This window comes from Tsuneonella amylolytica (assembly GCF_003626915.1).
GTDB lineage: Bacteria > Pseudomonadota > Alphaproteobacteria > Sphingomonadales > Sphingomonadaceae > Tsuneonella > Tsuneonella amylolytica.
Genome location: NZ_CP032570.1, coordinates 1,458,570 through 1,682,539 on the forward strand (window position 1 = coordinate 1,458,570; position 223,970 = coordinate 1,682,539).

The 223,970-nt window shown below is 67.3% G+C and carries 226 protein-coding genes, 5 tRNA genes and 1 pseudogene (2 of these 232 cut by a window edge); 117 read left to right on the forward strand and 115 right to left on the reverse strand.

Annotated elements, in window-relative coordinates; all coding sequences use genetic code 11:
* The 3 genes from D4766_RS07145 to D4766_RS07150 form a co-directional block, all read right to left on the reverse strand.
* Positions 1-144, reverse strand: partial view of a DUF1013 domain-containing protein gene (locus D4766_RS07145; RefSeq protein ID WP_120716832.1) — the 5' portion only. Its footprint begins 564 nt before the window's first position; 144 of the gene's 708 nt are visible here — the first part of the coding sequence; its start codon is at positions 142-144; the stop codon falls past the left edge of the window.
* Positions 145-231: 87 nt separating this feature from the next.
* Positions 232-384, reverse strand: a complete 153-nt coding sequence (locus D4766_RS13790) for a hypothetical protein (protein WP_162935697.1) — start codon at positions 382-384, stop codon at positions 232-234.
* Positions 385-512: 128 nt separating this feature from the next.
* Positions 513-1,511 (reverse strand): NAD(P)H-quinone oxidoreductase, encoded by a 999-nt coding sequence (locus D4766_RS07150; protein ID WP_120718116.1) that lies wholly within the window; start codon positions 1,509-1,511, stop codon positions 513-515.
* Positions 1,512-1,638: 127 nt separating this feature from the next.
* Here D4766_RS07150 and D4766_RS07155 point away from each other — a divergent pair, with 127 nt between their 5' ends.
* The 5 genes from D4766_RS07155 (at position 1,639) to D4766_RS07175 (ending at position 7,988) form a co-directional block, all read left to right on the forward strand.
* Positions 1,639-1,839, forward strand: a complete 201-nt coding sequence (locus D4766_RS07155; protein WP_120716833.1) for a DUF1192 domain-containing protein — start codon at positions 1,639-1,641, stop codon at positions 1,837-1,839.
* 142 nt (positions 1,840-1,981) lie between these two features.
* On the forward strand, positions 1,982-4,378 hold the full coding sequence (gene clpA, locus D4766_RS07160; RefSeq protein ID WP_120716834.1) for an ATP-dependent Clp protease ATP-binding subunit ClpA: 2,397 nt from the start codon (positions 1,982-1,984) through the stop codon (positions 4,376-4,378).
* A gap of 90 nt (positions 4,379-4,468) precedes the next feature.
* Positions 4,469-5,407, forward strand: coding sequence for an ABC transporter ATP-binding protein (locus tag D4766_RS07165; protein WP_120716835.1), 939 nt, complete (start codon positions 4,469-4,471; stop codon positions 5,405-5,407).
* The gene (locus tag D4766_RS07170; RefSeq protein WP_120716836.1) at positions 5,407-6,909 is read left to right on the forward strand and encodes an ABC transporter permease; all 1,503 of its coding nucleotides are present in this window, start codon (positions 5,407-5,409) and stop codon (positions 6,907-6,909) included. The genes D4766_RS07165 and D4766_RS07170 overlap by 1 nt, the downstream gene beginning before the upstream one ends.
* A 47-nt stretch (positions 6,910-6,956) precedes the next feature.
* Positions 6,957-7,988: a ligase-associated DNA damage response exonuclease gene (locus tag D4766_RS07175; RefSeq protein WP_120716837.1), complete on the forward strand. Its 1,032-nt coding sequence runs from the start codon at positions 6,957-6,959 to the stop codon at positions 7,986-7,988.
* A gap of 4 nt (positions 7,989-7,992) precedes the next feature.
* Here D4766_RS07175 and D4766_RS07180 read toward each other — a convergent pair whose 3' ends face one another.
* Positions 7,993-8,307 carry a hypothetical protein gene (locus D4766_RS07180; RefSeq protein WP_120716838.1) on the reverse strand — a complete coding sequence of 105 codons (315 nt, stop codon included), beginning with the start codon at positions 8,305-8,307 and terminating at the stop codon, positions 7,993-7,995.
* An 81-nt stretch (positions 8,308-8,388) separates the two neighbouring features.
* Here D4766_RS07180 and D4766_RS07185 point away from each other — a divergent pair, with 81 nt between their 5' ends.
* On the forward strand, positions 8,389-9,981 hold the full coding sequence (locus D4766_RS07185; protein ID WP_120716839.1) for a cisplatin damage response ATP-dependent DNA ligase: 1,593 nt from the start codon (positions 8,389-8,391) through the stop codon (positions 9,979-9,981).
* Between the two features lie 27 nt (positions 9,982-10,008).
* On the opposite strand, the gene D4766_RS07190 is transcribed toward D4766_RS07185, so the two are convergent.
* From D4766_RS07190 to D4766_RS07215, 6 genes are read right to left on the reverse strand one after another with little or no spacing between them, the layout of a single operon-like run.
* On the reverse strand, positions 10,009-10,602 hold the full coding sequence (locus tag D4766_RS07190) for a gamma carbonic anhydrase family protein (protein WP_120718117.1): 594 nt from the start codon (positions 10,600-10,602) through the stop codon (positions 10,009-10,011).
* A gap of 5 nt (positions 10,603-10,607) precedes the next feature.
* A complete protein-coding gene (locus D4766_RS07195) occupies positions 10,608-12,806 on the reverse strand; it encodes a spermidine synthase (RefSeq protein WP_120716840.1) in 2,199 nt (732 codons plus the stop codon).
* The gene (locus D4766_RS07200) at positions 12,803-13,360 is read right to left on the reverse strand and encodes a GNAT family N-acetyltransferase (protein ID WP_120716841.1); all 558 of its coding nucleotides are present in this window, start codon (positions 13,358-13,360) and stop codon (positions 12,803-12,805) included. The genes D4766_RS07195 and D4766_RS07200 overlap by 4 nt, the downstream gene beginning before the upstream one ends.
* Positions 13,353-13,916: a GNAT family N-acetyltransferase gene (locus D4766_RS07205; protein WP_120716842.1), complete on the reverse strand. Its 564-nt coding sequence runs from the start codon at positions 13,914-13,916 to the stop codon at positions 13,353-13,355. The genes D4766_RS07200 and D4766_RS07205 overlap by 8 nt, the downstream gene beginning before the upstream one ends.
* Positions 13,909-14,904: a porphobilinogen synthase gene (gene hemB / locus D4766_RS07210; protein WP_120716843.1), complete on the reverse strand. Its 996-nt coding sequence runs from the start codon at positions 14,902-14,904 to the stop codon at positions 13,909-13,911. The genes D4766_RS07205 and hemB overlap by 8 nt, the downstream gene beginning before the upstream one ends.
* A gap of 48 nt (positions 14,905-14,952) precedes the next feature.
* Positions 14,953-16,611, reverse strand: a complete 1,659-nt coding sequence (locus D4766_RS07215; protein ID WP_325049065.1) for a M23 family metallopeptidase — start codon at positions 16,609-16,611, stop codon at positions 14,953-14,955.
* 164 nt (positions 16,612-16,775) lie between these two features.
* On the opposite strand from D4766_RS07215, the gene D4766_RS07220 reads away from it, so the two are divergent.
* The 6 genes from D4766_RS07220 to D4766_RS07245 all read left to right on the forward strand — a co-directional run bounded on the left by D4766_RS07220 (position 16,776) and on the right by D4766_RS07245 (position 22,122).
* Positions 16,776-19,271: a helicase-related protein gene (locus D4766_RS07220; protein WP_407701488.1), complete on the forward strand. Its 2,496-nt coding sequence runs from the start codon at positions 16,776-16,778 to the stop codon at positions 19,269-19,271.
* A gap of 12 nt (positions 19,272-19,283) precedes the next feature.
* Positions 19,284-19,595 carry an RNA-binding S4 domain-containing protein gene (locus D4766_RS07225; protein ID WP_120716845.1) on the forward strand — a complete coding sequence of 104 codons (312 nt, stop codon included), beginning with the start codon at positions 19,284-19,286 and terminating at the stop codon, positions 19,593-19,595.
* Entirely contained in the window at positions 19,592-19,930 is a 339-nt protein-coding gene (fdxA, locus tag D4766_RS07230) for a ferredoxin FdxA (RefSeq protein WP_120716846.1), read from the forward strand. The genes D4766_RS07225 and fdxA overlap by 4 nt, the downstream gene beginning before the upstream one ends.
* Positions 19,931-20,192: 262 nt before the next feature.
* Positions 20,193-20,732, forward strand: coding sequence for a CarD family transcriptional regulator (locus D4766_RS07235; protein ID WP_120716847.1), 540 nt, complete (start codon positions 20,193-20,195; stop codon positions 20,730-20,732).
* Positions 20,733-20,898: 166 nt separating this feature from the next.
* Positions 20,899-21,729, forward strand: coding sequence for a head GIN domain-containing protein (locus tag D4766_RS07240; protein ID WP_120716848.1), 831 nt, complete (start codon positions 20,899-20,901; stop codon positions 21,727-21,729).
* A 60-nt stretch (positions 21,730-21,789) separates the two neighbouring features.
* A complete protein-coding gene (locus D4766_RS07245) occupies positions 21,790-22,122 on the forward strand; it encodes a hypothetical protein (RefSeq protein ID WP_120716849.1) in 333 nt (110 codons plus the stop codon).
* A gap of 7 nt (positions 22,123-22,129) precedes the next feature.
* Here D4766_RS07245 and D4766_RS07250 read toward each other — a convergent pair whose 3' ends face one another.
* Positions 22,130-23,089, reverse strand: coding sequence for an L-threonylcarbamoyladenylate synthase (locus tag D4766_RS07250; RefSeq protein ID WP_120716850.1), 960 nt, complete (start codon positions 23,087-23,089; stop codon positions 22,130-22,132).
* An 18-nt stretch (positions 23,090-23,107) separates the two neighbouring features.
* Here D4766_RS07250 and D4766_RS07255 point away from each other — a divergent pair, with 18 nt between their 5' ends.
* Both D4766_RS07255 and D4766_RS07260 read left to right on the forward strand, forming a co-directional pair.
* The gene (locus tag D4766_RS07255; protein WP_120716851.1) at positions 23,108-24,880 is read left to right on the forward strand and encodes an acyl-CoA dehydrogenase family protein; all 1,773 of its coding nucleotides are present in this window, start codon (positions 23,108-23,110) and stop codon (positions 24,878-24,880) included.
* Complete coding sequence (locus D4766_RS07260; protein WP_120716852.1) at positions 24,877-25,725, forward strand: DUF815 domain-containing protein; 849 nt, start codon at positions 24,877-24,879, stop codon at positions 25,723-25,725. The genes D4766_RS07255 and D4766_RS07260 overlap by 4 nt, the downstream gene beginning before the upstream one ends.
* Before the next feature lie 7 nt (positions 25,726-25,732).
* On the opposite strand, the gene D4766_RS07265 is transcribed toward D4766_RS07260, so the two are convergent.
* On the reverse strand, positions 25,733-27,199 hold the full coding sequence (locus D4766_RS07265; RefSeq protein WP_120716853.1) for a PQQ-dependent sugar dehydrogenase: 1,467 nt from the start codon (positions 27,197-27,199) through the stop codon (positions 25,733-25,735).
* A gap of 63 nt (positions 27,200-27,262) precedes the next feature.
* Between D4766_RS07265 and msrC the strand changes: the two genes are divergently transcribed.
* Together msrC and D4766_RS07275 are read left to right on the forward strand one after the other, a co-directional pair.
* Positions 27,263-27,745, forward strand: coding sequence for a free L-methionine (R)-S-oxide reductase MsrC (msrC, locus tag D4766_RS07270; protein WP_120716854.1), 483 nt, complete (start codon positions 27,263-27,265; stop codon positions 27,743-27,745).
* A 150-nt stretch (positions 27,746-27,895) separates the two neighbouring features.
* Entirely contained in the window at positions 27,896-28,801 is a 906-nt protein-coding gene (locus D4766_RS07275) for a glycine zipper 2TM domain-containing protein (RefSeq protein ID WP_194955748.1), read from the forward strand.
* Positions 28,802-28,808: 7 nt separating this feature from the next.
* On the opposite strand, the gene D4766_RS07280 is transcribed toward D4766_RS07275, so the two are convergent.
* The 10 genes from D4766_RS07280 to D4766_RS07325 all read right to left on the reverse strand — a co-directional run bounded on the left by D4766_RS07280 (position 28,809) and on the right by D4766_RS07325 (position 39,223).
* A complete protein-coding gene (locus D4766_RS07280) occupies positions 28,809-31,295 on the reverse strand; it encodes a fimbria/pilus outer membrane usher protein (RefSeq protein WP_120716856.1) in 2,487 nt (828 codons plus the stop codon).
* Positions 31,267-32,028, reverse strand: coding sequence for a fimbrial biogenesis chaperone (locus tag D4766_RS07285; protein WP_162935698.1), 762 nt, complete (start codon positions 32,026-32,028; stop codon positions 31,267-31,269). The genes D4766_RS07280 and D4766_RS07285 overlap by 29 nt, the downstream gene beginning before the upstream one ends.
* Positions 32,029-32,044: 16 nt before the next feature.
* Positions 32,045-32,536, reverse strand: a complete 492-nt coding sequence (locus tag D4766_RS07290) for a Csu type fimbrial protein (protein WP_120716858.1) — start codon at positions 32,534-32,536, stop codon at positions 32,045-32,047.
* A 221-nt stretch (positions 32,537-32,757) separates the two neighbouring features.
* On the reverse strand, positions 32,758-33,285 hold the full coding sequence (locus D4766_RS07295; protein WP_120716859.1) for a Csu type fimbrial protein: 528 nt from the start codon (positions 33,283-33,285) through the stop codon (positions 32,758-32,760).
* A gap of 69 nt (positions 33,286-33,354) precedes the next feature.
* Entirely contained in the window at positions 33,355-34,350 is a 996-nt protein-coding gene (locus tag D4766_RS07300) for a ParB/RepB/Spo0J family partition protein (RefSeq protein ID WP_120716860.1), read from the reverse strand.
* The gene (locus D4766_RS07305; RefSeq protein ID WP_120716861.1) at positions 34,347-35,123 is read right to left on the reverse strand and encodes a ParA family protein; all 777 of its coding nucleotides are present in this window, start codon (positions 35,121-35,123) and stop codon (positions 34,347-34,349) included. The genes D4766_RS07300 and D4766_RS07305 overlap by 4 nt, the downstream gene beginning before the upstream one ends.
* The gene (gene rsmG / locus D4766_RS07310) at positions 35,120-35,752 is read right to left on the reverse strand and encodes a 16S rRNA (guanine(527)-N(7))-methyltransferase RsmG (RefSeq protein ID WP_120716862.1); all 633 of its coding nucleotides are present in this window, start codon (positions 35,750-35,752) and stop codon (positions 35,120-35,122) included. Before rsmG ends, D4766_RS07305 begins: the two co-directional genes overlap by 4 nt.
* Positions 35,749-37,599, reverse strand: a complete 1,851-nt coding sequence (gene mnmG, locus D4766_RS07315) for a tRNA uridine-5-carboxymethylaminomethyl(34) synthesis enzyme MnmG (protein WP_120716863.1) — start codon at positions 37,597-37,599, stop codon at positions 35,749-35,751. Before mnmG ends, rsmG begins: the two co-directional genes overlap by 4 nt.
* Before the next feature lie 69 nt (positions 37,600-37,668).
* On the reverse strand, positions 37,669-38,940 hold the full coding sequence (gene mnmE / locus D4766_RS07320) for a tRNA uridine-5-carboxymethylaminomethyl(34) synthesis GTPase MnmE (RefSeq protein WP_120716864.1): 1,272 nt from the start codon (positions 38,938-38,940) through the stop codon (positions 37,669-37,671).
* Between the two features lie 22 nt (positions 38,941-38,962).
* A complete protein-coding gene (locus tag D4766_RS07325; RefSeq protein WP_120718119.1) occupies positions 38,963-39,223 on the reverse strand; it encodes a DUF6489 family protein in 261 nt (86 codons plus the stop codon).
* A 94-nt stretch (positions 39,224-39,317) separates the two neighbouring features.
* Between D4766_RS07325 and D4766_RS07330 the strand changes: the two genes are divergently transcribed.
* Together D4766_RS07330 and D4766_RS07335 are read left to right on the forward strand one after the other, a co-directional pair.
* On the forward strand, positions 39,318-40,019 hold the full coding sequence (locus D4766_RS07330) for a dienelactone hydrolase family protein (RefSeq protein WP_120716865.1): 702 nt from the start codon (positions 39,318-39,320) through the stop codon (positions 40,017-40,019).
* A gap of 80 nt (positions 40,020-40,099) precedes the next feature.
* A complete protein-coding gene (locus D4766_RS07335; protein ID WP_234024934.1) occupies positions 40,100-41,626 on the forward strand; it encodes an FMN-binding glutamate synthase family protein in 1,527 nt (508 codons plus the stop codon).
* Here the strand turns inward: D4766_RS07335 and D4766_RS07340 are convergent.
* Complete coding sequence (locus D4766_RS07340; protein WP_120716867.1) at positions 41,623-42,753, reverse strand: aspartyl/asparaginyl beta-hydroxylase domain-containing protein; 1,131 nt, start codon at positions 42,751-42,753, stop codon at positions 41,623-41,625. The two genes, D4766_RS07335 and D4766_RS07340, sit on opposite strands and share 4 nt — an antisense overlap.
* Positions 42,754-42,818: 65 nt before the next feature.
* Between D4766_RS07340 and D4766_RS07345 the strand changes: the two genes are divergently transcribed.
* The gene (locus tag D4766_RS07345) at positions 42,819-43,214 is read left to right on the forward strand and encodes a nuclear transport factor 2 family protein (protein ID WP_120716868.1); all 396 of its coding nucleotides are present in this window, start codon (positions 42,819-42,821) and stop codon (positions 43,212-43,214) included.
* Between the two features lie 45 nt (positions 43,215-43,259).
* Here D4766_RS07345 and D4766_RS07350 read toward each other — a convergent pair whose 3' ends face one another.
* From D4766_RS07350 to hemE, 4 genes are all read right to left on the reverse strand, one after another.
* Positions 43,260-43,649 (reverse strand): BLUF domain-containing protein, encoded by a 390-nt coding sequence (locus D4766_RS07350; protein WP_162935700.1) that lies wholly within the window; start codon positions 43,647-43,649, stop codon positions 43,260-43,262.
* Positions 43,650-43,676: 27 nt separating this feature from the next.
* On the reverse strand, positions 43,677-44,942 hold the full coding sequence (rho, locus tag D4766_RS07355) for a transcription termination factor Rho (RefSeq protein WP_120716870.1): 1,266 nt from the start codon (positions 44,940-44,942) through the stop codon (positions 43,677-43,679).
* Between the two features lie 184 nt (positions 44,943-45,126).
* Positions 45,127-45,582, reverse strand: a complete 456-nt coding sequence (locus tag D4766_RS07360) for a CopD family protein (RefSeq protein WP_120716871.1) — start codon at positions 45,580-45,582, stop codon at positions 45,127-45,129.
* Positions 45,583-45,613: 31 nt separating this feature from the next.
* Positions 45,614-46,639 (reverse strand): uroporphyrinogen decarboxylase, encoded by a 1,026-nt coding sequence (gene hemE, locus D4766_RS07365; protein WP_120716872.1) that lies wholly within the window; start codon positions 46,637-46,639, stop codon positions 45,614-45,616.
* A gap of 298 nt (positions 46,640-46,937) precedes the next feature.
* Here hemE and D4766_RS07370 point away from each other — a divergent pair, with 298 nt between their 5' ends.
* The 10 genes from D4766_RS07370 (at position 46,938) to D4766_RS07415 (ending at position 53,372) form a co-directional block, all read left to right on the forward strand.
* Positions 46,938-47,783 (forward strand): pyruvate, water dikinase regulatory protein, encoded by an 846-nt coding sequence (locus tag D4766_RS07370; protein WP_120716873.1) that lies wholly within the window; start codon positions 46,938-46,940, stop codon positions 47,781-47,783.
* On the forward strand, positions 47,780-48,361 hold the full coding sequence (locus D4766_RS07375; RefSeq protein ID WP_120716874.1) for a Maf family protein: 582 nt from the start codon (positions 47,780-47,782) through the stop codon (positions 48,359-48,361). The genes D4766_RS07370 and D4766_RS07375 overlap by 4 nt, the downstream gene beginning before the upstream one ends.
* The gene (locus D4766_RS07380) at positions 48,358-49,215 is read left to right on the forward strand and encodes a shikimate dehydrogenase family protein (protein WP_120716875.1); all 858 of its coding nucleotides are present in this window, start codon (positions 48,358-48,360) and stop codon (positions 49,213-49,215) included. The genes D4766_RS07375 and D4766_RS07380 overlap by 4 nt, the downstream gene beginning before the upstream one ends.
* Complete coding sequence (gene coaE, locus D4766_RS07385; protein ID WP_120716876.1) at positions 49,212-49,817, forward strand: dephospho-CoA kinase; 606 nt, start codon at positions 49,212-49,214, stop codon at positions 49,815-49,817. Before D4766_RS07380 ends, coaE begins: the two co-directional genes overlap by 4 nt.
* Positions 49,818-49,884: 67 nt before the next feature.
* The gene (dnaQ, locus tag D4766_RS07390) at positions 49,885-50,571 is read left to right on the forward strand and encodes a DNA polymerase III subunit epsilon (RefSeq protein WP_120716877.1); all 687 of its coding nucleotides are present in this window, start codon (positions 49,885-49,887) and stop codon (positions 50,569-50,571) included.
* Between the two features lie 40 nt (positions 50,572-50,611).
* The gene (gene hpf, locus D4766_RS07395; protein ID WP_120716878.1) at positions 50,612-51,181 is read left to right on the forward strand and encodes a ribosome hibernation-promoting factor, HPF/YfiA family; all 570 of its coding nucleotides are present in this window, start codon (positions 50,612-50,614) and stop codon (positions 51,179-51,181) included.
* Positions 51,182-51,208: 27 nt separating this feature from the next.
* Positions 51,209-51,673: a PTS sugar transporter subunit IIA gene (locus D4766_RS07400; protein WP_407701489.1), complete on the forward strand. Its 465-nt coding sequence runs from the start codon at positions 51,209-51,211 to the stop codon at positions 51,671-51,673.
* Complete coding sequence (locus D4766_RS07405) at positions 51,663-52,160, forward strand: PaaI family thioesterase (RefSeq protein ID WP_120716879.1); 498 nt, start codon at positions 51,663-51,665, stop codon at positions 52,158-52,160. Before D4766_RS07400 ends, D4766_RS07405 begins: the two co-directional genes overlap by 11 nt.
* A gap of 3 nt (positions 52,161-52,163) precedes the next feature.
* Entirely contained in the window at positions 52,164-52,499 is a 336-nt protein-coding gene (locus D4766_RS07410) for a DUF1491 family protein (protein WP_120716880.1), read from the forward strand.
* A gap of 201 nt (positions 52,500-52,700) precedes the next feature.
* Entirely contained in the window at positions 52,701-53,372 is a 672-nt protein-coding gene (locus D4766_RS07415) for a cell wall hydrolase (RefSeq protein ID WP_120716881.1), read from the forward strand.
* A gap of 37 nt (positions 53,373-53,409) precedes the next feature.
* Here the strand turns inward: D4766_RS07415 and xth are convergent, their stop codons facing one another.
* From xth to D4766_RS07430, 3 genes are read right to left on the reverse strand one after another with little or no spacing between them, the layout of a single operon-like run.
* Positions 53,410-54,183, reverse strand: coding sequence for an exodeoxyribonuclease III (gene xth, locus D4766_RS07420; protein ID WP_120716882.1), 774 nt, complete (start codon positions 54,181-54,183; stop codon positions 53,410-53,412).
* Positions 54,184-54,193: 10 nt separating this feature from the next.
* Complete coding sequence (locus D4766_RS07425; protein WP_120716883.1) at positions 54,194-54,523, reverse strand: HesB/IscA family protein; 330 nt, start codon at positions 54,521-54,523, stop codon at positions 54,194-54,196.
* A gap of 32 nt (positions 54,524-54,555) precedes the next feature.
* Positions 54,556-54,987, reverse strand: coding sequence for a CBS domain-containing protein (locus D4766_RS07430; RefSeq protein ID WP_120716884.1), 432 nt, complete (start codon positions 54,985-54,987; stop codon positions 54,556-54,558).
* A gap of 126 nt (positions 54,988-55,113) precedes the next feature.
* Here D4766_RS07430 and D4766_RS07435 point away from each other — a divergent pair, with 126 nt between their 5' ends.
* Positions 55,114-55,410, forward strand: a complete 297-nt coding sequence (locus tag D4766_RS07435; protein ID WP_120716885.1) for a hypothetical protein — start codon at positions 55,114-55,116, stop codon at positions 55,408-55,410.
* A 25-nt stretch (positions 55,411-55,435) separates the two neighbouring features.
* Here D4766_RS07435 and D4766_RS07440 read toward each other — a convergent pair whose 3' ends face one another.
* From D4766_RS07440 to D4766_RS07460, 5 genes are all read right to left on the reverse strand, one after another.
* On the reverse strand, positions 55,436-55,807 hold the full coding sequence (locus D4766_RS07440) for a (2Fe-2S) ferredoxin domain-containing protein (RefSeq protein ID WP_120716886.1): 372 nt from the start codon (positions 55,805-55,807) through the stop codon (positions 55,436-55,438).
* Positions 55,804-57,936: an alpha/beta hydrolase family protein gene (locus D4766_RS07445; protein ID WP_120716887.1), complete on the reverse strand. Its 2,133-nt coding sequence runs from the start codon at positions 57,934-57,936 to the stop codon at positions 55,804-55,806. Before D4766_RS07445 ends, D4766_RS07440 begins: the two co-directional genes overlap by 4 nt.
* A gap of 71 nt (positions 57,937-58,007) precedes the next feature.
* Positions 58,008-58,517 carry a DUF2497 domain-containing protein gene (locus D4766_RS07450; RefSeq protein WP_120716888.1) on the reverse strand — a complete coding sequence of 170 codons (510 nt, stop codon included), beginning with the start codon at positions 58,515-58,517 and terminating at the stop codon, positions 58,008-58,010.
* Between the two features lie 19 nt (positions 58,518-58,536).
* On the reverse strand, positions 58,537-60,027 hold the full coding sequence (locus D4766_RS07455; protein ID WP_120716889.1) for a TolC family outer membrane protein: 1,491 nt from the start codon (positions 60,025-60,027) through the stop codon (positions 58,537-58,539).
* A 2-nt stretch (positions 60,028-60,029) separates the two neighbouring features.
* A complete protein-coding gene (locus D4766_RS07460; RefSeq protein ID WP_325049066.1) occupies positions 60,030-60,638 on the reverse strand; it encodes a protein-L-isoaspartate O-methyltransferase family protein in 609 nt (202 codons plus the stop codon).
* A gap of 142 nt (positions 60,639-60,780) precedes the next feature.
* Between D4766_RS07460 and D4766_RS07465 the strand changes: the two genes are divergently transcribed.
* The 6 genes from D4766_RS07465 to D4766_RS07490 all read left to right on the forward strand — a co-directional run bounded on the left by D4766_RS07465 (position 60,781) and on the right by D4766_RS07490 (position 66,482).
* Entirely contained in the window at positions 60,781-62,313 is a 1,533-nt protein-coding gene (locus D4766_RS07465) for a fumarate hydratase (RefSeq protein ID WP_194955749.1), read from the forward strand.
* A gap of 107 nt (positions 62,314-62,420) precedes the next feature.
* Positions 62,421-63,650 (forward strand): sensor histidine kinase, encoded by a 1,230-nt coding sequence (locus tag D4766_RS07470; RefSeq protein ID WP_120718122.1) that lies wholly within the window; start codon positions 62,421-62,423, stop codon positions 63,648-63,650.
* Between the two features lie 19 nt (positions 63,651-63,669).
* On the forward strand, positions 63,670-64,413 hold the full coding sequence (locus tag D4766_RS07475; RefSeq protein ID WP_120716891.1) for a LytR/AlgR family response regulator transcription factor: 744 nt from the start codon (positions 63,670-63,672) through the stop codon (positions 64,411-64,413).
* Positions 64,414-64,491: 78 nt separating this feature from the next.
* Positions 64,492-64,746: a hypothetical protein gene (locus D4766_RS07480; RefSeq protein ID WP_234024740.1), complete on the forward strand. Its 255-nt coding sequence runs from the start codon at positions 64,492-64,494 to the stop codon at positions 64,744-64,746.
* A gap of 34 nt (positions 64,747-64,780) precedes the next feature.
* On the forward strand, positions 64,781-65,632 hold the full coding sequence (locus D4766_RS07485) for a diacylglycerol kinase family protein (RefSeq protein WP_120716892.1): 852 nt from the start codon (positions 64,781-64,783) through the stop codon (positions 65,630-65,632).
* Complete coding sequence (locus tag D4766_RS07490; protein WP_120716893.1) at positions 65,622-66,482, forward strand: metallophosphoesterase family protein; 861 nt, start codon at positions 65,622-65,624, stop codon at positions 66,480-66,482. The genes D4766_RS07485 and D4766_RS07490 overlap by 11 nt, the downstream gene beginning before the upstream one ends.
* A 72-nt stretch (positions 66,483-66,554) precedes the next feature.
* Here the strand turns inward: D4766_RS07490 and rpsI are convergent, their stop codons facing one another.
* The 3 genes from rpsI to D4766_RS07505 all read right to left on the reverse strand — a co-directional run bounded on the left by rpsI (position 66,555) and on the right by D4766_RS07505 (position 68,747).
* A complete protein-coding gene (rpsI, locus tag D4766_RS07495) occupies positions 66,555-67,085 on the reverse strand; it encodes a 30S ribosomal protein S9 (protein WP_120716894.1) in 531 nt (176 codons plus the stop codon).
* A complete protein-coding gene (gene rplM / locus D4766_RS07500) occupies positions 67,085-67,564 on the reverse strand; it encodes a 50S ribosomal protein L13 (protein ID WP_120716895.1) in 480 nt (159 codons plus the stop codon). Before rplM ends, rpsI begins: the two co-directional genes overlap by 1 nt.
* A 133-nt stretch (positions 67,565-67,697) precedes the next feature.
* The gene (locus tag D4766_RS07505) at positions 67,698-68,747 is read right to left on the reverse strand and encodes a COX15/CtaA family protein (protein ID WP_120716896.1); all 1,050 of its coding nucleotides are present in this window, start codon (positions 68,745-68,747) and stop codon (positions 67,698-67,700) included.
* A gap of 99 nt (positions 68,748-68,846) precedes the next feature.
* Between D4766_RS07505 and D4766_RS07510 the strand changes: the two genes are divergently transcribed.
* Together D4766_RS07510 and thiS are read left to right on the forward strand one after the other, a co-directional pair.
* Complete coding sequence (locus D4766_RS07510; protein WP_120718124.1) at positions 68,847-69,266, forward strand: MerC domain-containing protein; 420 nt, start codon at positions 68,847-68,849, stop codon at positions 69,264-69,266.
* Positions 69,238-70,236, forward strand: coding sequence for a sulfur carrier protein ThiS (gene thiS / locus D4766_RS07515; protein WP_120716897.1), 999 nt, complete (start codon positions 69,238-69,240; stop codon positions 70,234-70,236). Before D4766_RS07510 ends, thiS begins: the two co-directional genes overlap by 29 nt.
* 57 nt (positions 70,237-70,293) lie before the next feature.
* Here the strand turns inward: thiS and D4766_RS07520 are convergent, their stop codons facing one another.
* Positions 70,294-71,142: a hypothetical protein gene (locus D4766_RS07520; RefSeq protein WP_120716898.1), complete on the reverse strand. Its 849-nt coding sequence runs from the start codon at positions 71,140-71,142 to the stop codon at positions 70,294-70,296.
* A gap of 194 nt (positions 71,143-71,336) precedes the next feature.
* Between D4766_RS07520 and D4766_RS07525 the strand changes: the two genes are divergently transcribed.
* Genes D4766_RS07525 through D4766_RS13795 form a run of 3 tightly spaced genes read left to right on the forward strand, consistent with a single transcriptional unit; the run spans position 71,337 to position 73,587 of the window.
* Positions 71,337-71,864, forward strand: coding sequence for a hypothetical protein (locus D4766_RS07525; RefSeq protein ID WP_120716899.1), 528 nt, complete (start codon positions 71,337-71,339; stop codon positions 71,862-71,864).
* A 48-nt stretch (positions 71,865-71,912) separates the two neighbouring features.
* Positions 71,913-73,022: a calcium:cation antiporter gene (locus D4766_RS07530; RefSeq protein WP_120716900.1), complete on the forward strand. Its 1,110-nt coding sequence runs from the start codon at positions 71,913-71,915 to the stop codon at positions 73,020-73,022.
* 40 nt (positions 73,023-73,062) lie between these two features.
* Positions 73,063-73,587 carry a hypothetical protein gene (locus D4766_RS13795; protein ID WP_162935701.1) on the forward strand — a complete coding sequence of 175 codons (525 nt, stop codon included), beginning with the start codon at positions 73,063-73,065 and terminating at the stop codon, positions 73,585-73,587.
* 3 nt (positions 73,588-73,590) lie between these two features.
* On the opposite strand, the gene D4766_RS07545 is transcribed toward D4766_RS13795, so the two are convergent.
* The 3 genes from D4766_RS07545 to D4766_RS07555 all read right to left on the reverse strand — a co-directional run bounded on the left by D4766_RS07545 (position 73,591) and on the right by D4766_RS07555 (position 78,229).
* Positions 73,591-75,387: an AMP-dependent synthetase/ligase gene (locus D4766_RS07545; protein ID WP_120716903.1), complete on the reverse strand. Its 1,797-nt coding sequence runs from the start codon at positions 75,385-75,387 to the stop codon at positions 73,591-73,593.
* An 87-nt stretch (positions 75,388-75,474) separates the two neighbouring features.
* Positions 75,475-77,193 carry a gamma-glutamyltransferase gene (gene ggt / locus D4766_RS07550; protein ID WP_120716904.1) on the reverse strand — a complete coding sequence of 573 codons (1,719 nt, stop codon included), beginning with the start codon at positions 77,191-77,193 and terminating at the stop codon, positions 75,475-75,477.
* Between the two features lie 10 nt (positions 77,194-77,203).
* Positions 77,204-78,229, reverse strand: a complete 1,026-nt coding sequence (locus D4766_RS07555) for a quinone-dependent dihydroorotate dehydrogenase (protein ID WP_120716905.1) — start codon at positions 78,227-78,229, stop codon at positions 77,204-77,206.
* 369 nt (positions 78,230-78,598) lie between these two features.
* Here D4766_RS07555 and D4766_RS07560 point away from each other — a divergent pair, with 369 nt between their 5' ends.
* Genes D4766_RS07560 through D4766_RS07615 form a run of 13 tightly spaced genes read left to right on the forward strand, consistent with a single transcriptional unit; the run spans position 78,599 to position 87,037 of the window.
* The gene (locus tag D4766_RS07560) at positions 78,599-79,591 is read left to right on the forward strand and encodes a helix-turn-helix domain-containing protein (protein ID WP_120716906.1); all 993 of its coding nucleotides are present in this window, start codon (positions 78,599-78,601) and stop codon (positions 79,589-79,591) included.
* 51 nt (positions 79,592-79,642) lie between these two features.
* Entirely contained in the window at positions 79,643-80,050 is a 408-nt protein-coding gene (locus D4766_RS07565) for an RrF2 family transcriptional regulator (RefSeq protein ID WP_120716907.1), read from the forward strand.
* The gene (gene sufB / locus D4766_RS07570) at positions 80,047-81,519 is read left to right on the forward strand and encodes a Fe-S cluster assembly protein SufB (RefSeq protein WP_120716908.1); all 1,473 of its coding nucleotides are present in this window, start codon (positions 80,047-80,049) and stop codon (positions 81,517-81,519) included. The genes D4766_RS07565 and sufB overlap by 4 nt, the downstream gene beginning before the upstream one ends.
* Positions 81,516-81,884 (forward strand): hypothetical protein, encoded by a 369-nt coding sequence (locus tag D4766_RS13800; RefSeq protein ID WP_162935702.1) that lies wholly within the window; start codon positions 81,516-81,518, stop codon positions 81,882-81,884. Before sufB ends, D4766_RS13800 begins: the two co-directional genes overlap by 4 nt.
* Positions 81,881-82,414 (forward strand): endonuclease domain-containing protein, encoded by a 534-nt coding sequence (locus D4766_RS07575; RefSeq protein WP_120716909.1) that lies wholly within the window; start codon positions 81,881-81,883, stop codon positions 82,412-82,414. Before D4766_RS13800 ends, D4766_RS07575 begins: the two co-directional genes overlap by 4 nt.
* Positions 82,411-82,740, forward strand: coding sequence for a hypothetical protein (locus tag D4766_RS07580; protein WP_120716910.1), 330 nt, complete (start codon positions 82,411-82,413; stop codon positions 82,738-82,740). The genes D4766_RS07575 and D4766_RS07580 overlap by 4 nt, the downstream gene beginning before the upstream one ends.
* Positions 82,733-83,473, forward strand: a complete 741-nt coding sequence (gene sufC / locus D4766_RS07585; protein ID WP_120716911.1) for a Fe-S cluster assembly ATPase SufC — start codon at positions 82,733-82,735, stop codon at positions 83,471-83,473. Before D4766_RS07580 ends, sufC begins: the two co-directional genes overlap by 8 nt.
* Entirely contained in the window at positions 83,470-83,889 is a 420-nt protein-coding gene (locus D4766_RS07590; protein ID WP_120716912.1) for a hypothetical protein, read from the forward strand. Before sufC ends, D4766_RS07590 begins: the two co-directional genes overlap by 4 nt.
* Positions 83,886-84,266 (forward strand): hypothetical protein, encoded by a 381-nt coding sequence (locus tag D4766_RS07595; RefSeq protein ID WP_120716913.1) that lies wholly within the window; start codon positions 83,886-83,888, stop codon positions 84,264-84,266. The genes D4766_RS07590 and D4766_RS07595 overlap by 4 nt, the downstream gene beginning before the upstream one ends.
* Positions 84,263-85,000 (forward strand): SufD family Fe-S cluster assembly protein, encoded by a 738-nt coding sequence (locus D4766_RS07600; RefSeq protein ID WP_325049067.1) that lies wholly within the window; start codon positions 84,263-84,265, stop codon positions 84,998-85,000. The genes D4766_RS07595 and D4766_RS07600 overlap by 4 nt, the downstream gene beginning before the upstream one ends.
* Before the next feature lie 5 nt (positions 85,001-85,005).
* Complete coding sequence (locus D4766_RS07605; protein ID WP_120718125.1) at positions 85,006-86,184, forward strand: aminotransferase class V-fold PLP-dependent enzyme; 1,179 nt, start codon at positions 85,006-85,008, stop codon at positions 86,182-86,184.
* Positions 86,181-86,684: an SUF system Fe-S cluster assembly protein gene (locus D4766_RS07610; protein ID WP_120716914.1), complete on the forward strand. Its 504-nt coding sequence runs from the start codon at positions 86,181-86,183 to the stop codon at positions 86,682-86,684. Before D4766_RS07605 ends, D4766_RS07610 begins: the two co-directional genes overlap by 4 nt.
* Positions 86,681-87,037, forward strand: coding sequence for a HesB/IscA family protein (locus tag D4766_RS07615; protein WP_120716915.1), 357 nt, complete (start codon positions 86,681-86,683; stop codon positions 87,035-87,037). Before D4766_RS07610 ends, D4766_RS07615 begins: the two co-directional genes overlap by 4 nt.
* 311 nt (positions 87,038-87,348) lie before the next feature.
* On the opposite strand, the gene D4766_RS07620 is transcribed toward D4766_RS07615, so the two are convergent.
* Together D4766_RS07620 and D4766_RS07625 are read right to left on the reverse strand one after the other, a co-directional pair.
* Positions 87,349-87,780: a hypothetical protein gene (locus D4766_RS07620; RefSeq protein ID WP_407701490.1), complete on the reverse strand. Its 432-nt coding sequence runs from the start codon at positions 87,778-87,780 to the stop codon at positions 87,349-87,351.
* The gene (locus tag D4766_RS07625) at positions 87,777-88,472 is read right to left on the reverse strand and encodes an EI24 domain-containing protein (RefSeq protein WP_194955750.1); all 696 of its coding nucleotides are present in this window, start codon (positions 88,470-88,472) and stop codon (positions 87,777-87,779) included. The genes D4766_RS07620 and D4766_RS07625 overlap by 4 nt, the downstream gene beginning before the upstream one ends.
* A gap of 142 nt (positions 88,473-88,614) precedes the next feature.
* Between D4766_RS07625 and D4766_RS07630 the strand changes: the two genes are divergently transcribed.
* On the forward strand, positions 88,615-89,556 hold the full coding sequence (locus D4766_RS07630; protein WP_120718129.1) for an adenosine kinase: 942 nt from the start codon (positions 88,615-88,617) through the stop codon (positions 89,554-89,556).
* A gap of 3 nt (positions 89,557-89,559) precedes the next feature.
* Here D4766_RS07630 and D4766_RS07635 read toward each other — a convergent pair whose 3' ends face one another.
* The gene (locus D4766_RS07635) at positions 89,560-90,267 is read right to left on the reverse strand and encodes a hypothetical protein (RefSeq protein ID WP_162935703.1); all 708 of its coding nucleotides are present in this window, start codon (positions 90,265-90,267) and stop codon (positions 89,560-89,562) included.
* Positions 90,264-91,556 carry a phosphoribosylamine--glycine ligase gene (gene purD / locus D4766_RS07640; protein ID WP_120716917.1) on the reverse strand — a complete coding sequence of 431 codons (1,293 nt, stop codon included), beginning with the start codon at positions 91,554-91,556 and terminating at the stop codon, positions 90,264-90,266. The genes D4766_RS07635 and purD overlap by 4 nt, the downstream gene beginning before the upstream one ends.
* On the opposite strand from purD, the gene xseA reads away from it, so the two are divergent.
* From xseA to D4766_RS07655, 3 genes are read left to right on the forward strand one after another with little or no spacing between them, the layout of a single operon-like run.
* On the forward strand, positions 91,555-93,021 hold the full coding sequence (xseA, locus tag D4766_RS07645; protein WP_120716918.1) for an exodeoxyribonuclease VII large subunit: 1,467 nt from the start codon (positions 91,555-91,557) through the stop codon (positions 93,019-93,021). The genes purD and xseA overlap by 2 nt on opposite strands.
* 24 nt (positions 93,022-93,045) lie before the next feature.
* Positions 93,046-93,246, forward strand: a complete 201-nt coding sequence (locus tag D4766_RS07650) for a DUF2093 domain-containing protein (protein WP_120716919.1) — start codon at positions 93,046-93,048, stop codon at positions 93,244-93,246.
* The gene (locus D4766_RS07655; protein ID WP_234024741.1) at positions 93,243-94,166 is read left to right on the forward strand and encodes a M23 family metallopeptidase; all 924 of its coding nucleotides are present in this window, start codon (positions 93,243-93,245) and stop codon (positions 94,164-94,166) included. Before D4766_RS07650 ends, D4766_RS07655 begins: the two co-directional genes overlap by 4 nt.
* An 80-nt stretch (positions 94,167-94,246) precedes the next feature.
* On the opposite strand, the gene rpmB is transcribed toward D4766_RS07655, so the two are convergent.
* Complete coding sequence (rpmB, locus tag D4766_RS07660; protein WP_120716920.1) at positions 94,247-94,537, reverse strand: 50S ribosomal protein L28; 291 nt, start codon at positions 94,535-94,537, stop codon at positions 94,247-94,249.
* A 109-nt stretch (positions 94,538-94,646) separates the two neighbouring features.
* Between rpmB and D4766_RS07665 the strand changes: the two genes are divergently transcribed.
* Positions 94,647-95,102 carry a nucleoside deaminase gene (locus D4766_RS07665; RefSeq protein ID WP_120716921.1) on the forward strand — a complete coding sequence of 152 codons (456 nt, stop codon included), beginning with the start codon at positions 94,647-94,649 and terminating at the stop codon, positions 95,100-95,102.
* Between the two features lie 130 nt (positions 95,103-95,232).
* Here the strand turns inward: D4766_RS07665 and D4766_RS07670 are convergent, their stop codons facing one another.
* The 5 genes from D4766_RS07670 to D4766_RS07690 form a co-directional block, all read right to left on the reverse strand.
* Complete coding sequence (locus D4766_RS07670) at positions 95,233-95,949, reverse strand: ribonuclease T2 family protein (RefSeq protein WP_120716922.1); 717 nt, start codon at positions 95,947-95,949, stop codon at positions 95,233-95,235.
* A complete protein-coding gene (locus tag D4766_RS07675) occupies positions 95,930-96,349 on the reverse strand; it encodes a hypothetical protein (protein ID WP_120716923.1) in 420 nt (139 codons plus the stop codon). Before D4766_RS07675 ends, D4766_RS07670 begins: the two co-directional genes overlap by 20 nt.
* Positions 96,346-97,206, reverse strand: coding sequence for a carboxylating nicotinate-nucleotide diphosphorylase (gene nadC / locus D4766_RS07680; protein WP_120716924.1), 861 nt, complete (start codon positions 97,204-97,206; stop codon positions 96,346-96,348). Before nadC ends, D4766_RS07675 begins: the two co-directional genes overlap by 4 nt.
* Positions 97,207-97,337: 131 nt before the next feature.
* Positions 97,338-98,144, reverse strand: a complete 807-nt coding sequence (locus D4766_RS07685) for a LytR/AlgR family response regulator transcription factor (protein ID WP_120716925.1) — start codon at positions 98,142-98,144, stop codon at positions 97,338-97,340.
* Complete coding sequence (locus D4766_RS07690) at positions 98,141-99,346, reverse strand: sensor histidine kinase (RefSeq protein WP_120716926.1); 1,206 nt, start codon at positions 99,344-99,346, stop codon at positions 98,141-98,143. Before D4766_RS07690 ends, D4766_RS07685 begins: the two co-directional genes overlap by 4 nt.
* A 181-nt stretch (positions 99,347-99,527) precedes the next feature.
* Here D4766_RS07690 and D4766_RS07695 point away from each other — a divergent pair, with 181 nt between their 5' ends.
* Positions 99,528-100,082 (forward strand): HD domain-containing protein, encoded by a 555-nt coding sequence (locus D4766_RS07695; RefSeq protein WP_234024937.1) that lies wholly within the window; start codon positions 99,528-99,530, stop codon positions 100,080-100,082.
* On the opposite strand, the gene D4766_RS07700 is transcribed toward D4766_RS07695, so the two are convergent.
* The 11 genes from D4766_RS07700 to D4766_RS07750 form a co-directional block, all read right to left on the reverse strand.
* Positions 100,079-101,044 (reverse strand): hypothetical protein, encoded by a 966-nt coding sequence (locus D4766_RS07700; protein WP_120716928.1) that lies wholly within the window; start codon positions 101,042-101,044, stop codon positions 100,079-100,081. The genes D4766_RS07695 and D4766_RS07700 overlap by 4 nt on opposite strands.
* Positions 101,044-101,751 carry a DsbA family protein gene (locus D4766_RS07705; RefSeq protein ID WP_120716929.1) on the reverse strand — a complete coding sequence of 236 codons (708 nt, stop codon included), beginning with the start codon at positions 101,749-101,751 and terminating at the stop codon, positions 101,044-101,046. The genes D4766_RS07700 and D4766_RS07705 overlap by 1 nt, the downstream gene beginning before the upstream one ends.
* 13 nt (positions 101,752-101,764) lie before the next feature.
* Positions 101,765-103,117 carry a M48 family metalloprotease gene (locus D4766_RS07710; RefSeq protein ID WP_120716930.1) on the reverse strand — a complete coding sequence of 451 codons (1,353 nt, stop codon included), beginning with the start codon at positions 103,115-103,117 and terminating at the stop codon, positions 101,765-101,767.
* 11 nt (positions 103,118-103,128) lie between these two features.
* Positions 103,129-104,085, reverse strand: coding sequence for an alpha/beta hydrolase (locus tag D4766_RS07715; protein WP_120716931.1), 957 nt, complete (start codon positions 104,083-104,085; stop codon positions 103,129-103,131).
* The gene (locus tag D4766_RS07720) at positions 104,082-105,197 is read right to left on the reverse strand and encodes a phosphatase domain-containing protein (RefSeq protein WP_120716932.1); all 1,116 of its coding nucleotides are present in this window, start codon (positions 105,195-105,197) and stop codon (positions 104,082-104,084) included. The genes D4766_RS07715 and D4766_RS07720 overlap by 4 nt, the downstream gene beginning before the upstream one ends.
* Positions 105,198-105,260: 63 nt before the next feature.
* Positions 105,261-107,186, reverse strand: coding sequence for a PAS domain-containing protein (locus D4766_RS14200; RefSeq protein ID WP_120716933.1), 1,926 nt, complete (start codon positions 107,184-107,186; stop codon positions 105,261-105,263).
* Between the two features lie 158 nt (positions 107,187-107,344).
* Complete coding sequence (locus tag D4766_RS07730) at positions 107,345-107,779, reverse strand: DUF2141 domain-containing protein (RefSeq protein ID WP_234024742.1); 435 nt, start codon at positions 107,777-107,779, stop codon at positions 107,345-107,347.
* Positions 107,776-108,489 (reverse strand): sterol desaturase family protein, encoded by a 714-nt coding sequence (locus D4766_RS07735; RefSeq protein WP_120716935.1) that lies wholly within the window; start codon positions 108,487-108,489, stop codon positions 107,776-107,778. The genes D4766_RS07730 and D4766_RS07735 overlap by 4 nt, the downstream gene beginning before the upstream one ends.
* 34 nt (positions 108,490-108,523) lie before the next feature.
* A complete protein-coding gene (locus tag D4766_RS07740) occupies positions 108,524-109,018 on the reverse strand; it encodes an MmcB family DNA repair protein (RefSeq protein ID WP_120716936.1) in 495 nt (164 codons plus the stop codon).
* A gap of 58 nt (positions 109,019-109,076) precedes the next feature.
* Positions 109,077-109,478 carry a hypothetical protein gene (locus D4766_RS07745; protein ID WP_234024743.1) on the reverse strand — a complete coding sequence of 134 codons (402 nt, stop codon included), beginning with the start codon at positions 109,476-109,478 and terminating at the stop codon, positions 109,077-109,079.
* Between the two features lie 38 nt (positions 109,479-109,516).
* Positions 109,517-110,254 (reverse strand): hypothetical protein, encoded by a 738-nt coding sequence (locus D4766_RS07750; protein ID WP_162935704.1) that lies wholly within the window; start codon positions 110,252-110,254, stop codon positions 109,517-109,519.
* 316 nt (positions 110,255-110,570) lie between these two features.
* Between D4766_RS07750 and D4766_RS07755 the strand changes: the two genes are divergently transcribed.
* A complete protein-coding gene (locus D4766_RS07755; protein WP_120716938.1) occupies positions 110,571-111,128 on the forward strand; it encodes a sigma-70 family RNA polymerase sigma factor in 558 nt (185 codons plus the stop codon).
* On the forward strand, positions 111,121-111,867 hold the full coding sequence (locus D4766_RS07760) for an anti-sigma factor (protein WP_120716939.1): 747 nt from the start codon (positions 111,121-111,123) through the stop codon (positions 111,865-111,867). Before D4766_RS07755 ends, D4766_RS07760 begins: the two co-directional genes overlap by 8 nt.
* A gap of 9 nt (positions 111,868-111,876) precedes the next feature.
* On the opposite strand, the gene D4766_RS07765 is transcribed toward D4766_RS07760, so the two are convergent.
* Entirely contained in the window at positions 111,877-113,916 is a 2,040-nt protein-coding gene (locus tag D4766_RS07765) for a TonB-dependent receptor (protein WP_120716940.1), read from the reverse strand.
* A gap of 167 nt (positions 113,917-114,083) precedes the next feature.
* Here D4766_RS07765 and D4766_RS07770 point away from each other — a divergent pair, with 167 nt between their 5' ends.
* Together D4766_RS07770 and D4766_RS07775 are read left to right on the forward strand one after the other, a co-directional pair.
* On the forward strand, positions 114,084-115,316 hold the full coding sequence (locus tag D4766_RS07770; RefSeq protein ID WP_162935705.1) for a glycosyltransferase family 2 protein: 1,233 nt from the start codon (positions 114,084-114,086) through the stop codon (positions 115,314-115,316).
* Positions 115,317-115,323: 7 nt separating this feature from the next.
* Positions 115,324-116,247 (forward strand): glycosyltransferase, encoded by a 924-nt coding sequence (locus D4766_RS07775; protein WP_120716941.1) that lies wholly within the window; start codon positions 115,324-115,326, stop codon positions 116,245-116,247.
* A 28-nt stretch (positions 116,248-116,275) separates the two neighbouring features.
* On the opposite strand, the gene D4766_RS07780 is transcribed toward D4766_RS07775, so the two are convergent.
* The 6 genes from D4766_RS07780 to D4766_RS07805 are packed head-to-tail and all read right to left on the reverse strand — an operon-like array spanning position 116,276 to position 121,919.
* Positions 116,276-117,958, reverse strand: coding sequence for a hypothetical protein (locus D4766_RS07780; RefSeq protein ID WP_120716942.1), 1,683 nt, complete (start codon positions 117,956-117,958; stop codon positions 116,276-116,278).
* Positions 117,959-117,962: 4 nt separating this feature from the next.
* Positions 117,963-119,111 carry a glutathionylspermidine synthase family protein gene (locus D4766_RS07785; RefSeq protein ID WP_120716943.1) on the reverse strand — a complete coding sequence of 383 codons (1,149 nt, stop codon included), beginning with the start codon at positions 119,109-119,111 and terminating at the stop codon, positions 117,963-117,965.
* Positions 119,112-119,126: 15 nt separating this feature from the next.
* Positions 119,127-119,720, reverse strand: a complete 594-nt coding sequence (locus D4766_RS07790; protein ID WP_120716944.1) for a DUF1190 domain-containing protein — start codon at positions 119,718-119,720, stop codon at positions 119,127-119,129.
* Positions 119,721-119,733: 13 nt separating this feature from the next.
* The gene (locus D4766_RS07795) at positions 119,734-120,135 is read right to left on the reverse strand and encodes a DUF350 domain-containing protein (RefSeq protein ID WP_120716945.1); all 402 of its coding nucleotides are present in this window, start codon (positions 120,133-120,135) and stop codon (positions 119,734-119,736) included.
* A 33-nt stretch (positions 120,136-120,168) separates the two neighbouring features.
* Complete coding sequence (locus tag D4766_RS07800; protein WP_120716946.1) at positions 120,169-120,831, reverse strand: DUF2491 family protein; 663 nt, start codon at positions 120,829-120,831, stop codon at positions 120,169-120,171.
* Positions 120,828-121,919, reverse strand: coding sequence for a potassium channel family protein (locus tag D4766_RS07805; RefSeq protein WP_120716947.1), 1,092 nt, complete (start codon positions 121,917-121,919; stop codon positions 120,828-120,830). Before D4766_RS07805 ends, D4766_RS07800 begins: the two co-directional genes overlap by 4 nt.
* Positions 121,920-122,059: 140 nt before the next feature.
* Between D4766_RS07805 and D4766_RS07810 the strand changes: the two genes are divergently transcribed.
* The 6 genes from D4766_RS07810 to D4766_RS07830 all read left to right on the forward strand — a co-directional run bounded on the left by D4766_RS07810 (position 122,060) and on the right by D4766_RS07830 (position 125,358).
* On the forward strand, positions 122,060-122,533 hold the full coding sequence (locus D4766_RS07810) for a DUF2170 family protein (RefSeq protein WP_120716948.1): 474 nt from the start codon (positions 122,060-122,062) through the stop codon (positions 122,531-122,533).
* Positions 122,530-123,264, forward strand: a complete 735-nt coding sequence (locus D4766_RS07815; RefSeq protein ID WP_120716949.1) for a PspA/IM30 family protein — start codon at positions 122,530-122,532, stop codon at positions 123,262-123,264. The genes D4766_RS07810 and D4766_RS07815 overlap by 4 nt, the downstream gene beginning before the upstream one ends.
* Positions 123,265-123,309: 45 nt before the next feature.
* Complete coding sequence (locus D4766_RS14205; RefSeq protein WP_407701510.1) at positions 123,310-123,789, forward strand: exonuclease domain-containing protein; 480 nt, start codon at positions 123,310-123,312, stop codon at positions 123,787-123,789.
* Complete coding sequence (locus tag D4766_RS13805; RefSeq protein WP_162935706.1) at positions 123,714-123,941, forward strand: hypothetical protein; 228 nt, start codon at positions 123,714-123,716, stop codon at positions 123,939-123,941. The genes D4766_RS14205 and D4766_RS13805 overlap by 76 nt, the downstream gene beginning before the upstream one ends.
* A 65-nt stretch (positions 123,942-124,006) precedes the next feature.
* Positions 124,007-124,606 carry a hypothetical protein gene (locus D4766_RS07825; protein WP_120716951.1) on the forward strand — a complete coding sequence of 200 codons (600 nt, stop codon included), beginning with the start codon at positions 124,007-124,009 and terminating at the stop codon, positions 124,604-124,606.
* 71 nt (positions 124,607-124,677) lie between these two features.
* Entirely contained in the window at positions 124,678-125,358 is a 681-nt protein-coding gene (locus tag D4766_RS07830) for a 3'-5' exonuclease family protein (protein WP_120716952.1), read from the forward strand.
* 346 nt (positions 125,359-125,704) lie between these two features.
* On the opposite strand, the gene D4766_RS07835 is transcribed toward D4766_RS07830, so the two are convergent.
* Together D4766_RS07835 and D4766_RS07840 are read right to left on the reverse strand one after the other, a co-directional pair.
* On the reverse strand, positions 125,705-132,181 hold the full coding sequence (locus tag D4766_RS07835; RefSeq protein ID WP_120716953.1) for a YDG domain-containing protein: 6,477 nt from the start codon (positions 132,179-132,181) through the stop codon (positions 125,705-125,707).
* 23 nt (positions 132,182-132,204) lie between these two features.
* Positions 132,205-133,932, reverse strand: coding sequence for a ShlB/FhaC/HecB family hemolysin secretion/activation protein (locus D4766_RS07840; RefSeq protein ID WP_162935707.1), 1,728 nt, complete (start codon positions 133,930-133,932; stop codon positions 132,205-132,207).
* Between the two features lie 137 nt (positions 133,933-134,069).
* Between D4766_RS07840 and D4766_RS07845 the strand changes: the two genes are divergently transcribed.
* Positions 134,070-135,173, forward strand: a complete 1,104-nt coding sequence (locus D4766_RS07845) for a helix-turn-helix transcriptional regulator (RefSeq protein ID WP_120716955.1) — start codon at positions 134,070-134,072, stop codon at positions 135,171-135,173.
* 622 nt (positions 135,174-135,795) lie between these two features.
* Here D4766_RS07845 and D4766_RS07850 read toward each other — a convergent pair.
* The 4 genes from D4766_RS07850 to D4766_RS07865 all read right to left on the reverse strand — a co-directional run bounded on the left by D4766_RS07850 (position 135,796) and on the right by D4766_RS07865 (position 137,259).
* Positions 135,796-135,872: transfer RNA gene (locus D4766_RS07850), tRNA-Arg, on the reverse strand.
* A gap of 330 nt (positions 135,873-136,202) precedes the next feature.
* Positions 136,203-136,703: an ImmA/IrrE family metallo-endopeptidase gene (locus tag D4766_RS07855; protein WP_120716956.1), complete on the reverse strand. Its 501-nt coding sequence runs from the start codon at positions 136,701-136,703 to the stop codon at positions 136,203-136,205.
* A complete protein-coding gene (locus D4766_RS14210) occupies positions 136,664-136,972 on the reverse strand; it encodes an ImmA/IrrE family metallo-endopeptidase (RefSeq protein WP_120716957.1) in 309 nt (102 codons plus the stop codon). Before D4766_RS14210 ends, D4766_RS07855 begins: the two co-directional genes overlap by 40 nt.
* Entirely contained in the window at positions 136,969-137,259 is a 291-nt protein-coding gene (locus D4766_RS07865) for a hypothetical protein (RefSeq protein ID WP_120716958.1), read from the reverse strand. Before D4766_RS07865 ends, D4766_RS14210 begins: the two co-directional genes overlap by 4 nt.
* A 445-nt stretch (positions 137,260-137,704) precedes the next feature.
* On the opposite strand from D4766_RS07865, the pseudogene D4766_RS07870 reads away from it, so the two are divergent.
* From D4766_RS07870 to D4766_RS07895, 6 genes and pseudogenes are all read left to right on the forward strand, one after another.
* Positions 137,705-138,875: pseudogene (locus D4766_RS07870) on the forward strand (IS3 family transposase).
* 69 nt (positions 138,876-138,944) lie between these two features.
* Positions 138,945-140,240 (forward strand): APC family permease, encoded by a 1,296-nt coding sequence (locus tag D4766_RS07875; protein WP_120716959.1) that lies wholly within the window; start codon positions 138,945-138,947, stop codon positions 140,238-140,240.
* A 261-nt stretch (positions 140,241-140,501) separates the two neighbouring features.
* Entirely contained in the window at positions 140,502-140,885 is a 384-nt protein-coding gene (locus D4766_RS13810) for a hypothetical protein (protein WP_162935708.1), read from the forward strand.
* Between the two features lie 621 nt (positions 140,886-141,506).
* Positions 141,507-143,591, forward strand: coding sequence for a TonB-dependent siderophore receptor (locus tag D4766_RS07885; protein ID WP_120716961.1), 2,085 nt, complete (start codon positions 141,507-141,509; stop codon positions 143,589-143,591).
* On the forward strand, positions 143,591-144,169 hold the full coding sequence (locus D4766_RS07890; RefSeq protein WP_120716962.1) for a hypothetical protein: 579 nt from the start codon (positions 143,591-143,593) through the stop codon (positions 144,167-144,169). The genes D4766_RS07885 and D4766_RS07890 overlap by 1 nt, the downstream gene beginning before the upstream one ends.
* Positions 144,166-145,485: a PepSY-associated TM helix domain-containing protein gene (locus tag D4766_RS07895; protein ID WP_120716963.1), complete on the forward strand. Its 1,320-nt coding sequence runs from the start codon at positions 144,166-144,168 to the stop codon at positions 145,483-145,485. Before D4766_RS07890 ends, D4766_RS07895 begins: the two co-directional genes overlap by 4 nt.
* An 803-nt stretch (positions 145,486-146,288) precedes the next feature.
* On the opposite strand, the gene D4766_RS07900 is transcribed toward D4766_RS07895, so the two are convergent.
* The 4 genes from D4766_RS07900 to D4766_RS07915 all read right to left on the reverse strand — a co-directional run bounded on the left by D4766_RS07900 (position 146,289) and on the right by D4766_RS07915 (position 149,483).
* Positions 146,289-146,375 (reverse strand) — tRNA-Leu (locus D4766_RS07900).
* 83 nt (positions 146,376-146,458) lie between these two features.
* Positions 146,459-146,854: an acyl-CoA thioesterase gene (locus tag D4766_RS07905; protein WP_120716964.1), complete on the reverse strand. Its 396-nt coding sequence runs from the start codon at positions 146,852-146,854 to the stop codon at positions 146,459-146,461.
* On the reverse strand, positions 146,851-147,363 hold the full coding sequence (locus tag D4766_RS07910) for a hypothetical protein (protein WP_120716965.1): 513 nt from the start codon (positions 147,361-147,363) through the stop codon (positions 146,851-146,853). The genes D4766_RS07905 and D4766_RS07910 overlap by 4 nt, the downstream gene beginning before the upstream one ends.
* Before the next feature lie 26 nt (positions 147,364-147,389).
* Positions 147,390-149,483, reverse strand: coding sequence for a S9 family peptidase (locus D4766_RS07915; protein ID WP_120716966.1), 2,094 nt, complete (start codon positions 149,481-149,483; stop codon positions 147,390-147,392).
* A 37-nt stretch (positions 149,484-149,520) separates the two neighbouring features.
* Here D4766_RS07915 and D4766_RS07920 point away from each other — a divergent pair, with 37 nt between their 5' ends.
* The 3 genes from D4766_RS07920 to D4766_RS07930 all read left to right on the forward strand — a co-directional run bounded on the left by D4766_RS07920 (position 149,521) and on the right by D4766_RS07930 (position 152,368).
* Positions 149,521-151,341, forward strand: a complete 1,821-nt coding sequence (locus D4766_RS07920; protein ID WP_120716967.1) for an aminopeptidase P family protein — start codon at positions 149,521-149,523, stop codon at positions 151,339-151,341.
* A gap of 57 nt (positions 151,342-151,398) precedes the next feature.
* Complete coding sequence (locus tag D4766_RS07925; RefSeq protein WP_120716968.1) at positions 151,399-151,779, forward strand: VOC family protein; 381 nt, start codon at positions 151,399-151,401, stop codon at positions 151,777-151,779.
* A 115-nt stretch (positions 151,780-151,894) separates the two neighbouring features.
* Positions 151,895-152,368, forward strand: a complete 474-nt coding sequence (locus tag D4766_RS07930; protein ID WP_120716969.1) for a PA2169 family four-helix-bundle protein — start codon at positions 151,895-151,897, stop codon at positions 152,366-152,368.
* A gap of 83 nt (positions 152,369-152,451) precedes the next feature.
* Here the strand turns inward: D4766_RS07930 and D4766_RS07935 are convergent, their stop codons facing one another.
* Positions 152,452-153,009 carry a thermonuclease family protein gene (locus tag D4766_RS07935; protein WP_120716970.1) on the reverse strand — a complete coding sequence of 186 codons (558 nt, stop codon included), beginning with the start codon at positions 153,007-153,009 and terminating at the stop codon, positions 152,452-152,454.
* A gap of 129 nt (positions 153,010-153,138) precedes the next feature.
* Between D4766_RS07935 and argB the strand changes: the two genes are divergently transcribed.
* From argB to D4766_RS07960, 5 genes are all read left to right on the forward strand, one after another.
* Positions 153,139-154,035 carry an acetylglutamate kinase gene (argB, locus tag D4766_RS07940; protein WP_120716971.1) on the forward strand — a complete coding sequence of 299 codons (897 nt, stop codon included), beginning with the start codon at positions 153,139-153,141 and terminating at the stop codon, positions 154,033-154,035.
* Between the two features lie 93 nt (positions 154,036-154,128).
* On the forward strand, positions 154,129-154,410 hold the full coding sequence (locus D4766_RS07945; protein WP_120716972.1) for a YggT family protein: 282 nt from the start codon (positions 154,129-154,131) through the stop codon (positions 154,408-154,410).
* Complete coding sequence (gene folD, locus D4766_RS07950) at positions 154,410-155,306, forward strand: bifunctional methylenetetrahydrofolate dehydrogenase/methenyltetrahydrofolate cyclohydrolase FolD (RefSeq protein ID WP_120716973.1); 897 nt, start codon at positions 154,410-154,412, stop codon at positions 155,304-155,306. The genes D4766_RS07945 and folD overlap by 1 nt, the downstream gene beginning before the upstream one ends.
* Entirely contained in the window at positions 155,306-156,019 is a 714-nt protein-coding gene (locus tag D4766_RS07955; protein WP_120716974.1) for a Cif family virulence factor, read from the forward strand. Before folD ends, D4766_RS07955 begins: the two co-directional genes overlap by 1 nt.
* Before the next feature lies 1 nt (position 156,020).
* The gene (locus D4766_RS07960) at positions 156,021-156,644 is read left to right on the forward strand and encodes a MarC family protein (RefSeq protein WP_120716975.1); all 624 of its coding nucleotides are present in this window, start codon (positions 156,021-156,023) and stop codon (positions 156,642-156,644) included.
* Positions 156,645-156,648: 4 nt separating this feature from the next.
* Here the strand turns inward: D4766_RS07960 and D4766_RS07965 are convergent, their stop codons facing one another.
* The gene (locus D4766_RS07965) at positions 156,649-157,260 is read right to left on the reverse strand and encodes an LON peptidase substrate-binding domain-containing protein (protein ID WP_120716976.1); all 612 of its coding nucleotides are present in this window, start codon (positions 157,258-157,260) and stop codon (positions 156,649-156,651) included.
* Between the two features lie 3 nt (positions 157,261-157,263).
* Entirely contained in the window at positions 157,264-158,181 is a 918-nt protein-coding gene (locus tag D4766_RS07970; protein WP_120718133.1) for a tetratricopeptide repeat protein, read from the reverse strand.
* A 190-nt stretch (positions 158,182-158,371) separates the two neighbouring features.
* Here D4766_RS07970 and D4766_RS07975 point away from each other — a divergent pair.
* Positions 158,372-158,446: transfer RNA gene (locus D4766_RS07975), tRNA-Gly, on the forward strand.
* 353 nt (positions 158,447-158,799) lie between these two features.
* Entirely contained in the window at positions 158,800-160,851 is a 2,052-nt protein-coding gene (locus D4766_RS07980) for a TonB-dependent receptor (RefSeq protein WP_325049068.1), read from the forward strand.
* Positions 160,852-160,854: 3 nt separating this feature from the next.
* Here D4766_RS07980 and D4766_RS07985 read toward each other — a convergent pair whose 3' ends face one another.
* From D4766_RS07985 to D4766_RS08005, 5 genes are all read right to left on the reverse strand, one after another.
* Positions 160,855-161,385, reverse strand: coding sequence for a DoxX family protein (locus D4766_RS07985; protein ID WP_120716978.1), 531 nt, complete (start codon positions 161,383-161,385; stop codon positions 160,855-160,857).
* A 62-nt stretch (positions 161,386-161,447) separates the two neighbouring features.
* Positions 161,448-162,635, reverse strand: a complete 1,188-nt coding sequence (locus D4766_RS07990) for a saccharopine dehydrogenase family protein (RefSeq protein ID WP_120716979.1) — start codon at positions 162,633-162,635, stop codon at positions 161,448-161,450.
* Between the two features lie 68 nt (positions 162,636-162,703).
* Positions 162,704-163,258: a dCTP deaminase gene (gene dcd, locus D4766_RS07995; RefSeq protein ID WP_120716980.1), complete on the reverse strand. Its 555-nt coding sequence runs from the start codon at positions 163,256-163,258 to the stop codon at positions 162,704-162,706.
* 56 nt (positions 163,259-163,314) lie between these two features.
* Entirely contained in the window at positions 163,315-163,842 is a 528-nt protein-coding gene (locus D4766_RS08000; protein WP_120716981.1) for a hypothetical protein, read from the reverse strand.
* Positions 163,843-163,915: 73 nt separating this feature from the next.
* Positions 163,916-166,276 (reverse strand): TonB-dependent receptor, encoded by a 2,361-nt coding sequence (locus D4766_RS08005; protein ID WP_120716982.1) that lies wholly within the window; start codon positions 166,274-166,276, stop codon positions 163,916-163,918.
* Positions 166,277-166,400: 124 nt separating this feature from the next.
* Here D4766_RS08005 and D4766_RS08010 point away from each other — a divergent pair, with 124 nt between their 5' ends.
* Entirely contained in the window at positions 166,401-167,027 is a 627-nt protein-coding gene (locus D4766_RS08010) for a TetR/AcrR family transcriptional regulator (RefSeq protein ID WP_120716983.1), read from the forward strand.
* Here the strand turns inward: D4766_RS08010 and putA are convergent.
* The 3 genes from putA to D4766_RS08025 form a co-directional block, all read right to left on the reverse strand.
* Positions 167,013-170,147 carry a bifunctional proline dehydrogenase/L-glutamate gamma-semialdehyde dehydrogenase PutA gene (putA, locus tag D4766_RS08015; protein ID WP_120716984.1) on the reverse strand — a complete coding sequence of 1,045 codons (3,135 nt, stop codon included), beginning with the start codon at positions 170,145-170,147 and terminating at the stop codon, positions 167,013-167,015. The two genes, D4766_RS08010 and putA, sit on opposite strands and share 15 nt — an antisense overlap.
* 55 nt (positions 170,148-170,202) lie before the next feature.
* On the reverse strand, positions 170,203-171,741 hold the full coding sequence (locus D4766_RS08020; protein WP_120716985.1) for a long-chain-fatty-acid--CoA ligase: 1,539 nt from the start codon (positions 171,739-171,741) through the stop codon (positions 170,203-170,205).
* 77 nt (positions 171,742-171,818) lie between these two features.
* Positions 171,819-173,015: a M20 metallopeptidase family protein gene (locus tag D4766_RS08025; protein WP_120716986.1), complete on the reverse strand. Its 1,197-nt coding sequence runs from the start codon at positions 173,013-173,015 to the stop codon at positions 171,819-171,821.
* Between the two features lie 92 nt (positions 173,016-173,107).
* Here D4766_RS08025 and D4766_RS08030 point away from each other — a divergent pair, with 92 nt between their 5' ends.
* A complete protein-coding gene (locus D4766_RS08030; protein ID WP_120716987.1) occupies positions 173,108-174,142 on the forward strand; it encodes a diacylglycerol/lipid kinase family protein in 1,035 nt (344 codons plus the stop codon).
* Positions 174,139-175,041, forward strand: a complete 903-nt coding sequence (locus D4766_RS08035; protein ID WP_120716988.1) for a hypothetical protein — start codon at positions 174,139-174,141, stop codon at positions 175,039-175,041. Before D4766_RS08030 ends, D4766_RS08035 begins: the two co-directional genes overlap by 4 nt.
* On the opposite strand, the gene D4766_RS08040 is transcribed toward D4766_RS08035, so the two are convergent.
* Positions 175,032-175,526: a DUF2141 domain-containing protein gene (locus D4766_RS08040; RefSeq protein ID WP_120716989.1), complete on the reverse strand. Its 495-nt coding sequence runs from the start codon at positions 175,524-175,526 to the stop codon at positions 175,032-175,034. The two genes, D4766_RS08035 and D4766_RS08040, sit on opposite strands and share 10 nt — an antisense overlap.
* Before the next feature lie 230 nt (positions 175,527-175,756).
* Between D4766_RS08040 and rpe the strand changes: the two genes are divergently transcribed.
* From rpe to D4766_RS13820, 8 genes are all read left to right on the forward strand, one after another.
* Positions 175,757-176,431, forward strand: a complete 675-nt coding sequence (rpe, locus tag D4766_RS08045; protein WP_120716990.1) for a ribulose-phosphate 3-epimerase — start codon at positions 175,757-175,759, stop codon at positions 176,429-176,431.
* Positions 176,431-178,299 carry a heparinase II/III family protein gene (locus tag D4766_RS08050; protein WP_194955751.1) on the forward strand — a complete coding sequence of 623 codons (1,869 nt, stop codon included), beginning with the start codon at positions 176,431-176,433 and terminating at the stop codon, positions 178,297-178,299. Before rpe ends, D4766_RS08050 begins: the two co-directional genes overlap by 1 nt.
* Positions 178,300-178,306: 7 nt before the next feature.
* Positions 178,307-179,896, forward strand: coding sequence for a bifunctional phosphoribosylaminoimidazolecarboxamide formyltransferase/IMP cyclohydrolase (purH, locus tag D4766_RS08055; RefSeq protein ID WP_120716991.1), 1,590 nt, complete (start codon positions 178,307-178,309; stop codon positions 179,894-179,896).
* Positions 179,897-180,026: 130 nt separating this feature from the next.
* Complete coding sequence (locus tag D4766_RS13815; protein ID WP_162935709.1) at positions 180,027-180,176, forward strand: hypothetical protein; 150 nt, start codon at positions 180,027-180,029, stop codon at positions 180,174-180,176.
* Positions 180,173-180,844, forward strand: coding sequence for a peptide-methionine (S)-S-oxide reductase MsrA (gene msrA / locus D4766_RS08060; RefSeq protein ID WP_120716992.1), 672 nt, complete (start codon positions 180,173-180,175; stop codon positions 180,842-180,844). Before D4766_RS13815 ends, msrA begins: the two co-directional genes overlap by 4 nt.
* A 53-nt stretch (positions 180,845-180,897) precedes the next feature.
* Positions 180,898-181,359, forward strand: coding sequence for a Fur family transcriptional regulator (locus D4766_RS08065; RefSeq protein ID WP_120716993.1), 462 nt, complete (start codon positions 180,898-180,900; stop codon positions 181,357-181,359).
* A gap of 81 nt (positions 181,360-181,440) precedes the next feature.
* Positions 181,441-183,363, forward strand: a complete 1,923-nt coding sequence (gene dxs / locus D4766_RS08070) for a 1-deoxy-D-xylulose-5-phosphate synthase (RefSeq protein WP_120716994.1) — start codon at positions 181,441-181,443, stop codon at positions 183,361-183,363.
* Positions 183,360-183,671 (forward strand): hypothetical protein, encoded by a 312-nt coding sequence (locus tag D4766_RS13820; RefSeq protein WP_162935710.1) that lies wholly within the window; start codon positions 183,360-183,362, stop codon positions 183,669-183,671. Before dxs ends, D4766_RS13820 begins: the two co-directional genes overlap by 4 nt.
* Positions 183,672-183,851: 180 nt before the next feature.
* Here D4766_RS13820 and D4766_RS08075 read toward each other — a convergent pair whose 3' ends face one another.
* The 5 genes from D4766_RS08075 to D4766_RS08095 form a co-directional block, all read right to left on the reverse strand.
* On the reverse strand, positions 183,852-184,532 hold the full coding sequence (locus tag D4766_RS08075) for an NnrU family protein (protein ID WP_120718135.1): 681 nt from the start codon (positions 184,530-184,532) through the stop codon (positions 183,852-183,854).
* Positions 184,533-184,599: 67 nt separating this feature from the next.
* Positions 184,600-185,115 carry an FKBP-type peptidyl-prolyl cis-trans isomerase gene (locus tag D4766_RS08080; protein ID WP_234024744.1) on the reverse strand — a complete coding sequence of 172 codons (516 nt, stop codon included), beginning with the start codon at positions 185,113-185,115 and terminating at the stop codon, positions 184,600-184,602.
* A gap of 25 nt (positions 185,116-185,140) precedes the next feature.
* The gene (locus D4766_RS08085) at positions 185,141-186,514 is read right to left on the reverse strand and encodes an amidohydrolase family protein (protein ID WP_120716996.1); all 1,374 of its coding nucleotides are present in this window, start codon (positions 186,512-186,514) and stop codon (positions 185,141-185,143) included.
* Entirely contained in the window at positions 186,511-187,881 is a 1,371-nt protein-coding gene (locus D4766_RS08090) for an amidohydrolase (RefSeq protein ID WP_120716997.1), read from the reverse strand. Before D4766_RS08090 ends, D4766_RS08085 begins: the two co-directional genes overlap by 4 nt.
* Before the next feature lie 53 nt (positions 187,882-187,934).
* Entirely contained in the window at positions 187,935-189,515 is a 1,581-nt protein-coding gene (locus D4766_RS08095; RefSeq protein ID WP_120716998.1) for a peptide MFS transporter, read from the reverse strand.
* Positions 189,516-189,746: 231 nt separating this feature from the next.
* Here D4766_RS08095 and D4766_RS08100 point away from each other — a divergent pair, with 231 nt between their 5' ends.
* The 11 genes from D4766_RS08100 to D4766_RS08150 all read left to right on the forward strand — a co-directional run bounded on the left by D4766_RS08100 (position 189,747) and on the right by D4766_RS08150 (position 202,084).
* Positions 189,747-190,088 (forward strand): GntR family transcriptional regulator, encoded by a 342-nt coding sequence (locus tag D4766_RS08100; protein ID WP_120716999.1) that lies wholly within the window; start codon positions 189,747-189,749, stop codon positions 190,086-190,088.
* Between the two features lie 113 nt (positions 190,089-190,201).
* Positions 190,202-190,483 (forward strand): integration host factor subunit beta, encoded by a 282-nt coding sequence (locus D4766_RS08105; RefSeq protein WP_120717000.1) that lies wholly within the window; start codon positions 190,202-190,204, stop codon positions 190,481-190,483.
* 60 nt (positions 190,484-190,543) lie between these two features.
* A tRNA-Leu gene (locus D4766_RS08110) sits at positions 190,544-190,628 on the forward strand.
* A 123-nt stretch (positions 190,629-190,751) separates the two neighbouring features.
* Positions 190,752-191,465 carry a PilZ domain-containing protein gene (locus tag D4766_RS08115; RefSeq protein WP_234024745.1) on the forward strand — a complete coding sequence of 238 codons (714 nt, stop codon included), beginning with the start codon at positions 190,752-190,754 and terminating at the stop codon, positions 191,463-191,465.
* Positions 191,466-191,540: 75 nt separating this feature from the next.
* Positions 191,541-193,112, forward strand: a complete 1,572-nt coding sequence (locus D4766_RS08120) for an NAD(P)/FAD-dependent oxidoreductase (protein ID WP_234024746.1) — start codon at positions 191,541-191,543, stop codon at positions 193,110-193,112.
* Between the two features lie 113 nt (positions 193,113-193,225).
* Positions 193,226-193,645: a GtrA family protein gene (locus D4766_RS08125; RefSeq protein WP_120717003.1), complete on the forward strand. Its 420-nt coding sequence runs from the start codon at positions 193,226-193,228 to the stop codon at positions 193,643-193,645.
* Positions 193,642-195,411 carry a hypothetical protein gene (locus D4766_RS08130; protein WP_120717004.1) on the forward strand — a complete coding sequence of 590 codons (1,770 nt, stop codon included), beginning with the start codon at positions 193,642-193,644 and terminating at the stop codon, positions 195,409-195,411. Before D4766_RS08125 ends, D4766_RS08130 begins: the two co-directional genes overlap by 4 nt.
* A 168-nt stretch (positions 195,412-195,579) precedes the next feature.
* Positions 195,580-196,782: an efflux RND transporter periplasmic adaptor subunit gene (locus tag D4766_RS08135; RefSeq protein WP_120717005.1), complete on the forward strand. Its 1,203-nt coding sequence runs from the start codon at positions 195,580-195,582 to the stop codon at positions 196,780-196,782.
* Positions 196,783-196,798: 16 nt separating this feature from the next.
* Positions 196,799-200,269, forward strand: coding sequence for an efflux RND transporter permease subunit (locus D4766_RS08140; RefSeq protein WP_120717006.1), 3,471 nt, complete (start codon positions 196,799-196,801; stop codon positions 200,267-200,269).
* Positions 200,270-200,346: 77 nt separating this feature from the next.
* Complete coding sequence (locus D4766_RS08145; protein WP_120717007.1) at positions 200,347-201,558, forward strand: DUF445 domain-containing protein; 1,212 nt, start codon at positions 200,347-200,349, stop codon at positions 201,556-201,558.
* A gap of 7 nt (positions 201,559-201,565) precedes the next feature.
* A complete protein-coding gene (locus D4766_RS08150; protein WP_120717008.1) occupies positions 201,566-202,084 on the forward strand; it encodes a GNAT family N-acetyltransferase in 519 nt (172 codons plus the stop codon).
* 7 nt (positions 202,085-202,091) lie between these two features.
* Here D4766_RS08150 and D4766_RS08155 read toward each other — a convergent pair whose 3' ends face one another.
* The 5 genes from D4766_RS08155 to sucC all read right to left on the reverse strand — a co-directional run bounded on the left by D4766_RS08155 (position 202,092) and on the right by sucC (position 206,470).
* Positions 202,092-203,012, reverse strand: a complete 921-nt coding sequence (locus D4766_RS08155; RefSeq protein WP_162935711.1) for an energy transducer TonB — start codon at positions 203,010-203,012, stop codon at positions 202,092-202,094.
* A gap of 51 nt (positions 203,013-203,063) precedes the next feature.
* On the reverse strand, positions 203,064-203,993 hold the full coding sequence (locus D4766_RS08160) for an electron transfer flavoprotein subunit alpha/FixB family protein (RefSeq protein ID WP_120717010.1): 930 nt from the start codon (positions 203,991-203,993) through the stop codon (positions 203,064-203,066).
* Positions 203,994-204,019: 26 nt separating this feature from the next.
* A complete protein-coding gene (locus D4766_RS08165; protein WP_120717011.1) occupies positions 204,020-204,772 on the reverse strand; it encodes an electron transfer flavoprotein subunit beta/FixA family protein in 753 nt (250 codons plus the stop codon).
* 61 nt (positions 204,773-204,833) lie between these two features.
* On the reverse strand, positions 204,834-205,277 hold the full coding sequence (locus tag D4766_RS08170) for a GFA family protein (protein ID WP_120717012.1): 444 nt from the start codon (positions 205,275-205,277) through the stop codon (positions 204,834-204,836).
* Positions 205,274-206,470, reverse strand: a complete 1,197-nt coding sequence (gene sucC / locus D4766_RS08175) for an ADP-forming succinate--CoA ligase subunit beta (RefSeq protein WP_120717013.1) — start codon at positions 206,468-206,470, stop codon at positions 205,274-205,276. Before sucC ends, D4766_RS08170 begins: the two co-directional genes overlap by 4 nt.
* Positions 206,471-206,571: 101 nt before the next feature.
* On the opposite strand from sucC, the gene D4766_RS08180 reads away from it, so the two are divergent.
* The gene (locus D4766_RS08180; protein WP_120717014.1) at positions 206,572-207,354 is read left to right on the forward strand and encodes a 3'(2'),5'-bisphosphate nucleotidase CysQ; all 783 of its coding nucleotides are present in this window, start codon (positions 206,572-206,574) and stop codon (positions 207,352-207,354) included.
* A 64-nt stretch (positions 207,355-207,418) separates the two neighbouring features.
* On the opposite strand, the gene D4766_RS08185 is transcribed toward D4766_RS08180, so the two are convergent.
* The gene (locus D4766_RS08185; RefSeq protein WP_120717015.1) at positions 207,419-208,105 is read right to left on the reverse strand and encodes a YiaD family glycine zipper/OmpA-like lipoprotein; all 687 of its coding nucleotides are present in this window, start codon (positions 208,103-208,105) and stop codon (positions 207,419-207,421) included.
* Between the two features lie 135 nt (positions 208,106-208,240).
* Between D4766_RS08185 and D4766_RS08190 the strand changes: the two genes are divergently transcribed.
* Positions 208,241-209,533 (forward strand): hemolysin family protein, encoded by a 1,293-nt coding sequence (locus D4766_RS08190; RefSeq protein WP_120718136.1) that lies wholly within the window; start codon positions 208,241-208,243, stop codon positions 209,531-209,533.
* Between the two features lie 33 nt (positions 209,534-209,566).
* Here the strand turns inward: D4766_RS08190 and D4766_RS08195 are convergent, their stop codons facing one another.
* Genes D4766_RS08195 through D4766_RS13825 form a run of 10 tightly spaced genes read right to left on the reverse strand, consistent with a single transcriptional unit; the run spans position 209,567 to position 218,310 of the window.
* On the reverse strand, positions 209,567-209,968 hold the full coding sequence (locus tag D4766_RS08195) for a DUF3035 domain-containing protein (RefSeq protein ID WP_120717016.1): 402 nt from the start codon (positions 209,966-209,968) through the stop codon (positions 209,567-209,569).
* 6 nt (positions 209,969-209,974) lie between these two features.
* The gene (lspA, locus tag D4766_RS08200) at positions 209,975-210,496 is read right to left on the reverse strand and encodes a signal peptidase II (protein WP_120717017.1); all 522 of its coding nucleotides are present in this window, start codon (positions 210,494-210,496) and stop codon (positions 209,975-209,977) included.
* Complete coding sequence (gene ileS, locus D4766_RS08205) at positions 210,493-213,477, reverse strand: isoleucine--tRNA ligase (protein ID WP_120717018.1); 2,985 nt, start codon at positions 213,475-213,477, stop codon at positions 210,493-210,495. The genes lspA and ileS overlap by 4 nt, the downstream gene beginning before the upstream one ends.
* Positions 213,478-213,531: 54 nt before the next feature.
* Complete coding sequence (locus tag D4766_RS08210; RefSeq protein ID WP_120717019.1) at positions 213,532-214,461, reverse strand: PI-PLC domain-containing protein; 930 nt, start codon at positions 214,459-214,461, stop codon at positions 213,532-213,534.
* Positions 214,454-215,383: a bifunctional riboflavin kinase/FAD synthetase gene (locus tag D4766_RS08215; protein ID WP_120717020.1), complete on the reverse strand. Its 930-nt coding sequence runs from the start codon at positions 215,381-215,383 to the stop codon at positions 214,454-214,456. Before D4766_RS08215 ends, D4766_RS08210 begins: the two co-directional genes overlap by 8 nt.
* Positions 215,383-215,877 (reverse strand): dihydrofolate reductase, encoded by a 495-nt coding sequence (locus D4766_RS08220; RefSeq protein WP_120717021.1) that lies wholly within the window; start codon positions 215,875-215,877, stop codon positions 215,383-215,385. Before D4766_RS08220 ends, D4766_RS08215 begins: the two co-directional genes overlap by 1 nt.
* Positions 215,862-216,932, reverse strand: a complete 1,071-nt coding sequence (locus D4766_RS08225; RefSeq protein ID WP_120717022.1) for a 5-(carboxyamino)imidazole ribonucleotide synthase — start codon at positions 216,930-216,932, stop codon at positions 215,862-215,864. Before D4766_RS08225 ends, D4766_RS08220 begins: the two co-directional genes overlap by 16 nt.
* Complete coding sequence (gene purE / locus D4766_RS08230) at positions 216,932-217,435, reverse strand: 5-(carboxyamino)imidazole ribonucleotide mutase (RefSeq protein ID WP_120717023.1); 504 nt, start codon at positions 217,433-217,435, stop codon at positions 216,932-216,934. Before purE ends, D4766_RS08225 begins: the two co-directional genes overlap by 1 nt.
* 1 nt (position 217,436) lies before the next feature.
* Positions 217,437-218,123: a 2,3-diphosphoglycerate-dependent phosphoglycerate mutase gene (gene gpmA / locus D4766_RS08235; RefSeq protein WP_120717024.1), complete on the reverse strand. Its 687-nt coding sequence runs from the start codon at positions 218,121-218,123 to the stop codon at positions 217,437-217,439.
* 37 nt (positions 218,124-218,160) lie between these two features.
* Positions 218,161-218,310, reverse strand: coding sequence for a hypothetical protein (locus tag D4766_RS13825; RefSeq protein ID WP_162935593.1), 150 nt, complete (start codon positions 218,308-218,310; stop codon positions 218,161-218,163).
* 109 nt (positions 218,311-218,419) lie between these two features.
* Between D4766_RS13825 and D4766_RS08240 the strand changes: the two genes are divergently transcribed.
* From D4766_RS08240 to D4766_RS08250, 3 genes are all read left to right on the forward strand, one after another.
* Positions 218,420-218,494: transfer RNA gene (locus tag D4766_RS08240), tRNA-Thr, on the forward strand.
* Between the two features lie 129 nt (positions 218,495-218,623).
* Entirely contained in the window at positions 218,624-219,130 is a 507-nt protein-coding gene (locus D4766_RS08245; RefSeq protein ID WP_234024747.1) for a PH domain-containing protein, read from the forward strand.
* A 13-nt stretch (positions 219,131-219,143) separates the two neighbouring features.
* A complete protein-coding gene (locus D4766_RS08250) occupies positions 219,144-220,685 on the forward strand; it encodes a PH domain-containing protein (protein ID WP_234024748.1) in 1,542 nt (513 codons plus the stop codon).
* Positions 220,686-220,703: 18 nt separating this feature from the next.
* On the opposite strand, the gene D4766_RS08255 is transcribed toward D4766_RS08250, so the two are convergent.
* A complete protein-coding gene (locus D4766_RS08255; protein ID WP_120717027.1) occupies positions 220,704-221,012 on the reverse strand; it encodes a GNAT family N-acetyltransferase in 309 nt (102 codons plus the stop codon).
* A 51-nt stretch (positions 221,013-221,063) separates the two neighbouring features.
* Between D4766_RS08255 and D4766_RS08260 the strand changes: the two genes are divergently transcribed.
* Positions 221,064-222,059, forward strand: a complete 996-nt coding sequence (locus D4766_RS08260; RefSeq protein WP_120717028.1) for a threonine aldolase family protein — start codon at positions 221,064-221,066, stop codon at positions 222,057-222,059.
* The gene (locus D4766_RS08265) at positions 222,056-222,997 is read left to right on the forward strand and encodes a DMT family transporter (RefSeq protein WP_234024749.1); all 942 of its coding nucleotides are present in this window, start codon (positions 222,056-222,058) and stop codon (positions 222,995-222,997) included. The genes D4766_RS08260 and D4766_RS08265 overlap by 4 nt, the downstream gene beginning before the upstream one ends.
* Here D4766_RS08265 and D4766_RS08270 read toward each other — a convergent pair.
* On the reverse strand, positions 222,972-223,754 hold the full coding sequence (locus tag D4766_RS08270) for a Rossmann-fold NAD(P)-binding domain-containing protein (RefSeq protein ID WP_120717029.1): 783 nt from the start codon (positions 223,752-223,754) through the stop codon (positions 222,972-222,974). The two genes, D4766_RS08265 and D4766_RS08270, sit on opposite strands and share 26 nt — an antisense overlap.
* A 52-nt stretch (positions 223,755-223,806) precedes the next feature.
* Between D4766_RS08270 and pepN the strand changes: the two genes are divergently transcribed.
* Positions 223,807-223,970, forward strand: partial view of an aminopeptidase N gene (pepN, locus tag D4766_RS08275; RefSeq protein WP_120717030.1) — the start only. 2,491 nt of this gene lie beyond the right edge of the window; only the first 164 of its 2,655 coding nucleotides appear in the window; its start codon is at positions 223,807-223,809; its stop codon lies beyond the right edge, outside the window.

Below are 223,970 nucleotides of genomic sequence, written 5' to 3' on the forward strand. Positions count from 1 at the left end.
ACCGGCGAGATCGTCGGCCATCGCCTGCACTTCGAGGATGTGAAGGCCGCAGAACTCCGCGATCTGTTCGAACGACAGCGCGGTGTTATCGACCAGCCAGGTGGCGGTCGCGTGCGGCATCAGCGGCTTGGGTTGGTCGGCCATGAGATCGGGTCCTGAAAATGCGAGAGGCCGCCCCTCGCGGGACGGCCGTTGCACCCGATCTAGGCTATCCGGCCCGCGACCGCAAGCCTAGGCGGCGCGGCGCAGGACGGTCTCCCCGCTCGCAGCCTGAACCTCGCCGAACGCGCGGACGAGCACTTGCGCGAACGTTTCCCGCCGCGGAAGACCGGAAATCCGGCCGGCGTTGTTTCCCACGAACCCGTTTTCCCATTCCTGCAGCATCGGATGCACTCCTTCGCGTCGAGACTGCAGCGGCAGATAGCGCGCCCATGCGAAACGATCGCGACGGTTGGGGGTCGGGCCCGCGACAATGTGACGGACCCGTGACGGCGCCGAGCCATGCGCGCGGATCAGCCGCCGGCAACCTCGAGCACGATCTTGCCGACGAGTTCGCCGCTTTCCATCAGCGCGTGCGCCTTGCCCACTTCGCGCAAGGGAAAGGCCGAGTGCATCACCGGGCGCACGGTGCCGTCTTCGAACAGCGGCCAGGCGACCTGGTGAATCTCCTCGGCGAGCAGCGCCTTGAAGTCTTCGGTTCGCGGTCGCAGCGTCGAGCCGGTGAGGGTCAGCCGCTTGCGCATGACCAGTGCCATGTCGATCGTCGCCTTGAGCCCGCCGAGCACCGCGATCGTCACGTGCCGGCCGTCTTCGGCAAGGCACTGCAGGTTGCGCGCCACGTAGTCGCCCGACACCATGTCGAGCACGACGTCGACACCCCGCGCATCGCCCGGACCGCCGGTGAAGGCCTTCACCTCCTCGACGAAATCCTGCGTCTTGTAGTTGATCACGAGATCCGCGCCCAGATCGCGAATGACCCCGCATTTCTCGTCGCTGCCGGCAGTGGCGATCACCGTGATACCGAACGCCTTGGCAAGCTGGATCGCCATCGTGCCGATACCGCTGGTGCCACCATGGACGAGGAACGTGTCGCCTTCGGACGCCATCCCGCGCTCGAACACGTTGTGCCACACCGTGAACAGCGTTTCGGGTATCGCGCCCGCATCCTTCAGCGACATGCCGCGCGGAACGGGCAGGCAATGGCGCGCGTCGGTGACGCAGTACTCGGCATAGCCGCCGCCCGGGGTCAGCGCGCAGACGGTCTGGTTGAGGAGTTCCGGCTCCACCCCGTCGCCGATCGCCACGATCGTGCCCGACACCTCGAGACCGCATATTGGCGAGGCACCCGGCGGCGGCGGATAGAAGCCCTGCCGCTGGATCACGTCGGGCCGGTTGACCCCCGCCCAGGCAACCCTGATCAGGACCTGGCCCGGCGCCGGAACGGGTACCTTTACGGTCTCGGCCCGAAACACGTCGGCTTTGCCCGGCGCGTCGTAGCCCATCGCGGTCATCGTTTCCGGAATGGTATCGGCCAAGCGCGCCCCCTGTTGCCCGATTGCGACAGCCTGCCGCATCGCCCGTTCGCCTAGCGGGGCGGGGCATTGACAGCAAGCGCCGCGAGGGGCGATGATTGGATCCATGGACGACGACCGTCCCCGGCCGAAAGGCGATGCGGCAAGCCTCCTCGCGAAGGAGGACCTTGCCCCCTATTCGCAGGACGAACTGCGCGAACGCATCTCGCTGCTCGAAGCGGAAATCGCCCGGGTGGAGAAGCACCGGCTGACCGCCGCCGCGCACCGCGATGCGGCCGACGCCCTGTTCGGGAAGCCCGCGTCGTGATCCGCGCGGCCCTCGCAATCGGCGGGCCGCTTCCTATATCGTCGGATATTCCCCGAACCGTAGAGCGTAAAAGCGCCGTTAACCGACCTTCTTCATACTTCCGCGTCGGCGGAGCCCGCCGCGTCGCACCGAAAGACACCTGATGCCCAGTTTCGCGCAGAACCTCGAAAAGACCCTCCATGCCGCGCTCGCCGGTGCGGCCGAGCGGCGCCATGAATACGCGACCCTCGAACACCTGTTGCTCGCGCTCGTCGAAGACGACGATGCCGCTGCGGTCATGGTGGCGTGCGGGGTCAGTCTCGACGAACTGGGCGAAGTCGTCCGCCGTTACCTCGACGAGGAATACCAGAAGCTGGAAACCAGCGAGGATGCCGATCCCCAGCCCACCGCCGGGTTCCAGCGTGTGATCCAGCGCGCGATCCTGCACGTGCAATCGAGCGGCAAGGACACCGTGACCGGCGCCAACGTCCTCGTGGCGCTGTTTTCCGAGCGCGACAGCTACGCCGTCTATTTCCTGCAACAGCAGGACATGAGCCGGCTGGATGCGGTCAGCTACATCAGCCACGGGATCGGCAAGGGCGGCAAGCAGGTCGAAAGCAAGACCGCGCAAGGATCCGCCGGTGAACCGGCGGCCGAAGCGAAGGGTGACGCCAAGGGCGCAAAGGACGCGTCTGCGCTCGACCAGTTCACCGTCAACCTCAACGAGAAGGCGAAGAACGGCAAGGTCGATCCGCTGATCGGCCGCGGACCGGAAGTCGATCGCACGGTCCAGATCCTCTGTCGCCGGAGCAAGAACAACCCGCTCTACGTGGGCGATCCGGGCGTCGGCAAGACCGCCATCGCCGAAGGGCTCGCGCGCAAGATCGTCGAGGGGCAGGTGCCCGAAGTGCTCGAGGAAGCCGTGATCTACTCGCTCGACATGGGCGCGCTGCTTGCCGGCACCCGCTATCGCGGCGATTTCGAGGAGCGGCTGAAGCAGGTCGTCTCCGAACTCGAAAAGATGCCGCACGCGGTGCTTTTCATCGACGAGATCCACACCGTGATCGGTGCCGGCGCGACCAGCGGCGGGGCGATGGACGCCTCCAACCTCCTGAAGCCCGCCCTTTCCGGCGGGACGATCCGCTGCATCGGGTCCACCACCTACAAGGAATTCCGCAACCACTTCGAGAAGGATCGCGCGCTGCTGCGCCGGTTCCAGAAGATCGACGTGAACGAGCCGACGGTCGAGGATACGGTCAAGATCCTGAAGGGCCTGCGCTCCGCGTTCGAGGATCACCACAAGGTCACCTACACCCCCGATGCGATCAAGACCGCGGTCGAGCTGTCGGCGCGCTACATCAACGACCGCAAGCTGCCGGACAAGGCGATCGACGTGATCGACGAGGTCGGCGCGATGCAGATGCTGGTGCCGCCGTCGAAGCGGAAAAAGAAGATCACCGCCCGCGAGATCGAGGCGGTGATCGCCACGATGGCGCGCATCCCGCCCAAGAGCGTGTCGAGCGACGACAAGAAGGCGCTCGAACATCTGGAGCGCGATCTCAAGCAGGTCGTCTATGGCCAGGACGCGGCGGTGCACAAGCTGTCGACCGCGATGAAGCTCTCCCGGGCTGGCCTGCGCGATCCGGACAAGCCGATCGGCTCGTTCCTGTTCTCGGGTCCCACCGGCGTCGGCAAGACCGAGGTCGCGCGCCAGCTCGCCAGCATCATGGGCATCCCGCTGCAGCGCTTCGACATGTCGGAATACATGGAAAGGCACTCCGTGAGCCGCCTGATCGGCGCGCCTCCGGGTTATGTCGGTTACGACCAGGGCGGCCTACTGACCGACGCGATCGACCAGAACCCGCACTGCGTGCTCCTGCTCGACGAGATCGAGAAAGCGCATCCCGACCTGTTCAACATCCTGCTGCAGGTGATGGATAACGGCCGCCTGACCGATCACCACGGCAAGACGGTCGATTTCCGCAACGTCGTGCTGATCATGACGACCAACGCGGGCGCGTCCGACATGGCGCGGCAGGGCATCGGCTTCGGCGACGTCAGCAAGGAGGATGCGCAGGACGAGGCGGTGAAGAAGATGTTCACGCCCGAGTTCCGCAACCGTCTCGATGCGATCGTGCCGTTCACCTACCTCGGCCGCGAAACCGTGGCGCGGGTAGTCGACAAGTTCATCCTTCAGCTCGAACTCCAGCTCGCCGAGCAGAACGTGCACATCCAGTTCGATTCGGATGCGCGGGGCTGGCTGGCCGACAAGGGCTATGACAAGCTCTACGGCGCGCGGCCGATGGCTCGCCTGATCCAGGAAAAGATCAAGCAGCCGCTGGCCGAGGAACTGCTTTTCGGCAAGCTGGCCGATGGCGGCGAGGTGCACGTGGGCCTGAAGGACGGGCAACCCTCGTTCGAGCTTACCCCGGCCCCGCCCAAAGCCAAGTCGACGCGCAAGAAGACCGCGACCTCGCAAAAGACCGCGCAGGACAGCGACACCACCGCCGACGACGCAGCCAGCGAAAACGCATCCGGCACGGACGACAGCGAAAGCTGACGACGTTCGTCCGCCCGTATCGCCCCTTCGGCGAGCGGGCGGTTGCCGGCGCGACGCCGCCGCGATAGCCCTCTTCGCAGGGGGAAAATCATGGCCGTTCTCGAAGTCGACCGACTGACAAAGCGTTTCGCCGACGTGCTCGCGGTGGACGACCTGTCTTTCCGCGTCGAACCGGGGGAGATCTTCGGGTTCCTCGGCGGTAACGGCGCGGGCAAGACCACGACCTTGCGGATGGTGCTCGACATCATCCGGCCGACCTCGGGCACGATCTCGGTGCTCGGCACCGCGCCCGACCGGCGCAACACCGGCGCGATCGGCTTCCTGCCCGAGGAACGCGGCCTCTATTCGAACATGAGCGCGATCGACGTGATCGCCTATTTCGGCCGGATGAAGCGGATGTCCGCCGCCGACGCGAAGGCGCACGGGATGGAGCTGCTCGAACGATTCGATCTCGCCCCGCGCGCCAAGTCGAAGATTTCCGAAATGTCCAAAGGCATGGCGCAAAAGGTCCAGCTGGCGACCGCGCTGGTCAACCGGCCGCAGCTCCTCATTCTCGACGAACCGTTCTCCGGCCTCGATCCCGTGAATCAGGGCTTGCTGGAGGATGAGATCCTGCGCGCTGCCAGCAGCGGCTCAGCGGTCGTGTTCTCGACCCACGTGATGCAGCATGCCGAGCGCCTATGCGACCGCCTGCTCCTGCTACGCAAGGGCGCGAAGCGGTTCGAAGGAACGCTCAACGAAGCGCGGGACGAACTGCCCGCGACGATCGACGCGGTCGCGCGCGACGGCATCCGCACGGTTCCCGGCGTAACCGAGGCGCGCGCGAAGGCGGATCTCGGGGACGGTTGGCATCAATGGGCGCTCGACCTGGCGCCCGGGGCGTCCGCCGGCGACATACTTGAACGCTGCACCGAACAGGGCGTCGCCCTGCGCCGGTTCGAGGAACGGCGCGCGACCTTGCACGACGTGTTCGTCCACCTGGTGGGGGACGACCCTGCCGCGGGCTCTGCCCGGAAGGAGGCCGCGTGATGGACATCGGCAACATCCTCCTCGTCGCCAGGCGCGAGTTCCAGCAGGTCGTCGCGCTCAAGAGCTTCTGGCTCACCCTCGCCCTCATTCCCGTCGCGCTCGCCATCGGGCCTTTGCTGGGCGACAAGCTAAAGGACGACGAGCCCACCCGCATCGTCGTGCTCGACCGGTCGGGCGGCTCGGTCGCCGAGGCACTGGAGGCGCGCTTCGCGTTCGAGGACGACCGAAAGGAACTCGACGCGTTGTCCCGCTTCGTCCGGCGTCACGACCTTGCCAAGGCGGACCCGGCCGCCCCCTGGGCCGCTAGCGACAGGTGGTACACGCCCGCCGATGTCGCCGCCTATCGCCACGCAGGTGGGCTCGATGCGGCGCTGGCGAAAATCAACCGGGTGAAGGCCGCCGAAACTCCCGAATTCGACGCGCCCAACCGCGACTACGCTTTCGCCGCCCCGCCCGCCGCTCTCGCGGGCAAGGACGGCGCGGAGCTGAAGGCCGCCGCCGACGCTCTGCTCGATGCCGACAAGGATGCACCCGCCGAAACCCGCGCCGACGTGGTGATGGTGGTTGGCCGCGACTACCCGGCCGATCCCACAGTGAACCTGTGGGCGAACGAACAGCCGCGCAGCACTTTCGTCCAGCCGGTGCAGGAAGTCCTCACCGCCGATCTTCGCCAGCGGCTGTTGACCGGCAGCGGTTTGTCGCCGACGCAAGCCGCCGCGGTGCAGAACGCCGCCCCGGCGCTTGCCATCTCCACCCCGCGCCCCGGCGGCGGGGCGAAGGAAGCGATGCTGGTCCGTTCGATCGTCCCGCTGGCACTCGCCTACATCCTGATGATGGGCCTCGTCCTGTCGGGCAGCTGGATGTTGCAGGGTTCGATCGAGGAGCGATCGAAGAAACTGCTCGAATCGATCCTCGCCTGCATTTCGCCCGAAGAACTGATGTACGGCAAACTGCTCGGCGCGCTCGCGATCGGGCTGTCGATGCTGATCGTCTGGCTCGGCGCGGGGGTGGCGGTCGCATTCGCCACCCACGGCGCGATCGCCGACATGATCCGACCCGCGCTCGCCCCCATCTCGTCGCCCGGCGCGATCGCCACGCTGATCTTCTTCTTCATTGCGGGCTACATCGCCATCTCGATCGTCTTCGTCGCCATCGGCAGCCTCGCCGATTCGATGAGCGAGGCACAAGGCTACCTGATGCCGGTCCTGCTCGCGATCCTGCTGCCGGTGACGTTCCTCATCCAGGCGATCCTGTCGGGAAACAGCGGGCCGCTGGTGGGCGTGCTGACATGGGTGCCGATCTGGACGCCGTTCGCGGTGCTTGCCCGGCTGGGCTCGGGCATCCCGCCGCTGGAGCTTGTGGGCGCCGCCGTCTTGCTGACCGCTTTCATCGCGGTCGAGGTCGTCTTCCTCGGCCGGATATTCCGCGCCAGCCTGCTCGCGCAGGGACAGAAGCCGGGGCTGAAGGTCCTGATCGAACGCCTGCGTCCCGCCGCGGAGTAATCGCGCCCGCGGGAACGCATCGCGCGGCGCGGGCTTGAGTCGGCACGATGGCGCGCGACTTCGCATGGATCAGGCCCGAGCCGCACGGCATCCACGTCGTCCCCGCGGACACATGGATCGACCCTTCGCGCGCGGTCGGCCATGCGCTCGTCACCCACGGCCACGCCGACCACGCGCGCGGCGGCCACGGCGAGACCGTCGCCACGCCCGAGACGCTGGCGATCATGGAGCTGCGATACCGCACCGGGGCCGAGGACGACGCAGGCGAAATTCCCCACCGCGCCGTGCCGGTTGCCTACGGCGAGACGATCCGGCTGAAGGGCGGCGTCGATGCGACCTACATCCCGGCCGGGCACGTCCTTGGCAGCGCGCAAATCCTGCTCGAGCACGCGGGCGAGCGGGTGATCGTTACTGGTGACTACAAGCGGCGACCCGATCCCACCTGCCCGCCCTTCGTCGTCACCCCGTGCGACATCTTCATCACAGAAGCGACATTCGGCCTCCCGCTGTTCACCCATCCGCCGATCGCCGATGAGATGGCGAAGCTGCTCGGCCGGCTCGTCGCCCATCCCGACCGGTGCGTGCTGGTGGGGGCCTATGCTTTGGGAAAGGCGCAGCGGGTCATCGCCGAACTGCGCGCCTCAGGCCACCATGAGACGATTTACCTCCACGGCGCGCTGGAGAAGATGTGCCGCCTTTACGGCGAATTTGGCGTCGATCTCGGTCCTTTGAAACTGGTGAGCGAGGCGACGAAGGATGAGATGCGCGGGCATGTCGTGGTTGCACCGCCATCCGCGCTCAACGACCGCTGGAGCCGCCGCCTGCCCGATCCGATAACCGCGATGGCATCGGGCTGGATGCGCGTCCGCCAGCGCGCCCGCCAGCGCAACGTAGAACTGCCGCTGGTGATCTCCGACCACGCCGACTGGGGCGAACTGACCCGCACCGTAGAGGAGGTGAACCCGGCCGAGACCTGGATCACCCACGGACGCGAGGAAGCGCTCTTGCGCTGGCACCAGCTGCACCAGCGCAAGGCCCGCGCCCTCGCCCTTGTCGGCTACGAGGACGAGGATGACTGACCCGTCACTTGATGGCGGCGAGGTCGGCCTTCGTCTTCGCCAGCGCGGTGGCGGGCATCCTGTCGCCGGCCATCGGGGCAATCTGGTTGAGGGTCATGCCCTTGAACATCTCGTAGTGTTCATGCGTCGTCAGGCCCGGCAGGTTCGCGTCGAGCACGGCCTTGGCCTTCTCGTCAGCGACAAGCGTGGCGATCGGCGTGTCGAGCGAGAACTTCGCCGCCGCATCGGCATGACCCGCGTGCATCGAATGGTCGGCGGTCTGGGCAATGGCGGGCGCGGCGACGACCAACGCGGCCGCAGCAAGAACGATCGATTTCATGGTGGCGGTTCCCTCTCCCTACACGTCCCGCAGTCGGACGGGCGTGGCCCGCGTATAACCGCACTGGCGGAACGCGCCTAGATGGAAGAGTTCGCCGCCCTCATCGACGCACTCGTCTATACCCGCAGCCGCAACGAGAAGCTGCGCCTGATAGCGGAATACTTGCGCGCGACCCCCGATCCCGATCGCGGATGGGCGCTTGCCGCGCTAACCGACGGGCTCGACTTCCCGGCGGTCAAATCGAGCACGATCCGCAACCTCATGAAGGAGCGGGTGGATCCGGTCCTGTGGACCCTGAGCCGAGATTTCGTGGGCGATACGGCGGAGACGGCGAGCCTGCTGTGGCCTGCGCCGCCGGACCCGCCCGATCCGCCGAGCGTGACCGAGACGGTCGAAATGCTGAACGCGATGAACCGCAAGTCGGTGCTGACGGAGCTGCCGCGCCTGCTCGACCGGCTCGATGCCTCGGGCCGGTATGCGTTGCTGAAACTGGCCACGGGCGCGATGCGGATCGGCGTGTCGAGCCGGCTCGCCAAGGTCGCCTTCGCGCAGGCGTTCGAGGTGCCGGTGGAGGAGGTGGAGGAGCACTGGCACGGCCTTGCCCCGCCGTACGATCCGCTGTTCGACTGGGCCGCGCATGGCCACGCGGCGCCCGACACCGCGAACATGCCGACCTTCCGCCCCTTCATGCTGGCGCATCCACTGGAAGAGACGGTAGTCGACCTCGCCGACTACGCCGCCGAATGGAAATGGGACGGCATCCGCATCCAGCTCGTCCGCATCGGGGGCGAGGCCCGGCTGTATTCGCGCGGCGGCGACGACATCTCGGCGACCTTTCCCGAACTGCTCGACGTGCTGCCGATGGACGCGGTGCTCGACGGCGAACTGCTCGTACGCGGCACCCACCAGGGCGGTGAAGAAGGCGGCGCGGCGAGCTTCAACGCGCTGCAGCAGCGGCTTGGGCGCAAGACCGTGTCGAAGAAGATGCTGGCCGAGTATCCGGCGTTCGTCCGGCTCTACGATGTGCTGATCCTGGAAGGGCTGGACCTGCGCGAACGGCCGTGGAGCGAGCGGCGCGCGGCGCTGGAGGCGCTGATGCCGCGCCTGCCCGAAAGCCATTTCGATCTCAGCCAAGTCATCGATGCGGCGCAGTTCGACGATCTCGCCGTCATCCGCGGTCGCACGCGCGACGACGCGATCGAGGGACTGATGCTCAAGCGGCGCGATTCGCCGTACATCGCAGGGCGGCGCGTGGGGCTGTGGTACAAATGGAAGCGCGACCCGCTGCTGATCGATTGCGTGCTGATGTATGCCCAGCGCGGGTCGGGCAAACGGTCGAGCTTCTATTCGGACTACACCTTCGGATGCTGGGACGGCGACCCCGACGAAGGGGCGGAACTGCTTCCCGTCGGCAAGGCTTATTCGGGCTTCACCGACGAGGAACTGAAGAAGATCGACCGCCACGTCCGTACCCACACGGTCGCCCGCTTCGGCCCGGTGCGCGAGACCGACCGCAGCCTGGTGTTCGAGGTGGCTTTCGACTCGGTGCACGAGAGCAAGCGGCACAAGTCCGGTCTCGCCATGCGGTTCCCGCGCATCCACCGCATCCGCTGGGACAAGCCGGTGCACGAGGCCGACCGGATCGAAGCGCTGAAGGCCCTGATCCGAGACTAAGTCGCGCGGCGCAACTGCCGCAGCAAATCAGCCTTGCGTCCGGCCGTCGTCGGGATGTGGACCGGGCGCGCCGGCGACCGCCAGAGCGTGCGCCTTCGCGTTCTCCACGTAGTGCGCGGCGCCCATCTTCATGCCGGCGACGGCCATGCCGTCGAGGTCGCGCATCTTGCGCGCCGGCCGGCCACCCCACAGTTCGCGGGGCGCCATCACCTTGCCCTCGGTCAGCATCGCACCCGCCGCGAGCATTGAATCGGACGCAATGACCGCCTTGTTCATCGCGATCGCGCCGAGCCCAATGAACCCGCGATCCTCGATCCGGCAGCCGTGGAGCATGCACATATGACCCACCAGCACGTCGTCGCCGATGATCAGCGGGCTACCGTCTGCATCCCCGGGCCGTTCGGGATCGCAATGGAGCACGCTGCCATCCTGGATGTTCGTCCGCTCGCCGATCTCGATCCGGCTCACGTCGGCGCGCAGCACGCAGTTGTACCAGACCGAGCTCATCGCCCCGATCGTCACGTTGCCGACGATGATGCAACCCGGCGCGATGAAGGCGGTGTCGTGGATCCGCGGCGCGTGGCCGTTGATGGGTATGATGGTCACGCCCGGGCGATGGATGGTGGTCACAGGAAATTGCTCCAGTTGAAGTCGGGAAGGATCGAGGCGTAGTCGTCGGTCCAGAGGGCATGGCCGCGATCCTCGAGCGGCGCCCAAGGTTTCGCGCTGGCCGCCCGAAGCGCTGCAATCCGTGCGGGATCGCGCGCCAAGGCGACCCAGGCGGATGGCGACAGCGGACGTTCGATGTCGACGTCGCGGCGCTCAATGGCGGTGAGGCCGTTCGCCCGCGCCAAAGCGGCGACCGCCGGGGCGAGATCGACGTAACGGTTGGAAATGTGCAGCAGCAGAAGACCGCCCGGCTTCAACGCACGCAGGTACACCTTCATAGCCTCGTCGGTCATCAGGTGCAGCGGCACCGCGTCGGAGGAGAATGCATCGATGGCGAGGAGGTCGTAGCTCGCCGGCGCCGCCCGCGCGAGTTCGAGGCGCGCATCGCCGATGACTATGCGCGCATCGGGTGTACAGCGGCGCATGAACGTGAACGTACCGTCGCGCGAATAGGCCAGCACCGCCGGGTCGATCTCGTAGAACGTCCACGTCTGCCCCGGCCTTCGGTAGCAGGCGAGCGTACCCACTCCGAGGCCGACGATGCCGACCGACGCATTCGGCGCCAGCCCACCGGCTTCCGACAGCGCAAGGCCGATGCCCGAGGTCGGGCCGTAATACGTCGTGGGTTGGAGCGCCCGTTCGGGCTGGCGATGCTGGACGCCGTGCAGCGTCGTGCCGTGGGCGAGCGTACGCAAGCCGTTCCGGTTGTCGTCCCGCACCGTATAGACCCCGAAGTAGCTGCGCGACCGGTCGCCCGCGAGCGTCTGCTTCACCGCGTCGAGGCCGCCGAGCGAAAGCATCGCAAAGGCGAGGATGCTCGCAAACGCGATCCGCCAGCGGACCAGCAACAGGCCGATGACGACGACAACCGCGAGCAGGAACTGGACCGCCAGTTCCGACCAACCCGGGGTGCCGTAGACTTCGGTGAGCGCGCTGAGGATGAACAGCGCCGCAGCGAACAGTGCCGCCATAGCGATGCGCCCGCGCTGCGGGGACCATCCGGCGCGCTCGGTCCAGCGGGCATAGGCCGGCATCGGCACCAACAGCGCTGCTGCAACGATCCACAGCGGATGCTCCCACGTCCAGTCGAACACCAGCGGCGCGGCGAGCGCGGTGATGGCGCCCCCGAGCGCCCCGCCCGCCGAGATCACGAGATAGAACAGCGTCAGCCTCCGCGGCGACGGGCGCAGATCGTAGAGCCGGGAATGCAGCGCGATCGCCACCACGACCAGCAGCGCGATGCTCGCCAGCGCGGCGGGCACCGACCCGTTTGCCGACACCATGATGGTGATCGCGCCGAGCACGATGACGAACGCCGCGGCGAAGCGCTTGAACCAGCAGGCGAGCGCGCGCCGTTCCGAGAAGGCGATCGAGAACGACAGCAGGTAAAGCCCCAGCGGAATGACCCAGAGCAGCGGGGTCGCGACGATATCGGTGGTCAGATAGGTCGTGGTGGAAAGCATCAGCCCCGACGGCACCGCCGCCAGCGCCAGCCACATGAGGATACGTTGCCAGCCGGGCGAGGCGTCGTCCGCATCGCCTACGCTGCTTTCCGCAACCATTGAGGCATTTGCGGGCAGCGTTCGTCCGGCGATCATGACCAGTACCACCAGCAGCGCATAGCCCGCCGCCCACAGCCCGCTCTGCCAGCGAAGCGGCATCAGCGGCTCCAGCAAAAGCGGATAGGCGACGAGGCCGGCAAAGCTGCCGAAGTTGCTCGCCGCATAGAGCGGATAGGGGTCGCCCGCGCCCGGCTGCGCGGCGAACCAGCGCTGCATCAGCGGGGCCTGCGCCGAAACCGCGAAGAACACCGGCCCGATCGTCGCGAGGAACAGCAGCGGCACCCACAACGCTTCCAGCCCGGGGCGAGGCGGCGCTAGGCTGGCGAGCCCGATCGGCAGCGTCAGGCCCGCCAGCAGCAAGACGCCGATATGAATCAACGCCTGACGGCGCAGCGGCAACCGTCCAATCGCGTGGGCATAGGCGTACCCACCTAGCAGCAGCGCCTGATAGACGACCATCGCGCTGTTCCACACGTTGGGCGCGCCGCCGAGCCGGGGCAGCGCCATGCGCGCGACCATCGGCTGGACGAGGAACAGCAGGAAGCTGCCCGTCAGGATCGTCGCGAGAAACAGCGCGCGCCGCGATCCGCTCATCCGCGCGCGTCCCACGCAGCCTTGTCGATGGAATAGACGGTCGTCGGATTGAGGTCCGCTCCGTAGCGGGGATCGACGTAATCGAGATCCTCGCGCCGCCGCATGCCGAGGCGCAGCATCAGCCCCCAGCTTGGCGCGTTGCCGTCCACCGTCAGCGCCACGACCTCGTCCGCGCCGAACCGACCGAACGCGGCATCGAGGGCGGCGGTTGCGGCCTCTCGGGCATAGCCCTGCCCCCACGCGTCCTCGCGCAGGCGCCAGCCGACCTCGAACTGGCCGGTCACCGTCGATCCGGGCGCATCGGCACGCTTGAGCCCGCAGAAACCGAGCACCGCACCGTCGCTTTTGCGCTCGACGATCCAGAAGCAGAACCCGTTGCGCGCACGGCATCCGGTCACCCGCTCGACCAGCGCGGCCTGCCCGCTCTCGTCCATCACTCCGCCGAGCCAGCGCATGACGGCCGGGGTGTTCGTTCCCTCGAGGAACCGCGGCAGATCGCCTTCGCGCCAGTCGCGCAGGACCAGCCGATCGGTTTCGATGCGGACGTCATCCATTGCGCACACTCCAGTCCCGGGCGGTCACCGACCATACGGTCGTGGGGTTGTCGGCGGCGGGATATTCGGGGTCGACATAGTCCAGTTCGGCCCGGCGCCCCAATCCCAGACGGTGCATCATCCGGGTCGATGCGCGGTTCGAATCGCTCGTCTGGGAAAAGGCCTCGCCGATGCCGCAGCAGAATGCCCAGTCGAGCACCGCACGGGCCGCTTCGGTGGAGAATCCCCGCCCCTGATGCGCTTCGGCGAACATCCAGCCGATCTCGCGCTGGCCGCGCAGCCGCTCCGGCGCGGCCTCACTGCGGACATGAAACAGACCGACGCGGCCCACCCGCTCCTCGCCGTGCCACACGGTCCAGCGGCGGTGTCCGCCGGGATCGCCGAACGCGCCGATTTCGCCTTCGAGGCTCTCGCGAACTTCGCTCTCGCTGCGCACTTTGCCGCCGAGATGCCGCATCATGCCGGGCGTGTTGATGGCCACAAGGCACCAATCGAGGTCGTTCATAGACGGCGGGCGCAGGACGAGGCGCTCGGTACAGAGCGAACCGTCAGCCATTCAGCAGGCGGGCGGCGTGCGCGGCGTGATAGGTCAGCACGCCGGCACACCCGGCCCGCTTGAAGGCGATCAGCGTCTCCAGCACCAGCGCGTCGCGATTGCCCGCACCCGCCGCCGCGGCGGTTTCGATCATCGCGTATTCGCCGCTCACCTGGTAGGCGAATACCGGCACCTCGAACCGATCCTTCACCCGGCGCACGATGTCGAGATAGGGCAATCCGGGCTTCACCATCACGCTGTCCGCCCCCTCGGCGAGGTCGAGCGCGACCTCCCGCAGCGCTTCCTCGGCGTTGCCGGGGTCCATCTGGTAGCTCTTCTTGTCGCCATTCAGCAGTCCCCCCGACCCCACGGCGTCACGGAACGGCCCGTAGAAAGCGCTCGCATATTTCGCCGCGTAGCTCATGATCTGGACGTTGGGATGGCCGTTCATCTCGAGCGCCATGCGGATCGCGCGGACCCGGCCATCCATCATGTCGCTGGGCGCGATCACGTCGGCACCCGCATTCGCCTGGTTGATCGCCTGGTCGACGAGCACGGCCACGGTATCGTCGTTGGTGACGTAGCCCGCATCGTCGAGCAGCCCGTCCTGTCCGTGACTGGTGTAGGGATCGAGCGCGACATCGGTCAGCACGCCGATATCGTCGCCGCAAGCATCCTTTACCGCCTTGATCGCGCGACACATCAGGTTGTCGGGGTTGAGCGCTTCGGCTCCGTCGTCGCTGCGTCGATCGGTTTGGGTGTTGGGGAACAGCGCGATGCAGGGGATGCCGAGGCCCACCGCTTCCTTCGCGCGGGCGGCAATACCGTCGACCGACCAGCGGGATACGCCGGACAAGGACCGGATCGGCTCCTCCACGCCCGATCCGTCGGTCACGAACAGCGGCCAGATCAGGTCTGCGGGGGTCGGCACCGTCTCGCGGTGGAGCGCGCGGCTCCAGGCGGCGGCGCGGGGACGGCGGAGGCGGAGGTTCGGATAGGCGGCGGTCATCGCTGCCCGCTCTGCCGCAAGCGGCGCGGCCGTGCAATTACCGCAGGCCTATTCGCCCAGCCGGTCGATCTCGCGAACGGGCAGGTCGCTGTCAGCCTCGGCGGCGGACGGGGTGAGGTCGGACAGTGCGGCGCCCGCCCCTACCGTCTTCAATTGCGCGAGGACTTGGCGGAACCGGCGCAGGTTCTCGCCGGTCAGCTGGGCCCGGGTGACGAAGGCAACGCTTGCCGGGTTCACCGGCTGCCCGCCGCGATACATCTCGTAATGGAGGTGCGCGCCGGTAGAGAGGCCGGTGGACCCGACATAACCGATCACCTGCCCTCGTCGCACGCTCTGTCCGGCGGCGACCGCCATGCGGCTCATATGGCAATAGCGGGTCTGGATATTGCCGCCGTGCGCCAGCCGCACCGTATTGCCGCAGCCGCCCGCGCGCCCGGCGCTGAGTACCCGGCCGTCGGTCACCGCGACGATCGGTTGGCCGTAACTCGCCTTGAAATCCATGCCCGCGTGACGGCGCATATATCCGAGGATCGGATGGCGCCGCATGCCGAAGCTGGAGGTGATCCGCCCCGGGACCGGTTGCAGCAGCCCGCTACGCTGCTCGCCCACGCCCGAGGCTTCGTAGAACTTGCCGTCGCTGCCCCAGCGCATCAATTGGGTGCGGGGTTTCCCGCCGCGTTCGATGCCGGCGTAGAGCAGCTGGCCCGCTTGCCGCTCGCCCGTTGCGGCGCGCTTGTAGCTGATGATCATGTCGAACGTGTCGTCGGGCCGGACGCCGTCGTCCAGGTCGACCTGCTGGCCCAGTTCTTTGAGATAGGCCTGCACAGCCCCCGCCGGCGCACCCGCCGACCGCATCGCGCGATAGAGGCTGCTGCCGGCGACCCCGCGGATGCGCAGCGGCGTGTTGTCCACCCGGATTGCCTTGCGTTCGAGCGCGAGCCCTCCGCCGTCCCCACGGGCGACCTCGAGCGCGAGGTCGAACCGGGCGCGGAACGCCAGAGCATCGAGCGGGCGCGCTGTGCCGGGCGCCGGCCGGCGGCCGAGGGTGATGTCGATCTTGGTACCCGGAGCGATCTCGTCGACCGGCATCGCCTGTCCGACCAGGCCGAGCACGCGCGCGGCATCCGCGCCGCCGATGCCCGCGCGCTGGAGCATGCGGGCGAAGCTGTCGCCGTTCGCCAGCGTTGCCACGACCTCGATGCGCGGCCGTTCCGGCGCGGCCTTGAGCGGAGCGACCGCCTGCGTCGCAGCCATGCGCCGGCCGCTGTCGCCGCCCAGCGCGAGCGGCATGATCATCTGGCTGCGAAACTCGTCGCGCACGGCATCGTCGACCCGCGTGGCCGGCGCCGCCTCGAGCGGAGCGAAGCCGGGCCAGAACGCGAGACTGAATGCGCTGAGACCGATGAAGGTGCCGAGCCCGCGAAACCAACGGCGGCTGCCGATACCCTGCGCGAGGTCGGGTGCGAGGTCGACGCGTGCGAGTTTCTCCTCCGCCCGCCAACGCCACGCGTCCCATCGTTCGCCGATGCCGCGCACGCGGCGCAGGACCGCGCGGTCGCCGTCCTCGACGGTACGGGCGCGGGCGATCTGGGAATGCGTGAGCGCGGCGGCGCGCCAGCCGGGCACGCCGTCTGCGGGGCCGTGCCCCGATGCGTCCATCTCACGCGGCTGGAACAGCGCGTCCTCCATCTTCGACGGGCCGCGCACAGGATCCCTACCGGCGCGACCCGGACCCGGCGGGGTCCTTAGCCCGAAAACCCTGCCGAAATGAAGTTAATAGCCGCCTAAAATCGTCCCGGCGGTCGCACATCGGGCACGGGCTGTGGGCTGCGACGGGCGCGCGGTTGTAGCCGGGGACGGGCGATGCCACATTGCCAGACGTGAAGCCTTCCCCTGACGGCGCGACGATCAAGGCGGTCCTCGGGCCGACCAACACCGGCAAGACCCACCTCGCGATCGAGCGGATGTGCGGCCATGCGTCGGGCGCTATCGGCTTCCCGCTGCGGCTGCTGGCGCGCGAGGTCTACGACCGGGTCGTCGCCATCAAGGGCGAGAAACAGGTCGCCCTCATTACGGGCGAGGAACGGATCGAACCGCCCGACGCGCGGTATTTCCTGTGTACCGCCGAAGCCATGCCTCGGCTCGGGGGCGGACACGCCTTCGTCGCGCTCGACGAGGCCCAGATCGGCGCCGATCGCGAGCGCGGCCATGTGTTTACCGACCGGTTGCTGCATGCCCGCGGACGAGAGGAAACCCTGTTGCTGGGTTCGTCGACACTCGAGCCGATGGTGCGGCAATTGCTGCCGAAGGCCGAGATCGTCACCCGTCCACGTTTTTCGACGCTGACCTATGCCGGCAGCGCCAAGCTGAGCCGACTTCCGCCGCGCAGCGCGATCGTCGCGTTTTCGGCGGAACAGGTCTATGCCGTTGCCGAAATGCTGCGCCGGTTCCGCGGCGGCGCGGCGGTGGTGATGGGCGGATTGAGCCCCGAAACCCGCAACCGGCAGGTCGCGCTCTTCCAGTCGGGCGAGGTCGATTACATCGTGGCAACCGACGCCATCGGCATGGGCCTCAACCTCGACGTTCGCCATGTCGCCTTCGCCGGCCTCACCAAGTTCGACGGAGTGCGTCAGCGCCGGCTGACCCCGGCCGAAATGGCGCAGATCGCCGGACGCGCAGGGCGCCACCAGACCGATGGCAGCTTCGGCGCCCTGTCCGGAGCGGGCGGGACCGCGCCCGAGTTCACCGACGAGGAAGTTTATGCGATCGAGGAACACCGCTTCGCCCCGTTGACCGGCCTGTACTGGCGCGAAGCCGAGCCCAGGTTCGACAGCATCGGCACGCTCATCGCCGACCTCGAATCGGCGCCGGGGGAGCCGGGCCTGATGAAGGCACCCGAAGCGATCGATCTCGCGGTGCTGAAGCGCCTCGCCGACGATCCGATGGCGGAAGGTGTGCGCGGCCCCGGTCTCGTCCGGCGGTTCTGGGAAGCGTGCTGCTTGCCGGATTTCCGCCAGTCGGGGCCCGATACGCACGCCCGCTTCGTCGCGCGGCTGTGGCAGGACCTGCGCCACGGGGTGCTCGGGGCGGACTACGTCGCTGCACGGATCGCCGAACTCGACCGGCCGCAGGGCGATATCGATACGCTACAGGGGCGGATCGCCGCGATCCGGAGCTGGGCCTACATTGCGCAGCGCCCCGACTGGGTGCTGGCCCGCGACGAGATGGCCGCGCGCGCCCGCGGGGTCGAGGCCCGCCTGTCGGATGCGCTTCATGCGCGGCTGACGGAGCGGTTCGTGAACCGGAGGACCGCCATACTGATGAAGAGCTTGGGCAAGGATGCCGCACTGCTGCCCGTCACAATCGAAGCCGACGACGTCGTGACGGTAGAGGACGAACCGATCGGACACCTCGACGGCTTCCGCTTCGTAGTCGACCCACGCGCGAATCACGAGGATCGCCGCATGCTGCTCGCCGCCGCGGAAAAGGCGCTGCCCCGGCTGCTCGCGAAACGCGCCGAATCGCTCGACCTGTCCGAACTGGAACTGGCAGGCGGCGCGATACGCTGGCGGAGCCGGGAGCTTGCGCGGCTGGAGGGCGGCCCGGTCGCCCGCCCGCGGATTGCCGCAACGAAGGACCTGGCCGGGCTGCCGGCGGAGGGACGGGCCGCGTTTCTCGAGCGGCTGGAGAGCTGGCTGCGCGAACGGCTCGCCCCGATCGCCCCGCTCGAAAAGCTCGACGCTGCGACCCGCGACAAGGCGGGCGGCAGCGAGGCGCGGGCGCTTCTGCTCGCGTTGGTAGCCGGACACGGTACCGTTGCGCGCGAAAAGGCGGGGGTCGACCACCTTCCCAAGGAGGCCCGCCCGTATCTGCGCCGTCTTGGCGTCGTCTTCGGCGCGCTCGACGTCTTCGCCCCGGCGCTGCTGAAGCCGTCCGCGCGGACTGCGTTGCATGCAACGGGCATCGATCCACGACCGATTGCAGAACAGATGCCGCCCGTCCTCTCCCAGCCCGGCAGGCGCTTGCCGGCCGGTTACCGCCCCGCCGGCGCGCAGGCGGTCCGCGTCGATATCGCCGACAAGCTGGTGCGCGCAGCGCACGAGGCCCGCACCGCAGCCCGCACCCGTCATTTCGCCATCGATCCTGCGCTCGCCGTATCGACCGGTCTCACGCACGATAGCTGGGCGCGCCTGCTCGGCGCTGCCGGGTTCAAGGTGCAACGCGGTCGCGCCCTCCGCGACGGGGCGTTCGGCCCGCCTGCGCCCGATCACTGGACGTGGCGCCCTGCACGGCGCGAGCAAACGCCGAAGCCCGCCGCCGTTCGCGAAGGCAGTGCCTTCGCCGCGCTGGCCGGTCTCGTGCGGTAGGGGCAATTGCCAGTGCGGATCGATAAGCTGCTGTGCCAGTTGCGGTTCACGAAGACCCGCGGCCTTGCCCACGACCTGGTGGTTGCGGGTCATGTCCGGCGCAACGGGGCCCGCGTGACCCGCGCGAGTCAGTTGGTCGCGGTCGGCGATACGCTGACCCTGCCGCTGCCCGCTGGAGTCCGCGTGATCGAACTTCTCGCCCTGCCTTCTAGACGCGGACCGCCCGCCGAAGCGCAGGCCTGCTATCGCGTGCTTGACCCGCACGCCCCAGTCGCCTTAGCAGCGCCATCTGGACAACAGCCCGAGGAAGGCCCGCCCCAATGACCTACGTCGTCACCGACGCGTGCATCAAGTGCAAGTACACCGACTGCGTCGAGGTCTGCCCGGTCGATTGCTTCTACGAAGGCGAGACGATGCTCGTCATCAATCCGTCCGAATGCATCGACTGCGGCGTGTGCGAGCCGGAGTGCCCGGCCGAGGCGATCCTGCCCGACACGGAGGACAACCTCGAGAAATGGCTGGAGCTCAATACAAAGTTCAGCGCCGAATGGCCGAACATCACCACCAAGAAGGACCCGCCGCCCGACGCCGACGAGCACAAGGGCGAGGACGGCAAGTACGAGGCGTATTTTACCCCCGAACCCGGCGAAGGCGACTGACTTCGGCGCCGGGGCGTTTCGTCCCGGTTCGCAACATTTCGCGTCTGTCGCACTCCGCTCGCGGGCGGGGTGGAAATTTTGTTGCGATAGTGTTATATAATTGACCAAACGCCCCGCCGATTCCCGGCGCGGCGCGTGAGTATTCGCAAGAAGGCACGACAACCGCCGCTTCGCCAGGACCGCCGGTCCGATCGCGCCCGTCGTGGGGTCCGGTCGCCGGAGCGCCTGACCGCTGGTCGCCCGTGCCGCAGAAAGGACGCACATGGCCACTTCCGCCCCCGCCCTCGCATTCGATGTCGGCGACTATGTGGTCTATCCCAAGCACGGGGTAGGCCGGGTGATCGAACTGCAGAGCGAGGAAATCGCCGGCATGCAGCTCGAACTCTATGTCCTGCGCTTCGAAAAAGAGCGGATGACGCTTCGGGTTCCGGTCAACAAGGTCGAATCGATCGGCATGCGCAAGCTGTCGAGCGACAAGACCCTGAAGGAAGCGATGGAGACCCTGAAGGGCAAGCCCAAGGTCAAGCGCACCATGTGGAGCCGCCGTGCCCAAGAGTACGAGGCAAAGATCAACTCGGGCGAGATCGTGCTCATTGCCGAAGTGACCCGCGATCTGTTCCGCCCGGAAGACCAGCCCGAACAGAGCTATTCGGAACGCCAGATTTTCGAGGCCGCCTCGAGCCGCCTCGCGCGCGAACTTGCCGCGATGGAAAAGACCGACGAGCCGACCGCGCTGGAAAAGATCCTGAATGTGCTGCGCGAACACGCGCCGCAGTATTACGAGAACACCGAGGAAGCATGAACCTGGCTTCTCGATGCACAAACGGGGCGCTGGTCGGATCGGCCAGCGCCCTTTTCGCATGCGCGCTGCATCGACGAGCGACATGCGCGAACCGACCGGCGGCCATTGCCCGCGGGGTCTTGCTGTATTAGATCGCCAATACGGATAACGAGGAAAGGCCCCGACCATGTTCAATCGAATCTTCAGGGGCGTTGCCCCCGTCGTCGCCATGGCCGCCGCGCTCGGCGCGGGCGCATGCAACGGCAAAGTTACGATCAACGGCGACAAGGGTGTGCCGCTGTCGGAACTGGACACTGCAGGCAAGACGCCGACCGGGATCGTTCTCGCCGGACCCGACAGCGTCGTGGTGAAGGATGGCGGGACGCTTTCGATCGATGTCTCGGGCGACCCGCAAGCGGTCGCAGCGCTCCGCTTCACGCTGGATGACGATACGCTCGGCATCATGCGTCAAAACGGTTCGAACGACCGTGGGAAGGCCACCGTGACCGTCACGATGCCGGGCCTCGAAAAGATAACCTTGGCCGGATCTGGCTCGATCGAGGCCGCGTCGCTGGCCGGCAAGCCCGAAGTCGTCATCGCCGGCAGCGGGACTGCGCGCACCGCACGGGTCGCCGCCTCCAAGCTCGAAGTCACCATCGCCGGGTCGGGCACTTACCGCGCGGCCGGTACCGCCGATGCGCTGGACCTCACCGTCGCCGGGTCCGGCACCGCCGACATGGCTGGTCTGAACGCGAAGAGCGCCGAAGTCACGATCGCCGGCTCGGGCGATGCGGCGTTCGCATCGGACGGTACGGTCGAGGCCACGATCATGGGTTCGGGCGACGTCACCGTCACCGGATCGGCGCGCTGCACCATCAAGTCGATGGGGTCGGGTACGCTGACCTGCGAACGCGGAACAGTCCGGGACGATGCGCGCGGCGCCGGAAACTCGAGCGAGACCCCGCCCGTCGCCCCCACGCCCCCGCCCGCCCCGTCGCCGCCGGCAACACCGCAATAATTCATCGACCGGCAACGGTGTCCCCCGTAGGGCTGCGCATCGATCGAAGGATTGCAACCGATGCGCGGCCCTACACCCTATCTTGCCCCCCTGCTGGCCTTCGCCCTGTCGGGGTGCATCGCCAGTACCTTGGTGGACGTCGCGACGGCGCCGGTGAAAGTCGCTTCGAAGGCGGTCGACTTGGCGACCACCAGCCAGTCCGAAGCCGACGAGAAGCGCGGCCGCGAACTCCGCAAGCGCGAGCAGCGCCTCGGCGAACTGCAGCGCCAGCGCGACAAGCTCGAAAAGAAGTGCATCTCGGACCGCGATCACCGCGCCTGCGACGAGCTGTCGGCCGTGAATGCCGAGATCAAGGTCATGTTGCCGCAAGTCCCTTACGCGCCCGGCCGCTAAGGATCGGTCAGGCGGCCGCGCGCCGCAACCGGTCGTTGATTGCCCGCCCGATACCGGCATCCGGTACCGGCGCAATTGCGATCCGGGACTTGGGCGATGCCGCCGCCAGATGGAGACAGGCGTAGAGCCGCGACGCCGCTTCGACCGGATCGCCAGTTGCCGAAAGGGTCGTGTCCCCTGCGATCTCGCCGAACCCGATTATGAACTCGCCTTCCCGCGCCGATCGCGCGCCCAGCCGGACCGGTTTGCCCGGCGCATAGTGGCTGGCGAGTTGCCCGGGTGCTTCGATCCCCGCATCCCCGCGCCCGACAGGTGCGTCGCTCTCCGGCCGGAGAAAGCGGCGGAGTCCCGACAGGTCCACCGGGCCCGGGCGCAATTCGTCCCACGCTCCATCGGCACGGATGGCGAGGATCGTCGATTCGATTCCGCCGGGGCAAGCCGACCCGTCGTCGATCACCGCATCGATCCGGCCGTCGAGCGTCGCGAGCACGTGCGCCGCACTCGTCGGACTGACGAAGCCGCTGCGATTGGCCGACGGAGCGGCGAGCGGCAGTTCGCAAGCATCCAGCACGGCCCGCATCACCGGATGCGCCGGACATCGTAGCGCGACGGTGTCGAGACCCGCAGTCACCGCGGGCGCGAGACCGGCACCGACCCTCAAGGGGCACACCAACGTCAAGGGCCCGGGCCACGCCTGCGCCATCACGACGTCGGCCCCCGGCGGGAGTGTCGCGAACGCTTCGGCCTCGGCCCGGCTGCGAACATGGACGATCAGCGGATTGAAACCGGGCCGGCCCTTCGCCTCGTAGATATGCGCCACCGCGGCGGCGTCGTCGGCCCGGGCGGCAAGGCCGTAGACGGTTTCGGTCGGCACCGCGACGAGCCCGCCGGACGCGAGTATCGAAGCGGCCCGTGCGATTCCCGAATCGTCCGCGGCGAGCGTTTCCGTAGCGTATTTGCCGTCCATCCCCACGCGCTATAAGCGATGGACAACTCCGGCAAGTCGCCCGAGAAGGAGAATGCCCCCGTGTACCGTCCCGCCACCGCCGACCAGTTGCTTGCCCTGTCGGTCAACGCCGGCATCGGCGAACTCGCGCAAAGCGAACGGTTCGCCGCCTCCGAACCCGATATGGTCGAAGCGATCGTCGAAGGCATCGGCGCGTTCGCAGCGGGCGAATGGGCACCGCTCAACCGGATCGGCGACACCGAAGGCGCCAAGCTGGAGAACGGCGTCGTCCGCCTGCCCGACGGGTTCGCCGACGCATACGCGCACTACGTCGAGCAGGGCTGGAACGCGATCGCCGGGCCGGCGGATTTCGGTGGTCAGGGTTTGCCCTTCGCGCTGGGATGCAACGTGCTCGAGAACCTCGGCACCGCGAACTACGCGTTCAACCTGTTACCGATGCTCACGACAGGCGCGATCGATGCACTCGAGCAGCATGGTTCGGCCGACCAGAAGGCAACATATCTGCCCAAGATGATCAGCGGCGAATGGTCCGGTACGATGAACCTTACCGAACCGCAGGCCGGCAGCGATCTCGGAGCCCTGCGCGCGACGGCCACCCCGGTTATCGATGGCGAGCACGCCGGCAAGTACCGGATCGCTGGCACCAAGATCTTCATCACCTGGGGCGATCACGAACTCGCCGAAAACATCATCCACCTCGTGCTCGCCCGCCTGCCCGATGCGCCCGAGGGCAGCCGCGGCATCTCGCTGTTCGTGGTGCCCAAGTACCATGTGAAATCCGACGGCAGCCTGGGCCCGCGCAACGACCTTCGCGCGGTCAGCCTAGAGCACAAGCTCGGCATCAACGCGTCACCCACCTGCATCATGTCCTACGGCGACAACAACGAATGCATCGGCGAAATCGTCGGGGCGGAACACCGCGGGCTGATGGCGATGTTCACGATGATGAACAACGCGCGGATCAATGTCGGTAACCAGGGCGTGCAGATCGCCGAACGCGCGACGCAGGCGGCGATGGCCTACGCCCGCGACCGCGTGCAGAGCGCGCGCGCCGGTGCCGCCGACCGCGCAGCCATCGCGATCGCCGACCATCCCGACGTGCGGCGGATGCTGCTGCGGATGAAGGCGCTGACGGAAGCTACGCGCGCCCTGCTGTATTACACGGCGGGTCAGGTCGACCGGGGCACGCTGGGCGATGCCTCCGCCGCGGCGCGCGGCGAATGCCTGGTGCCGATGCTGAAGGCCTGGGGCACCGACATAGGGGTCGAAGTCGCGAGCCTCGGCGTGCAGGTCCACGGGGGCATGGGCTATGTCGAGGAAACCGGTGCCGCCCAGCACTACCGCGATGCGCGGATCGCCCCGATCTACGAAGGCACCAACGGCATTCAGGCGGCCGATCTCGTCACCCGCAAACTGGGGCTCGAAGGCGGCGAGGCGCTGGATCGCCTGCTCGGCGACGTCGAGCGCGAAACGGATGGCGCGCTGCGCGATCTGGCCGCCGAATGCCGCGCGACGGCGCAATGGATGCGCGGCGAGGCTTCGCTCGACGACCGGCTGGCGGGATCGGTGCCGTTCACCACGATGTGCGCGGTCGCAGTCGCGGGTTGGCAGTTGCAGCGACAGGCACGCGCGGTCGAAGCCGGCGAAGTCCCCGCGCTCGCCACGACCAAGCCGGTCACCGCGCGCTATTTCGCCGAGCAGATCGTACCCGAGGCTCTGGGTCTCGTCGCATCGGCCCGGGGCGGGTCGGGCCTACTGTACGAACTCACGGCCGAGCAGCTCGCCGGATGAGCGATAGGGCCGCGCAGTCCGAGGCGTTCGAGCGACTTGGCGAACGCATCGCCGCAGCGCTCGAACGGATCGCGCCGCCGTCAGCGCCGCCTGTCGACTGGACCGCTGCCCCCGCCTACGTGTGGGACGGTGCAGCAGCGCGTCCAGTGCCCGCCATCGAAGCGCCTGCGCTCGACCAACTGCGCGGCATCGACCGGCAGAAGGACACCGTCGTCGGCAACGTCGCCCGGCTTGCCGCCGGCCATGCGGCGCATGACATGTTGCTGTGGGGCGCGCGCGGAATGGGGAAGAGCGCGCTCGTCCGGGCTGCGTCACGTGCGGCGGCGGCGGATAGCGGTGGCGACCTGGCGCTGGTGCAGGTCGCACCGCATGCGCTCGCGAGCCTGCCCACGCTCTTCTCCGCGCTGGAAGGTGTATCCCGCAACTTCCTTGTCTACCTCGACGACCTCGGTTTTGCCGACGGGGACAGCGCCGGCCCCCGCCAGCTTCGGTCTTGGCTGGAAGGCGGTGTAGAGGCGCGACCAGTCAACGTGCGTCTGGCCGTCACCAGCAACCTACGGTCGCTCGTCCCGAAGCGCTTGTCGGACCAGGATGATCCGGTGAACCCGCGCGACGCACTGGACGACCTGCAGGCGCTGTCCGACCGCTTTGGGCTATCGGTCGGCTTTCACGCCGCATCGCAGGACGATTACCTGGCCATCGTCGCCGCCTACGCCGATTCGCTCGGGCTTGCGTGGGACGCAAGCGAAGCGCTCGAATGGTCGCGGCGACGCGGCGCGCGGTCGGGGCGCACGGCGTGGCAGTTCGTCACCGAGCTCGCCGGCCGCGCCGGCCGCGCGTTCTAGAAAGCCCTCAGTCCTCGTTGGTGACGCGGGCGTAATCCTCCGCCCCGAAGGTCGCTTCCTGCCCGCGCAGTTCGCGCTTCGGCGGCAGCCGGGCGCCGGTGACGCGCTCGATCGCCGGGGAAGGGGCCGCGCCTGGAGCGGTGACGCGCCACACGATGCCCGCGGTATCGTCGGTGACGAGCAGCGAGCCGTCGTTGGCGAATGCGACCCAGGTCGGGCGGCCCTTCGTGGTCTCGCCGTCCTTCGACAAGAAGCCGGTAAGGACCGGGATCGGTTCGCCCGTCGGATTGCCGCGCGCATCGAACGGCACGTAGATCACGTCGTAGCCCGACTTGGGCTCCCGGTTCCATGACCCGTGGCGCGCAATCACCGCGCCGCTCGCGAACCGGTCGCCCAGCGTGGATCCGTTGCCCGTGAAGGCAAGGCCGAGCGCGGCGACATGCGGCCCGAGAGCGTAGCGCGGCAGGCGGATGTATTCGGGATTGAACCAGCCCGGTGTCGGCGCATCGACGCGGTCGTCGAAGTTGTCGCGCCACCAGACCCACGGCCAGCCATACTGCGCGCCGATCGGCACATTGGTCAGGTAATCGGGAACCAGGTCGCTGCCGAGCATGTCGCGCTCGTTGACCGTAGTCCACAATTCCCCGCTCCAGGGGCTGATCGCAAGGCCGTTGGGATTGCGCAGGCCGCCCGCGAACTGGCGCTGGCGGTTGGTTTCGAGGTTGTAGTCCCAGATCGCCGCGCGGCCTTCCTCCACGTCCATGCCCTGTTCGCCGACGTTGGACGCCGATCCGACCGCGACATAGATGTGGGTCCCGTCGGGCGAGAGGAGGATGTTGCGCATCCAATGGTTGCCCGCTGCGGGCAGGTCCATCAGCTTGCGGGGTGTGCCGGTCAGCGCGGTGGCGCCTTCCTTATACGGGAAAGCCAGCAGCGCATCGTGGTTGGCGACGTAGAGCGTGCCGTCCTTCCACGCCATGCCCGAGGGCGAGGACAGCGCCGCGTTGGTCAGCGTCGCGACCCGCTCGGCCTTTCCGTCGCCGTTGGCGTCGCGCAGAACGGCGATCGCATTCGCGGACGGTGCGGCAGCACCGGCTTTCTCGAACAGCCAGCCCATCACGAGCCCGGTGATGCCGCCCGGGCCCCGGCCCGCAGGGCCGTTGGTCAGCGCGACGAGAACGTCTCCGTTCGGCATGACGTGCATCGTGCGCGGATGGTCGAGCCCGTCGGCAAAGCGCGTGACCGCGAGGCCCTGCGCGGCGACGGGGACTTCGTTGGCCTTCCAACCCACCGGTTCGGCGATACCGACCGTGGGAATGGTCTCGTAGCGCGGCCGCAGCAGCGTCGGGTCGGTCCCGGTCAGGGTGCCGATCGGCTGTTTGGCTTCGTCGGGCTGGAGGAGATAGGTGACCACGCCGACGAGCAGGAGGATCGCCACGAGGACACCGACGAGGATCTTGCGGCCGGTGGTCATGTCCCAAGCATTAGGCGCGTGCGGCGCTTGCGGCAACGGCGCGGTGCGCTAGGGCGGGCCGCGATGTACGACTTCCGCCCCGACGCCGAACTGGCGAAGCCCGAGCTGTACCGCCAGCTGCACGATGCCGCCGCCGCTTTGACCGATGGCGAACCGGATGGGATCGCCAACATGGCCAACGTTGCGGCCCTAATGTGGGAGTATGTGCCCGGTCTCAACTGGGCGGGGTTCTACCGGATGGTAGACGGCGGGCTCGTGCTCGGTCCGTTCGCAGGTCGGCCCGCGTGCATTCGCATTCCTTTCGGGAGCGGGGTCTGCGGAGCGGCTGCGGCGAGCGGCGAAACCCAGCTTGTCGAGGACGTCCACGCCTTCCCCGGACACATCGCCTGCGACGCGGCAAGCCGCAGCGAACTCGTCGTGCCGGTGATCCGCGACGGGGATGTAATTGCGGTGATCGATCTCGACAGCCCCCACCTCGCGCGCTTCGATGGCGAAGATGCAGCAGGGATCGAGGCGTTGGCTGCGATGCTGGCGACCCGCATCTAGTTCCCGAAGCGACGCGGAACGACCCGTTTCGGGACAGCGCCGCGCTCCCTTCTTGGGCGGGCGCGGGCGGCGATGCTAAATTTTCCTTTAACGCGCGGCGACTCGGGTCAGATACTCGTCGGTCGGCGGGCACAGAACAGGGAAATCTGCATGACCGCTACTCGCCTTCGCCCCGCTCGACTTGTCCCTGCCGCGATCGCGTCCGCCGGCCTTATCTTATCGGCGCCCGCCTTCGCGCAGAACGGCCCGGATCCGGCGGTGCCCTATCAGTATGCGGTTCCGGCTGGCGCGGTCGTTGCCGGCGCGCCCGTCATGCAGCCCGCCGGGCAGGCGACAATGGAGTGGTACGACGCGGGCGCGGCGCTGCCGCTTCCGCCCCCCCCGCCGCCGGCCGTACCCTACCCTTCTCCCTATCCGCACGCGGGCGTTCCCGGCCCCGGTTCATATCCCGCGCCTTACCCTGCCGCTGCCGGGCCGCGGTTCGATCGCTCGGCATGGCTCGACGACTGCCAGGCGCGCACCCGCGGCCTCAGCAAGCGCGAGGAACGCGCAAGCGTGATCACGGGCCTGCTCGGCGCCGTGGCCGGGGGCGTGATCGGCAACCGGGCTTACGACAGCGAACGTCTCGCGGGGACCCTGATCGGTGCGGGCGTCGGCGGACTCGCCGGCCTTGCCATCGGCGCCGCGATCGGGGCGGCCGGCAAGATCAAGCGCAGCGACGAATGCTCGTGGTATCTCGACCGCTACATGGGCGGCGGCTTCGGCGCACACGGATATGCCTACAGTGCAGGATACCCGGGCTACGGCGCGGCCGGCGGTTACGGGTACGGATACAATTACGGCTATGAATACGGATACGGCGGCGTCGCTTACGTACCCGTTCTCGTGGCGGTGCCCCAGCAGCAGGTCGTGCGCGAAACCGTGACCGAGGAATGGGTCGACGTGCCGGTCCGCGCCCGCACGATCCAGCGCACACGGACGAAGGCGGTCCACCACCCGGCGCCGGTCCGCCATACGAAAACGGTTTCCGACAAGCGCATCCGTTACAGCAAGTAGGGCGCGATCAATTCCGCGCGGCGATGGCAGGCGCCCTACGCCGGTCGCCGCGCGAGCGATCCTTTGCGCGCGATCCCTCGACCGCTGTATAGGACGCATCACCCTCCGCCGCGATCGCTCGCGGCGTGCAGACGAGTGGCGCAGCGTCGTCCTTCTCGAGGTCGATACCGGCCAGTTCGACGACGCAGGCCGAACCCGGCCGGCCGACGATCAGCCGCTTCTCGCGCGCGCCGGCGTTGAGCTCGACCATGCCGTCGAATCCCGTCAGGCCCAGATCGCCCGAGGGCTGCGCGCGCACCGGCAGGCCCGCCGGAAGGGCGTTGCCGGTCGGATCCACCAGCGCGCGGAGCACGGGCACGAACCGCACGGCATCGATCTGCACCAGCGCGACCGAGCGCCGGGCAACCCGGATGATCTTTTCCGTCGAGCGGACCAGCGCGTCGACGGGCAGCTTGTCGGCATCCACGTCGATCCGCACCCCGGCCTGGGCCGCGACATTCTGGATGAGCAGCCGCCCGTTCTTGTCGGTGTAGCCGACCAGCCTGTTCTCGTACGTGATCGGCACGCCGCCCACCTCACCGGTCCGCACAAGTGCAAGGCTCGATCCCGCGGTATTGCGCGCGAATACCCCGCCACCGGCCACGATCAGCGATCCGCGCATGTTCGCGCGCGCGGCGATCTGGCCGTTCACTTCCTCGGCCTGCCCCACCAGCCGGAAACCGCGTTGCCGCCACGAGAGTTCGCCGCCCAGGCGGTGCGTGTTCTCGGACAGGCTGGCGGTGGCCCGGTAGCCAAAGTCTCCTTCGCGCAGGTCGTCCTTCTGGAAGGTCGCGCCCCCGCTCGTGCGCCCGCCGTTGTGCGTTACGAATGCCGCCGCGTGGCGCTCCGGCCCGATGTTGAACGACAGGCCGATCGATGCGGCGAAGTCGCGTTCGCCCGAGCCCCAGCGATATCCCGCCGAGGTATACATCCGCAGACGATTGCTGACCTGGGTCTCGAAATTCGCGCGAGCGGAGTTGGTCTGACGCGGTCGGCTAAGACGAAAGCGGTCGGCGCGACTTTCTTCACGAACGAAGGAAAGTTGCGCCTGCGCCTGTGCACCCAGCCGGTAGGAGGCGTTGGCGAAGTAACGCCGGTTGAGCACCGGGTCGCCAAGCTTCGTCGCTACGTCGCGATAGCCGGCGGACGGCACGACGGCACCGGCCGCCAGCGCGAGGCGGGGCCCGACCGATTCGACAGTCGCGGACAGCAAAGTGCCGCTCGTAGCTCCCCCGTCACGGCTGTACCGAGCCTCGACCATGGCCTTGGCGAAACCGCCGACGACGAAATCGGCGCGCACGCCTGCATTGAGCAGGCCGGCGGTCCACTCCCCGCTTCCCTCCACGGTCAGGACGGACGAAATCCCCCGCCTGACATATGCGGAGGCGGCGAGTTGTCCGTAGTCGTTGCTGCGTTCGCCATACCGTCGCCGGACGAAACCCGCATTGACTGCGTATCCGGTCGTCGTCGGGGCCAGGAGATCGCGCGAGTTGTAGAACCGCGCGGTCTGGATCGTCTCGCGCCCCAAAGTGTCGCGCAGCACAACCGACAGCTCGCCCCGTCCCGGTGCGACCGGAATGTTGCGAACCGTGAATTCACCGGGTTCGATCTTGCCGACTTCGTAGCGCCGGTCTGCACCCACGATGTCGAGGGTCGTCGGTACCGCGACCTGGCCGCTGAAGGCCGGCAGCGGAATGGTGACGAGATCGGGTCGCAGGTCGAAATCGCTGGCGATCTGCAGGCCGCCCATTCGCACCGCGCGTTGCGATTGCGACCCGGCGCTCACGAAATCGCCCGCAGTTGCGATGATCCCCTTTTGTTCTCCAGCCCAACGGATCGCGCTGTCGAGCCGGAGGATCGCGTCCGACCTCGGCCCGGGGGATGTGGTCGCGCGCAAGCTGGTGAACGCAGCGAGATTGCCGCGGACGAGTGTTGCCTCGGCAAAGCCGCCGAGCACGCTGTCGCCTGGCGACCAGGCGGCGTTGAGGTCGTAATCGATGCGCAGGGCGAGGAGCGGCGAACTCTGTCCTTCGCGGCGCTCCTGTGCGGTCAGGTCGCGGAAGTTGCCGCCGTCGCTCTTGCGGAACAGCGCGACGGAAAGTGTCTGGCGCAACTTGTCGAAGCGCCACTCGTACACCTTGAGGTCCGACAACTTGACCGGACCCTGCACCCCCTGCGGGACGGGAAGGCCGGCGGCCCGCGCGTCACCGGCGTCGATCGCGATATCGTCTCCGGTTCCACTGAGCGAGACCATGCGCGCGCGAGCACGCCCGTCGACCACGATCTCGGAAAGACCGGGCGCGGCTTCGCTCAGCGCGACGCTCTGGACCGTCAGGTCCTTGGGAAGGGCGAAAGGATCGTCCTGCGCGCGGGCCGGGGGCCCGAGGAAAGCGGCGCCGGTGGCCGCGATCAGCGCAAGGAGATGCCTAGCTGCACACGGACGTGGGCTGGACATCGACCGTCTGGTTGTCGATCATCGCGGTGACGCGCACCGCCCCTTTCGAACAACCACTTTCGATTGGCCAGGCGATCGTCGAGTTGCCCTGCACGTAGCGGAGCACGTTGCTGCCCACTTGGACCGGTTGCCCTCCCGCGGTCACCGTCAGGTTGGCGATGCGCGCCGTGCGGCCGCCGGTATTGGCGAGCACGAGGCGATCGTCCTGCACCCGCCAGGCAAGCTGCTCGGGGGTGGCCGTGTCCCGATCGAGGAACACCGGCAGAGTGAAGCGAATCCGCGCTTCGGCCTGGCCGTCGCGCGCTAGGGTCGGGTCGGGCAACTGGTCGACAGCCAGCCTGAACCGTTTTTCGCCGGGCGAGCCCGCACCCTTGCGCAGGACGCGAACGATCTGGGTTTCACCCGGCGGGATCATCGAAATGGACGGAGAAATGGTGAGTTCACTGCTCGGCGCGTACTTGTCCTCGCCATCCGCCTGCGACCAGGCGAAGAGGCGGGACTGCACCGCTAGCTCGCGCACCGATTCGTTGGTGAGATAGACCGTGGCCCCGTTGGCGCCACGGTCGAATTCGATGCGGAGCGGCGTGATGCTCAGCGCCGCACCGGTCGGCGACACCGGCGCGTTTACGCCAATGTCGCTGGCGCCGGCCGTCAGAGCCGCCGGTGCGAGGAAGAACGATCCGCCCGCCGCGGAGAGCGCGAGCTTGCACAGGGTGTTGGCGCGGCGGATCATTCTTCTCTCCATCAGGTCAGTAGTTGAGGGTGACGACCACTTGGTCCTTGTACCCCCCGGCCGGCTTCGACGCCTGCGCGGGTACGGTGCCCCACAGGGTCATCGGCTGGTCGGCACCGGTCCCGACGCCCGAGACGCCGGTGGTCGGGGTCCATTCGGTGGTGCGGGCGGTCGTGGTGTAGACGTTGTAGTTGATGAGGTGCGTCGCGCTCGAGGCATCGACGAACTTCAGCTTCCGCTGCGTGGTCGACCCGGCGTTCTGGCCGTAGTCGACGAACACCGTGTACGGCGCGTTGAGCGTGCAGTTGACGAGCGTCGGCGAACTGCCGTTGGTGGCAGCGGTGAAATCGCTGATCGCAGGGAACGCGAGGGCTTCGGCCTTCACGCTGCAGGAATTGGTGACCTGTAGGAGGACGTCGACGGTGCCCGAGGCGGTCTGACCGGCGGCGAGGGCGGGCGAAGCGACAGCGGCGGTGGCCGCGGCGGCGATGATAGCAATCTTGCGCATGGTTCTTAGATCCCCAAAAAAATGCTGGCTTCCAAACTTGCCGTCATGGCCATTGCGCCAGCACTAGTTGCAGAATTGCTAATGGTTACGCGGATTTCTGCGTCGCATTACGCAGAGTTACCTAGGGTTTCATGGTTAACGATCGGTAAAAGCGCCGATGGTTTTTAACCAAGGGCTGTGGACAAAGGTTTGAGGCGCGTACCCAAGCGCATCACCTTTGCTCAGAAGTCAACGACCACCGTCACCGTATCCTGGTACGGCGCCTCGCGTACGTTCTTCAGTGAAGCTTCGCCGTAGATCGTTATCGTCTCGAGGCCGAGCACGCCCGTCAATCCGGCCAGGCGTTCGGTCGGACCCATGCCCCACGGAAGGAGGTATGCGGGGTCGCGGTATAGCCGGTAATCGGCGTACCAGACCTGGCCCTCGGCCTGCCCGCCCCACATGCGGCGGGTCGTGCCGTCCCAGTTGAGGCCGTTGTCGATGCCGACCGTATAGATCGTGCCGGGGCTGCAGCGGAACGAAACGTTCACCGAAGCACGCTTCGTTTTCTCGCGAGCCGTGGCGGTACCGAACACAAGCGGCTTGGTGATCAAGCGGCACGAGCTGAGGACGGTTGCGTAGACTTCAACGGTGTTCGTCGTGCGGTTCCCGGCTGCATGGGCGGGCGCGGTCGTCAACGCGCACAGTCCCGCCGTCGCCGCAATTGCGCAGCGCCGAATCGATACCCAAGAAAGGCGGATCACCCCCATTGGCCAGCGCCTCTAGGGGATATTGCTTACCGGCTCTTTAAGGCTGCCGCACGCCTGATTGGCGGCGCTTCAAATATCGCCCCCAGTAAGTCTCTGACAAACAAGGTCAAGTTGATCGAGCGTTCGGTAGCGGATCGTTACGGCACCCGAGCGCGGGTCTGCATCGGTCTTAATCCGCACGTTGAGTCCGAGGAACTCCTCGAGGTGGCGTTGCACGGCCGCGATGTCGGCATCTTTGACCGGATCGCGGGCCGATCGGGTTAGAGCGCGCGCGCCGCCCCTGCCCTCCTCCTTCGATTGGTCGCTATTCCTTCGCGCAAGTTTCTCGACGTCGCGGACGGATAGCGATTCGCGAACAGCGCGTTGCGCCAGTTCAGCGGCGTGCTCGTTGCCGATCAGCGCGCGGGCGTGACCCATCGAAAGAGCCCCGTCTTCCACCATGGCGAGAACTGCTTCGGGTAATTGGAGAAGGCGCTGCAGGTTCGCAACGTGGCTGCGCGACTTGTCGACGAGCTTGGCGATTTCGGCTTGGGTCATGCCCTCGCCTTCCGCCAGGCGATGGTACGCCCTGCCCTCTTCGACCGGGTTGAGATCCTCTCGTTGCAGGTTCTCGATGAGAGCCAGCGCCTTGACCTCTCGCTCGTCGAGATCGCGGACCAGGGCGGGTATTTCATGCAGCCGGGCCTTCTGCGCCGCGCGCCAGCGGCGCTCGCCGGCGACCAGCTGGTATCGCCCGCCCGCGAGCGGACGTACGATGATAGGCTGGATGACCCCGCGCTGCGCGATCGACGCTGCGAGCTCCTCGAGAGCCGCGTCGTCGAACCGTGTTCGCGGCTGGCCCGGCAATGGTTCGATCGCGGAGATTGCCAGCGACGCGAGCCCGGATGGCGCAATCGCTGAACGGGGTCCACCCTCCTCAGTTTCAGCGGCGCCGCCCTTTACAAGCGGCTCCTCGCGGCGCGTTTCGCCCAAGAGCGCACCCAGTCCCTTGCCAAGGCGCTTGCGACTGTCGTCCTTCGGCCGTTCGGGGATCGAGAAACGAATCGGATCGGTGGGTTGGCTCATGCAGCCCTCCTCTCTTCCGGCAGCCGCCCGATCAGCTCGCGTGCGAGTGCCATGTAGGCGCGACTGCCCGCGCAATTATGATCGTAGACCAGGGCCGGTAGGCCATGGCTAGGTGCTTCCGAAAGACGGACGTTTCGCGGAATGACCGATTCGAATACGAGCCCACCCAGGCAATCGCGCACATCATCGGCGACCTGATCGGTCAAGCGGTTACGTCGGTCGAACATGGTCAAGACGATTCCAATGATGCCCAATTCGGAATTGAAACGCTGTTGGACCCGCTCCACCGTCTGCAGGAGCTGACTCAGGCCTTCGAGGGCAAAGAATTCGCATTGGAGCGGCACCAACAGCGTGTCGGCTGCACCCAACGCGTTAAGCGTGAGAAGACCGAGCGACGGCGGACAGTCGATAAACGCTATGTCGTGGCCTCGATGGCCTTCCAAAGCGCTGGTCAACCTTGCAGTTCGGTCGTCGACGGATACGAGTTCGACCTCGGCGCCGGACAGATCGACCGTTGCGGGAACTAAATCGAGACCGGGGATTGAAGTAGGCTGGATGCACTCCATCAGAGATGCGCCGTCCACAAGGAGCTCGTAACTGGAGCGCTCCCGATCCGCGGTTCCGACTCCCATGCCCGTCGATGCGTTACCCTGAGGATCGAGGTCGATCAGTAAGGTTTTCCAACCCGTCGCTGCCATCGCCGTAGCGATGTTTATGGCGGTTGTGGTCTTACCCACCCCCCCTTTCTGGTTGGCGATCGCGATCGTAATCATATTGCCTTCGCCTCCAGGCCTTTACCGACGATTATCCCCGCATCGGGGTCGGTGACCGATTGTTCCACGTGGAACAACGATCTTAGTCGAGGGGGTAGTTCTGCTACTTCCTGCGCCGCGGATCGGCCTTTGGGCAACAACCATATCGTGTCGGGTGTGGAAAAGCGCGCAGCTAGGCGCACAAGTTTAGTCAGTGGCGCGAAAGCCCGCGCCGAAATCACCGAAACGGGAATTGGATCCAGTGTTTCGAGGCGAGCCCCACGGACAACGCAATTGGGCAAATTGAGAGAAGCAATCTGACCCTTCAGCCACTCAATTCGCTTTGCTCTCGACTCCACAAGGATGATCTCGGCGTCCTCCCGCGCGATGGCCATCACGAGCCCGGGAAGGCCCGCGCCGGTCCCAAGATCGATCCATGGGCCAAGGGTTTCACGTGGAACGAACCGTGCGAGTTGCAAGCTGTCCACAATGTGTCTTTGCCAAACACTATTGAGGCTTTGCGCCGATACGAGGTTCTGTTTCTTATTCTCTGTTTGTAGGGCTGTGACGAACGATGCCAGCTTGCGCTGGACGGCATCGCTATGGTGCTCGCCTACGAAGGTTAGCGCATCTTCCTCGCTAGAAATCATGCTTCCAATAGTCTCTTGGAATGCACCATAAGTGCGGCCAGCGCTGTTGGGGTAACGCCCCGGATACGACCGGCATCGGCCAACGTCGCGGGACGAGATGCACTCAGTCGCTCGACCATTTCATTCGAAAGACCTGGAATGGACTCATATGCAAGACCGTCCGGAATCTTCAGAGCTCCACTCGCTTTCAAGTCCCGAATTTCCGCGTCCTGCCGAGCGACGTATGGAGCGTAGCGCGCATCCTCGACAATTTCGTCCAGTAATTCGTGGTCACTTTGTTTCGACCCCGGAAAAACTCCCCTGAAAGACGCAGGATCCGCTTCAAGTTGCCCTAACCAAGTGCCGAGCGGCCGCGCCGACGCGCAGGGGGCAACATCTATACCGAGTTTTGCCAGCTCATTTGATGTCCGCATCCTTCGTGCAAAACTGTTCCACGTGGAACGTCGTTCTTCCCGACCTCGAAACCACCGGGCTCGCTCCTCCCCAAGACAACCCGAAGCTGCGGCAACAGGTGAAAGCCTAGTCGTCGCGTTATTGGCGCGAAGCCTCAGTCGATATTCGGCGCGGGAAGTTAGCATCCGATACGGCTCGTTGACCCCATGAAGGGTCAGATCGTCCACCATTACTGCGATGTACGAATTCGAACGGTCCATGGCAGCCGGCGCCTGGCCCTGGATCGCCGCGGCGGCAGCTTGCCCTGCGACCAGCCCCTGCGCGGCGGCCTCCTCGTAGCCCGTGGTCCCGTTGATCTGCCCTGCGCAGTACAATCCCGGAATGGCACCAACTTGAAGCGAGTGATCGAGAGCGCGGGGATCGATGTGATCGTATTCGACCGCGTACCCGGCAACCACCATCTCTACCTCTTCGAGACCCTCCAACGTTTTCAGCATAGCCAACTGGATATCCACCGGGAGCGAGGTGCTGATCCCATTCGGATAAACCAGGTGTGTGTTCAGACCTTCGGGTTCCAAGAACACCTGATGGCCGTCCCTGTCTCCGAAGCGGTGAATCTTGTCCTCGATCGAGGGACAATAACGCGGACCGGCGGCACCAATCGCGCCACTGAATAGGGGAGACCGATCGAGACCCCCACGGATGATCGCGTGAGTCTCGGCGTTGGTGCGCGTGATCGCACAGGCCAGCTGGGGATTGCCTCTCCGCTCGGTGAGCGGCGACATCGTCCATTGTTCGATGTCCGACGGTTGTTCGACCAGTCGCGCCCAATCGATCGAACGCCCATCGAGGCGGGGCGGCGTACCCGTCTTCAAACGCGCCATCGGCAGGGCGGAGTCGCGCAATTGCGCCGCCAGACGGTGCGCCGCGCCCTCACCGATCCGGCCACCGCTCAAACGTTCCTCCCCCCGGAACATCTTACCGCCCAAGAAGGTCCCCGTACAAAGAACGACGCGCGGCGCTTCGAGCCGTGTCCCATCTGCCAGATCGAGACCGGCAACCCGACCGCTTACCAGCACAAGCCCTGCCGCTTCTCCCTCGATAATGGTGAGATCGCCCTGCTTCGCCAGCAGTTGCTGAACTGCTGCCTTAAACAAGCGACGGTCCGCCTGGATGCGTGGGCCCCAGACCGCACTCCCCTTCGATCGATTGAGCATCCGGTAATGGATCGCGGCCGCATCGGCAGCGCGCGCGATGATCCCGTCGAACGCGTCGACTTCGCGAACCAGATGCCCCTTACCCAGACCGCCGATGGCCGGGTTACAGCTCATCGCACCGACCGTCTCGCGATCGAAGGTAACGAGGCCAACACGCACACCCATCCGGGCCGCGACTGCGGCGGCCTCGACACCGGCGTGGCCACCCCCAACGACAAGAACATCGAATTTCGACATGCAGGACCCGATACCGGGAACGGAATCGCCGGTCAAAGGCTGAGGGCGACGGTTGTTCCACGTGGAACATCACTTGCCGATACAAAACCGTCCAAACAGCGTGTCGAGCATGTCCTCGGTCGACGCTCTTCCGATAAGCTTGTCGAACGCCACCCGCGCCATTCGCAGGTTCTCGGCAACAAGGAGCAGATCGGTATTCGCCCGGCAATCTATCAAACTTTCGAAGGCATCGCCAAGCAGATCATGCTGGCGCTTGTTGAGGGCGGCCTCTCCCGGTCGCGGCAGAGCAAGCCGTGCCTCGTCGACCAGCCTAAGCTTCAGTTCGTCGAGACCCTGGCCGGACAGCGCCGAAACGCGAACTTTCGGACAGGACTTGCGGTCGCCTGTGGCATCGACCTTTGCATCGATCTCCCAGGCATCCCTAGGTCCCTCCCCTTCCGGGCCGAGCCAGAGGACGAGATCGCCGCGTGCGAACTGTTCTCGCGCGCGGGCAATTCCCAAGGCTTCGATCTCGTCGGGCGTTTCACCCCGCACGCCAGCGGTATCGACCAGCGTAAATGCCACGCCCGCTATGGACACCGATCGCTCCAGCACATCCCGGGTCGTTCCGGGGGTGGGGGAGATGATCGCCGCCTCGTTCTCGAGCAGGGCATTGAATAGACTGGACTTTCCGGCGTTTGGCGAGCCGCCCAGTACGACCCGAAAGCCTTCTTTCAACGCTTCCGCGCACGGACGATCCAACCAAGTTCGGATTTCACCCAACAGAGCCGAGACGGAATCGCCGAACCCTGATGGAAGCTCGCCGACATCGTCCTCGTCGTCGAAATCGAGCGCCGCCTCGACCATTGCCGACAAATGGAGCAACCGTTCCCGCCACCCCTCGACCAACCGCGACAGGGCCCCGTCTGCCATCGCAATCGCGGCGCGCCGCTGCAATTCGGTTTCGGCTGACAGCAGATCGGCAAGACCCTCCGCTTCGGACAGGTCGATCCGCCCGTTCACGAACGCCCGTCGTGTGAATTCTCCGGCCTCGGCCCTTCGCAGGCCCGGGATTGCCGCAAGCGCGGTTTCCACGGCAGCGACGACCGCTCGCCCGCCGTGTAGATGGAGCTCCGCGGTATCCTCCCCGGTTGCCGTCCCCGGCCCCGGCAGCCAGAGGACCAACGCCCGGTCCAGCACCTCCCCGTCGTCGCCCCGCAAAGTTGCCGCGGTCGCTCGCCGGGCGGCCGGCAAACGGCCCGCGAGGGTCTCGAGAGCAGCGGAAGCGCGCGGGCCGGTGACTCGCACGACTGCGATCCCCGCGGGCGGCGACCCGCTCGAAAGCGCGAAAATCGTGTCCATCGATTGGTGCGGCGAGGCGGCTTCAGTCCGGCTTGTTGGGTTTGGCTCCTGCAGAGTTCGCGGCCGCCGCACCTTCCATGAAGTTCTGGAACATCTTGAGCCCGATCTGGCCCATCGGAGCGACCTGCTGGGCGTACTCCTGAAGCTTCTCCATGCTGCCGGCGCCCTTCATGACCTTGGTTACGGCGTCGACATAGACATCGTTCACCTTGTTTACGTCGGGCAGGCCCATGAAGGTCCGCGCCTCCTCGGGGGTGCAGTCGATCTCTACGTGGACCTTCATCGCGCGTTCTCCGTTGTGCACGTGAACACATTGGCTTGCCGGGTCCGCTTGGCAAGGCCTACGATTGCAGACGAAGACCCGGGAGAAAACCTCGATGACCGCATCCGCCACTATCCAGACGCTGTCGGGCGACGACAGCTTTGCAGCCTATGTCGCCCGCCCCGAGGGCGAAGCCATGGCCGCGATCGTGGTGATCCAAGAAATCTTCGGCGTGAATGCGGGCATCCGGCGCAAGTGCGATCTCCTGGCCGAACAAGGCTACCTGGCCGTTGCGCCAGACCTGTTCTGGCGCATCGAGCCCGGCATCGAGCTCGACCCCGACATCGCGCCCGAGATGCAGCGCGGCCTCGACCTCATGGGCGAGTTCGACCAGGATGAAGGCATCCGCGACATCGAGGCGACCATTCGCTGGGCGCGAGGCGAGATCGGCGGCGGCAAGGTGGGGGCCGTGGGATACTGCCTCGGCGGCCGTCTTGCATTCATGACCGCAGCGCGGACCGACGTCGATGCCACTGTCGGTTACTATGCGGTCGGCATCCCCGATCTGCTGCGCGAGGCCCACGCGATCGCGCACCCGCTCCTGCTCCACATCCCGACCGCGGACGGCTTCGTTGACGCAGCCGCGCAGAGGGCGATGCACGAGGGGCTGGACGACCATCCCAAGGTCACGCTCTACGATTACGAAGGGCTCGATCACGGGTTCGCCACGCAGTTCGGCGAGCGGCGCGACGAGGAAGGGGCGCAGACGGCCGATGCGCGGACCGAGGCCTTCTTCGCCGAGCATCTCGCCAAGTGATCAACACGGCGCAATTGCGCTGGTCGAACGGGTTCGCGACGCGGTTCGCTCTGCCGGCCATCCTGCTGATCCTGACGGTCGTGTTCGCGATCTGGTGGCGCTGGGGCCTGATCGCCACGGTGCCGCTGCTCTTGCTGGCGGTGTGGGATTTCTTCCAGGACGAGCACACGCTGCGGCGCAACTATCCTCTGCTGGCACGGGTACGATGGCTGATGGAGGACTTGCGTCCCTACGCCCGCGCCTACGTCGTCGAATCCGACCTCGAAGGCCGCCCCTTCAATCACGACGAGCGCGCGCTGGTCTATGCCCGTGCCAAGGGCGAACTCGATTCGCATCCATTTGGTACCGAGCTCGACGTCTATTCGGCCGAATACGAGTGGCTGGCCCATTCGATCGTCCCGAACGAGACGGCGCCCGCAGAATGGCGGTGCGACGTCGGCTCCAGCCAGTGCGCGAAGCCCTATTCGGCCTCGTTGCTCAACATCAGCGCGATGAGTTTCGGTTCGCTGTCCGCCAATGCGATCATGGCGCTGAACAAGGGCGCGGCGGCCGGCAATTTCTACCACGATACGGGCGAAGGCGGTCTCTCGCGCTATCACCGGTCGCACGGCGGCGATCTCGTTTGGGAGATCGGCAGCGGCTACTTCGGATGCCGCGACGACGACGGTCGGTTCTCGCCCGAACGGTTCGCCGACACCGCGCAGATCGATCAGGTGAAAATGGTCGAGATCAAGCTCAGCCAGGGCGCGAAGCCCGGCCATGGTGGCGTCTTGCCCGCCTCGAAGGTCAGCGAGGAAATCGCCGAGGCGCGCGGCGTGCCGGTGGGCAAGGACTGCGTGTCGCCTGCCGCCCATTCGACCTTCTCCACGCCGGTGGGGCTCCTGGAATGGGCGGCGCAACTGCGCGATCTGTCGGGTGGCAAGCCGGTCGGGATCAAGCTGTGTGTCGGCCAGCCGCACGAGGTTTTCGCGATCGTGAAGGCGATGCGCGAAACCGGCATCCGCCTCGACTACATCGTCGTCGACGGGGCCGAGGGCGGAACGGGCGCCGCGCCGGTGGAGCTGTCGAACCGGGTCGGCACGCCGCTGCGCGAGGGGCTGATCCTGGTCCGCAACGCGCTTGTCGGGGCATCGCTCAAGGACGAGATACGCCTGGCAGCGGCGGGCAAGGTCCACTCGGGCGCCGGCATGGCGATGAACTTCGGGCTGGGCGCGGACTGGTGCAACGCGGGCCGCGCCTTCATGTTCTCGCTCGGCTGCGTGCAGTCGATGCGCTGCCACGAGGACACCTGCCCCACCGGGATCGCCACGCAGGACGCCACGCGCCAGCGCGGGCTGGTCGTTCCCGACAAGGCCGAGCGGGTCGCACGCTTCCAGCGGGCGACACTGCACGGCTTGCGCGAAATGGTGGTGGCGATGGGACTCGAAAGCCCGTGGCAGATCACCCCCTGCCACATCAACGAACGGCTCGACAGTGCGCGTGCCGCGCCGATCGACGATATCTACGGCTTCCTCGAAGACGGCGCTTTGATCGCCGATCCCGATGCGACCGCCTACGCGCGATGCTGGCAGTTGGCGCAGGCCGCGAGCTTCCAGCGCGCGGCCTAACCATCGTACGCGGCGATGGTCGCGAATAGCTGGGTCAGCGCCGCGCGCTCGTCCTCGGCGATTTCCGGCCGCCAAATCTCGAACAGCAGCACGGTGCGCACCCCGTCCCCGCCGTTGCGCGCCTCGTGCTCGATCGAATCGTCGAAGATCAGCGGCACGCCATCCCGCCATTCGCGTACTTCGTTGCCGACCCGCAGAACGCAAGCCGGGGCAGTCCGGATCGGAATGTGGCAGATCAGCCGCGTATTGAGCATTCCGTGATGCGGCGCGATGTGCGCGCCGGGCTGAAGACGCGACCAATGCGCGACCGGCGACCTTCCTTCGATGCGCGGCATGGGTGCATGTTCGAGCGCAGCCATCGTCGCCGGGCATCGCGCCGCGTTCTCATCGACCATCGCCCCTTGCCGCCAGAACCAGAACGCGCTCCAGGCCGGATCGTCGAGTAGCCGGTTGTTGGGCAGCGGACGGTTGGGCTGAGCGACGACGTAAGGGGCGAAGCCGCCCTTCTCCGCTTCGACCGCTTCCAGTTCCGCCTGCATGGCCGGCAGCGCGGCGAGCATCGGCTCGAGCCAGGCGAACTCTTCTGGTTCGAAGAACTGGCGCTGCGGAAGTTCGGGAAAGTAGAACACCGAAGGCTGCTGCAGGAACACCTCCCGGTTTCCTGCCAGCAGATCGAGCGCCATCGCCACCCGGGCGGTCGGCGGTTCGCCGATCGTGTCGCGCAAGTATTCGGCGTAGCGGTTCCGGCTTTCCGCGATGAAGGCGCGCGCGTGGCCAAGCGCGCCGCGCATCTGTGGCGGGCAGGCGCCGCCAGCAGCTTCCTGATTGATCGCTGCCTGATAGTTGGCGTCCGCCGCCCGCCGGTCGCCTTCGCGTTCGAGCAACTGGCCCTTCAGCAGCAACGCAGCGATGTTGCGCGGATCGAGAGCGAGTCGCCGATCGAGCGCGGCCATCGCAGCCTGATCATTGCCGGTCGCAGCTTCGGCGTTGGCCAGCAATTCCCACGGCATAGCTTCAGCAGGAACCTCGGCAGCAGCCTGCCGCAGCCCTTCGACGGCCCGCGCAAAATCGCGCGCGCGAAAAGCGTCGACGGCGGCCTCGAGCCGAGCCAGCGCGTCCATCGTCATGGCCTGCTCGCCAACGCTCGATTGCGCTGATAGCGTGGCCACTTCTTTGGCAGAGGAGGGAAGCCATGGCGCATAAGGGTCTCGAACTATGGCACCGGGTCATCGCCGGTGGCAACAAGCCGGGCGATCTGGCGGAAATCATCCGCGAAGACGCAGTGTTCCATTCGCCGGTCGTCCACACGCCGCAGAAAGGGCGCGACATCGTGGTCGCCTACCTCGCGGCGGCAGGAGTCGTTCTTAATACCGACAAGTTCGAGTATGTTCGCGAATTCGGCGAAGGCAATCATGCGCTGCTGGAATTCGTCACCGAACTCGACGGCATCCACGTCAATGGCGTCGACATCATCACCTTTGACGACGACGGCATGATCGCCGATTTCAAGGTGATGGTTCGCCCGCTGAAGGCGATCAACAAGGTCTGGGAAACGATGGGCGCGCAACTCGCTCAATCGAACGGCTAGCTACCCCCGGGCCACAAACATCCGATATGTCTTTTCGGCGAGACGTCAGCCCGACAGACACTCGTCGACCAGCGCCAGCACTTCGGCCCGCTCGGGGGTCGATCCCAGCACCTGTCTCAATTCCTCCATCGCCGGGGTCCCGCCGAAGGTGATGAGGTGCTTCATGTCCCAGCCCGCGAACCAGCGCTCTTCGCCCGACGCGTCGTACAGTATCTCGAGACCCGTGTGCCGCGTGTCGTGCGCCAGATCGTCGAGAAGCACCTCGACCGCAGCTGCTCGCCCTTCCACGAACTGTACGAACCGGTCGCCGTCCTGCATCAGGAACCCGGTGATCCCGCGGTCCGGATTGTTTCGCTGCGACACGGCAACGATGTCGAATACCTCGGCGGTTCCGACACCGTCTGTCGCCCGGCTGCGATAAAGCAGACGCCTCACGTCCATCCCCTCCAGATCGCGGCGAACTTATTGGTTCATCGTCGCGAAGAAGTCCTCGTTGGTCTTGGAGTCCTTCATCTTGTCGAGGAGGAACTCCATCGCGTCGATCGTGCCCATCTGCATGAGGATACGGCGCAGGACCCACATCTTCGACAGCTTGTCCTTCTCGACCAGCAGCTCTTCCTTGCGGGTGCCGCTCTTGCCTACGTCGAGCGCGGGGAAGATACGCTTGTCGGCGACCTTGCGGTCGAGCACGATTTCGCTGTTGCCGGTGCCCTTGAACTCTTCGAAGATGACCTCGTCCATCCGGCTGCCGGTGTCGATCAGCGCGGTGGCGATGATCGAAAGGCTGCCGCCTTCCTCGATATTGCGCGCGGCACCGAAGAAGCGCTTAGGCCGCTGCAGCGCGTTCGCGTCGACACCGCCCGTCAGCACCTTGCCAGAGCTCGGCACCACCGTGTTGTAGGCGCGGCCGAGGCGGGTGATGCTGTCCAGCAGGATCACCACGTGCTTCTTGTGCTCGACCAGGCGCTTGGCCTTCTCGATCACCATCTCGGCGACCTGGACGTGGCGCGTGGCGGGTTCGTCGAAGGTCGAGGAGATGACCTCGCCCTTTACGCTGCGCTGCATGTCCGTGACTTCCTCGGGCCGCTCGTCGACGAGCAGGACGATGAGGAACACCTCGGGGTGATTGTCGGTGATCGCCTTGGCGATGTTCTGGAGGAGCACCGTCTTACCCGTGCGCGGCGGCGCGACGATCAATGCGCGCTGGCCCTTGCCCTGCGGCGAAATGATGTCGATCACCCGGGCCGACTTGTCCTTCACCGTCGGGTCGAGGGTGTCGAGCGACAGCTTCTGCTCCGGATACAGCGGCGTCAGGTTGTCGAAGTTCGTCCGGTGGCGGACCTGGTCGGGATCCTCGAAATTGACGCTCTTGAGGCCGGTCAGCGCGAAATAGCGCTCGCCTTCCTTCGGCGCACGAATCTCACCTTCCACCGTATCGCCGGTGCGCAGGCCCCATTTACGGACCTGGTTGGGGCTGACGTAGATATCGTCGGGCCCGGCGAGGTAGTTCGCCTCGGGCGAGCGGAGGAAGCCGAACCCGTCCTGCAGCACCTCGATGGTGCCGACGCCCATGATCGATTCCTCGTATTCCTCGTCCTCGGCGAGTTCGCGCAGGATGCAGAACATGAGGTCCTGCCGGCGCATCGTGCTTGCGCCCTCGACGCCCAGATCCTCGGCCATGGCGACGAGTTCGGCCGGGGCTTTCTTCTTGAGTTCTCTCAGATGCATGTCTGTATTTCCGTCAGTGTATCAGGTGCGGCCGGCAGGTCGGATGGGCTTGGGGAAAGCGCGACCCGGTCTTGCGCTCGAAGCGAGACCGGTACAGCCGGTTGGTGGGTGCTGGATAAGCGCGCCGCCGGGCGCGGTCAATTCATGTCCGCATCGGCTCGTCGTATGGGCCCGGTAACCAGCCTCAGAGCGGGCGGACGATCACCAGCACGACGATGAGCGCCGCCACGAGGCCCGGAACCTCATTGAGCAACCGCAGCTTCTTGCCGGTGAGCGACCGTTCGCCGCGTGCCAGCTTCTTCGCGTAGGCCGACATATAGCCGTGGTAGCCCGACAGCAGCAGCACCAGGAACAGCTTGGCATGCAGCCAGGGCTCGGACCAGGCACCGGTCGTCGTGGCGAGCAGGATGCCCAGCACCCAGACGACAACGATCGACGGCAGCAGGATGATCTTCAGGAGCTTTCTCTCCCGGTCGATCCAGTCGGCGACCTCGGGCGAGTCCGGCCCGCCGCGGTCCAGCGCTTCCTGGTGATAGACGAGATAGCGCGGGAGCATGAACAGGCCCGCCATCCAGAAGATCACGAAGATGACGTGACCGGCCTTGAGCCATAGATAGGTCATCGCGAGGGCGTTTTCCATGGGCCGCATTTAGGGCGCGCGGTGGCGGTCGTCACCCCCTCCACGCGCGCACCGTGTCGCGAAGGGTGACGACATGGTCGATCGGCGTGTGCTGGCCGATGCCGTGGCCGAGGTTGAACACGTGCGGCCGGTCGGCGAACGCTTCGAGGATCGCATGCGTCCGCTCGACCAAACGGTCGCCGCCGGCCTCGAGCAGGAGAGGATCGAGATTGCCTTGCACCGGCATTCCGGCGGGCAGCTCGCGCGCGGCCCACAGCGGATCGATCGTCTCGTCAACTCCCACGGCGACCACGCCCGTTTCGCGGGCATAGGCGGCGAGCTTCGCACCCGCGCCCTTGGGAAAGCCGATCACCGGCACGCCCGGGCAGCGCGCCTGCACCGCGGCCGTGATCCGCGCATTGGGCGCGATGACCCAGCGCTCGAATTCGTCGGGCGCCAGGCTGCCCGACCAGCTGTCGAACAATTGCACCGCTTCCGCCCCCGCCTCGATCTGGCCGACGAGGTAGTCCACGGTCATATCGGCGATGGCATCGACGATCGCGCCGAATGCACCGGGATCCTTGTAGGCCATCACCCGAGCCGCGTGGTGATCCTTCGACCCCTCGCCGTTCACCATGTAGGTCGCCACGGTCCACGGACTGCCCGCAAAGCCCAGCAAGGTGGTCTGAGGGCCGATGAGAGCCTTCACCCGGTCCACGGTGGCATAAATCGGCTCGAGGCGCTCAGGCACCCGTTGCAGCGCACTGAGCGTGGTATCGGCAAGTCGGGGCGAGAGGTGTGGTCCTTCGCCGGCAAGGAACTGCAGGTCCTGGCCCATCGCGTAGGGCACGATCAGGATGTCGGAGAACAGGATCGCCCCGTCGAATCCGAACCGCCGGATCGGCTGGACGGTCACTTCGGCTGCCGCCTCGGTATCGTAGACGAGCGCCAGGAAACCGCCCTTTTCGGCGCGCAACTCGCGGTATTCGGGCAGGTATCGGCCTGCCTGCCGCATCAGCCACATCGGGACCTGGTCAGCCCGGTTTCCGCGCAAGGTATCGAGAAGAAGGCCGGCCATTCGCGGTTCTATTCCCAAACATATTAGATTCTAAGAATCTTAGATGGAGTCTGTTGGCCCTGTGGATTTCGGGGACAGCGGCGCCCTGCCCGATTTCTCCCGTTCTGAACAGGCCGGACGGCCGCGAGAATCATGGCGAGTCAGAGTCAACGCAACGTTTTCCCCGTTATCCCGCGCCTGCGGACAAGCCATCCGGCCTGTCCACAAACCGGGCGGCGGCGGACTCGTACTGGGGGCGGAATCGGCGCTTTCGGTTGTCCGCGGATTGCTCCCGTGGTTTATGCCCGCGCTTGTCCACATGACCCGCCTCCATCTCCACCTCCTGTCCGACTCCACCGGCGAAACGCTGGAGATGATTGCCAAGGCTGCACTCGCGCAGTTCGACGAGACCGACGTCCAGCGCCATTTCTGGCCGATGGTGCGCAGCCGCCAGCACCTCGACCGGATCGTGCCCGATCTGGCGGCCAATCCCGGCCTCGTCCTCTTCACTCTCGTCAACGACGAGACGCGCGCCCGGCTGGAAGAGCACTGCGTCATGCTCGGCCTGCCCGCGGTGCCCGTGCTCGATGCGGTGACCGAGGCGCTGGAAACCCACCTCGGCCAGGAAGCGCATGGGCGGCCTGGCCGCCAGCACGCGATGGACGACGCCTATTTCCGCCGTGTCGATGCCATCCACTACACCATCGCGCACGACGACGGTATCGCGCACGAGGACTGGGAAGAAGCCGACATCGTGCTTGCCGGGGTTTCGCGCAGTTCCAAGACCCCGACCAGCATCTACCTCGCCAATCGCGGGTACAAGGTCGCCAATATCCCGCTGGTGGTCGAAAGCCCGCCGCCGCCCGCGCTGTTCACGCTGCGCCGTCCGCTGGTGGTCGGCCTCACCACCGCGCCCGACCGTCTGATCCAGGTCCGGCGCAACCGGCTCCTTACGATCGCCGAAGGGCAGGAGACGAGCTACGTCGATGCCGAGCGCGTGGCCGAGGAGGTCCGCTTCGCCCGCCGCATGTTCGCCGACAACGACTGGCCGGTGATCGACGTGACCCGTCGCTCGATCGAGGAGACCGCCGCGGCGGTCATCCGCCTGCTGACCGAGCGCGACAGCCGCGACACCCCGCCGGTAATCGGGCCGAAGCCGATATGACTCTCGTGCTCGCTTCGAAGAGCGCATCGCGGCGCGCGATGCTAGAAGCCGCGGGGGTCGCCTTCGAAAGCCGGCCCGCGGATGTGGACGAACGCGGTCTCGAAGCCTCTCTCGCCGGTGCGCGTCCGGACCAGATCGCACTGGCCCTCGCCGAGGCAAAAGCGTTTGCGATCGACGCGCCGGGACTCCTCGTACTGGGTAGCGACTCGCTGGTCGTCGTGGGGGAGCGACGTTTCGACAAACCTGCGACCCGCGAAGAGGCGGCCGAATATCTGCGCGCGTTCTCCGGGCGGGCGATGCAACTGCATTCGGCCGCCGCGATTGCGCGGGACGGGGCTGTGGTCTGGCGTCACGGCGCGGTCGCCACGCTGCAGGTCCGCGTCCTGTCGGACGCATTCATCGCGGATTATCTCGACGCCGAATGGCCGGCGGTCTCCCACTGCGTCGGGGTCTTCCGCATCGAAGGGCGCGGCGTTCAGCTGTTCGAGCGGATCGACGGCGACCAGTTCACCGTACTGGGCATGCCGCTGCTGCCGGTGCTCGGCGCGTTGCGCGAACTCGGTGCGCTGCCCGCATGAGCCGGTCGTATGCCGAGGTGATCGGCGATCCCATCGCGCAGTCGAAATCGCCTGCGATCCACGGGTTCTGGCTGGAGAGGCTGGGTATCGACGCGGAATACCGCGCCTGCCACGTCACCGCGGAGGGACTAGCCGACTACCTTGCCGCGCGGCGCGAGGACTCCGACTGGCGCGGGTGCAACGTCACGATGCCGCACAAGCAGGCGATAATTCCGCTTCTGGGCCAACTCGATGATCTCTCGGCGGAAGTCGGGGCGGTGAATACCGTGGTGCGCGAGGCAACCGGTTCGCTCATCGGCACCAACACCGATGTCGGCGGTTTCGTTGAGCCGCTTCGCACGCATCTCAGGCCGCAGCACCTGTTTCGCATGGCGCGCGTGCTCGGTACGGGCGGGGCGGCTCGTGCGATCGTTGCCGGCTTGGCACGCGAAAATCTGGTCCTCGTGCTGGCCGGGCGGGACCCAGCGAAGGCCCGGAAGATACTCGACGAACTCGGCATGGGCGGCGAACACCACGCGGTCGATCTCGCGCATTTCGCCGATCCTACCGATTTCGCTTTCGACGACCGCGAAGGATGCCTCGACCTCGTCGTCAATGCCTCGCCGCTCGGCATGCACGGGCAGCCGCCGCTGGCCTTCGACTGGAGCCACGCCCCGCCAGGCGCGATCGCCTACGACATCGTGACCGATCCGGTGGAGACCGAATTCTTGCGCGATGCCCGCGCCGCCGGGCATCGCACGATCGACGGCCTCGTGATGCTCATCGGCCAGGCCGCACTCGCTTTCGAGAAATTCTTCGGCATGGCCGCGCCGCGCGAGCACGACGAGGAGCTGCGCCGGATCCTCATGCGATGAGCCGTCCCTTCATCCTCGGCCTCACCGGCTCGATCGGAATGGGCAAGTCGACCGTTGCGGCGATGTTCGAGGCTGCCGGCATCCCGGTGTTCGATGCCGACGCCGAAGTCCGGCGACTGCAGGGACCCGGCGGCACGCTCGTTCCCCCGATCGAGGCGGCCTTTCCCGGATCGACCGGTCCCGATGGCGTCCTGCGCGAAAAACTCGGCGCACTTGTTTTCGGGGACCGCGATGCGCTCGCCCGGCTGGAGGGGATCGTCCATCCCGCGGTCGGCGCGGCGCGGCAGGCGTTCCTGATCGAGCACGCCGGCGAGCCGCTCGTCGTGTTCGACATTCCCCTGCTCTATGAAAAGGGCGGTGCCGATGCGCTCGACGCGGTGGCGGTCGTCTCCGCCTCTGCCGAAGCCCAGCGGGCCCGCGTGCTCGCCCGTCCCGGCATGACCCCGGAAAAGTTCGCCCACATCCTTTCGCTCCAAGTTCCCGATGCCGAGAAGCGTGCCCGCGCGGACTACGTGATCGACACCGGCACCTCGATGGAGCGGACCGAGGCGGCGGTCGTCGCGCTCGTGGCCGGGCTGACCGGAACACGACACGCACGCTGAAGCGGCGGCAAAAGGCACCCGCCGCCCCTTGCCAGCCTCGCGCTTCGGTCCGATACAGGATTCATCCATGCGTGAAATCGTGTTCGACACCGAAACTACCGGCCTCGACCCCAAGACTGGGGACCGGATGGTCGAGATCGGCTGTATCGAGCTGGTCAACCGGGTGCCAACCGGTGCGACGTATCACGCCTATTTCAATCCCGACCGCGACATGCCCGCGGGCGCCGAGGCCGTCCACGGCCTGTCTGCGGCGTTCCTGTCCGACAAGCCGCGTTTCCGCGAGAAGTGCGACGAACTTCTCGCTTTCATCGCGGACTCCCCGCTGGTGGCGCACAACGCCGGGTTCGACTTCGGCTTCCTCAACGCCGAACTCGATCACTGCGGGCTGGAGGCGGTGTGCCTCACGCGCATGATCGACACCGTCGCGCTCGCCAAGCGGCGCCACCCGGGCGCCAAGCTGTCGCTCGACGCGCTCTGCACGCGGTACGGCATCGACCGTAGCCACCGGGTCAAGCACGGCGCGCTGCTCGACGCCGAACTGCTGGCGCAAGTCTATGTGGAGTTGACCGGCGGCCGCCAGATCGGTCTCGGGCTCGGTTCGACGGCGACCGAGAGCACAGTGGTCGAAATCACGACCGCCATCGTGCGCGATCGGCCCTTCCGCCCAGCCCGTCCGCATGCCGCCACGCCCGAAGAATTGGCGCGCCACGCGGCGTTCGTCGACACTATCAAGGGAGCTATCTGGGCTGCCTGACGTTTCAACCGGGGGTCGCAATACAGGAGTACAACCGACGATGGATATTCGCGTTTCGGGCCACCAGATCGAGACCGGCGCAGCTCTGCAGGATCATGCCGAGGAGCGCCTCACCGCAATCGTCGACAAGCATTTCAGCCGCGCTCTCTCCAGCAACGTGACGTTCGGCAAGGCTCCCGCGGGGGCGTTCAGCTGCGACATCGTGACGCACGTGACGCACGGACTGATCCTGAAGGCCCACGGTTCGGCGCAGGATGCGCACCAGGCGCTCGACCAAGCGGCGGCCAAGATCGAGAAGCAGTTGCGCCGCTACCGGCGGCGGCTGAAGGACCGGCACGAGCAGGCCCACCACGCCGCGCGCGAGGAAGAGGCCGCCTACACCATCTTCGCCGCCCCCGACGCCGATGCCGATGAAGTCGAGGATAGCGACGCGCCTCCGATCATCGCGGAGACAACCGCCGACGTGCCCGAGGCGTCCGTCGCCGATGCGGTCATGATGCTCGACCTGCGCGACACCAACGCGATGCTGTTCAAAAATGCGGGGACCGGCCGGCACAACATGGTCTATCGGCGGGGCGACGGTTCGATCGGCTGGGTCGAACCGCGCTGACACGCGCCTCGTTTCGGACAGCAAACGGTGACACCGGTTATCTTCAAGCTTCTTCCCGAGGCGGTGTGGGTCGATGCCCCGGTCGACAAGGCCGCGATCCTCACCGCCCTCGCGAGGCGATTCGCGAAGGTTTACGCGCTCGACGAGAGCGAGGTTCTCGACGGACTGATGGAGCGCGAGGCGCTGGGCAGTACCGGGTTCGGCCGCTCCATCGCCTTGCCCCATGCCCGGATCGAGGGATTGCGCCGTCCGGTCGCCGCGTTGCTGAAGCTCGAAGCGCCGGTTGATTTCGCGGCGGCCGACCGTTTGCCGGTCGATCTCGTCATCGGATTACTGTCGCCCGCCAACGCGGGGGCGGTGCATCTGCATGCGCTCGCCGCGCTGTCACGATTGGTGCGCGACGAACATATGCATCGCGCCCTGACCGAAGCGCCCGATACCGAAACGCTCTATGCCCTCCTGACCAACGCCTCCGACCGCGATGCTGCCTGAGTCGAGCGACACCGCATATGAAAACGGCGGCGCGGAAATCGGCTCCGGTGCAGCGCTGCATCACCGGGCGCTTGAGCGCCTCTACGCCGCGGCGCCGGTCAATGCATTGTTCCCGTCCCGCCTGGAAATCGTCGGCGAGGGGCGATCGCGGCTGCATTTTACGATAGAGCCGGCAGTTTTCCATGCAGCCGGCGCGGCGCACGGGACGATCTATTTCAAGATGCTCGACGATGCCGCGTTCTATGCCGCCAACACGCTGGTCACCGACCGTTTCCTGCTGACCACATCCTTCAACCTCCATTTCACCAAGCCAGTGCGTGCCGGAGAGATCGTGGCCGAGGGGCGCTGGATCAGCGGCCGAAAGCGAGTGTTTGTTGCCGAGTCCCGGCTTATTGATGCCGACGGCGACGAAGTCGGGCGCGGAACCGGAACGTTCATGCGGTCGCGCATCCCCCTGTCGGGGCTCGACGGTTATCGGCAGGCCTGAACGGTGGACGCGCGCATCCCCGCGCACCTCGAAGTGACCGCGATCCGGCGAATCGCGGAAGCCCAAGGCGGCTTCGCAACGGTTCTTGCGAAGGGTGACCCGGATGCCGGTGCGATCGGTGTTGTCATTATCGGTCGCGATGAACCTATGACGCTATTCGAACGCATACCTCAAGCGGACGGGAACCGAATCTTCGTACGTACTCTCTTGCAACAGACTGATAATACAAACCTTTTTTCAGACAGAATCGCAAAGCGCCGCGCGAACGACCCCGATTTATGGTTAATTGAGGCGGACGTCCCAGATAGGGAACGGTTCGTCGCAGCGTTGCCCGGCTGATTTGACTTCGCACCTGCAGCATCTATCTGCGCCGGACCTTCACGGACGCAGGCGGCCTTGGACGACATGGGGTCATCCGGTCAGCGCGCAGACGGGGGGCGGCCGGCAGGCTGAATAACTCGGACCCGCTATCAACGCGAACGAATGCGATTGGGTCCCGGCCTGCGACAGTGTCCGTCCACCGCCTAAACCAGTGGATCAATGCAGTTTCATCGCTCGACCATCGCGGCGCTTGCCGCGACCGTAATACTTACCCTGTTCACCGCCGACGGATCCGGCGCCAACGCTGAATCAAGCGAGATCTCCAAGGCGGCCGCTACCTCGGCCCCCATCGTCGAACTGACCGACGAAACAGTCCCCGCGACCGAGCCGGTCGACTTCGTTTCTCGGGAGGTCGCCCAGCCCCTCCCCGCCGAAACCGCAGCCGAGGACGCGGCGGCTGCGCCCACCGACGCATCGTCGCTCGCCGAACTCGTTGCCGACATGCCGGCAAGCGCCAGCCTTTCGCGCGAAATGGAGTGCCTCGCCGGGGCGATCTACTTCGAGTCGCGCGGCGAACCTCTCGCCGGCCAACTGGCCGTTGCGCAGGTCATCGTGAACCGCAGCGAATCCGGCCTGTTCCCGGGCGATTACTGCGGCGTCGTCTACCAGAAGTCGCAGTTTTCGTTCGTGCGCGGCGGCAAGATGCCGGGCATCAAGCGCGGCTCTGCAGCCTGGACCCGGGCCAAGGCGATCGCCCGCATCGCCCACGAGGGTCTGTGGGACAGCAAGGCCGGCGATGCCCTGTTCTTCCATGCTCGCTACGTGAAGCCGAGCTGGAGCCGCACGAAGATCGCCCGCGCGACGATCGACAGCCACATCTTCTACCGCTGACCGCCAAGGGGCGGCCGCCATCGCGCGGCCGCGCCGGTCAGTCCCGGATCTCGACCCAGACGGGGGTGTGGTCGCTGGCCTTCTCCCGGCCGCGATATTCCTTGTCGACCCCTGCTGCGACCAACCGGTCGGCCAGCTCGGGGCTCAGCAGCACATGGTCGATGCGAAACCCATGGTCGCGCGGCCAGGCGCCGGCCTGGTAATCCCAGAACGTCCACACTCCGCCGCGTGGGTTGAGCGTGTCGATCGCATCGGACCATCCGTCACCCAGAAGCCTGGCATAGGCGTCGCGGGACTGGGGTTGCATGAGCGCATCCGCCGCCATCGCCGCGGGCGACCACACATCCTTGTCCTCGGGTATGACGTTGAAGTCGCCGACCACGGCGACCGGCATCTCCAGCGCCCAGAGCTCGCGCATCCGGATATGTAAACGTTCCATCCACGCCAGCTTATACTCGAACTTGGGCCCCGGCACCGGGTTGCCGTTGGGGAGGTACAGGCAAACGATCCGCACCCCGTTCACGTCGGCTTCCAGGTAACGGGCGTGCTCGTCGTCGGGGTCGCCGGGCAGCGTGCGCTGCGCTTCGACGGGGTCCACCCCGTCGGCGAGTATCGCGACGCCGTTGAAACCCTTCTGCCCGTGCCAGATGGCCTTGTAGCCGATCTTCTCGAATTCCTCGTAGGGGAACCCCTCGTCCTGGCTCTTGATCTCCTGCAGACAGGCGACCGTCGGCCGGGTTTCCTCGAGCCATTCGATCAGGCGCGGCAGGCGGGCCTTGACCCCGTTGATGTTGAAGGTGGCGATACGCATCGCCGGGACCCTAGATGCCGAAGCTGGAACCGCAACCGCAACCGGCCGCTGCCTGAGGATTCTCCACCCGGAACGCCGCGCCGCCGAGCGACTCGACGAAATCGACCGTGCTGCCCGCGACGAGGTCGAAGCTGACGGGGTCGACCACCAGCTTCACGCCATCGGTCACGCTGACCGAATCGTCGCCTTCCGGCGCTTCGGCGAGGTCGAACTTGTACTGGAAGCCCGAACAGCCGCCGCCCTCGACCGATAGGCGCAGGATCGCCGGCTTCGCCTGGCGCGCGGCGATCGCCGCGACCCGCTTCGCCGCGTTGTCGGTCAGGGTGAGGGTTTCGGCCATGGTCGCAGATGTAGTGTGCCGGGCGGCGCGTCTCAAGCGGTGCGGATGTAGGTTCTCATCGCCTCGGCCTCCTGCGCCAGGCTATCGACCTGCGACTTCACGAGATCGCCGATCGACACGAAACCACACATGGCCCCGCCCTGCACCACCGGCAGGTGGCGGATGCGCCGCCGGGTCATGAGTTCGAGCGCATCCTCGATCGACGTCGCCGGATCGACGGTGATCGCGGGCGAGGTCATCACTTCGCCGACCGTTTTGGCGAGGCTCCCTTCCCCCTCCGCCTCAAGGCAGTAGATGACGTCGCGTTCGGAAAAGATGCCCGCGATCTCGCCGCCCCGCATCACCGGCAGGGCCCCGATTCGCTTGCGCGCCAGCATGGCCAGCGCCTCCCGCATCGGGGTGTCGATTTCGCAGATGACGATCTTGCTGCTGGCGCGGCGGGCGATCAGGTGGGCGATATCCATCGGCGGCTCTCCCTCTTCTCTCGTCAATGTCGGCGCGAAGGATGCCACAAATCGGGGAGGAAAGCGATTCGCGCGCTGCGAGCCGCGCTCTTGCCAGCCGCCCGCCCACGGCCCACAAGCCCTCTCGTGAGCAGCCCCTCGCCCCTCGACGACCCGCGGACAGCGGAATTCGCATTCGCGCGGTTCAAGCGGATCATGCGCATCATGGGTGCGATCACGGCGGTCGTGGTGGCGGCGATCCTGCTGTATCTCTGGATTGCGCTGCCCGAGGTTTCGATCCACTTCTACATCGCGGTGGCGCTGGGGGTCGGCTTCTCGATGATGCTGACGAGCGCGCTGATGGGGCTCGTTTTCCTGTCGAACGGTACCGGCCACGACGATTCGGTCACCGACCCGCTGGAAGACACCTGGCGCGACCGCTAGCGCCGATACGGTCTGCGCCGCGGGCCTAATCCGGGGCGGCTTCGCGCAGCCGCAGGTCCTCGACCGGCTCGCCCCCGATCAGGTGCTCCTGGATGATCCGCTCCAGCGCAGCTTCGTCGCACGAATGATACCAGACGTTCTCGGGCCAGACGACGGCGATCGGGCCGGCCTCGCACACCTGGAGGCAATTGGCCTTGGTCCGCTGCACCGTCTTGCCGGCAAGCCCCAGTTCCTTCAGTCGCTTCTTCAGGAACTTCCATGCGCGCGTCCCCTCCTCGCGCGAGCAGCATTTCTGCTTGTCGGATATCGCGCACAGGAAAATCTGCCGTTCAATCCGTTCGCCGCCGATCTTGCGCAGCGCCCCGCGCGCCTTGGCGACGTCCCGGCTCGAACTCACCGGGCCGGCTTCAGATAGCGGGCCAGCCAGTCGAACACGGTTGCGTGCCACTGCAGCGAATTCTTGCCCTTCAGCACCCAGTGGTTCTCGTCCGGGAAGACGAGAAGCTGCGCCGGGATCTCGCGCATCTGGAGCGCGGTGAACGCTGCGATCCCCTGCGTATAGGGAATGCGGAAGTCCTTCTCGCCGGTGATGACGAGCATCGGCGTCTTCCACTTGTCGACGTGGTTCACCGGGTTCCACTTCTCGTACGCGGCGGGATCCTCGTAGTAGGTTTTGCCGCCATGCTCCCAGACGTCGAACCAAAGCTCCTCGGTCTCGTAGGCCATGGCGCGGGCATCGAACACGCCGTCGTGCTGGACGAGGCACTTGAACCGGTCGGGCCACATGCCCTCGATCCAGTTCATCATGTACCCTCCATAGCTCGCGCCCATGGCGCAGGCGTTGTCGCCGTCGATCTGTTTGTCGAGCGCGATCGCGGCGGCCAGCCCCTTCTGCAGGTCCTCGAGCGGTTTGCCGCCCCAGTCCTGGTTGATGCTGTCGGTGAAGGCCTGTCCGTAGCCGGTCGAGCCGTGGAAATCGACCGAGACCACCGCGTAGCCCTGGCTCGCCACCACGCGCGGGTTCCAGCGGGTCGACCACGCGTCGTTGAACGATCCCTGCGGTCCGCCGTGGACGTAGAGGATCGCCGGCATCGGACCCTTCTGTCCGTCGAGCTTGGTGATCTGCCCCCACACGGTGTCGCCGTTCGCACCTTTGAAGCTGAAGCGCCGGGTGACGATCGGCGCGCGCGCGCCCAGCGTGCTGGTCGCGACATCGGTCAGCGGTATGCCCTGGCCCCAGTCGCGGGTCAGGTAGAGTTCGTTGGGCGCGCCGATCGAGGCACGTGTGTAGACGAGCCCCCCGCCCGCCAGCGGAACGACATCGCCGATGTGCGCCTCGTTGCCGGCCATCAGGTCGAGCTTGTCCACCTTGCCGGTCGCCGGATCGATACGGAACGCCGGCGTGTCGAGCACATCGCCTGCGGTCGCCACGATCCATTTCGAATCGGGTGTCCAAGCGAGCGAGCCGACCGACCGGTCCCAGTCCGTGGTCAGCGCACGGGTCGTGCCGGCGGCCAGGTCCTTCAGCATGACCGTCAGCTTGTCGGCCTCGTAGCCGGGCCGCTCCATCGCCGCATAGGCGAGCCATTTGCCATCGGGCGAGGGCGCCGGCAACGTGTCGGTCGCCTCGTTGTCCTTGGTGAGGTTGATCGGCGCGCGGCCGGACAGGTCGTTGAACCACAGGTCGATGTTGGTCGAGCGCGGCTCGGTGGCATCGGACTTGCGCGCGGCGAAGAACACGCCGCGGCTGTCGGCCGACCATGCAATTTCCTCCCCGCCACCGAAGGGTTTGGTCGGGGTATCGCCCACCAGGGCATCGTCGCCGGCCGGCCCGTCGAGCGGGACGCCCGCGCCGGTGGCCTTGCCGCCCGTAAGGGGGAAGGCGAAGGCTCGGCCGTATTCGCCCGGCGTTTCCCACGAATCCCAGTGGCGCACGAAGCCGACGCTGGCGTCGTAGAGCCTGCCGGTGCCGGGGCCGGGAAGGTGGGTGGCCTTGTCGTCGCAGCCGAACGTGGTGCACGTGCGCGCGATATCCCCGAAGACCACGATCTTCGTGGCATCCGGCGACAGCGCGAACCCGCTGACCGGCGCAGCCAGCGCGGTCACCTGCGCGATGTCCGACACCGCGCCGGTGGCGGCGACGCGCGCGCGCCATACCTGGTCGGTGCCGCCCGTCCCGCGGTCGGACAGGAAATAGAGCCAGCCGTCGTCGCCGAACGCCGCGCTGCCGGCGCTTCCACCCATGTCGAGCCGGACGGGCGCGGCTTTCGCATCGGCCAGGCTCCGCACGAACAGCGCCGTCTTTCGGGCGTAGGTCGCGGGGTCGGTCTCGGTCACCGGATAGACGGCCATCGCGCCGTCGGGGCTTACGACCGCGCCGCCGAGCCGGGGCAGGGTGACGAGATCCTGCGCGCTCATCGGCGCTCGGGCATCGGGGGCCGGCTTCTTCGCCTTCTGCGCGAAAGACGGGGTGGACAGCGCGCACAGCGCGGCGGCGAGGGCAAGCGACCCGGTTGTGATCTTCATGGGCGCAGGGTTAGCCGCTGCGCGCGCTCGATGGAAGTGATGGCGATGCGGGCGCTGGCCCCTAGCGCTTCCTAGCCGCGCTTTCCCGCGATCCGGGCGATTTCGTCACGCACCATGCGCTCGACCATGCCGGGCAGGTTCGCATCGAGCCACTGCGACAGCATCGGGCGCAAAAGGTCGCGGGTCAGCCCTTCGAGCGAGGTCTCGCCCGAGCGGACGATCTGCGGCGGCGCGCCCGGTTCGGCCAGCATCGCAAGCGCCGCGAGGTTTTCGCGCATCGAATTGCGCGCCGCGGCCGTTACCAGCGGCTCGTCGTCCTCATCCTCGTCGATGCCGTCCGCCTCGCTCTCGCGGTACGAATCCGGCGCTTCCTCCACGAAATCCGCCGCGGCAAGGTCGAGCACTTCTTCCGCTTCGTCGGCGTCGGCCGGTTCGGGTGCGGTTTCGGCGAAGCTCTCGGCAACGCCCTCGGTCTCGCGGCGGCGGCGGGTGTCCAGCGCGGATGCGCGGGTGTCGCGCGCGATCACCTTCTTGATCGATTCGAGGATCTCCTCGACCGATGCTTCACCGTCCTGGCGCATGCTCGAAAGACCCCCGTCTTCAGTAACCGCCCGCTTCGGCAGGCGAATCATAGTTAACCGGAATGTCCGCCGTGGGCGCAGGGATGTCAACGGTCCGCGTCGACTGGGCGACAGGGTCGGGCTCCTTCGACCAGTCCCACCACTTGTTCTTCACACGGTCGTAATTGATCTGCGGATCGTAGAGCGGGCCGTCGTCGCCAAGCCCGAGATCGCGCGCCTCGGCCCGGCCCATCGCGGCCAGCAGGCTGAAGCCCGCGACATAGGCGTTGCGCCGTGCGGTGATGAGCTGCGCCCGCGCATTCACCAGTTCCTGTTCGGCATTGAGGATATCGAGGATCGTGCGGTTGCCGACGGTATTCTCCGCCCGCACGCCTTCGAGACTCAGCGTCGCCGCATCGACCGCGGTCTGGTTGCTAGCAATGATCTGGGTCGCCGCCTGCCAGCTCGCCCAGGCCGAGCGGACCTGCGCGATCACGTCGCGTTCCGCGGCGATCTGCTGCTCGAGCGCGGCGGCCGAGCGAGCCTGCGCCTGCCGCTCCTGCGCCGCCGGACGGCCGCCCTGGAACAGCGGGACCTGCAGCTGCACGCCGACCTGCGCCGCCGTGCTGGTCTGCGGAGTCGCGACGCCGGGCTGCACGATAGACCCGCCGAGCGAGCCGAGGTAGTTGTTGTAGGTCGACCCGGTGACGACCGAAACCTGCGGCAGGCGGCCCGCGCCGGCCACGTCGATGTCGTAGCCTGCCGCGAGCGCCCGTTCGCGTGCGGCGATGATGTCGGGATTGTCCTGCAGCGCCGCGGCGACCGCGTCGCTCACGCTCGCGGGGAGACCGGGCAGCGGCGGCGGGGGCTGGAGATCGTCGGGCGCCATGCCGGTCAGCTGGATATAGGTTTCGCGCGCGCTGATGAGGTTCGAGCGCGCGGTCTCGAGGTTGCCCTGTGCCAGCGCCAGTCGGCTCTGCGACTGGGCGACATCGGTGCGGGTAAGATCGCCGATCTCGAACCGGTCGCTGGTGGCCTGCGAATTGACCTGCAGCACCTGGACCTGGCTGGCGTTGAGCCCGACCAGGGCCTCGCCCCGGATCACGTCCATGTACGCCGCCACGACCTGGGTGAAGATCGCCGATTCGGTGCCGCGCAAATCGGCCTGCCCCGCTTCGACCCGCGTCACCGCGGCACGTATCTGGTTCTTCACCGCGCCGCCCGAATAGACCGGGACGGACAGGTTGAGCTGGCCGTTGACCGCGCGATCGGGCGCGAAAATGGACGTCGAGCCCTGCTTGAGGAACTCGACGTACTGGACGTTGGCATTGGCGTTGGGCCTGCCGCTCGCCTTGGCGATCGGAACCGTCTCGTCGGTTGCGCGCTGCTGGGCGCGTGCGGCCTGCAACGTGGGGTTTGTGCGATAGGCGCCGTTCAGCGCTTCGCGCAGCGTGTCGGCCCACGCAGGCGTGCCGGCCAGCGCGAGCAGCGTGCCGCCGAGCAGCAAAGATGCGCGGGCTGCCGGCGTCATCGTCAGAAGCTCCAGCCCTTCGGCTTGTCGAAGGCGGCCAGCCTCGGCATTCCGATCTCCGCCAGCGGCAGCAGCGCAATCCCGCCGGCGGCCTTACGGCCGATGGCGAGACGGGTGACCCCGGCCTTCACAAGCCCGGTGACCACGCGCGCATCGTCGACCAGCCGCGCGGCAAGGCCATCGGGCACGTGTTCGACCGCGCCGTCGATCAACAGTAGGGTGAAGTCTTCGCCGCTCTCGCCGGACCCGGTCGCCTCGGCAGCGGACACCGCGACCACCGACCCGGCAACCCCGTCGAGCAGGGCCGGCAGGTATCCGCTGCCGCCGTCGACCACCAGCACACGGTCCGCCGGCGTCGGCCGCGCTTCGGCCAGCATGCGCGCGTGGACGAGCGGCGCCGCGAGCATCGCCCCGCCTTCCAGCGGAACGGCACGGTCGATATAGGCGACGGCGCGCGCCGCCTCGGGCACGAAATCCTCGCGCGGGACCGCGGCCATGCGCGCAAGGACCCACGGCTCGTTCACGCCGCTCGTGCGCAGCTGGCTGTCGATCATCGCGCGGCGCGCTGCGGTGAAATCGGTGGTTGTCTGGGTTGCCACGGTCGTACTCACGGTATCTGTATTAATCGTATAACACAGCAGGTCAACGGCCTCGTCTTTGGCTCAAAGCCGCGGGTCCGCCAAGCGCTTTGACGGCATGGCACGGCGAACCTATCGCGACTGTGGCGAATCTGCCGGAAGGGAATGGGTTTCGATGAGCGACTTGAAATTGGTGACCATCCGCGAGGACGACCTGATCGAGAGCGTGGCCGATGCGCTCCAGTTCATCAGCTACTACCATCCGATGGACTACATCCGCGCGCTGGGCGACGCCTACGAGGCGGAACAGGGCCCCGCGGCGAAGGATGCGATCGCGCAGATCCTGACCAACAGCCGGATGTGCGCCGAAGGGCACCGGCCGATCTGCCAGGACACCGGCATCGTCAACGTGTTCGTGAAGTGGGGCCAGAACTGCCGCCTCGATTCGCCGCGCAGCCTGCAGGAGGTGGTCGACGAAGGTGTGCGCCGTGCCTACGCCCATCCCGAGAACAAGCTGCGCGCCTCGGTCCTCGCCGACCCCGCCTTCACCCGCCGCAACACGCGCGACAACACGCCGTCGGTGCTTTCGGTGGAGATGGTGCCCGGCAATACCGTCTCGATCGACGTCGCCGCGAAGGGCGGCGGCAGCGAGGCGAAGTCGAAGTTCAAAATGATGAATCCCAGCGACAACATTGTCGACTGGGTCCTTGAGATGATTCCCCAGATGGGTGCGGGCTGGTGCCCGCCGGGCATGCTCGGCATCGGCATCGGCGGGACGGCCGAACATTGCATGAAGCTTGCCAAGCAATCGCTGATGGACCCGATCGACATGGCACAGCTGAAGCAACGCGGAGCGCAGAGTGATCTTGAACAGCTCAGGATCGATATCTTCGATGCAGTCAACGCCACCGGTGTCGGGGCGCAGGGGCTCGGCGGCCTTGCCACCGTACTCGACGTCAAGATTCTCGACGCGCCATGTCATGCCGCCAACAAGCCCATCGCGATGATCCCCAACTGCGCCGCAACCCGCCACGCGCACTTCACGCTGGACGGATCGGGGCCAACCTTTCTCGAGAAGCCCGACCTGTCGCAGTGGCCCGACGTGCACTGGAAGCCCGACGCCGCGGCGATACGCGTCGATCTCGACGCCCTGACGCCGGAGATCGTCGCGGGCTGGAAGGCCGGAGACCGCCTGCTGCTGTCGGGCGCGATGCTGACCGGGCGCGACGCGGCGCACAAGCGCATCGCCGACATGCTGGCGAAGGGCGAGGAGCTGCCCGTCGACTTCCGCGGACGCGCCATCTACTACGTCGGTCCGGTCGACCCCGTGGTCGGCGAAGTCGTCGGCCCGGCAGGCCCGACCACCGCCACGCGGATGGACAAGTTCACCGACACGATGCTCGACCTCGGATTGCTGGCGATGATCGGCAAGGCCGAACGCGGGCAGGGCGCGGTCGACGTCATCGCGAAGCACAAGGTCGCCTACCTGATGGCGGTCGGCGGCGCGGCGTACCTGGTGGCGCGCGCGATCCGCGAAGCAAAGGTCGTCGCGTTCGAGGATCTCGGGATGGAGGCGATCTACGAGTTTCGGGTGGAGGACATGCCGGTAACCGTAGCGGTCGATGCGACCGGGGCGAACGTCCACAAACTCGCCCCGGCCCGGTGGAAGGCGAAGATCGCCGAGGAGAACCTGCTTCCCACCGTTTGATGAGGGCCGACCGACCGATGCCGGGCGAACGGGACCTCGACGAAGGGCATACCCTGTCCGACGCGGGCGCTGGCGCGAAAGGCGGGGGTGGGGCAGGAAAGGCGGCCATGAGCGACGCCGTTTCCGATACCGCCGACCACGTGCGTTTTCGCGTCGTGCTGGCGTCGATCGCGGGCACGTGGGCCTGCTATTTCGTCCTCACCACCATCCGCGCGGCGATCGGGCTCGAGCTTCAGGGCGAGCTCCTGTGGCGGCGCGGGCTCGTCTGCCTGATCGGTGCCGGCATCACGCTCGCGATGTGGCTTCTGCTGCGCCCGGTCGAGCGGCGGGGTCTCGGCGTCCAGATCGCCGTCGCCCTCGTCGTGGCGATGCCCGCCTCGCTAGCGATTGCGCAAGTCAACCAGATCGTGTTCGCATCGATCCAGGAACAGGTCGAAAGCAAGATCGCCGAACAACGCGGCTTCTCGATCCGCCGCGATCAAGCCGGCAACGTCATCATCGAGGCGCCGGCCATTCCCGGCGCGGATGCCGATGGTCCGCTCGGCCCTGACGGGGCGACGGCGGGGCGCGTCGTCCTGCCCGCGGAGGACGAGGGCGCGAACGCGTGGGTCCCGCTGCTGGAACTCGCGATCGGACGGTATTTTCTGCTGCTGGCATGGGCGGCGCTGTACCTCGCGCTCGTGGCCATCGGGCGGGCGCGCGAGGCCGAGCGGCGCGGCGAGCGCTTCCGCAGCGCGGCCCGCGCGGCAGAGCTCCGCTCGCTGCGTTATCAGGTCAATCCGCATTTCCTGTTCAATGCGCTCAACTCGCTCTCCGCACTGGTCATGACGAACAAGGGCGAACGTGCGGAGGAGATGATCCAGGGCCTGTCGAACTTCTACCGGCACAGCCTCGCCGAGGATCCGACCGGCGACGTCGAGCTGGCCGACGAGTTCGCGCTGCAACGCGACTATCTCGCGATCGAGGCCGTCCGTTTCCCCGAACGGCTGCGCGTGTCGGTCGATCTGCCTCCGACCCTCGAGCAGGTGCGCATCCCCGGCATGATCCTGCAGCCGCTGGTCGAGAACTCGGTGAAATATGCCGTCGCCGCCGTGTCGCGGCCCGTGACGATCGCGATTGCCGCGCGCGAGGAGTACGGCCGCCTGGTCCTCTCCGTGTCGGACGACGGTCCGGGTGTTCCCGAACCCCATGTCCACGGTTTCGGCATCGGGCTCGCCAACGTGCGCGACCGGATCGAAGCGCGGTTCGGCGGCGATGCGACCATCCAGTCGGGGCCCGTCCCCGGCGGCTACCGCACCGAACTGCGCCTGCCGGTCGAACCGCGACCCGACAGATAGCCTGCCCCGCGAGACGCCCATGACCGACACTGCCCCCTTGCGCACCCTCATCGTCGATGACGAACCGCTCGCCGTCGAGCGAATGCAGGTCGTGGGCGCCAAGTTGCCCGGCATCGAGGTGGTGGGGTCCGCCGGTGACGGGCAGGCGGCGCTGACGGCGATAGAGGCACTCAAACCCGATCTCGTGCTGCTCGACATGACGATGCCAGAACTGGACGGCCTGGGGGTCGCCCGCGTGCTTGCCCGACAGGACTGGAAGCCGATGATCGTGTTCGTGACCGCGCACGAACATTTCGCGGTCGAGGCGTTCGATCTCGATGCGGTGGACTACGTCCTGAAACCCGCGACGCCCACGCGACTGTCCCGCGCGATCGAACGGGCCCGCAACCGCGCCGGGTCGCCTGCGCGGGTTTCGTCCGAATGGCTCGACGAACTGTGGGTGCCCCACCGGTCCGAACTGGTCCGGATCGATGTTTCGCAAGTGCGGAGGATCGACGCGGAGCGCGACTACGTGCGTCTGCACGTGGGCGAAGGGGAGGGCACGCGCAGCTATCTGCTCCTGCAGACCATCGCCGGCCTCGAATCGCGCCTCGACCCTGTGCAGTTCATCCGCATCCACCGCTCCACCATCCTGCGACGCGATGCGATCGAGGCGCTGCGGCACGACGGGCTGGGCGTCTGGTCGGCGGAACTGGCGGACGGCGAGGCACTTCGGATCGGGCGCACGTATCTCGCACAGGTCAAGGCGATGGCCGGACGCTGACCATAATCGCCGCATGGCTCTCGGCTTGCGGCGACCCGAAGGGGTTCCCACATCGGGGCTATGCCACTGGCAATCCTCGTGATCTTTCTTCTCGGTATCGGCAACTTTGCGATGCACCGCGCCGTTCTGGAGAGCGGCCATCCCCTGCTGGGGCAGGTCCCCTGGTTCGTCCATCTGCTCGGCGGCCGGGTCACTTTCGTGACGGAATTCTTCCTCTTGCTCTCCGCGCTCCTGCTCGCGGCGACCGGATGGCCGTGGCTGATGTGGGTCTATCTCGGCTATTCGTCGCTCAACGGCATCGGCGCGTGGCTCGTCCTCAGCGGACGTGTCTAGGGAACCGTCGGCCCGCGCCGGCGCTATCCAAGGCATGGAAATCGAGGGCGACACTTGGCTGGTCTACAACGGGTCCAGCGGCAGCCACGACGACGAGGTGTTGGAGCGGCTCGTCGCGGCCATGACCGATGCTGGAATTGCTCCTGCCAAGGTGGTCGATTGCAAGGACGGCACCCCTGACTCCGTGGAGGCAAACGCTTCAGGACTGGGGCTGATTGCGGTGCATGGCGGCGACGGAACGCTCAACCGGACGATCACCGATCTGGAAGGATTCGCTGGCAAGGTTCTCACGTTGCCCGGCGGCACCTTCAACCTCCTGTCCCGCGAGATTTTCGGCGAGCGCGATCCGCTCGACATCGTCGAGTTGTTCGGCAAGGGCCTGCTGGATGTCCGTCGCCGGACCTGCATCCGGGGAGACGGCATCGTTGCGCTGGCGGAACTGCTCATCGGTCCGGGCGCGAAATGGGCCGACGTGCGGGAAGAATTGCGCGATGCGAACATCGGCGAAATGATCTTCAAAGGCTGGGATGCCGCCGCGGAAAGCACGGTCGGGCCGATGGTCGGCCTTTCGCAGCCGGCGACAGGCCGGGAAGACGGCTATGCCGGCATCCGTCTGTGCCCCCACGACGACGGAATCTCGATCCAGGGGTACGCCACCGAAGGGCTCGGCGAATATCTCCAGCAAGGCATGGCGATCCTCAGTCGCGACTTCCGCGAAGGTCCGCACGACGATCTGGGGCGGGCAAAGGAGGTGTCGTGCCGCTCGCTCGAGGGTCGGCCGCTGCCACTGATGGTCGACGGGGAGCGGAGCGAGGCGAGCAGTACGCTGGGCTTTTCGCTCGACACTTTCGACGTCGATCTGCTTGGGATGGCGGATGACCGATAGTACGCTGCTGTTCCACCTGTCCGATATCCACTTCGGCCTCGAACACAACCGCGCACTCGATTGGGTCGCCGGCGAGATTGCCTCGCGCAAACCCGCTGCGGTTCTCATCACCGGCGACTTGACGATGCGCGCCCGCCAGCGCGAATTCGATGCCGCGCGCGACTGGATCCTGTCGCTGCCCGCCCCGGTGACGGTGGAAGTCGGCAATCACGACCTGCCATATTTCAATCCGATCGAACGGTTCTTCGACCCCTACAAGCGCTTCCGCGGCATGGAATCGGTGGTGGAAAAGGAACTCGACCTGCCCGGCATCGCGGTCGTCCCGCTAAAAACCGCGGCGCGCATGCAGCCGCGGCTCGACTGGTCGAAGGGCTGGGTCAGCGATGCTGCCCTTGCGAAATGCCTGTCCGCGATCGACGCCTTGCCGGCGGGCAAGAAAGTGCTCGTCACCGCGCATCACCCGCTGGTCGAAGTTGGGACCAAGGGTACGGCACTGACCCATGGCGGGACCAGGGCTCTGGCCGAGCTGGCGAAGCGCAACGTTGCCGCGGTTTTGACCGGCCACGTCCACGATCCGTTCGATCTGCGACAGGATACCGCGAACGGTCCGGTCCGGATGATCGGGGCGGGTACGCTGTCGCAGCGAATCAGGTCCACGCCGCAAAGCTTCAACGAACTGCGGTTCGAACCAGACGGGTCGCTGCATGCCGAAGCACGCAACCTGCAGGACGTGCCGACCGAAGCGATGAAGATCGACGACGTGCCGGAGGACGCGATGCCGCCCCGCCAGCCAGGCGAACCGGTCGCGCCGGTGAATGCGGTGCCGCGGGTCGATCCGCCGGTTCACTGAAGCAAACGGAAAAGGGCGACCCCTTCCGAGGCCGCCCTTCCATTCCGCCGTCGCGGAAACTGGCGTGCCGGATCAGCGCTTGCTGAACTGGAAGCTGCGGCGAGCCTTGGCGCGGCCGTACTTCTTGCGCTCGACCACGCGGCTGTCGCGGGTGAGGAAGCCGGCGGCCTTGACTGTGCCGCGCAGCGCGGGCTCGTACTTCGACAGGGCCTGACTGATGCCGTGCTTGACTGCACCGGCCTGGCCCGAAAGGCCGCCGCCCTTGACGGTGGCGACGACGTCGTACTGGCCCTGGCGATCGGTGATCGTGAACGGCTGGTCGATGACGAGGCGCAGCGTCGGACGCGCGAAGTAGACTTCCTGATCGCGGCCGTTGACGGTGATCTTGCCGGTGCCGGGCTTCAGCCAGACGCGCGCGGTGGCGTCCTTGCGGCGGCCGGTGGCGTAGGCGCGGCCCTGCTTGTCGAGCTCCTGCTCGCGCAGGGGGGTGTTGCTGACCTGGACCGGGGTGTCGGTCCCTTCGGCGCCGTCGGCCGCGGGGGCGTTGCCGGCGATGTCCTTGAGGTCCGCGAGGTCGGACACGGTGTTCGTTTCGTCAGCCATCATGCGGTGACCTTGTTCTTGCGGTTCATCGAAGCGACGTCGAGCGTCTCGGGCTGGGTGCCGCCGTGCGGGTGCTCGGTCCCGGCGTAGAGGTGCAGCGCCTTCATCTGCTGGCGGCCAAGGGGGCCGCGCGGGATCATGCGCTCGACCGCCTTCTCCAGCACGCGCTCGGGGAAGCGACCCTCGAGGATTTTCGCGGGCGTCGTTTCCTTGATGCCGCCGGCGTAACCGGTGTGCTTGTAATACTTCTTGTCCGACAGCTTCTTGCCGGTGAACACCACCTTGTTGGCGTTGATCACGACGACGTGATCGCCGCAATCGACGTGCGGGGTGTAGCTGGGCTTGTGCTTGCCGCGCAGGATGTTGGCGACGATCGCGGCGAGCCGGCCGACGACGAGGCCGTCGGCATCGATCAGGTGCCACTTCTTTTCGACCTCGGCCGGCTTAATCGACCGTGTGCTCTTGTGGAGCGCCTTCATGGTGGGGATACCTTGTTCACGAAATACATACACAGCACGGGCTGTGGGGAAGCGGCCCTTTGGCGGGCGAAGCCCTACAAGTCAAGCAAATGCGCGGGATTCGGGAGAGGTAAAATAATACCGCGCAGCCAGCCTATCCCCGCCGCCCGAGCACGTGGATGCCCCATGCGGTCGCCGCCACAAGCAACGCGCCGACGAGTTGGTGGAGCACCGCCAGCCACAGCGCCACTCCGCTCCAGACCGTGGCGATGCCGAGGAAGATCTGCGTGCCGAACGCCGCGTGGACCGCCACCGATGCCCGCCGCTCCGACGCGCGTATCCGGCGTGCAAGCACGATGAGAATCGCCACCAGCACCCACGCCCACCACCGGTGCAGGAAGTGGACGAGAAACGGGTCCGAGGTCATGGCCCGCGGCGCGCCCGCGGCCCAGTCGACGCCTTCGGGAAACAGCGAGCCCTGCATCAGCGGCCAGGCATCCCAATTGAACCATCCGCCCCCGGCGACGACACCGGCGCGCATGCCCGCGACCCAGGCGCCCAGCAGCAGTTGCACCGCCAGCACGCCGAGCACCGCCGCGCCGAAGCCCGTCACCCGCGCGGGCCGCGCGGCCGGGTCCTTCGCCAGCGCCAGCAGATCGAGCGCGGTCCACACGAGGCCGCCCAGCGTGAGCAGCGCGGTGAGGAGGTGCGCCGCGAGGCGGAAATGGCTGACCTTCACGTCGGTCGCGATGCCCGACTGCACCATCCACCAGCCGATCGCCCCCTGCAGCCCCACCAGTCCGACGAGCGCGAGCAGACGCGGCTTGTAGCCTGCCGGGATGCGCCCGCGAATCCAGAAGACCGCCGTCACCGCGACCAACGCGAGGCCGATCACGCGCCCGAGCAGGCGGTGAATCCATTCCCAGAAGTAGATGAACTTGTAGGTCTCGAGCGTCATGCCCGCCGGACCGTTGATCTCCTGGTACTGCGGCGTCGCGCGGTAGGCGGCGTATTCGGCCTGCCAGGCCGCGTCCGTCAGCGGGGGTATCGTCCCCGTTACCGGTTTCCATTCGGTGATCGAAACCCCGCTTTCGGTGAGGCGGGTGATCCCCCCCACGGCGACGATGCATACCACCAGCAGCGCCACCACCAGGATCCAGCGCGCCAGAGCGCGCGCGTTCGCCGAAATGTCCGACCGTTCCATCGGAGGCGCAAATGCGCCGACCGGAGCCGAATCGCAAGGCGGGATGCAATGTCCGCGCTTGCGTAACGATACAGCGTTACATACATTGCCCGGCAAGCCATGGCCAACAGCTTCATCACCTCGATTCGGGGCAATCTCGACCGCGCCGGCATTACGCTGAGCGCGCTGTGCGTGGTGCACTGCCTCGCCACGATCGTGCTGGTGAGCGCGCTCGGCATCGGGGGCAGCGTGTTCTCCAATCCGATCATCCACGAAGCGGGCCTGGCGCTCGCGATGATCGTCGCAGCCGCCGCGATCGGCCTCGGCGCGCTGCGCCACCGCCGCCCGCTGCCGTTCGTCACCGCGATGACCGGCCTCAGCTTCATGGGCGGCGCGCTGGCCGTACCGCACGGGTTCGAGGAGGCGGTGCTGACGATCATCGGCGTCGGCCTGGTTTCGGCGGGCCATATCCTCAACTTGCGCGCCTGCCGCTGTTCGCTATCTGGTGCGGATGCCTGCAGCACTGACCCTCACCGTTAACGGCGAAAGCCGCCGCACCGCTTCCGCCACGGTTGCCGACCTCGTCCGCGAGATCGGGCTCGACCCGGCCAAGGTCGCGGTGGAGCACAACGGCGAGATCGCCCCCCGCTCCACCCTGGACAGCGCCGCGCTGGCTGACGGCGACAGGCTGGAGATCGTTCATTTCGTGGGCGGGGGCGACCATTCCGCACCCGATGCTTCCGACGATTGCTGGGAAGTCGCCGGGCACCGGTTCACCAGCCGCCTGATCGTCGGCACCGGCAAGTACCGCGATTTCGCGCAGAACGCCGCCGCGCTCGAAGCCTCGGGCGCCGAAATCGTCACCGTCGCGGTGCGGCGGGTGAACATCTCGGACCCAAGCCAGCCGGTCCTGATGGACTACATCGACCCGAAAAAGGTCACATACCTGCCCAACACCGCCGGGTGCTTCACCGCCGATGAGGCGATCCGCACGCTGCGGCTGGCGCGCGAGGCGGGGGGCTGGGACCTCGTGAAGCTGGAAGTGCTGGGCGAGGCACGCACGCTCTATCCGGACATGCGCGAAACGCTGAAGGCATGCGAGGTGCTCAGCAACGAAGGCTTCAAGCCGATGGTCTACTGCACCGACGATCCGATCGCGGCGCAGCAGCTCGAACAGGCGGGGGCGGTCGCGGTCATGCCGCTCGGCGCGCCGATCGGCAGCGGCCTCGGCATCCAGAACCGCGTCACCATCCGGCTGATCGTGGAAGGCGCGAAAGTGCCGGTGCTGGTCGATGCCGGCGTCGGCACCGCGAGCGACGCGGCAGTGGCGATGGAGCTCGGCTGCACCGGCGTGCTGATGAACACCGCCATCGCCGAAGCGAAGGACCCGATCCGAATGGCGCGCGCCATGAAGCTGGCGGTGGAGGCCGGGCGCAACGCCTACCTCGCCGGGCGCATGGGCACGCGAAAGTACGCCGATCCCAGCAGCCCGCTGGCGGGATTGATCTGACGATTTCATGCAGGCCCGGCGGTTCCTGTCCGCCGGGCCTGCGTTGCCCGGGGCCGGTTACTTCCGGGTGGCAGTGTACGACGTCTTCTCGCCGCTGCGGGGATCGGTCGAGGAGTAGGTCAGCGTGTTGCCGGCGACCGTGAAGTCGCTCACGCCCACTTCCTTTCCTTTCAGCTTCGAGACCATGCGATAGGTGTTGTCGCCGGTCTTGGTCAGCGCAACGGTTCCGCCGGCCACGTCGCCGACGACCGGCGTATCGCTCCCGTCGAACTTGGCATCCCAACTGTAGCCGTCGCCGCTGGTCATCTTGAGCCCGTCGGGGGTGGAGGCGAACGTCACCGTCATCGCCTCCTCGCTCAGCTTGTCCATTTTCGCCATCTGCCATTTGCCGGAGATCGCGTGCGCGCCGGCGGGCGCATCGCCCACGCGGTTCATCGTCGAACTACCGGTGACCGGCTTGGCATCCTTGTTGGAGGTGTCGGTGAAGGTGCGCGTCAGGGTCTTGCCGTCGGGCGACACGCTCATCACCGTGCTGCCGAGCGCCAGATCGCCGCGCCGGGTGCTCATCGTGATCTGCCGATAGTTGTCGACCTTGACCGCGACCGCGTCGGACACGTCGCGCCCGGCGACATCGTGGAACGCGCCATCGGCCGCGACCGTCAGCGGCGGCGTGCAGTTGGCGCAAGTATAGGTGCCGTCGGCCAGGACGATATCCATCGGCTTGCCTTCGAACTTGCCGGAATCGAGGTCGATGACCCAGGTGCCGTCGATGCCGGCGCCGGTCGCGACCGAGTTCGACGAAGCCGTCGGGGCGGTCGGGGCGGTCTCGGCAGTTGCCGTCTGGTCGCATCCACTCAGGGACGCTGCAAGCGCCAGCGACGCCGCGGTAACGAGTACGTGCTTCATGATTTCCTCCCGTGATGAACCGATTGAACACGCGACCCCTTATGGGCCGGGCGCAGAATCGCTGCGGGAGCGGTGGTGCGTCAGGCGCGCGCAGTTACGCCCGCCACCGGAATTTCGGCAAGGTCGAAAATCACGGCTAACGCCGAATTAACCAATGTGCGCGATCCTTCGATGGCAACAGGGGGTATCGGGCCATGGCCGTCACCAATGCCGCGTCGATGACGATCTCGGAGATGCGCGAGTTCGCGAGCTTCTCCGCCGCCGAACAGCGCTACATCCGCCGCAGCCTCGACATCGGGCTGGGCCGGCAGGACGCCTTCAAGCTGTGGGCCCGCAGCGCCGACGAGAACGCCGCGATCCGCAGCCAGTACGTCGCCTACCAGGACCTGAAGCTGCTACGCGCGGGCGTCCCTGCCGAAACCGGCTTCGAATGCATCGAAGGGTTCATCGGCAAGCTGACCCGGGTGGCCGCGTTCGACCTGGCGCAGGAGCGGATCGAGAGCTTCTCGGCCTTCCGCTTCCTCTACGAACGGCTGCTGGGCGCCGATGCGCGGCCCTGGCTGCCGAGCGCGTTCTGCGCCGCCGCCGCGCTGCCGCAGATCCGCCCGGGCCGGCGCAAGATGCTCCTGCAATCGCTCAGCGAAGCGGCCGCCACCGCGCCGGGCTGGAGCGACCGCGCGCCCAGTTTCTATCCCGAGTACATCGAACGCGAAGCGGCCTGACGCGCTGGCGTGTTGGCACGGGCGTGCCCGGCGGCTAGCACGTTTGGCATGAACCAGCCCGCGCCCCCGGCCGCCACCCCCGCCACCCTGTTCGGCCTCAGCCCCTGGGCGGTCGCCGCGCCGGTGCTGGCGATCGGCGCGCTTCTCTTCGGCAAGCCTGAAACGCTCCTTCCCGCGCTGATCGCGGGCATCCTGCTGGCCGGAGCGATCATGGCCGCGGTCTATCACGCCGAAGTGCTGGCGCACTATCTGGGCGAACCGTTCGGCACGCTCACGCTGGCGCTCGCCGTCACCGTGATCGAGGTGTCGCTGATCGTTTCGATCATGCTGGGCGGCGGCGACGGGGTGCAGTCGCTGGCGCGCGACACGCTGATGGCGGCCCTGATGATCACGATCAACGGAATCGTCGGCCTCTGCCTGCTGGCGGGCGGGCGCCGCCATCACGAACAGAGCTATACCCAGTCGGGGGTCAGCGCGGGCCTGGCGATGCTGGCGACCCTGTCGGTCCTCGTCCTGATATTGCCGAACTACACCGTCACCGCGCCGGGCGCGTTCTACAGCGCCAAGCAGTTGGTGTTCGTGGCCGCGGTATCGCTGGTCGTCTATGCCACGTTCGTGCTGGCGCAGACGATCCGGCACCGCGACCACTTCCTCCACCACATCGAGGAGGCTGACGACCACGCGCACGAAGCGCCGGTGCCGCGCGCGAAGGCGGTGGCGGCGGCCGGCGTGCTGCTGGTGGCGCTGGTCGCGGTGGTCCTGCTGGCCAAATCCCTGTCGCCCATGATCGAGGCGGGCGTGGCCGCGGCGGGCGCCCCGCGCGCGCTTGTCGGCATCATCATCGCCGCCCTCGTGCTCGCACCCGAAGGATTCGCCGCCTACCGCGCCGCCAAGGCCAACCGGGTCCAGACGAGCCTCAACCTCGCCATCGGTTCGGCGCTGGCGGCCATCGGCCTGACCATCCCGGCGGTCGCCGCGGTGGCGCTGCTGCTCGGGCTCGACCTCGAGCTGGGGCTGTCGCCCAAGGGAGTGGTGCTGCTCGCGCTGACCTTGCTGGTCGCCTCGCTCACGCTGGGTCGGGGGCGCACGACGATCGTCCAGGGGGTGATCCACCTCGTTCTTTTCGCCACCTATCTTTTCACCACCATCGTGCCGTGACGGGAAGGATCGCTTAAGCTTTGCCTGCCAGACCGGCCGGGTGAGCGCACCGGTCGACCATGGCAGTTTCCGCGACCGGCTCGGCGATCCGCTCGTCGTGACCGCGAACTTGTGGCGCGGGGCGATGATCGAGCGGTTCGCGCGGATCGAGTTCTTCGTCGACCGGACGCTCGAGGCCTGCGCGGTGGCGGGGATCGCCGCCCGCTCGCACGCGAGCGATCATTTTCCGGTCAAGCGTATCGAAGAGCTGCTGGAGGCCTTGCGGGACGAGCGACTGGGCGCCTCTGCCGGACCTGCCGCCACGCTCCTCGAAGCGGTGAAGAAGGACTGGGACCGGCGCAACGGGTTGTGCCACGGGCGGATGCGCGTTCGGCCCGCCTCGGCCCGGCTGGACTGGACCTGCTACCGCAAGCAGGAGCGGACACCGCAGTCCAGAACGCTGACATGGGCCGACATGCTCACCGAACTGACGAAACTGGATCACGACCAGCGGCGGCTCGGCTGCCTGCTCGGCAGCGTCGACAGGGCCTGCCGCGACCTCGCGCCAGTCTCACCGCCCGCCTGACCGCTAGCCCTTGTACAGCGAGTCCAGTCGCGCGCCGTAGCGTTCGCGGATCTTGTGCCGCCGGATCTTGAGGCTGGGGGTCAGTTCCTCGTTGTCGGTGCTGAACGGTTCGTCGGCGAGGGCGAACTGGCGGACCTTCTCGATCACCGACAGATCCTGATTCGTCCGGTCGACCGCGGCGCGCACGGCGGAGCGGAATTCGGGCAGGTCGGCGAGGTTCCTGCAGTCGAACTTCTTGCCGTTGGCCTGGCACCATTCGACCATCCAGTCGGCATCGGGCACGATCAGCCCGACAAGGTAGGGCCGCTTGTCGCCGCTCACCATCGCCTGCGCGATTTCCGGCTGCAGGGTCAGCATCCCCTCGACCTTCTGCGGCGCGACGTTGTCGCCCTTGTCGTTGACGATCATGTCCTTCTTGCGGTCGGTGATGACGATCCGCCCCCGATCGTCGAGGTGGCCGATATCGCCGGTGTGCAGCCAGCCGTCCTTCAACGCCCGGTCGGTTTCGGCCTGGTTGCGCCAGTACCCGTGCATCACGAGTTCGCCGCGGCAGAGGATCTCGCCATCCTCGGCGATGCGGATTTCCACCCCGCGCATCGGCGGCCCGACGGTATCCATCTTGATGCCCGCGCGCGGCCGGTTGCACGAAATCACCGGCCCCGCCTCGGTCTGGCCGTAGCCCTGCAGCACCGTCAGCCCCATCGCGTCGAAGAAGTTGCCGACCTCTGGATTGAGCGGCGCGCCGCCCGAGACCATCGCCTTCACCCGGCCGCCGAAGCGCGCGCGGATCTTCGGGCGAAGCAGCCGGTCGACGACGAGGTCCATCGGCCGGTCGCGCAGGCGCTTCTTCGGATGCCCGGCAATCTCGAGCGCGCGGGTCATCAGGTAATTCGGCACCTTGCCCTGCTTTTCGACCGTTTTCATGATCCGCGTGCGCAGCACCTCGAACAGACGCGGGACGACGACCATGATCGTGGGCCGCGTTTCCTCGATGTTGCTGGCGAGCTTCTCCAGCCCTTCGGAATAGTAGATTTCCGCCCCGCAGGCGATCGGCAGGTACTGGCCGCCGGTATGCTCGTAGGCGTGGCTGAGCGGCAGGAACGAGAGAAACCGCTCGTCGTCTTCGAGGCCGAAGTCCTCCTGCAGGATCGCGCCTGCGCCGGCCACGTTGCACAGGATCGCGCCGTGGTGCTGCAACACCCCGCGCGGCGCGCCGCCGGTGCCGCTGGTGTAGATGATGCAGGCGGTGTCGCCGCGCCCGATCCGTCCGATGCGCGCCTCGACCGCTTTGCGCGCCGCAGCCGGGTGGCCTTCCAGCAGCCTGTCCCACATGTGGCAGGCGATCTGCCCGCCCTGGTACTGGCGGATGCCGTCGATGGCGACGACGTGTTCGGCGATGCCGGTGCGCATCATCGCCGGGATCAGCGGGCGCGACAGCTTCTCGTTGGAGACGATCACCGCCCGCGCGCCCGAATTGTCGAGGATGTGCTGGTGGTCGCGTTCGGTATTGGTGACGTAGGCCGGCACCGTGATGCAGCCCGCCGCCATGATGGCGAGGTCGGCGATGCACCATTCGGGCCGGTTCTCGCTGACCAGCGCCACCCGGTCGCCATCCTCGAGGCCCAAGCTGCGCAACGCTTCGGCCAGCAGGCACACCTTGCCTGCGACCTCGCTCCAGCTCTCGGTCTGCCAGGTGCCGCCCTTCTTCGCGCCCAGGAACGGCCGCGACTGCCGCGCGTCGGCGCGTTTCAGGAAGAGTTCGACCAGATTGTTGGCGGAATCGATATCGCTCAACTGCAACGCCGCAAGCTCCTGCTCCTGACCCGTATCCGTGCCGCCGTTGCGGTCGCGCGCAGGCTTAGGCCCGTGCCGCCGTAGCGGCAAGCGTCAGGGATTGATCAGCATCTTCTCGATCCGCGGATCGCGCGCCGATTGCCAGGTACCGTCCTTGCGGCGGACGAGCGCGTTGCCCTTGATCGGGGCAGGCCCGGCGACGAGGCCGGTGTGCCCGAGCGCGGCGAGCTGCGGGATCGCCCCTTCCAGCCAGGTACCGGTTTCCACCAGCGTGCGGTCCCCCGTCGCCATCGCGAAGGGCAGGCCCAGCGCCTGCTCGGCATTCATGCCGAAATCGATCGCCCCGATGATCGCGCGCACTGTGGTGACCGGGATCGTCGCCCCGCCTGCCGCGCCCACCACCATGAACGGGCGGCCCCTGGGGTCCCACACCACCATCGGCGCCATCGAACTGCGCGGGCGCTTGCCCGGCTCCACCCGGTTGGCGACCGGGCGGCCGTCGATCTCGGGCGAGCGGCTGAAGTCGGTGAGTTCGTTGTTGAGGAAGAAACCGCCGCTCGTCAGGCCCGATCCGAACGGGCTTTCGATGGTGGAAGTGTAACTCGCCATGTTGCCCGCCGCGTCGGCAACCGCGAAATGCGAGGTGCCGTTCTCCTCCGGCTCGTCGCCGTCCGCCAGTGCCGTCTGCGCGCCAGCCGGGCTGCCCGGCTGCGGGCTGGCGATCGTCGTGGTGCGGCCGATCAGCTTCGATCGCGCCTTGAGATAAGCCGGATCGATCAGCCCCGCGACCGGGACCGAGACGAAATCGCTGTCGGCGAGATAGAGCTCGCGGTCGGCGTAGGCGAGGCGCTGCGCCTCGAGCAACAGGTGCCATGTCTCGACGTCGTTCGGCCCCATCCGCTCGAGGTCGAACGGTTCGAGCATTCCGAGGATCTGGAGGATCGCCACGCCGCCCGATGTCGGCGGGCCCATGCCGCACAGGCGATACCCGCGATACCGGCCGCAGACCGGTGCGCGCTCCTTCGCGTCGTAGCCGGCAAGGTCGGACGCGGTCATCGGCCTGGGGCGCGGGGTTGCGGCGGCGACGGTCTTCGCCAGCGCCTCGGCACGCGGGCCGCTGTAGAACGCCTGTGGGCCGGCCGCGGCGATCGCCTCCAGCGTTCCGGCGAGCTCCGGATTCCGCACCAGCGTGCCGCTCGGCATCGGGTCGCCGTTGCGGTCGTAGAACAAGGCGCGGCCGGCCTGTGTCCAGCCGGCGACTTCCGAATAGTCGGTCAGCGCGGCCGTGAGGCGGGGATTCGTCTCGAACCCGTCGCGGGCGAGCGCGATGGCGGGCTGGAACAATGCGGCCCACGGCAGCTTGCCGTGCTCGGCATGGGCCTTGGCGGCGAGTGCGACGTTGCCGGGCACGCCCACGCTAAGCCCGCTCTTCACCGATTCGCGAAACGGGGGAAGAGAGCCGTTCGTATCGAGGAACCAGCCGGGGAAGGCGCCCGCCGGGGCCTTCTCGCGGCCGTCGTAGGTGGTGGCGCTGCCGTCCGCCGTTCCGCGCACGAGGAAACCGCCGCCGCCGATGCCCGAGCTCTGCGGCTCGACCACGGTGAGCGCCAGCATGACCGCGATCGCCGCGTCGGTGGCGCTGCCGCCCTGGCGCAGGATCGCCTCGCCCGCGGCCTGCGCGCGCGGGTCGGCCGCACTGACCGCGCCCACGTACGTGGACGGGGTTGCCGGCGTGGTGGCGGCAGGAACGGTGGTGCAGGCGGCCGCGAAGAGCGGCAGCGGGGCGATGGCAAGGGCGAAACGGCGCAACATGGCGCCGGTGCTACTCGCTCCCGACCGCCTCGGCAATCGAGGCGAACCCGTCGCGGCGCATCAGCCCGTCGAGTTTGCGCACGATGCGGCGGGCAAGGCCCGGCCCTTCGTAGACCAGCGCGCTGTAGAGCTGGACGAGAGCGGCGCCCGCGCGGATGCGGGCCCAGGCGTCTTCGGCGGTGGCGATGCCGCCTACCCCGACCAGCGGCAGCGCGTCGCCGGCGACGGCACGGAACCGGCGAAGCTGGCCGAGCGCCGCGTCGCGCAGGGGCGCGCCCGACAGGCCGCCCGTCTCGCCCGCGTGGCGGGAGGCGAGCGGCGGGCGCGCGATGGTCGTGTTCGAGACGATCAGCGCGGCGATGAAGTTGTCGATGGCGGCGCGCACGATGCGTTCGTGGTCGCCGTCCGCAAGGTCCGGGGCGACCTTGAGGAACACCGGGGGGTCGCCCGCGCGCCGGTCGGCGGCGATGGCGGAGAGGAGGGACGCAAGCTCGCCTTCGGCCTGGAGGTCGCGCAGGCCCGGAGTGTTGGGGGAACTGATGTTGACCGTGAGGTAGTCGGCGAAGGGCGCGAAGGTGCGGATGCCGGCAAGGTAGTCCGCGATGCGGTCGGCCGCATCCTTGTTCGCGCCGACGTTGATGCCCAGGACTCCCCGGCGCGGACGGTCGGCGAGGCGTTCGAGCACCGCATCGGCGCCGTCGTTGTTGAACCCCATGCGGTTGATGACCGCCCGGTCCTCGCGCAGGCGGAACAGGCGGGGCTTCGGGTTGCCGGCCTGAGGGCGGGGGGTGATCGACCCGCATTCCACGAAACCGAAGCCCAGCCCCAGCATCGCGTCCGGCACTTCGGCGTTCTTGTCGAACCCCGCGGCGAGGCCGACCGGGTTGGGAAAGGCGATGCCGGCAACTTCGGTCCGCAAGGGGCCGGGCGCGGCGGGCGGCAGGGCGGGTGCGAATCGCAAGGCCGCGATCGTCATGCGGTGGGCGCGTTCGGGATCGATTGCGAAGAGTGCCGGTGCGGCCAGGCGGTAGAGCATCGGGCAGGGGCTATGGCCGGGCGCACGGACGATGTCGAGCGAGGCGAATCAATGGCTTCGATACGACCGTTTCGGACCGGATTAATCGCCGGCCGTCTGGGGAACGCAGGGCGAACAGAACGTATCGCGTCGCTTTCATACAATCCGATCGGGCGCGAATCCGGTATTCGACCACCTGCGACCCGAAGGGCTCGGGCCATTACATGTGGCATCGAGTTCTCCACTTAAAGGGCGGTTCCGGTTTCGGTCGGGGCCGCCCTCTTTTCGTTTGTTACGGTCGGCGGCTGTCGCGTCCTTACATTGCATCTGCCGGAACCAGGCCTATGTGGCGGCTCGACCCGGGTCGCGAACGGGGAGAACGATGCTGCCATGACTGCGACGGTCGTCGATGCCGGCGAAGCGCGCGCCGCGACCGGGCCGGACGCGGTGGGCGGGGCCGCGCTCACGCCGCAGTCGCTCATACGGCTCGACTACTTCCCGCCCGATCCCGATCTCGCGCCTTACATCACCACGTTCTACCTGTTCCGCTGCGACGAAGCGGTGATTCGCGACATCCAGCCCGCTTCGCCCGGGCACCTCCATGTCTATCTCGCCGGCGAAGGGACGTTGCACTTTCCGGGCGGGCGCGACGAGCGGGCGCACCCGGTTTCGCTGATGGGCCCGATGACGGCTGCCGCGCCGTTCACGGTCACCGGCACCTTCCATACGGTGGGCGCGGTGCTCGCCCCGCTCGGCTGGGCGGCGCTCACCGGCCTCCATGCGTCGGAAAATGCCGACCGACTGCTCGATGCGGTGACGATCTTCGGGCCCGAGGCCGCGGCGATGGGCGAGCGCGTGCGCGCGCTCTACGCCGCCGACCCCGATGGCAGCGGCGCGGCGATGGCGGCCGAGATCGCCGCCTTCATCCGCGCGCGGCTGGGGCCCCTGCCGGACAAACACGTCGCACTGGTCAGGGCGACGGTCGACTGGATGGGCACCTCACTCGACCCGAAGGTCGAGGATCTCTACGCCCGGCTCGATTATTCCCCCCGCCAGGTCCAGCGGCTGGTCGCGTGCTATTTCGGGTCGAACCCGACGCACCTTGCGCGCAAGTATCGCGCCACGCGGGTCGCCGCGCTGCTCGCCCAGCCGGGCATCGACGATCACGCGGTGGCCGCGCTCACCGATCATTTCTACGACCAGCCGCACATGATCCGCGAAATCCGCGAATTCATCGGACGCACGCCCGCGCGCCTCGGAAAGGGAGACGCGCCGATCCTGGAAGCGGTCGTCAACGTGCGCAACTTCGTGCAGATCAAGCCGCACATCGCGCCGTTGCCGGAAGACCTCGCACCGGTTGAAAAGGACGCCGACGACGCCTAGGTGGCAATTCGGAACGAAACGGTCCGAATTGAACCCCCAAGGTTTTCCGCAGTGCGCCTGTCCAACTTCGCCGACTATGCCGTCGTCACCATGAGTGCCGCCGCCCGCCACTGCGGCGGCGCGCGCACGAGTGCGGGCGAACTGGCGATCGAGACCGGGCTGCCGGCGCCCACGGTGGCCAAGGTGGTGAGCAAGCTCACCGCGGCGGGCCTGCTGCGATCGGTCCGCGGGGCGAAGGGCGGGCTGCAGCTCGCGCGTCCGGCGGCGGCCATCAGCCTCGCCGACATTGTCGAGGCGGTGGAAGGGCCGATCGCGCTCGCCGCCTGCATCGAGGGCGAAGACTGCGCCGCCCACCACGATTGCCGGGTGCGCCCGCACTGGCCGATCGTCAACGAAACCTTGCGCGGCGCGCTGGCGGGCGTCCCGCTCACGCGCCTATCGCAACAGGAGCCGGCATGACCGAAGACGTCCAACTCCGCGACCAGGCCGCGCACGACGCGGCGGCCCGCGCGGCCGACTACGAACACGGCTGGTCGGCCGAGATCGATACCGAGTTCGCCGAAAAGGGCCTCACCGAAGACACCGTCCGCTTCATCAGCGCCAAGAAGGGCGAGCCCGAATGGATGCTCGAGTGGCGGCTGAAGGCGTTCCGCCTGTGGCAGACGATGGCCGAGCCCGACTGGGCCAAGCTCGGCTACCCCGAGATCGATTACCAGGACGCCTATTACTACGCCGCCCCGCGCAAGAAGCCGGAGCTCGATTCGCTCGACGACCTCGATCCCGAGATCAAGGCGGTTTACGACAAGCTCGGCATCCCGCTGGGCGAACAGGAAGTGCTCGCGGGCGTCCGCAAGGTCGCGGTCGACGCGGTGTTCGATTCGGTCAGCGTGGCGACCAGCTTCCGCGCCGAGCTCGAGCGCGCGGGCGTGATCTTCCGCTCCATCTCCGAGGCGATCCGCGAATATCCCGAACAGGTGAAGAAGTGGCTCGGCAAGGTGGTGCCGCAGCACGACAACTACTTCGCGACGTTGAACAGCGCGGTCTTCTCCGACGGGACCTTCGTCTACATCCCCGAGGGCGTGCGCTGCCCCATGGAGCTCAGCACCTATTTCCGCATCAATGCGGAGAATACCGGACAGTTCGAACGCACGCTGATCGTGGCCGAGAAGGGCAGCTACGTCAGCTATCTCGAAGGCTGCACCGCGCCGATGCGCGACGAGAACCAGCTCCACGCCGCGGTGGTGGAACTGGTCGCGATGGAAGATGCCGAGATCAAGTACTCGACCGTGCAGAACTGGTACCCCGGCGACGCGAACGGCAAGGGCGGGATCTACAACTTCGTCACCAAGCGCGCGCTGTGCCAGGGCGCGCGCAGCAAGGTGAGCTGGACCCAGGTCGAAACCGGCAGCGCGGTGACGTGGAAGTACCCGAGCTGCGTGCTCAACGGGAAGGATTCGGTCGGCGAGTTCTACTCGGTCGCGGTCACCAACAACTTCCAGCAGGCCGACACCGGCACCAAGATGATCCACAACGGCAGCGGCAGCCGCTCGACGATCATCTCGAAGGGCATTTCGGCTGGCAAGAGCGACAACACCTACCGCGGCCTCGTCCGCGTCGCCGCCAATGCGGACGGCGTGCGCAACTTCACCCAGTGCGATTCTCTCCTGCTCGGCGACAAGTGCGGCGCGCACACCGTGCCCTATATCGAGGTCAAGAACCCCACCGCGCAGATCGAACACGAGGCGACGACCAGCAAGATCAGCGACGATCAGCTGTTCTACGCCATGCAGCGCGGGCTCGGGCAGGAGGAAGCGGTGGCGCTGATCGTCAACGGCTTCGCCAAGGACGTGCTGAAGGAACTTCCGATGGAATTCGCTGTCGAGGCGCAGAAGCTGCTGGCGATCTCGCTCGAGGGGAGCGTGGGGTGAAGGTGCTTCGCGTTGCTCTTTGCGTTCTAGCCTTCTCAATAAGTCCGGCTTTGCTTGCACAAGATGCGGATTGGCAGCGAATCGGAGAGGCCCGAAACGCGGCTGCGTACTGCGTCGTCAGCCACGCAGTGCGGCTTGATGATAAGCAAACATCGCCGGAAATCATCGCTCGCGGTGCATTCCGCTCCTGCAAGCCGCAAGTTGAGAGCTTTACGGCTGTTTTTGAAGCGAAGGCCGTTAAGATGATTCCGACTGATCCGATGGGAACTCGCGCTTCGGAAATTCAGCGGCAACTTGATCCTATTTTGCAAGATATGCAGGACTTGGCGATGCAAGCAGTGCTTGAGCATCGGGTAAAAAAGTGACCGACCGCAAAACCCTCCAGCTCCGCTCGCCCGACGAGACCGCCGATGCCGAACCCGCGATCAAGAAGAAGGGGCGCGGGTGGGAAATCTCGGAAAAGCGGCTCGATGCGCTGCACGACATGGCGCGCGAGAAGCGGCGGCATTCGACGCCGGCGCACAAGGCGCTCGCCGAGCGGTTCGCCAAGGCCGACCTCGGCAAGTGGAAGTTCACCCGCCACGCGGTGATCGGCAGTGCAATCGTCGACTTCGGCAGCCCCACGCTCGGCATGGCGATCATGCTCGACGAAGAGGGCGACGATCCGGTGCTGTCGAAGCGCCGCGACAAGAGCCTCGAGGCGGTGGGGGTGCGCGTGATGCGGATCGCCGCGGCCGACGTGCTGGCGGACATGGACGCCGTCCTTGCCCGCATCACCGCCGGCATGCGGATGCGCATCGCCGACAAGAAGACCCGCGCGCGCGAACACGCCGCGGCCAATCCGAACCAGGCATACGAGCGGCCGAACCGCCGGCCACGGGAGAACCGCGAATGATCCGCCCCTTCTTCTTTGCAGCGCTGGCTCTCGGCCTCGCAGCCCCGGCGGCCGCCGGCGACTTCGACGATGCCGCCCTCGAATCACGCCTGCGCGGGTGCCTGCTCGCGGGGTCGAATTCGGCTGTAGAGGGCGACCTGCGCACGAAGGTCGCCGAAGTGCGTGCGTTCTGCGGCGCGCAAATCGGCAAGGTCCGCGAGAAACGCACCGCCGGCCTGTCGCGCACCGAGAAGGCCGAGGCCATCCGCGCGCTCGATTACGAGATCGCCCGGGCGATCGCCGGATTCGCCGGCAAGACCACCGACCTGAAAGATATCGATGCTTGAGATTACCGACCTCACCGCCACCGTCGGCGACACCGAGATCCTGCGCGGCCTGACGCTGAGCGTGGGCGCGGGCGAGGTGCACGCGATCATGGGTCCCAACGGCGCGGGCAAGTCGACGCTCGCCTACGTGCTGGGCGGCCGTCCCGGGTACGAGGTGACCGGCGGCAGCGTCCTGTTCGATGGCGAGAACCTGCTCGCGATGGACCCGCACGAACGCGCCGCGGCAGGGTTCTTCCTCGGCTTCCAGTATCCGGTCGAGATTCCCGGCGTCTCCAACGTCCAGTTCCTGCGCGAGGCATTGAACAGCCAGCGCAAGGTGCGGGGCCAGGACCCGCTGACCGGCGGGGAGTTCCTGAAGCTCGCCAAGGACAAGGCGGGCCTGCTGAAGCTCGACATGGACATGATGAAGCGCAACGTGAACGTCGGCTTCTCGGGCGGCGAGAAGAAGCGCAACGAGATGGTCCAGATGGGCGTGCTCGATCCGAAGTTCGCCGTGCTCGACGAAACCGACAGCGGCCTCGATATCGATGCGCTCAAGACCGTGGGCGAAGGCATCAACGCGATCATGCGCAGCCCCGACAAGGCGGTGCTCCTGATCACCCACTACCAGCGGCTGCTCGACTACGTGCGGCCCGACAAGGTTCACATTCTCGCGCGGGGGCGCATCGTCAAAACCGGGGGACCCGAACTCGCGCTCGAACTCGAGCGCGAAGGCTATGAGGCTGCCGTATGACCATCCTGACCGCACTCCTCCTGATGGGCGCGCAAGGCGCCGCCGCGCCCCAGGCCATCGATCCGTCCACGATCGACCCGAAGGTGGCCGAGCAGGTGCCGATCATCGCCGGCAAGCTGCAGGACTGGCGCGGCGCGTGGGGCGCGGTGGACGGCAAGCTCGGCTGCAAGACGGTGAAATCGACCGGCGATGCCGAGATCGACGTGATCGGCTGCGCGGCGCTGATCGAATGCGTCGGCCCGGCCTACCCGGCCCTGAAGACGATCGCCGACGGGGCCGACACCGCCGACGTCAAGAAGCGCAAGATCGGCGAGAAGCTGGCGACCCTCAATCCGTGCCTCAAGGAGAAGCGCGGCCTCGGCATCGCGCAGCTCGCCCTGAAGCGCGGCGCTTCCGCCCGAAAGGACGGCGCGTGATCCTCGCCGCGATCCTTCTTTCGGCCACCGGTCCCGCCGCGGCTGCCCCGCTCGCCGCCGTCCCCGACGACGAGATCGTCGTGATGGCGCGCAAGCTGAAGACGTGGCGCGGGAGCTGGGGCAGCAAGAAGGGCGTCTTCTCCTGCTCCACGAAGCGGTCGACCGGCGATGCCGAGATCGACGCGATCGGCTGTGCGGCCATCGACCACTGCGTGCGCCCGCGGGTGCCGGAATTCCAGGCGATCGCCGATGCGAAGCTGCCGAAAGCGGAGCGCAATCGCCGCATGAATGCGCTGTCGCAGTCGCTGCTGCCGTGCATGGATGCCCGGCACCAGTCCGGTATCGAGGCGCTGGCCGACCGGAGGGCCGTATCGTGACGCTCGCCACCCTTCCGACCACCCGCCACGAGGATTGGCGCTACGCCGACGGCACTGCGCTGTCGGCGCTCGCGCCCCATTCGCTTGACGATTGGCACAAGGCCGTGCTCGCACCGGGCGAGACGCGGTCGAAGGACCTGCTGCTCGATGCCGCGCATCCGGGCGTCCACCGCGTTCGGCTGGACGTGGGCGCGGGCGCGCGGGCGGAAATCTTCGCGGTCTTGAGCGCCAACGAATACACCCGGCTGGAAGTCGAGGTGACCTTGCGCGAAGGCGCGCACTTCGAACTGGGCGGCGTGACGATCGGCGGCAGAAACGCGGTGCGCGAGATCGTGACCCGCGTGAACCATGCCGAACCCGGCGGCACCAGCAACCAGGTCGTGCGCAGCGTCCACTGGGGCACGGCGACGGGCAACTTCCTCGGCCGGATCGGCGTCGCCCGCGACGCGCAGCGGACCGATGCCGGGCAAAGCTTCAAGGCATTGCTCCTCGAACGCGGGGCGAGCGCCAACACAAAGCCCGAGTTGGAAATCTTCGCCGACGACGTGAAGTGCGCCCACGGCGCCGCGATCGGCCAGATGGACGAAGCCGCCCGGTTCTACATGGCGAGCCGCGGTCTGTCGCCGGAAGCGGCCAAGGCGCTGCTCGTGCGCGCCTTCGTGGCCGACGCGTTCGTCGAGCATGCACAGCCCGACGCGCTGCTCGAAGCCGCGCTGGGCGAGCTCGACCGGTGAACGTGATGCCGACCACCAGCCGCAAGGCGGACTTCCCCGGCCTCGTGGGGCGGGACGGGCAGCCGTGGCATTACCTCGATACCGCGGCCACGGCGCAGAAGCCGCAGGCGGTGATCGACGCGGTCTCCCGCGCGATGGGCACGGACTACGCGACCGTGCACCGCGGCGTCTACGGCCGCTCGGCCGAGATGACGCTGGGCTACGAAGCGGCGCGGCGGCGGGTTGCAGCCTTTGTCGGCGGGCGCGAGGAGGAGATCGTCTTCACCCGCGGCGCGACCGAGGCGATCAACCTCGTCGCCTACGCCTGGCCCGACAAGGGCCGCGTGCTGCTGAGCCAGCTCGAACACCATTCGAACATCGTGCCCTGGCAGCTTGCCGGATGGCAGGTGGACGTGTGCCCGCTGACCGGTGACGGGCGGATCGATCTGGACGCGGCGGAAGCGATGCTGACGCCCGAGCACACGATGGTAGCCTTCGCGCACGTCTCGAACGTCCTCGGCTCAACGCTCGACGCCCGGCGCGCGGCGTACCTTGCCCATGCGGTCGGCGCGAAGCTGCTGCTCGACGGATGCCAGGCCGTGCCGCGGATGCCGGTCGACGTCGCCGCGCTCGATTGCGATTTCTATGCCTTCAGCGCGCACAAGCTCTACGGCCCGACCGGCATCGGCGCGCTGTGGGGCCGGGCGGACCTGCTTGCCGCGATGACGCCGTGGCAGGGCGGCGGCGCGATGATCGACCGGGTGGCGTTCACGGGCACGACCTACGCCCCGCCGCCCCAGCGGTTCGAGGCGGGCACGCCTGCGATCGTGGAAGCGATCGGGTTCGCGGCGGCCTGCGACTACGTCGACGGGATCGGCCGCGAGGCGATTGCCCGGCACGAGGCGGACCTCGCGCGCTCGCTGCGCGAAGCCCTCCAGCCGATGAACGACGTGACGCTGTTCGGGCCGGAAGACAGCGCCGGGATCGTCAGCTTCGCGATTGGCGACATCCACCCGCACGATCTCGGCACGATCCTCGACGAGGAGAACGTCGCGATCCGCGCCGGCCACCACTGCGCACAGCCGCTGATGGACCACCTCGGCGTGCCCGCCACCGCGCGGGCGAGCTTCGGCCTCTACAGTTCGCAGGACGATATCGACGCACTGGTGCGCGGGATCGAGCGCGCGAGAAGGATTTTCGGATGAGTACCGACGAAGACACCAAAAAGACGTGGGTCGCCGCGCCCGCCCCGAACGAAGAGCTCGTAAAGCCGCCGCGGGCGATGGTGTCCGACGCGGTCGACGAAACGGAGACCCCGCGCGAGACGTTCGAGCGCAAGCGCGATTACCTCGAGGGTTTCCTCGCTAAGAAGCCCGAGGTCGCCCACGCCGGCGAACCGGGCGGCGACCTCTACGAGGCGGTGGTCGAGGCGCTGAAAGAAATCTACGATCCGGAAATCCCGGTGAACATCTACGACCTCGGCCTCATCTACGCGGTCGAGGTCAGCGACGAGGCCGATGCGAAGGTCACCATGACGCTGACCACCCCGCACTGCCCGGTCGCCGAATCGATGCCGGCCGAAGTCGAACTGCGCGTGGGCGCGGTACCGGGCGTGCGCGATTCGGAAGTCGCGCTGGTGTGGGACCCGCCGTGGGGCCCCGACAAGATGACCGACGAAGCGCGGCTGGAGCTGGGAATGCTATGACCGATACGAAAACCCGCCAGCGGCCCGCAGCCGTCAACCTTACGCCAGCTGCCGAAGCTCGTGTGGCTGACCTTATGGCCAGGGCGCCCGAAGGGGCGATCGGGGTCAAGCTGTCGACCCCGCGCCGGGGCTGTTCGGGTCTCGCCTACTCGGTCGACTACGTCAGCGAGGAAGCCGGCTTCGACGAGAAGATCGAGACGCCGGGCGGCACCTTCTACATCGACGGGGCGAGCGTGCTCTACCTCGTCGGCAGCACGATGGACTGGGTGGAGGACGACTTTACCGCCGGGTTCGTGTTCGCCAATCCCAACGCCAAGGGCGCGTGTGGCTGCGGCGAGAGTTTCATGGTCTAATTCGCCATGCCCCGCCCCGACCCCCTACCTGCGGACGGTGCACCCGTCGGATGTGTGCCGCCCTTCGAAACGCCCGAGCAAGAGCTGGAAGTTCTGCGCGAAGCTCTTGCGCATGCGGAGCGCGTCCTGAAAGTCTTGGTGAAGGAACGAGACGGTTTGCTTGCGGAACTCCGCCGCGCAAACATCCGTCCGCAGGCGAGGCTTGGCCGGCGTAAGCCGCCCGAGGCAGGGCTACCCGTCCCCGCCGTTCCGCCGCGCGGGCCATTGCCGATGCAGGGCGGGGCCGAAGCGCCGCTCGACTTTTCGGCCGACTAGCTTCCCCGCAGCGCCCTGATGCAGGCGGCACGGTCGACGTCGAGGCCGTCGCTGGACCGGCGCGCGTCGACGTAGGTCGCGGTGGGAGTGCCGCCCGGGGCCGGCGGATAGAGATAGATGTCGAGCACGCAGGCATCGCCGGAGAACTGGAGCTTGCGCGCGTCCCCTTCCCACACGTCGAGACGCGGGGTGCCGAACTGGCGCTGCAAGGCGGACTGGTCGGCCCCGATGACCCCGTCCACGCCCGGCAGGCTCATGACCTTCGCCACGCGGAAAGTGCCGGTGGCCGGCGGCGCGGAAGGGCGCGTGGCGGGCACCGCGGTCGCGCGCGAGCCTGCGGACACGCCGGTGGAGGCGACTTTCGTGCCGGTGGTCGGGGCGCACGCGGCGAGTGTGGCCACGGCCAGCAGGAGGGCAGGTGTCTTCACGATCGGCCTTTTCTCGAATGGACGAGATGCGTCGCCATCGCCGCGCCCAACACGGGTGCGAGCAGGTTGGCGAACGGCACCAGCAGCATGCCCGCGACGATCCCGCCCAGCGCGAACCGCGTCAAGGCCGAAAGCGGCAGGGCGGCGGCGCTGCCCGACGAAGACGGTGGCGGACGGTGGCGCAGCCAGACCATATCGGTCAGCTCGCGCCCCAGCAGCCAGGCATTGATCGCCCAGAACCACACCGCGGTGCCGACACCCGTCACCAGCAGGAGAAGGCCCACCGGCAGCGCGACGAGGTTGACGAGCACCGCGCGCACGAGCCCGCGTACGGCGTTGCCCGCATCCTCGGCAAGCGGCAGCTCGCGCGCGCTCGCGGCTTCGGCTGGATAGTGCCGCGCCTCCACCGCCCGGACCACCGCGTCGGCGAAGAACTGCAGCACCGCCAGTGCGATCACGCGGAACAGCAGCCATCCCCCGACCACCGCGAGCAGCACGCCCGCCAGGCCGCCGAGCTCATCCCAGCCCGCGGCGTAGCGTTCGGCGAGGGCGGCCGTCCCGCGCCACGCGATGGCCGCCAGCGCGGCCACGATCGCAAGCGTGATGGCCATGCTTTTCGCCAGCACGCCGAGAATGCGCCGGTCGCCGAGCTGGCCGAGCGCGAGGGCGAAGGATCGGGCGATACCGGTCATATCGCCCTGCCTACCGCTTGGCCTCGGCGGCGCAAGCGGCTAGGCGCCCGGGGCTTTCGATACCCGAGGAATTCCAGTGACCGACACCCGCCCCGCGCCCAAGTACGACGTCATCGCCATCGGCAACGCCATCGTCGATATCATGGCCGCCAGCGACGACGCGACGATCGAGCGCCTGTCGCTCAGCAAGGGCGGGATGACGCTGGTCGATGCCGATGGCGCGGCGCGCCTTTACGAGGCGATGGGCCCGGCGAAGGAAATCTCCGGCGGCTCGGCAGCCAACACGCTCGCCGGGCTCGCGGCGCTCGGCAGCCGGTGCGCCTTCATCGGCCAGGTCGCCGACGATCAGTTCGGCCGCGTCTTTGCGCACGACATCCGCGCCGGCGGGATCGACTTCGAGACCCCGGTGCGCGGTGAAAGCGAGCCGCCGACCGCGCAGTGCCTGATCTTCGTCACGCCCGACGCGCAGCGCACGATGAACACCTTCCTCGGTGCCAGCCAGTACCTCCCCGCCGCCGCGCTCGACGAGGACCAGATCGCCGCGGCCCGCGTGCTCTATCTCGAAGGGTACCTGTGGGATCCGGAAGAACCGCGCGCCGCGATGCGCCGGGCGATCGATGCCGCGCGCGGGGCGGGGCGCGAGGTCGCCTTCACCCTGTCCGAAGTCTTCGTGATCGACCGCCACGGCGACGATTTCCGCACGCTCGTCGACGAAGGGTTGATCGACGTCCTCTTCGCCAACCACACCGAACTCGCCGCCCTGACGCGCGAGGACGATTTCGAAGCTGGCATCGCCGCGCTGCGCAACAAGGTACCGACACTGGTCGTCACCAAGGGGGCGGACGGCGCGGTGGCGGTGAAGGGCGGCGAGCGGGCCGAAGTCCCCGCCGAACCGACGAAAGTCGTCGACACCACCGGCGCGGGCGACCTGTTCGCCGCCGGCTTCCTGCACGGCCACGTGAACGGCGAACCGCTCGAGACATGCCTGCGCCGCGGCGCGATCTGCGCGGCCGAGATCATCAGCCACTACGGCGCCCGGCCCGAAGCAAACCTCGAAGCGCTGATGGCGGAAAAGCTGGGCTGACGGTCAATCGGAATAGATCGGTGGAGGCCGGTCTCCGCGATAGCCGATGAAATGGCGGCGTAGCTGTGTGGCGTAAACCGTGCGGCGCAGGCAATCGAAGCGGTCGGTCTGGGGTCCCGGAACAGCTTCCCGAACCGCCGTGTCGACGGGAGCGCGCGAATATTCGAGCCAACGATCGTCGATTACGAGCAGCGCGCTGCCGGGATCGAAATCGCACCAGTGTTCCACCCGGCGGGCGAGTGACGTGATCGTCTCTCCGTCGCGCAATCGCGGTATGCGATCCCAGTCGCCGTGCGACTTGACGACGGCGATCTCCTTGGCGCGTTCGCGGCGAAAGAGTTCATCGGACTGCGCGACCGCACGGTCGACCTCTGCATCCGGAAACTCGATCCGGTAATTGCTGTCGAGCTCCAGACCGGCCAAGGCGTCGACGTCGAGTTTCGACAGCCGCGCAGGGGTGACTGCAACCCGAAGCACGACAATCCCGTGATCGGGTTCGATCGCCTGGATAATTTCGGTCTCGCGAATGCCGCGCTTCAGCAGCTCCCGGCGCAGATCGCCGAGCGACAGTCTCTCACCCTTCTGGAACTCGGCAGCCTGCTGTGCCTGTCGTTCTTGGGGCGTCTGCGGGTAGACCCCCGCGCCTCGCTCGGGTTCCGCCGCCCCGCACCCGGCGGTCACGGCGAGCAGCGAGAGGAGCGCCAATCTCATCCAGCGGCATCTTCCCTTGCTACTTCGCGCCAGCCGATGTCGCGGCGGCAGAAGCCGGTGGAAAAGTCGATCGCATCGACCGCGGCGTAGGCCCGTTCGGCCGCTTCGGTTACCGAGCTTCCGGTGGCGGTCACGCTGAGGACTCGGCCTCCGTTCGCGACGAGGGCGCCGTCGGCTTTGGCGGTGCCGGCGTGGAACACCTTCGCGCCGCCTGCCTCTGCGCCCGTCAGATTGATCGCGCCGCCTTTCGCCGGGGTGCCCGGATACCCCTCCGCCGCCATGACCACCGTCAGCGCGACCGCCTTGCCCATCTTGACCGGCGGCATCCGGCTCAGGCGGTCCTCGGCGCAGGCCAGCATCAGTTCGCCGAGGTCGGCTTCCAGGCGCATCATCAGGACCTGGCATTCGGGATCGCCGAACCGGCAGTTGTACTCGATGAGCTTGGGCCCTTCGCTCGTCAGCATCAGCCCAGCGAACAGCACGCCGGAATAGGGGGTACCCGCATCGGCCAGCGCGCGGACGGTGGGCGCGACGATGCGTTCGATCACTTCGCCGCGCAGCAGCGGGGTGAGGCAGCGGGCGGGGCTGTAGGCGCCCATGCCGCCGGTGTTGGGGCCGGTGTCGCCCTCGCCCACGCGCTTGTGGTCCTGCGCACTGCCGAACGCGAGCACGGTGGCCCCGTCGGTGAGGGCGAAGAAACTCGCTTCCTCGCCGTCCATGAATTCCTCGATCACCACCTCGGCTCCGGCGGTTCCGAAACTGCCGCCGAACATGTCGGCGAGCGCGGCCTCCGCCTCGTCGCGAGTGTCCGCGATGACCACGCCCTTGCCCGCGGCGAGCCCGTCGGCCTTGAGCACGTAGGGCGGCTTGAATTCGGCGAGCGCGGCGACGGCTTCGGCAAGGGTGGCGGTGCGGACATAGCGGGCGGTGGGGATGCCGGCACGCTCGCACAGGTCCTTGGTGAACCCCTTGCTGCCTTCGAGTTGCGCAGCGGCTTTCGACGGCCCGAACACGCGTATGCCCGCCGCGCGCAGCGAATCGGCCAGCCCGTCCACCAGCGGTGCCTCGGGCCCGACCACGACCATGCCGATGCGCTGCCCTTCGCAGAACGCGATCACCGCGCCGTGATCGGTTGCGTCCAGTACGACCAGTTCGGCGTGCTCGGCGATGCCAGGGTTGCCCGGCGCGGCGTAGAGCCTATCTCCGGTCTCCGTCAGCAGCCGGGATTGCGCGAGCTTCCACGCCAGCGCATGTTCGCGCCCGCCGCCGCCCAGCAAAAGGATGTTCATGCCCGCTCCCGACCCGTTCGATGATAGTGCCGGTGGGCTGGTAGCGAAGGGGCGCGCCGGCGACAACGCCGAGCCGCTGAGTGTGTCGGACCTGTCGAACCTCCTGAAGCGCACGGTGGAGGACCGCTTCGGCTTCGTCCGCCTGCGCGGCGAACTGTCGGGCGTGAAGCGGGCGGCATCCGGCCACCTCTATTGCGCGCTCAAGGACGAAAAGGCGGTGATCGACGGCGTCATGTGGCGCGGGTCGGTGCAAGGGATGGGCTTCGTGCCCGAAGACGGACTGGAGGTCGTCGCGTCCGGCAAGCTGACGACCTATCCCGGCCGCTCGAAGTACCAGATCGTGATCGACCGGCTGGAACTGGCGGGCGAGGGGGCGCTGCTGGCGCTGCTCGAGAAGACGCGCCAGCGGCTCGCGGCCGAGGGACTGTTCGACCAGGGGCGCAAGCGGGCACTGCCCTACCTGCCGGCGACGATCGGCGTCGTCACCAGCCCCACTGGCGCGGTGATCCGCGACATCCTCCACCGCCTCGCCGACCGCTTTCCCAGCCGGGTGATCGTCTGGCCGGTGCTGGTCCAGGGACAGGGCGCCGCGGCGCAGGTGGCAAGCGCCGTGCGCGGTTTCTCCGCCCTGCCGGAAGGGCACGCGCACCGGCCCGACCTGCTGATCGTCGCGCGCGGCGGCGGCTCGATCGAGGACCTGTGGAGCTTCAACGAGGAGGTCGTCGTCCGCGCGATCGCGGAGTGCACCATTCCCACGATCAGCGCGGTGGGGCACGAAACCGACACGACGCTGGCCGATCATGCCGCCGATCGCCGCGCGCCCACGCCCACCGCCGCTGCCGAGATCGCGGTGCCGGTCCGGCGCGATCTTGCCGCCACGCTCGCCGATTTCGCCGCACGCAAGCAGCGCTGTGCTTTACGCCCGGTGGAACTGGGGCGCGAACGGCTGGAAGCGCGCGTGCGCCGGATGCCGCGCATCGAGGCGCTGCTCGCCCCGCAGGCGCAGCGGCTCGACGATCTCACCGCCCGGTTGCGGCAGGGCCTGCGCGACCGGGCAAGCGGCGGGCGCGAGCGACTGGCGCGGCTGCGGCTCAATCCGGCGATCCTCCAGCGGGCGCAGCGCGATGCGGCGATGCGGCTCAATGGCGCGCGGCTGTCACCCGGATTGCTCTCCGCCCGCATCGCGCGCGACCGGCAGGGGTTTTCCGCGACCGAACGCCTGCTCTCCTCGCTCAGCCCATACGCGCCGCTGCAGCGCGGGTTCGCGCTCGTCCGCGGCCCCGACGGTTCGCTCGTACGCTCCGTTGCCGAGGCGGCGAATTTGCCGTCGCTCTCGGTTCGCTTCGCCGACGGTTCGGTCGACGTCGTGCCGGAGGGAAGCACGCCAGTGCAGCGCAAGCCGCGTGCCCAGCCGCCCGTGCGCCGCCCGGCCGACCCGCCGCGGCAAGACGATTTGTTCGGCTGACCGCAAGCTGTTAGGGTCCATGCCATGCTGATGAAATCTGGCAACCAGGCCGCGCAACTCGTCTTCGGACCCAACGGTTTCCGGGTCATGCGCCCGGGCAACCACGTGACCTGCGCGGTGACCGGCGAGGCCATCCCGCTGGAGGAGCTGCGGTACTGGAGCGTCGACCGGCAGGAAGCTTACGCCTCTCCCGAAGTCGCGACGCGGAGGCTGCTAGGGACGTGAGGCGGCGTCTCGCACCGATAGCGCCCGCCCTTGTTGCCTGCCTTGCCGCCTGCACCTCGGGCGGCGGCGAGCCTTCGGCCGAAAGCGCCGCGGTCGTCCAGCCGATCCGCGCTTCCGTTCCCGCACCGACGCCGACACCGACCCCGAAACCGACCGTGGCGGGGCCGAGCACGTTCGTGTTCGACGGCGAACTGACGCAGGGCGGGTGGATCCGCGGGCAGGCGCCCGGCGGGACGCGCACCGCCATGCTGGGCGAAACGCCGCTGATACTCGATGCCGGGGGCCGCTTCTTCGCCGCGTTCGACCGCGATGCGGGCCCTTCGACCAGCCTCGTCGCCACGCTCGGCGACGGGCGGCAGGTGCGCAGCCCGCTTGCCATCTCGAAACGGGCCTGGAACATCGAGAACATCAACGCCGCGCGGACCCCGGGCGGGGCGAGCGAGGCGTTCATGGCGCGCCGCCGGCCCGAACTCGCGCGGATCAACGCGGCGCGGAGCACCGACAACGCGGTGAGCGGCTGGACGCAGAGCTTCATCTGGCCGGTGAAGGGCCGCATTTCTGGCCGGTTCGGTTCGCAGCGCATCTATCGCGGCGAACCGGGCGCCTATCATTCGGGCCTCGACATCGCGCCGGGCGCGGGCGCGGCCTACGTCGCCCCGGCGGACGGCGTGGTGGTGCTGGCGGCAACCAGCCCGTTCTCGCTGGAGGGCAATCTCCTGATTATCGACCACGGCGGCGGGCTCAACAGCGCCTTCCTCCATTCCCAGCGCCTCGTCGTCGGCGAAGGGCAGCGGGTGAAGCAGGGACAGTTGCTGGGCTACGTCGGGGCGACCGGGCGCGCGACCGGGCCGCATCTGCACTGGTCGCTCGAATGGCAGGGCGCGCGGCTCGATCCGCTGCTGTTCCTGCCGCCGCAGTAAGGGCGGTTGGGGCACCGCAAACGAAAAGGCGCGCGAAGGTCAGCCCCTCGCGCGCCTTTCGAATTCGCGGTGCCGTGAGATCAGGCGGCGGCCTTCTCGGCCTTCTTCAGCTCGCGCTTCACCTTGAGCGCGGCGGCCGACAGCTTCTCGTCGCTGGTCTTCATCAGCCACGCATCGAGCCCGCCGTTGTGCTCCACCGAGCGCAAGCCGTGGGTGCTGACGCGGAACTTGAAGCTGCGGTCCAGCTTCTCGCTCATCAGCGTGACGTGCTGCAGGTTGGGCAGGAAGACGCGCTTGGTCTTGTTGTTGGCGTGGCTCACGTTGTGGCCGACCTGGCGGCCCTTGCCGGTGAGTTCGCAGATGCGGGACATGATGGATCTCTTCGATAAACGTTTGCGGCCCTAATCGACGCCGGGGCCGGGAAAGGCGCGCGCTTAGCGGGAGGCTCGCGAATCGTCAAGCGACTGCTAGGGGCAGGGCATGACGAGATGGCCGCTTCCCGAACCGATGGCCCGCGCACTGGCGCTTGCCGAAGAGGCGGCCGGCGCGGGCGAAGTGCCGATCGGTGCGGTCGTCGTCAAGGACGGGCGCATCGTCGGCGAAGGGCGCAATGCGCCTCGCGGGCTCAACGATCCCACCGCCCATGCCGAGGTCGTGGCGATTCGCGCCGCCGCCCGCGCGCTGGGCGACGAGCGCCTGACGGGCTGCGAGCTGTTCGTGACGCTGGAACCGTGCGCCATGTGCGCCGGCGCGATCGCCCACGCGCGAATCGCCCGCCTGACCTACGCCGCGCCCGATCCGAAGGGCGGCGCGGTGGAACACGGTGCAAGGGTGTTCGATCACCCGCAATGCCTGCACCGGCCCGAAGTCGTCGGCGGCATCGGCGAAAACGAGGCGGCGGCGCTCCTGCGCGAATTCTTCCGGAGCCGGAGGTAAGACAACGGCTCGGTTCGCGGCCAGCGGACCGCAAGGCCGAACGGCCGCCCGCAGATGCTTCGAAGCAAAGCGGAGAAACAGCGCCGAGGACGACCACGCGGAGGCGTGGTCGGAAAGCAAAAAAGCGGCGCTAAAACCCGCGCCAGATTCGCAAGGGCGCGCTGTCCGGCGTGCCCAGCCGCCGCCGGTCGCAGGGCGCGGGCATGAAGTCCCTGCCGTAGCAGAGCCGGAGCTCCTGCAGCCAGCCGCGCTCGTTCGCCTTCACCCCCACGGCGCTGCGCGGCCAGGCCGGATTGGCGAGGACCCAGGAATCGCGCAGCATTCCGGCGGTAAGGCCCGGCTCCTTCGACAACCGGTCGAGATCGGGCAGGCGCAGGCTGTTCCACAGGATGCGGGTGACTTCGAAATAGTTGCCCGGCGCGCGGACCATGCAGGCGCCGTGCTTGGCCCATTCGCTCGCCTGCAGGCGGGCCGATGGCATCATGCACATGTTGCGCGCCGCCTCGCGCGGGGTGACGCGGTAGGGCGTCGGGCACCATTGCGGCCAGGTCCCACGTCCGTCCGGCCACAGGCCGTGGACCACCAGTCCGAACCGCCCGCCGCGGCCCGAGCATTGGGCACGATCCGCCGCCCGCGTCTCGCGGCCCTTGCAGAACTCGGGCGCCCAGCTCAGCGCGAGGGTATAACCGGTGACGGGCACACGCCGCACCGGACCGTCGGGGCGGACTTGCGGGACGGCAACCGATTGCGGTACGCGGCACTGGTACGCTTGGGCGAGCGCCGGCAACGGCGTCGCCGCAGCCACCGGTGCCAGTGCAATGGACAGCCTAGTCGCGAGCGAGCGCATCGCGCGGTCCCCCTGCCGCGAACCAGCGGCTCGCCGAAGGCGTGAACAGGAGCACGGTCAATCCGTTCAGCGCCAGCCCTGCCAGCAGGCGACCGGTGCCGTCGCCGTCCGCGAGCCCGAACCGGATCGTACCCGCGATCTTGTACGCGGCGAAGCCGACCGCCGCGAGCGTGACGAACCATCTCGCGACGCGGCTGCCGAGCAACCAGATTGCCGCCGCGGGAATGGCGAGGATGCAGAACCGCGCGCTGGCGGCGGACACCATCGCGATGCGCTCCGCCTCCACGGGGTGCGCGAGCGCGGGCTTGAGATCGGCGCCCAGGTTCCACGACGCCGCCGCGAGCAGGACGCCCGCGAAGACCGTGACCGGCCACGGCCGCGGACCGCGGCGCAGCTTCACAGCGGAGTGAAGTCGAGGCCGATGTCGGCGGCGGGTGCGCTTTGCGTCAGGCGCCCGACCGAAACGTAGTCGACGCCGGTCGCCGCCTTTGCCCTGATCGTATCAAGGTTGATCCCGCCGCTCGCTTCGGTCGGCACCCGGCCCGCGACGCGCGCGACGGCCTCGCGCAGGGTGGGCGGGTCCATGTTGTCGAGCAGCAGGCGGGTCGCGCCGGCGGCGAGCGCGGGTTCGATCTGGTCGATCCGGTCGACTTCGCAGATGATCTCGCGCACCCCGGCCTCGACCGCGCGGCGCACCGCCTCGCCGACCGACCCGGCGACGAGGACGTGGTTGTCCTTAATCATCGCCGCATCCCACAGACCCATCCGGTGGTTGCTGCCCCCGCCCATGCGGACCGCGTATTTCTCGAGGTGACGCAGGCCCGGAATGGTCTTGCGGGTATCGAGCAGGGTGCACGCGGGATTGTCCATCGCCGCCACGTATCCGGCGACCATCGTGGCGATCCCGGAGAGGTGCTGGACGGTGTTGAGTGCGGCGCGTTCCGCCGTCAGCATCGCGCGGGCGTTGCCTTCCAGCCGCATCAGGTCGCTGCCCGGCGGCACGGCCGCACCTTCCTCGACCAGCAGGTCGATCGCGATGGCGGGATCGAGTGCGCGGAAGAACGCCTCGGCCACCGGCAGCCCCGCCACCCGGATCGCGTCGCGCGTGTCCATCACGCCGGAAAACCGCGCGTCCGCCGGGATCACGCTCTCGCTGGTGACGTCGCGTCCGCCGCCCGGCAGGCCCTCGCCCAGATCCTCTGCCAGCGTGTCGCGAACGAAGCGGTCGAGGTCGAAGCCGGGCAAGTTCCATTCCATCGCAGCGTCATAGCGCAAATTCGGGCCGCGACCAGCGGGCCGCAAGCGCGAACGCGCGCCCGAGCTTATGCGAGGAAAGCCAAGGAGCGCGGACGCGCTCCGCCCGGCGCTTGAGGGCTCAACAAACTAAATCAATGCACGAAGCGGGCGACCACGTCGCGGTAGCTGCGGCTGACCTTTACCTCAGCGCCGCTGTCGAGCACCAGGAAGCACTCGCCGTTGGTATGCGGGCGGACCTGCCGGACCTGGTCGAGGTTGACGATGGTCGAGCGGTGGACGCGCTGGAACTTGCGCGGGTCGAGCCGGCGTTCGAGGTCCTTCATCGTCTCGCGCAGGACCAGGCTGTTGTTGCCGGTGGAGATGACCATGTAGTCGCCGGCCGCCTCGATATGCTCGATCGAATCGATCTCGACGCGGAAGATCTGGCCGCGATCCTTGATGTTGATGAGCTTTTCGTACCGGTCGGCGCTGTCGCCGCCCGCTCCGTCGTCGGCAGCGTATTGATCGGCCGCGTCGGGGGCGACTTCGCTCAGCACGTTCTTGAGCTTCTCGGCCTCTTCCGCGCTGCGCTTTTCGGCGAGGCGCTGGCGCACGCGCTCCACCGTGTCGGCGAGCTTGTCCTCGTCCACCGGCTTCATCAGGTAGTTGACCGCGTTGGCCTCGAACGCGCGGATCGCGTGTTCCTCGAACGCGGTGACGAAGACGAACAGCGGCGGCTCGATCTCCATCACGCCCTTCACCACCGAGAACCCGTCGAAGCCGGGCATCTGGATGTCGAGGAAGACGAGGTCGGGTTTCTCGGTTTTGATGGCGCGGATCGCCTCGCGTCCGTTAGCGCAAGTGCCGATGATCTCGACGTCGTCGAACTTGTCGAGGCGGAGCTGGAGGCCCTGGATGGCGAGCTTTTCGTCGTCGACGAGCAGGGTGCGGATGGTCATGCGGCAGTGGTTCCAATCGCGGGCGCCGGGATCGGCGCTGGAGGTGCGGCCGCGGGGGCGGCCGGTTGGGCAGGAGCGGTCTTGTCGCCCTCGGCAGCCTCGTGCGGGATCTCGATGATCACGGTGAAGCCGCCTTCGGGCGGGTTGCGGATGTCGAAACGGTGATCCTCGCCGTAAGCCTGGGCGAGGCGATCGCGGATGTTGGCGAGGCCGACGCCGGTCGAGACCGTGCGGCCCACCCCCGCGAGCGCGGTCGAAGCGCTGGCGCGGTCGCTCCCCTCGCGCAAGCCCGGCCCGGTATCGGACACGGCGATACGCAGCCGCCGTCCGACGAGCCGTGCGGACAGCGTGATGCAGGCCCCCTCCTCCTGCGGGCTGACGGCATACTTGATCGCGTTCTCGACCAGCGGCTGCAGCAGCATGGAGGGAAGGCACGCGTTAGCCGCTTCCGGATCGACCTGGAATTCGGTGCGCAGCCGTTCCTCGAACCGCATGCGTTCGATGCCGAGGTAAAGCTGCAGCGTCTCGACCTCCTGCGCCACGGTCACCTTGGCGCCGGGTTCGCTGACGAGGGTGTGGCGCAGGAACGCGCTCAGGCGCGTTAGCATCGCATTGGCAGGCTCGGTCTGTTTCAGCAGCACGAGGGTGCTGATCGAATTGAGCGTATTGAACAGGAAGTGCGGGTTCAGCTGGTAGCGCAGCATGGCGAGCTGGGCGCTGGTCGCCTGCGCTTCCAGCCGTTCCAGCCTGTCGGCCTGTTCCTCGACCTGCAGGAAGAAGTTGATCGCGTAGTAGAGCGCGCTCCACGCGCCGAGCAGCGTGCCGTCGAGGAACACCAGCGCGAGGATTCGCTGGGCGAAGGTCGCCTCGCGCACGCCGGAATAATAGATGCCCTGCAGCCAGGCGTCGATGGCGGCGAACACGGTGATCGCCACCACCAGCGTCACGGCGGTCATCGTCCAGGTCACGATAGCGCGTCGCTGCATCAGCTGGCGGTAGATGACGCTCAGCACCAGGCTGATCGCGAAGCCGGTGATCATCTGCACCATGAGCACCAGCAGCAGGTTGAGCGGCAGCTGGTTGGCGATGCTCGATACGGCGCGCAGGGCGAACACGCCGCCCCAGCCTGCGAATTGCAGGTTCCAGAAGGCGGCGTTCTTGTCGTCGAAGAACGGCGCCGGGCGGAAGGGCAGCATCGCCATGACCTGTCGCCTCTAACCTAGTCTCATCGGCCCGCCAGACAAGTTTTGGCGCGCGGCCCGATTTGCGGTATGATCGATTGCAAGGAGAGACCTGATGGACGTTACCGAAGACGAGCTTTTGAGCGATATTGGGCACGGCATCGAGGAACACGCGCATCTCAAACGGGCGAAGTTCCGCGAGATGAAGGAAGGCACACAGGAAGACTGGGCGATCATCGGTGCCGACTACATGGCTTTCGCCAAGGGGTTGCCCGACCGCGTGCTCGACCACCTGCGCCTGCTCGATGGCGATTTCGGCGGCTTCCCCGTCGACCGGCTGGAGCATTCGCTGCAGACCGCCACCCGCGCGCACCGCGACGGGCGGGACGAAGCCTACGTCGTGATGGCGCTGCTGCACGACATCGGCGACACGCTCGGCACCTTCAACCATCCCGAGGTCGCCGCGTCGATCATCAAGCCGTTCGTCAGCGAGGAAGTGCATTGGATCTGCCAGAACCACGGGCATTTCCAGGGGTACTATTACTTCCACTATCTCGGCATGGATCAGCATTCGCGCGACCAGTTCCGAGGGAACCCCCACTTCGACGCCTGCGCCGAATTCTGCGAGAAGTACGACCAGGCCGCGTTCGACCCCGATTACCAGAGCGAAAGCCTCGCATTCTTCGAACCGATGGTCCGGCGGGTGATGGCCCGGCCGATCAACTCGCTCTACGCGAAGGCGGCCGAAGCGGCCTAGCGCACCGCGGTGCGAACGAAGTGCGTGCGCCAGTCGGCGCGGCCCTGTGCGTCGCGCAGCGGGGAGAGGCGGGCGATCTCGGCGGTCACGGCCTCGGCCCGTTCGTCCCAGCCCGAATGGTTGCGGTTGCGGAACAGGCCGCCGTCGTTGCCGGGGCCCCATCGCTCGAAAAAGCGGACCGCGGCGGCGGGATCGTAGCCGGCATTGGCGAGCAGCCAGGGCATCAGCCGGTCGGCCTCGTCCTCGGTCAGGCGTATGTTCTTCCGATTGCGACCTGCCCCGCCGAGCCATGCCCGGTGGGCGAGAAGATTGTGCGCGAACTCGTGCGCGAGCGCCGCGGCCAGTTCGTCCTCGGCATAGCCCATGCCCGCGAACTTGCGGCCGATGAGGACCCGCGTTCCGTCGGCCGAAGCGCGCCCGCTGCCGCCGTCGAGAAGTTCGAAGCGGGTGGGGCAGGCGGGCACTCCTGCGATCGATGCCTCGTGCTCCGTGCCGCCCGCATCCCGCCAGCCGATGCGCACGGCGCCGTTCGTCGCGAGGGCCGCGTCGATCGCGGCGTGTATGCCCGCCAGCCGCTTCCAGTCGTTCGCCGGGACGGGGGGCAGGTCGGCCGTCGCACGGCCGTCGATGGAAAGGATTTCCATATTGGGGGCAAGACCGGCGCGTGCCGCCGGGGATCCGGGCACTGCTGCCTGCACCGCGATGTCGCCCACGATCCCCGCGGCCGCGCGATAGGCCGCCGGCGCGCCGTAGCTCGCCATGTCCTGCACCAGCAGGCCGATCGCGGGCTTCGCGTCGCAGAACGCGGCGTTGCCGGTGGCGAGCCGCCAGCCGATCGCCTGCAGCCGCAGGTCGTCGGCCTGGAGTTGCAGCAGCGCCGCGCGATCTTCGGAGGGGCCGGCGACCGCCGGTAGGCCGGCGAACGCCAGCAGCGCTGCCGCGACGGTCGCGACCCCGCGCATCAGGCGCCCTTGCGCGCGGCCTCGAGCGCCTCGATCAGACGGTCCCGGCCGACCGCTCCGGAGAATACCGCCTCGCCGGCGACCCAGCTCGGTGTGCCTTCGAAGCCGAGCTTGCGGGCAAGGTCGATGTTCTTCTGCAATTCGAAAGTCGCGGCGGGCGAGGCGGCGAACTCGCGCGCCGCCGCCATGTCGAGCCCTGCCGCCTTTGCGGCGGCCTCGATCGTGGCGGGGCTGGGCTGGCCGGCGGCGAACATCGCATCGTGGAAGGCGGCGTACTTGCCCTGCCGCGCGGCGGCGAGCGCCATGCGCGCGGCGGCTTCGCTGTCGCCCTGGAAGATCGGCCATTCGCGCATCACCACGCGCGCGTCGGGGTTTTCGGCCAGCAGCGCCTTCACGTCGGCGACCGACTCGCGGCAGAACCCGCAGCCGTAATCGGAGAATTCGACCAGCGTCACCTTGCCGTCGGGATTGCCGAGGACCGCGCCGGGGAACGGGCGTTCGACCTCGCCCGAGAGATCGCCCAGCCGCTTCGCCGCTTCGGCCCGCTGGTAGTTCTCGGCCATCTCGGGCAAGATTTCCGGGTGGGCGAGCATGTATTCGCGCACCGAGTTGCTGGCGAGCCCACTCATCGCGAAGAGCCACGCTCCGGCGAAACCGAAGACCAGCGATACGATCGCGACGGGAAGCAGGCGGACGGCGCTGGACATGTCGCAGGCAGCGCTACTTGCGCTTCTCCTCGCGTTCAAGCGCGGCGCGCGCTTCGAACTCGATGTCCTGTGCGCGCAGGGCATCGGGGGTGCCGGCGGGAAGCCCGGCCTGCGCCGCCTTCGCGCTGCGCAGCGCCTCGGCATAGCGGCCCGACAGCACTTGCTGTTCGGCGCTCGCCAGCCGGGCGCGCGGCATGTCGTTCTGGCCGGCATAGATCACGCCGAGCTGATACCAGGCGAAGGGATTCATCCGGTCGCGGGAGACGGCGGCCTTCAGCACGGTCTCGGCCTCGGCATAGTGCGCCGGGTCTTCGGTCGCGATGAGGGCGTGGCCGAACGTCGCGGCGATCAGCGGCTGGTTGTTGGTGAGCGCGGTCGCGCGGCGCAGCGGCTCGATCGCCTGGTCGGGCTTCCCCGATTCAAGCAGCACCTGCCCCGCAAGCTCGAGGTAGTACGGATTGTCGGGATCGTCCGCCAGCAGCGCCTCGGTCTCGGCCAGCGACTTGTCCATCAGCGCCTGCTTGTGGAAGGCGTAGGCGCGGGCATAGTGCGCGGCATCGGAGCGGTCGCTCGCCGGATAGGCGCGCAAGGTTCGCTCGGGTTCCTGGATGTAGCCGGCAAGCTTCGCCTTCACCTGCTCAAACCGCGACTGCAGCTTGGGGTCGTCGGGCACCGTCCATGCGGGATCGGCGGAATATTCGTCGGTCAGGCGGGTGATGCGTTCGCTCGAGAGCGGGTGGGTCGACACGAAGGCGTTGTCGTCGTCCGGCGTGACGCCGTAGCGAAATTCCATGTTCTGCAGCTTCTTGAAGAAGCTCAGCGATCCGCGGCCCGAAATGCCCGCTTTCGAAAGGTATTCGGCGCCCGCGGCGTCGGCGGCGCTTTCCTGCACCCGGCTGAAGGCGAGATACTTGCCCAGCGCCGCGCGCTGGCCCGCCATCATCACCCCCATCGCAGCGTCGCCCGCGCCCGCCGCCGCGGCGGCGAGGCCGATCAGCAGCGACAGGATCGAAATCCGCCCCGCGCCCTTCGCGCCCGAATCGTTGATCACGTGGCCGCCGGTGATGTGGCCCAGTTCGTGCGCGATAACGCCTTGGACTTCGTTGGCGGTCTCCGCCTTCTTGATCAGACCCGAATGGATATAGACCGCCTGTCCGCCGGCGACGAACGCATTCACGCTGTCGTCGTTCACCAGCACGATCTCGACATTGCCAGGCTTCAGGCCCGCTGCTTCGACCAGCGGGCGGGCCATGTCGTTCAGCAACGCCTCGGTCTCGGCATCGCGAAGGATCGACTGCGCCGCGGCGGGCTGCGCCACCAGGGTGGCGGCCGCGGCGACGGCGAGCAGTTTGGCGATCGGGCGCATCGGGTCGCGGTCTAGCGGTCCGGGCGCTGAACCGGAACTGAAGCCGATGGCGCTCCCGCGCCCGGATCGCTCAGGAAGGCGAGCAGCGGACGCAATACCTTGCCGTTCTGCGCGAAGGGTTTCGACAGGCCCATCACCACGCCCGCATGGCCCATGCCCTCGTACTCGATCGCGCGCACGCTCCCCCCCTTCGCCTCCAGTGCTGCCGCGAGCCGGCGCGAATTGCGCACCCGCACGACATCGTCGGCGGTGCCGTGCATCAACAGCAGCGGCGGCGCGCCAGCGCAGGCGAAGGTGATTGGCTGGGTCGCGGCGGGATCGGGCGCGTTGCCGAGCGCGTTCACGGCCGAATCGCTGGTGAAGGGATAGAAGTCCGCCGGGCCCGCGAGGCTGACGGTGCCGGCGATCCGCCCCATCGGTACGCCCACCCCTTCCAGCCATTGCGGGTCGAGAGTCAGCATGGTGACGTTGTAAGCACCTGCGGAGTGGCCTATCAGGGCGACCTGCGCCGTTCGCGCGCCCGCCGCGCCCGCGTGATCGAGCGTCCAGCGCACCCCGGCGGCGGTATCCTGCAGCATCGCCGGGAAGCGTCCGCCGTCACTCACCAGCCGGTATCCCACGAGCGCGGTGGCATAGCCGTTGTCGGCCAGCGTCCGCGCGACGAAGCGATAGCTCGCCGTATCGCCCGAATGCCACCCGCCGCCATAGACGAAGATCGCCAGCGGCCAGCCGCCCTGCGGTGCGCGGCCTTCGGGCACCCAGAGTTCGACATTCTGGTTCCTGACCTGTCCATAGGTGCCGTCTGCCGCCAACCGCATGCCGGTCTCGCGGGGGAAACGGGCGTCGATCCAGTCGAGCGTGGCGGCCGATCCGCGCGCCACCGCCCAGCGCCACGCGCCGAAGCCGGCCAGCGCCAGCAGCCCGGCCACCACCGCAGTCGTCATCAGCCACCTCCTGGTACGCGTCATGCCTCGGGCTCCTTCGTCTGCACCGTCTTCACGATCTGCGCCGTCTCGCCCGCGGTCGAGATGCCGTTGGCGCGCAGGAACTCGGCCCCCGTGGCGAAGTCGTCGCCGAGCCACAGCGGTACGCCCGCAGCCTCGATCGCGGCCTTTCCGGCCAGTTCCTCGGGCGAGAGGGGGCCTGCCCCGGTGCGGATGAAGACCGCCGCGATCCGCCCCGGATTCGCCTCGACCGTGGCGGCGTAGGCGGGAAGGTCGCCCTGCGTGTCGTCACCGATCAGCGCGAACCGCATCGCGGGATAGAACGACAGCAGCCGGTCGAGCGCGCCGCGCTTGTGATCGCCGTGACTGGCCGAACCGAAGGTCGCGCGGTTGAGGCCCCAGTCGCGCAGCAGCAGCGGCCCCAGCGGCAGGTTGCGGCTCTGCTGGAACGCCACGAGATATTGGAACAAATTCCAAGGGGACGACGAGACGTAGAAGAACGGCCGGTGCGTGGCGGCGAAGTGCGCGCCCGCACGGTCCTTGTCGGTCGCCTCTGGCGCTACCACGACCGCCCCTCCGCCGATCGCGCCGTAAAAGCCATCGGCACCGGGCACCGCGATCCGTTCGGCGGGCAACTGGGCGACCACGCGGCGCCAGTTGCGCAATATGGCCCGCGGCCCGCCGGTGATGCCGGTTTCCACGATCGTGTCGTCGATGTCGGATATGACGGCGAGTTTCGTGACCGTGCCGGGGGCGAGGACGTATGCTTCGGCGCACTGCGGCCCTTCCGGCGCGACCCAGTGCATCAGGGCGATCTCCCAGGCGGGATCGGCCTCAAGCGGCCAGTGGGGATCGAGCGCCACGTCGAAGTGGACGTACCCTTCGCCGTCGGACACCGCGCGTCGCTCGATAACGGTGCCGTCCGGCCCCTTCAGTTCCAGCCGCACCTCGAGGCCGGCGACCTCGCGGCTCGCGAACTGTTCGATCATCGTGCGCATTGCGCGAACGCGCCCGGTTTTCTCGAACGTGGCCGTTCGCCGCCGGCGCAAGGCGCGGCCCGATATCGTCAGGCGATCGGTGCTACGCCAGCCGAAATAGGGCTGCACAAGGACGGGCGCGGGATCGAACAACGACACGCCCGCCTCGCTAGCGGGCGAGGCGGGCGCGTCATAGGCCGGATTTCGCCAACGCAGCCGGTGTCAGGCGACGAGCTTGCGCGCGACCCGCTCGACCAGCGGCACGTCGGCCACTTCGCCCAGCACCACGACCTCGCCCGCCACGCGGCGAATCACCACGACCGCGAACTCCTCGCCCTCGGCCGGAATGTCCTCGAAACCCATCGGCGCGATCGCGCGCAGCTTGCGGGCGAGTGCCTCGCGCGGGGTCTCGCGGACGGCGGCGTCGGCGCTCTTGCGCGCGGCACGTTCGGCCTGGACCACACCCTTGAGGCCGCCTTCGGCCCGCGACAGGAAATCCGCCAGCGCGCCGCGCTCGATCCCCTCGCGATGCGCGAAGCTGAGGACCGAGGCGTATTCGGCGATGCGGGTCTTGTCGTAATCGGCACCGAATACGAGCTTGACGACCGGGGTCATCGGCGCGCGGTCCTGCATGGTGAGGCCGCTGTCCTCGACCAGCTCGGCGAACTCCTGCGGCTCGGCCTGCGCGGCCAGGCTGAAATCGTAGGCGCGGCCGACCGCGGCGTAAAGCGCGCTGCGGCTGCGATCTTCGCTGCTCTTCGCCGCCAGCGCCAGTTCGCGGGCCGCGGCAAGGCAATCGTGCATGCCCGATTCGTCGCCGGTCGCGGCGAGCGCGGGCTGCGGTGCGGGCTCGGCCATCCCGGCGGATGCAAGGTTTTGCGTCTGCGCGGCAGCGGAATAATCGGCTTCGAGCGGAAGCGACGCTCCCGTTTCGAGCGCTACCGGTTCGCTTGTCTCGGGCTCGTAAGCCTCGGGAACCGCGAAGGCGGGTTCATCGGCGGCAGCCTCGTCCTCGACCGCCTCGGTCAGCTCGAACGGTTCGTCCGCGAAGTCGTCGTCGATTCCGGCGTATGACGCGTCTTCACCGAGTTCGTATGGCTGCGACTCCAGCGTCGCGCCGTCGTCGTCCGCGATGTCGTCCGCGCTGCGAAGCGGGGTGTGCCGGCCGAGCCATTTGGCCACCGGGTCCTCGTCGTCGTCGCCGAAATCGTCGTCGTCCTCGTCGAAGTCGGCGCGCGCGGGTGTGCCGCCGCCGAGCGAGAGAAGCGATCCGAACCGGTTCGCGCTTTCGGGCTCGTCGTCGACCGCCTCGATCGCCTCGTAAAGACCGGCCTCGTCGCCATCGTCCTCGCCATCGTCCTCGCCGTCATCGTGAATGCCGCCGCCGAACGCGGGCTGGGGAAAGCGATCCTCGGCCGGCTTCGTCGCCAGCGGGGATACCGGCACGCCGGCGGCGCCGAGCGGCGCGGAAACGGTTCCCGGGCCATCGGCCCAGTCGGTCACCGGGGCGGGGCTGCGCGGACGGTCGTCCATGGTGGCTTCGATCATGTCGGTATCGTCTTCGAGCGCGCTGTCGATCTCGAGCAGGAGCTCGTCGCTGGTCAGCTGGTCGGCCACCTCCTTCCAGTTGATGACGCCGTAGATGAAGTCGATGGTGTCGTCGTCGCTGGAGTACGGCAGCAGGATGCCGCGATAGAGGATCGTCGCGCCGCGCTGGTTTACGAACTCAGCCTCGAACCCGATCGGTGCCTGGTTGGCCAGGATCTGCATGTAGTGGTCGGTGATGCGACTGAGCAGCGAGCGGCTGGGCACATCGCCGAGCCTGCCGATCGACGGGTCGATGTCGCATTCGCGGCCGAGCTCGGTCCCGAGGAAGCGAATCGCCGGATCGTCGATCCCGTTGGTGAAGTCGAGCAGGACCGAATAGGGCCCGAAATCGCCGAGCGACGCCGGATCGAGATCCTCGATCGAGGGGAAGTTTCCGTCGCCCAAGAGGCCGGCCCAGTGGTTGTAGGCGCGTACCTGCATGCGGCGCTCGTCCTGGCCGATGGGGCTCGGCGGCGGTTCGCGCACCGCCTCCTCCTCGCCGACGCCGAAATCGTCCTCGTCGTAGTCGACCAGTCCGAACTGAGCCCGCAGGTTATCCATGACCCGTTGTTACCCCCAAACATCGGGCGCGGTGCGCGCCCCAGGATGCGATGGACCGGGTTTGGGGGAGGCGTGGTAAACATCCCGTTAAAGTTGCGCCGACGACCTGAGCGAAGTCGTCCCGCCGCCGCGCTGCCTTGAAGATCAGGGGCGCAGGATCAGAACATGTACCGCATGTCGATCGCCATGCTGACGTCACGCGCGCCCACGGCGAAGACGGCGTCGTCGTACTTCGGCGGGGCCATCCGGACCGGCGCATCGCGCGAGAAGCCGAACCCTTCCTTCGGCATCATGCCGAGCGCGCGGTCGGCCTTGCCGTTGTCGTTCTCGTCGTGAAGCAGCGCGATGGCGTACTTGCCCGGTGTCACGTTGCGAAACACCAGCTTCTTCGCGTCGGCCGCCGGGACGACGAGGCGGTAGGATGCCGGATCGCCCGCGCATTTCGGGAAGCGGGCCGCGTTGGCCGTCATGCAGGCCCGCACCACGCCCTTGCCCGATCGCATGCCGCTGACCGACACGTTGACGTCGTGCGTCGGCGCGGCTGCCGTCAATCCCGTCGTCGCGGCTGCCGCCACGACGATCGCCGGAATCACGGCGATGCCAGCCCGCGGTCGGTGCCGCACAGCTTGTCCCAGACGCGAAAATAGAGGCCGTAGTTGCATCGGTAGAGGTCGTGATGTCGTTGGTGGTGGCTGGCGGTTATCAGCCATTCCCCTGCTTTTCCATGAACGATGCGGCGGGGGAACATCTCCCACCCCATGTGATTGGTGACGCCCATTACGGTCATGACCGTCAGCACGACGCCCAGCATCGCGGCGTGGATCGGCACGAGGAAGACGAGCGCCGGAATGACCACCGCGCCCGTGATCGCCTCCCACGGATGGAAGCTCATCGCCGCCCATGCGGTGGGCGGGCGGCTGGCGTGATGGACCGCGTGCATCGTCTTGAACGGGCGCGGGCGATGCATGAACCGGTGGGTCCAGTAGAACCACGTGTCGTGCGCGAAAAGGTACAGAAGCACGCTGAGCGGCAGATACCACAGCGGATAGTCCGTCCAGCCGGTGTAGATCCGGGTCCACCCGCGTTCCTGCCAGCCCCATGCGATGACGCCGGCCGGAATGCCGTAGATCGCCGCGGAGGCGAGCGACCAGCCGATCTCGCGGCGGATCTGGGGGCCGAGCGCGGCGTATTGGCCGGGGCGCACTCTGGTGGTCGCCCATGCGAACGCCCCGCTTGCGATCAGGTAGCGCACGGCGACGATCGCGGTCATCGCGGCGGCGGACAGGATGACGGCGGCAAGCATCGCTGGCGAATCTAGAGCGCCGCGCACCCGCTGGCTAGCTGCCTTGGCCCCACGGCGCGCAATGCGGGTCCGACGCCACGACCTGACGCCGCAGCGCCGCGCGGGCGAGCCGCTCAACCTCCACCTTGCGCCGCGCCGGTGCGAGCGGGTGGCTGGGCGCGGGGCGGACGATCTCCGCATCGTACCCGTCGGCCACGATGACCCCGCAACAATCGGGCCTGAAATCGTCCCCTTCGAGGATCGCGCGATCGATCCCGGGGGGCACCCCCCAGTAGAACCGGTCGCAAAAATCGAGATAGTCGGGCCACTTGCCGTCGCCGACCAGATCCGCGCGGCTGACCTTGACCTCGACGATCACGATCCGTCCTTTCGGATCGACACCCATCAGGTCCGCCCGCCGCCCGTTGCGCAGCGGCATTTCGGGCAGGCACCAGATGTCGTTGCGGGCGAACAGCCGGCTGATACCGCGGCAGACGGCGATCGCGTCGTGCCGTTCCGAGGCGAGCGTCAGGGCAGGTGAATCGGGCATGCCGCCGAACTGGAACAGATGCGGAACGAGGTCAAGAGTCCCTCGATCCCGACGGCGGTCAGGCTTTCCTGAGCGGCCCCATACGGCCCTGTTCGGGGACCAGCGCGAGGAGCGCGGCGCGGGCGTGGTAATATTCGCGCCACAGCGTCAGCGCGGCGGCGGTCGGATCCTGCCCGCGTGCCGAGACAGCCAGCAGCGCCTTCACGCCGGGGGCCATCATCGCGGCAAGGTCGGCGACCCCGTTGGTCGCGAGTTCGAGACGCCAGCCGCCCGCGTCCTTGATGAGTGCAGGGAAGTTGCGCACCTGACCCGACGGCTTTTCCGCCGCCAATCCGGCGAGTTGGGCCACTGCGCCCGCGGCATCTTGCAACGCCGCCCATTGCACGCTCATCGCGCTCGGGCTCCGCGCGGTGACGCCGGCAGGACGAGCGGCGGAAAAGTCGGTCGGCTGGAGCGTCATGGTGGCGCGATCGTTAACCGGATTCGCTTGCCAAATCGCTAATACGGGGGTGCGGCGATACGATTCAGAGCGATGCTCCCGGAAAGGTCGCCGGCGATCGCCTTGGCCTGCGCGCGGTGAGCCTCGAACAGCCAGTAGCCGGGGAATTGCCCGTCGGCGACGGCGAACCACTTGCGCGCCGCCGCGTACTTGCCGCGCGCCTGTTCGACCGAGCCGATCTGCAGCGCGGTCCCGGCGTGCTGGAACGGCGGTTCGCGCGGAGATCCGGTGGTGGATCGCAGGAGATGCTGGATTGCCGCGTCGTAGTCGCCGCGTGCCTTGGCGAGGTTGGCGCGGCGATATGCCGCCGCGGCGTCGCCCTCCTCGGCACCGGCCCTGGCGTAGTAGGCGCCGGCCCCCGCCATGTGGCCGCGATAGAAGGCAAGATCGCCGCGCAGGCCCCCAACTGCGGCCATGTCGCCCGCATCGCGCACCGGGGCGGCGATGTCGGCGTAGTCGGTGGCGTAGCGCGAATGCGCCATGTGGGCGCGTGCGAGGCTTTCCTGTCGCAGCCATCCGCCGGGATCGTAGGCGACGCGCTGGCGGGCAAGGTCGAACTGGCCGGACAGTTGCCGCTTCGTCGCGGCGTAGTCGGGCGGGCCATAACCCGCCGGGCGCCAGTCGGCCGCGGACAGGGCATTACCGGGTTGCGGGGACTGCGCCGGGTCGATGCCCAACGCAATCCCCACTGCCCCCAGCGGCACGAATAGCCAGCGAAGCGTCCTCCATTGCGGCATCAGGAGTTCGCCTGCCTTGCGGCGGTCGTACCCGCTGCAGGCGCCGGGCGGGAGCGGGAAGGAATACCCGTCCGGCGGCCTTCGGTTACTTCGGCGTCGCGCACGGCAAGAGCTTCGCCGCTACGAGATCGTCGGCCAACGCGCTCGTCAGCATTCATGGTTACGCAAGGATCGGCGCGCGTATGCGCGAGACGGGGAATTTTTTTCGGGACAAACGGTTGTTCCGATACCGGTTGGTTGCGGTTTGACGCATCGCCGCGATGGCGATAGCGTCCGGCCCCGATGCTGCCGGTCGCCAATCCCCTGTTCGTGACGCATGGCGGCTGACGGTCCGGCTGATACCCTCGGCACCGATCTCGTCGCGACGGGCAGGGGCGACCGGACGGCTTTTTGCAGGGTTTATCGGGCGACGGCACCCCGGCTGCTGGCGATCTGCCAGAACGTGACCCGCGACCGCGCTGCCGCGGAAGACGTGCTGCAGGCGGTGTTCGTCAAGATCTGGCAATCGGCCGCCCGCTTCGATCCCGAACGGGCACGTCCGATGACCTGGCTCGGCTCGATCGCGCGCAACGCGGCGATCGACTGGTATCGCGCCCAGCGCCCCGCCGGCGACCGGTCGGACCAGGCGATCGAGGCGATCCCGTCGGCAACCGAGCCCGTGGATGCCCGAATAATCCGGGAAGAAGGCGAGGACCGGGCTATGGGCCTCGTCCACGAACTCGACGAAGACCTCGAATCCCAGGTGCGCCGTATCTATCTCGAAGGCATGACATATGCCGAAGCCGCAGAGGCCGACGGGATCCCGCTGGGAACCCTGAAGAGCCGGGTGCGACGGGCCCTCATCACCATCCGCGCGAAGATGCTCGATGACTGAGCGCAGCGAACAACGGCGCGATCGCGACCTCTTGGCGGCCGAACTCGCGCTCGGCCTGCTGGACGGGCCGGAGCATGCGGATGCTCAGCGCGCGCTGCTGAGCGATCCCGCGTTCCGGGCGTCGCACGCTTTCTGGAGCGCCAAGGCAGGAGAATGGCTCGAAAGCGTGCCGGCCGGCGGCGAAGCGCCCAATCTTCTGACGCGGATCGAAGACGCGATCGATGCCGAGGCCAACCCCGCTGTCGATGCCGTGCCGGAGCGCAATGGAGGCTTCGCGCGCGCTTGGGCGATCGCGGCGACCGTCGCGGCGGTCCTTGCGATCGGCAGCACGGTCCTGTTCCAGCAACGCGAGGCGGCCGCACTCGGTGACAACGCGGCGCTTGCCCGCCAGCTCGCGCAGGCCGAGGGGGAGCGGCAGGTGGCGCAGATAACCGGGGAAGCCAGCCGCGTGCTGGTGAGCGCGCTCTACGATCCGGCGCAAGGGACCATCACGCTGAAGCTCGACGTGCCGAACGAACCCGCCCGCGTGCCCGAACTCTGGGTGATCCCGGGCGACGGGCAGCCGCGCTCGCTCGGCACGTTCATCACCGCGAGCGCCGAGATCGCGATCGATCCGGCGCTGCGGCCCTACCTCACCGACGGGGCGAAACTGGCAATCACGATGGAGCCGGAAACGGGCGCGCCCCACGCCGCGCCGACCGGGCCGATCCTCGGCGCGACCGAGCTCAAGTCTCTTTGACCCGGCGCGCTACAGCCCCAGCTTGATACCCGCCCAGACCGTGCGCGGGGTACCGTAATCGATCGACCCGCCCTGGTTGCGGGTGAAGATGGTCTCGTCGGTCAGGTTCTCGCCCCGCAGCACGATCGCGAAACGCTCCGCCAACGGGATTTCGACGAACGCGTCGAGCGTGGTCGCGGCCGGCAGCACGTCGGTCTCGAGATCGTCCTCGAACTGCGCGCCGACGTGGCGCAGCGTCAGCGAGGCGAGCCCGCTTTCCGCGAACCGATACGATACCGTCCCCCCGGCGAACCAGCGCGGGGTCTGGGCCGGCCGCTTGCCGTCGAGCGCCGCGGCCGCTCCGCTGCCCCGTGCGACGGCATCGGTATAGGCCAGCGACCCGGCGAAATTCACCGGGCCGACCTCAAACGCCGCGGCCGCCTCGACCCCGCGAGCATGGATCGCGTCGATGTTCTGCCGCCGGCGCAGGTTGGGGGCGATGGTGACGTTGGCGATGGCGCTGCGCACCCGGTTGTCGAAAGCCGTCAGCGACAGGTCGACGCCGGCGACCGGCGCATAGTCCACGCCCGCTTCGTAACCGACCAGCCGCTCGTTGCGGAGCGCCGCGTTGGCCTCGGTGGTGACCGGGAAGACCACGAACGGGCGGTAGAGTTCGTTCAGCGTCGGCAGGCGCAGGCCGGTGTAACCCGCCGCGCGCAGGCGAAGCCCGTCTGCCACCTGCAAGACCGCACCGCCGCGCACCGACGCGCTCCAGTCCGCGCGGTCGGGGTACACGGTGTCGACCGTAGTCGTCCCGGCGGCGGTGCGGGCGCGGTAGAAACCGTCGCGGACCGTCGTTCGGTCGGCGCGCAGGCCGCCCGTCAGCGTCAGCGCGCCGAGCGTCAGATCGTTCTCGGCGAACAGGCCGAGGTCCGTGTTGGTGCCACCGGCGTTCCTGCGCTCGGTAATCCGGCCGGTGATGCCGCTGATCGCGTCCTCGTACAGCTCGCCGGTCGCCTTGCGGTAGTCGAGACCCAGACGCAGAACGTTAGCCGTGCCGGTGGGCGGGCGAACCTCGATCTTGCCGCCGAGCCCGGTGGAGGGCGTGTTGCGCTGGTCGAGCACCGGACGGAAACTGGTGGAACTGATCACCACGTTGCTGAAATTGCGCGCCTGAACATAGCCGAGCACGTCGAACTGCCAGAGCCCCCGGCCGACGAGGCGCAGCGATCCGTCGCCCCCTTCCATCGAGCTGTCGGCCCCGTCGAAGCGGAGCGTCCGCTCGTCGCGAAAGGCGAGCACGCGGGCCTGAAGCTCGGCGTCGGAGGAAACCGGTGCGACCGCGCGGATCTGCGCCGAGCGGGCGTCGTAGGCGGCCCGCGCGCTGGCCGGCACGCGCTGATCCGCCGGTGTCGTCCAGAACCCCTTGCCGCGATCCCACCGGCCGGAAACGGCCACGAACCCCTCCCCCAGACGCGGCGCGGCGAACATGCTCGCTTCGGTCTCCGCCCGGTCGTTGACGAGTAGTTTCCCGCCAGCCGGGCCAAGCGATCCCGCCCCGGTCCCTGCCCCCGCACTCGTAAGCTCGATCGTGCCGGCGAGCGCGCCCGCGCCGAACGGACCCGATCCGCCGCCCCGGGTGACGCGCGCACTCGCGAGCCGTTCGGGCGCGATGGCGCTGAAAGGGATGTAGCCGAAAAACGGATCGGCCATCGGCACCCCGTCGAGCAGCACCTGCGCCCGGCTGGAAGCGTTGCCGCCCAATGCGCGCAGGGTCGCGCCTTGAGCGCTGGGGTTGGCAGACCGGCTGTCGGACCGGCGGAACTGCTGGAACCCCGCCACCGCGGACAATGCATCCTCGATCCGGCCCGATCCGGTCGCGATCAGCGCCTCGCGGTCCAGCACCTGTGTGTCGTAGGCCGGGGTGGCGGGGGGCACCGGCAGGCCTTCGCCCGTGACCACGATCTCGCGGGTGTCGGCAATGGCAGGCGCGGCATCCTGTGCTTGGGCAGAACCGGCGAACGCCAGCAATGCTGTGCCGGCAAGGTATCGGGCGGCGGCCTTGGTCATCGCAGGGGAACTTTCGAAAGCAGAAAAGAGGTGACGCCGCGCTGCTTAGAGAGGCGGCCTCCCGCGGCCAACCTCCGAACGCGGGAACCGTCGTCGGCGATGAACGGGCCTTACCGATTGTTAACCATTTTTCGACCATACGCCTTGGCGAACATCCGGGGGGTTCGATGGGCATTCAGCAGCAGCTTTTTCAGGAGCAAACAGGGCGCGCGGCGGCAAGCGGCGATGCCGTCGACGTCACCATCGTGATGCCCTGTCTCAACGAGATACAAAGCCTGCCGCACTGCATCGGCAACGCGCTGCAAGCGCTCGTGCGCATCCGCACCGAACTCGGGATGTCGGGCGAGATCGTCATCGCGGACAACGGCTCGACCGACGGCAGCCAGGCGTTTGCGATCGAACTCGGCGCCCGCGTGGTGCCGGTGGCGGACCGCGGATACGGCGCGGCGCTGATCGGCGGCTGCCACGGGGCGGCCGGCACCTACATCGTCATGGGGGACTGCGACGGCAGCTACGACTTCACCGAAGGCGTCGCGATGGTAGCCGAACTCGCCAAGGGCCACGATCTGTGCATGGGCAACCGCTTTCGCGGCGGCATCGCACCGGGCGCGATGCCGTGGAAGAACCGCCACATCGGCAACCCGGCGCTCACGGGCCTCCTCAACCTCTTCTTCCGTACCGGCATGGGCGACGCGCATTGCGGCCTCCGCGCCATTCGCAGGGACGCGTTCGAGCGGCTCAACCTGTCGGGCAGCGGGATGGAATTCGCCAGCGAGATGGTGATCAAGGCCGCGCTGCTGAAACTCGACATGGTCGAAGTGCCCGCTACCCTGTCGCCCGACCTGCGCCAGCGCGCGCCGCACCTGCGCCCCTGGCGCGACGGCTGGCGGCACTTGCGCTACCTGTTCATGCTCAGCCCCACTTGGGTCTTCGGCGTACCGGGACTGGTGGCACTGGTGCTCGCGGCGATCATCCTCGGCACCGCCACTGCGCAGTCCATGGGCCTCGTCGCGGGTCCGCGCTTCTTCGGCGCGAGCTGGAGTGTGGTGGGGGCATTTCTCGCCACCTGCGGCCATTTCTGCCTGCTGTGCGCGGCCGCCATGCACCTTCACGGCGTGCGCAGCGGATACCGGCGGCTACGGCCCATGTTCGCCCGCTTCGCGCCCGTTCTCACGCTCGAGCATACCCTGATGGCAGGCGGCGCGCTCGTCGTGCTGTCGATGGGCGCGCTTGGCGTGGTCGGCACCGAATGGGCGAACGATGGCTTCACCGCGCTCGACGACATCCTGCCTCTCGTGGTCTCGGTGATGATCGGTGCGATCGGCGTCCAGACGCTGGTCGGCGCGTTCCTGCTGGCGATCATCGCGGGCAACGACAACCGCTTCGCACCACGGGGATAACGGCGCGATGGGCAAGCCCGTCCTGTCGGTCGTCATGCCGGTCCATGGCGGCGGAGCCTGGCTGGACGCGGCGTTGGCGAGCATTCCCGATGCCGCGGACGGCGATGTCGAAGTGCTGGTCCTCGATTCTACCTCGTCGGGCCCCTGCCGCGATGCGGTGGACCGGCACGCACGGCGGCTCCGGATCGACTATGCCTGGATGCCCGCCACGCCGAGCTGGACCGCCAAGACCAACCTCGGCGTAGAACGGGCGCGTGCCGATCACGTCTGCACCCTCCACCAGGACGACTGCTGGCTGCCCGGCCGGCTGGAAGGCTTCCTGTCGGAGCGAAGCCGGTATCCCGATGCGACCCTGTTCCTCGGCCCGTCGCGCATCGTCGACGGAAGCGGGCGCGACCTCGGTCCGTGGCAATTGCCCGTGCCGTTCGGTCCGGTCGCCGAAGACGTGCTGCGCAGCGCGCTTCTCGTCCAGAATTCCATCGCCATTCCCGCACCGGTCGTGCGCCGGGATGCATGGCTCGCGGTGGGCGGCCTCGACGAGGCGCTCTGGTACGCGGCCGACTGGGACCTCTGGCTCAAGCTTGCCGCCCACGGGACGGCGATCCACCATCCGCGCCCGGCCACCGCCTTCCGCGTCCACGGCAATTCGCTCACCATGAGCGGCGACCGCGGCGAGATGGCGACGGAACTCGAACGCGTGCTTGCGCGCCACATGCCGCCGGGTTGCCGCGAAGAGCGCGTGTGCCGCACATCGGTAAAGGTCAACGTTCTGCTTGCGCGGGCCGTGTCCGGCAGCCCCTTCAGCGCGTTGAAGGCGATTGCGGCGATCCTCGCGCTGGGGCCGCGCGGGGCGGTTCGTTATCTCCACGCCTCGCGGTTCGCCGAGCGCATCCTTCCGCGCCTGCGCGCGCGGTTTGCGGGGGTGTTCTGACCCGTCGCTCCGCCGGCGGGCATTGCCGCTAGCGCGCGCTTCTGAGGCACGGACGCCCTGCGATGCCCTTCGTCAGCGCGACGAAACCGGACGACGGGGGCAACAGGGGCGGCGAGAAGGCGGACCGGTGCAAGTCCGCCCGCGTCATCGCCGTGATCGAGCCCCGCTCGCAGAGGGTCTCCGTCTGCGCCGCCGACAGGCTCGGCCCCCACAGGATGACGGGCCGGTTCGACATGTCGGCGCGATTGCGCACGAGGTCGGCGGCGATGAGGCCGGGGTGGGTATCGACGATCACGAAATCGCTGTCCTGCGCGTCGATCGTGCGCTGCAACTGGGCGTATGGCCGGATGAAGCCGTGCGCGGCCCACAGGCACATCGGCAGCGTGACCGCGGCCGTCACCGCGCCCAAGGCCAGCACGCTGCCGTCGGCCGCCTTGCGATCGGCCTTCGCCCAGCGGACGTATCCGTAACCTGCCAGCAGGGCGAAATTCCCGATCACGCCGTGGAAATAGCGATAGCCCCAGCCGTGGCCCTGATACGGCAGCAATACGAGCATCGCGAGAAGGGTCGCGGCGATCGAACCGAACAACGCGAGCGCCATGCCCTGGCGCCGGACGATCGCTTCGCGCGACAGGGCGACGAGCGGCAGCAGGAAGAGTGGCATCCATGCTGCGAACCGTGCGAGGTTGAACGCCATGATCTTGAACGACGTCAGGCTCTGGTTCTCGAACAGCGGTTTCACGCGGTATTCGAAGAACCCCCTCGCCCCCTGGACCGAACCGTCGGCGGCCGCGATGCCGAACGAATCCACCACCATCGCCGGGTACGATATCCAGAACAGAAGCCCGGCGGCGTAGGCGGCGCTGTAGGCGGCGAACAGGCCCCAGCGCCGCTGCGGCAGCAGCGTGAGCAGGATGGGTCCGGCAAACAGAGGATGGAACACGATCTGGTGCAGTCCGATCGCCCAGACCCCGATTCCCATCGCGACGAGATGCTGCCACCAGCGCCCGCGCAGGAACAGCGCAAGCCAGATCAGGTTCAGCGCCAGATGCCCGGTCATCGCATAGGCCGTCATCGCGGTCGCCAGCACTTGCGCCGAAAGGACGTAGCTCGCCAGCACGACGAGGATCGCGCAGCTGTTGCCGGGGAACAGCCGCCGGGCGATGTCGAACAGCGCCACCAGGCCCCCGGCTGCCAGCAGGGGATTCACCAACGCGGGGTCGGCGATGTACGAGAACGCGGTGCGCATCATCGCATTGCCCGGCATGTAGTTCGACACCAGCAGCGCATGGCCCGGCACGTCGAGCAGGAAGTCCGGCACAAGGGCGTCGGAGAATTCGCGCCATCCGGGGGCAAGCGGCTGGGCGAGATTTCCGCCTCGGAATATGTCCATGTCGAACACGACCATGTGCTCGTCGCGGGTGAGCGGATAGTCGTACATCACGAAGTAGGTGCCCGCCCACAGCACCAGCGCCAGCAGCACGGCGGCGACCGCAATCATTGGAAGTCGCAGCGTCAGCTCGGGTAGGCGCCCGGACGGCGCCCGCCATCCCACGTAGACGAGCGCAGCCACGGCAACGATCAGGACGGGCAAATCCTGCTGGCGAAAGAAGATCGCGGGGATCTTGTCCGGCGTTACCGGAAACAAGGCTGCGACCATCCCCAGCAGCACGGCCGCGACGAGCCAGCAGGTTCGGTGCAGCGCCGTCACTCGGTCATTCGATGACGTGCGGGACGAAGCGCGAGAGGTTGCGCGTGATGCGCGTGGTGTCTTCGCGCATGCCAAGGCCGGCCGCACGATCGCCCACGATCCAGCTGCCGAGGACGGCGAAAAGGCTGTCCGTTTCGAAGAGCGGCGCGTACTGCTGCACGATCCGCGCTTCGCCCGCGTAGTCGCCGTCCGCCGCCTCGACCACTGCGCCCCCGCGGCTGATCGCCACGTTCTCGCCCTCGCGCGAGAACAGCGGTTTGCTGACCGCGTCCGTCATCGCGCCGGCGCGCGGGTCGTCGGCGAAGAACGCGGGCAGCAGGTTGGGATGGTCCGGATGCCGCTCCCACAACAGCGGCAGGATGCCCTTGTTCGACAGGATCGCCTTCCACGGCGGCTCGACGAACACGCCGGGTTTCAGGAAACCGGCGAACGGTTCGCGCAGCATGTCTTCCCACGGGTAGAGCTTGAAACACCTGTCGATGGTCCGCTGCTGCCGGTCGGTGAAGCGGCCCTGCGCGTCGACCCCGATGGCGCGGATGTCGAGCATTTCGGTCCGGTGACCGGCCTGCACGGCGCAGTCCATGAGGTAGCGCGTGGTCCCGTGATCCTCCTCGTTCTCCTCCCAGCAGGCGAAGTGGAATATCCGGTCGGCCGGAAGGGCGGCGAAGGCGGCGACCAGGCTTTCCTGCAGCAGGTTGAACTGGTCGGTCGCGCCGTCCAGCACGCCTCCCTCGATCTGGTCGATCAGCCAGTTGTGCTGGAAGAACGCCGCCTCGAAGATCGAGGTCGGCGTGTCGGCGTTGTATTCCAGCAGCCTGGCCGGACCGGTCCCGTCGTAGGCGAGGTCGAACCGGCCGTAGATCGTGCCGTCGCCGGCGGTCCAGCTGTCGCGGATCAGGGCGCGGTGTTCGGGCGGGATCGCCAGCCGGTCGAGCGCGGCATCGTCGCCCACCACGTCGGCCACGAGATCGAGACACATGCGGTGAAGCTCCGCGCTCGGCTCCTCGATCCGGTCCTCGATCTCGGCCAGCGAGAAGCCATAGGCGGCATCGTCGACCCAGTACGGCTCGCCGTACATCGCATGGAAGCCGAACCCGGCCTCGCGCGCGGCATCGCGCCAGCCGGCCCGTTCGGGGATGGAGAAGCGGCGCACCCCGGCAGGTTTCCGTCAGCCGCCCCAGCTGCCGCCGCGCGAGAAGCCGCGCCCGCCGAACCCCTTCGACGCCACGGTGCGGGTATTCACGTTGACCGGCGTCGCGACCATCTTGCCGCCGTTGTTGGCGAGCGTGACGGTGGAGCCTGCCCGGCTGCGGTAGATCGGCGAGCCCCAGTTGCCGCCGCCGTAGTAATAGATGCTGCTCGGGCCTTCGTCGTAGTAGCGGCGCTGGAGCGAGCGGCCGACCACGAAGCCCGCCAGCGCCGGCACGAAGACCGAGGTCAGCGACGGCTGGCCCGGCTGCTGGATGGCGGTTTCCTGGCACTGGCCGGTTCCCCAGTCGCCTTCGCACGCGGCGAGCGAGGTGAACGTGGGCGCGGTCCGCTGGTGCTCGATCTCCGCCCCGTTGCGGGCCGCCCGGCACAAGTCGTCGGGATAACCGGCCGCGGCGCAGGCCTCGACGCTGGTGAACTGGGCGTCCTGGAACGTCGGGGGATCCTCGCACGCGGTGACGGCGAGCGTCGACGCGGCAGCGATGCTGCCGAGCGCGAGGCGGTGGCGGCGTTCGGCGGCGAACCGGCGGCGCGGGGGGGAAGTGTCGTCCATCCTGCGCGCCCCGTCAGTACGTCATGCAGGCGGCATTGAGCATGCCGGTGACCAGCGCGACGCCGCCGGTCCACAGCCCCGCCGCCATCTCGCCGCTCTCGATCCGCTGGGCGAGGCCGCGCTGCACCGACGCCGCGATGGCGAAGGCGAGCAATTGGATGACCGCCCCGATCGCGCTCCAGATCAGGAAGTCCGCGATCGAGACCGAATTGGCCGCCGCCGACGCGAGAACCAGGCCGAAGCCCGCCAGCGCGCCCAGGAAAGCGATCGTCGCGGCCACGTTGCCGCCGCGGATCAGGCTGAATTCGTGATGCGGCGTGACCTGCGAATAGACGACCGAAAAGAGCGCCAGCAACGCAACGGCGCTGCCGAAATAGGCGAGAAAGGCGGGCAGGCCCGCTACGTATCCGTACATTCGACGATCCCCTCCGTAATCCCGTACACCTGGTCAGACCCGCTGAACGTCGGCCGCGCCGAGGCCGTAGCCGATCATGAACTCGATGGCCGACCCTTCGCGCCGGGCGGCTGCGCCCAGCTCGGTCTCGATGTTGATGAGCAGCATCTCGTCGACCGAGCCTATCGGGCGGGCATAGAGCATGCATCGCTGGTGGATGTCGCGCCGCCGCTCCCCGTCGTCCACCGTTTCGGTGAATTCGACGAGGTCGGTGTGGCCGTCGCCGTCGCCCCAGTAGCGGGCGTACTCGAGGCCGTCGGCGTCGTAGCTCGGTGCGCCGATCAGTCCGTCGCGGCCCGTCCAGCGAGCCCAGTCCGATGTGCCGGCCGGCACCACGCTGTCCCACCCGCGATAGAGGCTGAGATCGCTCATCGTCTCGCGTCCGCCTCCGAACGGGGCGATGACCTGGAGGATGCGTCCCTCGTCGTCGTAGTAGCGGGTGAGCTCGTTCGCGCCGTCGAGCCGCGCGGTCCCGATCGCGGACACGATGAAAACGCCGCCCTCCGGCGGCTCCATCGCCGGTTCTCCGCCCGCGAGCGCGGCTTGGAGCGACAGGGTGTCGAGTTGCAGCGCCCCGCCGATCGCGCAGGCGAGCGGGCCGCGTTCTTCCGGCAGTGCGGGCTTCGCCCCCGATCGACCGAACAGTCCGCGGATCATGCGGCCTCGGCCCGGGTGCCGGCCATGCGATGCCAGTCGACGGCCGCGGCATCGATGCGGTTGTCAGCGATGTAATACAGCGTCGTGCCCCCCGTGATCGTGCAGTCCGCCTGGCAGTTGAGGTCGACCTCGTCGCCCGCTGTGTCCCCGGCCCTGCCGACACCGATCAGGGTCACACCATAGTCCCGCTTGAGGCTGCACAGCGCCTCGAAATAGGGAAGCGGCGCACCGAGCGCAGGTACTTTCAGCGAGAACGCCGTGTCGATCGTCTGGTCGGAGAACATCAGCGCGGCAAGGCGCGAGGCACCGGGATCGCGCGCGGCCCGGGCGAGAAGCCCGCTCGCGAGCGAGGTGACGACTTCCACCTGCGGGAACTGGCGTTCGATCAGGCCGGCGGCGTTATCGTCCTGCAGGTGGATGACGATGTGCGCGTCGGTCGCGGCGGCGACCGCGGCCAATGTCGCGGTCAGCGTCTCGTCGTCGTCCACCCCGCGGATGACGACCCGCGCTGCCCCGGCCGCCCCGGCGCGCAGGAAGCTCTCGATCTCGGACATGCTCGTCGCGGCGACGAAGTCGGCAAGGTCCGGCGCCGGGTTCTCGGCCAGTCCCGCCGCCAGGAGGACGATGCGATCTTCCCGATGGCCTTGGACCAGCCGCTCGACCAGCGTGCGGGACCGCGCGCCTTGCCAGCCCACCACGATGGTGTGCCCCTGCCGCTGCGAGAAATCCCCCTGGCCCTGCAATCGCCGTCTCCAATATCCGCCCATCGCGGTTATCGACTTTCCGAGGAAGGCGGTAAAGAGGGCAATCGAGCCGGGCAGCACGACCAGCGCGGCCAGCAGGCGGCCGTCGTGCGTGGCCGGCGACATGTCGCCGTATCCCACCGTCGTCGCGGTCGTGACGTAGTAGTATACGAAGTCCGCCAGATTGGCGGTGAGGTCGGTTTCGCCGGCTGCCCGGAACCCGAAATAGGTGACCGCCGCGTGCGCCGCGTAACACAGCGCCAGCACGCTCCACGACAGGGTGGCGATCGACAGGTACAGCTGTTGCCACATCGCGCGTAGCGAAGGGCTTAGTCCCTGCTTCATCCCGGATCGCCCCCTCTTGCCACCACCGCCGCTGCGTCTAAAGCTGGCGCCGTATCGCGGGTATACTTCATCGGCGGCGGGTCGCAACCGGTGCCGCCGCTCGCGAGCCGACAGACGACTGGAGAGAGTGCTTGCCGAACATGTCCGATTGGCCGACCCCGCCCGCTGGCTGGGATGTCGCCAGCCTTACCGAACTGTTCGCGTCCGATCCCGACGACGTCGGCGATGTGGACGTCGAGGTACCTACGGGTAGCGACGTCCTCCAGATTACCTTGAAAGAGCGCGGCAATCTCATTGTCTCGGCGGTCGCCTCGGGCGATCAGGTCCAGTGCAGCGTGCTGCTGATCGAGGCCGATGCCGTGCCCGAGCGCGCGGCGTTCGAGCGCACTCTTCTGTCGGTGCACAAGCTCATTCCGCTGTCCAATTTCGGCCTGACGATCGTGGACGGCGCCGAATGGTACGAACTGTTCGGCAGGCTGTCGTCGCGGTCGGCGTCGGCCGACGTGGTGGAGGAAGTCGCCGTGCTCGCTGACAACGCACGCAACGCGGCGGAATGGATTGCGGAATGGGTCGCGGCCGGCGGCGACCAGTCACGGATCGGAGAACTGGCATGAGCGTCTGGGGCAAGCTGTTCACCGCACTGCGCGGCGGCATCAACGAGAACGCCGAAAAGGTCGCCGACAGCCAGGCGATGCGCATCCTCGACCAGGAACTGCGCGACGCGGACGGGGCTCTGCGTCAGGCGCGCGGAGATCTCGCGGGCCTGATGGCCAGCGCCAAGCGTATCGAGAAACGCGTCGCCGACACGCGCGACAAGGAAGCGCGCGACATCCAGAACGCGCGCGCGGCGCTCGATGCCGGTCGCGAGGACCTCGCACGCCAACTCGCCGAACGGGTCGCGACCACCCGCGCCGAACTCGCGCGCGACGAAAGCGATCTCGCCACGATGCAGCAGCAGCAGGCCGCCATGTACCGCACGGTCAAGGAGACCGAGGCGCGGATCGCCGCGATGAAGCGCGAAGTCGAAAGCGTGAAGGCGACCGATTCGCTCCAACGGGCGCAGAAGGCGATCGCCTCCTCGCATGCCGGCGTGAATTCCCGGCTGGGCAGCGCGATGGGTTCGCTCGAACGCATTCGCGACCAGCAGTCGCACATGGCGGCCCGTCTCGAAGCGGGCGAGGAACTTGCGGCACTCGAATCGGGCGCAGACCTCGACCGCCAGCTGCTCGAGGCTGGTATCGGCGGGCAGGTTTCGAAAGCGGACGACATCCTGCTCGAGATCGCCGGACCGCCGCGCGAAACCCGGCTGCTGCCCGGCAAGAAGGCCGACGACGAGGACGCGTAAATCCCGGAGAGGCGAGGCAATGGGGTATCGGTAAGGCACCTGATCATCCTCGATGTTGAAACGACGGGTCTCGATGCGATTCGGCACTCCATCGTGGAGCTTTGCGCTGCTCGGATAGCTATCGATGGCAAGGGCGCCGTCGTTGCTATTGAGTGCATTCGCGTCGGACTTCGCCACCCGGGTCAACCGCTGTCCGAAGCGATCCGCGAAATCTCCGGCCTAAATGACGAAGACCTCGCGGGACAGTCCATCGATCCCGATGACCTCATGTCGTTCCTCGATACCGGTGCGGCTGTTGTTGCCTTCAACACCGGCTTTGATCGTCCCTTCGTCGAAGGCATCGCACCCGAAGCCAGTCCACTGCGCTGGGGGTGCCCCATGCACCACATACCGTGGCGGGCGCTCGGCTTCGAGCCTGGATCGCAGGGATATCTTCTTTGCCAGTCCGGATGGCACCGGGACAACCGGTGCTGCTGGTGTCCGCGGACCGCCGTAATGCGTGGCGGCTGCGTGACGGTCGGCTAGTCGCGGGGACGATGTCGCCGGCGCACGATGTCGAGCATGGCGTCGAGGCGTTGGTGGCCGAGGTCGGCGATCTGTCGGACGCCTCTACATCGATTTCCCGGTACGTCGCCATTCCGATCCCGCAGAGCGTCGGAACGGCAGCCACGGCCTGACCGCCACCACAACTCACCCGACCCACACCGGCGGCCACAGGCCGCCGTTTTCCTTTGAGGTTTCTATGCACACCATTTCCCCGGCGCCTGCGCTCACCTGCGCACTCGCCCTCGTTCACTCCGCTCCGGAATTTGCGCCTGCCGACCGCATCGTAGCGGCAGCAGTTTTCATCGTCACCGACGACACCATTGGGACCCGGTTCGACCTGCGGATGGTCGTAGTCCCACCTGCGCTCTCACGCGCCCAAGCGATCAAGCACGCCGCCAATCTCCTGCCGAACTGCGCAACGGTGCTCGTTCGGCCACCACGGCTGCCGCGGGGGCTTGTCCGGCACCTGACCTCCGGCGGCTCCATGCCGGTGCGGACGGTCGCGCAGGCTCTCACGGTAGCGCGCCCCGATCTCGACGTGCAGGCAATCGCCATTCCCGAGGAGGCAATGATCACCGTGGCACGTTACTTCAGCCTGAGCCGTGCCGGGCGGGACGACGTCCTCGCCGCACAGGCCCGCCGGGTCGAAGACGAAGCACAAGCGATCTTCCTCACCGCCATGTTTACAAGGCCGGGCGAGCGTGAGCGCAAGCGGTTGGCCGCCGCATACGAGGCTTGGCGCGCTCTCCGGCGGGCGCGCCTTCTCTCGCCTTTCGGCACGGCGGAGGCGTTCTGATCACCCAGTCTTACATCGCCTTCGATTGCGAATTCGAGTGGCGCGCGGACTGGCATGCCGCTCATCTCAGCATGGATGCCTCGTCCCAGCGCCGATCCGTCACTGTTCGGGAGATCACCGCCATCGCTGCTTACGCTTACACCGTCGACGGCGATGGCGCCGTGAGCATCGATACGCTGACCTCGTGGAACCAGCATGACTGGGGCGACGAGGCGGAGGTCGTGGAGCAGTTCTTCGAGTTCGTCCGCCGGCGGCCGCAGCACGTTGTCTTGGGCTATGGCTCGATCGCCACGGACCTTCCGGTGATGCGGTTGGCCGCAATGACTGCCGGGCTACGCCTGCCGCAGCAACTGATCGACCAGCCCGGGGCTTGGGACCGCAAGCACCTCGACCTCGCGCTGGCGATCAAGGGGCGGGGGCGAACTTGGGTTCACCTGTCGCAGCTGCTCATCCGCATCGGAGTGCCCCTCGCGCTGGTCGCAGGCAAGGCGGAGGCGCCGTTGCCGGACAGCGAGGAGAAATGGCGCAGCCTGCGGGACCACGTCGAACTGGACACCCTGCTCCTGGCTCTGGCGCATACCAGCTGGCTGGTGAGCACGGGCTGCAACGGCGTCCGCTATGCCCCGGCCGCGATTGAGCACCTGTCCGCGTTCCTCCGGCGACAGCCCGAACATGCACGGGCAAGCGAGCTGATCGGCTACCAGCGGCAGCTCGAGTGCGAAGTGGCGGAGCAATACCGCGACGCCGCCTGACACCAACGACGGCGCGGCCCCGGCATGATCGGGGCCGCGCCAAGCGGCCGAGGGTGAATAGTCAAGGGCCGAATAAGCGGATACATTTCTATCCGGTTTTGGGCCGAAAGCGGAATGACAGGTGCTAATTAAACCCACGCGAAAGCGGACACCCGCCTGCCGGAAAATGCAGTGTCTGCTCCATTCAAATTGCACCAACAGCTTCAGCCGGACGATTTCATACCACGCGAAGCGCAGTGACGGTCTTGAAAGATCGTAAACCTCAGCCGCAGGGTGGATGCGTTCGCTAGACCGATTTCCGGCGTTGTTGTGCTTCTTCAAAAAGAATTTTCGGCTGCCGCCGGTATCACAAAGTGCAATTCCGGTCGTCTTTCGGACAGAGATCGTCCACTTGAATCGATATCCCGCTTCCGCCACCAAGACGCTCGACTTCGCTCGGTAGCTGAAGCGTGCGAAGCGTGTTGGGTACGGGGGTCGGTCGCACTGTGAACGTCCCGCCGATGAAGGTGATCGTGTAGTTCGCTCCTGCGGTGACCGAGCCTTGGCCAATTGCGTAGTTTCCGACGATTTCGCCTGGCGCGCGTTGTAGGGTTCCTGTGAGTGAATCACCGGCCACGAGCCCCGCGCCGCCCACCGTGTAGGTCAGAGCCGGGTCGATCTGGCCCTGCGACTTCGACCCGTCGACGGCGACAATCTCGATCGCTCGCCTGAGGATGTCGGCGAGAGCCGTCGTTGGCAGCGTCAGCGTGTAGTTGCCGCTATCCACGCCCGCCAGCGAGGTTCCAGCGGCTCGAACCGTCTTGTCGGTTCCTGCGTTCGGATCGACGAACGTGAAAGTGGTGCCTGTGGTCGAGACCGCGTCGCCTGCGACGACGCCCGTCAGCGTGACCGTGCCGGTCGCCGCGATGGTACCGTCATAGACCTTGTCGTTCACACTCACCGATCCGGTGATCGCTTTGGCAAGAATATCGGCCAGCGCAGTCGAGGTGCCGGTCAATGTGTAGTTGCCTGCGTCCGTGCCGGTCAGGGTGGTCCCCGATGCAGTGACGATCTTGTCGGTGCCGGCGTTCTTGTCCGCAAATGCGAACGCCGTACCGCTGGTGCCGACGCTGTCACTCGCGACGATACCGGTCAGCACCAGCGATCCTGTCGCCACGGTCGTGCCGTCGTAGGTCTTGTCGTTCGCGCTGGCCGTGGCCGTGATTGCCTTGGCGAGGATGTCGGCCATCGCGCTCGTCGGGACGTTGACGGTGTAATTGCCCGCGTCTGCGCCGGTTAGCGTCGTGCCGCTAATCGTCACGCTCTTGTCGGTGCCCGCGTTCTTGTCGGCGAAGGTGAAAGTAGTGCCGCTGGTCGCAACGCTGTCGCCGGAAACGACGCCGACAAGCGAAACCGATCCGGTGCCTGCGGTTGTTCCGTCGTACGTCTTGTCGTTCGCGACCACGGTGGCGGAGATTGCCTTGGCGAAAATGTCCGCCAGTGTCGAAGCCGGGATGGTTAGCGTATAGTTGCCCGCGTCGGCCCCGGTGAGGGTCGTGCCGGCGATGACGACAGTCTTGTCCGCTCCGGCGTTCTTGTCGGAGAAGGCGAACGTCGTGCCCGCCGTATCCACGCTGTCGCCCGCGACCACACCGACGAGCGAAACCGAACCCGTCGCCGCGGTTGTTCCGTCGTACGTCTTGTCGTTCGCGACCACGGTGGTGGAGATTGCCTTGGCGAAAATGTCCGCAAGCGTAGTTGCCGGGACGGTCACGACGTAGTTGCCCGCGTCCGTGCCCGTCAGCGTGGTGCCGCCGATCGTGACCGTCTTGTCGGGCCCGGCGTTCTTGTCGGAGAATGTGAATGTCGTACCGCTCGTGCCCAAGTCGTCCCCGGCAAGAACGCCGGTAAGCGCGACTGAGCCGGTGGCGGCGGTCGTGCCGTCGTAGGTCTTGTCGTCTGCGGAGACCGTAGCGCCGATGGCGCGCGCGAAAATGTCGGCCAAGGTTGTTGCCGGTACGGTCAGTACGTAATTCCCGGCATCCGCGCCGGTGAGGGTGGTGCCGCTTACGATCACGGTCTTGTCGGTGACGGCGTTCTTGTCGGAGAACGCGAAGGTGGTGCCGCTCGCGCCCAGGTCGTCTCCGGCCACCACGCCGTTCAATGACACGGACCCGGTCGCCGAAGCGGTGCCGTCGTAGGTCTTGTCGTCGGCCACCACCGTTGCGCCGATCGCCTTTGCGAAGATATCGGCGAGCGTGCTGGCCGGTACCGTCAGGCTGTAGTTGCCCGCGTCGCTTCCGCTCAGCATGGCACCGCTGATGGTGACCGTCTTGTCCACCCCCACGTTCTTGTCGGAGAAGGTGTAGGTCGTGCCGGTGATGGTCACGTCGTCTCCCGACAAGAAGCCGGCGGACGAGATGCTGCCGGTGCCGGCCGTGGTTCCGTCGTAGGTCTTGTCGTCGGCCGCTGCAGACGCGGTTACCGGTTTCGGCGTCACCGTGAGCGTTCCCGCGTCGCTCAGCGCGATGGCATAGCCCCTGGCGGCCGCCAGAGTGCCAAGCTCGATATCCATGACGTACGGGCTGCCTGCGACATCGGCTCGCTCGGCGGCGCCGACCGAAGTGATCGTGGGCGATCCGCTCAGGGTATTTGTAGCCGTATCGGCGAGATAGGCCCCCGCCACGCCCGGCTGAAAACCGCTGGCGGTGTAATAGCCGTCCAGCATACCGGTGAGGTCGGTCCCGTAGACCTTGCTCAGGCTGGTCGAGGATATTGTCAGCGTGGGCTGGAAAGCGAAGACATAGCGATTGCCGGACACCGCGCCTGGCGCCAGCGTGGCGATCGTCGCGTTCCAGATTGCGGTATTGCCGCTGTCGAGATTGCCGAAGGTGTTGCCCGCCGGCCCATTCGAATAGACGACCCAGTGGTCGCTGGCGGTGATCGCATCTGCGCCGCGGTCGTTGATGAAATTGCCGTCAGCCGAGAGCGCGACGATCCGGCCGGTGACGCTGCCGCCGCTGCTCACGGTAAGGTCGCCGGTCGTCTTCAGGGTGACGTCCTGCCCGGTCGCGGTAACCGGCCCGGTAACCGACAGGTCGGCAAGCGTATTGACCATTACCGTTCCGCCTGCGCTCAAGCCGGCGAGCGTATCGATCCGATTGGCGCCCGACAATGTCAGCGCTCCGCCGGTATTCGCGGTGAAAGACGTCACGACGATCGAGCCGGACGAGGCCACCGACGACGGTGCCAGGGTGCTTCCGATCGCCAGCGAAGCGGCCCCGCCCGAGACATTGCCGAAGGTCAGGGCGCCGCCGCCGTCGAGTGCGATCGACGTCCCCGCCGAGAGGTCGCCCAGCGTCAGCGCGCCACCTGCCCCGCTGTCGACATCAATCGCATCGGCGGCACTTAGTGCACCGGTGGCAATCACCGACCCACCGGTGGAAGTCAACGCGATGTTGGAACCCGGCAGGGTCTCGGCAGCGAACACGACAGAGGTCACGGAACCGGGCGACCCAACGAGGGAGGCTCGATTGGCGTCGGGTCCCGTGCCGGTTGCGGTCGCGGATGCGATCGAAATCGTCCCGTTTGCAATCACGTCGACGTCATCGCCAGCAATCAGATTGCCGCCGGTGAACTCCGTGCCGGCCCGCACGACGAGGTCCTCGCCCGTCGAAACGTCGCCGATGGTGGTCGAACCACCCGACTTGAATAGCGCGGTCGCAGCGACGAACCCGGCCGGCGCCGGGTTAGTCACGTCGCCGACGACGATATCCTGCTCGGCGCTGACGGCTAAAATCGAGCCTCCGTTGGCGATATCGCCGGTGGTGATGTAACCGGTCGCGCCGCGGGCCTCAATCGTCACGAGAGCGGAGTTGCTCGTGGTCGTGATGTCGCCGGTCGAAACGCGCCCGCCGTCCGCAGCGATGGCTTTGAATGACGCGCCCGACAGGTTCTGCGTGGTGATGTCACCGCCGGCGCGCAACCGGATCGTCGCTGCCGTGGCATCGCCTGTCAGCACGAGCGAGGACGGCCGCATCGAATCTCCGATGGCGAAGTTGCCCACCGCGCTGACGGTGCCCGCGGTTGCCGCGCCCGAAGTACCGGCATCGATGCTGCCGGCCGACGTGAGGTTGCCGAGGTCGAGCGCTCCGCCACCCATGCTGTCGACAGCGATGCTGCCCGAGGTGATCGTCGTGATCGAAGCGGTGGTGATCGCGCCTGGCGCTGTCAGCGCCGCGTCACCGGCGGTCGCGGAAACCGCGCCGGCGGTGATCGTCGAGGCGATGCTGTCGATATCGATCGCGCCGTTCGTCGAGGTGACATCGCCAAGCTGGACCGCACCCGCTGCGCGCATCACCGCCGCTACGCCCTGCGCGGCACCGGTGATGGTCAGGCTCGACGGCGTGGTCGTGCCGCCGATGGTGAGCGTGCCCGATCCGTTGTCGTCGCTGTCCGCCGTGGCCGAGGCGAGGGTGACCGCGCCGGTCCCATCCACCGTGATAGCGCCGGTCGCGGCAAGCGCGCCCGCTCTGGTCGAGGCTGTGTCTATGTCGATTCCGCCAGCGGTCGCGGCGATTGCCAGCGCATTGAGCGCGCCAGTCGAATCGAAGTCGACCGAGCCGGCCGAGATGTTGCCCGAAGCGGTGATGCTCGACGGATCGACCGACCCGCCGACCGCGAATGCGCCGCCCGCGGTGGCCGAGCCGAACGTAACCGATCCGCTGGTATCAGCGGTCAAGGTGGTCGCGGCGGCAAGATTGCCGAGGTTGAGGTTCCCACCTGCCGTGCTGTCGACGTCGACCGCTCCGGTCGTCGAAGCGATCGAGGTCGCGGTGATGCCATTGCCCGCCGTGAGCAACGCATCCCCACCCGTGGCCGACACTGCGCCGGCAGAAATGGCGCCGTTTGTGCTGTCCACATCGACGGTTCCAACCGCCGAAGTCACGCTGCCGAGATTGAGATTGCCCGAAGCCTGAAGGTCCACAAACGCGCCGCTGGTCGGCCCGGAGATGGTTAGGGAGGACGGCATGGTGGTAGCGCCGATCGCAACGCCTTCCGCGCCGGTTCCGTCTGAATTGGCGGCGGCGGACACCAGCGCAATCGTGCCGGTCGCATCGAGGAGGATCGCACCGGTGGCGGCCAGCGCGCCGCCATTGATCGAGCCGCTGTCGAAATCGATCGAGCCATTGGTGGCGGTGGCATTCTGGATCGTGATCGCGCCGGTCGCATCGAAATCGAACGATCCGGCCTGAAGCGCACCCGTGAAGCTGATGCTCGACGGATCGACCGAGTCGCCGATGGTGAACGCGCCGCCCGCGACCGCCGTCGTTCCCTGGACGGATCCGCTCGTATCGAGCGTGATGTTCGTGGCCGCGTTCAATGCACCGAGCGACAGATTGCCTCCGCCCGTGCTGTCGACATCGATTGCCCCGGTGGTCGACGTGATCGAAGCCGCCGTGACGGCTCCCGCCGCACCGACCGTCGCATTGCCACCCGTCGCCGTGATTGCGCCGGAACTGACCGATCCGGACAGCGACGTCAGGTTGACGGTCCCGGCAGTCGAGGTGGCGGAGCCGGTCTGAAGCCCATTGATCGCGATGAGGAAAACGCTGGTCCCGCTGGTCGCGCCGCTGACGGTTACTGTGTTCGGCACGAGGCCGTTGACCTGCACCGATCCGCCGCTCGACGTGAGGCTGTCGAACGTCGCGCTGCCCGCGTTGTCGGTCTGGAAGCGGATGCCGCCGGCCGCCGAAACGCCGCCTGCGTCGATAGTTTCGGCGTTGAGAGTTGCGAGCCCGCTCGTGGCGGTCAGATCGTCGGCCGTCAGCATGTCGCCGACGTTGAGCGTGATGGCGCCAGAGTTTGCTGCCTGTGCGAAGGTCAGGTCGCCGCTCACGTTCGCTGTAAGGTCACCGGTTGTCGACAGCGCGCCGTTGACGTCGACATCCGGCATGGCCGCGCCCTGCGCGATCAGGCGGATGCCGTTGGTTCCGGCAGTGGCGGTCGTGGCGACGTCGGCATCCACTGTCAGCAGCGCATTCATCGCGCCAGCCGACGTGACGAACACGAAATCGGCGCTGTTGCCCTTCACCGTGCCGCCGATTTCCTGCGATGCAATGGTGGTCCCGGCATTCAGCGTATAGCTGATCGGGCTTCCGGGGGTGAAGTTGACGGTCACGTCCGTTGCAGCGACAAAAGCCGCAGCGCCGGTTCCGGCATCGAATGTCCCGGTAAGACTGAGACCGGGGCTGGCGAAGAACAGGGTTCCGTCGGTCACGAACTTGGTGCCCGAAGGGGCGATCATAAACGTCGAAGACGCCGGGTTTGTTGAGAACTGCACCGAACCCGAGCCGTTGCCGGCAAGATTGGTGCCTTCGTAGAAATCGAAGAAATCGGCGTCGGTGACGCTCAAAGTCGAGGCGTAGAAGCTTGACGCATTGACCGACGTATTGTTGCCGAACAGGATTCCGTTCGGGTTGATCAGCCACAGGTTGACGTCGGCAGCGTTGATCGTCCCCCCGGTGTCGGAGAAACTCCCACCGATGACGCGGTTGAGGAGCGACGCCTGGGCCGCGGCCGAGCCGTTGGTCACGTTCAGCGTCGTGCCGCCGGGAACGTTGAACTGGTTCCAGTTCGCCACGACGACGGGTGCCAGGACGCTGATGTTAGCCGTGTTCGCGTCTGGGTTGGAGATGGTGATCTGACCGGGGTTGCCGGCACTATCCTGCGCCGTGACGAGATCGCCCGAATTGACGAGTTGCCCCATCGCGGGCGCGGCGAGGGCAAACAGCGGAAGCGCCACGCTGGTGGCGAGGACGGTGCGGAGATTGCGTGCGAGCATGGCTGCGATTCCTTTGCTGGCGCTTAGCGGGCCGACGGGCCGAACGAGGCGGTGAGGGAGACGAGAAACCGGTCAGGCGCGCGCTTCGCGAGCGGCAGGTCGAGCGATTTGTCGAAAGGATGGGCATAGCCCGCGTCGAGGACGAAGCGGTTGCCGAGATAGAACCGCGCGCCGGCGCCCGCCGACAGCAGGCTCCGCCCGTTTTCGGTCGTGAAGCGGTCCTCGTTCCAGATGCGCACGGCGTCAAAGAAGGTATAGGGTTCGATCGTCACGCGCCGGACGGGTACCGTAATGCTCGGCTGGACCCGCACACCGAGCGCGCTGTCGCCAGAGGTCGCCGAAGGATCGTATCCGCGACCGATTGTGTAGTTGCCGACCGAGAACTCCTCGAACGCAAGCAGAGCCTTCGCCGAATACTGACCCTGCAACTGTGTGAGCAGGCCGAACCCGCCCCAGCGCATCAGGTTCGAAAAGCCACCGCGCACGACCAGCGCAGTCGGATCGCCGTCCAGCTTGCTGGGGGAATACCCGCCAGACGCGATACCGCGCTCGCTCGCGCCGAGAATGTCGAGACCCTTGCGCACTTGCAACGTGCCGGAGAACAACGATGCGATCGATCCGTCGGGCGCGAAACCGCGACGCGTGCCCTCGACCTTGGCGAAGGCGACGCGCAGCTTGTCGCGGGTGACCGGGACGGAAACGCCGCTGGCGACCAGATTGCTTTCCTGATCGATGATTTCGAGGCCGCCGCCGACCGTACCGCGCGCCGCCACGGTGCGTACGACGGGCGTGTAGCCTTCGATCGCCCCGAGCAGGGATTTCGCGCGGATAGGCAGGCCGATATCGGGCCGCGATTTCGCGTAGGCGAGACTGCCGCCGAAAGTCGTTCCGCTATCGAGCGAGAAGTAGTGGCCGCCCTGAACGCTCCACTGCTCCTCGAAATCGAGCGAGCTGCTGGCTCCGATGAACGTGACGTCGGCAAGACCTGTCAGGCCGTAGAACTCCGCGCGCGCGGTCCCGATCTCACGCCCTAGGGATCTGGATCCGAAGTTGTTGACATTCGCCGTCAGCGCGAAGGCCTTGCGGGTCACTGCCAATCTGCCGACTAGCTCGCCCGGGCGGCCCGCGGAGGCGAGGTTCAGGTTGACGTCGACGCCGGGATTGTCCGATGCGAGCAGCAATTCGCGCTCCAGGTCGGCGGTTCGCAGCGGATACAGGTTTTTGAGCCGCTCGATACGCGCGGCAATCCGGGCAGCCTGTCCGCCGCTGTCGCCTACGACGTCGACGCCGACCAGCCGGCCCAGCAGCACCGCAAGCCGGACCGTGCCGATCGTTTTGCCGATTTCCTGCTCTGGGATCGTCACTGCGGCGATATAACCCGCGCTGCGCAAGCGGTCGGCCGCAGCGTCGCGCAAGGCGCAGATCTGCGACAGCGGTTGGTTGCCCGCAACCGGCTCAATGCCCGCGAGCACCTGCGCAACATCCGCTGGCAATGTTTCGCCCGCACCATCTGTAAAGTTTACAGACCGAATGTCGGCGGCGAGATCGCTAGCAGAAAAAGGGCAGGCCGCGGTCTGAGGCGGGCGCTCGACCGAAACCTGCGTCGTGGTTTCCGGCGGGGTCAACTGCGGCAGTTCGATCTGCTCGCGGCTCGGCAGAGCCTGCGCCATCGCCGGGCCGCCAGCGCCCGCCACCAGGATTGCAGCAACGACCGCGCCTGCGCGCGGCCGGGAATAGCCTTCATTACTCATCGGATTGCCTGACCCCCTGTCCCAGCGCGAAACCTAAACGGAGGTAGGGCATCAGTCATCCCCCATTTGAGGTATATCGACTGAGAAGGCGTCTTTTTGGCTTGTGCAAAAAGCGTTTGCGACTTTACCAAAGGACGGTGAGAGGAGATGAAAGCCACGCAGAGGCTATCCGGCTGATCGAGGATGCAGCCGTTTCGCGCGGCAGCTGGCGATCGGCGCTGGAAGCAATCGCGGTGGCCACAGGTTGCCGCACTGCCCAGCTGATCGGCTTCGATCCTGTCAGCGGTGTGAGCTTCAACATCATGACCGGGATGGATCCCGAAGCCTTACCGGAATTTATCCTCTCAGGCGGCGCCGACCCGAGAATCAATTCTCGCGTGCGGACGGGCTTTGTTCGGGGCGAAATGGACATCTTCGATGATGCCAGTTTCACGCCCGAACTCGATGCGATGCGCTCGCCCGAGTTCGCCGACTGGATAGAGCGCAATTCGATCGGGTATTCGCGTCTCGTCAATGTATTCCGGGAGGATGATTGCCTCATCGGAGCGGGTGTGCTGCGCGACACATCCCAAGGCGACATGCCGCCGGACCAGCGCAAGAGGTTCGATGCTCTTGTGCGCACTTTATCCAATGCCGTGAAGGCGCGCGTCACATTGGAAGGAGAGCAGGAAAGACTGATCGCCGGCACGTTCGCAACGATCGGTAAGGCAGCGTTCGTCTGTGCCGCCGACGGGCGAGTATTGGCGATGTCGCCGCTCGCCGAAGACATGCTGCGCCGCGGCAACTGGCTGGTCGCACCCAACGGTTTCCTCGTTGCGGCGCACCATGCGAGCACCACAGACTTCGCGATGGCCCTCGCCGACGCTTTCGATCCGATCGCGGCCCGGCCCGGTCCCGGTTCCACGGTGCTGCGCGACGGGGACGGAAGCCCCTTGTTCATCCGTTTCCAGCCGCTGCCCGCCACTGAATCGCTGCGCTTTCGCCGCGCGGTGCTTGTGCTGCCGTCGCTGCTCGATCGGCGTGTGGAGGACCTCGCAGCGGTCGCACGGCAGGTTTTCGGGTTCACCGCGACCGAGGCGTTGATCGCCGCGCATATTGCGAACGGCGCCGGACCGCGCGCGATCGCTCGCCTCACCGGTTCTGCGGAAAGCACGGTGCGCTCCCATCTCAAGCGGATTTATTTCAAGGCCCATGTCGCTACACAAGTTGAACTCGCAGCCACCGTGATGGGACTAGCGTGACAGTCGCTTGAAAAGGTCGTTAGTCGGATTGGCTTGGCAATAAGCACACAAGGAGGCTTCTCGAGACTTCAGATTCGATAAAACGAGCGCTGTTAGGGCAAGTATCAGCCATCGGTTCTAGTCTAAAACAGCGACAGCTTTCGGGCTTAAGTTGCGACCGCTCGAAAGACCAGGTTTAGGGCGCAATGCGGCCATTAGTAAAAGTCGGCGCAAGCCGCTGACAAATCATTACAGGACCGAAATTTAAGCGCGTAAGCCATAGCTTCGGATTGAAAACTTACTCCGTCGGTCGAGATAAACAGCGAGTCGGTTTGCATTCTCTCAAACCGAGAGAGGGTGGTCGGACTGATACCTGCGGGTTTATCGACGCGCGCTCATCCGCATGGGCCGCGCATGGGCCCATGCAACAATTGAGACGAACTACAACAACTGGGAGCGTGAGATAGCCCTTGCTCCGTCTGATCCCCGTTGCCCGAAAGGCGAGCAACGCATCTTCACCAGAGACTGAGCGACGGTAGTCAGATTGCGGACGGAACGGATGATATGGCGCCAAAAGAGCCTCGTGTTCCGTTCGCCACACCGGAGAGCAAATTAGCCAACTTCGCAGGAATGGCAGAAAAGCTGGCGCACCCGACAGGATTCGAACCTGTGGCCTCTGCCTTCGGAGGGCAGCGCTCTATCCAGCTGAGCTACGGGTGCATGCGTGCCGGAGGCGCGCGCTTAGCAAAGCGTTTTGCAGGGCGCCAGCGGGTAATCTGGGAAACATCCTGGTGCGCGACGCAGTCCCGAGCGAACCGGTCTCATCCCTCATTTCCCTGCTTTGCAGGGAATCTACAGGGAAAACACAATTTTTCGGGCCGGATTGACTTTGGGGGGACCTCGAAAACCGAAGGATTCCGCCATTTCCCGAGACGAACAGGGAATTTATCCTGCCTGAGCAGCGTAGTGAAATCGAGAAACAGCGAATGCGGAATGCCATAGCAGCGTAAAGGCGTGGCTCCGAACTGCTGCGCGGAAAAGGGACAAGTCTCAGCCGTCGTCGCTCAACTCGGCATGGAGTAGAACGGTCGCCCAACCGCCGGCTTGCGCCAAGCCCTGCTCGCTGAGGACCGCAACTTTGCGGGCACCGTACTCACCGAGCCATATCTTGGGATCGCACTCCACCACCTCGGATATCTGGCCGGGAACGAAGCCAAAGTCGAATGCGATCGAGTCCTCGGGTGCCCGCTGAGCGCGGCAAGGTTCAATCCACGGGAAGGCCTTGGAACGATACACGCGATCGATCTTTCCGGCCCGAAGGATGATCACGGCCAGGGTCTGGCGATGCGCGTCGATATAGCCTCGAGCCATCGCTTCCCGGCTGACGCCGAACTTGCTCGCGAGGCGGACGATCTCTGCAAGGTCGGGATTTCTCGAAGTCAGGTTGGAGAGAATTCGGGCGGGCGGCATGAGCAGGCTCGCGGCGAAACGATTGGCCTCAGCCTCGACTCTCAGCCGGCGGTCATGCTTTCCGGCGTCGGCGGTTCGCAAATGATCGAGCGTGCATGAAAACCCCCGCCGGGTGTGGGCATGTGCGTTGGAATCAGGAAGTGACCCAGTTCATGGGCGATCGAGAGGCGCCGCCGCTCTGGTCGCCGACTTGGGGCGAGGACGATCGAACCAAAGGCCTTATGCCAAGCTGGCGACAGACTTCCTCGATCGCGAAGTTTGGCGGAAGCCGAGGCGCAAAGCTGATGGATGCGCCGGGCGAGCTCGGTCGGGGAGCCCAGTCCGTCGAGTTCAAGCCGATCGAGGCTCAATCGCGAAGCTCGCGCCGCTCTTTCAGGATTTCCATCATCATCTGAATGGTCTCGCGATCGCGAGTGTCCATGTTTTTGAGATCCCGGAACACGGCCACCGTCTCCGCAGGTTGGTCTTCGGCATCAGGGTTTTCGCCGACGAGGTCTGCGACGCGCACTCGGAAAAGCTGGGCCAGTTTGAGCACGAGTTCCATCGACGGGTTCGCTGTAATCGTCTTGCCCAGGCGGCGATGGCCGAGTTGGTGCGCGGGATCGAGGAGGAAGATCGTCGGCTTCGCGTTGATCATTACGCGACTGCGATCGACTATTAGCATGGCTGGGAGCAGGAGATAGAATACGCTCGAGCAAATGGTCTGTCCGAGCCGACCCCGCTGCCGCATCCTGGCGACGTCATTATCGACGCCCGCACCGCCGAGGTTCGCTACGCCGGACCAAAGACGCCGGAAGAGAAGGAGCGATGGGACCGGCTCCTCGCGTTCCGCGACGAGCAGCAGGAGTTCGTGACGTTTGCTACCGAGCGCTTCCGGGAGACCGCGGAGAGCGAACGCGAGCAGCGCGCGCGGCGGCTCGCGAGGTGGCGGCAAGCGCAGGCCCTCTACGACCGGACTAACGATCCCCTTCCCGATCGATATCGCAAGCGGCTCGAAGACCGCGGGTACGGCGAGGTGGTCTGAGCCCTTAGATTTCCTCCAGTGATTAGTAGAGTCCGGCCTTCGACAAGGAGACGGACGGATGAAGCGGAGCAGGTTCAGCGAGGAGCAAATCATCGCTGTTTTGAAGGAACAGGAGGCTGGGATGCCGAGGGCAGACGTGTGCCGCCGTAACGGGATCAGCTCGGCGACCTTCTACAAGTGGAAGTCGAATTATGGCGGGCTGGAAGTGTCCGATGCCCGGAGGCTGCGTCAGCTGGAGCAGGAGAACGCACGGCTCAAGAAGCTATTGGCGGATTCGATGCTGGACAACGCCATGCTCAAGGAGATCAGCGCAAAAAAATTCTAGCGCCCGGTGCCAGGCGGCAGGTGGTGGCTCATCTCCAGGAGGTCTTCGAGGTGAGCCAGCACCGTGCCTGAGCGGTGCTGGGCGCTGATCAGACGACGGTGCGCTTCGTCAGTCGTCGGCCTGACGATGCGAAGGCGCGCGAGCGCATCAGGGAACTGGCCAGACAGCGGCGCCGGTTCGGCTATCGTCGGCTGCACTGGCTGCTGTGCCGGGAGGGATGGGCAATGAACCACAAGAAGTTCCGGCGGCTCTATCGCGAGGAACGGCTGCAGGTGCGCCGTCGTCGTGGTCGCAAGCGGGCCCTGGGCACGCGGGCGCCGATCACGATCCCGCAGGGACCCAACCAGCGCTGGAGCCTCGACTTCGTCTCCGATGCCTTCGCCTGCGGGCGCCGGTTCCGAACTTCGCCGTGGTCGATGATTATAGCCGCGAGTGCGTGCGCCTGATCGCCGATACGTCGATCTCTGGCGCGCGGGTCGGGCGTGAACTCGATGCGGCGGTCTTCGAGCGGATGGCGCGGCCCCATACGATCGTCAGCGACAACGGGACCGAACTGACCAGCATGGCGATCCTGCGCTGGTCGAAGGAGCGGGGTGTCGAGTGGCACTACATCGCGCCGGGCAAACCCTATCAGAACGGGTTCATCGAGGGCTTCAATGCCCGCCTGCGGGACGAGCTCTTGAACGAGACGATCTTCACCCGCCTCGCCCATGCTCGCCGGGAGCTGGAAGCCTGGCGGCACGACTACAACCACTTCCGGCCCCACTCGAGCTTGGGGAACCGAACCCCGGTCGAGATCGGGGCTGGATCAAGCAGCAAACCGTATCGGGGGCATGCCCCCGATACGGTTGTTGCCATCACGCTAAGCGAAGGGCATCAAAACGACCCAAGGCTCTACTCGTAGATGGTAGAAACTTCGGGCTCAGACCATCGAATATCCTCGGAGGCGTGAACAAAACCCGGTGATGACACGATGAGTCAGACACAGCCCGATCGCCTCCAACGCGAACTCGGCATCGGCGGCGCGACCATGATGGGTCTAGGCTCCATGGTTGGAACCGGTGTGTTCATCAGCATCGGCATAGCAGCAGGCGCCGCAGGTCCCGCTGTCATCCTCGCCATCATTCTCGCAGCAGGGGTCGCAACGTGCAACGCCCTGTCGAGTGCGCAGCTCGCTGCCAGTCATGCGGTCAGCGGCGGCACCTATGAGTATGGCTATCGCTATCTCAGTCCCACCCTCGGCTTCACCGCTGGTTGGATGTTCCTTTGCGCCAAGAGCGCTTCTGCGGCTACCGCGGCTCTCGGCTTCGCGGGCTATTTCCTGCGCCTGATGGGTGGCAGCTTGGATTACATGGCTTGGGTTGCCGTCGCCGCGGTTGCGTTGTTCACTATGCTCGTTCTTGGCGGAATAAGGCGATCGAGTTGGGTGAACATGGTCATTGTCTCGATTACGCTGCTCACCCTTGGCTCATTCATCGTCTGGGGCGCTCCGATCGCTGTTGCCGAGGGTGAGAACAATCTGGTGCCCTTCTTCACCAGCAGGGAAGGCAACCTGCTGGAGCCGTTCCTCTATGCGACTGCCCTGATGTTCGTTGCCTTCACTGGCTATGGGCGGATCGCCACGCTCGGGGAAGAAGTGAAGAACCCCAGGCGGACCATCCCGCGTGCTATCATCGTCACCCTTATTGTGACGGCGCTGCTCTATGTAGCCGTCGCGGCGGTCGCCATCAGCAGTGTCGGCGCGGACAGGTTCGCCAATGCGCCGGGTGCGCGGGCAACGCCGCTGGAACTTGCGGCCCGAGCGATGGACGCGCCGTTGCTGGCGCGGCTGGTCGCGGTCGGTGCAATCACCGCGATGCTTGGGGTTCTGCTCAACCTGATTCTTGGGCTGTCGCGGGTCCTCCTTGCTATGGGAAGGCAAGGGGACGTTCCCCCTTTCTTCGGCCGTCTTTCGAAGGAAGATGCGTCGCCTGCTGCCGCCGTGATCGCTGTCGGTGTCCTCGTCGCGACGCTCGCCTCCCTGGGTAGCATTGAGACAGCGTGGGCATTCAGCGCGTTCACAGTGCTGGTGTATTACGCGATCACCAATCTAGCCGCTTTGCGACTGCCGGAGAAGGAGCGCCTCTACCCTCGCTGGGTCGCGCTTACCGGCCTCGCCGCTTGCTTGTTTTTGGCGTTCTGGGTTCCGGTGTCGATTTGGATAACCGGTTTGTGCGTCATCGGGATCGGCCTCTTGTGGAAGAGATTCCTGCCCCCCTTGTGGCGCTAAATTGAAGCACCCCCACCTACCGGCGCAGCGTCGGCTTCTCACTCCATGATAGCCTTAGGGTGACTCTAGAGGGTGCCCTGACAGCGGCCTGGCGGCTTTGTATTTTGGATCATCAAGGACATTCACCCCGGTGTTTGGCATACCCTTGGTGCGGGAGTTTTGATTACGGGAGGCTATTATTTAGCTGCTTCGATGGTTTTCCCGGCCGAGTCCGACAGTCACGATAGCATCGATGAACGTTATTGGCAGCATAAGCGGCAGGTGATCGGCATCATCTTCGTGTGCACGGTCGCTTTGCAACTGTTCGGACTTGCACTTGGGCGGGTCTGGTACCCCACCGACACCGCTCTCAACTTAACCGTGTTCGCAGTTCAGCTATTCAACTTCTGGGTGCGCGGCCCGCGCCTCAACATCGCTTGTCTCGCTGTTCTGATCCCACTGATGGTATCGATCTTATCATCCCCCGAGCAGCTTTGGGAGGTCCGCTTTCCACCCCAATCGTGGCCATTGCTAGGAGCTTCGGGCGATCCTGAAAGCTGCCACCTGTCGGCAAAGCGTCCATCGGCAAGATATGGGCTGGCAGCAGTCTGTCGGCTTTCCAGCAAACGCAGCGAAAAACGGCCATTCGGCGCCTCCCAATGGTAACACTTAGGCGCAGATGAATGTCTTCCCCGCCTGTCATTTACGATCGGGCAACTGGGGAAACAGCGCCGCTCGCGCCATCAACCTTGCAAGTGCGTAGAGAGAGCAGAGCAGGTTGGGAACCGCCTCTTCTCGGATGAAAAAAGACATGGTCGCTCGCGCTCGCTCGGGACGACCTGCGCGCAGCGCACTCACCAAGCTTAGGATAAGCGCTTCGTGCTCGTGGACCCGCGTACAATGTGCGGACCCAAACCGCATGATCTCCAGGGCATCGCGATTGAAGATCGTCATCGACACATGAAACGGGGTAAGGGCGGCGGTTAGGCCGTTCCGGGAAAAAGACGGCCCTATACCTAGGCAGGGACATTGCCCGCCGGGGACCGCGGCCACCCAGGATCGCATGGCGGACAGTAAAAAGCGCGTACCCCGATCGAGGCCGTCAACGTCACGGTCGATAAACTCATACATGAACAGAACACTCCGTCGACGGCAGCCCTTGCAACCAGCCTGCGCTTGTCGAAATCGAGCCGAGGTCTGTCAAGACCTTTTGCGAGTGGTTCGCAATAGCATTGCATATGCGAGCGAATCGTAATAACGGGGCGGCAAACAACAGCAGGGATCATCATGCTTCGCTATCGTACCGCCATTCTGTGCGCCTCCGCGCTCGTGTCCTGTCCGGTCCTTGCTGGTGAGATGGCAGACACCGAACAGCGCGAAATCATCGTGACCGGCGCGCGCGATGACGGCAGCACCGCCACCAAGACCGACACCCCGATTATCGAGACCCCGCAGCCGATCACGGTCATCGATGACGCCCTCTATCTTGCCCAGGGTGCGGTCAGCGTCGGCGACACTCTCAATTACGTATCCGGCGTGACTACCAACCCTTACGGCCCGGACAGCCGCGTAGACGGAGCATTCGTGCGCGGAATCAACGCGCTCCAGTTCCGCGACGGAATGCGAGACATCTTCAGTTACTACGCGAGCATTCGCGCCGATCCGTACAACTTCGATCAGGTCGAGCTCGTACGTGGACCGGCCTCGGTTCTGTTCGGGCAAGGCGCGCTCGGCGGCATTATCAACTTGGTTTCTAAAAAGCCTGAGTTCGAGAAGCACGGCGAGGTGTCGCTCCGCTATGGATCGTTCGACCGCAAGGAGGCACTCGTCGATTTCACCGGTCCGCTGAACGATGCGGTCGCGGGCCGGGTCGTCGCCCGCGTCCGCGACGCCGGGACACAAACCGACTTCGTGCCCGACGACAGGGTGATGGTCTCGCCGTCGGTGTCCTTTCGGCTCTCGCCCGACACCGAGTTGACCTTCATTGGCCTCTACCAGGAGGACGATAGTGGCTCGACCTCACAGTTCCTGCCGCTTGTCGGCACCATCCTACCCAACCCGAACGGCCAGCTTCCCGACAGCCTGTTCATCGGCAAACCCGGCTGGGACCGTTACGACGGCCGCCTGCTTCAAGGTACCGCCCTACTTTCGCATAGCTTTGGAGGCACCGCGAAGCTCAACCTGAAGGCGCGCTACATCGACAGCGACCTAACCTACTTCACGCATTATCCGGACAACTATTCGAACCCTGGCAACCCTTTCCTCGATCCCGACCAGCGGATCATGGGTCTCTATGTCGATGGCAGCCTGGCGCGGATGGAGATCTTCTCGACCGACAACAACGTCCAGTTCGACTTCAACACCGGGGCAGCGGTCGAGCACAGCGTTCTCGCCGGCGTCGATTTCAGCTTCAATCGCGTGCGCAAGACGGGCGGCTTCGCCTATGAAGTGTTCGATATCTACGACATCGATTACGATTCACTTTCGGACTACGGCGGCGGCCTGCCGACACCGACTTACGTGGCCGAGGACGTCCAACAGGACCAGCTTGGCGTCTATCTCCAGAACCAGGTCCGCTTCTTGGACCGGATTTCCGTCGTCCTAGGTGCCCGCCGCGACTGGACCAGCGCGCGAAGCTTCGCCAGCCCGCGCCAGTTCGACAGCGCGACGACGATCCGTGCCGGCGTGATCGGCGAGATCGTCGCGGGCGTGTCGCCCTTCTTCAGCTACACCGAAAGCTTCGAGCCGATCGCCGGCACGGCGAGCGACGGTACCGCGTTCATTCCCAAGAGCGGCCGCCAGTACGAGGCGGGGATCAAGTTCCACCCGGCCGACCGCATCCTCATGACGGTGACAGGCTACCACATCCGTGAGAGCAACCGGCCGGTATCCGACGACAGCACGACCGATCCCTTCGACCAGATCCAGATCGGCTCGCTCACGTCCAAGGGCATCGAGTTCGAGGGGACCGCGTCGCTGCCGGGTGATCTCAACCTCATTGGCAACATGAGCTATAACGAAGCGGAAATCGACGGTACCGACCGACAGCTCGACAATGTGCCCAAGATCAATGCGTCGTTATGGGCGACCAAGGGCTTCGATTTGTCGGAAGACACATCGCTACTGATCGGCGGCGGCGCGCGATACGTCGGCAAGAACCGCTCGTACGGACCGACCTTCCCGAACGGGATTGTCACTCCGTCCTACACCCTGTTCGATGCCTTCGCGGAAGTGAGTTGGAACCGGTGGGCGTTCACTGTCAACGCGACCAACCTGTTCGACAAGCGGCATTATTCTGCCTGCCTGGCCCGCGGCGACTGTTTCATGGGAAGCGAGCGCAACTTGTTCGGCACCGTGAGCTATCGGTTCTGATGGCGTTCGAAAGTAACCTCGTGGCCGCAATCCTCGCTGGTGTCGCCGCCGTCGTGGTCCTGCGCAGTTCATGGCAACGGCGAAAGCGCTCCGCCATACTGAATGTCGCTGGGTGGAGCCTCGGCGTTCTCGCCATTGCGCTCGGTTGGCAAGCTGCGGGCGCTTGGGGCGCGACAATCGTCACACTGTGGGCGATGGGCGCAGCCTATGCGGTGCTGTCGATCGCGGCGATATCGGCCCCGGCTGCTAAGGTAAAAGCGTCGAACCGCCGCGCGGGAATGTTGCCAGAGCAAGGCGAGCCTCTGCGTCTCGGGCGACGGTCCGCGACGTTCTTCATCGTCGGCGCTGGTGCGCTTCTCGGCGCGATTGCCATAGCGGTCGCGACCCGGTGGCTCGCGTCTGCGACCGGTGCAGACGCAGCCAATGCGACCGTCCTGGCGTTGTTCGCCGCACCGCTCGCCTATACCCTGCTTGCCTTTTTCATGTTGATGACAACCAGCCGCCGGGCCCAGTTTGGCTGGATCGGGGCAAGCATCGCCAGCGCCGTGCCGGCGATCCTGATGGGGAGCGCGTTATGAGCGGAACGATAGAGCCGAGCACCGTCAAGCGGTCGCTATCCGTCCATGCCGCGATCGGTCTTATCGCAGGGGCGCTGCTCTATCTCGTCTCGCTCACGGGTACGCTCGCGGTCTTCTACTCCGAGTTGCAGCGCGTGGAGCAGCCGGATGCGCCCGAAATGAGCACGATCGATCCGCATGCAGTTCAGCGCGGCGTCGAGGCTGTCCTGAAGAGCGAGGCCGGCAAGCCGACGACAACGCACCTCTACGTCCACCTGCCGGTCGCCGACCTGCCCCGAACGACCATTTCGACCGACACCAACGCGGTACATCTCGATAGCGCCGGCAACATCGCTCGAGAGGAGGAGATCGCTTGGTCGGATTTCCTCGTCGAGCTGCATTACACGCTCAACCTGCCGAGCCTCGTTGGCATCACCATCGTCGGTATCCTCGGCGTGATGATGCTCGCGCTGGCGCTGTCCGGCGTCGTCGCCCACCCACGCATCTTTCGCGATGCGTTTCGCTTGCGGGCGCGCGACGGCGGCGGAGTGGGGCTGGCAGACTGGCACAACCGCCTTAGCGTCTGGTCGCTGCCGTTCTCGGTGGCGATAGCGTTGACCGGCGCGCTCATCGGCCTCGCGTCCCTAACGGCCTATGCAATCGCCGCCAACGACTACGGGGGCGATCTTGAGGCAGTCTACGGTCCTGTCTTCGGCGAGGAAGGCGAGCCCGACGCCACGGCCGCAGCCGCGCCCAATGTCGCTGCAGCGCTGAAGCACATGGCTCGCGAGTATCCCGGAGTTCGCGTCACCTACGCAATCCTCCATGATCCTCTGACCAAAGGGCAGCATGTCCAGATCGTCGGCGAACATGAGCGCCGCCTTATCTTTGGCGAATACTACGCCTTCTCGTCCGATGGACGCTTCGAACACACGGCAGGATTGTCCGATGGATCGCTTGGGCAGCAAGCCGCCGCGTCGACCTATCGCCTCCATTTCGGTACGTTCGGCGGACTAGGGGTCAAGCTTGCGTATCTGCTGTTCGGACTCGCCCTTACCGCAATATGCGCGACCGGCACCTACATCTGGCTCGGCAAGCGGCAAAGGCGCGGCGTTCACGAACCACGCCTGCGTGCAGCCTGGAATGGAGTCATCTGGGGCGGGCCGATCGCGCTGGTGACGTCCCTGCTTGCGCGCCTTGCGTTGGGCAACGAAGCGCCATTCCCGGCGATATTCTGGGGAACGCTTTTTCTCGTTATCGTTGGAGCCGTCATAACAAAGCAAGCTCGGCAACAAAGCCTTGACCCATTAAACGGGCGCAACCTGAATGCGACGTAGACGCGCGTTTCGCTATTCTCGCCCGTAGCGAACCGACCGCTTCCCCGCCAGGACTGCGGTTACGGTCCTTCTCACTACCTGAAACGGAATCCGATTGACGTCCGCTTTCGGACAGGGCGGATCGAAGGGCGAATGGCGAATATCAGGGCGCAAAGCGGTCGGACCGAAACTTTGCCGGTTGCAGACTGTCGGCTTCCTGTTCCAGAAGCAAACGAGCTGCCATTCGACCAGCGACCGCATTGCGGACAATGAGAAGGTTCAGAATTTCCGACCTCTCAATCGAAAAAAAACCGGTAAAGATCGCACCCTTTGCTGTAATTAGCCGGAAGCCCGCGCGTCGCGATGACGGGCTCGCTAACGCTGGTGGCCGAGGCGCACCAGGCCAGGCAACTCGTGTCGGCCACCCTTGGCAAGTCTATCGCCAGCACTGCCCGCGAGCAGGGCGGTGCCGCACGCGGCTTGCAAAGCTGGTGGGGCTCTCGTGCCTCGCGCCCGACAGCGTCACCGCCATCGTCGATGGGCGGCAGCCTGAGCACCTCACGGTCATGCGGCTGACGAGTGCGCCGCTGCCCCTCGCTTTGGACCGACCAGCGCCGCGAGCTCGGCTTCACTTGAGCCATTCCATCTGTAGTTAGAATTTTTGCGAGTGAGACGGCGGGCGAATTGCGCCCGGGTGGCTCGCGATATCTGCGCGTCTCCGACCGCACTCGACACGGCCAAGGACCAGAAAGGCCGCGGAACTGCGCCATTCCCGGCGTCAGTACCGCGGCCTTTCTGATCCTTGCGGATCATTCAGGACTGTGTGGTGCGGTCGAGAAGACTCGAACTTCCACGGGCTTTCGCCCACAACGACCTCAACGTTGCGCGTCTACCAATTCCGCCACGACCGCACATCGGATGGGATTTGAAGAGCCGTAGCTCTCCGGTAGGCGCGCGCCTCTAGCAACGCCCTTGCCGCCCCGCAAGCGATGATTCAGTCGAGGAACGGCGCGACCATCTCGCGCGGGACGCGGGCGATGCGCATGGTCTCGCGGTCGATCAGCGCCCACATGCTCCTTACCTCGACGAGTACCTTGCCCGCCGCATCGCGAAAGACGACGTCGCGCGGCATCCGCGCGCCTTGCGGTCCGGCCGGCACGTGCGTTTCGGCCGTCACCGTCTCGCCCAGGCCGACGTTGCCGCGATAGTCGATCTCGTGGCGCAGAACGACCCACAGGTACCGCTCGACGAAGTCCGGCGCGGCGTCGGCGAGCCAGTGCGACGTGGCGGCGGCCTGAACCCACTGCAGCCAGACGGCATTGTTGACGTGGCCCAGTTCGTCGATGTGCTCCGGCGCGGCGGTAAAGCGGACGGTATGGCGACTGCTCATCGTATCGTATGTTCCAGTTCGATGTGCACCAACCGCCACGACAGGCCGCGACGCACGAAGCGATAGGTCTTGCCGCCCGGCCGGTCCGCACCGCATGCGGCGAATCCGGACAGGCCGCGGCGTTCGATGGACCAGTTCGCGGTCGTCTCGAGCATACGGGGCATCGATCCCGTCTGACTGTCGTCGTCTGCGTCTAGAACGGTCCGGATACGCTGCGGCAGGCCGTCCCATGCGGCGAACTGCCATTGGCCGTAGGGTTCGACGACCAGCATCCGGATCGCGCGCGGATCGGACAGCGCATCGAGGACCACGCCCTTGGTGAGCGGCGGGGGATAGCTATCAACCGCAGGTTCCGTCTGCGCCGCAAATCCGGCGCGAACGGCATCGCGGTCGTACAGCCGCGCAATGTCGGCCGGACTGGCGTCGAAATCGGTCAGCGCGGCCAGCGCCAGGCGAGGGGACCAGGCGTACCAGGCCCATGCCGCCAGCACGGGCAGGAGAGCGAACACAACGACCGCGCCCCTGCGACGAGAAATTACAGCCCCATTTGCCACAGGATGAAGCCGTATTCCTCGGCGATCTCGCGGATGCTTTCGAACCGGCCCGACTTGCCGCCGTGGCCCGCGCCCATGTTGGTCTTCAAGAGAAGCACGTTGTCGTCGGTCTTCTTCTCGCGCAGGCGGGCGACCCACTTGGCGGGTTCCCAGTAGGTCACGCGCGGGTCGTTGAGGCCAGCGGTGACCAGCATCGGCGGATAGGCCTGCTCGCGAACATTGTCGTACGGGCTGTAGCTCTGGATCAGCTCGAATGCGGCCCGGTCCTCGATCGGGTTGCCCCACTCGGGCCATTCGCCGGGCGTGAGGGGCAGGGACGCATCGAGCATCGTCGCCAACACGTCCACGAACGGCACATGCGCCACGACCGCGCCCCATAGTGCGGGATCGGAATTGACGACCGCGCCCATCAGTTCGCCGCCCGCGGAGCCGCCCGAGATCGAGATGCGTCCCTTTTCGATGTAGCCGCGCTCGACGAGCCCCTTCGCCACGTCGACGAAGTCGGTGAAGGTGTTGATGCGGCTTTCCAGCTTGCCGCCCTTGTACCACGCCCGGCCCAGGTCGTCGCCGCCGCGGATGTGCGCGATGGCGTAGGCGAAGCCGCGGTCGACGAGGCTGAGGCGCGTGGTCGAGAACCCCGGCGGGATCGCGATGCCGTAGGCGCCGTAGCCATAGAGATGGAGGGGCCCGGGCTTCTGCCGATCCTTGCGATACATGATCGAGACCGGAATCTGCGTCCCGTCGCGCGCCGGAACGAGCAACCGTTCGGTCGTGTATAGCGAGGCGTCGTAGCCCGAGGGCACCTCCTGCACCTTCAGCACCTCGAGCCGCCGATCCGCGACATGATAGTCGTAGGTCGTCGCCGGGCTGACCATGGAATCGTAGCCGACACGCAGGCGGTCCATCGCGAACTCGGGGTTGTCGCCGAGCGAAGCGGAATAGCTTTCCTCGGGAAAGGCGATGGGCTCGATACGCTCGGGATCGTCGTAGTAGCGAACCTCTATCGTATCGAGGCCGGCCTGCCGACCCTCGACGACGTAGAAGTCGCGGAAGATATCGAACCCGGTGAGGTAGAACGCGTCCGAGCCGGCGATCACCGTGGTCCAGTCTCCCGGGGCGGACAGCGGCGCCGTCGCCAGGCGGAAATTCTCGTGCGTATCGTTGGCAAGGATGAACAGCGTGCCATCCGTGCCGAGTTCGTCGTGCACGTCGACCTCGTACTCCACCCCCTTCTGCCGGGCCTTAACGAGGATCGGCTCGGCAAGCGGGTCGGCGGCGGGAATCAGGCGGACCTCGCTGGTTTCGTGGTCGCTGGTCGATACGACCAGCCATTTCTCGTCGGTCGAAAGACCGGCACCCACGCGGAAGCCTTCGTCGTCTTCGTGGTATAGCTCGACGTCGTCTTCCAACGGCGTTCCGAGCACGTGCAGGCGCGCGTTGTCGGTCCGCCATTGTTCGTTGGCGAGGCTGTAGACGAGCGCCGTATCGCCCGCCGCCCAGACCAGCGATGACAGCGTGCCGGGAATTGCGTCGGGCAGATGCTTGCCGGTCGCGATGTCCTTGATGCGCGCGGTGAAGCGTTCGGAGCCGTTGTCGTCGATGGAGTAGGCAAGGCGCCGGCCGTCGTTCGACACGCTGATCGCGCCCAGTCGGAAATATTCCTTGCCCTCGGCCAGCGCGACCTCGTCGAGGATCAGCTCGTCCGCGCCTGCGTCGTCCCCGGCCGCCACTGGCCGGCGCCACCATTTCTTGTATTCGGCCCCGTCCTCGAACTCGATCCAGTAAAGCCAGTCGCCGTCCTTCTGCGGGACCGACTTGTCGGCTTCCTTGATGCGGGCGCGCATCTCGGTGAACAGCGCATCGATGCGGTCCTTCTGGCCGGCCATCGCGGCTTCGAACCAGGCGTTTTCGGCTTCGAGGTGGGCGAGGATTTCCGGATCCTCGACGACCGGGTACTTCGCATCCCTAAGCCAAGCATAATCGTCGCTGACGGTGATCCCGTGATGGGTCGCGGTGCTCGCGCGCTTCGCCGCGCGAGGGGGATGAGCGGGCGGGTTGGAGGTGGCATCGGTCATGGCACGGCCCTATGTGGGGCGCGAAAGGACCGCAACAATGCTGATGCAAACCGCCCTCGACTCCGGCTCGGCCCGCCTCTCCGCCCTTCGCGAGGAGCTGAAGAAGCGCGGGCTCGACGGGTTCGTCGTCCCCATCAGCGACGAGCATATGAGCGAATACATCGGCTCCTATGCCCAGCGCTTGCACTGGCTGACGGGGTTCGGGGGTTCGGCGGGGTCGGCCGCTGTGCTGCAGGACAAGGCAGCAATCTTCGTCGACGGGCGCTACACCGTGCAGGTGCGCGACCAGGTCGACGGCAAACTCTTCGAATACGTCGGCGTCCCCGCCTCCAGCCCCGCGAAATGGCTCGCCGCCAACGTCGGCGAGGGCGCGAAGATCGGCTACGATGCGTGGCTGCATTCCAAGGGCTGGGTAGAGGACGTTGCGCGCGCGCTCGCGAAGAAGAACGCCACCCTCGTGCCGGTCGACGGCAACCCGATCGACGCGGTCTGGGCCGACCGGCCCGAACCGTCGAACGCCCCCGCCATCGTCCACGACGACAAGCGGTCCGGTCGTTCGAGCGCCGACAAGCGGGCCGAGGTGGCCGACTGGCTGAAGACCGAAGGCTACGACGCCGTGGTGATGAGCGCGCTCGATTCGGTGGCGTGGCTGCTCAACCTGCGCGGGTCCGACGTGGAGCGCACGCCGGTGGCGCTCGCCTACGTCATCGCCCATGCCGACGGCACGGCCGAGCTGTTCATTCAGCCGGACAAGGTCACCCCCGAACTCGCCCAGCATCTCGGCAACGCGGTGACGATCCGCCCGCGCGAGACCTTCGAAGGCGCGCTCGGCGAACTGGCGGGCAAGACGGTCGCGGTCGATCCGAACTACGGCGTCGCGGCGATTTTCCATGCGCTCGAGGGTGCGAACGCGAAGCCGGTCGCGGTGCGCGATCCCACCATCCTGCCGCGCGCGGTAAAGAACCCGGTCGAACAGCAGGGCCACCGCGATGCGCAGGCGCGCGACGGGGCCGCGATCGCAAAATACCTCCACTGGCTCAGCGTCGAAGGCCCGAAGGGCGGGCTCGACGAACTGTCCGCCGCCGCGAAGCTGCGCGAATTCCGCGACGAGGCGAGTGACATGCTGCGCGATCTGTCGTTCGACACGATCAGCGCCGCCGGCCCGCACGCCGCCCTGCCGCACTACCGGGTGGATGAAGGCAGCAACATCCCCATCGCGCCGGGCAGCATCTATCTGTGCGATTCGGGCGGCCAGTATCTCGACGGCACGACCGACATCACCCGCACCGTGTGGATCGGCCCCGGTGAACCTTCACCCGAACAGAAGGACCGCAACACCCGCGTCCTCAAGGGCCATATCGCCATCGCCCGCGCGGTCTTTCCGCAAGGGACCGTCGGCGGGCAGATCGACGCGTTCGCGCGGCAGTTTCTGTGGGCCGGCGGCGTCGATTACGCGCACGGCACCGGGCACGGCGTCGGCAGCTTCCTGTCGGTCCACGAGGGGCCCCAGCGAATCGCCAAGATCACCGGCGCGCAGGCCGGCAGCGATCAGGAACTGATGGCCGGCATGATCCTGTCGAACGAGCCCGGCTACTACAAGGAAGGCGCCTACGGCATCCGTATCGAGAACCTCGTGCTGGTCGAAGAGCGGCAGATCGACGGGCAGGAGGGCGACTACCTCGGCTTCGAGACGCTGACCTTCGCCCCGATCGACAAGGCGCTGGTGGATGTGTCGCTGCTGACCGGCGAGGAACGCGCCTGGTGGAACGACTACCACGCCGAGGTGCGCCGTATTCTCGCCCCGCAACTCGAGGGCGACGTGCTGACCTGGCTGGAAGAGGCCTGCGCCCCGTTGTAGCGCGTCCGATGTTCCGGTAATGTTCTGCGCGGTCGAGTCGCGCAAGGAGCATTCAAGATGATCGGATACGTTACTTTGGGCACCAACGACCGCGAGAAGGGCGCGCGGTTCTACGACGCGATCTTCGCCGAACTCGGCGTGGGGCGGATGATGGAGAACGACACCTTCATCGCGTGGGGCGAACCGGGCGGCGGCGCGGGGATCGGCCTCACCGCCCCGTTCGACGGGCAGCCGGCCACCGTGGGCAACGGCGTGATGGTCGCGCTCGCCGCGAAGGACGAGGCGCAGGTCGCCCGGCTCCACGGGATCGCGCTGGAAAACGGCGGCTCGTGCGAGGGTCCTCCGGGCGACCGGGGCGGCGGCTTTCATGCCGGCTACTTCCGCGATCCGGACGGAAACAAGCTCAACGCCTTCGTTATGGCGGACTGGCAGGGCTGACTGGGACCTCTGGGCGTGCGCCAGACCGTGCCGCCCCATCGCCGCTTCGACGGAACGAACGGCGTCATTGCTCGCTATGGTCAGGTATATCCATTCCAGGAAGGAAATCAGAAACATGACACATGGCGACCATACCGACAATCACGCCGACGCTGGCGACACCACGACGCTCAACACGCTGATCGGGACACTGATCGATTCGGTGAACGGCTACCAGAAGGCGGCCGCCGACACCGAGAATGCGCGTTTTGCCGAGATGTTCAACGCGCGTGCCCAGGAACGCCAGGCGGCTGTCACGAAGCTGCAGGCCGCGGTCGCACGGATGGGCGGCAATCCCGAAGACGACGGCACCACCACCGGTGCGATCCACCGTGGCTGGATCAACCTCAAGGAAGCGGTCGTCGGCCGCGACGACGAAGCGATCGTGAAGTCGGTCGAAAGCGGCGAGGACTATCTCAAGGAGAAGTTCGAGACCGCCTTGAAGCACAAGGACCTTCCCGCCGATGCGCGCGCGGCGGTCGAGGAAGCTTGGACCTCGGTCCGCGCCGGCCACGACCAGATGAGCCAGCTGAAGCACGCGATCGACTGATCGCCTGTCAGTGAAGAGACAGCGGCGCTCCCGGCGACAACCGGGGGCGCCGTTCGTTCATGGGGCAACTGGTGCAGTCCTCTTCAGCCGCACCAGTCCGTGCCCTGCTCCCGCCCTTCGCCCCGCGCCAGGCCAGCGCGCACCATGTGTCTATCGAGCCATTCGCTCTTCCCGTCCCCCTCGGTCCGGCGTGCCCGCCTGAGTTCGCGCCCGTAGCGGTCGCGCGGCGGGTCGACGCCCCCGTCTAATTCGGCGCGTCCGTCCGACAGCCAGGTCGCAAGCTCGCTCCGCGCGCGAAGGGCCAGCGCTCTTTCCGCAGCGCAGGCCCCGTCCAGTTCGGGCGCATCGTATCCGAACAGGCGAACCCGGCGCGGGGGACCATCCGAACGCGCGATCGAAAGCGTGTCGCCATCGATCGCGCAAGCCGCCCACCCGCGGCCGATCGCGCATTCGCCCACCCGCGCCGGCAACCGCTCCCACGGTCCGCGGTCGTTCGACCACCGGGTGAGAGCCCAGCTCGCCGCGAGCACTCCCGCCAACAGCAATACCGCTCCGGCGCTTCGGAGGAAACGGACGCGCGCGCGCCGACTGTGGCGACGCTCGTCGAAGCGCAAGGGGCGGCGGGTGTCGAGGCGGGCCATCGCGCGTGCTTTTCGGCCACCCGGACTCGCGCTGCAAGCCGCCCGGTCGCAGCCGGCCCGACTCGCCCCGCCCTTTCCCTTCCCCGTGCGAACCGCTAAGCGCGCGGCGCAATCGGCAGGAGGCGACCAGTGAGCGACAATACCCGGGCGCCGAACGAGAAGGCGGAAGTCCTGATCGAGGCTCTCCCCTACCTGCAGCGCTACGCCGGGCGCACGTTCGTGGTGAAATACGGCGGCCATGCAATGGGCGATCCCGACGCCGCGCGCGACTTCGCCGAGGATGTCGTCCTGCTGAAGGCCGTCGGCATCAACCCCGTGGTCGTCCACGGCGGCGGCCCCCAGATCGGTGCGATGCTCAAGAAACTGGGTGTCGAGAGTACGTTCGTCGACGGCCTGCGCGTCACCGACAAGGCTACGGCCGAAGTAGCCGAAATGGTCCTGTCGGGGGCCATCAACAAGGAACTCGTCGGCTGGATCGCCAAGGCCGGCGGCAAGGCCCTCGGCGTGTCGGGCAAGGATGGCGGGATGGTCACCGCCACCAAGGTCGAGCGGTCGCGCACGGATCCGGGCAGCAACATCGAACAGGCGATCGACCTGGGTTTCGTGGGCGAACCGGCGCGGGTGGACACGACGCTGATCGATACCGCCGTCGCCGCCGGCATGATCCCCGTCATCGCGCCGATCGGCGCCGGTGAGGACGGGCACACCTACAACATCAACGCCGACACGATGGCGGGTGCGGTCGCCGCGGCGCTCGGCGCGGCACGACTCTTCCTGCTGACCGACGTCGCGGGCGTGCTGGGCAAGGACGGCGTCCTGCTGTCCGACCTCACCCCGGCTGACATCGCGGACCTTCGCGCCGACGGCACCATCAGCGGCGGCATGATCCCCAAGCTCGAAACCTGCGTCCACGCAGTGGAGGCCGGCTGCGAGGCGGCGGTGGTGCTCGACGGGCGGGTGCCGCACGCCATGCTGCTCGAATTCTTCACCGCGCGGGGTGCCGGTACGCTGATCCGGGCGAAATGAGCCGCCCGGCCTGATCGCACCGCAGCGTATTATGCCGTTGTGACACGGCGTGCCGGTCGGCTAGAGCCGCCCCGACACCATCCAGAGGACACCATGGACGCCCTGATCCAGATATTCATCATGCTCGCCAACACGGTGAACATGCTCGTCATCGTCTGGTTCATCATCGGGCTGCTGTTCAGCTTCAACGTGATCGGCCGCGACAACCAGTTCTTCGTGGCGGTCCATGATGCGATCAGCCGCCTGTTCGAGCCCGTGCTCCGGCCGATCCGCCGGGTGCTGCCGGATACCGGCGCGATCGATTTCTCGCCGATGGTCCTGCTTCTGCTGCTCTATGCCATCGTGATCGTCCTCGAGAGCTTGAGGCCGTACTGATGGCCGCCGAGACGATCGACGGAAAGGCGTATGCCGCCGCCCTGCGCGAGCGGGTGGGCGCGCTGGCGGCCGATTTCGAGGAAAAGGCGGGTCGCAAGGCGGGCCTCGCGGTGGTCCTGGTGGGCGACGATCCGGCATCTGCCGTCTACGTGGGCTCGAAGGGCAAGGCGACGCGCGCCGCCAACATGGAGAGCATCGAGCACGTCCTCCCGGCGAGCACGACGCAGGAGGAGCTGGAGGCTCTGGTGGATCGGCTCAATGCCGACCCCGCGGTCGACGGCATCCTGGTGCAGTTCCCGCTGCCGGACCATCTCAGCGAACCGCGCATCTTCACCCGGATCGCGCCCGACAAGGACGTCGACGGGCTGAACCCGGTCAATTCGGGTCGGCTCATGGCGGGGCTCCACGGGTTCGTGCCCTGCACACCGCTCGGCTGCCTCATGCTGCTGCGTGACCGGCTGGGCAACCTGTCGGGCAAGGATGCGGTGGTGATCGGCCGGTCGAACCTCGTCGGCAAGCCGATGGCGCAGTTGCTTCTGGCCGATAGTTGCACCGTCACCGTGGCCCACAGCCGGACCAAGGATCTTGCCGACCACGTCCGCCGGGCGGATATCGTCGTCGCCGCAGTCGGGCGGCCCGAGATGGTGCGCGGCGACTGGATCAAGCCCGGCGCGGTCGTGATCGACGTCGGCATCAACCGCCTGCCGCCCGAAGACGGTGCGGCGAAAGGTCGCCTCGTCGGCGACGTGGCCTTTGCCGAAGTCTCCGAAGTCGCTGGCGCGATTACTCCGGTACCAGGCGGGGTCGGCCCGATGACGATTGCGGTGCTTCTGCGTAACGCCCTCGTCGCGGCTTATCGCCACGAAGGGATCGAGCTGGCGGAAGACGCGATCTGATGCGCCGGCTGGCGGCCCTGGCGATGCTCGTGCTTGCGGGATGCGCGACCCCGCCGGCGCAGCGCGAACGCGTGCTGCGTCCGGTCGCCGCGCCCAGCACCGTGATCGCAACCGAGCTCGCATTCGCCCGTGCCGCCCGCGACGAAGGAACCTGGACCGCTTTCCGCACCTATGCGACGAAGGATGCAGTGTGGCCGGGACCCCAATGGGAGAACGTCCAGACCGCGCTGAAGGGCGTCGCCGATCCCGCCGAACCGTTCGTATGGGAACCCGACGCCATCTGGTCGAGCTGCGACGGCAGCTTCGCGCTCTCCACCGGTCCTGCGACCCTGCCGGGAGGGCGCAAGACCCGCTTTGCGACGATCTGGCAGCGGCAGGACGACGGCGAATACCGATGGGTGCTCGATCAGGGGTTCGACCCCGACGCGGGCTATTCCAAGCCCGAGATGATCGCGGCACGCGTCGCCGAGTGCGCCGCCCCGACGACCGCGTTCCGCTATTCGCGCGACAAGTTGCCGAAGGCTCGCCGCGGAGAGGCGTGGCAGGCGGGGGCATCGGACGACGGCACGCTTTCGTGGACAACGGCGCTGCATGCCGATTGCAGCCGCACGTTCGTCGTCACAGCGCGGCAGGGCGGCGAAATGCGCGAAGTCTTCCGCCGCGTGTCGCCCGTGCCGCCAGTCGCCGCCAGCAACGCGGCGCCGGTGTGCTGACATGCTAGAACTGTTCCTCTCCGCCTTCATCACACTGTTCGTCGTTATCGACCCGCCCGGCTGCGCACCGATCTATGCCGGGCTGACCAAGGGCGCGAGCCCGGCGCAGTCGCGCAGCATGGCGATCAGGGCCTGCGTGATCGCGGGCATCATTCTCGTCGGCTTCGCGCTGTTCGGGGAAGGATTGCTCGGCGCGCTGCACATCGAACTCGACAGTTTCCGGATCGCGGGCGGGCTGATGCTGTTCCTGATCGCGCTCGACATGGTGTTCGAGAAACGCACCGAACGGCGCGAGCAGCGCGCCGAGAAAGTCGCCGCCACGCCCGAGGTCGAGGACGTCAGCGTCTTTCCGATGGCGATGCCGATGCTCGCGGGGCCGGGCGCGATCGCATCGGTCATGCTGCTGACCTCGCGCGTGCAGGGGCTGGAAAACACGCTCGTAGTGCTCGGAGCGCTGGGTGCAGTGCTCGTCCTCACGCTCGCCGCATTGATCGCCGCGAGCCCGCTGATGAAGCTGTTCGGAGCACGGGTGGAGGCGGTGATTACCCGTCTGCTGGGCGTGCTGCTCGCGGCGCTGGCAGCGCAATATGTGATCGACGGACTGAGGGCGAGCTTCGGGCTCTGACCCGCTACTGCAGCGTGACGCGGCCTTCGTCGGGATCGCTCATGCCGAAGAACTGCATTAGCTGGACGAGGAGCTCGCACCGCTCCTGCAGGGTATCGGCCTCCAGCAGCGCCTGCTTGGCGGCAAGGTCGAACGGGGCGATCTGGCTGACCCCGTCGATCAGCGTCCGATCGTCGAGCCGCGAGACCGATTCCCAGTCGACGCTGTAACCCTGCAGGTCGGCGAAATTGCGCGCTTCCTGTTCGAAGCCCGCACGTTCGATGCTGGAGAGTACGGCGTCGGGATCGTCGTCGATCAGGTCGCCTTCGACTTGCCGGAACGGCGTCGCGACATCGAGCTCGCGGCGAAGGCGGAACCGGGCCTCGCCCGTCAGCACGATGTTGTAGCGCCCGTCGTCCATCGCCTCGACCTCGTCGATCTTGCCGACGCAGCCGACCTCGAAGAGCGGGGCGGCGTCGGCCCCGCTCTGCGGCTGGATCATTGCGATCCGCCGGTCGCGGGCCAGCGCATCCCCCACCAGCGCGCGGTACCGCGGCTCGAAGATATGGAGCGGCAAGTGCAGCCCCGGAAACAGGATCGCGCCGGGTAGCGGAAAGATCGACAGGCGGGTCGCCATCGCTCAGCCGAACAATACGGTGGACAGCTTGCGCCGGGTGGCGACGGCCCACGGATCTTCGAGGCCGACCGCTTCGAACATCTTCACCAACCGCGCGCGGGCCGCGCCCTCGTTCCATTCGCGATCGGTGCGGATCATGCCGAGCAGGGTTTCGCCCGCCGCTTCGCGGTCGCCGCCGGCGAAGGCGGCTTCGGCGTAGGCCATCTGCGCGTCCATGTCGGTCGGCCGCTCGGCCGCGGCGGCGCGCAGTGCCTGCAATTCATTGTCGTCGACCCTGTCGCCGGCCAGCTCGAGCGCGGTCAGCGCGGTCCGCACCGCCGGATCTTCGCCGAGTCCCGACGCAATCGCAGCGGCCTGGGCGCGGGCATCTTCGGTGCGGCCCGATGCCACCAGTGCGCGGATCAGCCCGGCGTTGGCGCCCGGGTGGTCCGGCGCCATCTCGACGACCTGGGAAAAAATGCCCGCCGCGCGTTCGGCATCGCCATCGGCAAGGATGCCTTCGCCCATCTCGACGAACTGGGCCACGTCGGGTTCGCCGCCGCCGACTCCCGCCTCCGCATCGCCGCCTTCGACGGGTAGCTGGGCGAGCAACTGGTCGAGCATCTGCTTCAACTGCGATTCGGTGCGCGCACTGGTCAGGTCGGCGACCGGCTGGCCCTGGAACATCGCATAGACGGTCGGGATCGAGCGGACCTGGAACTGCGCGGCGATGAACTGTTCCTCGTCGACGTTGACCTTCGCAAGCACCACGCCCCGGTCGGCATATTCGCCGCACACCTTTTCCAGCACCGGCGTCAGCGCCTTGCACGGGCCGCACCATTCGGCCCAGAAATCGAGCACGACGAGTTTCGTCATCGACGGTTCGACGATGTTCGTCCGGAACGCGTCGACCGCCTTCTGTTCTTCGAGGTTCAGCCCCATGCTGGCCACGTATCGGTCCCCTTGATCGCTGCTTGCGTGAACCGACAATGTGGGCCTTCGCGCGCCGATGTGAAGCGAAAAGACCGCGGGGGCGGGGGGCAGGCGAATTAGGGCTTGCGGGGGTGGGAAGCCGTTGCTAATCGCGCGCCTCCCCGGCCCCGGGCGATCGTTCGAGGCCAGACGTCAGTGAGCGGGCGTAGCTCAGGGGTAGAGCATCACCTTGCCAAGGTGAGGGTCGGGCGTTCGAATCGCCTCGCCCGCTCCAGCGTTTCTCGCGGCCGCGCATCGACGCGCGCACTTCATGCAGCCATCCCGAAATCGCGTCATGCTGCTCCGGATCAGGAGCGCGACCAAGTTTCGTTCGGTTCGTCCGACAAAGGCCGGTTTTGATCGAAGGGGGGTTGCTCTGCGCCTTTCAAGGTCGCATGGGGATGATATTTCATCACAAGCGGCCTCTTCCTTTCGACAATACCAACCGACAGGATTCCCGTGACCTCGAACGCCTATCTTCGGACCTCTTCGATTGCGCTCGTCGCAGCCTTTATCGCTCAACCGGCCATGGCGCAGACCTCCCCAACGCAGCAAACGCCTCCTACCCGCGGCGAAATCGGCGACGACGTGCACAACCGCAGGGCTGGCGAGGACGGCATCGTGGTGACCGCCCCCGGTCTCGAGCGCCTCGACGTGCTCGCCGGTACGAGCGTTGTCGAAGGAGACGAGCTTCAGCGGAATATGAGCGGGCAACTCGGCGACGTGCTCGAAAGCGTTCCCGGCGTCACGTCGTCCAGCTTCGCACCCGGCGCGGCACGTCCGGTTCTGCGCGGGTTCAGCGGTGAGCGCGTGCGGGTCCTGTTCGATGGCATCGGAGCGATCGACGCATCCAACACGTCCGACGATCACGCGGTCAGCATCGATCCGCTAACGGCCGAACGGATCGAGGTGCTGCGCGGCCCGGCAGTGCTGCTGTACGGCAGCCAAGCCATCGGCGGCGCGGTGAACGTTATCGACAAGCGCATCCCGCGTCGCGAGCCGCTTGACAAGATTCACATCGATGGTCTGGCCAGCTACGATACGGTGAACGAGCAATACAGCCTTGGCGGTTCGCTCGATGCGGCGCTAGGCGGGGGCTTCGTTTTCCACGCCGACGGCTCTTACCGGGACGCCAACGATCTCAGGATCCCTGGATACGTTGTCTCCGATGGATTGCGCGCCAACTTGCTGGCGGATGCCGACGAAGAGGAAGGCGAGGGCGAAATCGAGGAAGCCGCCGAATTGCGCGGTATCGCCAACCAGCGGGATATATTGCCCAACAGCTTTGCCCGGGCCTGGTCGGCCAACGCGGGTCTCGCGTTCTTCCGCGGCGACAGCAACATGGGGGTTTCGGTCGGCTGGTACGACACGACCTACGGTGTGCCAGAGCGTCCGGGTGCCGGCCACCATCATCACGAAGGCGAGGAAGGCCACGACGGCGAAGAGCATGAGGGCGAGGAGGAAGAAGGCGGGGTCTCGATCGGCCTCAAGCAATTCCGCGCCGATTTCCGCGGTGAATACGTTTTCGGTGGAAGCTTCATCGACCGCATGCTGACCCGTGTCGGGTACAGCGACTACACCCACACCGAATTCGAAGGCAGCGAAGTCGGTACGGTGTTCGATATCACCGGGATCGAGGCGCGCACCGAATTCGTCCAGGCCCCCCGCGGGGCGCTGCGCGGTTCTTTTGGGGCTCAGTACTATTTCCGAGACTTCGCCGCGGTGGGCGAGGAAGCATTTGTGGCGCCGAACGAAACCGAGCAATTCGGCTTGTTCGCCCTGCAGGAATTCGGCGACGGACCGTTCGAGATCGAAGGGGCGATCCGATACGAGAAGACCAACGTCGAATCTGCCCCGCTCAACGTGCGGCGCGACTTCGACGCGTTCTCGGGGGCGCTCGGCGCGTCCTTCCAGACTGCGGGCGGGTTGCGTTTCGGTGTCAACGGTTCACGCGTATCGCGCGCACCGGCCGGCGAGGAACTGTTCGCCAATGGACCGCACATCGCGACCCAGGCGTTCGAGGTGGGCGATCCGAACCTCAAGATGGAACGGGCGTGGGGCGTGGAAGGCTACATGCGTGGCACGGTCGGCCCGGCGCAGGTCAGCATCGCCGTGTTCAAGAACTGGTTCGACGACTTCATTTATCTCGAAGAGACGGGCGAGGAAGAGGACGACCTGCCCGTCTTCGCCTATCTCCAGGACGACGCAACTTACTTCGGCGTCGAAGGGGAGGTTACCGCGCCGCTCTTCAGCATCGGAACCGGTTCCCGGGTCGTGGGAGAAGCGCGCGGGGAGTACGTCCGCGCCAAGTTGGACGACGGCACCCCCCTGCCGCGCATCCCGCCCCTCGGCCTGTCGGGAGCGCTGCAGCTCGAAACGACGGCTTTCGACGTGCGCGGCGAGGTCGAATGGTTCGCCAAACAGAACCGGATCGCTCCCTTCGAAACGCCGACCGACGATTTTGCGTTCGTCAACGCTTCGATCGCTTGGCGGCCGTTCGACGGACAGCGCAATATTACCCTGATGGCGGGGGTCGACAACATCTTCGACACCGAAGGCCGGCGCCATACGGCTTTCACGAAGGATTTCGTTCCCCTGCCGGGAAGGAACTTCAAGATTTCGCTGCGTACCAGTCTCTAAGCGTCAGCCAACGTGCCCGTCGCCGTCGCGGTCGAGAACGCGGCGGCGGGCGACCGGCGCCCCTTCAACCGCTTCGGCACGTCCTTCGGCACGGGCGGCGCGCAGTTCGGCGTCGTGGGCGCGCGCGTTGGCATCGGCTGCCTCGCGCTCGCCGCGCCGGGCGGCGCGCATGCGGTCGTAGCCCCACACCATATGGCCGTAGGCGAAGACCATCAGCAGGCCGCCCGCGATCGCCACGTTCTTGAGCGCCATCGCGGCCTGCAGAGGATCGCCGAACTGGTTGTGGAAGAAGAATACCGTCAGCAGCGTGAAGCCGAACAGCAGAATCGATACCAGCCGGCTCATGAAACCGAGCGCCAGCAACAGCCCGGCGACCACCTCGAAGATGCCCACCGGCTGCGCCAGGTTGCCGGGCAGGTTCGCCGACTGCAGCATCTGCGCAGCACCGGAGGGATCGATGATCTTCGGAATGCCGGCGAGCACGAACAGCGCGGCGATCAGGATGCGGCCGATGATGGCGGCGATGGTGGACATGGCGTGTTCCTTTCCCCGTTTTGCCCGGTCAACGCGCGGGCGGCGCGATTTGTGCCGGGCGGCTATTCCTCGAGCGCGAACGCGATCTCGGCGTGGTCGCGCAGCCGCTCGACCAGCGCTTCGCCCAGGATCGAACCCGGCGTTCCGATCCCGCCTTCGGCATCGCTGGCGAGCAGCGCCATGCCGGTTTCGGCCAGCATGCGGCTGGTCGAACCGTATCCCGGATCGTAGCGACCCTTCACGCCGTAGTGCAGGCGCTCCCCGCTCTCCATCTCGCCCACGAACACCACGTCGTAGTATCCGTTCTCGCGCTGCTCGGGGGTCGGGCCCTCGCCCGGCTTGGGCGGCTTCGCGCCGAACGGGTTCTTGAGCATTTCGGTCACCGCGTTGGCCGCGGCCTTGCCCGCCTCGCCCGGGCTGGTCAGCATCATCTCGTCGTAACGGAAGTCCTCGCCATACGGGAAACCGCGCAGGAAGTTGGTCCGGTGCACGTTCTTCACGTTGATCGTCGCCATGATGAACGGCGCAGCCCACTTGCCGAGGTCGTCCTCGTAATGCGGGATCATGCCCGCCGGCTGGTCCGGTCCCTCGAAGCCGGGGGTCAGCCCGAAGGGGCTCGACAGGGTCTTGATGATCGAGGGGTTCTTCGCCGCCGCCTTCATCGTCGCGGTGAGGCTGGCCGCGGTCCCGCCGGAGAACGTGCCCTGCATGGCCCGCACCCGGCCGCGCACCCGCGGGGCGGGTTTGCCGTAGCGCGCCTGCGCCTCCTTCTGCAGCATCAGCACGCCGAGGTCGAAGGGGATGGAATCGAAACCGCTCGAGAAGCTGATCCTCGCGCCGCTCGCCCTGGCCTGTTCGTGATGGGCGTCGATCATCTCGCGCATCCACGCCGGTTCGCCGCACAGGTCGGCGTAGTCGGTGCCGCTGCGCGCACAGGCGGCAACGAGTTCGCTGCCGTAGAGCTGGTACGGGCCGACCGTGGTCAGCACCACGCGCGTCCGGTGGCACATGGCATCGAGGCTGCCGGGGTCGTTCGCGTCGGCGATCACCAGCGGCGTGTTGGCGGGGGCACTGATCTCGTCGCGGACCGCTTCCAGCTTGTCCTTGCTGCGCCCGGCCATCGCCCACTTGGGCGCATCCGGCTTGCCGCCGTATTCCCGCACGAAATGTTCGGCCACCAGCCGCCCGGTGTACCCGGTCGCGCCGTAAACGACGATGTCGAATTCCCTTTCGGTCCGCCCTTCGGCCATTCCCGCTCTCCCTTTTCAGGAAGAAAGGATGCGCCGCGCGGCGCGCGAAGTCCAGAGGGGCGGCGTCGCTACAGCCTGGGCAGGGTTACCCCGCGCTGGCCCATGTATTTGCCAGCGCGGTCCTTGTAGCTCGTTTCGCAGCGTTCGTTGCCCTGAAGGAACAGGAACTGGCACGCGCCTTCGTTGGCGTAAATCTTCGCCGGGAGCGGGGTGGTGTTGGAGAATTCCAGCGTCACGTGCCCTTCCCAGCCCGGTTCGAGCGGGGTGACATTCACGATGATCCCGCAGCGCGCATAAGTGCTCTTGCCGAGACATATGACCAGCACGTCCTCGGGCACGCGGAAATACTCGACCGTGCGGGCCAGCGCGAACGAGTTGGGCGGGATCACGCAGACATCGGTCTTGCGATCGACGAAGCTGTTGGCGGCGAAATTCTTGGGGTCGACAACCGCGCTGTCGACGTTGGTGAAGATCTTGAACTCGTCGGCCACACGCGCGTCGTAGCCGTAGCTCGAGAGGCCGTAGCTGATCACGCCGTCGCGGCGCTGGGCCTCGACGAAGGGTTCGATCATCCCGCGCGTGCGTGCCGCCTCGCGGATCCACCTGTCGGAGAGAATCGCCATGGCCGGTTGATTCCCGACCCGGTCCGCCGGGGCAAGCGCGCGGCCGCGCTTATCCGCTAGAACCGCTTGCCGCGAACCTGCGGGTTGATGGCCACGATGTGGTTGAGCCACGCCTTGGGCTTGCGGATCATGCCGGCCGGGTAGTCGATCTTGACCCCCGCGATCCGCGCGATCGCGCCGACGAAGTGGATGCAGTTGTTCTTGTCGAGGTCGTAGAACTTGCCCGGCTGGTTGCGCCATTCCTCCACCTCGCGCTTGATCGCGCGATACTGGGCGTCGGTCAGCTCGACCGAGAAATGGCGGTTGGTCTTGGCGATCCACTTGTCCTTTTCGACGTAGATGACGTGTTCGACCGGTCCGGCGAGGACCGCTGGCGATGCAGTCTTGGCGGAGAAGCCGTAGTTCTCCTTCACCCGCCTGCCGGTCGCGTCCTCGGTCCCTTCCAGCACCACGAACGTGTGCGGATAGCGGCCGAACAGGACCGAGCCGTTGAAGCTGTGGAAGCTGGCGGTGACCTTGGCGAAGGCCCCCGGCGCCCAGGCGAGCGCGATGGCGGCGAGGAGGAGGGTTATCAGGCGGCGCATGGCCGCGCCCTATCAGGCCGGCAAGCTGAACCGAAACGGAATTTCAGTGGCTTGCCGGCCTGGTGCGGCCCGCTCAGAAGCGGACGGTGCCCGTCACGAAGACCTGGCGCGGATTGCCGTAGAACGCCGTCAGGGTCCCTTCCTTGCCGAGCGAGGGGATCGGATAGCCGTTCGCCCCGAGCGGGATGGCGCCGGTCGTCGCATCGGCGACGACGAAGGTGTATCCGCTGGTCTTGTATTCCTTGTCCGTCAGGTTGCGGCCGTGAAGCCCGATGCTCCAGCGATCGCCAGGTGCGTTGTAGACGAGGTTGGCGTCGAGCAAGACGTAGCCCGGCTGGTCGATGTACGGGTTCGGCACCTCGAACTGGAAGGTCTTCGACCGGTAGGACGCCGTTGTGGTGAAGGCGATGTCGCCATCGCCGACCGGCGTAGTGTAGCCGAGCGTTCCGCTCGCGGTCCACTGGGGGGTGTTCTGCACTTCGCGGAAGTTCGCGACATCGGTCGGCACACCGCCGATGTTGGTGATGTAGCGGTCGTACTGCGCGTCGATGTAGCCGAGCGAACCGGCCAGCGTCAGCCGGTCGCCGGCCGCCATCAGGTCGCGGCCGAGGCGGGCGGTGGTCTCGAACTCCACGCCCTTGAAGGTCGCCTTGCCGGCGTTGGACACAACCCCGCAGAAGGTCGCGATGCCGCCGACGTTGCAGGCCACCGATCCGGGGATCTGCACGTCGGTGTAATCGGCATAGAAGCCGGCGAGCGCAACATAGAGCGCGCCGTCCATCAGGCTGCCCTTGTAGCCCACTTCGTAGCTGTCGACCTGTTCCGGGCGGAAGCTCAGGAAGCTCGCCACCTCGGCGTCGGAGCGGATGCCGTTACCGTCGAGATCGGGCGCATTGACGCCAACACCGCGCGGATCGAAGCCGCCGCCCTTGAAGCCCTGCGAATAGCTTGCGTAGAGGTTGTGATCGGGCGCCGGCTTGAAGCTGACCGACGCGCGAGGCGTGAACGCCTTGAACTTTCGGCTGCCGCTGAAATTGGTGCTGGGCGCGCCGAATGCGACCCCTGCGCCGCCGAAAACCGGCGAGCCGCCGCCGAGGTAGTTCTGCCGCAAGATGTCGGCCGTGCGGGTGTCCCAGGTGTATCGTCCGCCGAGAGAGACGCTGAGCCGGTCGGTGATGTCGAGCGTCGCATCGCCGAAGACGGCATAGGTTTCGGTGTCGACATCGGCCTCGGTGAAGGCGGTGAAGCCGTTGAGCGTGGTGAACAGACGCACGTCGAACAGCGTGTCGGCCTTCGCATCGAGATAGTAGAAACCGACCAAGGCCGACAGCGGGCCGTTATCGTACAGAAGCTGCAGTTCCTGGCTGATCTGTTCGTTGTTGTAGATGCCCGGCACGTCGAGATCGACCGCCGGCAGCGCGTCGAAATCGATCGGCGTGTCGGTCGTGTCCTTGCGCCATGCGCTGATCGAGCGGAACGTGAGCGCATCCGACAGGTCGACGCGGACGTTCATCGCGACCCCGTATGCCTCGATGTCCTGCTTCGGATCGTCGAGCCCGCCGCGCGTGTCGAAGACGTCGCCGAGAACGGCCGCGCCCGAGGCGATGCCGGGGATCAGGCGGTGGCCGCCGCGCGGGCTGCTCTTGTCACGGGCGTAGTCGCCCGACACGCGGACGAGCACCGGCGCGCCGTAGCCGCCGAGCTCGAAGGTGCCGCGCGCGGCCCACAGGTCCTTGTCGTAGTTGTCGCGCCCGGTCGTGAGGTTGGTCCCGAACCCGTCGCGTGTCAGCCGGGCAAGCGCCCCGCCCAGTCGCACGATCTCGCCGCCCGATGACGCGCTGATCACCCCGTCGATCTGGTTATAGCTGCCGTAGGTCGCCTTCACCATCAGCGACGGGTCCTGCGGCAGGTTCTTCGTCACGTACTTCACCGCGCCGCCGATGGTGTTGCGGCCGTAGAGCGTGCCCTGCGGCCCGCGCAGCACCTCTATCCGCTCGACGTCGTAGATGTCGAGCACCGCAGCCTGTGGTCGGTTGAGGTAGACGTCGTCGAGGTAGATGCCGACGCCCTGTTCGAAGCCCGACACGGGGTCCTGCTGGCCGACACCGCGGATGAAGGCGCTGAGCGTCGAGTTGGTGCCGCGGCTCGCCTCCAGCGTGGTGTTGGGGGTGGTCTGGCCGATGTCGGTGATGTCGATCGCGCCCGACTGGGCCAGCGATTCTCCGGAATAGGCGGTCACCGCGATCGGCACGTCGACGAGGTTTTCCTCGCGGCGACGCGCGGTGACCACGATCGCGCCTTCGTCGGTATCGGCAGTCGCTTCCGCTTCGTTGGGCAGGTCCTGCGCGGCAGCGGGCGCGGCCAAGCCGGCGATGCCAAGCGACACGGCGAGTGCGAAGCCGCTGGCGGCTGCGGAAACGGGCAGGCGGGTCATCTCTATCTCTCCCAAACGCGGCGCGTCCTCGCGCGCGCCTTTCGATAGGCGCTGTATTGAAACCTGAACCACGTTTCAACTTTTATTGTTGCCCCGGTGTGCCCGCTTCCGTAAGCGTTGCGCGATGGCCACCGACCCCACCCCGCCGGCAAGCGCAGCAAGTCCCGGCAAGGAACCGCGCACGGCGCGGGGCAAGGCCACCATGCGCAAGCTCCTCGACGCGGCGGCGCAGGAGTTCGGCGAGCTGGGTTTTCACGCCGCGTCGATCAGCGGCATCACGCGGCGCGCCGGTACCGCGCTCGGCAGTTTCTACACCTACTTCGACAGCAAGGAGGCGATCTTCTCCGCGTTGGTCCGCGACATGAGCCGCGCGGTCGCAGAGTCCGCCGCCGCGGCGATGACGCCGACCGCCACCGGCATCGAGCGCGAGCGCGAGGCGCTGGCCGCCTTCCTCGCCTTCGCCCGCGCGCACAAGGAAATCTACCGCATCGTCGACGAGGCGGAGTTCGCCGATCCCGCCAGCTACCGTGCGCACTACGGCGGCACGGCCGAACGGATCACCGCGCGGCTCGATCAGGCAGTGGCGTCGGGCGACCTCGCGCCCGGCGACAACGAGGTCCGCGCGTGGGCGATCATGGGCGCCAACGTCTTCCTGGGCATGCGCTTTGGCGTGTGGGACGACAGCCGCCCGATCGACGAGATTACCGGCGCGGTGTCCGATCTCCTCTTGCGGGGGCTAGCTCGCCAGTAGCGAGGCGTTGCCGCCGGCGGCGGTGGTGTCGATGCACACAACGCGCTCGGTCGCGAACCGCAGGACGTAATGCGGGCCCCCCGCCTTGGGTCCGGTCCCCGACAGGCCTTCGCCCCCGAACGGCTGGCTTTCGACCACTGCGCCGATCTGGTTGCGGTTGACGTATAGGTTGCCGACCTTCGCCAGCCGCTCGACCGTCCGCCGGGTTTCGGCGATGCGGCTGTGCAGCCCCAGGGTGAGCCCGAAGCCGACCGAGTTGATGTCGTGCACCACCTGCTCCAGTTCGCGCCCCTTGAAGCGGGCGACGTGGAGGACGGGTCCGAAGTTCTCGCGGCGCAGGTCCTTGATGGAAGCGATCTCGATGATCGTGGGCGCGACGAAACAGCCGTCGGCGGTGCCGGGCGGAAGTTCGCGCCGCCATACCGGGCGCCCCTCCTTCATCCGCCGCGCGATATGGCGTTCGAGCGCCGCGCGCGCATCCTCGTCGATCACCGGGCCGACATCGGTGGGAAGCGCGGCGGGATCGCCGATCTCGAGCGCTTCGAACGCGCCCTTTATCATCCGCAGCATCTCGCCCGCCACGTCGTCCTGCAAGTAGAGCACTCGCAGCGCGCTGCAGCGCTGGCCGGCGCTCTGGAACGCGCTGTTCACGACGTCGCGGGTGACCTGTTCGGGCAGGGCCGAACTGTCGACGATCATCGCGTTCTGGCCGCCGGTCTCGGCGACGAACGTGGCGATTGGCCCCTCGCGCGCGGCGAGGCTGCGGTTGATCGCTTGCGCGGTCGCGGTCGAGCCGGTGAATGCGACCCCGGCGATCCGCGGGTCCGAGGTGATCAGCTGGCCGACTTCGCCAGCGCCGGGAAGGAGCTGGAACACCTCGTCGGGAATGCCCGCCTCGTGACACAGGCGCACGGCAAGCGCGGCGATCAGCGGGGTCTGCTCGGCCGGCTTGGCAATGACGGTATTGCCCGCCGCCAGCGCGGCGGCGGCAGGCCCGATGAAGATTGCCAGCGGAAAGTTCCAAGGACTGATGGTGGCGAACACGCCGCGTCCGGCAAGGCTCAGACGGTTCTCTTCCCCGGTCGGACCGGGCAGGGGAATGGGGGCGGAGAACAGCCGTCGCGCCTCGGCGGCGTAGAAGCGCAGGAAATCGACCGCCTCGCGCACTTCGAGCACGGCATCGACAAGCGTCTTGCCCGCCTCGCGTTGGCACAACGACAGGAATTGCGCGGTGTGCGCCTCGAACGCATCGGCCGCGGCTTCCAGCAGCAGCGCGCGTTTCGCACCGCCCAGCGCGTTCCAACCCGGCTGGATCGCCTCGGCCCGGCGAACCGCGTCGGCGACCTCGGCGGGGGTGGCATCGCGGCGGCTGCCGACTTCGCGGGTCATGTCCTGCGGCGAGGTGATCGGGGCGATCTCCCCAGCCTCGGCACCGGGAAAGGTCGGGGCGGCGTCCCAGTGACGACCCGCAAGGCCGTCCAGTTCGGCCATCAGCGGTTCGAGCACCAACGGATCGGCCAGATCGACCCCGGCGCTGTTGGCCCGGGCACCGAAAATGGCGTCCGGCAAGGGAATCGCCGGATTGCGCTTCGTTTGCGTTGCGGCGAGTTCGGCAACCGGATCGCCCGTCAGCTCGCCCACAGGGACACCGGCATCGGCCATCCGGTTGACGAACGAGGAGTTGGCCCCGTTCTCCAGCAGGCGGCGCACGAGATAGGCGAGCAGATCCTTGTGCCCGCCGACCGGCGCGTAAATGCGTACCGGGGTCCGCCGGTTGCCTTCGACCTTGGCAAGCTCGGCGTAAACGTCCTCGCCCATGCCGTGCAGGCGCTGGAATTCGAATTCACGGCCTCGGGAGAGCGCCTTGATCGCACCGATGGTGTAGGCGTTGTGGGTCGCGAAGGCGGGGTGGATGGCGTCCGCCGCCTCGAACAGCCGGGCCGCGCAGGCGAGATAGCTTACGTCGGTGGACAGCTTGCGGGTGAAGACCGGGTAATCCGTGTGCCCGCCGATCTGGCTCAGCTTGATCTCGCTGTCCCAGTAGGCGCCCTTGACCAGCCGCACGAACAGCCGCCGGCCATGCCGCCGCGCGACTTTCGCGGTCCAGTCGCACATATGCACCGCGCGCTTCTGGTAGGCCTGCACCGCGAGGCCGAAGCCCGTCCATTGGGTGCCGTCGGCGCGCGCGAACAGCGCATCGTCGGCAACCAGCGCCTCGATGATGTCCATCGACAGCTCGAGCCGCTCGGCCTCCTCGGCATCGATGGTGAAGTGCATGCCCCCGTCGCGCGCCTTGCCGGCGAGATCCTTCAGCATCGGGACCAGCGCCGCCTTCGCCGCTTCGGCGTGGAGGAAATCGTAGCGCGGATAGAGCGCGGACAGCTTGACCGAGATGCCCGGTGACTGCTCCCAGCCCGCCGCCGTCTCGCGGCTGAGGCGGGCGATGGCCGCCTCGTAGCTCGCGCGGTAGCGTTCGGCATCGGCGAAGGTCATCGCCGCTTCGCCCAACATGTCGAAGCTGTGCTGGAGGCCGCGGGCGCGTTCGGGCGCGGCGCGCTTCAGCGCCTCGTCGATCGTGCGGCCGAAGACGAACTGGCCGCCCAGGATGCGCATCGCCTGCAGCGTCGCCTTGCGGATCACCGGCTCGCCCAGCCGGTTCATCGCCCCGCGCAGTGTGCGGCCCATGCCGCGCTGGTGCTGTTCGGGCCGTTCGAGCACCTCGCCCGTCAGCATCAGCGAGAACGTCGCCGCATTGACGAACGTGCTGCTCGATTCGCCGAGGTGCTCGCCCCAGTCGATGTCGCCGATCTTGTCCTTGATCAGCGCGTCGGCGGTCGCCGCGTCGGGCACGCGCAGCAGCGCCTCGGCAAGGCACATCAGCGCGATGCCTTCTTCGGTGTCGAGCCCGTAGGTTTGGAGGAACGCGTCGAGCCCGCTGGCCTTGCGCGCCCGCGCACCCTCGATCAGCCCGCCCGCGATCCGTGCCGCTTCGCCGTGCACGGCCTGGACAGGCGCCGCCATACGGATGCGCTCGGCGACGCAGGCTTCCTCCTCCATCCGGTAGGCAAGGCGCAGGGGACGGCGATCGACGGGGGCGGGGGCGGCGGGTATGGTCGGCATGGGGCCGCGCCCTGCACCCGGTTTCACCTGCAATCAAGCGGGCATGACAGGCCGCTTAATTGACCTGCCGTTCGCGCCCTTCCCAATAGGGCGCGCGCAGTTCCCGCCGCAGGATTTTGCCCGACGGATTGCGGGGCAGGGCATCGATGAAATCGACCGTCTTGGGGCACTTGAACCCGGCGATCTTCTGCCGTGCCCAGTCGATGACGCCGTCTGCTTCGAGGGCCGCTCCGGGCCGGCGGACGACCACCGCCTTCACCGCTTCGCCCCACCGGTCGTCGGGCACGCCGATCACCGCGACATCTGCCACGTCGGGATGGCCGTAGAGCGCGCTTTCGACTTCCGCCGGATAGACGTTCTCGCCGCCGGTGATGATCATGTCCTTGATGCGGTCCTGGATGTAGAGATAGCCGTCCGCGTCCATGATCCCGGCATCGCCGGTGCGCAGCCAGTTGTCGGGCGACAGGACCTGCGCGGTCTCCGCCGGCTTGTTCCAGTAACCGGCCATGTTGGTCGGGCTGTTGATCGCCACCTCGCCGATTTCGCCGGGTGGCAGTTCGCTGCCGTCCTCGCTCAGTATCCTCAGTCCCACCGACGGCAGCGCCTTGCCCGCGGCCCGCATGACCCGTTCCTTGCCCGGTCCGTGATCCTCCGGCCCCAAGCAGACGACGGTGCCGTAGGTTTCGGTCATGCCGTACATCTGCGCGAAGTCGCACTGCAGCCGGTCCACCCCCCGCTTCAGCAGGTCGAGCGGGATCGGGCTGGCGCCGTACGCCATGCCCTGCAGGTTGGAGAAGTCGGCGTCCTTCGCGTCCGGATGGTCGAGCATCATGGCGAGCGCGGCCGGGACAAGGAACGCCTGGCGCGCGTCGTGCTGCTGGATATCGCGGATGATGAGGGCGGGATCGAATTCGGTATGGATGATGAGATGCTGGCCGGCGTTCACCGCGCCGGTGACCGATCCGATGCCCGCGATATGGCCGAAGGGCATCGCATGGATTAGTGTGTCGCCCGGCTCGCTGGTGAACCAGCCGAGGCCGGTTTCCTGCACGATGGGCCGCAATACGGTGGCGTTGCGATGCGTCAGCATGACGCCCTTGGGCATGCCCGTGGTACCCGAGGTGTACAGCATCAGGAACACGTCGCCGCGCTCTACCTCCGTGGTTACCGGATCGGCCGACTGCGCGTCGCGCCACGCGTCGAAGGTTTCGTCGGCAACAACCCGCGTGCTTTCGAACGGCTGGCCCGCGAACTGCGGTTCGACGAACAGCGCGCCGGGGTCGCAATCGGCAAGGATGTATTCGATTTCCGCCGGGGCCAGCCGCCAGATGATCGGCACCAGGATCATGCCTGCGCGCGCTGTGCCCATCGCAAGCTGCGCCGCCCGCGCGCCGTTCTTGCCGAGGTAAGCGACCCGGTCGCCCGGCTTCAGGCCTATCGCGGCGAGCCCGTTGGCGATCTGCGTGGCGTACCGATCGTAGGTCGCCCAATCGATCGTGAGGTCGCCGTCGCGCAGCGCGATCGCGGCCGGCATTTCCGCCGCCCAGCCCGCCAGCGCATCGCCCAGCGTGCGCGATTTGTCCTCGTACTCCATCCGCCTCTCCTCGGGATCCGGTCTTGCGACTCCTCGTTCGAGGCAGGTTGCAAGATGAAACCCGCTATCGCAAGCCGTTACTCCCAGCCGCGCTCGAGGAAGCGCAGCGCGCACCCGGCGAGCAGCGCGGCTCCGCGCGGCAGTGCCGCCTCGTCCACCATCATGCGGGTCGAATGGATGGAGCAGCAGTTGCGCCAGTCGTCGCCTTCGGCCGCAACGCCCAAGAAGACCATCGCGCCCGGCACCTTTTCAAGGACGTAGGAGAAGTCTTCGGCCCCCATGCTCGGCGCCGCCATGTCGGCCCAGGCACCTTCGCCGAACAGATCGCCGGCGACCGCGCGGGCAAGGGCGATCGCGCGCGCATCGTTGACCGTCACCGGAAACCCGTGGCGCAGTTCGAACTTCGCCGTCAGGCCGTACGCCGCAGCGGTCGCGTGAGTGACCTCCTCGATCAGGGCGTGCACCTTCTCGCGGTGACGTTTCGACAGGGTGCGGATCGTCCCGGCCAGCCGGACCCGGTCGGGTATGACGTTGTGCGCGGTGCCGCACTGGATCGTGGTCACCGTCACTACCACCGCGTCTGCCACGGCGAAGCGGCGGGTGACCATCGCCTGCAGCGCGCCGACCAGCGCGGCCGCGCCGGGCACGGGGTCCATCGCGTCGTGCGGCATCGAGGCGTGGCCGCCCCGCCCCTCCATCAGGATGTCGAACTCGTCGGCCGAGGCCATCATCGCCCCGGTCCTGGCCGCCACCGCGCCGTGCCGCGCATTGGGCATGATGTGGAGCGCGAAGGCGGCTTCGGGCAACGGATCGATCAGCCCGTCGTCGAGCATGTGGCGCGCGCCGTGGAAGCCTTCCTCCCCCGGTTGGAACATGAACTGGATCTCGCCGGCGATCCCCTCGCGGCGGGCGCACAGTATCTCGGCGGCGCCGGCGAGCATCGCGGTATGGGTATCGTGCCCGCAGGCGTGCATCCGGCCCGGAATGGTCGAGGCGAAATCGAGCCCGGTTTCCTCGGTCATCGGCAACCCGTCCATGTCGCCGCGCAGGAGCACGCGGCGGCCCTCGGTGCCCCCCTTGAGCGTGGCCACCGCCCCGGTGGTCGTACCGCCCTCGCGCCATTCGAGCGGCAGGTGGGCGAGCGCGGCGCGCACCTTGGCAAGCGTCAGCGGCGTCTGAAGGCCGACTTCGGGTTCGGCATGGATCGCGCGGCGCAGCGAAACGATGCGGTCGGCGATGGAGCGGGCCGAATCGAGGAGGTCGGGATGGAGCATGGCGTCAATCCTATCCTGAGGCGGGACGGCTGCGGGGAAAAAGTTGTGTCGCAGGCCGCCCGCCCCATCTAAAGCGCCGTCCAAGGTTCGCCATGTCAACCGTCTTCAAGGTCCCGGCCGCGCGCGCGCAGGCCCCCGGCGCTCCAACCGGAGCGGGCGAAACCGCGTCCGGTCCGGCCCCGCGCGTGGAGGGCGGGCCGCGCATCGGTGTGATCTACAACCCGCGCAGCCACCGCAATCGCAAGCTGCAGCAGGAAGTCGAGGCGCTGCCCGGCGTCAGCGTCGCGGCACCCGAGCGGCGCGGGGAACTGCGCGGCGTCCTCGAAGGCTTTGCCGCCGACGGCGTGACCTGCATTGTCGTGAGCGGAGGCGACGGCACCGTGCGCGACGTGCTGACCGCCGGCCTGCCCGTATTCGGCGATGCGTGGCCCGCGCTCGCGGTGATTCCGGCGGGCAAGACCAACGCGCTCAACGCCGACCTCGGTGCACCGAAGGACTGGACGCTGAAAGGTATCCTGGGTGCGCTGGAGGCGGGCAACCGCGCGGTTCGCCGGCCGCTGATCGTGCGCGACCGGGACGGCGGCGGCGAGCTCGCCGGTTTCATCTTCGGCGCGGGCGTGTTCACAACGGCGGTCGCCGCCGGGCAAGACGCCCACCGGCTGGGCGCGTTCGACAGCCTCGCAGTCGGCGCGACGGCGGTCTGGGGGATGGTGCAGGCGCTGCTGGGCAGCGATCGCAATCGCTGGCGGCGCGGCGAACGTATGGCGATCCGGACCGGCGCGGACCGCGCGCCCCTGCCGCGCAGCGACCGCGGCGATCCGGCCCGCCGTACCTTCATCCTCGCGATGACGGTCGAGCAGCTGCCCGCCAACATCCGCCCCTTTGCCGACCTCGAGGGCATGAAGCTCATCGCGCTCGACTATCCGACCCGCAGTCTGCTGGCGCGGGCGCCCGCGATCGCGCGGGGCTGGTGGCCGGCCCACGCAGAGCGGCGCGGACTCCACCGCTGCGCGACCGATCGCATCGAGATCGACCTCGGCGACCGGTTCATTCTCGACGGCGAGGCGTTCCCGGCCGGCTCGTACGAGATCGTGCCGGGCCCCGCGTTGTCGTTCGTCGTTCCGTGACGAGGTCGCTTGAGGCGCGCATTGCAACCGCGCTCGATACACCGGTGCATCCCGAAGTGAAGGCGATCGCCGCCCGGCTGGCGAGCGAGGCCGGAGCGTGCGCGGTGCTGTTCTACGGATCGAACCTGCGCACCGGCTCGCTCGAGGGTGTGCTCGACTTCTACGTGCTGCTGCCGGGGGCGCAGCGCGAACGGATCTGGCCCCGGGTCTCCTACCGCGAATGGGAGACCGCGTCGGGGACCTTGCGTGCGAAAATAGCGACGATGGCGCTGGAAACGTTTGCCCGCGCGGCGGCCGGCCGGTCGCGCGACACCACGATCTGGGCGCGCTTCGTGCAACCGGCGGGGCTGGTGTGGGTACAGAGCGAGGCGGCGCGCGCGGCGGTGCTGGCGGCGGTCGCCGATGCGGCGAAGACCGCCGGCCGGTTCGCGGCGGCGCTCGGCCCGCCGGGCGGAACCGCGGCCGATTACTGGCGCGCGCTGTTCCGCGCGACCTACGAAGCCGAATTCCGAGTCGAGAAGCCGGGGCGCGAGAACGACATCCTGTCGGTCAACGCGGCCCATTTCGACGGCCTGCTGCCGCTGGCATGGACGGCGGACGGGCTCGCGTTCGCGCGCGACGGCGACGTGTTGCGGCCAAACCTGCCCGACGCACGGCGGGCGCAGATACTGCGCGCCTGGCGCACGCGAGCACGCCTCGGCAAGCCGCTCAACCTCCTGCGTCTCGCCAAGGCGAGTACGACGTTCGACGGTGCCGCGGCCTATGCCGCGTGGAAGATCGAGCGGCATACCGGCATCGCGGTGCACCTGACGCCGTGGCGCGAGAAACATCCGTTCCTTGCCGCCCCCGGCGTGCTGTGGCGGGTGTGGCGGGCGCGCAGCCGCGCCGGTCAGCGGTAACGCATCGCGATACGGATGGACTTCACGCCGTTCACCGCGAACCCCGTCTTGCTCACGCTCGGCTTGCCGAGGTTGAAGATGTTGATCGAGGGGTTGTTCGACATCGCGCCGCCGTCGCCCAGAAGATCGGTCTCGCCGTCTCCGTCGAGGTCGTGGCGCACCGCGACCGCGTAGCTGCCGTTGGCGGGCACCGGCAGGCAGAAGCTCATGGAGCCAGCCTTGGCCGGTGCCTCGACACGGTTCAGCCAGCGTCCCTTCTTCAGCCAGTCGCCTTCGGTCGCCCGGTAGACCTGCGCGCGCACGCGCCCGGTCGACGCCTTGACGCCGTCGACGGTCACCATGACCGCCGGGCCGGCCCCGCGGCAACGGCTCATGTCGTTGGAAATCTTGTTGCGATACTGCGCCGCGGCCGGGCTTGCGACGCCGAGCGCGAGTGCGCTCGCAGCGAGAAGAATGCCGATAGGGCGGATGGTCTTGGCGATCATGGAATGTCCCTGTGGCGGGGGCGCGCGCGAACTGTGCCGGCGGGCAAGACCCCCTGTTTCGCTGCACAAGGTGCCCGATGGGGCCTGAATTTGCGCTTAATTGGGACAGCGCCCCGATTTGCGCCGGTTCGGGCCGCGGCAATGTGGAAAAGACCGGGCGATTCGCTTGTGCCGCGTGGCGGGCAAGGGTTAAGCGCCCGTCAGGCATAGGAGCCCCTGCAGCACGCATCATGGCGCGCCCGTTGATCTCCCCCTCCATCCTGTCGGCCGACTTCGCGCGGCTGGGCGAGGAAGTGCGCGCCATCGACGCGGCCGGGGCGGACTGGATTCACGTCGACGTGATGGACGGGCATTTCGTGCCCAACCTCACGATCGGGCCGGGCGTGGTAAAGGCGCTGCGCCCGCATACCGACAAGCCGTTCGACGTGCACCTGATGGTGAGCCCGGTGGACACCTGGCTGGAGGCGTTCGCCGATGCCGGTGCCGACATCATCACCGTCCACCCGGAAGCGGGCCCACACGTCCACCGGACCGTGCAGGCGGTGAAGGCGCTGGGCAAGAAGGCCGGCATCAGCCTCAACCCGGCGACGCCCGCCAAGATGCTCGACTACCTGATCGACGAGATCGACCTCGTCCTGATCATGAGCGTCAATCCAGGCTTCGGCGGACAGAGCTTCATTTCCAGCCAGCTTCGCAAGATCGAGGCGGTCCGCAAGTTGATCGACAAGACGGGGCGGGACATCCATCTCGAGGTCGACGGCGGGGTCGATCCCGTCACCGCACGGCAGTGCGTCGATGCCGGGGCCGACGTCCTGGTCGCGGGGTCGGCCACCTTCCGCGGCGGGCCGGACCGCTACGCCGCCAACATCGCTGCGCTGAAGAGTTCGCACGAGGCGGGCGAGTAGTGGCGACGGCCGAGGACGTCCGCACCGCTTCGCGCGCCGACGGACAGGCCCGGTCCCGCGCGCTGCCGCTCGGTTCCGCAGGCGAACCGCATGTGCTTTTGCCCGGAGACGATGCACCCGAAACCGTGATCGAGCCCGGCCGTGCGCTGGCGCTGGCCGATTTCTCCGCGCCATCGGTGGGTGCGGGCGAGGCGCTGATACGCCTCGCCTACCGCATGGGGGTATCCGGTGCGACGCTCGCCCGCCCGTTCGGCAAGCCTGCACGCCCGCGCCTGCTGGGCACCGTCGACAGCCCGCTCGTCGGCGACCGGGCCGCCGGCGTGGCGTTGCGGGCGGGGCACTTCCTCGTCCACGGAGTGAAGGCGCCCATCGCGCAGATGGACTTCCAGCCGGTCGCCAAACTGACCCCGCCGTTCGAGCGGACGGTGCACGGGTTCACCTGGATGCGCGATCTTGCCGCCTGCGGTCCGCGCGAACAGTGCACGGCGACCGCCGAGCGCGTGCTGGCTGCCTGGCTCAAGGCCAACCACCGCCCGGGCAAGAGCGCGCGCAAGGGCGCTGCGTGGAGCGTGGAGAACGCCGGCCTGCGCCTGCTCGGCTGGCTGGTGCACGCGCCGCTCATCCTGTCGGGCGACGCGGCGCTGCGCACGCGCACGCTCGCCGCGATGGAGGAAACCGCGCGCTGGCTCGACCGCAATATCGGCAAGGCCGGCGACCGGCTGGCCGAAGTCGCCGGCTGGACCGGGATCGTCGCTGCCGGCCTGCTGCTGCCCGATGGCAAGCCGCGCCGGCTGTTCGGCGAAGCGGGCCTCGTCCGGGCGCTGGGCGAACTGGTCGCCGAGGACGGCGGGGTGCTGTCGCGCAGCCCGCTCGCCCAGATGGAGGCGATCGGCCTCCTGACCGAACTCAAGGCCTGCTACGCCGCCGTCCGCCGCGACCCTCCGCCGGCGATCGAGGCGATGCTGGGCCTGCTCGTACCGCCGCTGCTCGCGCTGCTCCACGGCGACGGGGGTCTGGGCAACTGGCAGGGCGCGGGTGCGGTCGGGGCCGACCGGATCGCTGCGCTGGTGAGTGCGAGCGGCGTTCGGACCCGCCCTCTCAAGGATGCCCGGCAGTGGGGCTACCAGCGCGCCACCGGGGGGAAGGCGGTGTTGCAGTTCGACGCGGCCCCGCCGCCGCTGGCGAAGCACGCACGCTCGGGTTGCGCGAGCACGCTGGCCTTCGAGCTGAGCCATGGACCGCAGCGGATCGTCGTCAACTGCGGCGGTGCGGCGTTCGCGGGCGGACAGGTTCCGGTCCGCATCGAACAGGGCCTGCGCGCGACGGCGGCCCACTCCACCCTTGCGCTCGACGATGCCAACTCCACCGCCGTCCTCCTCCACGGCAAGCTTGGCGCCGGGGTCGGCGAGGTGGAGATCGACCGCAAGACGCTTTCCTTGAAGGACGGCACCGCCACCCGGCTGGAGGCGAGCCACGACGGTTACGTCCCGCGCCACGGGCTTGCCCACCGCCGCATCCTCATCCTGCGCGACGACGGCAGCGAGCTGCGCGGCGAAGACCTGCTGGTGCCGGCGGGCAAGGGCGGGGGCAAGCGCGGCAAGATCGGCTTCGCCATCCGCTTCCACATCGGTCCGGGCATCGAGCTCGGCCTGTCGGACGATGGCAAGGGTGCGGGCCTCGCACTGCCCGACGGCAGCTACTGGCAGTTCCGCCTCGGCAAGCTGGACGAGGGCGTGTCGCTGTCGGTCGAGGAAAGCCTGTGGGTCGATGGGCAGGGACGCCCGCAGCCGATCCAGCAACTCGTGATACAGGGTATGACCCCGAGGAGCGGCGGCAGCTTCGCCTGGCTCTTCAAGAAAATGGGATAGAATCGACGTGACCGATGTGACCATCAGGCGGGCGCTGCTTTCGGTGTCCGACAAGGAAGGGCTTGCAGCGCTCGGCAGCACGCTGGCCGACGCGGGTGTCGAGCTGGTCTCTACCGGCGGCACCGCCAAGGCGCTGCGTGACTGCGGGCTGGAAGTGCGCGACGTGAGCGACCTCACCGGCTTTCCCGAGATGATGGACGGACGGGTGAAGACGCTGCATCCTATGGTCCACGGCGGCCTGCTGGCCGTGCGCGACGATCCCGAACACGCCGCCGCGATGGACGCGCACGACATCGGCGCGATCGACCTGGTGGTCGTCAATCTCTACCCATTCGAGGCGACGGTCGCGCGCGGGGCCGACCGCGACGAGATCATCGAGAACATCGATATCGGCGGGCCGAGCATGGTGCGTTCGGCGGCGAAGAACCACCGCTACGTGACCATCGTGACCGATCCTGCCGACTACGACGAGCTGATCGCCGAACTCGGCGCGCACGACGGCGCCACCACGCTTGATTTCAGGAAGCGGCTGGCGGCCAAGGCATTCGGCGCGACCGCTGCCTACGACAGCATGATCAGCCAGTGGTTCGCCTTCGCCGACCAGCAGCAGCAATTTCCCGACCTCCTCGCTGTCAACGGCCGCCGGGTCACCGAACTCCGCTACGGCGAGAACCCTCATCAGAAGGCCGCGCTCTATATGCCGGTGGGCCCGCACGGTTCGGGCATCGCGCAGGCGAGCCAGCTGCAGGGCAAGGAACTGTCCTACAACAACTATGCCGACGCCGACGCCGCGCTGGAACTCGTCGCCGAGTTCGCCGGACAAGACCCCGCGGTGGTGATCGTCAAGCACGCCAACCCGTGCGGCGTTGCGCAGCGGCCGACCCTGCTCGAGGCATGGCGCGAGGCGCTCGCCTGCGACGACGTGTCGGCGTTCGGCGGGATCGTCGCGGTCAACACGGTCCTCGACGGCCCGACGGCGGAGGCGATCTGCGAGATCTTCACCGAAGTCGTCGTCGCTCCCGATGCGGACGACGATGCCAAGGCGGCGTTCGCCAAGAAGAAGAACCTGCGGCTGCTCCTGGCCAGCGATCTGCCGGATCCGCGTCGCGGCGGTCTGGCGATAAAGCCGATCACCGGCGGACTACTGGTCCAGACCCGCGACAACGGGGCGATCACCGAAGCGGACCTGACGGTCGTGACGCAGCGCCAGCCGACGGCGCAGGAACTGAAGGACTGCCTCTTCGCCTGGACCGTGGCGCGCCATGTGAAGTCCAACGCGATCGTCTATGCCAGGGACGGGGCGACGGCCGGTATCGGCGCGGGTCAGATGAACCGCCGCGATTCGTCACGCATCGCGGCGATGAAATCGGCAGAGGCGGCGCAGAAATTCGGCTGGGACCAGCCGCGCACGGTCGGCAGCGCCGTCGCTTCGGACGCGTTCTTCCCGTTCGCCGACGGATTGCTGGCCGCAGCCGAAGCCGGGGCGACCGCGGTCATCCAGCCGGGCGGATCGATCCGCGACGAGGACGTGATCAAGGCCGCCGACGAGGCGGGCTTGGCGATGGTGTTTACCGGGATGCGCCACTTTCGGCATTGATCGCGAACTGCCGATCATCGCTTCGCCTCAGAAGCGAACCAAGCAACCTGAACGCCGCGCAACTGGCGGGTTAAGCACCTCGCAATCGCCAGTGAAGTACCCATGTCGCCTATTCGAAGGAAAGCACGACATGGGCCTGTTCAAACCCGATCTCATCCGCAATTTCGCCATCGGTTTCGCGCTCGGCGCGGCAGCCGTCGTCTGGCACATTGCGCCGAACATGGCCCAGCAGCTCGTCCCCGCAGCGCACGCCGCCACCGTGGAGACGCCCGCTCGATGAAATGCTTCACGCTCGCCATCGCCGCCGCCGGTCTTGCGCTGGGCGGTTGCCAGCAGTCCGCTTTCGCCCCGGAAATCACCGTCGCCGCGCCGCAGGCGCAGCGCACCGCGAAGGAAAGCGGCCTGAAGACCGCCGTCTTTGCAGGCGGCTGTTTCTGGGGCGTGGAGGCGGTGTTCAGCCATGTGAAGGGCGTGAGGAGCGCGGTCAGCGGTTATGCCGGTGGCACCAAACGGCAGGCGAACTACGATCTGGTCTCGAGCGGGGTGACCGACCACGCCGAGGCGGTGAAGGTGACGTACGACCCCAGCGTGGTGCGCTACGACCAGTTGCTGCGGATCTATTTCTCGGTCATCGCCGATCCCACGCTCAAGAACCGGCAGGGGCCGGACACCGGCGCGCAGTACCGCACTGCGTTGTTCCCGGTCGGCACGGAGCAGGCGGCGGTCGCCAAAGCCTACATCGCGCAGCTTTCGGCAGCGAAGGTCTACAAGCGGCCGATCGTCACCACGATCGAGGGCGGTGCGTTCTTCCCGGCCGAAACCTACCATCAGGATTTCGCGCAGAAGAACCCCAACCATCCCTACATCCGCACGTGGGACGCGCCCAAGGTCGCGGCGCTCAAGTCGATGTATCCGGGCGTTTGGAAGACCGGTTTCACCACCGGCTGACGGTGCCGCGCGCGGGGTGGCGTCCGCCCGGCGCGCGCACTACATAGCCCGGCATGGCAGGCCATCACCATCACAACGAGCACTCGGGGCACGACCTCATCCACGCCGCCCAGGACGCGCTGACCAAGGCGGGCGAGCAGTGGACCGAATTGCGCGCCGACGTGTTCGCCGCGCTGAGTACGCACGCGAGCCCCGCCAGCGCCTACGACATCGCCGATCAGGTGTCGGCCCAGCGCGGCAAGCGCATCGCGCCCAATTCGATCTACCGCATCCTCGACCTGTTCGTGGCCAACAACCTCGCCATGCGGGTGGAATCGTCTAACGCCTATCTCGCCAACAGCCACCCCGGCTGCCTGCATGACTGCATTTTTCTGGTGTGCGACGAATGCGGCGAGGCGACCCATATCGACAACGATGCGGTGTCGAAGACCGTCCGCGGCCTCGCCGAAGCGGCGGACTTCAAGGCCGAGCGACCGGTAATCGAAATACGCGGCCTTTGCGCTGAGTGCCGCTGAGGGCATTCCTCATGCAATGCTCATGGTTTCGTGGGCAACGGTTCATCGACAGGCCGCAGAGCGCGTTGTAGGGATGGCGGCATGACGACCCGCCCCGATACGCCCCTGCTCGACACCGTCGACACCCCCGCAGACCTCCGCAAGCTCAAGCCCGAGCAGCTTCGCCAGCTGTCCGACGAATTGCGCGCGGAGATGATCGACGCCGTCGGCAGCACCGGCGGGCACTTGGGCTCCGGTCTCGGCGTGGTCGAGCTGACGACCGCGATCCATTATGTCTTCGACACGCCGACCGACAAGCTGGTGTGGGACGTCGGGCACCAGGCCTATCCGCACAAGATCCTGACCGGCCGTAGGGATCGCATCCGGACCCTGCGCCAGGGCGGCGGCCTGTCGGGCTTCACCAAGCGCAGCGAAAGCGAATACGATCCGTTCGGCGCGGCGCATTCCAGCACCTCGATTTCCGCTGCGCTCGGCTTCGCCATGGCGAACAAGCTGCAGGGTCGCCCGGGCAGGGGCATCGCGGTGATCGGGGACGGCGCGATGAGCGCCGGCATGGCCTACGAGGCGATGAACAATGCCGAACAGGCGGGCAACCGGCTGGTGGTGATCCTCAACGACAACGACATGTCGATCGCGCCCCCGGTGGGCGGGCTCTCGGCCTATCTCGCGCGGATGGTCTCGAGCAGCGAATATCTCGGCCTGCGCAGCCTCGCCTCGCGCCTGTCCAAGAAGCTCAGCCGCAAGGTGCACAACAGCCTGGAAAAGGCCGAAGAGTACGCGCGGGGAATGGTGACCGGCGGGACGATGTTCGAGGAACTGGGCTTCTACTACGTCGGCCCGATCGACGGGCACAACCTCGATCACCTCGTGCCGGTGCTGGAAAACGTGCGCGACAGCGAGCAGGGCCCGATCCTGGTCCACGTGGTGACCAAGAAGGGCAAGGGATACGCCCCGGCGGAGAACAGCGCCGACAAGTACCACGGCGTGCAGAAGTTCGACGTCATCACCGGCGAACAGAAGAAGAGCGCGGGCGGGCCGCCGGCCTACCAGAACGTGTTCGGCGACACCCTCGCCAAGCTCGCCGAAACCGACCCGCGCATCTGCGCGATTACCGCCGCGATGCCGAGCGGGACGGGCGTCGACCGCTTCGCCAAGGCGCATCCCGACAAGGCGTTCGACGTCGGCATCGCCGAACAGCACGCGGTGACCTTCGCCGCCGGCCTCGCCGCGGAAGGCATGCGCCCGTTCTGCGCGATCTATTCGACCTTCCTCCAGCGCGCGTTCGACCAGGTGGTCCACGACGTGGCGATACAGAACCTGCCCGTCCGCTTCGCGATCGACCGCGCCGGTCTGGTCGGCGCGGACGGCGCGACCCACGCAGGTTCGTTCGACGTGACCTATCTCGCGACGCTGCCCAACATGGTCGTGATGGCCGCGGCGGACGAGGCGGAGCTGGTTCACATGACCTATACCGCCGCTTGCCATGACAGCGGCCCCATCGCCTTCCGTTACCCACGCGGGGGCGGCATCGGGATCGACCTGCCGGACACCCCACAGCTGCTCGAGATCGGCAAGGGCCGGGTGGTGCGCGAAGGGACGAAGGTGGCAATCCTGTCGCTCGGCACGCGCCTCGCCGAAGCGCTGAAGGCCGCGGACCAATTGGAGGCGAAGGGCCTGAGCACGACCGTCGCCGACCTGCGTTTCGCCAAGCCGCTCGACACCGACCTGATCGATCGCCTCATGCGCACTCACGAGGTCGTCGTGACCGTGGAGGAGGCCGCCATCGGCGGCCTCGGCGCGCACGTGCTGACGCATGCCAGCGATGAAGGGTTGCTGGATGGTGGCTTGAAGATCCGCACGATGCGCCTGCCCGACGTGTTCCAGGACCACGACGATCCGGCGAAGCAGTACGACGAAGCCGGTCTCAACGCCCCGCACATCGTCGATACGGTGCTGAAGGCGCTGCGCCACAACTCGGCGGGTGTCGAGGAAGCGCGGGCGTGATCCCTACCGAAGAAGTGACAAGCGACATATCTGAAGGCGGGGTCGCCTTGGGCTTTTTTTGTGTATGGCTGTTGGGCGTTTCAACTGTCGGCATGTTACCTTGGTTCAAGTTTTGGCACGGTATTGCAGCAATTGTCGTTTATGCAGCCGCCTCGCTGATTTTTGTGCCAATATCTGGCTGGATTTGGAGCTATGCCTTGCGCCGGCAAGTCGGCCGAAGTTCGCTCAAAATTGTTTTTTGGCCGGTTTACTTATTAATGGGTATTTTCGTCTCTTTTTTCATATTAGTCGCTAGGTTAGCGAAGTAAGCTCGTTATTATTTGGGAGATAATTGCGAATCTAAATAGTGGGCTGACCGACTTTTCAGGAGTAATGCGTGTTAAAGTCGGATTGATATCTTTGACGAACAAGAATTACCTAATTTGCCCGATTGCTCTTAAGTATCGTATTCAAGATTTTAGTGATGGGATAGGTATTTATTCGGAAGCCTAGTCAGTCCACCGCCACATTCCTGCCGGGACGCCCGCCGCGCCGATATGCGCCCAGGTGATCGCGAGCCACAGGACCGTCGCCACCAGCCACAGCATGGCGCCCGCTTGAGGCAGCGCGGAGAGGCGGGGCCAGTAGCTGGTCCTGGCTTCCCAATCGGTCCACGCCGGGCCCATCAGCCGCTCCTTCTTGCGATCCTGCAGCCGCGCTCCGACGAGCGCGAGGACGAGTATCGCGGCCGCGACGATGGTCGTCCGCACGCTCCATTCGATGGAGAGGTGGGAAACGGCCCACAGCGCGAAGCCCCACATCATCGGGTGCCGGGTGACGCGAAACACGCCGTGCGGCTCCTGTGCCGCCAGCTTGTTCGCGCCGGGAGCGGGCAGCGCAGGGTTGCCCCGCAGCGAGCCGAGGAAGAGAAGCAGCGCGGGGAGCGTCAGCACGGTCGCGACGGCCCAGCCGATGTCTCCGCTGTTCGCGCCGAGATCGGCCGGCGGCGCGGCGCGGAAGGCGAGCACCATCCACCCGAACGTGGCGAAGGCGACCAGCGAATAGACGAGCAGGAAGCCCTTCTCGCCCGCCACGCGCACGAGCGGCGCGCGCAAGGGGTGCGACAGGGCGAAATGCGTGCCGACGAACGCGATGCTGGCGGCGATCAGCGACTGAAGGGCGGGGTCCATCCCGAGCACTCCCATGTCAACAGTGTCAACATGGGTAGCGCAGCGCAACCGGAATGCAAGCCCGGTGCTACTCCGGCTCGCCGATGCCCAGAAGTCGCACGGTGAACAGCAGCGTCGCGCCGCCGGGGATCGGTCCCTTGCCCTTCATGCCGTAGGCCAGCGGTGCGGGGGCGGCGATCTCGATCGTGTCGCCGACGCCCATCTCGGGGATCGCCAACTGCCATGCGGGGATCAGCTTGCCGAGCGGGAAAGTGGCCGGACCGCGCCCTTCGGAACTGTCGAACTGCGTCCCGTCGGTGAAGGTGCCGGTGTAATCGACCGTGACGATGTCGGCAGGCGTCGGATGCCGCCCCGACCCGTCGCCCGCCACGCGCCGCCAGAGGAGCCCGCCCTCCATCGTCTGCCAGCCGGGCTCGGCCGCCCGTGAGGCGAGGGCAGCCTGCTGGGCGCTGACCCACGCCATGTCCTGGCTGCGGTCGGGCGGGCCGGACGGCGACTGCGCCACCGCGGCCACCCCGATGAGCAGGGCCGCGCCGAACGCGAGCGTGGCGAACCGGTCGCCGGTCGGGAAACGCTTGCTCACCGCCCGCCTCTCGTCAACCTGCCCCTCACCAGTCATAGGCCTTGGGCTGGTCGCGATCGTCGAGATCGCGGTAGCGGTCGCGCAAGCGGGTCCGGTGATCGACCCGCGGTTGCTCGACGCCGTCGATGAAGATGCGCTCGGGCGCGCTCGCCAGTTCGAGCGGATCCCCGTCCCACACCACGAGATCACCGGCGGCGCCCGGGGCCAGCACGCCCATCCGCCCGCCATAACCGGCGATGTCCGCCGGAACCGAACTGATCGCGGCGAAGGCCTTGCCCCAGCTCAGCCCGCTTGCGCCTGGCACCTTGGTCAGCGCGACGAGGTTGCCGGCGAACTGGGTGAGGTTGGCCGGCTGGTCGCCGGTCGTGCCCGCAAGGCCGCCCAATGCGACCTCGACCCCGGCGGCGACCATGCGTCCGACGTTGCTCTGGGTCGCGGCGAGCTGTTCGAAGCTTGCGGGAAGGTCGTTGAGCGGCTGGGCGATCACCGGTACTCCGGCGGCGGCCAGCTCGCTCGCCACCCGCCAGCCTTCGCTCGCACCGACGATGACCATCTTCAGCCGCGGAAACTCGCGCTTGAGGGCGAGGACCGAGAGGATGTCCGACGCGCGCTCGACGTTGACGTAGAGCGTCTGCGTGCCGTTCACGACCGGTACCAGCGCGGCCGCATCGAACCGGTTCAGCAGCACGTCCTCGCGCGCGGTGGTGTTGTCGACGAGGCGGGGATCGATCGGAATATCGTCACCGGTCTGGACGGGGGCGGGTCGGCCGCCCCCGCTGATCCGTGCATCGCTGCCGTACTGCCGCGCCTCGCGCAGGGCATTGCGGAACAGGGCGTGCGCACTCGTGCGGCTGCCGCCCGCGAGCCGCGCTCCTCCCTCGCCGAGAGTGACGAGCTGGAATGCGCGCGGGCGCACGACCATGCGGTTGTCCGCGCCGAGATCGACGACCGCGCCCTGCCCGCCGAAGATCGTGCTCGACGGTGCGCCGAACACGCTGGCGCGGGTGATCCCGGCGTTGCGCGCGACGGCGACGTGCTGCGAGGCGGGGTTGAGCGCGGGCACCACGTCCAGCGCAGCGCCGAACGGCGAATTGCGCGCTCCGATGTCGTTCGATTCCTGCACCCCGCCCGCATCGAACAGGCCGAGGTTGGTCATCGCCGCGAAGACACCGGGGGTCACCCACTTGCCGGTGCCGTCGACCGCCTGCATTCCGGCGGGAATCGCCACCCCGCGCCCGGCGGCGACGACCTTGCCGGCGCGCACGACGACCGTCGCGCCGTCCTGCGGCTCGCTGCCGTCGCCGGTCGCGACGGTGGCGTTGGTGATGGCGAAGTCCTGCGCCATCGCCGGGGCGGACAGCGCAAGCAGCGCCGCGCCTAGAAGCAAACGCACGCTCATTTCACGTCTCCTTCACCGGGCTGGCCGAGTTCGAAATCGCTGACCGGGCGGCGCTTGGGATCGTTGGCGTCGAACATCAGCGCGCCGTCGACCCAGACCTTTTCCGGCCGGGTGTAGACCGACAACGGATCGCCGTTCCACAGCACCACGTCGGCCATCTTGCCCGGCGCGAGGCTGCCGGTCACGTCGGCGATGCCCATCGCGGTGGCGGCGTTAAGGGTGATCCAGCGGATGACGTCGGCATCGGAAATCTGGATGCCGCTGCGCCGGCCGGCGGCCTGTGCCTTGGCCGCTTCCTGGTTCAGCCGCTGGATGCCGTTCTCGTCGTCCGAGTGGATGACGACGCACGCGCCGGCATTGTGGATGAAGGCGGCGTTTTCGGGAATGCCGTCGTAGCTTTCCATCTTGAAGCCGTACCAGTCGGCCCAGACCGCGCTGCACACGCCATTTTCGCGCAAAAGATCGGCGATCTTGTAGCTTTCGACCGCGTGATGGAAGGCGGCGACCTTGTAGCCCATTTCCTTGGCCATATCGAGGACGATGGCCATCTCGTCGGCGCGGTAGCAGTGGTTCTGGATGCGGATGTCGCCGGCCAGCACGCCCTTCAGCGTCTCGGTGGCGAGGTTGCGCTTCTTGCCGTCGTCGGCCTTGGCGTTGAGCCAAGTCTGCCGGTTGACCGCCAGGTTGCCCATCCGGGTGGAGGGCATGCGGCCCTTGCTGCCGTAGACCCGCTTGGGGTTCTCGCCGCAGGCCATCTTCATGCTGTAGGGCGCGCCGGGGAATTTCATTCCCTGCATCGTGCGGCTCGGCACGTTCTTCAGCGTCACCGCGCGGCCGCCCATGAGGTTCGCCGAACCGGGCAGTATCTGCAGGGCCGTGACCCCGCCGTTGGCGAGGGCGCGGGTGAACCCCGGGTCCTGCGGCCAGACCGAATGTTCGGCCCAGACCTCGGGTGTGGTCGGGCTCGTCGCCTCGTTGCCGTCTGAATGCGCCTCGACCGAGGGGGTGGGATAGTCGCCGAGGTGCGAGTGGATGTCGATGACGCCCGGCGTCACGTATTTTCCGGTACCGTCGATGCGGGTGTAGCCCGCCGGTATGGCGAGGTCCGCGGCGCCGATGCCCACGACCTTGCCGTCGGCGAACAGGACCGTGCCGTTCTCGATCCGCCCGCCGGCCCCGTCGTAGACCGTCGCCCCGACCAGCGCGGTCGGTGTGCCGGGATAGGGGCGGTAGGTGGACGGGTACGGATTGGCGTCGACGGCAGCGGGCGTGCTGCTCGCGCTTTTCGTGTCGCTTCCGGGTGTGGCGGCGCAGGCGGCCAGGGCGAGAGCGCTCGCGGCGGCGAGCGCGGTGCGAATAGTGGTCATCGATCCCCCATGGAAGAAGGGCGCGGCCCCCGGCCGCGCCCTTCGCTGTCGGTTCAGTTCGGGCGGGTTGCCGGGTGAACCCCGGCTTCCTGCGATTCGAGGCCCGCGCCCGCCTGGCCTTCCAGGTCGTCGCCGACATTGTCGTCGCGCAGGGTGTCGAGGTGCATCAGCTTCTTTATCAGCGGGCTGATGACGAGGACGGCGACACCGACGCCCACCGCGACCCAGCCGACGGTCGAGTAGACGCCGAGCACCACTTCCTTGCCCGCTTCCTCGCCCACGCCTTCCGCGCCGGTGGCCGACGCGATGAGGCCGGCGGCGAAGTTGCCGGTGGCCGACGCGAAGAACCACACGCCCATGATCAGCGACGCCATGTGCGCCGGCGCAAGGCGGTTCATCGCCGAAAGGCCAACGGGGCTGAGGCAGAGTTCGCCCGTCGTGTGGAGCAGGTAGATGAGGAAGATGTAGATCACCGGGGTCGGCACGTCGACGCCGACCGAGGCTGCACCCCAGACCAGCACGAGGAAGCCGAGACCGACCTGCACGATGCCGAGGCCGAACTTGAACGGCGTCGACGGCTCCAGGCCCTTGCGCCCGAGCACCGTCCATAGGGTCGCGAAGACCGGGGCGAGCAGGATGATGTAGATCGCGTTGACCGACTGGAACACCGATGCCGGCACCCCGCCGCGGTCGACGTGGCGATCGGTGAACAGGTTGAGACTGGAGCCTGCCTGTTCGAACAGCGCCCAGAAGATGATCGAGGTGATGATCAGGAACAGCGCGGCGAAGATGCGATCGCGCTCTTCGGGTGCGAGCTTGGTGACGGCGACGAAGATCACGTAGGCGACTAGTAATCCGCCGAACACGCCGAGCAGGGTGCCGACGACGGCCTGGTTCTGCACCAGGACCCAGCACAGCGCGACGAGGCCGACGCCGATGGCGTACATCGTCCATTCGCGTCCCTTGGCGAGCGGCGCGGGCGGCTCGCCCCGGCCGAGCAACAGGCCGCGGCCGACAACGAACACGATGAGGCCGGCCAGCATGCCGATACCGGCGAGGCCGAAGCCGTAGGCCCAGCCGTAGGTTTCGCCGATGTAGCCGCAGAGCAGCGAACCGAGTGCGGCGCCGAGGTTAATGCCCATGTAGAAGATGGTGTAAGCACCGTCGCGGCGCACGTCGGTGCGCGGATAGAGCTGGCCGACGATCACCGAGATGTTCGCCTTGAGGAAGCCCGAACCCACGATGATGAGGGCAAGGGCGAGCCAAAAGACGTTGATCATCGGGTTGCCGGTGTGACCGACCGCCGCTTCGCCTTCGAACGCCATGAACAGGTGGCCGAGCGTCAGCAGTACCGCACCGAACTGCACCGCCTTGCGCTGACCGAGATAACGGTCGGCGAGATAGCCGCCGACGACCGGAGTAATATATACGAGCGCGGTGTACGCGCCGTAGATTACGCCGGCTTCGGCATCGGAAAAGAGCCAGTGCTTGGTCAGGTAGAAGATCAGCAGCGCCCGCATGCCGTAGTAGGAGAACCGCTCCCACATCTCGGCGAAGAAGAGCATAAACAGGCCCTTCGGATGCCCCAGGAAGGTGCCGGCGCTGTCGCCGTGCGGTAGCTGTGCTGATGCCATGCGACTGAATGTCCCTCGTTTGGTCGCGGCCGTCCCCCCAATAAGCGTATTGGCGGCCAATCAAGCGGCGCACCCTAGCGGCGAACGCGCGCATGTGAAGCCATTGTTTCAATCGCAACCGGCTGAACCGGGGATGACCGCGAGTAAGGGGACGCGCCCGCCGGAACGCCTCGCGGAACTTGACGCGCACCGCTGTATTATGTCACTGACGCAGTCTATCAGGAACTCCGCATGACCCGTGAAAGCCGCCCCGTTTATCTCCGCCTGCGCGACATCGTCGCCGCGGCGATCATCGAGGGGCGCTATCGCGAAGGGGAAATGCTGCCGTCGGTTCGCGCCTTCGCCGCCGAACAGGGCGCCAATCCGCTGACCGTCGCCAAGGCGTACCAGCAATTCCAGACCGACGGGCTGGTCGAGGTCCAGCGCGGGGTCGGCATGTACGTCGCCCCCGGGGCCGCCGACAAGCTGCGCCGGACCGAGCGGCAGCGTTTCGTGGACGAGGAATGGCCGACCATTCGCGCCCGCATCGACCGGCTCGGCATCGACCTCGACGATCTGCTCGCGCGGACCTGACGGCGTTCGATCCGCAATTGCGCTCGCCCGCCCTGTCTGGCAGGTGAAACACAGGTAATCCCAACCGGGCTGGTCGTGCCCGCATCACCGAATACGCATGAGAAAGGTGCGCGATGATCAGGTCCGAACTGCTGCAGGCCCTCGCGAAGGACAATCCCGAACTGCGCACCGACGAGGTGGAGCAGGTGGTGGACATCTTCTTCGACGAGATCGGCAGTCGCCTTGCCGAAGGCGGCAGGGTCGAACTGCGCGGGTTCGGCGCCTTCTCCACCCGCGAGCGTGAGGCGCGCAAGGGCCGAAACCCGCGCACCGGCGAGGCGGTCGACGTGCCGGCCAAGAAGGTGCCCTACTTCAAGCCCGGCAAGGAAATGCGCCGGATGCTCAACGAGGATTGAGCGACCGCGACCTGAAGAAATTGCCGTGATGCCCGACGCGCGCTAGCAGGCGCGCGGATTGCGGGTGTGGCGGAATGGTAGACGCCGGGGACTTAAAATCCCCTGAGCTTTGCTCGTGCGGGTTCGAGTCCCGCCACCCGCACCATCTTGTCCGACCGGCACGCGCACATCGGAGCGAGGGAGCCGTATCCGGTTGCGAAAGCTTTCGGTAACTCACCGCAGCAACCCGGTATTTACCCGTAAAGCGCGATTACCGTGATGGAGACCGGTGCGGGCTATCCGAACCTTTGCGGTCGGGTGCCGCGAGGAATGGGACAACGGGTCGATGGAGCACCAGAGGATTGACGTGCCGCAGTCTGCGGCTTCGATCGCGGACGCCTGCGAAGAACGCAGTGCCCCGCGCTTCACGCTGCTGATTCGTTCGGCCAAGCTGGTCGCGCCGACCGGCGAATTCATCTGCGTCATTCGCGACGTGTCCGAATCGGGCGTCAGCCTGCGCGGCTTCCATGCGCTGCCCGTGGGCGAGCCGCTGTTCCTCGAACTGCAGACCGGCGAGCGGCACGAGATCGCCGCGATCTGGGGACGCGGGTACGAGGCGGGTTTCCGCTTCGTGAACAGCGTCGACGTGGCCCGACTGGTCGCAGAAGTGGGTTGCTTTCCGAAGCGGCAGCTGCGGCTCGGCATGGCGTTCCCGATCGAGCTGATGTTCCTCGGCCGCAGGATCGCAGCGGAAATCCTCAACGTCTCGCAGCAGGGTGCGCGGATCGCCTGTGCCGAAATCCTCGCTATCGACCAGCCGGTACGCATGGCATCGGCCAACTTTCCGGAGGTTCGCGCCCGGGTTCGGTGGCGGCGGAACGGCGAGTGCGGGGTAGTCTTCGACGACACCTTCACGCTCGCGCAGCTGGCGATCTTCGCTGCTCAGCTCCAGCAGCCGGACTTGCTGACCGACCCGGAATGCGCCTCCGCCGCGCGGCGCTGAGGCGCTGGCCCGACGCGCGTTTACCATTCGGTAACCAAATTCCTTCACTCCCCGATCCATCGAATGGGGGGCCAAGTGACCGATCTATCCAGCGAACTGACCGTCGACGTCGCCATCATCGGCGCGGGCCCTGCGGGATTGACCGCGGGATACCTGCTGACGAAGGCAGGCAAGACGGTGGCCATCGTCGAGAAGGACGCCACCTATGTTGGTGGCATCAGCCGCACCGTGGAGCACGAGGGCTACCGCTTCGACATCGGCGGGCACCGGTTCTTCTCGAAATCGCAACAGGTCGTGGATCTGTGGAACGAGATTCTGCCCGACGACTTCATCCAGCGCCCGCGGATGAGCCGCATCTATTACGAAGGCAAGTTCTACAGCTATCCCCTGCGCGCGTTCGAGGCGCTGTGGAACCTCGGCGTCTTCCGGTCCGCCGCGTGCATGGCCAGCTACGCGTGGTCGAAGGTCTTCCCGGTGCGCGAAGTGCGCAGCTTCGAGGACTGGACCAGCAACCAGTTCGGCAAAAAACTCTACGGCATCTTCTTCAAGACCTACACCGAGAAGGTCTGGGGCATGCCCTGCAACGAGATGAGCGCCGACTGGGCCGCCCAGCGCATCAAAGGGCTGTCGCTATGGGGTGCGGTGGTCGACGGGCTGAAGCGCAGTCTTGGCCTCAACAAGCGGCCCAACGACGGTATGGCGACCAAGACCCTGCTCGAGACCTTCCGCTATCCACGGCAGGGCCCGGGCATGATGTGGGACGCCGCGCGCGACAAGATCGTGGCGACCGGCCTCGGGACGGTGGTCATGGGTCATTCGCTGGAGCAGCTCGCTGCGGACGGTAACGGCGGCTGGCGGATGACAGCGAGCGCGAAGAATGGCGGCAAGGTCGCCATCCGGGCCGCGCACGCCATCAGCAGCGCGCCGATGCGCGAACTGGCCGCGCGCATGCACCCGCTGCCCGACACGACATTGAACGCCGCCAATCTCAAGTACCGCGACTTCCTTACCGTGGCGCTGATGGTGGAAGGGGAGGACCTGTTCCCCGACAACTGGATCTACATCCACGACAGCAAGGTGAAGGTGGGCCGCGTACAGAACTTCCGGTCCTGGTCGCCCGAGATGGTGCCCGATCCGGACATGGCCTGCGTCGGCCTCGAATACTTCTGCTTCGAAGGCGACGGACTCTGGTCGATGGCGGACGACGACCTCGTGGCGCTCGCAACGAAAGAGATGGAAATCCTCGGCCTGCTCGACCCGAAGAAGGTCAAGGGCGGCGCGGTGGTGCGGCAGGAAAAGGCCTACCCCGTCTACGACGAGACTTACGCCGCCAACGTCGCCGCGATGCGCTATGAGCTGGAGGACAGGCATCCCACGCTTCACCTCGTGGGCCGCAACGGCATGCACCGCTACAACAACCAGGATCACGCGATGATGACCGCGATGCTCACCGTCGAGAACATCCTCGCCGGCAGCCGTGTCTACGACACCTGGTGCGTGAACGAGGACGCCGAATACCACGAGGCGGGCGACGAGGGAGCCGAGGCAGCGCTACCGCAACGCGAGGTGACCGCCGATCAGGCCGCCGCGCTCGGATCGGTGCGCGATGTGCCCCGGCGGGTGGGCGAGGGGCGCCGGGCGGCCTGAGGCACGAGGCGGCGATCAAGAAGCCTTCGGGGGCGTTGGCTAAAAAGTAACGGGATGGACCGACAATCGCGCGCGGCAAGGATGCCGCTCGCACACGAGACACGGGGGCACGGGTGATCGCAACGCTGACCAGGTTCGCCGACGTGCGGCTCGTGCGCTACGCCCTGGCGAGCGTGGGCGCGCTGGCGATCGACATGGGCAGTTTCCTCGCGCTGCTCGCGCTGGCGGTGCCTGCCGCAGGCGCCTCGGCCATCGGATATATCGTCGGGATCGGGGCGCACTGGATGCTGTCGAGCCGCGCGGTCTTCGTCGGCCGCGTCGCCGCGAACGGCGCGGCGCGCCACCGGCAGAAGGCCCTGTTCGTGGGATCGGCGCTCGTCGGCCTCGCGATCACCACCGCGATCGTCGGCGCAGGGGTCCGCGCCGGCATGGACCCGCGGGTTGCGAAGCTCGCCGCCATCGCGGTCAGTTTCGCCATCACTTGGATCCTGCGCAGCCGCGTCGTGTTTCGTAACCCGGCGGGCGCGCGGTGAGCCTTTTCGTGGAACGGCGCAGGCCTGCGGTCACGCCGGAACTGCTGATGCGCGTCACGCTCGCCTGGGCGATGATTGCAGCACTGCTGCTCGTCACCGGGCTGCCCGCCATTCTCGGCCACCGGTTCCCGGACCCCGACGATACCCTGCGCCTGCTGCAGGTGCGCGACCTCATTGCTGGGCAGGGCTGGTACGACATGACGGTTCACCGCGCCGACGGGGAGGTCATGCACTGGTCGCGGCTGGTCGACCTGCCCATTGCGGCGGTCATCCTCGCCCTGCGCGGTCTCGTCGGGATGGCGGCGGCGGAAACGACCGCGCTCGTCGTGGTCCCCCTCGTTACGATGTTCGTCTGCCTGTTCCTCGTCGGCCGGATAGCCTGGCGGCTGCTAGGCGACGAACTGGCCATGTTCGCGTGCCTGGCGCTGGCCTTTTCGGTGCCGGTGGTTGAACAGCTGCGGCCGATGCGCATCGATCACCACGGGTGGCAGATCGCGCTCGTCCTCCTCGCGCTCAACGCCATGATGGCCCGGTCGCCGCGTACCGGCGGGTGGATCGTCGGCGGCGCGCTGGCGACCGCGCTGGCGATTTCCATCGAGCAGCTCCCTATCGCCTGCGCGTTCGTCGCGGTCCTCGCATTCCGCTGGTTTTCGGACCGGCACGAGCGCCAGTGGCTGGTCTCCGCGATGCAGGCGCTCGCCGTCGTTTCCGCCGTGCTCTTCGCCGCGACCCGCGGCCTGTCGGCGATGCAGACGTGCGACCAGATCGCGCCGGTGCACCTCGCTGTCTTTGCGTGGGGCGCGGTCGTGTTCACCGCCGCGTCCGCGCTTGAGCCGCGTCCGCGCGGTATGCTGTTCGCCGCCGTTGCCGCCGCGGTCGGGGGCGCGCTCGCGATCGTGTGGCAGATCGCGCCCGCCTGCATCGGCGGCACGTTCGGTGCGGTCGAACCGGTGGCGCGCGAGTTGTGGCTGTCGCGGGTCGCGGAAGGGAGCCCCATCTGGCGACAGGACCTGCCAGTCATGCTTCAGATCGTGCTGCCGCCGGCGATCGGCCTCGCCGCGCTGGTCCGGCTCGCGGGCCGTTCGTCGGGTTGGTTGCGGCGGTGCTGGACCGAATACGCGATCCTTCTGGCTGCGGCGTTCGTCCTCAGCATATTCGTCGCGCGGGCCGGAGCGGTGGCGGGCGCGCTCGCCGCGATCCCGGTGGGCTGGCAACTGCGCGAATGGCTCCGCCGGGTGCGCCATGCGCGCCGGCCGATGAAGCGTATCGCCACTTACGGCGCGGTCTCGGTCGCGCTCGTTCCCGCCGCGCCCGCACTCCTGCTGCTGAGCGCGGTGCCGGGCCAGGCGCAAGGGCAGTACGCGCCCCTCCATCGCATGCCGGCAGAGGGCGAGTGCGGAATCTCGGCTGCGCCGCTGGCGCTGAAGGAAGAACCGACCGGCAGGTCGCTCGTCCCGCTCGATGTCGGTGCGATCGTGCTGCTCGAAACCCGTCAGTCGGTCATGGCAACCGCGCACCACCGCGCGGCCAAGCTCGGGACGGTGATACGCGCCTTCACCGCCGACGATGCGACCGCCCGCGCCATCGTGGAGGGCGAGGGGATCGACACCGTCGCGCTGTGCCCCTCGCTGGCCGAACCGCAGAATTATGCTCACGATGCGCCGAACGGCCTTGCCGCTGCGCTGATGAGCGGCCGAGCGCCCGGCTGGCTGGAGCCGCTTGCCCCGCGCGGCGATGGCTGGAGGGTGTGGCGCGTGCGCCACTGATCTCGACGCTCGTCGAACTCTCCGCGCGCTAGGTCGAGCGCGCGATTGCCCCGTGATGCACCGCAGCGTATGGCCCGCTGACCCGCATGCTTGCATGTGGTGACCTACTCCGATAACACACTTTGGCGCGGCCGGAGGCGATGGAGCCGGGCGGACAGGGCACAGGCGATGAATTACGAGACGACCGTCGAAGCACAGGACAGCGTGCAATACCGGGACAGCCGCGATAGCGACCTGTCCGGCGTGACGGTGGACGAGCGCCCCGCGAAGAAGCGGCGCTGGCCGCTGGTCGCGCTCGTCGGCGCGATCCTGCTGGCCGTCGTACTCTATCTCGCCGCGGGCGGCGGCGCCGAGGAAGACCCGTTCGCTCCGCCCGAGGCCGGGCAGATCCCCTCGGTCAGCGTCATCACGCCGGGCCGCGCGACGATCGCCGGCACCATCGATGCCACCGGCACTCTCGCCGCGCGCCGCGAACTCCCCGTGGGTTCGGTGGGCGAGGGCGGCCGGGTGGTGTCCGTTTCCGTGGACGAGGGCAGCTGGGTCCGCCAGGGCCAGGTGCTCGTATCGGTCGACCGCTCGGTGCAGAACCAGCAGATCGAGGGCGCGCGCGCCCAGATCGGCGTCGCCCGCGCCGACCTCAATCTCGCGCAGGCCAACCTCGACCGCGCCCTCAAGCTCGTCGATCGCGGCTTCATTTCCAAGGCCGACGTCGATCGGCTGACCGCCACCCGCGATGCCGCCCGTGCGCGCGTCAACGTGGCGCAGGCAACGGTTGGCGAACTGCAGGCGCGTACCGCGCGGCTCAACATCTACGCGCCGGCTTCCGGCCTCGTTCTCACCCGCAGCGTCGAGCCCGGCCAGACGGTGGGTGCCGGCGGCACCCCGCTATTCACCATTGCCCAGGGCGGCGAGATGGAACTGCGTGCCAAGCTGAGCGAACAGGACCTCAACGCGATCTCGGTCGGCAACGAGGCGCGGGTGACCCCGGTGTCGAGCGAGAAGTCGTTCGTGGGACAAGTGTGGCAGATCGCTCCCACGATCGACCAGCAGACCCGGCAGGGCGAGGCGCGCATCGCGCTCGCTTACGCACCCGAACTCAAGCCCGGCGGCTTCGCCTCGGCCAGCCTCGCCAGCGGCACGGTCGTCGCCCCGATGCTGCCGGAATCGGCGATCCAGACCGACGAGAAGGGGCAGTTCGTGTATGTCGTGGCCCAGGACAACACCGTCCAGCGGCGCGGCATCCGCACCGGCATCGTGACCGAGAACGGTATCGCCATCGTCGAAGGCCTCACTGGCAACGAACGCATTGTCCTAAGGGCCGGCGGATTCCTGGCGCCGGGCGACAAGGTCAAGCCGGTGGCGGCCCGGTGAGGCCGACGCGAACGCCATGAACATGCGTAACATCTCCGCCTGGTCGATCCGCAACCCGGTGATCCCGATCATCCTGTTCGCGGGCCTGCTGATCGCGGGCCTCGTCGCGTTCAACCGGATGACGGTGATCAACTTTCCAGAGGTCGATTTCCCGGCGGTGACGATCAACGTCGCCCAGCCCGGCGCCGCCCCGACGGAAGTGGAAACACAGATCACCCAGAAGATCGAAGGCGCCGTGCGCTCGATCAACGGGGTGGAAGAAATCAGTTCGACCGCATCCGAAGGCAGTTCGAGCACGTTCGTGTTCTTCACCGTCGGCACCAATTCGAACGACGCCACCGCCGAAGTGAAGAACGCGGTCGACCAGATCCGCGGCGACCTGCCCGACGGCATCCTCGAACCGCAGGTCCGCAAGGTCGAGATCAACGGCGGCAGCCTGCTCGGCTATTTCGCGGTCAGCGCCGACGACATGACGATGGAGCAGCTGAGCTGGTTCATCGACGACACCGTCAGCCGCCAGCTCCTGTCGGTGGAGGGCATGGCCAAGGTCAGCCGCGGCGGCGGCGTCGACCGGCAGATCCGCGTGGTCGTCGACCCGGCGCGTATGCAGGCGCTCGGCGTCACCGCGCGCGACATCAACAACGTGCTGCGCCAGACCAACATCAACGCCGCCGGCGGCCAGACCGAGATCGCCGGCTCGCGCCAGTCGGTCCGCGTGCTCGGCAACGCGCAGACCGCCTATGCCCTCGGCCAGAGCCAGATCAATTTGGGCGGCGGGCGGACGGTCAAGCTGAGCGACGTCGCCGACGTCACCGACAGCTATTCCGAGCGGACGAGCTATTCGAAGCTCAATGGCCGCGAGGTGGTGACCTTCTCGATCGAGCGCGCGCGCGGCACTTCCGACGTGGAAGTCTACGACGATGCCGTCCGGGTCTTGAAGAAGATCGAGGCCGACAACTCCGGCGTCCACTTCACCTCGCTGTTCACGCCCGTCGATTACACCAAGAGCCAGTACGAAAGCTCGATGGCGGCGATGATCGAGGGCGCGATCCTGGCGATCGTGGTCGTGTTCTTCTTCCTGCGCGACTGGCGCGCGACCATCATCAGCGCGATCGCGATTCCGCTGTCGGCGATCCCGACCTTCTGGTTCATGGATCTGCTGGGATTCAACCTCAACACGCTCAGCCTGCTCGCGCTCGGCCTCGTCGCGGGGGTGCTGGTCGACGATGCGATCGTGGAGATCGAGAACATCGTCAGACACATGCGGATGGGCAAGTCCGCCTATCAGGCGTCGATCGACGCGGCCGACGAGATCGGCCTTGCCGTGGTGGCGACGACCATGTCGATCGTCGCGGTGTTCCTGCCGGTGGGCATGATGCCGGGCATCCCGGGCGAATTCTTCAAGCCGTTCGGCCTCACGGTCGTGGTCGCGGTGCTATGCAGCCTGGCGGTGGCGCGCATGATTACCCCGATGATCGCCGCCTACTTCCTGCGCGCGCACGGCGAGCAGTCGCACGGCGAGGGCCGGGCGATGGACTTCTACATGCGGGTACTCACCTGGACGCTCGATTCGCGCCGCAGCCATGAACTGCGCGCGAAGCTCGCCTTCGTCCGCACGCGCCTTGCCTACTACGTCCCGGCGCTCGTCGCGGGCGTCGCGCTGATGGCCTATTCCATCTTCACTCGCGCGAACGCCCCCGTCGACCCATTGAGCGAACCGCCGGGCACCATGAGCCTGCTGATGGGCGGCCTGTTCGGCGGCTTCCTGCCGGGCTTCCTGCTCGGCTGGCTCGTTACCTTCATCGTCGGGCTGATCTACGGCCGGATGGCGGGATACGACAGCAACGGCTGGACCGAGCGCTCGCGTTTTGCCGGGAAGCGCTTTCTCGCTCGCGCGCGCGACCACCGGTTCTACGCCTTCCTCATCGGCGTCGGCGCGTTTATCGCGACGATCCTGATGTTCATGGCACTGCCGAGCCAGTTCCAGCCCGAAGAGAACAACGACACTTCGCAGGTCTCGATCACGATGGTGCCGGGCACTACGCTGGAGCAGACCGAAAGGGTGGCCCGAACCGCCTCCAATCTCCTGCAGCGCCAACCGGAAACGGTGCGCGTGCTCGAATCCGTGCGCGAAGGAAGCGCGACGCTTTACGTGGCCCTGAAACCCGCGGCCGAACGCGAAACGAAGACCAAGGAGTTCGAAAAGCGCCTGACGCCCGAATTGCAGACGATCGCCGACGCCCAGATCAATTTCCAGGGTGGCGACGGCGGTGGTGGCGGCAGCGGCCGGGCGTTGTCGGTGATGCTGTCGGGTAGCGACCCTGCTCTGTTGCAATCGACCGCGCAGACCCTCGTCGAACAGATGCGCGGGGTCGAGGGGGTCGTGGCGCCTCGCATCGCCGCGGACCTTCAGCGCCCCGAACTCATCATTCGTCCGCGAATGGACCTTGCCGCTTCGCTGGGGGTCACGACCGCATCGCTCAGCCAGGCGATCCGCATCGCGACGCTGGGCGAGATCGACCAGAATTCGGCCAAGTTCTCGCTATCGGACCGGCAGATTCCCATTCGGGTAATCCTGCCCAAGGATTCGCGACAGGACCTTTCCACCGTCGAAAACCTGCCCGTGCCGACCGCCAGCGGCGGTTCGGTACCGCTGAGCCGGGTGGCCGAAATCAGCTTCGGATCGGGTCCGACGCAAATCCAGCGTTACAACCAGTCGCGCCGCGTGGTCGTGGGTGCGGACATCGGTCCCAAGGCGGTGTCGGGCGACCTGATGAAGCAGATTCGCGCATTGCCGATCATGCAGAACCTGCCGCAGGGCGTCAGCAGCGAGCCGGTCGGAGACGACAAACGCCAGGCGGAGGTCATCAACTCGTTCCTCGTCGCGGTCGTAAGCGGCGTATTTCTCGTCTTCGCGGTGCTCGTGCTGCTCTACCGCCGGTTCATCTCGCCGCTGGTCAATATGACCTCGCTGCTGCTCGCGCCGCTCGGCGGGCTTATCGCGCTGTGGCTGTTCGGCATGGTGATGGACGGGGCGCCAGTGCCGATCTCGATGCCGGTCTACATCGGCATCCTGATGCTGCTGGGAATCGTCGCCAAGAACTCGATCCTGCTCATCGACTTCGCGATCGAGGAGATGGAGAACGGCGTGCCCAAGAAGGATGCGATCATCGACGCCGGGCACAAGCGCGCGCAGCCGATCGTGATGACGACGGTGGCGATGGTCGCCGGCATGGTGCCGACCGCGATCTCGCTGTCGGGAGACGGTGCCTGGCGCGCGCCGATGGGCATGGTGGTGATCGGCGGACTGATCCTGTCGACCGTGCTCACGCTGCTGCTGATCCCGGCGGGCTTCAGCCTCGCCGACGGGTTCGAGAAGCGGGCCGGCCCGTGGCTGCGTACGCGGCTGCTCACCTACAAACCGGGCGACGACGACGGGACGATCCGTGGGCGGCCTCCCGAAGCACCGGGCGTCCCTGCCGAGTGAGCGGTGAAACCCCGCGCCTGCCGAAGCGTTGGCGAGGCATGGGGGGCACCCAGATAACACCGGACCGAGCACGCACGATGCGCCGCACCGCCACCGGCCTGCTGGTGGCGATGGCGGGGCTGTTCGTGCTGACCGGGCAATATCTCGGGCTGCATCCCGCCGTCGGCTATGTCCGCGCCTTCGCCGAGGCAGCGATGGTCGGCGGGCTTGCCGACTGGTTCGCGGTGACCGCGCTGTTCCGCCACCCCCTCGGCATACCAATCCCGCACACCGCGATCATTCCGGAAAACAAGGACCGGATCGCCGACACGATGGCGACATTCCTGCAGGACAACTTCCTCACCCCCGCCGTCGTCGCGCGCCGGATGCAGGACATGAACCTGGCGAAAGCCGTCGGCGAGTATCTTGCCGCGCCAGGGCAGGGCGACACCGGCGCAAAGCTGCGCTCGGGCGCGGGCGACCTCATCGCCGAGTTTCTCGAAACGCTCGACCCCGAACGGCTCGGCACACAGGTCCGCGGCGGGCTCAAGTCGCTTGCCGCGCGGGTCGATGTCGCCCCGCTCGCCGGCCAGTTGCTGACCGCAGCGATCGCCGATCGGCGGCATCTGCCGCTGATCGATTCGGCGATCCGCTGGGCGGGCCTGACGATCGAGGCGAACGAGACGCTCATCCGCGATATGATCCACGAGAAGGCGAACGGCCTCGTGCGCTGGACCGGCCTCGACGAGAAGCTCGCGAACTCCGTGCTCGACGGGCTTTATAAGCTGCTGGCCGAAGTGCTCGTCGATCCGAACCACCCGCTTCGGGGCAAGCTCGAGGAAGGGCTCGCTCAGCTTGCGCACAACCTGATGCACGATCCCGAAACGCGCGCCCGGGTGGAAAAAGCCAAGAACGACTTGCTCGACAATCCGGTCGTCGGCCGCTGGTGGTTGAGCGTGTGGGAGCGTCTGCGCGGCGGGCTCATGAAATCGGCGCGCGAGCCGGGCGGCGGGCTGTCCGCCGTCTTCGGCGAGACGCTAGCCGATCTCGGCAAGACCCTCGCCGCCGACGACCGGCTGCAGTGGCAGATCAACCGCTTTGCCCGCCGTACCGCGGTCGGCGTCGCGACGCGGTACGGCGGGCAGATCGTGCGGCTGATCTCCGAAACCGTGCGCCGTTGGGACGCGCGGACGCTGACCGACCGGATGGAGGGCGCGGTAGGCCGTGACCTCCAGTTCATCCGCATCAACGGCACGGTCGTGGGCGGTCTCGTGGGGGTGACGATCCACGCGCTCGACGCGGTGTTCTGAGCGCGCGGTGACCCAGCCCTTTCTCCATACCGACCGGCTCGAGCTGTGGCAGCCTGGCGCCACGGACATGGAGGCCATGTTCGCGGTAATGCAGGACCCCCGGACCTGGCGCTATTTCGGCGCGCCCATCGGGCGGGCGGACCACACGACCCGCTTCATGCGCAACGCCGGCAGCTGGTCGCTTTACGGCTACGGTTCATTGATGGTCCGCGAACGCGGGCGGCCCGACGTAATCGGCAATTGCGGCGTGTTCCATACCTGGCGCGGGCTGGGCGAGGACTTCGACGACCGGCCCGAAGCCGGCTGGATCGTCGCCGCCGACCACACCGGCAAGGGCTACGCGCGCGAGGCGATGGACGCAGTTCTCGCCTGGTTCGACCGCGAACACGGCCCGCGCGAAATCGTCTGCATTATCCACCCCGACAATGCGCCGTCGATTGCGCTGGCAAACCGGCTCGGCTTCGTGCCGACGCGACTGGGGGAGTTGGGGCCGGACAACCCGGTGCAGCTGTTCAGTCGCGTCTGAAGCGACCTCAGGGTATCTGGAAGAGGACCGTGTTGCTCCAGTAGGAGCGGATCGGGGCACCCGAAGCATCGAGCGCAGGGTCGAACCTGGCCGAGCGCATCATCGCGGCGCAGACCGCATCGTCGAAACCCTTTGCCCGGGTCGTCGCTTGGATATGGCACTTGCTCGGCGTGCCGTCAGGCTCGACGATGAGGCGGAAGTAGACGAGGCCCTGATCGCCGTTCCGCAGCAGCTGGAGCGGATATTGGTTCGCCCCGATCCACTTCGCGGGGCTGTCCAGCGGAATTACGCTGCGCGTCAAGCTCCGGTGCGCCTCGACGTCGATACCCCATTGGCGAACCAGATCGTCGACGCATGTGCGTAGAGCGGCCATCGGTTTGCCCATCGAACCAAGCGCCAGCCGGACTGATCGCTTGCCCGGCTTGCCGATCACCAGAGTATCGATCTGTGCCTCGCGTTCCGGTGTGATCTTCATCCCGAACACATCGGGATCGCCGGGGATCTCGTCGCTGCTCTTGCGGTATTGCGACCCGGTTCGGCGGTCGTCGATCGTCTCGACTTCGCCCAGCTCGTCCAGCGTCATGCTCGAATATACGAGCGCGGGGTTCTTGCCCATTTCGCCCTTGAGGCCGGCGCGCTCGATCTCTCTGCCGTCCGGCTCGAAACGGGCCGGTGTCTGGGGAGAGGAAAAAACGCGCAGCGCCTTTCCCGTCACGAGGAGGCTGAACGAATCGCCCGGCTGGAACCGTTCGAAGGATATCGCGACGAGGTCGTCCGGCGTACCGAAACTGCGGCGAAGGCTGCACTGGTCGACACCGAAGTCGAGGTTCCATTTGGACGCTGGCTGATAAACCGAGACGGGTTCAGCTGCGGACAGGGGCTGACTGGACAACCCCGCAAGCGCGAGAACGGTTAGGAATCTGAACAATGGCGCGCCCCCTTTGGAAGCGGCCATTGTTCGATAAAGTCCCTCCGATTTCTAGAGCTTTTCGGTCAGTTCCGGCAGGATCTTGTAGAGATCGCCGACGAGGCCGATGTCCGCCACCTGGAAGATCGGCGCGTCCTCGTCCTTGTTGATGGCGATGATCGTCTTGGAATCCTTCATGCCTGCAAGGTGCTGGATCGCGCCCGAAATGCCGATCGCCATGTACACCTCGGGGGCCACGATCTTGCCCGTTTGGCCGACCTGGTAGTCGTTGGGCACGTAGCCCGCGTCCACCGCCGCGCGGCTCGCGCCGACGCCGGCGTTAAGCTTGTCGGCGAGCGGGAGGATGTATTCCTTGAAAGTGTCGGCATCCTTCAGCGCGCGGCCGCCCGACACGATGATCTTGGCGCTGGTCAGCTCGGGGCGCTCGCTCTTGGCGAGTTCGCTGCCCTCGAAGGTGCTGGTGCCGGCGTCGGCCGATCCGCTGACCGCCTCAACCGTGCCGCTGCCGCCCTCGGCAGCCGCCTTGTCGAACGCGGTGCCGCGCACGGTGATGACGAGCTTGGAGTCGCTCGATTCGACCGTCGCGATCGCGTTGCCGGCGTAGATCGGGCGGGTGAAGGTCTTCTCGCCCTCGATGCCGATGATTTCGGACACCTGCATAACGTCGAGCAGCGCGGCGACGCGCGGGGCGATGTTCTTGCCGGTGGTCGTCGCAGCCGCCAGGAACGCGTCATGGTGCCCCATGAGGTCGGCGACGAGCGGCGCGACGTTTTCGGGCAGCTGGTGTTCGTAGGCATCGCCATCGGCGACGTGGACCTTGCCTACGCCAGCGATCCTGGCGGCAGCATCGGCCACCGCGCCGCAATCCTTGCCCGCGACGAGCAGATGCACTTCGCCGAGCTTCGATGCCGCAGTCACGGTCGCGAGAGTCGCGTCCTTCACGCTGGTGTTGTCGTGGTCGACCAGAACGAGAGTCTTCATTTCGCTATTCCTTTTTCCGCTCTGGCTCAGGCGATGCCGAGCGCCTTCAGCTTGCCGACGAGTTCGTCGACGTCGGCGACCTTGATGCCCGCTTGGCGGACCGGCGGTTCGGATACCTTCAGGGTCTTGAGGCGGGGGGCAGTGTCGACGCCGTAATCGGCCGGGCTCTTGGTCTCGAGCGGCTTGGATTTCGCCTTCATGATGTTGGGCAGCGAAGCGTAGCGCGGTTCGTTGAGGCGCAGATCGGTGGTGACGACGGCGGGCATCGCCAGCTTCACCGTTTCCAGACCGCCGTCGATCTCGCGCTTCACGGTCACATGATCGCCGTCGACGGTCACCTCGTTGGCGAAGGTGCCCTGCGGGCGGTCCATCAGCGCGGCAAGCATCTGGCCGGTCTGGTTCGAATCGTCGTCGATCGCCTGCTTGCCGAGGATGACCAGCCCGGGCTGTTCCGCATCCGCAATGCCTTTCAGGATCTTGGCAACCGCGAGCGGCTCGACCTCGGTGCCGTCGTCGACTTGCACGAGGATCGCGCGGTCCGCGCCCATGGCGAGGCCGGTGCGCAGGGTCTCGGTCGCCTTGGCGGGCCCGATGCTGACGACCACGACCTCGGTCGCGGCGCCCTTCTCCTTCAGGCGGAGCGCTTCCTCGACCGCGATCTCGTCGAACGGGTTCATGCTCATCTTGACGTTGGCGAGATCGACGCCGCTGCCGTCGGCTTTGACCCGCGGTTTCACGTTGTAGTCGATCACCCGCTTGACGGGGACGAGGATCTTCATGGCATCTTCCTTGTCGTTTCGACGCTGTGCTCGCGCCGCTTATCTAACCTTTACGTAAGCGTCAATCGGAGTGCGTTCGGGTGAACTCCGCGATCAGCGATTGATACGCTCTTTCATCGGGAAAGCGCGCGAAGCTGTGTTTCGCTCCCGTTCTTGCCCAATCGAACCCTTCGGCGGTCTGGCTTTCGACGAAAGGGGGGCCAGGCGGCGGCTCGTCGAGCATCGGTGTGCGAACGTTGACGAACGGCATCGCGGCCGGGCGGGTGAAGACCCAGCTCTTGCAATGATCGCAGTGGTAATGCCGGGCCTCGTCGCCGTGCGCGCCGCCGACGACCGGATCGCCCGTTGTCACCGTGAACGCATCCGCCGGGAAAGCGCTGGTGAGCGAGAACGCGCTTCCGGTCATCCGCTGGCAGCCGCGGCAGTGGCAGGCACCGGTGAGCAGCGGCGCGCCCTCGACAGAGAACGTGAGCTGCCCGCACCGGCACTGCCCGGTCGCGATCACGCGGCCTTCTTCACCTCGGCCACGATCTTGCGCGCCGCATCGCCGAGGTCGTCGGCGCTGACGATCGGCAGGCCGCTGTTGGCGAGGATGTCCTTGCCTTCCTGCACGTTGGTGCCTTCCAGGCGTACGACCAGCGGAACCGAAAGGTTCACATCCTTGGCCGCCTGTACGATGCCGTTGGCGATCACGTCGCACTTCATGATCCCGCCGAAGATGTTGACGAGGATGCCCTCGACCGCCGGGTCCTTGAGGATGATCTTGAACGCCGCCGTCACCTTCTCGGTTGTGGCGCCGCCGCCAACGTCGAGGAAGTTGGCCGGGAAAGCGCCGTTCAGCTTGATGATGTCCATCGTCGCCATCGCCAGGCCCGCGCCGTTGACCATGCAGCCGATGTTGCCGTCCAATTTGATGTAGGCGAGGTCGTATTCGCTCGCCTCGACTTCGGCCGGGTCTTCCTCGGTCTCGTCGCGCAGCGCCTCGATGTCCTTGTGGCGGAACATCGCGTTGCCGTCGAAGCTCATCTTGGCGTCGAGCACCATGAGCTTGCCGTCCGACTCGGCGAGCGGATTGATCTCGATCATCTCGCAGTCGAGCGCCATGAACGCGTCGTACAGCTGTTTGCCGAGTTTGGCTGCCTGCTTGGCGAGGTCGCCCGACAGCTCGAGCCCCGCGGCGAGCGCGCGGCCGTGGTGCGGCATGAAGCCCTGAGCGGGATCGATCACGATCGTCGCGATCTTTTCCGGCGTGTCGTGGGCGACGTCTTCGATGCTCATGCCGCCTTCGGTGCTGGCGATCATCGCCACCCGGCCGGTCGCCCGGTCGACTACCATCGACAGGTAGTATTCCTTGCCGATGTCCACGCCGTCGGTGATGTAAAGGCGGTTGACCTGCTTGCCCGCATCGCCGGTCTGGATGGTGACCAGAGTGTTGCCGAGCATGTCCTTCGCGTTGGCCTCGACCTCTGCGATCGACTTCGCCAGGCGCACGCCGCCCTTGGCACCCTCGCCCAGTTCCTTAAAGCTGCCCTTGCCGCGGCCGCCGGCGTGGATCTGCGCCTTCACCACCCATAGCGGGCCGGGAAGCTGCTTCGCGGCTTCGACCGCTTCCTCGACTGACAGCGCCGGGATACCGGCGGGGACGGGGAGGCCGTGCTTCGCGAGGAGATCCTTGGCCTGGTATTCGTGGATGTTCATGGGTGCGCGCTGCCTTCGGTAACCGGATGGGGATTCGCCCGCGGCCTAAGCATGGATCGCCGTGCTTGAAAAGGGCGCGGGGGCGATGCAGGACCGAAGCCGTGATCGACTCCGCGCGCCTCCGTGAAATCGTCGTCGAAGCGGGGCGCATCGCGCACGCCATGTGGCCGGGCGCGGGCCATGCGCTGGAAACCTGGGAAAAGTCGCCCGGCAACCCCGTGTGCGCCGGCGACATCGCGGTCGACGCGTTCCTGAAGCGCGAGCTTGCAGCGTTGCTGCCCGCGGCCGGCTGGCTGAGCGAGGAGACCGCCGACGACTTCACCCGCCTCGGGCGGCACCTCATCTGGCTGGTCGACCCGATCGACGGGACGCGCGACTTCATCCGCGGCCGGACCGGCTGGGCGGTGTCGGTCGCGCTCATCAGTGGGGGGCGGCCGCTGATCGGATCGCTCGCCGCCCCGGCGCGGGGCGAGTTCTGGCACGCCGTCGCCGGGCGCGGCGCGTGGCGGAATGGAGAACGGCTGGTCGCTTCGACCCGTTCGAAATTCGCCGGCGCGCGCGTACCCACCGATGCCCTGCCCAAGGACGACCGCGATCTTGCGATGGTGGACAAGCCGAACTCGATTGCCCTGCGCGCGGCGATGGTTGCAGCGGACGAGGCCGATCTCCTGGCGACGCTGCGCTGGGGCTGGGAATGGGACTTGGGCGCCGCGACCCTGATCGCACGCGAGGCCGGCGCGGCGGTGACCGACGCCTTCGGCAATCCGCTCGCCTACAACAAGCGCGATCCGCGCGCCTTCGGCCTCCTCGTCAGCGCGCCCGGCATCCACGACGCGGCGGTCGAGCGACTGGCCCGCCGGGCGCACCTGATCGCGGGGCGGTAACGAAAAAGGCCGGCGTCCTTGCGGATGCCGGCCTCTCGTGTGCGACCACGAAGGTTGAGTTAGATCAGTAACCCGCGCTGCCTGCTTCCTGCTGGCTGACGGGTAGAATCTTGACCTCGACCCGGCGGTTGCGCGCCTCGTTGACGTTGTCGCCGGTCTGCACCGCGAGGTTGGTCTCGCCGAAGCCCATCCAGCGGATGCGGCTGGAGGCCACGCCGCGGCCGATCAGGTAGTTCGCCACGGCCTGCGCGCGCTGTTCCGACAGGCGCTGGTTGGACGAGGACGAACCGACGGTATCGGTATAGCCGTACACGTCGACCAGGCTGTTCGGGTACTGCTGCAGGCTCGACGCGACGCGGTCGAGCAGGCTCTGGAAGCCCGAATTGATCTGGTAGCTGCCGGTGGCGAACGTCACGCCGTCGGGCAGGTTGACGAGGATCGCCTGGCCGCCGTCGACTTCGCTCACGTCGACGCCCGAACCGGCCGTGCTGGTCCGCAGTTCACGGATCTGCTGATCCATACGATAGCCGACGTAGCCGCCGAGCGCGCCGCCGGCCACGGCACCCGCGATGCGCGCGGTGCGGCCGCCGATCAGGCCGCCAAGCAACGCGCCTGCGGCCGTGCCGCCGATGCCGCCAATCGCCGTGCGCGAAATCTTGCGCTCGCCGGTGTTGGGATCGGTCACGCACGCCGACACGGCGACGAGCGACAGGCAAGCGAAGCCCGCTGTGATCTTGCGAGAAAATTGCATGTGGGAAACCCCTCTTTCGGTTGTGTTCCAGGCACTCCGGCCCACCAGTCCCGGCAGTGCCTCGTTGCCATGAACGACGCACCGCGCTCGCCGTTCCCGCTGGCGCGCAGGCGCAGATGTGCTAGCGACCGGGGCGTGACACCGTTTCCATGGCCCGACCTGCTGATCATCGGCGGGCTCATCCTGCTCAACGGCGTGTTCGCGGCGAGCGAGCTCGCGATCGTTTCCGCCAAGACGGGGCGCCTGCGCGGCGCAGCCGAAAGGGGCAGCGCGGCGGCGAAGACCGCGATGGCGCTGGCGGCCGACCCGGGCAAGTTCCTCTCGACCGTGCAGATCGGCATCACCCTCGTCGGGATCGTTGCGGGTGCGTACTCGGGCTCCAGCCTCGGCGGGCCGGTGGGCGAACGGCTGGTCGTCCTCGGGCTCGATCCGAAATACGGTCCGGTCGCGGGGTTCACGCTGGTCATCGCACTGACCACGTACGCCAGCGTCGTGATCGGCGAGCTCGTGCCCAAGCAGGTGGCGCTGCGGGCGGCGGTGCCGATCGCGCTGATCGCGGCGCGGCCGATGGCGCTGCTTTCGAAGCTTGCCGCGCCCGTGGTCTGGCTGCTCGATTCGTCCTCCTCGCTACTCATCCGTCTGCTCGGCATCCGGCCCGGCGGTCAGGGATCGGTCACGGCCGAGGAGCTGCGGATGATCTTCACCGAAGCGACCCATTCGGGGGTGATCGAACACGGGCAGAGCGAGATTCTCGCCGGCGTCGTCCGCCTCGCCGACAGGCCGGTGCGCGAACTCATGACGCCGCGCACGGAGATCGACTGGCTCGACCTCCATGCGCCCGAGGTCGAACTGCGCAAGCGCATCGACGCCAGTCCGCATTCGCTGCTGCCGGTGGCCGAAGGGTCGCCCGACAAGGTGTTGGGCGTGGTCAAGGTCCGCGAGGTGCTCGGCCAGCTGCTGGCGGGTCAGGCGGTGGACCTTGCCGGATTGATGAAGAAGCCCGAGGTCATTCCCGACCAGCTCGACGCGATGGACGCGCTGCGCACGCTGCAGCAGGCCGAAGTCGCGATGGCGATGGTGCACGACGAATACGGGCACCTGGACGGAATCGTGACGCCGGTGGACCTGCTGACCGCGATCGTCGGCAACTTTGCGTCCGACAGCGATCTCGGCGAAGCGCCGACCATTGCGGAACAGGACGACGGCACGATGCTGGTGTCGGGCGGTCTGCCGGCGGACCAGATGGCCGACCGTCTCGCCATCGACCTGCCAGAGGACCGCGAGTTCGCGACCGTGGCGGGCTATGTCCTGTGGATGCTGAAAAAGCTGCCCGAGCCCGGCGAGACTTTCGAGGACCAGGGCTGGCGCTTCCAGGTCAGCGAGATGGACGGCCGCAAGATTGTGCGGCTGGTCGCCACCCCGCTGTGATCGCGGCCCCGCCGGGGCGGGGCACGCGAACGGTTATCCCGGGATGACCGCCGAAGCAGCCTGCCCGTCGCCTTCCGGCGCGGCGATGATGTCGCGGGTCACGCGGCCCTTGGCCACGGTGTTGGTCTGCGGATCGCCGACCGCGGTGCGGATGCCCGGATCGGCGCTGCCGGCGCGTTCCAGCGCGCTGGTTTCCACCGCGCTGCGCGCTGCCGGGCCACCGAAGAGCACGTCGAGCGCCTGCTCGGCCGCGGTGCCTTCGGTCGGGCGCGGTGCGCCGGGGGCGGGCGGCTGCAGGTTGAAGTCGGGCGGCACGACCAGCGGCGCCTGACGCTGCACCGCGAATTCGTCGGGACGCTCGCGGTTGAGGATGCCGCCGCTGCCGCATGCGGCCAGCGTGGTGCACGAAAGGGCGACGAGTACGATCTTGCGCATGGTTGTCTAGCTCTCCACGACCGTATCGGCCGGTTGTTCGGGGGCCTTTTCGCGCACGAAGAGCGATCGGGCAAGGATGATGAGGACGCCGATGGTGATGGCGGCATCGGCGACATTGAATATCAGGAACGGACGGAACTCGCCGAAATGCAGGTCGAGGAAGTCGACCACGTAGCCGTGTTCGTAGCGGTCCTTGATGTTGCCGAGCGCCCCGCCGAGGATGAAGGCCAGCGGCACGATGTCGGCAAGCTTCCTCTCGCGCACCATCCACACGGTGACGACCGCCGCAATGAACCCGGTCACCCCCACCAGGATCCAGCGCATCGTTTGCGATTCGGCGGTGAACATGCCCAGCGACACGCCGTAGTTGTGGGTCAGCGTGAACTGGAAGAACGGCAGCAGGTAATGCGATTGGCCGAGGCCGAGCCGCAACGTGTCGAGGATGTAGCTCTTGCTGATCTGATCGACGGCGAACAGCACAACCGCGATGGCGAGCCCGACAAGACGATTGCGGACGAGCGGGTTCATGCCGGCATACCTTCCACCACGTCCGCGCACCGCGCGCACAGGTCGCCGTCCTCGGCGACTTCGGGCAGCAGTCGCCAGCAGCGGCCGCACTTGTGGTCGGTGGTGCGCGTCACGGTCACGCCGTCGCCTTCGCCCCGGTGCACTGTCGCGGTGATGAACAGTTCGGCGAGGTCATCGTCGGAGAAACCGTCGGGCACCGCGTTGGCGGGCACGGTCACTTCGGCTTCGAGGCTGGAGCGCACGACCTTCTCGCGGCGCAGCGGCTCGACCGCTTCGGTCACCCGTTCACGCAAGTCGCGCATCGCGCTCCACCGGGCGGTATCCGCACTGGCGGCTGGCAGTTCTGGCCATTCGAGCAGGTGCACGCTCCCGCCGCCCGGATAGCGTGTGCCCCACACTTCCTCGGCGGTGAACACCAGCACCGGCGCCGCCCAGCGGACGAGCGCGTGGAACAGCGTGTCGAACACGGTCCGCACGGCGCGGCGGCGGGTGCTGCCGGGGGCGTCGCAGTAAAGCGAATCCTTGCGGATATCGAAATAGAACGCCGACAGGTCCTCGTTGCAGAAATCGATAAGCGTGCGGACGTAGGTGTTGAAGTCGTATTCGTCGGTTGCCCGGCGCAGCGCGGCGTCGACCTGCGAAAGTTGATCAAGTACGTACTGCTCGAGTTCGGGCATCTCGCCGACCGGGAGCGTCTCGGTTTCGTCGAACCCTTCGAGCGCGCCGAGCAAGTATCTGAAGGTATTGCGAAGTTTGCGATACTGGTCGGCGACGCCCTTCAAAATCTCGTCGCCGATGCGGTGGTCCTCGGTGAAGTCGACCGACAGCGCCCACAGGCGGATGATGTCCGCGCCGTAGGTTTCCATGACCTTCAGCGGATCGACCGTGTTGCCGAGGCTCTTGGACATCTTCATGCCCTTGGCATCCATCGTGAAGCCGTGGGTGAGCAACTGGTCGAACGGCGCGCGGCCGCGGGTTCCGCAGCTTTCGAGCAGGCTCGCCTGGAACCAGCCGCGGTGCTGGTCGGACCCTTCGACGTAGATGTCGGCGGGCCAGGTGAGGTCGGGCCAGCGGCCGCTGTCCAGCACATAGGCGTGGCTCGATCCCGAATCGAACCACACGTCGAGGATGTCGGACACCGCTTCCCACTCGTCGTGGTTGTAGGCCTCGCCGAGGAAGCGGTGCGCGGTGTCGGGCGTCCAGGCGTCGATACCCTCGGCGCGGACGGCTTCGACGATGGCCGCGTTGACCGCTTCGTCGACGAGGTATTCGCCGCTCTTGCGGCTGACGAACAGCGTCATCGGCACGCCCCAGGCGCGCTGGCGGCTGAGCACCCAGTCGGGGCGACCGGAGACCATGCTGCCGAGGCGGTTGCGGCCCTTTTCGGGGATGAAGCGCACGCGCTCGATCTCGGCCATGGCGATTTCGCGGAGCGTAAGCCCCTCCCCTTCAGGGGAGGGGTTGGGGTGGGGGCTGTCAGGCGCGGCCAGGCCTTCCTGACCGGCCCCTCCCCCGGCCCCTCCCCTGAAGGCGAGCGGCCTATCCATCGGCACGAACCACTGCGGGGTGCAGCGGAAGATTACCTTGGCTTTCGAGCGCCACGAGTGCGGGTAGCTGTGCTTGTAATCCGCGCTCGCCGCCAGCAGCGCGCCCGCTTCGCGCAAGTCCGAACAGATTGGTCCGTCGGGGGCGTTGAACTTGGGGTTGATCACCGAACCCTGCCCGCCGAGCCAGCCCCAGTCCGCGCGGTACTTGCCGTCGCCCTCGACCGCGAACTTCGGGGTCAGGCCGTGCGCCTTGCACAGCTCGAAATCGTCCTCGCCGTGATCGGGCGCCATGTGGACGAGCCCGGTGCCGGTATCGGTGGTGACGAACTCGCCCGGCAGGAACGGCCGCGGCTCGGCGAAGAACCCGCCGAGGTGGTACATGGGGTGGCGGGCGACGGTGCCGGCGAGGTCGGAGCCTTTGCCGCGCCAGAAGGGCTTGATGACTAGCCCAACGCCGCTTTGGCCTTCACGCGCCAGTTGTTGCTCGAACCGGTTCTTGAACTCCTCAAGAAGAGGTTCGGCAATCAGGTACTTTCGACCAGCTAGCGCAGCACGCAGATCATCGGGGTAGGCGGGATGGGGCTCGTTGATCGAACTCCACGCGGTGTGAACGATCGAGAGAATTTCTAGACCGACATACTCAACCTCCGGCCCATAAGCGATCGCCTGGTTCACCGGGATCGTCCACGGCGTGGTCGTCCAGATCACCGCGTGCGCGCCGACCAGTTCGGGGATCGGGCTCTCCACGATCTCGAACGCCACGTCGATCTGCGTCGAGACCACGTCCTCGTACTCGACCTCGGCCTCGGCCAGCGCGGTCTTTTCGACCGGGGACCACATCACCGGCTTGGCGCCGCGATAGAGCTGGCCGCTCTCCGCGAACTTGAGCAGTTCGGCGACGATCGTCGCCTCGCTCTCGGGCTGCATGGTGAGGTAAGGGTGGTCCCAGTCGGCCATCACGCCGAGCCGCTTCAGCTGCCCGCGCTGCACGTCGACCCAGTGCTGCGCGTAGGCGCGGCACTCGGCGCGGAATTCCAGCAGCGGGACCTCGTCCTTGTCGCGCTTGGCCTTGCGGTACTGTTCCTCGACCTTCCATTCGATCGGCAGCCCGTGGCAGTCCCACCCGGGCACATAGGGCGCATCCTTGCCGAGCAGATTCTGCGTGCGGCAGACCATGTCCTTGATCGTATGGTTGAGCGCGTGGCCGATGTGCATGTCGCCGTTCGCGTAGGGCGGGCCGTCGTGATACATGAACTTGGGCCGGCCGCGGCGCGCATCGCGCAGGCGCTCGTAGAGCTTCTCGTCCTCCCAGCGCGCAGCGATGCCCGGCTCCTTCTGCGGCAGGCCGGCCTTCATGGGAAAGTCGGTCTTCGGCAGGAAGACGGTGTCGCGCCAATCTCGTTGGCTGTCGCGTTGGGGAGTGTCATCGCTCATGGCGGCATGGCCGCTAGCCGAAGGCGGCCCGCTAGGAAAGGTTTTCGCGCCTTGCTACCGCTGGCCCGCCCGCCGGGCCTTCATCGCCGCCTCGCCCGCGTCCTGTTCGGCGCGGCTGCGGTTGTCGACGCGGGGGTAGAGCGACGGGCCGAGGTTCCACAGGTCGTCCACCCAGATGAGCCCGTTGAAGCTCGCCGGAATCTCGCCGAACTGTTCGGGCAGGGTGAGACCTGCCGGGTCGCCATCGACCTCGCCGGCGGTGGCGGAAGGGCCGACCATGATCACCCGGCCGCCGCCGTCCTTCATCCGCTGGAGCAGGCGGTTCGGCCACCCGGCGAGCGATCCTTGCGCGTCGATCGGGATCATCATCGTGCCGCCCTTGCATTCGTCCGGCAGCACGCCGGTCCAGCCCGACTTGCGGTACGCATCGCGGCAGGTGCGCGCGCTGGCGGCGCTGAACACCCAGGCTTGCGGGAGGAGCGCGCGCATGCGGGCGATCACGCCGTCACGCGCCTCGTCGGCGGCATAGAACGCATCGCCCGCTGCGACCGGATCGCGGCCGATCGCCTTCAGCTTCGCGACCAGCCGGTCGGCGGCGGCGGCGTCGCTGCCCTTTGCGAACGTGAACAGCAGCGCCTTGGGTTTCGCCACCTGTGCGATCTGGGACAGCGTGGGCGCCGCGCCGAAGCTGTCGGTGCAGCGGGCGGGGGCGATGGTGCCGTCCGGCGCGACCTCGATCGCGATCATGCTCGCGCCCAGCTGCCGCGCGGTGGCGATCGCGGCCAGGCTGTTGTCGGGGAGCACGGGATAGCGTGCGGCGCCGGGTGCGGGTGTGCAGGTGCCGATCGGCTCCCCCGCGGCGCGGTGCGCGACAAGGCCGGGCTTGCCCACCGGCTCGGGCGCGAGCCAGCTCGCGTTGAGGAACGTCCAGCCGAAGAACAGCACCGCGAAGGCGAACAGTGCGCGCCGGAGCCACTTACCCATCGAGCAGCCGCCGTGCCTCGTCGCAGTCGCGCGCCATCTGCGCCTGCAGGGCTTCGAGCGAATCGAACTTCGCCTCCGGGCGCAGGAAATGATGGAACGCGACCTCGATCTCCTGCCCGTAGAGATCGCCGGAGAAATCGAAGAAGTAGGGCTCGAGCAGTTCCTTGGGCGGATCGAAAGTCGGGCGCACGCCGATGTTCGCCGCGCCCATGAGCTCCTGCCCTGTTGCGAGCACCCGCCCGGTCACCGCGTAGATGCCGTAGCGCGGGCGCAGGTATCCCTCGAGCGGCAGGTTGGCGGTCGGATAGCCGATGGTCCGCCCGACCTTGTCGCCGTGCTGGACCACGCCGCGGATCGCGAAGGGGCGGGTGAGCAGCCGGGCGGCTGTCTCGCAGTCGCCCTGCCGCAACGCCTCGCGGATGCGGCTGGAGGATACCGGCGCGCCGCCCTCCATCACCGGGGGCACGGTGCGGGTCTCGATCCCTACTTGCGCCCCGAGGTCCCGCAACACGTCGAGGTTGCCGCCGCGATCCTTGCCGAAGGTGAAATCCTCGCCGGTGACGACGCCCGCCACGCCCAGCCGGTCGTGCAGCAGGTGGCGCACGAAGCCGTCGGCGGTCGTGCCGGCGAGATCGCGGTCGAAGTGGAACACCATCATCGCCGTCGCCCCGGCGGCGAGGTAGAGTTCCTGCCGCTGTTCGAGGGTGGTGAGCCGGAACGGCGGGGCATCGGGCCGGAACAGGCGCACGGGATGCGGGTCGAACGTGGCGACGATGCTCGGACGGCCGCCTTCGCGCGCCCAGCGGATCGCCTCGCCCGCGACCGCCTGGTGGCCGAGATGGAACCCGTCGAAATTGCCGAGCGCGATCACCGCGCCGCGCAAGCTGTCGGGCATCCGCTCGCGATGGTCGAGCCAGCGCATCAGGGTTGCTCCCCCGGCCGTTCGAGCGTGACGAAGCTGTAGGCGGGCGTCGCGCCGTCCGCCGCATGATCCTCGCGCGCGACCTCGCGCCAGTCGTCGCCGAACGCGGGCACACGGGTGTCGCCGTCGTAATCGCCGCGGACCTCGGTCAGTTCGATGCGCGTGACGGCGGGCAGCAGCAGGCGGTAGATCTCGGCGCCGCCGATCACCGAGACGTCGCCGTCCCCCGCCATCGCCAGCGCCTCGTCCGCCGCGTGGGCGACCTCGGCCCCGTCGGCCTGCCATTCGCGGCTGCGCGTGAGGACGATGTGGCGGCGTCCCGGCAGCGGCGCGGGGAAACTCTCGAAGGTCTTGCGGCCCATGATCATCGGCTTGCCCAGCGTGAGCGCCTTGAACCGCTTGAGGTCGGCGGAAATCCGCCACGGCAGCGCCCCGTCGCGGCCGATCGTCCCGTTGTCCGCCCGCGCGAGGATGGCGACTATCTGCCGTGCCATATTCGCGTCACGTGCCCCATCTTGCGTCCTTCGCGCGCGTCGGACTTGCCGTAGAGATGGAGGTGCGCGGCGGGATCGGACAGGACCGCGTGCGCGCCCGACACGTCGCCGATGATGTTGTCCATCGTCACCCGGCCCGCGGTCGTCGCGGTGTTGCCCAGCGGCAGGCCGGCGACCGCGCGGATGTGGTTCTCGAACTGGCTCGTCGCCGCGCCCTCGATCGTCCAGTGGCCCGAATTGTGGACCCGCGGAGCCATTTCGTTGAACACCGGGCCGGCGGCGGTCGCGAAGAATTCGCAGGTCAGCACCCCGACGTAGCCTAGCGCGTGGGCGACCTTCTCGGCCAGCGCGCGCGCCGGGCCGACCTGCGCCGCCACCGCATCGCACGGCGGCCAGAGCGATTGCGAGAGGATGCCGTCTTCGTGGCGGTTCTCGGTCGAATCCCAGAACCGCACCTCGCCATCGGCACCGCGCACGAGGATGACCGAGAATTCGGCCGCATAGTCGACCCAGCCTTCGTACACGCACGGCGCCTGCGGCAGGCGGATCGCCTCGACGTCGCGCGGCCCGGCGAGCCGCCACTGGCCCTTCCCGTCGTAGCCGTCGCGCGCGGTCTTGAGCACGCCGGGGGTGCCGATGCGGGCGATCGCGCGGGCGAGGTCGTCGGCCGAATCGACCGGGGCGAAGGGCGCGGGTCGGCCGCCGAGGTCTTCCACGAAGCGTTTTTCGCGCAGGCGGTCCTGCGCGGTTTCCAGCGCTCGGACCGACGGCGCGATGGCGTCGCCCAGGAACTGCAGCGGGCCGGTGGGCACGTTCTCCCACTCGAAGGTGATCGCATCGCAGGCGTCGGCGAAGCGGCCGATGGCGAGCGGGTCGGTCAGCGGGGCGACGGTCGTCTCGGCGGCGACTTCGGCGGCGACGCTGTCGCGCTCGGGCGTCAGGATGTGGCAGCGATAGCCGAGCTGCGCGGCGGACATCGCCAGCATCCTGCCGAGCTGGCCGCCGCCCAGGATGCCGATGGTGCTGCCCGGCTTCAGCGATTGTGCCTGCCGCATCAGTTCTCAGGCACCTCGCCCACCGCATCGGTGCGCGCGGCGCGCCAGTCCTGCAACCGCTGCGACAGGCCTGCGTCCGACAGCGCGAGGATCGCCGCGGCGAGCAGGCCCGCATTCGTCGCGCCGGGCTCTCCGATCGCCAGCGTCCCGGTGGGAATGCCGGCGGGCATCTGCACGATCGACAGCAGGCTATCCATGCCCGAAAGCGCCTTCGACTGAACCGGAACGCCCAGCACCGGCAGGTGGGTGAGCGCGGCGATCATGCCGGGCAGGTGCGCCGCTCCGCCCGCCCCCGCGATGACGACCTGGAACCCCTCGCCCGCCGCGCCCTTACCGAACGCGTGCAGGCGGTCGGGCGTGCGGTGGGCCGAGACGATCCGCGCCTCACAGGCGATGCCCAGCTCGTCCAGCACTTCGGCGGCGCGCTTCATCGTGGGCCAATCGGACTGGCTGCCCATGACGATGGCGACCTTCGCGGGCCCGCTTGCCTGACCGGATGCCATCTCAGGTGTCCTTGAGGTAGCGCCGTTCGCCCGGCGTCATGTCGTCGGTAAAGTCGTACACGATCGGCTGGCCGGTCGGGATCTCGAGGTCGGTGATGTCCGCGTCGGAAATCGCCGACAGGTGCTTGACCAGCGCGCGCAGCGAATTGCCGTGCGCCGAGACGATCACCGTCTCGCCCTTCGCGAGCTCGGGCAGGATCGCGCCTTCCCAGTAGGGCAGTACGCGTTCGATGGTCAGCTTCAGGCTTTCCGCGCCCGGCACGGCGATCCCGGCATAGCGCGGATCGGCGGCGAGATCGTATTCGCTGCCCGCCTCCATCGCGGGCGGCGGCACGTCGAAGCTGCGGCGCCAGATGTGCACCTGCTCGTCGCCGTGGCGGTCGCGGGTCTCCTGCTTGTCGAGGCCGGTGAGCCCGCCGTAGTGCCGCTCGTTGAGGCGCCAGTCCTTCGTTTCGGGGATCCACAGCCGCCCGCATCCCTCCAGCGCCAGGTGCAGCGTCTTGATCGCGCGGGTCTGCATCGAGGTGAAGGCGACCGTCGGCAGCACGCCCTTGTCGGCCAGCAGGCGGCCCGCCGCCTCGGCCTCGGCCACGCCTTTTTCCGTGAGGTCGACGTCCCACCAGCCGGTGAAGCGGTTTTCCAGGTTCCACTGGCTCTGGCCGTGGCGGACTAGGATCAGGGTCGGCAAGGCGTCGCTCCGGATGGCGTCTCGGGAGCGCTCGCCCCTAGCGTTCGCCGGTTTCTTTGGGAAGGCCGGGCGTGGCCGGATTGCCCGCATTCATCGCCCGCGCCTGCGCCTTGCGGCGGCGCAGGTTCTCGCGCAGTTTCGCGGCCAGGCGCTCCTCGCGCGTCGTCTTGTCGGTCCCGCCGGTCATGGCGCACGCCATTGCTACGGCGCGCAATGCTTGACAAGGTCGGGCCGCACGCTAGAGCGCGCCCGCTCCCCGGTGCGGCCATGCCGGCGGGGATGCATCCGATGGTTTCGCTGCTGTAGCTCAGTGGTAGAGCACACCCTTGGTAAGGGTGAGGCCGAGAGTTCAATCCTCTCCAGCAGCACCATCCCTCCCCGCCTCCCGCTCGGTTCCTTGTCGGCCTACCGCTTCGCTGCTTGAGGCCGCGGAGACTATCCGAGCGTTCCGAATCGGCTTGCAAGCCAGCACCGTGTTAGCCACATAAGGCACCATGGACGTGCAGGGGCAAGCCGCCGAACTCGGAGATCGTACCGTCGATGACGACGATGCCGCGCTGACGCAGCTCGCGCCGGCGCACGTCAATCTGCTCCGCACGCAGGCCGCGCTGGCGGCCGCGCCGCTGGTGGTCGGCTCGCTTGTGCTCGAAACGGCCGACCTGCTGCCAACCGGCATGTTCGTGGTGCCGGTCCTGCTTGCCGCGCTGTTCCTCGTCCTGCGCGTTCCCCTTCGGCGCCATGCAGCGCGCGGCTACCGGATGGGCGGCGACCGGCTGCGCGTTGTACGCGGCCTCCTGTTCCGCAGCGATACCGTCGTGCCGTTCGGCCGGGTCCAGCACATCGACGTGACGCAGGGTCCGCTGGAACGCATGTTCGGGCTTTCGACGCTGGTCGTGCACACCGCCGGCACCCACAATGCCAGCGTCTCGCTCCCCGGCCTCGCCGCGGCCGATGCCGCCGCGATGCGCGAGGCGATCCGCGCGCACATTCGGCGCGACACGGTGTGACCGGCGACCTGCCGTGACGGACGAGTCTGCCGCAGGGCCGAAGCGCACCGCTCCGCTCGGGATCTTCGTGTCGGCGCTGTCGGACATCCGCAAGGCGATCCTGCCCGCAGTGGCCGGCGCCTACGGCATCCGCAGCGAATTCGCAGGCGTGGGGTTCATTGCCGCCATCGCGATCCTCGCGGTCGCGTTCGGCGTGATCGGCGGCGCTGTGCGCTGGTTGCGCACGACCTACACGGTGGGGGCGGAAGACATTCGGGTGGAGACCGGGCTTCTCGCCCGCGCGGCGCGCTCGGTACCTTACGACCGGATCCAGGATGTCAGCATGGAGCAGCCGCTGCTGGCCCGCGCGCTGGGGCTGGCGCAAGTCCGCTTCGAAACCGGCGCGGGCGGCAAGGACGAGATCGCGCTGGCCTGGCTGCCGCTCGCCGAGAGCGCGGCGCTGCGCGAACTGGTGCGCGAGCGCAAGGACGACGAGGCGGCCGACGCTCCATCAGAAGCAACCGCGGCGACCGCCCCTGCAGCGACCGATGCCGCCATCACGCGCGAGCCGGAGGGCGAGATCCTGTTCGCCATGCCCCCGCGGCGGCTGGCGACGTTCGGCCTGTTCGAATTCTCGCTTGCCGCCTTCGCGGTCGCGCTCGGCGCGGCGCAGCAGTTCGACGATTTCCTGCCCTTCGACGTGTGGGACTGGGAAGGCTGGCAGGCGCGGTTCGACGGCGGCACCCACTGGCTCGCCGCGCTCGGACCGTTTGCGCAGGCCGCGGCGATCTCGCTCGCGCTGCTGGTGCTGGTCGTGGTCGGTTTCCTGACCGGGTTGCTGCGCACCATTGCGCGGGACTGGGATTTCGCGCTGCGCCGCACCGCCAAGGGGTTCCGCCGCACGCGGGGGCTCTTCACGAAAAGCGACGTGGTCATGCCCGCGCACCGGGTCCAGGCAATCGAGGTGCGGACCCGCCTGCTGCGCCGCCTATTCGGCTGGTACGACATGAAGTTCGTCAGCCTGGCGCAGGATTCGGGCGGGGCTAGCCATGTCGTCGCGCCCTTCGCGAAGCTGGACGAGATCGAGCCCATCGCGCGGGCCGCCGGATTCGCGCTGCCGACCGCCGAAATCGACTGGCATCGTGCGGCCCCGCGCGCCTTCGTCGACCGCTGGGCGCTGGGGTCGATCCTGCCGGTCGCCGCAGCGGTGGCGGTCCTGTTCTCGAAGGTGCCGGCGCTCGCGGTGCTGCCGCTGCTCGCGCTGCCGGTGATCGCCGCGCGCCAGTATTTCCGCTGGCGGCGGGCGCGCCATGCGCTGGACGGGCGGCAGGTCTATACCCGCCACGGCTGGCTCGTGCCCAGCATCGACGTCGCCAGCCGGGTGCGCCTGCAGTCGGTCGAGATCGCGCAGGGACCGCTCGCGCGGCGCGGCGGCTACGCCACGCTGCACCTCGGGCTGGCGGGCGGCACCCTGGCGTTCGACGCGGTTCCGCTGGCGGAGGCGCGCCGCATCCGCGCCGCCGTGCTCGACAGCATCGCCGGCGTCGATTTCGCGGAGGCGATGGCGGCGCGCTGACCGCGCATCGGCCTCCCGTCAGGACGGGGTGCCCGCCAGCAGGTCGGACCATTCGGGATGGCGGCGGAACTGCGCCTCGACGTAGCTGCACTGCGGGACGATCTTGAAGCCCTCCTTCTTCGCGTCGGCCACCAATGCGTCGACCAGTGCGGCCGCGACGCCACGCCCACCGATCTCGGGCGGGACCAGCGTATGGTCGGCGATCCGCGCCTCGCCGCGGGCCTTCCATGTCAACCGGCCTACCGCATCGGTTCCGGGCAGCGTGGCGCGGTATTCGCCGCTCGCCGCGTCGCCGGTGCTGGTAATTTCTAGTCCTTCGGTGGCCATGCCTATCTCCTTCTTCCCGGCGAACGCGCCGGCAGCTAGGGGCGTTCCGTCATGCAGTTCCTCTCCGACAACGTCGCCGCCGTGCATCCCGCCGTCTGGGACGCCATGCGCGCCGCCGACGATGCGCAGCCGCCCTACGACGGGGATGCCATGTCGCAGGGCCTCGACGCGCGGTTCACCGAGCTGTTCGGGCGCGAGGCGGCGGTGTTGTGGGTCGCGACCGGCACCGCGGCGAACTGCCTTGCGCTCGCCACCCTGTGCCCGCCCCACGGCGGGGTCGTGTGCCACCGCGAGGCGCATATCGAGGTCGACGAGGGCGGCGCGCCCGGGTTCTACCTCCACGGGGCCAAGCTGCTGCTGGCCGAAGGCGAAGGCGCGAAGCTGACGCCTGCGGCGGTGCGCGCGGTCGTCGATCCCATCCGCGACGACGTGCACCAGGTCCAGCCCCACGCGCTCAGCGTCACCCAGGCGAGCGAATACGGCCGCGCCTATCGCCCCGCCGAACTGGTGGCGCTGGGCGAGACGGCCCGGGCCAGGGGACTGGGCTTCCACGTCGACGGCGCGCGCTTCGCCAATGCGGCCGCGTTCCTCGGCTGCTCGCCGGCCGAAGCGGCGGGGCCGTGCGATGCGCTGAGCTTCGGTTTCGTGAAGAACGGCGGCCTCACCGCCGAAGCGATCGTATTTTTCCGCCCCGACCTTGCCGACGTGGCGCGTTATCGCCGCAAGCGGGCGGGGCACCTGCAATCGAAGGGCCGGTTCCTCGCCGCGCAGATCGCCGCCATGCTGGACGGCGACATCTGGCTCGCCAACGCGCGCCATGCCAACGCCGCCGCGGCCGAGATCGGCCAGGCGTGCGGCGAGCGGCTGATGCACCCGGTCGAGGCGAACGAGCTGTTCGTGCGCCTGACCGGGGCCGAGCGCGAGACGCTGCGCGGGCAAGGCTTCGGCTTCTACGACTGGGGCAGCGACGCCGCGCGCTTCGTGACCGCCTGGAACACGCGCGAAGCGGACGCGAAGGCGCTCGCACAGGCGATCGCCGGGCTGTGACGGGCGCGCCCGCGCACGCGCTGCTGCGGCCGCGCATCGCGATCCCGTTCGTCGTCACCGCGCTCATCTGGGGATCGACCTGGTACGTCATTCGCGGGCAGATCGCCGGCGTCGACCGGCACTGGGCGGTGGTTTACCGCTTCGCGCTCGCCGCCCCGGCGATGTTCGCGCTGGCCATCCTGATGGGCAAGTCGCTGGCCATGCCGGGCCGCGCGCACCGGCTCGCGATGGTCATGGGGCTGTTCCAGTTCTGCCTCAACTTCACCTTCGTCTATGCCGCGGAAGAGCACCTCACCTCGGGCATCGTGGCCCTCATCATCGGCATGATGTTCGTCTCGAACGCGCTGTTCGCCCGCGCGCTGCTGGGGCAGGCGGTCACCCCGCGCTTCATGTTCGGCAGCGCGATCGCGCTGTGCGGGATAGGCCTGCTGCTGGCGAACGAGGCGCGCGAGGCTCCGCTCGAAGGCAACGTCGCGCTCGGCGCCGCGCTGGCGCTGGCGGGGATGTTGTCGGCATCGCTGTCGAACGTGCTGCAGGCGGGACCGGCGGGGCGCGACGTGCCGCTGGTCAGCCTGCTCGCATGGGCGATCCTCTACGGGGTCGGCATCGATGCCGCGGTGGCGTTCGCGCTGGCGGGGTCGCCGCAGCTGCCCGCATCGGGCTGGTTCTGGGCAGGCACGGCGTGGCTCGCGCTGGCCGGCACGGTCACCACGTTCCCGCTCTACTACCAGCTCGTGCGCGAGATCGGCGCGGGGCGGGCGGCGTACAACGGCGTGCTGGTGATCGTGGTGGCGATGGCAATCTCGACCGTGCTGGAGGGGTATCGCTGGTCCGCCCTGGCGGTCGGCGGCGCGCTGCTGGCGACCGCGGGCATGGTCGTCGCGCTGCGCGCCCGGCAGGTGGCGGCTGCGCCTAACCCCGCTCCGCCATCAGAATAGCGGCCAGCCCCTCGCGGTAGCTCGGATAGCGCGGCGCCCAGCCGAGAACCCGCTTCGCCTTGCCGTTCGAGACCCGGCGGTTTTCCGCATAGAATCCGCGCGCCATCGGGCTGAGGCCGGCCTCGTCCATCGTTTGCAGCGGCGGGGGCGATACGCCGAGGAGCCGGCACGCCTCCTCGGTCACTGCGTTGCCGCTCGCGGGCAGGTCGTCGGCAAGGTTGTAGGCACCGGCCGGCGCATCGAGCGCGGCGACGACGCCCGCCGCGATGTCGGCCACGTGGACCCGGCTGAATACCTGGCCCGGCATGTCGATCAGGTGCGCCTTGCCCTCGCGCACCCGGTCGAGCGCGCTGCGGCCGGGGCCGTAGATGCCGGGGAGGCGGAACACCCGCGCCCCCCGATCCAGCCATGCCGCATCGGCCTCCGCCCGCGCCGAGCGCCGCCCGCCGCCGGTCGGCGAGCTTTCGTCCACCCACGCCCCGCCCGCGTCGCCGTAGACCCCGGTGGAGGACAGGTAGCCGAGCCAGCGGTGGCCTATTTCGTCGCCGTAGGACGCCAGCACCGGGTCGGCCCCCTCCTGCGGCGGGACCGACGACAGCACGTGATCCGCCCGGCCCAGCGCCGCGCGCACCCCGTCCCGATCGGCGAAATCTACCGTGCCGTCGCGCCCCGTCGCCTCCACCGTCCAGCCGTCCGGCAATGCCGCGACGATCGCCTTTGCACTGTAACCGAGCCCGAAGATGAACATATGCGCCATGTCGTGCGTTTAGCGTCTCGACAGGCTCACGATAAGGTTCGAACGGATAATCATGGATATCGCCCGCACACCCTCCACCCCCGACGGCAACCCCGAGATGGCCGACGCGCCGCCGATGCCCAAAGAACCGCCTGTAATCCGGCGCGAGGACTACACGCCGTTCCCCTGGCTCGTGCCCGTCACGCGGCTGGAGTTCGAACTCGGGATCGAGAGCAC

Bases quoted from the DNA above. Each gene is read 5' to 3' on its own strand.
- D4766_RS13790 (WP_162935697.1), bottom strand. From the start codon at position 384: ATGCTGCAGGAATGGGAAAACGGGTTCGTGGGAAACAACGCCGGCCGG.
- D4766_RS07150 (WP_120718116.1), bottom strand. From the start codon at position 1,511: ATGACCGCGATGGGCTACGACGCGCCGGGCAAAGCCGACGTGTTTCGG.
- D4766_RS07155 (WP_120716833.1), top strand. From the start codon at position 1,639: ATGGACGACGACCGTCCCCGGCCGAAAGGCGATGCGGCAAGCCTCCTC.
- clpA (WP_120716834.1), top strand. From the start codon at position 1,982: ATGCCCAGTTTCGCGCAGAACCTCGAAAAGACCCTCCATGCCGCGCTC.
- D4766_RS07165 (WP_120716835.1), top strand. From the start codon at position 4,469: ATGGCCGTTCTCGAAGTCGACCGACTGACAAAGCGTTTCGCCGACGTG.
- D4766_RS07170 (WP_120716836.1), top strand. From the start codon at position 5,407: ATGGACATCGGCAACATCCTCCTCGTCGCCAGGCGCGAGTTCCAGCAG.
- D4766_RS07175 (WP_120716837.1), top strand. From the start codon at position 6,957: ATGGCGCGCGACTTCGCATGGATCAGGCCCGAGCCGCACGGCATCCAC.
- D4766_RS07180 (WP_120716838.1), bottom strand. From the start codon at position 8,307: ATGAAATCGATCGTTCTTGCTGCGGCCGCGTTGGTCGTCGCCGCGCCC.
- D4766_RS07185 (WP_120716839.1), top strand. From the start codon at position 8,389: ATGGAAGAGTTCGCCGCCCTCATCGACGCACTCGTCTATACCCGCAGC.
- D4766_RS07195 (WP_120716840.1), bottom strand. From the start codon at position 12,806: ATGAGCGGATCGCGGCGCGCGCTGTTTCTCGCGACGATCCTGACGGGC.
- D4766_RS07200 (WP_120716841.1), bottom strand. From the start codon at position 13,360: ATGGATGACGTCCGCATCGAAACCGATCGGCTGGTCCTGCGCGACTGG.
- D4766_RS07205 (WP_120716842.1), bottom strand. From the start codon at position 13,916: ATGGCTGACGGTTCGCTCTGTACCGAGCGCCTCGTCCTGCGCCCGCCG.
- hemB (WP_120716843.1), bottom strand. From the start codon at position 14,904: ATGACCGCCGCCTATCCGAACCTCCGCCTCCGCCGTCCCCGCGCCGCC.
- fdxA (WP_120716846.1), top strand. From the start codon at position 19,592: ATGACCTACGTCGTCACCGACGCGTGCATCAAGTGCAAGTACACCGAC.
- D4766_RS07235 (WP_120716847.1), top strand. From the start codon at position 20,193: ATGGCCACTTCCGCCCCCGCCCTCGCATTCGATGTCGGCGACTATGTG.
- D4766_RS07240 (WP_120716848.1), top strand. From the start codon at position 20,899: ATGTTCAATCGAATCTTCAGGGGCGTTGCCCCCGTCGTCGCCATGGCC.
- D4766_RS07245 (WP_120716849.1), top strand. From the start codon at position 21,790: ATGCGCGGCCCTACACCCTATCTTGCCCCCCTGCTGGCCTTCGCCCTG.
- D4766_RS07250 (WP_120716850.1), bottom strand. From the start codon at position 23,089: ATGGACGGCAAATACGCTACGGAAACGCTCGCCGCGGACGATTCGGGA.
- D4766_RS07255 (WP_120716851.1), top strand. From the start codon at position 23,108: ATGGACAACTCCGGCAAGTCGCCCGAGAAGGAGAATGCCCCCGTGTAC.
- D4766_RS07260 (WP_120716852.1), top strand. From the start codon at position 24,877: ATGAGCGATAGGGCCGCGCAGTCCGAGGCGTTCGAGCGACTTGGCGAA.
- D4766_RS07265 (WP_120716853.1), bottom strand. From the start codon at position 27,199: ATGACCACCGGCCGCAAGATCCTCGTCGGTGTCCTCGTGGCGATCCTC.
- msrC (WP_120716854.1), top strand. From the start codon at position 27,263: ATGTACGACTTCCGCCCCGACGCCGAACTGGCGAAGCCCGAGCTGTAC.
- D4766_RS07275 (WP_194955748.1), top strand. From the start codon at position 27,896: ATGACCGCTACTCGCCTTCGCCCCGCTCGACTTGTCCCTGCCGCGATC.
- D4766_RS07280 (WP_120716856.1), bottom strand. From the start codon at position 31,295: ATGTCCAGCCCACGTCCGTGTGCAGCTAGGCATCTCCTTGCGCTGATC.
- D4766_RS07285 (WP_162935698.1), bottom strand. From the start codon at position 32,028: ATGATCCGCCGCGCCAACACCCTGTGCAAGCTCGCGCTCTCCGCGGCG.
- D4766_RS07290 (WP_120716858.1), bottom strand. From the start codon at position 32,536: ATGCGCAAGATTGCTATCATCGCCGCCGCGGCCACCGCCGCTGTCGCT.
- D4766_RS07295 (WP_120716859.1), bottom strand. From the start codon at position 33,285: ATGGGGGTGATCCGCCTTTCTTGGGTATCGATTCGGCGCTGCGCAATT.
- D4766_RS07300 (WP_120716860.1), bottom strand. From the start codon at position 34,350: ATGAGCCAACCCACCGATCCGATTCGTTTCTCGATCCCCGAACGGCCG.
- D4766_RS07305 (WP_120716861.1), bottom strand. From the start codon at position 35,123: ATGATTACGATCGCGATCGCCAACCAGAAAGGGGGGGTGGGTAAGACC.
- rsmG (WP_120716862.1), bottom strand. From the start codon at position 35,752: ATGATTTCTAGCGAGGAAGATGCGCTAACCTTCGTAGGCGAGCACCAT.
- mnmG (WP_120716863.1), bottom strand. From the start codon at position 37,599: ATGTCGAAATTCGATGTTCTTGTCGTTGGGGGTGGCCACGCCGGTGTC.
- mnmE (WP_120716864.1), bottom strand. From the start codon at position 38,940: ATGGACACGATTTTCGCGCTTTCGAGCGGGTCGCCGCCCGCGGGGATC.
- D4766_RS07325 (WP_120718119.1), bottom strand. From the start codon at position 39,223: ATGAAGGTCCACGTAGAGATCGACTGCACCCCCGAGGAGGCGCGGACC.
- D4766_RS07330 (WP_120716865.1), top strand. From the start codon at position 39,318: ATGACCGCATCCGCCACTATCCAGACGCTGTCGGGCGACGACAGCTTT.
- D4766_RS07340 (WP_120716867.1), bottom strand. From the start codon at position 42,753: ATGACGATGGACGCGCTGGCTCGGCTCGAGGCCGCCGTCGACGCTTTT.
- D4766_RS07345 (WP_120716868.1), top strand. From the start codon at position 42,819: ATGGCGCATAAGGGTCTCGAACTATGGCACCGGGTCATCGCCGGTGGC.
- rho (WP_120716870.1), bottom strand. From the start codon at position 44,942: ATGCATCTGAGAGAACTCAAGAAGAAAGCCCCGGCCGAACTCGTCGCC.
- D4766_RS07360 (WP_120716871.1), bottom strand. From the start codon at position 45,582: ATGGAAAACGCCCTCGCGATGACCTATCTATGGCTCAAGGCCGGTCAC.
- hemE (WP_120716872.1), bottom strand. From the start codon at position 46,639: ATGGCCGGCCTTCTTCTCGATACCTTGCGCGGAAACCGGGCTGACCAG.
- D4766_RS07370 (WP_120716873.1), top strand. From the start codon at position 46,938: ATGACCCGCCTCCATCTCCACCTCCTGTCCGACTCCACCGGCGAAACG.
- D4766_RS07375 (WP_120716874.1), top strand. From the start codon at position 47,780: ATGACTCTCGTGCTCGCTTCGAAGAGCGCATCGCGGCGCGCGATGCTA.
- D4766_RS07380 (WP_120716875.1), top strand. From the start codon at position 48,358: ATGAGCCGGTCGTATGCCGAGGTGATCGGCGATCCCATCGCGCAGTCG.
- coaE (WP_120716876.1), top strand. From the start codon at position 49,212: ATGAGCCGTCCCTTCATCCTCGGCCTCACCGGCTCGATCGGAATGGGC.
- dnaQ (WP_120716877.1), top strand. From the start codon at position 49,885: ATGCGTGAAATCGTGTTCGACACCGAAACTACCGGCCTCGACCCCAAG.
- hpf (WP_120716878.1), top strand. From the start codon at position 50,612: ATGGATATTCGCGTTTCGGGCCACCAGATCGAGACCGGCGCAGCTCTG.
- D4766_RS07405 (WP_120716879.1), top strand. From the start codon at position 51,663: ATGCTGCCTGAGTCGAGCGACACCGCATATGAAAACGGCGGCGCGGAA.
- D4766_RS07415 (WP_120716881.1), top strand. From the start codon at position 52,701: ATGCAGTTTCATCGCTCGACCATCGCGGCGCTTGCCGCGACCGTAATA.
- xth (WP_120716882.1), bottom strand. From the start codon at position 54,183: ATGCGTATCGCCACCTTCAACATCAACGGGGTCAAGGCCCGCCTGCCG.
- D4766_RS07425 (WP_120716883.1), bottom strand. From the start codon at position 54,523: ATGGCCGAAACCCTCACCCTGACCGACAACGCGGCGAAGCGGGTCGCG.
- D4766_RS07430 (WP_120716884.1), bottom strand. From the start codon at position 54,987: ATGGATATCGCCCACCTGATCGCCCGCCGCGCCAGCAGCAAGATCGTC.
- D4766_RS07445 (WP_120716887.1), bottom strand. From the start codon at position 57,936: ATGAAGATCACAACCGGGTCGCTTGCCCTCGCCGCCGCGCTGTGCGCG.
- D4766_RS07450 (WP_120716888.1), bottom strand. From the start codon at position 58,517: ATGCGCCAGGACGGTGAAGCATCGGTCGAGGAGATCCTCGAATCGATC.
- D4766_RS07455 (WP_120716889.1), bottom strand. From the start codon at position 60,027: ATGACGCCGGCAGCCCGCGCATCTTTGCTGCTCGGCGGCACGCTGCTC.
- D4766_RS07465 (WP_194955749.1), top strand. From the start codon at position 60,781: ATGAGCGACTTGAAATTGGTGACCATCCGCGAGGACGACCTGATCGAG.
- D4766_RS07470 (WP_120718122.1), top strand. From the start codon at position 62,421: ATGAGCGACGCCGTTTCCGATACCGCCGACCACGTGCGTTTTCGCGTC.
- D4766_RS07475 (WP_120716891.1), top strand. From the start codon at position 63,670: ATGACCGACACTGCCCCCTTGCGCACCCTCATCGTCGATGACGAACCG.
- D4766_RS07485 (WP_120716892.1), top strand. From the start codon at position 64,781: ATGGAAATCGAGGGCGACACTTGGCTGGTCTACAACGGGTCCAGCGGC.
- D4766_RS07490 (WP_120716893.1), top strand. From the start codon at position 65,622: ATGACCGATAGTACGCTGCTGTTCCACCTGTCCGATATCCACTTCGGC.
- rpsI (WP_120716894.1), bottom strand. From the start codon at position 67,085: ATGGCTGACGAAACGAACACCGTGTCCGACCTCGCGGACCTCAAGGAC.
- rplM (WP_120716895.1), bottom strand. From the start codon at position 67,564: ATGAAGGCGCTCCACAAGAGCACACGGTCGATTAAGCCGGCCGAGGTC.
- D4766_RS07505 (WP_120716896.1), bottom strand. From the start codon at position 68,747: ATGGAACGGTCGGACATTTCGGCGAACGCGCGCGCTCTGGCGCGCTGG.
- D4766_RS07510 (WP_120718124.1), top strand. From the start codon at position 68,847: ATGGCCAACAGCTTCATCACCTCGATTCGGGGCAATCTCGACCGCGCC.
- thiS (WP_120716897.1), top strand. From the start codon at position 69,238: ATGCCTGCAGCACTGACCCTCACCGTTAACGGCGAAAGCCGCCGCACC.
- D4766_RS07520 (WP_120716898.1), bottom strand. From the start codon at position 71,142: ATGAAGCACGTACTCGTTACCGCGGCGTCGCTGGCGCTTGCAGCGTCC.
- D4766_RS07525 (WP_120716899.1), top strand. From the start codon at position 71,337: ATGGCCGTCACCAATGCCGCGTCGATGACGATCTCGGAGATGCGCGAG.
- D4766_RS07530 (WP_120716900.1), top strand. From the start codon at position 71,913: ATGAACCAGCCCGCGCCCCCGGCCGCCACCCCCGCCACCCTGTTCGGC.
- ggt (WP_120716904.1), bottom strand. From the start codon at position 77,193: ATGTTGCGCCGTTTCGCCCTTGCCATCGCCCCGCTGCCGCTCTTCGCG.
- D4766_RS07555 (WP_120716905.1), bottom strand. From the start codon at position 78,229: ATGCTCTACCGCCTGGCCGCACCGGCACTCTTCGCAATCGATCCCGAA.
- D4766_RS07560 (WP_120716906.1), top strand. From the start codon at position 78,599: ATGACTGCGACGGTCGTCGATGCCGGCGAAGCGCGCGCCGCGACCGGG.
- sufB (WP_120716908.1), top strand. From the start codon at position 80,047: ATGACCGAAGACGTCCAACTCCGCGACCAGGCCGCGCACGACGCGGCG.
- D4766_RS07580 (WP_120716910.1), top strand. From the start codon at position 82,411: ATGATCCGCCCCTTCTTCTTTGCAGCGCTGGCTCTCGGCCTCGCAGCC.
- sufC (WP_120716911.1), top strand. From the start codon at position 82,733: ATGCTTGAGATTACCGACCTCACCGCCACCGTCGGCGACACCGAGATC.
- D4766_RS07590 (WP_120716912.1), top strand. From the start codon at position 83,470: ATGACCATCCTGACCGCACTCCTCCTGATGGGCGCGCAAGGCGCCGCC.
- D4766_RS07605 (WP_120718125.1), top strand. From the start codon at position 85,006: ATGCCGACCACCAGCCGCAAGGCGGACTTCCCCGGCCTCGTGGGGCGG.
- D4766_RS07610 (WP_120716914.1), top strand. From the start codon at position 86,181: ATGAGTACCGACGAAGACACCAAAAAGACGTGGGTCGCCGCGCCCGCC.
- D4766_RS07615 (WP_120716915.1), top strand. From the start codon at position 86,681: ATGACCGATACGAAAACCCGCCAGCGGCCCGCAGCCGTCAACCTTACG.
- D4766_RS07625 (WP_194955750.1), bottom strand. From the start codon at position 88,472: ATGACCGGTATCGCCCGATCCTTCGCCCTCGCGCTCGGCCAGCTCGGC.
- D4766_RS07630 (WP_120718129.1), top strand. From the start codon at position 88,615: ATGGCCGCCAGCGACGACGCGACGATCGAGCGCCTGTCGCTCAGCAAG.
- D4766_RS07635 (WP_162935703.1), bottom strand. From the start codon at position 90,267: ATGAGATTGGCGCTCCTCTCGCTGCTCGCCGTGACCGCCGGGTGCGGG.
- xseA (WP_120716918.1), top strand. From the start codon at position 91,555: ATGCCCGCTCCCGACCCGTTCGATGATAGTGCCGGTGGGCTGGTAGCG.
- purD (WP_120716917.1), bottom strand. From the start codon at position 91,556: ATGAACATCCTTTTGCTGGGCGGCGGCGGGCGCGAACATGCGCTGGCG.
- D4766_RS07650 (WP_120716919.1), top strand. From the start codon at position 93,046: ATGCTGATGAAATCTGGCAACCAGGCCGCGCAACTCGTCTTCGGACCC.
- rpmB (WP_120716920.1), bottom strand. From the start codon at position 94,537: ATGTCCCGCATCTGCGAACTCACCGGCAAGGGCCGCCAGGTCGGCCAC.
- D4766_RS07665 (WP_120716921.1), top strand. From the start codon at position 94,647: ATGACGAGATGGCCGCTTCCCGAACCGATGGCCCGCGCACTGGCGCTT.
- D4766_RS07670 (WP_120716922.1), bottom strand. From the start codon at position 95,949: ATGCGCTCGCTCGCGACTAGGCTGTCCATTGCACTGGCACCGGTGGCT.
- nadC (WP_120716924.1), bottom strand. From the start codon at position 97,206: ATGGAATGGAACTTGCCCGGCTTCGACCTCGACCGCTTCGTTCGCGAC.
- D4766_RS07685 (WP_120716925.1), bottom strand. From the start codon at position 98,144: ATGACCATCCGCACCCTGCTCGTCGACGACGAAAAGCTCGCCATCCAG.
- D4766_RS07690 (WP_120716926.1), bottom strand. From the start codon at position 99,346: ATGGCGATGCTGCCCTTCCGCCCGGCGCCGTTCTTCGACGACAAGAAC.
- D4766_RS07695 (WP_234024937.1), top strand. From the start codon at position 99,528: ATGAAGGAAGGCACACAGGAAGACTGGGCGATCATCGGTGCCGACTAC.
- D4766_RS07700 (WP_120716928.1), bottom strand. From the start codon at position 101,044: ATGCGCGGGGTCGCGACCGTCGCGGCAGCGCTGCTGGCGTTCGCCGGC.
- D4766_RS07705 (WP_120716929.1), bottom strand. From the start codon at position 101,751: ATGTCCAGCGCCGTCCGCCTGCTTCCCGTCGCGATCGTATCGCTGGTC.
- D4766_RS07710 (WP_120716930.1), bottom strand. From the start codon at position 103,117: ATGCGCCCGATCGCCAAACTGCTCGCCGTCGCCGCGGCCGCCACCCTG.
- D4766_RS07715 (WP_120716931.1), bottom strand. From the start codon at position 104,085: ATGACGCGTACCAGGAGGTGGCTGATGACGACTGCGGTGGTGGCCGGG.
- D4766_RS14200 (WP_120716933.1), bottom strand. From the start codon at position 107,186: ATGGATAACCTGCGGGCTCAGTTCGGACTGGTCGACTACGACGAGGAC.
- D4766_RS07735 (WP_120716935.1), bottom strand. From the start codon at position 108,489: ATGCTTGCCGCCGTCATCCTGTCCGCCGCCGCGATGACCGCGATCGTC.
- D4766_RS07740 (WP_120716936.1), bottom strand. From the start codon at position 109,018: ATGCCCGATTCACCTGCCCTGACGCTCGCCTCGGAACGGCACGACGCG.
- D4766_RS07745 (WP_234024743.1), bottom strand. From the start codon at position 109,478: ATGACGCTCCAGCCGACCGACTTTTCCGCCGCTCGTCCTGCCGGCGTC.
- D4766_RS07750 (WP_162935704.1), bottom strand. From the start codon at position 110,254: ATGCCGCAATGGAGGACGCTTCGCTGGCTATTCGTGCCGCTGGGGGCA.
- D4766_RS07755 (WP_120716938.1), top strand. From the start codon at position 110,571: ATGGCGGCTGACGGTCCGGCTGATACCCTCGGCACCGATCTCGTCGCG.
- D4766_RS07760 (WP_120716939.1), top strand. From the start codon at position 111,121: ATGACTGAGCGCAGCGAACAACGGCGCGATCGCGACCTCTTGGCGGCC.
- D4766_RS07765 (WP_120716940.1), bottom strand. From the start codon at position 113,916: ATGACCAAGGCCGCCGCCCGATACCTTGCCGGCACAGCATTGCTGGCG.
- D4766_RS07770 (WP_162935705.1), top strand. From the start codon at position 114,084: ATGGGCATTCAGCAGCAGCTTTTTCAGGAGCAAACAGGGCGCGCGGCG.
- D4766_RS07775 (WP_120716941.1), top strand. From the start codon at position 115,324: ATGGGCAAGCCCGTCCTGTCGGTCGTCATGCCGGTCCATGGCGGCGGA.
- D4766_RS07790 (WP_120716944.1), bottom strand. From the start codon at position 119,720: ATGGACGACACTTCCCCCCCGCGCCGCCGGTTCGCCGCCGAACGCCGC.
- D4766_RS07795 (WP_120716945.1), bottom strand. From the start codon at position 120,135: ATGTACGGATACGTAGCGGGCCTGCCCGCCTTTCTCGCCTATTTCGGC.
- D4766_RS07800 (WP_120716946.1), bottom strand. From the start codon at position 120,831: ATGATCCGCGGACTGTTCGGTCGATCGGGGGCGAAGCCCGCACTGCCG.
- D4766_RS07805 (WP_120716947.1), bottom strand. From the start codon at position 121,919: ATGAAGCAGGGACTAAGCCCTTCGCTACGCGCGATGTGGCAACAGCTG.
- D4766_RS07810 (WP_120716948.1), top strand. From the start codon at position 122,060: ATGTCCGATTGGCCGACCCCGCCCGCTGGCTGGGATGTCGCCAGCCTT.
- D4766_RS07815 (WP_120716949.1), top strand. From the start codon at position 122,530: ATGAGCGTCTGGGGCAAGCTGTTCACCGCACTGCGCGGCGGCATCAAC.
- D4766_RS13805 (WP_162935706.1), top strand. From the start codon at position 123,714: ATGGCACCGGGACAACCGGTGCTGCTGGTGTCCGCGGACCGCCGTAAT.
- D4766_RS07825 (WP_120716951.1), top strand. From the start codon at position 124,007: ATGCACACCATTTCCCCGGCGCCTGCGCTCACCTGCGCACTCGCCCTC.
- D4766_RS07830 (WP_120716952.1), top strand. From the start codon at position 124,678: ATGGATGCCTCGTCCCAGCGCCGATCCGTCACTGTTCGGGAGATCACC.
- D4766_RS07835 (WP_120716953.1), bottom strand. From the start codon at position 132,181: ATGCTCGCACGCAATCTCCGCACCGTCCTCGCCACCAGCGTGGCGCTT.
- D4766_RS07840 (WP_162935707.1), bottom strand. From the start codon at position 133,932: ATGAGTAATGAAGGCTATTCCCGGCCGCGCGCAGGCGCGGTCGTTGCT.
- D4766_RS07865 (WP_120716958.1), bottom strand. From the start codon at position 137,259: ATGATCAACGCGAAGCCGACGATCTTCCTCCTCGATCCCGCGCACCAA.
- D4766_RS07875 (WP_120716959.1), top strand. From the start codon at position 138,945: ATGAGTCAGACACAGCCCGATCGCCTCCAACGCGAACTCGGCATCGGC.
- D4766_RS07885 (WP_120716961.1), top strand. From the start codon at position 141,507: ATGCTTCGCTATCGTACCGCCATTCTGTGCGCCTCCGCGCTCGTGTCC.
- D4766_RS07890 (WP_120716962.1), top strand. From the start codon at position 143,591: ATGGCGTTCGAAAGTAACCTCGTGGCCGCAATCCTCGCTGGTGTCGCC.
- D4766_RS07895 (WP_120716963.1), top strand. From the start codon at position 144,166: ATGAGCGGAACGATAGAGCCGAGCACCGTCAAGCGGTCGCTATCCGTC.
- D4766_RS07905 (WP_120716964.1), bottom strand. From the start codon at position 146,854: ATGAGCAGTCGCCATACCGTCCGCTTTACCGCCGCGCCGGAGCACATC.
- D4766_RS07915 (WP_120716966.1), bottom strand. From the start codon at position 149,483: ATGACCGATGCCACCTCCAACCCGCCCGCTCATCCCCCTCGCGCGGCG.
- D4766_RS07920 (WP_120716967.1), top strand. From the start codon at position 149,521: ATGCTGATGCAAACCGCCCTCGACTCCGGCTCGGCCCGCCTCTCCGCC.
- D4766_RS07925 (WP_120716968.1), top strand. From the start codon at position 151,399: ATGATCGGATACGTTACTTTGGGCACCAACGACCGCGAGAAGGGCGCG.
- D4766_RS07930 (WP_120716969.1), top strand. From the start codon at position 151,895: ATGACACATGGCGACCATACCGACAATCACGCCGACGCTGGCGACACC.
- D4766_RS07935 (WP_120716970.1), bottom strand. From the start codon at position 153,009: ATGGCCCGCCTCGACACCCGCCGCCCCTTGCGCTTCGACGAGCGTCGC.
- D4766_RS07945 (WP_120716972.1), top strand. From the start codon at position 154,129: ATGGACGCCCTGATCCAGATATTCATCATGCTCGCCAACACGGTGAAC.
- folD (WP_120716973.1), top strand. From the start codon at position 154,410: ATGGCCGCCGAGACGATCGACGGAAAGGCGTATGCCGCCGCCCTGCGC.
- D4766_RS07955 (WP_120716974.1), top strand. From the start codon at position 155,306: ATGCGCCGGCTGGCGGCCCTGGCGATGCTCGTGCTTGCGGGATGCGCG.
- D4766_RS07960 (WP_120716975.1), top strand. From the start codon at position 156,021: ATGCTAGAACTGTTCCTCTCCGCCTTCATCACACTGTTCGTCGTTATC.
- D4766_RS07965 (WP_120716976.1), bottom strand. From the start codon at position 157,260: ATGGCGACCCGCCTGTCGATCTTTCCGCTACCCGGCGCGATCCTGTTT.
- D4766_RS07970 (WP_120718133.1), bottom strand. From the start codon at position 158,181: ATGGGGCTGAACCTCGAAGAACAGAAGGCGGTCGACGCGTTCCGGACG.
- D4766_RS07985 (WP_120716978.1), bottom strand. From the start codon at position 161,385: ATGTCCACCATCGCCGCCATCATCGGCCGCATCCTGATCGCCGCGCTG.
- D4766_RS07990 (WP_120716979.1), bottom strand. From the start codon at position 162,635: ATGGCCGAAGGGCGGACCGAAAGGGAATTCGACATCGTCGTTTACGGC.
- dcd (WP_120716980.1), bottom strand. From the start codon at position 163,258: ATGGCGATTCTCTCCGACAGGTGGATCCGCGAGGCGGCACGCACGCGC.
- D4766_RS08000 (WP_120716981.1), bottom strand. From the start codon at position 163,842: ATGCGCCGCCTGATAACCCTCCTCCTCGCCGCCATCGCGCTCGCCTGG.
- D4766_RS08005 (WP_120716982.1), bottom strand. From the start codon at position 166,276: ATGACCCGCCTGCCCGTTTCCGCAGCCGCCAGCGGCTTCGCACTCGCC.
- D4766_RS08010 (WP_120716983.1), top strand. From the start codon at position 166,401: ATGGCCACCGACCCCACCCCGCCGGCAAGCGCAGCAAGTCCCGGCAAG.
- putA (WP_120716984.1), bottom strand. From the start codon at position 170,147: ATGCCGACCATACCCGCCGCCCCCGCCCCCGTCGATCGCCGTCCCCTG.
- D4766_RS08020 (WP_120716985.1), bottom strand. From the start codon at position 171,741: ATGGAGTACGAGGACAAATCGCGCACGCTGGGCGATGCGCTGGCGGGC.
- D4766_RS08025 (WP_120716986.1), bottom strand. From the start codon at position 173,015: ATGCTCCATCCCGACCTCCTCGATTCGGCCCGCTCCATCGCCGACCGC.
- D4766_RS08030 (WP_120716987.1), top strand. From the start codon at position 173,108: ATGTCAACCGTCTTCAAGGTCCCGGCCGCGCGCGCGCAGGCCCCCGGC.
- D4766_RS08040 (WP_120716989.1), bottom strand. From the start codon at position 175,526: ATGATCGCCAAGACCATCCGCCCTATCGGCATTCTTCTCGCTGCGAGC.
- rpe (WP_120716990.1), top strand. From the start codon at position 175,757: ATGGCGCGCCCGTTGATCTCCCCCTCCATCCTGTCGGCCGACTTCGCG.
- D4766_RS13815 (WP_162935709.1), top strand. From the start codon at position 180,027: ATGGGCCTGTTCAAACCCGATCTCATCCGCAATTTCGCCATCGGTTTC.
- msrA (WP_120716992.1), top strand. From the start codon at position 180,173: ATGAAATGCTTCACGCTCGCCATCGCCGCCGCCGGTCTTGCGCTGGGC.
- D4766_RS08065 (WP_120716993.1), top strand. From the start codon at position 180,898: ATGGCAGGCCATCACCATCACAACGAGCACTCGGGGCACGACCTCATC.
- dxs (WP_120716994.1), top strand. From the start codon at position 181,441: ATGACGACCCGCCCCGATACGCCCCTGCTCGACACCGTCGACACCCCC.
- D4766_RS08075 (WP_120718135.1), bottom strand. From the start codon at position 184,532: ATGGACCCCGCCCTTCAGTCGCTGATCGCCGCCAGCATCGCGTTCGTC.
- D4766_RS08085 (WP_120716996.1), bottom strand. From the start codon at position 186,514: ATGAGCGTGCGTTTGCTTCTAGGCGCGGCGCTGCTTGCGCTGTCCGCC.
- D4766_RS08090 (WP_120716997.1), bottom strand. From the start codon at position 187,881: ATGACCACTATTCGCACCGCGCTCGCCGCCGCGAGCGCTCTCGCCCTG.
- D4766_RS08095 (WP_120716998.1), bottom strand. From the start codon at position 189,515: ATGGCATCAGCACAGCTACCGCACGGCGACAGCGCCGGCACCTTCCTG.
- D4766_RS08100 (WP_120716999.1), top strand. From the start codon at position 189,747: ATGACCCGTGAAAGCCGCCCCGTTTATCTCCGCCTGCGCGACATCGTC.
- D4766_RS08105 (WP_120717000.1), top strand. From the start codon at position 190,202: ATGATCAGGTCCGAACTGCTGCAGGCCCTCGCGAAGGACAATCCCGAA.
- D4766_RS08135 (WP_120717005.1), top strand. From the start codon at position 195,580: ATGAATTACGAGACGACCGTCGAAGCACAGGACAGCGTGCAATACCGG.
- D4766_RS08140 (WP_120717006.1), top strand. From the start codon at position 196,799: ATGAACATGCGTAACATCTCCGCCTGGTCGATCCGCAACCCGGTGATC.
- D4766_RS08145 (WP_120717007.1), top strand. From the start codon at position 200,347: ATGCGCCGCACCGCCACCGGCCTGCTGGTGGCGATGGCGGGGCTGTTC.
- D4766_RS08160 (WP_120717010.1), bottom strand. From the start codon at position 203,993: ATGAAGACTCTCGTTCTGGTCGACCACGACAACACCAGCGTGAAGGAC.
- D4766_RS08165 (WP_120717011.1), bottom strand. From the start codon at position 204,772: ATGAAGATCCTCGTCCCCGTCAAGCGGGTGATCGACTACAACGTGAAA.
- sucC (WP_120717013.1), bottom strand. From the start codon at position 206,470: ATGAACATCCACGAATACCAGGCCAAGGATCTCCTCGCGAAGCACGGC.
- D4766_RS08185 (WP_120717015.1), bottom strand. From the start codon at position 208,105: ATGCAATTTTCTCGCAAGATCACAGCGGGCTTCGCTTGCCTGTCGCTC.
- D4766_RS08195 (WP_120717016.1), bottom strand. From the start codon at position 209,968: ATGCGCAAGATCGTACTCGTCGCCCTTTCGTGCACCACGCTGGCCGCA.
- lspA (WP_120717017.1), bottom strand. From the start codon at position 210,496: ATGAACCCGCTCGTCCGCAATCGTCTTGTCGGGCTCGCCATCGCGGTT.
- ileS (WP_120717018.1), bottom strand. From the start codon at position 213,477: ATGAGCGATGACACTCCCCAACGCGACAGCCAACGAGATTGGCGCGAC.
- D4766_RS08210 (WP_120717019.1), bottom strand. From the start codon at position 214,461: ATGGGTAAGTGGCTCCGGCGCGCACTGTTCGCCTTCGCGGTGCTGTTC.
- D4766_RS08215 (WP_120717020.1), bottom strand. From the start codon at position 215,383: ATGCGCTGGCTCGACCATCGCGAGCGGATGCCCGACAGCTTGCGCGGC.
- D4766_RS08220 (WP_120717021.1), bottom strand. From the start codon at position 215,877: ATGGCACGGCAGATAGTCGCCATCCTCGCGCGGGCGGACAACGGGACG.
- D4766_RS08225 (WP_120717022.1), bottom strand. From the start codon at position 216,932: ATGCGGCAGGCACAATCGCTGAAGCCGGGCAGCACCATCGGCATCCTG.
- purE (WP_120717023.1), bottom strand. From the start codon at position 217,435: ATGGCATCCGGTCAGGCAAGCGGGCCCGCGAAGGTCGCCATCGTCATG.
- D4766_RS13825 (WP_162935593.1), bottom strand. From the start codon at position 218,310: ATGACCGGCGGGACCGACAAGACGACGCGCGAGGAGCGCCTGGCCGCG.
- D4766_RS08255 (WP_120717027.1), bottom strand. From the start codon at position 221,012: ATGGCCACCGAAGGACTAGAAATTACCAGCACCGGCGACGCGGCGAGC.
- D4766_RS08260 (WP_120717028.1), top strand. From the start codon at position 221,064: ATGCAGTTCCTCTCCGACAACGTCGCCGCCGTGCATCCCGCCGTCTGG.
- D4766_RS08270 (WP_120717029.1), bottom strand. From the start codon at position 223,754: ATGGCGCATATGTTCATCTTCGGGCTCGGTTACAGTGCAAAGGCGATC.